The 227,936-nt window shown below is 61.2% G+C and carries 206 protein-coding genes, 10 pseudogenes and 1 riboswitch (2 of these 217 cut by a window edge); of the genes and pseudogenes, 99 read left to right on the top strand and 117 right to left on the bottom strand.

What is annotated here, in order from left to right:
• The 3 genes from PC358_RS05290 to PC358_RS05280 all read left to right on the top strand — a co-directional run.
• On the top strand, positions 1-65 hold the final stretch of the coding sequence (locus tag PC358_RS05290; protein ID WP_033697992.1) for an alpha/beta fold hydrolase. Its footprint begins 805 nt before the window's first position; only the last 65 of its 870 coding nucleotides appear in the window; its start codon lies off the left edge, out of view; its stop codon occupies positions 63-65.
• Positions 66-164: 99 nt separating this feature from the next.
• Positions 165-1,046 (top strand): pirin family protein, encoded by an 882-nt coding sequence (locus tag PC358_RS05285; protein ID WP_033697991.1) that lies wholly within the window; start codon positions 165-167, stop codon positions 1,044-1,046.
• Between the two features lie 186 nt (positions 1,047-1,232).
• Complete coding sequence (locus tag PC358_RS05280) at positions 1,233-1,493, top strand: DUF1652 domain-containing protein (RefSeq protein ID WP_033697990.1); 261 nt, start codon at positions 1,233-1,235, stop codon at positions 1,491-1,493.
• Between the two features lie 19 nt (positions 1,494-1,512).
• On the opposite strand, the gene PC358_RS05275 is transcribed toward PC358_RS05280, so the two are convergent.
• From PC358_RS05275 to PC358_RS05205, 15 genes and pseudogenes are all read right to left on the bottom strand, one after another.
• Positions 1,513-2,127, bottom strand: a complete 615-nt coding sequence (locus PC358_RS05275; RefSeq protein ID WP_033697989.1) for a Yip1 family protein — start codon at positions 2,125-2,127, stop codon at positions 1,513-1,515.
• A gap of 86 nt (positions 2,128-2,213) precedes the next feature.
• Positions 2,214-2,501 carry a hypothetical protein gene (locus PC358_RS05270; RefSeq protein ID WP_033697988.1) on the bottom strand — a complete coding sequence of 96 codons (288 nt, stop codon included), beginning with the start codon at positions 2,499-2,501 and terminating at the stop codon, positions 2,214-2,216.
• Between the two features lie 111 nt (positions 2,502-2,612).
• Entirely contained in the window at positions 2,613-3,257 is a 645-nt protein-coding gene (gene alkB, locus PC358_RS05265) for a DNA oxidative demethylase AlkB (RefSeq protein WP_033700048.1), read from the bottom strand.
• 134 nt (positions 3,258-3,391) lie between these two features.
• Positions 3,392-4,837, bottom strand: coding sequence for a curlin (locus PC358_RS05260; protein ID WP_033697987.1), 1,446 nt, complete (start codon positions 4,835-4,837; stop codon positions 3,392-3,394).
• 16 nt (positions 4,838-4,853) lie between these two features.
• Complete coding sequence (locus PC358_RS05255) at positions 4,854-5,327, bottom strand: curlin (RefSeq protein ID WP_033697986.1); 474 nt, start codon at positions 5,325-5,327, stop codon at positions 4,854-4,856.
• Between the two features lie 16 nt (positions 5,328-5,343).
• On the bottom strand, positions 5,344-7,575 hold the full coding sequence (locus PC358_RS05250) for an Ig-like domain-containing protein (protein ID WP_033697985.1): 2,232 nt from the start codon (positions 7,573-7,575) through the stop codon (positions 5,344-5,346).
• Positions 7,576-7,607: 32 nt separating this feature from the next.
• Positions 7,608-8,936 (bottom strand): hypothetical protein, encoded by a 1,329-nt coding sequence (locus PC358_RS05245; RefSeq protein ID WP_033697984.1) that lies wholly within the window; start codon positions 8,934-8,936, stop codon positions 7,608-7,610.
• Between the two features lie 234 nt (positions 8,937-9,170).
• A complete protein-coding gene (locus PC358_RS26900) occupies positions 9,171-10,307 on the bottom strand; it encodes a DUF6708 domain-containing protein (protein ID WP_077068414.1) in 1,137 nt (378 codons plus the stop codon).
• 163 nt (positions 10,308-10,470) lie between these two features.
• Positions 10,471-11,607, bottom strand: a complete 1,137-nt coding sequence (locus PC358_RS26895) for a DUF6708 domain-containing protein (protein ID WP_077068413.1) — start codon at positions 11,605-11,607, stop codon at positions 10,471-10,473.
• A 176-nt stretch (positions 11,608-11,783) separates the two neighbouring features.
• Complete coding sequence (locus PC358_RS26890) at positions 11,784-12,920, bottom strand: DUF6708 domain-containing protein (RefSeq protein WP_077068412.1); 1,137 nt, start codon at positions 12,918-12,920, stop codon at positions 11,784-11,786.
• A pseudogene (locus PC358_RS05225) lies at positions 12,920-13,663 on the bottom strand (T6SS effector BTH_I2691 family protein); the annotation flags it as partial. The gene PC358_RS26890 and the pseudogene PC358_RS05225, both read right to left, overlap by 1 nt.
• A 164-nt stretch (positions 13,664-13,827) precedes the next feature.
• Entirely contained in the window at positions 13,828-14,964 is a 1,137-nt protein-coding gene (locus PC358_RS05220; RefSeq protein WP_033697980.1) for a DUF6708 domain-containing protein, read from the bottom strand.
• Complete coding sequence (locus tag PC358_RS05215; protein ID WP_033697979.1) at positions 14,964-17,636, bottom strand: T6SS effector BTH_I2691 family protein; 2,673 nt, start codon at positions 17,634-17,636, stop codon at positions 14,964-14,966. Before PC358_RS05215 ends, PC358_RS05220 begins: the two co-directional genes overlap by 1 nt.
• 8 nt (positions 17,637-17,644) lie before the next feature.
• Positions 17,645-18,523 (bottom strand): DUF4123 domain-containing protein, encoded by an 879-nt coding sequence (locus tag PC358_RS05210; protein ID WP_033697978.1) that lies wholly within the window; start codon positions 18,521-18,523, stop codon positions 17,645-17,647.
• Entirely contained in the window at positions 18,523-20,697 is a 2,175-nt protein-coding gene (locus PC358_RS05205; RefSeq protein ID WP_033697977.1) for a type VI secretion system Vgr family protein, read from the bottom strand. The genes PC358_RS05210 and PC358_RS05205 overlap by 1 nt, the downstream gene beginning before the upstream one ends.
• 417 nt (positions 20,698-21,114) lie before the next feature.
• Between PC358_RS05205 and PC358_RS05200 the strand changes: the two genes are divergently transcribed.
• The 8 genes from PC358_RS05200 to PC358_RS05165 all read left to right on the top strand — a co-directional run bounded on the left by PC358_RS05200 (position 21,115) and on the right by PC358_RS05165 (position 30,230).
• Entirely contained in the window at positions 21,115-21,855 is a 741-nt protein-coding gene (locus PC358_RS05200; RefSeq protein ID WP_033697976.1) for a gluconate 2-dehydrogenase subunit 3 family protein, read from the top strand.
• Positions 21,856-21,858: 3 nt separating this feature from the next.
• Positions 21,859-23,643 carry a GMC family oxidoreductase gene (locus tag PC358_RS05195; RefSeq protein ID WP_033697975.1) on the top strand — a complete coding sequence of 595 codons (1,785 nt, stop codon included), beginning with the start codon at positions 21,859-21,861 and terminating at the stop codon, positions 23,641-23,643.
• Between the two features lie 21 nt (positions 23,644-23,664).
• Positions 23,665-24,948 (top strand): c-type cytochrome, encoded by a 1,284-nt coding sequence (locus PC358_RS05190; RefSeq protein ID WP_371925412.1) that lies wholly within the window; start codon positions 23,665-23,667, stop codon positions 24,946-24,948.
• Positions 24,949-25,084: 136 nt separating this feature from the next.
• The gene (locus tag PC358_RS05185) at positions 25,085-26,107 is read left to right on the top strand and encodes a LacI family DNA-binding transcriptional regulator (protein WP_033697973.1); all 1,023 of its coding nucleotides are present in this window, start codon (positions 25,085-25,087) and stop codon (positions 26,105-26,107) included.
• Between the two features lie 64 nt (positions 26,108-26,171).
• Positions 26,172-26,945, top strand: a complete 774-nt coding sequence (locus PC358_RS05180) for an AP endonuclease (protein ID WP_033697972.1) — start codon at positions 26,172-26,174, stop codon at positions 26,943-26,945.
• Positions 26,938-27,888, top strand: a complete 951-nt coding sequence (locus PC358_RS05175) for a sugar kinase (protein WP_033697971.1) — start codon at positions 26,938-26,940, stop codon at positions 27,886-27,888. The genes PC358_RS05180 and PC358_RS05175 overlap by 8 nt, the downstream gene beginning before the upstream one ends.
• A gap of 63 nt (positions 27,889-27,951) precedes the next feature.
• A complete protein-coding gene (locus PC358_RS05170; protein WP_033697970.1) occupies positions 27,952-29,259 on the top strand; it encodes an MFS transporter in 1,308 nt (435 codons plus the stop codon).
• Positions 29,256-30,230 (top strand): 2-hydroxyacid dehydrogenase, encoded by a 975-nt coding sequence (locus PC358_RS05165; RefSeq protein ID WP_033697969.1) that lies wholly within the window; start codon positions 29,256-29,258, stop codon positions 30,228-30,230. The genes PC358_RS05170 and PC358_RS05165 overlap by 4 nt, the downstream gene beginning before the upstream one ends.
• 18 nt (positions 30,231-30,248) lie before the next feature.
• On the opposite strand, the gene PC358_RS05160 is transcribed toward PC358_RS05165, so the two are convergent.
• A complete protein-coding gene (locus tag PC358_RS05160) occupies positions 30,249-31,214 on the bottom strand; it encodes an endonuclease (RefSeq protein WP_033697968.1) in 966 nt (321 codons plus the stop codon).
• A 320-nt stretch (positions 31,215-31,534) separates the two neighbouring features.
• Between PC358_RS05160 and codB the strand changes: the two genes are divergently transcribed.
• The 5 genes from codB to PC358_RS27890 all read left to right on the top strand — a co-directional run bounded on the left by codB (position 31,535) and on the right by PC358_RS27890 (position 36,738).
• On the top strand, positions 31,535-32,800 hold the full coding sequence (gene codB / locus PC358_RS05155) for a cytosine permease (protein ID WP_033697967.1): 1,266 nt from the start codon (positions 31,535-31,537) through the stop codon (positions 32,798-32,800).
• Complete coding sequence (locus tag PC358_RS05150; protein WP_033697966.1) at positions 32,797-34,014, top strand: PucR family transcriptional regulator; 1,218 nt, start codon at positions 32,797-32,799, stop codon at positions 34,012-34,014. Before codB ends, PC358_RS05150 begins: the two co-directional genes overlap by 4 nt.
• A gap of 4 nt (positions 34,015-34,018) precedes the next feature.
• Positions 34,019-35,260 (top strand): cytosine deaminase, encoded by a 1,242-nt coding sequence (gene codA, locus PC358_RS05145; protein WP_033697965.1) that lies wholly within the window; start codon positions 34,019-34,021, stop codon positions 35,258-35,260.
• 246 nt (positions 35,261-35,506) lie between these two features.
• Complete coding sequence (locus tag PC358_RS05140; protein WP_033697964.1) at positions 35,507-36,499, top strand: DNA-binding protein; 993 nt, start codon at positions 35,507-35,509, stop codon at positions 36,497-36,499.
• A 68-nt stretch (positions 36,500-36,567) separates the two neighbouring features.
• Complete coding sequence (locus PC358_RS27890) at positions 36,568-36,738, top strand: DUF6021 family protein (protein WP_167334456.1); 171 nt, start codon at positions 36,568-36,570, stop codon at positions 36,736-36,738.
• Positions 36,739-36,775: 37 nt separating this feature from the next.
• On the opposite strand, the gene PC358_RS05135 is transcribed toward PC358_RS27890, so the two are convergent.
• Positions 36,776-37,027 carry a hypothetical protein gene (locus PC358_RS05135; protein WP_033697963.1) on the bottom strand — a complete coding sequence of 84 codons (252 nt, stop codon included), beginning with the start codon at positions 37,025-37,027 and terminating at the stop codon, positions 36,776-36,778.
• 8 nt (positions 37,028-37,035) lie between these two features.
• Positions 37,036-37,536, bottom strand: a complete 501-nt coding sequence (locus tag PC358_RS05130) for a DUF4142 domain-containing protein (RefSeq protein WP_033697962.1) — start codon at positions 37,534-37,536, stop codon at positions 37,036-37,038.
• 169 nt (positions 37,537-37,705) lie between these two features.
• Between PC358_RS05130 and PC358_RS05125 the strand changes: the two genes are divergently transcribed.
• The 3 genes from PC358_RS05125 to PC358_RS05115 are packed head-to-tail and all read left to right on the top strand — an operon-like array spanning position 37,706 to position 40,351.
• Positions 37,706-37,948, top strand: a complete 243-nt coding sequence (locus PC358_RS05125) for a hypothetical protein (RefSeq protein ID WP_033697960.1) — start codon at positions 37,706-37,708, stop codon at positions 37,946-37,948.
• Positions 37,945-38,739, top strand: a complete 795-nt coding sequence (gene xth / locus PC358_RS05120; RefSeq protein ID WP_033697959.1) for an exodeoxyribonuclease III — start codon at positions 37,945-37,947, stop codon at positions 38,737-38,739. Before PC358_RS05125 ends, xth begins: the two co-directional genes overlap by 4 nt.
• 43 nt (positions 38,740-38,782) lie before the next feature.
• Positions 38,783-40,351, top strand: coding sequence for a sensor domain-containing diguanylate cyclase (locus PC358_RS05115; protein ID WP_033697958.1), 1,569 nt, complete (start codon positions 38,783-38,785; stop codon positions 40,349-40,351).
• A gap of 27 nt (positions 40,352-40,378) precedes the next feature.
• On the opposite strand, the gene PC358_RS05110 is transcribed toward PC358_RS05115, so the two are convergent.
• Both PC358_RS05110 and PC358_RS05105 read right to left on the bottom strand, forming a co-directional pair.
• Positions 40,379-40,885: a GNAT family N-acetyltransferase gene (locus PC358_RS05110; protein ID WP_033697957.1), complete on the bottom strand. Its 507-nt coding sequence runs from the start codon at positions 40,883-40,885 to the stop codon at positions 40,379-40,381.
• 34 nt (positions 40,886-40,919) lie between these two features.
• On the bottom strand, positions 40,920-41,633 hold the full coding sequence (locus PC358_RS05105; RefSeq protein ID WP_033697956.1) for an MgtC/SapB family protein: 714 nt from the start codon (positions 41,631-41,633) through the stop codon (positions 40,920-40,922).
• 415 nt (positions 41,634-42,048) lie between these two features.
• On the opposite strand from PC358_RS05105, the gene PC358_RS05100 reads away from it, so the two are divergent.
• A complete protein-coding gene (locus tag PC358_RS05100) occupies positions 42,049-42,516 on the top strand; it encodes a sterol desaturase family protein (RefSeq protein WP_033697955.1) in 468 nt (155 codons plus the stop codon).
• A 2-nt stretch (positions 42,517-42,518) separates the two neighbouring features.
• On the opposite strand, the gene PC358_RS05095 is transcribed toward PC358_RS05100, so the two are convergent.
• Positions 42,519-43,418 (bottom strand): bile acid:sodium symporter family protein, encoded by a 900-nt coding sequence (locus tag PC358_RS05095; RefSeq protein ID WP_033697954.1) that lies wholly within the window; start codon positions 43,416-43,418, stop codon positions 42,519-42,521.
• 196 nt (positions 43,419-43,614) lie between these two features.
• Here PC358_RS05095 and PC358_RS05090 point away from each other — a divergent pair, with 196 nt between their 5' ends.
• From PC358_RS05090 to ku, 10 genes and pseudogenes are all read left to right on the top strand, one after another.
• Positions 43,615-44,496 carry a Dyp-type peroxidase gene (locus tag PC358_RS05090; protein WP_033697952.1) on the top strand — a complete coding sequence of 294 codons (882 nt, stop codon included), beginning with the start codon at positions 43,615-43,617 and terminating at the stop codon, positions 44,494-44,496.
• Positions 44,497-44,585: 89 nt separating this feature from the next.
• On the top strand, positions 44,586-45,494 hold the full coding sequence (locus PC358_RS05085; protein ID WP_033697951.1) for an aldo/keto reductase: 909 nt from the start codon (positions 44,586-44,588) through the stop codon (positions 45,492-45,494).
• 4 nt (positions 45,495-45,498) lie between these two features.
• Positions 45,499-46,782, top strand: a complete 1,284-nt coding sequence (locus PC358_RS05080; protein WP_033697950.1) for an NTP/NDP exchange transporter — start codon at positions 45,499-45,501, stop codon at positions 46,780-46,782.
• A gap of 222 nt (positions 46,783-47,004) precedes the next feature.
• Positions 47,005-47,124 (top strand): annotated as a pseudogene (locus PC358_RS05075) (con-10 family general stress protein); the annotation flags it as partial.
• Positions 47,125-47,186: 62 nt separating this feature from the next.
• On the top strand, positions 47,187-47,384 hold the full coding sequence (locus tag PC358_RS05070; protein WP_033697948.1) for a hypothetical protein: 198 nt from the start codon (positions 47,187-47,189) through the stop codon (positions 47,382-47,384).
• 17 nt (positions 47,385-47,401) lie between these two features.
• Positions 47,402-48,736 carry an iron-containing redox enzyme family protein gene (locus tag PC358_RS05065; RefSeq protein ID WP_033697947.1) on the top strand — a complete coding sequence of 445 codons (1,335 nt, stop codon included), beginning with the start codon at positions 47,402-47,404 and terminating at the stop codon, positions 48,734-48,736.
• Positions 48,736-49,689, top strand: coding sequence for a methyltransferase (locus PC358_RS05060; RefSeq protein ID WP_033697946.1), 954 nt, complete (start codon positions 48,736-48,738; stop codon positions 49,687-49,689). Before PC358_RS05065 ends, PC358_RS05060 begins: the two co-directional genes overlap by 1 nt.
• Positions 49,690-49,692: 3 nt before the next feature.
• Entirely contained in the window at positions 49,693-50,814 is a 1,122-nt protein-coding gene (locus PC358_RS05055; RefSeq protein WP_033697945.1) for a carboxylate-amine ligase, read from the top strand.
• 72 nt (positions 50,815-50,886) lie between these two features.
• Complete coding sequence (locus tag PC358_RS05050; RefSeq protein ID WP_033697944.1) at positions 50,887-51,468, top strand: 5'-methylthioadenosine/S-adenosylhomocysteine nucleosidase family protein; 582 nt, start codon at positions 50,887-50,889, stop codon at positions 51,466-51,468.
• Between the two features lie 112 nt (positions 51,469-51,580).
• Positions 51,581-52,441 carry a non-homologous end joining protein Ku gene (gene ku / locus PC358_RS05045; protein ID WP_033697943.1) on the top strand — a complete coding sequence of 287 codons (861 nt, stop codon included), beginning with the start codon at positions 51,581-51,583 and terminating at the stop codon, positions 52,439-52,441.
• A 98-nt stretch (positions 52,442-52,539) separates the two neighbouring features.
• Here the strand turns inward: ku and PC358_RS05040 are convergent, their stop codons facing one another.
• The 9 genes from PC358_RS05040 to araD1 form a co-directional block, all read right to left on the bottom strand.
• Positions 52,540-53,202 (bottom strand): glycosyltransferase family 2 protein, encoded by a 663-nt coding sequence (locus PC358_RS05040; protein ID WP_033697942.1) that lies wholly within the window; start codon positions 53,200-53,202, stop codon positions 52,540-52,542.
• Positions 53,199-53,798 carry a class I SAM-dependent methyltransferase gene (locus PC358_RS05035; protein ID WP_033697940.1) on the bottom strand — a complete coding sequence of 200 codons (600 nt, stop codon included), beginning with the start codon at positions 53,796-53,798 and terminating at the stop codon, positions 53,199-53,201. The genes PC358_RS05040 and PC358_RS05035 overlap by 4 nt, the downstream gene beginning before the upstream one ends.
• 10 nt (positions 53,799-53,808) lie before the next feature.
• Positions 53,809-54,558, bottom strand: a complete 750-nt coding sequence (locus PC358_RS05030) for a PIG-L deacetylase family protein (protein WP_033697939.1) — start codon at positions 54,556-54,558, stop codon at positions 53,809-53,811.
• Positions 54,555-55,598 (bottom strand): acyl-CoA dehydrogenase family protein, encoded by a 1,044-nt coding sequence (locus tag PC358_RS05025; protein ID WP_033697938.1) that lies wholly within the window; start codon positions 55,596-55,598, stop codon positions 54,555-54,557. Before PC358_RS05025 ends, PC358_RS05030 begins: the two co-directional genes overlap by 4 nt.
• The gene (ligD, locus tag PC358_RS05020) at positions 55,598-58,093 is read right to left on the bottom strand and encodes a DNA ligase D (protein WP_033697937.1); all 2,496 of its coding nucleotides are present in this window, start codon (positions 58,091-58,093) and stop codon (positions 55,598-55,600) included. The genes PC358_RS05025 and ligD overlap by 1 nt, the downstream gene beginning before the upstream one ends.
• Before the next feature lie 131 nt (positions 58,094-58,224).
• Positions 58,225-59,805, bottom strand: coding sequence for an aldehyde dehydrogenase (NADP(+)) (locus PC358_RS05015; RefSeq protein ID WP_033697936.1), 1,581 nt, complete (start codon positions 59,803-59,805; stop codon positions 58,225-58,227).
• A 43-nt stretch (positions 59,806-59,848) separates the two neighbouring features.
• Positions 59,849-61,402, bottom strand: coding sequence for a UxaA family hydrolase (locus PC358_RS05010; RefSeq protein ID WP_033697935.1), 1,554 nt, complete (start codon positions 61,400-61,402; stop codon positions 59,849-59,851).
• A 28-nt stretch (positions 61,403-61,430) separates the two neighbouring features.
• Positions 61,431-62,750, bottom strand: a complete 1,320-nt coding sequence (locus tag PC358_RS05005; RefSeq protein ID WP_177447951.1) for an MFS transporter — start codon at positions 62,748-62,750, stop codon at positions 61,431-61,433.
• 64 nt (positions 62,751-62,814) lie between these two features.
• Positions 62,815-63,813, bottom strand: a complete 999-nt coding sequence (gene araD1, locus PC358_RS05000; protein WP_033697934.1) for an AraD1 family protein — start codon at positions 63,811-63,813, stop codon at positions 62,815-62,817.
• Between the two features lie 105 nt (positions 63,814-63,918).
• On the opposite strand from araD1, the gene PC358_RS04995 reads away from it, so the two are divergent.
• Positions 63,919-64,836, top strand: coding sequence for a LysR family transcriptional regulator (locus tag PC358_RS04995; RefSeq protein ID WP_033697933.1), 918 nt, complete (start codon positions 63,919-63,921; stop codon positions 64,834-64,836).
• Between the two features lie 20 nt (positions 64,837-64,856).
• Here the strand turns inward: PC358_RS04995 and PC358_RS04990 are convergent, their stop codons facing one another.
• Together PC358_RS04990 and PC358_RS04985 are read right to left on the bottom strand one after the other, a co-directional pair.
• On the bottom strand, positions 64,857-65,687 hold the full coding sequence (locus PC358_RS04990) for an NAD-dependent epimerase/dehydratase family protein (protein WP_033697932.1): 831 nt from the start codon (positions 65,685-65,687) through the stop codon (positions 64,857-64,859).
• A gap of 78 nt (positions 65,688-65,765) precedes the next feature.
• Positions 65,766-66,491 carry an oligogalacturonate-specific porin KdgM family protein gene (locus PC358_RS04985; protein ID WP_033697931.1) on the bottom strand — a complete coding sequence of 242 codons (726 nt, stop codon included), beginning with the start codon at positions 66,489-66,491 and terminating at the stop codon, positions 65,766-65,768.
• Between the two features lie 360 nt (positions 66,492-66,851).
• Here PC358_RS04985 and PC358_RS04980 point away from each other — a divergent pair, with 360 nt between their 5' ends.
• From PC358_RS04980 to PC358_RS04945, 8 genes are all read left to right on the top strand, one after another.
• Positions 66,852-68,006 (top strand): mandelate racemase family protein, encoded by a 1,155-nt coding sequence (locus PC358_RS04980; RefSeq protein WP_033697930.1) that lies wholly within the window; start codon positions 66,852-66,854, stop codon positions 68,004-68,006.
• A 120-nt stretch (positions 68,007-68,126) separates the two neighbouring features.
• Positions 68,127-69,686: an ABC transporter substrate-binding protein gene (locus PC358_RS04975; protein WP_227697305.1), complete on the top strand. Its 1,560-nt coding sequence runs from the start codon at positions 68,127-68,129 to the stop codon at positions 69,684-69,686.
• 66 nt (positions 69,687-69,752) lie between these two features.
• The gene (locus PC358_RS04970; RefSeq protein ID WP_033697928.1) at positions 69,753-70,790 is read left to right on the top strand and encodes an ABC transporter permease; all 1,038 of its coding nucleotides are present in this window, start codon (positions 69,753-69,755) and stop codon (positions 70,788-70,790) included.
• A 54-nt stretch (positions 70,791-70,844) separates the two neighbouring features.
• The gene (locus tag PC358_RS04965; RefSeq protein WP_033697927.1) at positions 70,845-72,455 is read left to right on the top strand and encodes an ABC transporter substrate-binding protein; all 1,611 of its coding nucleotides are present in this window, start codon (positions 70,845-70,847) and stop codon (positions 72,453-72,455) included.
• A gap of 62 nt (positions 72,456-72,517) precedes the next feature.
• Positions 72,518-73,435: an ABC transporter permease gene (locus PC358_RS04960; RefSeq protein WP_033700042.1), complete on the top strand. Its 918-nt coding sequence runs from the start codon at positions 72,518-72,520 to the stop codon at positions 73,433-73,435.
• Positions 73,436-73,446: 11 nt separating this feature from the next.
• A complete protein-coding gene (locus tag PC358_RS04955; protein ID WP_033697926.1) occupies positions 73,447-74,286 on the top strand; it encodes an ABC transporter ATP-binding protein in 840 nt (279 codons plus the stop codon).
• A gap of 10 nt (positions 74,287-74,296) precedes the next feature.
• Positions 74,297-75,073 carry an ABC transporter ATP-binding protein gene (locus PC358_RS04950; RefSeq protein WP_033697925.1) on the top strand — a complete coding sequence of 259 codons (777 nt, stop codon included), beginning with the start codon at positions 74,297-74,299 and terminating at the stop codon, positions 75,071-75,073.
• 41 nt (positions 75,074-75,114) lie between these two features.
• Positions 75,115-76,911, top strand: a complete 1,797-nt coding sequence (locus PC358_RS04945; RefSeq protein ID WP_033697924.1) for a glycosyl hydrolase family 28 protein — start codon at positions 75,115-75,117, stop codon at positions 76,909-76,911.
• Here PC358_RS04945 and PC358_RS04940 read toward each other — a convergent pair.
• Entirely contained in the window at positions 76,899-77,642 is a 744-nt protein-coding gene (locus tag PC358_RS04940; protein WP_033697923.1) for a FadR/GntR family transcriptional regulator, read from the bottom strand. The genes PC358_RS04945 and PC358_RS04940 overlap by 13 nt on opposite strands.
• 95 nt (positions 77,643-77,737) lie before the next feature.
• Here PC358_RS04940 and PC358_RS04935 point away from each other — a divergent pair, with 95 nt between their 5' ends.
• The 3 genes from PC358_RS04935 (at position 77,738) to PC358_RS26885 (ending at position 79,182) form a co-directional block, all read left to right on the top strand.
• Positions 77,738-78,439, top strand: coding sequence for a FadR/GntR family transcriptional regulator (locus tag PC358_RS04935; protein WP_033697922.1), 702 nt, complete (start codon positions 77,738-77,740; stop codon positions 78,437-78,439).
• Between the two features lie 91 nt (positions 78,440-78,530).
• Positions 78,531-78,998, top strand: a complete 468-nt coding sequence (locus tag PC358_RS04930) for a hypothetical protein (protein WP_033697921.1) — start codon at positions 78,531-78,533, stop codon at positions 78,996-78,998.
• A complete protein-coding gene (locus tag PC358_RS26885; RefSeq protein WP_077068409.1) occupies positions 78,991-79,182 on the top strand; it encodes a metallothionein in 192 nt (63 codons plus the stop codon). Before PC358_RS04930 ends, PC358_RS26885 begins: the two co-directional genes overlap by 8 nt.
• 51 nt (positions 79,183-79,233) lie before the next feature.
• On the opposite strand, the gene PC358_RS04925 is transcribed toward PC358_RS26885, so the two are convergent.
• Genes PC358_RS04925 through PC358_RS04905 form a run of 5 tightly spaced genes read right to left on the bottom strand, consistent with a single transcriptional unit; the run spans position 79,234 to position 83,539 of the window.
• A complete protein-coding gene (locus PC358_RS04925; RefSeq protein ID WP_033697920.1) occupies positions 79,234-79,659 on the bottom strand; it encodes a hypothetical protein in 426 nt (141 codons plus the stop codon).
• Between the two features lie 34 nt (positions 79,660-79,693).
• Complete coding sequence (locus PC358_RS04920; protein WP_033697919.1) at positions 79,694-80,641, bottom strand: lysylphosphatidylglycerol synthase domain-containing protein; 948 nt, start codon at positions 80,639-80,641, stop codon at positions 79,694-79,696.
• The gene (gene clsB, locus PC358_RS04915; protein WP_033697918.1) at positions 80,641-81,843 is read right to left on the bottom strand and encodes a cardiolipin synthase ClsB; all 1,203 of its coding nucleotides are present in this window, start codon (positions 81,841-81,843) and stop codon (positions 80,641-80,643) included. Before clsB ends, PC358_RS04920 begins: the two co-directional genes overlap by 1 nt.
• Positions 81,840-82,625 (bottom strand): endonuclease/exonuclease/phosphatase family protein, encoded by a 786-nt coding sequence (locus tag PC358_RS04910; protein WP_033697917.1) that lies wholly within the window; start codon positions 82,623-82,625, stop codon positions 81,840-81,842. The genes clsB and PC358_RS04910 overlap by 4 nt, the downstream gene beginning before the upstream one ends.
• Positions 82,622-83,539, bottom strand: a complete 918-nt coding sequence (locus PC358_RS04905; RefSeq protein WP_033697916.1) for a DUF72 domain-containing protein — start codon at positions 83,537-83,539, stop codon at positions 82,622-82,624. Before PC358_RS04905 ends, PC358_RS04910 begins: the two co-directional genes overlap by 4 nt.
• A 189-nt stretch (positions 83,540-83,728) precedes the next feature.
• Here PC358_RS04905 and PC358_RS04900 point away from each other — a divergent pair, with 189 nt between their 5' ends.
• The 3 genes and pseudogenes from PC358_RS04900 (at position 83,729) to PC358_RS26880 (ending at position 85,068) form a co-directional block, all read left to right on the top strand.
• Positions 83,729-84,280 (top strand): ATP-dependent Clp protease proteolytic subunit, encoded by a 552-nt coding sequence (locus PC358_RS04900; RefSeq protein WP_033697915.1) that lies wholly within the window; start codon positions 83,729-83,731, stop codon positions 84,278-84,280.
• A gap of 194 nt (positions 84,281-84,474) precedes the next feature.
• A pseudogene (locus tag PC358_RS04895) lies at positions 84,475-84,630 on the top strand (con-10 family general stress protein); the annotation flags it as partial.
• A gap of 168 nt (positions 84,631-84,798) precedes the next feature.
• A complete protein-coding gene (locus PC358_RS26880; RefSeq protein WP_077068408.1) occupies positions 84,799-85,068 on the top strand; it encodes a DUF6555 family protein in 270 nt (89 codons plus the stop codon).
• A gap of 46 nt (positions 85,069-85,114) precedes the next feature.
• Here the strand turns inward: PC358_RS26880 and PC358_RS04885 are convergent, their stop codons facing one another.
• From PC358_RS04885 to paaF, 16 genes and pseudogenes are all read right to left on the bottom strand, one after another.
• Complete coding sequence (locus tag PC358_RS04885; protein ID WP_156056759.1) at positions 85,115-85,285, bottom strand: hypothetical protein; 171 nt, start codon at positions 85,283-85,285, stop codon at positions 85,115-85,117.
• A 192-nt stretch (positions 85,286-85,477) separates the two neighbouring features.
• Positions 85,478-87,532 carry a phenylacetic acid degradation bifunctional protein PaaZ gene (paaZ, locus tag PC358_RS04880; RefSeq protein ID WP_033697911.1) on the bottom strand — a complete coding sequence of 685 codons (2,055 nt, stop codon included), beginning with the start codon at positions 87,530-87,532 and terminating at the stop codon, positions 85,478-85,480.
• A gap of 24 nt (positions 87,533-87,556) precedes the next feature.
• A complete protein-coding gene (locus PC358_RS04875) occupies positions 87,557-88,789 on the bottom strand; it encodes an OprD family porin (RefSeq protein WP_033697910.1) in 1,233 nt (410 codons plus the stop codon).
• Between the two features lie 32 nt (positions 88,790-88,821).
• Positions 88,822-90,390 (bottom strand): annotated as a pseudogene (locus PC358_RS04870) (cation acetate symporter); the annotation flags it as partial.
• Positions 90,381-90,689, bottom strand: a complete 309-nt coding sequence (locus PC358_RS04865; RefSeq protein WP_012314487.1) for a DUF485 domain-containing protein — start codon at positions 90,687-90,689, stop codon at positions 90,381-90,383. The gene PC358_RS04865 and the pseudogene PC358_RS04870, both read right to left, overlap by 10 nt.
• Positions 90,690-90,771: 82 nt before the next feature.
• Positions 90,772-91,848 (bottom strand): 1,2-phenylacetyl-CoA epoxidase subunit PaaE, encoded by a 1,077-nt coding sequence (gene paaE, locus PC358_RS04860; RefSeq protein WP_033697908.1) that lies wholly within the window; start codon positions 91,846-91,848, stop codon positions 90,772-90,774.
• 15 nt (positions 91,849-91,863) lie between these two features.
• Positions 91,864-92,397 carry a 1,2-phenylacetyl-CoA epoxidase subunit PaaD gene (paaD, locus tag PC358_RS04855; protein ID WP_033697907.1) on the bottom strand — a complete coding sequence of 178 codons (534 nt, stop codon included), beginning with the start codon at positions 92,395-92,397 and terminating at the stop codon, positions 91,864-91,866.
• Entirely contained in the window at positions 92,384-93,142 is a 759-nt protein-coding gene (gene paaC / locus PC358_RS04850; protein ID WP_033697906.1) for a 1,2-phenylacetyl-CoA epoxidase subunit PaaC, read from the bottom strand. The genes paaD and paaC overlap by 14 nt, the downstream gene beginning before the upstream one ends.
• A gap of 8 nt (positions 93,143-93,150) precedes the next feature.
• Complete coding sequence (gene paaB / locus PC358_RS04845; protein WP_004374528.1) at positions 93,151-93,432, bottom strand: 1,2-phenylacetyl-CoA epoxidase subunit PaaB; 282 nt, start codon at positions 93,430-93,432, stop codon at positions 93,151-93,153.
• A gap of 25 nt (positions 93,433-93,457) precedes the next feature.
• Positions 93,458-94,447, bottom strand: a complete 990-nt coding sequence (gene paaA / locus PC358_RS04840; protein ID WP_033697905.1) for a 1,2-phenylacetyl-CoA epoxidase subunit PaaA — start codon at positions 94,445-94,447, stop codon at positions 93,458-93,460.
• 304 nt (positions 94,448-94,751) lie between these two features.
• A complete protein-coding gene (gene paaK / locus PC358_RS04835) occupies positions 94,752-96,071 on the bottom strand; it encodes a phenylacetate--CoA ligase PaaK (RefSeq protein WP_033697904.1) in 1,320 nt (439 codons plus the stop codon).
• A 106-nt stretch (positions 96,072-96,177) separates the two neighbouring features.
• Positions 96,178-97,398: a 3-oxoadipyl-CoA thiolase gene (gene pcaF, locus PC358_RS04830; RefSeq protein WP_033697903.1), complete on the bottom strand. Its 1,221-nt coding sequence runs from the start codon at positions 97,396-97,398 to the stop codon at positions 96,178-96,180.
• A complete protein-coding gene (gene paaI / locus PC358_RS04825; RefSeq protein ID WP_033697902.1) occupies positions 97,391-97,846 on the bottom strand; it encodes a hydroxyphenylacetyl-CoA thioesterase PaaI in 456 nt (151 codons plus the stop codon). Before paaI ends, pcaF begins: the two co-directional genes overlap by 8 nt.
• The gene (gene paaH, locus PC358_RS04820) at positions 97,839-99,356 is read right to left on the bottom strand and encodes a 3-hydroxyacyl-CoA dehydrogenase PaaH (protein WP_033697901.1); all 1,518 of its coding nucleotides are present in this window, start codon (positions 99,354-99,356) and stop codon (positions 97,839-97,841) included. The genes paaI and paaH overlap by 8 nt, the downstream gene beginning before the upstream one ends.
• 1 nt (position 99,357) lies before the next feature.
• Positions 99,358-100,149 (bottom strand): 2-(1,2-epoxy-1,2-dihydrophenyl)acetyl-CoA isomerase PaaG, encoded by a 792-nt coding sequence (gene paaG / locus PC358_RS04815; protein WP_033697900.1) that lies wholly within the window; start codon positions 100,147-100,149, stop codon positions 99,358-99,360.
• Between the two features lie 37 nt (positions 100,150-100,186).
• Entirely contained in the window at positions 100,187-100,960 is a 774-nt protein-coding gene (gene paaF / locus PC358_RS04810; protein ID WP_033697899.1) for a 2,3-dehydroadipyl-CoA hydratase PaaF, read from the bottom strand.
• A gap of 346 nt (positions 100,961-101,306) precedes the next feature.
• On the opposite strand from paaF, the gene paaY reads away from it, so the two are divergent.
• Positions 101,307-101,906 carry a phenylacetic acid degradation protein PaaY gene (gene paaY / locus PC358_RS04805; RefSeq protein WP_033697897.1) on the top strand — a complete coding sequence of 200 codons (600 nt, stop codon included), beginning with the start codon at positions 101,307-101,309 and terminating at the stop codon, positions 101,904-101,906.
• A 77-nt stretch (positions 101,907-101,983) separates the two neighbouring features.
• Positions 101,984-102,907 carry a phenylacetic acid degradation operon negative regulatory protein PaaX gene (paaX, locus tag PC358_RS04800; RefSeq protein WP_077068406.1) on the top strand — a complete coding sequence of 308 codons (924 nt, stop codon included), beginning with the start codon at positions 101,984-101,986 and terminating at the stop codon, positions 102,905-102,907.
• A 1-nt stretch (position 102,908) separates the two neighbouring features.
• On the opposite strand, the gene PC358_RS04795 is transcribed toward paaX, so the two are convergent.
• From PC358_RS04795 to PC358_RS04785, 3 genes and pseudogenes are all read right to left on the bottom strand, one after another.
• The gene (locus PC358_RS04795; RefSeq protein ID WP_033697895.1) at positions 102,909-103,814 is read right to left on the bottom strand and encodes an amino acid ABC transporter substrate-binding protein; all 906 of its coding nucleotides are present in this window, start codon (positions 103,812-103,814) and stop codon (positions 102,909-102,911) included.
• Positions 103,811-105,151 (bottom strand): putrescine-ornithine antiporter, encoded by a 1,341-nt coding sequence (gene potE, locus PC358_RS04790; RefSeq protein WP_033697894.1) that lies wholly within the window; start codon positions 105,149-105,151, stop codon positions 103,811-103,813. Before potE ends, PC358_RS04795 begins: the two co-directional genes overlap by 4 nt.
• A gap of 13 nt (positions 105,152-105,164) precedes the next feature.
• A pseudogene (locus PC358_RS04785) lies at positions 105,165-105,407 on the bottom strand (mechanosensitive ion channel family protein); the annotation flags it as partial.
• Positions 105,408-105,622: 215 nt separating this feature from the next.
• Here PC358_RS04785 and PC358_RS04780 point away from each other — a divergent pair.
• Complete coding sequence (locus tag PC358_RS04780; RefSeq protein WP_033700039.1) at positions 105,623-105,967, top strand: helix-turn-helix domain-containing protein; 345 nt, start codon at positions 105,623-105,625, stop codon at positions 105,965-105,967.
• Positions 105,967-107,181: a type II toxin-antitoxin system HipA family toxin gene (locus tag PC358_RS04775; protein ID WP_033697892.1), complete on the top strand. Its 1,215-nt coding sequence runs from the start codon at positions 105,967-105,969 to the stop codon at positions 107,179-107,181. Before PC358_RS04780 ends, PC358_RS04775 begins: the two co-directional genes overlap by 1 nt.
• 97 nt (positions 107,182-107,278) lie before the next feature.
• Here the strand turns inward: PC358_RS04775 and PC358_RS04770 are convergent, their stop codons facing one another.
• From PC358_RS04770 to PC358_RS04755, 4 genes are all read right to left on the bottom strand, one after another.
• Complete coding sequence (locus PC358_RS04770) at positions 107,279-108,517, bottom strand: MgtC/SapB family protein (protein ID WP_033697891.1); 1,239 nt, start codon at positions 108,515-108,517, stop codon at positions 107,279-107,281.
• On the bottom strand, positions 108,517-109,323 hold the full coding sequence (locus PC358_RS04765) for a helix-turn-helix domain-containing protein (RefSeq protein ID WP_033697890.1): 807 nt from the start codon (positions 109,321-109,323) through the stop codon (positions 108,517-108,519). The genes PC358_RS04770 and PC358_RS04765 overlap by 1 nt, the downstream gene beginning before the upstream one ends.
• Position 109,324: 1 nt before the next feature.
• Positions 109,325-109,513: a hypothetical protein gene (locus PC358_RS04760; protein WP_033697889.1), complete on the bottom strand. Its 189-nt coding sequence runs from the start codon at positions 109,511-109,513 to the stop codon at positions 109,325-109,327.
• A gap of 80 nt (positions 109,514-109,593) precedes the next feature.
• Positions 109,594-110,667 (bottom strand): NAD(P)-dependent alcohol dehydrogenase, encoded by a 1,074-nt coding sequence (locus PC358_RS04755; protein ID WP_033697888.1) that lies wholly within the window; start codon positions 110,665-110,667, stop codon positions 109,594-109,596.
• Between the two features lie 203 nt (positions 110,668-110,870).
• Here PC358_RS04755 and PC358_RS04750 point away from each other — a divergent pair, with 203 nt between their 5' ends.
• Positions 110,871-111,797: a universal stress protein gene (locus PC358_RS04750; protein ID WP_033697887.1), complete on the top strand. Its 927-nt coding sequence runs from the start codon at positions 110,871-110,873 to the stop codon at positions 111,795-111,797.
• A 26-nt stretch (positions 111,798-111,823) separates the two neighbouring features.
• On the opposite strand, the gene PC358_RS04745 is transcribed toward PC358_RS04750, so the two are convergent.
• On the bottom strand, positions 111,824-112,372 hold the full coding sequence (locus PC358_RS04745; RefSeq protein WP_033697886.1) for a GNAT family N-acetyltransferase: 549 nt from the start codon (positions 112,370-112,372) through the stop codon (positions 111,824-111,826).
• Positions 112,373-112,556: 184 nt separating this feature from the next.
• Between PC358_RS04745 and PC358_RS04740 the strand changes: the two genes are divergently transcribed.
• From PC358_RS04740 to PC358_RS04730, 3 genes are read left to right on the top strand one after another with little or no spacing between them, the layout of a single operon-like run.
• Positions 112,557-113,483 (top strand): universal stress protein, encoded by a 927-nt coding sequence (locus tag PC358_RS04740; RefSeq protein ID WP_033697885.1) that lies wholly within the window; start codon positions 112,557-112,559, stop codon positions 113,481-113,483.
• The gene (locus PC358_RS04735) at positions 113,474-114,841 is read left to right on the top strand and encodes an MBL fold metallo-hydrolase RNA specificity domain-containing protein (RefSeq protein ID WP_033697884.1); all 1,368 of its coding nucleotides are present in this window, start codon (positions 113,474-113,476) and stop codon (positions 114,839-114,841) included. The genes PC358_RS04740 and PC358_RS04735 overlap by 10 nt, the downstream gene beginning before the upstream one ends.
• A gap of 4 nt (positions 114,842-114,845) precedes the next feature.
• The gene (locus tag PC358_RS04730; RefSeq protein ID WP_476748381.1) at positions 114,846-115,523 is read left to right on the top strand and encodes a hypothetical protein; all 678 of its coding nucleotides are present in this window, start codon (positions 114,846-114,848) and stop codon (positions 115,521-115,523) included.
• Here the strand turns inward: PC358_RS04730 and PC358_RS04725 are convergent.
• Both PC358_RS04725 and PC358_RS04720 read right to left on the bottom strand, forming a co-directional pair.
• Entirely contained in the window at positions 115,502-116,071 is a 570-nt protein-coding gene (locus PC358_RS04725) for a GNAT family N-acetyltransferase (RefSeq protein WP_033697883.1), read from the bottom strand. The genes PC358_RS04730 and PC358_RS04725 overlap by 22 nt on opposite strands.
• 108 nt (positions 116,072-116,179) lie before the next feature.
• On the bottom strand, positions 116,180-116,605 hold the full coding sequence (locus PC358_RS04720) for a potassium channel family protein (protein WP_033697881.1): 426 nt from the start codon (positions 116,603-116,605) through the stop codon (positions 116,180-116,182).
• Between the two features lie 237 nt (positions 116,606-116,842).
• Here PC358_RS04720 and PC358_RS04715 point away from each other — a divergent pair, with 237 nt between their 5' ends.
• The 7 genes from PC358_RS04715 to PC358_RS04685 are packed head-to-tail and all read left to right on the top strand — an operon-like array spanning position 116,843 to position 123,116.
• Entirely contained in the window at positions 116,843-117,520 is a 678-nt protein-coding gene (locus PC358_RS04715; protein ID WP_033697880.1) for a thermostable hemolysin, read from the top strand.
• A complete protein-coding gene (locus PC358_RS04710; protein WP_033697879.1) occupies positions 117,510-118,973 on the top strand; it encodes an AMP-binding protein in 1,464 nt (487 codons plus the stop codon). Before PC358_RS04715 ends, PC358_RS04710 begins: the two co-directional genes overlap by 11 nt.
• A gap of 8 nt (positions 118,974-118,981) precedes the next feature.
• Entirely contained in the window at positions 118,982-119,662 is a 681-nt protein-coding gene (locus tag PC358_RS04705) for an iron-containing redox enzyme family protein (RefSeq protein ID WP_033697878.1), read from the top strand.
• Entirely contained in the window at positions 119,649-120,455 is an 807-nt protein-coding gene (locus PC358_RS04700; protein ID WP_033697877.1) for an SDR family oxidoreductase, read from the top strand. The genes PC358_RS04705 and PC358_RS04700 overlap by 14 nt, the downstream gene beginning before the upstream one ends.
• Positions 120,452-121,093 (top strand): hypothetical protein, encoded by a 642-nt coding sequence (locus PC358_RS04695; protein WP_033697876.1) that lies wholly within the window; start codon positions 120,452-120,454, stop codon positions 121,091-121,093. The genes PC358_RS04700 and PC358_RS04695 overlap by 4 nt, the downstream gene beginning before the upstream one ends.
• A gap of 2 nt (positions 121,094-121,095) precedes the next feature.
• A complete protein-coding gene (locus PC358_RS04690) occupies positions 121,096-121,758 on the top strand; it encodes a response regulator (RefSeq protein WP_033697875.1) in 663 nt (220 codons plus the stop codon).
• A complete protein-coding gene (locus PC358_RS04685) occupies positions 121,755-123,116 on the top strand; it encodes a sensor histidine kinase (RefSeq protein WP_033697874.1) in 1,362 nt (453 codons plus the stop codon). Before PC358_RS04690 ends, PC358_RS04685 begins: the two co-directional genes overlap by 4 nt.
• A gap of 240 nt (positions 123,117-123,356) precedes the next feature.
• Here PC358_RS04685 and chrA read toward each other — a convergent pair whose 3' ends face one another.
• On the bottom strand, positions 123,357-124,574 hold the full coding sequence (gene chrA / locus PC358_RS04680) for a chromate efflux transporter (protein WP_050506058.1): 1,218 nt from the start codon (positions 124,572-124,574) through the stop codon (positions 123,357-123,359).
• A gap of 214 nt (positions 124,575-124,788) precedes the next feature.
• Between chrA and PC358_RS04675 the strand changes: the two genes are divergently transcribed.
• From PC358_RS04675 to PC358_RS27695, 6 genes and pseudogenes are all read left to right on the top strand, one after another.
• Positions 124,789-125,349 (top strand): hypothetical protein, encoded by a 561-nt coding sequence (locus tag PC358_RS04675; RefSeq protein WP_033697871.1) that lies wholly within the window; start codon positions 124,789-124,791, stop codon positions 125,347-125,349.
• 99 nt (positions 125,350-125,448) lie between these two features.
• Positions 125,449-125,976: a chalcone isomerase family protein gene (locus tag PC358_RS04670; protein WP_033697870.1), complete on the top strand. Its 528-nt coding sequence runs from the start codon at positions 125,449-125,451 to the stop codon at positions 125,974-125,976.
• A 36-nt stretch (positions 125,977-126,012) separates the two neighbouring features.
• Positions 126,013-126,186: pseudogene (locus PC358_RS26875) on the top strand (DUF3833 family protein); the annotation flags it as partial.
• Entirely contained in the window at positions 126,183-126,488 is a 306-nt protein-coding gene (locus PC358_RS04665; RefSeq protein ID WP_016486281.1) for a DUF6482 family protein, read from the top strand. The pseudogene PC358_RS26875 and the gene PC358_RS04665, both read left to right, overlap by 4 nt.
• A 365-nt stretch (positions 126,489-126,853) precedes the next feature.
• Complete coding sequence (locus PC358_RS04660; RefSeq protein ID WP_156056757.1) at positions 126,854-127,333, top strand: hypothetical protein; 480 nt, start codon at positions 126,854-126,856, stop codon at positions 127,331-127,333.
• Between the two features lie 567 nt (positions 127,334-127,900).
• Positions 127,901-129,013: a hypothetical protein gene (locus PC358_RS27695; protein WP_156056755.1), complete on the top strand. Its 1,113-nt coding sequence runs from the start codon at positions 127,901-127,903 to the stop codon at positions 129,011-129,013.
• Here the strand turns inward: PC358_RS27695 and PC358_RS26635 are convergent.
• The 3 genes from PC358_RS26635 to PC358_RS27690 all read right to left on the bottom strand — a co-directional run bounded on the left by PC358_RS26635 (position 129,008) and on the right by PC358_RS27690 (position 130,726).
• The gene (locus tag PC358_RS26635; protein ID WP_050506057.1) at positions 129,008-129,460 is read right to left on the bottom strand and encodes a DNA binding protein; all 453 of its coding nucleotides are present in this window, start codon (positions 129,458-129,460) and stop codon (positions 129,008-129,010) included. The two genes, PC358_RS27695 and PC358_RS26635, sit on opposite strands and share 6 nt — an antisense overlap.
• Before the next feature lie 17 nt (positions 129,461-129,477).
• The gene (locus PC358_RS04650) at positions 129,478-129,963 is read right to left on the bottom strand and encodes a hypothetical protein (protein WP_033697869.1); all 486 of its coding nucleotides are present in this window, start codon (positions 129,961-129,963) and stop codon (positions 129,478-129,480) included.
• 430 nt (positions 129,964-130,393) lie between these two features.
• Positions 130,394-130,726, bottom strand: coding sequence for a hypothetical protein (locus tag PC358_RS27690; protein WP_156056753.1), 333 nt, complete (start codon positions 130,724-130,726; stop codon positions 130,394-130,396).
• A gap of 1,408 nt (positions 130,727-132,134) precedes the next feature.
• Here PC358_RS27690 and PC358_RS04640 point away from each other — a divergent pair.
• The 8 genes and pseudogenes from PC358_RS04640 to PC358_RS26870 all read left to right on the top strand — a co-directional run.
• On the top strand, positions 132,135-134,087 hold the full coding sequence (locus PC358_RS04640) for an ABC-three component system protein (protein WP_033697867.1): 1,953 nt from the start codon (positions 132,135-132,137) through the stop codon (positions 134,085-134,087).
• 2 nt (positions 134,088-134,089) lie between these two features.
• Entirely contained in the window at positions 134,090-134,683 is a 594-nt protein-coding gene (locus PC358_RS04635) for an ABC-three component system middle component 1 (protein WP_033697866.1), read from the top strand.
• The gene (locus PC358_RS04630; RefSeq protein WP_050506056.1) at positions 134,680-137,673 is read left to right on the top strand and encodes an AAA family ATPase; all 2,994 of its coding nucleotides are present in this window, start codon (positions 134,680-134,682) and stop codon (positions 137,671-137,673) included. Before PC358_RS04635 ends, PC358_RS04630 begins: the two co-directional genes overlap by 4 nt.
• Before the next feature lie 361 nt (positions 137,674-138,034).
• The gene (locus PC358_RS04625; RefSeq protein ID WP_156056751.1) at positions 138,035-138,229 is read left to right on the top strand and encodes a hypothetical protein; all 195 of its coding nucleotides are present in this window, start codon (positions 138,035-138,037) and stop codon (positions 138,227-138,229) included.
• Positions 138,230-138,660: 431 nt separating this feature from the next.
• Entirely contained in the window at positions 138,661-139,116 is a 456-nt protein-coding gene (locus PC358_RS04620) for a hypothetical protein (protein WP_033697864.1), read from the top strand.
• 68 nt (positions 139,117-139,184) lie between these two features.
• Entirely contained in the window at positions 139,185-139,937 is a 753-nt protein-coding gene (locus tag PC358_RS04615; protein WP_033697862.1) for a hypothetical protein, read from the top strand.
• On the top strand, positions 139,937-140,593 hold the full coding sequence (locus tag PC358_RS04610) for a hypothetical protein (RefSeq protein WP_033697861.1): 657 nt from the start codon (positions 139,937-139,939) through the stop codon (positions 140,591-140,593). The genes PC358_RS04615 and PC358_RS04610 overlap by 1 nt, the downstream gene beginning before the upstream one ends.
• A gap of 37 nt (positions 140,594-140,630) precedes the next feature.
• A pseudogene (locus PC358_RS26870) lies at positions 140,631-140,953 on the top strand (IS66 family transposase); the annotation flags it as partial.
• Between the two features lie 74 nt (positions 140,954-141,027).
• Here PC358_RS26870 and PC358_RS04605 read toward each other — a convergent pair.
• Together PC358_RS04605 and PC358_RS04600 are read right to left on the bottom strand one after the other, a co-directional pair.
• A complete protein-coding gene (locus tag PC358_RS04605) occupies positions 141,028-141,933 on the bottom strand; it encodes a DMT family transporter (RefSeq protein ID WP_033697860.1) in 906 nt (301 codons plus the stop codon).
• 71 nt (positions 141,934-142,004) lie between these two features.
• Positions 142,005-142,628 carry a glutathione S-transferase family protein gene (locus tag PC358_RS04600; RefSeq protein WP_033697859.1) on the bottom strand — a complete coding sequence of 208 codons (624 nt, stop codon included), beginning with the start codon at positions 142,626-142,628 and terminating at the stop codon, positions 142,005-142,007.
• A gap of 83 nt (positions 142,629-142,711) precedes the next feature.
• Here PC358_RS04600 and PC358_RS04595 point away from each other — a divergent pair, with 83 nt between their 5' ends.
• Complete coding sequence (locus tag PC358_RS04595) at positions 142,712-143,572, top strand: AraC family transcriptional regulator (protein WP_033697858.1); 861 nt, start codon at positions 142,712-142,714, stop codon at positions 143,570-143,572.
• A gap of 384 nt (positions 143,573-143,956) precedes the next feature.
• On the opposite strand, the gene PC358_RS04590 is transcribed toward PC358_RS04595, so the two are convergent.
• Together PC358_RS04590 and PC358_RS04585 are read right to left on the bottom strand one after the other, a co-directional pair.
• Entirely contained in the window at positions 143,957-144,292 is a 336-nt protein-coding gene (locus PC358_RS04590) for a hypothetical protein (RefSeq protein WP_033697857.1), read from the bottom strand.
• Positions 144,293-144,643: 351 nt separating this feature from the next.
• Positions 144,644-145,762, bottom strand: a complete 1,119-nt coding sequence (locus PC358_RS04585; RefSeq protein WP_156056749.1) for a hypothetical protein — start codon at positions 145,760-145,762, stop codon at positions 144,644-144,646.
• Between the two features lie 728 nt (positions 145,763-146,490).
• Here PC358_RS04585 and PC358_RS27685 point away from each other — a divergent pair.
• Positions 146,491-147,252, top strand: coding sequence for a hypothetical protein (locus PC358_RS27685; protein WP_156056747.1), 762 nt, complete (start codon positions 146,491-146,493; stop codon positions 147,250-147,252).
• A 430-nt stretch (positions 147,253-147,682) separates the two neighbouring features.
• On the opposite strand, the pseudogene PC358_RS26860 reads toward PC358_RS27685, so the two are convergent.
• The 6 genes and pseudogenes from PC358_RS26860 to PC358_RS04555 form a co-directional block, all read right to left on the bottom strand.
• A pseudogene (locus PC358_RS26860) lies at positions 147,683-148,079 on the bottom strand (transposase); the annotation flags it as partial.
• A gap of 76 nt (positions 148,080-148,155) precedes the next feature.
• Positions 148,156-148,593, bottom strand: coding sequence for a GlcG/HbpS family heme-binding protein (locus PC358_RS04575; protein WP_033697854.1), 438 nt, complete (start codon positions 148,591-148,593; stop codon positions 148,156-148,158).
• Complete coding sequence (locus PC358_RS04570; RefSeq protein ID WP_033697853.1) at positions 148,586-149,974, bottom strand: metal-dependent hydrolase family protein; 1,389 nt, start codon at positions 149,972-149,974, stop codon at positions 148,586-148,588. The genes PC358_RS04575 and PC358_RS04570 overlap by 8 nt, the downstream gene beginning before the upstream one ends.
• Before the next feature lie 107 nt (positions 149,975-150,081).
• Positions 150,082-151,005 carry a LysR family transcriptional regulator gene (locus tag PC358_RS04565; protein ID WP_033697852.1) on the bottom strand — a complete coding sequence of 308 codons (924 nt, stop codon included), beginning with the start codon at positions 151,003-151,005 and terminating at the stop codon, positions 150,082-150,084.
• Positions 150,987-151,376 (bottom strand): Rieske (2Fe-2S) protein, encoded by a 390-nt coding sequence (locus PC358_RS04560; RefSeq protein WP_033697851.1) that lies wholly within the window; start codon positions 151,374-151,376, stop codon positions 150,987-150,989. Before PC358_RS04560 ends, PC358_RS04565 begins: the two co-directional genes overlap by 19 nt.
• Positions 151,377-151,440: 64 nt before the next feature.
• A complete protein-coding gene (locus tag PC358_RS04555) occupies positions 151,441-152,565 on the bottom strand; it encodes an FAD-dependent oxidoreductase (RefSeq protein ID WP_033697850.1) in 1,125 nt (374 codons plus the stop codon).
• Between the two features lie 219 nt (positions 152,566-152,784).
• Between PC358_RS04555 and PC358_RS04550 the strand changes: the two genes are divergently transcribed.
• On the top strand, positions 152,785-153,708 hold the full coding sequence (locus PC358_RS04550; RefSeq protein WP_033697849.1) for a LysR family transcriptional regulator: 924 nt from the start codon (positions 152,785-152,787) through the stop codon (positions 153,706-153,708).
• On the opposite strand, the gene PC358_RS28375 is transcribed toward PC358_RS04550, so the two are convergent.
• Complete coding sequence (locus PC358_RS28375; RefSeq protein ID WP_420847909.1) at positions 153,698-154,507, bottom strand: methyl-accepting chemotaxis protein; 810 nt, start codon at positions 154,505-154,507, stop codon at positions 153,698-153,700. The genes PC358_RS04550 and PC358_RS28375 overlap by 11 nt on opposite strands.
• A 78-nt stretch (positions 154,508-154,585) precedes the next feature.
• Positions 154,586-154,774 (bottom strand): annotated as a pseudogene (locus PC358_RS28370) (HAMP domain-containing protein); the annotation flags it as partial.
• Between the two features lie 1,295 nt (positions 154,775-156,069).
• Here PC358_RS28370 and PC358_RS04540 point away from each other — a divergent pair.
• Both PC358_RS04540 and PC358_RS04535 read left to right on the top strand, forming a co-directional pair.
• Positions 156,070-157,227 carry an alpha/beta hydrolase family protein gene (locus PC358_RS04540; RefSeq protein WP_033697848.1) on the top strand — a complete coding sequence of 386 codons (1,158 nt, stop codon included), beginning with the start codon at positions 156,070-156,072 and terminating at the stop codon, positions 157,225-157,227.
• A gap of 22 nt (positions 157,228-157,249) precedes the next feature.
• Positions 157,250-158,185 carry a VOC family protein gene (locus tag PC358_RS04535; protein WP_033697847.1) on the top strand — a complete coding sequence of 312 codons (936 nt, stop codon included), beginning with the start codon at positions 157,250-157,252 and terminating at the stop codon, positions 158,183-158,185.
• Positions 158,186-158,284: 99 nt separating this feature from the next.
• On the opposite strand, the gene PC358_RS04530 is transcribed toward PC358_RS04535, so the two are convergent.
• The 14 genes from PC358_RS04530 to PC358_RS04465 form a co-directional block, all read right to left on the bottom strand.
• On the bottom strand, positions 158,285-159,118 hold the full coding sequence (locus PC358_RS04530; RefSeq protein ID WP_033697846.1) for a cache domain-containing protein: 834 nt from the start codon (positions 159,116-159,118) through the stop codon (positions 158,285-158,287).
• 4 nt (positions 159,119-159,122) lie between these two features.
• A complete protein-coding gene (locus PC358_RS04525; RefSeq protein WP_033697845.1) occupies positions 159,123-160,127 on the bottom strand; it encodes a formylglycine-generating enzyme family protein in 1,005 nt (334 codons plus the stop codon).
• Positions 160,124-161,761: an arylsulfatase gene (locus PC358_RS04520; protein ID WP_033697844.1), complete on the bottom strand. Its 1,638-nt coding sequence runs from the start codon at positions 161,759-161,761 to the stop codon at positions 160,124-160,126. The genes PC358_RS04525 and PC358_RS04520 overlap by 4 nt, the downstream gene beginning before the upstream one ends.
• 17 nt (positions 161,762-161,778) lie before the next feature.
• Positions 161,779-162,567: a cyclase family protein gene (locus tag PC358_RS04515; protein ID WP_033697842.1), complete on the bottom strand. Its 789-nt coding sequence runs from the start codon at positions 162,565-162,567 to the stop codon at positions 161,779-161,781.
• A gap of 11 nt (positions 162,568-162,578) precedes the next feature.
• Positions 162,579-163,559: an NAD-dependent epimerase/dehydratase family protein gene (locus PC358_RS04510; RefSeq protein WP_033697841.1), complete on the bottom strand. Its 981-nt coding sequence runs from the start codon at positions 163,557-163,559 to the stop codon at positions 162,579-162,581.
• Positions 163,550-164,542 carry a fumarylacetoacetate hydrolase family protein gene (locus PC358_RS04505; protein WP_033697840.1) on the bottom strand — a complete coding sequence of 331 codons (993 nt, stop codon included), beginning with the start codon at positions 164,540-164,542 and terminating at the stop codon, positions 163,550-163,552. Before PC358_RS04505 ends, PC358_RS04510 begins: the two co-directional genes overlap by 10 nt.
• Positions 164,539-165,111, bottom strand: a complete 573-nt coding sequence (locus PC358_RS04500; RefSeq protein WP_033697839.1) for a cupin domain-containing protein — start codon at positions 165,109-165,111, stop codon at positions 164,539-164,541. Before PC358_RS04500 ends, PC358_RS04505 begins: the two co-directional genes overlap by 4 nt.
• 79 nt (positions 165,112-165,190) lie before the next feature.
• Positions 165,191-165,781, bottom strand: coding sequence for a malonic semialdehyde reductase (locus tag PC358_RS04495; protein ID WP_033697838.1), 591 nt, complete (start codon positions 165,779-165,781; stop codon positions 165,191-165,193).
• Positions 165,782-165,789: 8 nt separating this feature from the next.
• Positions 165,790-166,995 carry an MFS transporter gene (locus PC358_RS04490; protein ID WP_033697837.1) on the bottom strand — a complete coding sequence of 402 codons (1,206 nt, stop codon included), beginning with the start codon at positions 166,993-166,995 and terminating at the stop codon, positions 165,790-165,792.
• A 112-nt stretch (positions 166,996-167,107) separates the two neighbouring features.
• On the bottom strand, positions 167,108-169,573 hold the full coding sequence (locus PC358_RS04485) for an efflux RND transporter permease subunit (protein WP_033697836.1): 2,466 nt from the start codon (positions 169,571-169,573) through the stop codon (positions 167,108-167,110).
• Positions 169,574-169,577: 4 nt separating this feature from the next.
• A complete protein-coding gene (locus PC358_RS04480; RefSeq protein WP_033697834.1) occupies positions 169,578-170,666 on the bottom strand; it encodes a WD40/YVTN/BNR-like repeat-containing protein in 1,089 nt (362 codons plus the stop codon).
• A 58-nt stretch (positions 170,667-170,724) separates the two neighbouring features.
• Positions 170,725-172,089: a DUF1329 domain-containing protein gene (locus PC358_RS04475; protein ID WP_033697833.1), complete on the bottom strand. Its 1,365-nt coding sequence runs from the start codon at positions 172,087-172,089 to the stop codon at positions 170,725-170,727.
• Positions 172,090-172,101: 12 nt separating this feature from the next.
• Positions 172,102-173,781 (bottom strand): DUF1302 domain-containing protein, encoded by a 1,680-nt coding sequence (locus PC358_RS04470; RefSeq protein WP_033697832.1) that lies wholly within the window; start codon positions 173,779-173,781, stop codon positions 172,102-172,104.
• A gap of 372 nt (positions 173,782-174,153) precedes the next feature.
• Positions 174,154-174,624: a MarR family winged helix-turn-helix transcriptional regulator gene (locus PC358_RS04465; RefSeq protein ID WP_033697831.1), complete on the bottom strand. Its 471-nt coding sequence runs from the start codon at positions 174,622-174,624 to the stop codon at positions 174,154-174,156.
• A 285-nt stretch (positions 174,625-174,909) separates the two neighbouring features.
• Here PC358_RS04465 and PC358_RS26855 point away from each other — a divergent pair, with 285 nt between their 5' ends.
• The 6 genes and pseudogenes from PC358_RS26855 to PC358_RS04435 all read left to right on the top strand — a co-directional run.
• The gene (locus tag PC358_RS26855; RefSeq protein WP_047583718.1) at positions 174,910-175,863 is read left to right on the top strand and encodes a PDR/VanB family oxidoreductase; all 954 of its coding nucleotides are present in this window, start codon (positions 174,910-174,912) and stop codon (positions 175,861-175,863) included.
• 36 nt (positions 175,864-175,899) lie between these two features.
• Positions 175,900-176,976 carry an aromatic ring-hydroxylating oxygenase subunit alpha gene (locus PC358_RS04455; protein ID WP_033697829.1) on the top strand — a complete coding sequence of 359 codons (1,077 nt, stop codon included), beginning with the start codon at positions 175,900-175,902 and terminating at the stop codon, positions 176,974-176,976.
• A 143-nt stretch (positions 176,977-177,119) separates the two neighbouring features.
• Complete coding sequence (gene fdhA, locus PC358_RS04450) at positions 177,120-178,316, top strand: formaldehyde dehydrogenase, glutathione-independent (RefSeq protein WP_033700033.1); 1,197 nt, start codon at positions 177,120-177,122, stop codon at positions 178,314-178,316.
• Positions 178,317-178,508: 192 nt separating this feature from the next.
• Positions 178,509-179,843, top strand: coding sequence for an MFS transporter (locus tag PC358_RS04445; RefSeq protein WP_033697828.1), 1,335 nt, complete (start codon positions 178,509-178,511; stop codon positions 179,841-179,843).
• 31 nt (positions 179,844-179,874) lie between these two features.
• Complete coding sequence (locus PC358_RS04440; protein ID WP_050506054.1) at positions 179,875-181,149, top strand: OprD family porin; 1,275 nt, start codon at positions 179,875-179,877, stop codon at positions 181,147-181,149.
• Between the two features lie 80 nt (positions 181,150-181,229).
• Positions 181,230-181,439, top strand: a pseudogene (locus PC358_RS04435) (transposase); the annotation flags it as partial.
• Positions 181,440-181,495: 56 nt separating this feature from the next.
• On the opposite strand, the gene PC358_RS04430 reads toward PC358_RS04435, so the two are convergent.
• Positions 181,496-181,798 carry a hypothetical protein gene (locus PC358_RS04430; protein ID WP_277604287.1) on the bottom strand — a complete coding sequence of 101 codons (303 nt, stop codon included), beginning with the start codon at positions 181,796-181,798 and terminating at the stop codon, positions 181,496-181,498.
• A gap of 65 nt (positions 181,799-181,863) precedes the next feature.
• On the bottom strand, positions 181,864-182,814 hold the full coding sequence (locus tag PC358_RS04425) for a GlxA family transcriptional regulator (protein WP_033697826.1): 951 nt from the start codon (positions 182,812-182,814) through the stop codon (positions 181,864-181,866).
• A gap of 106 nt (positions 182,815-182,920) precedes the next feature.
• On the opposite strand from PC358_RS04425, the gene PC358_RS04420 reads away from it, so the two are divergent.
• The 3 genes from PC358_RS04420 to PC358_RS04410 all read left to right on the top strand — a co-directional run bounded on the left by PC358_RS04420 (position 182,921) and on the right by PC358_RS04410 (position 187,615).
• A complete protein-coding gene (locus PC358_RS04420) occupies positions 182,921-183,718 on the top strand; it encodes an SDR family NAD(P)-dependent oxidoreductase (RefSeq protein ID WP_033697825.1) in 798 nt (265 codons plus the stop codon).
• Between the two features lie 124 nt (positions 183,719-183,842).
• Positions 183,843-184,850 (top strand): zinc-binding alcohol dehydrogenase family protein, encoded by a 1,008-nt coding sequence (locus tag PC358_RS04415; protein WP_033697824.1) that lies wholly within the window; start codon positions 183,843-183,845, stop codon positions 184,848-184,850.
• 356 nt (positions 184,851-185,206) lie between these two features.
• Positions 185,207-187,615 carry a TonB-dependent siderophore receptor gene (locus tag PC358_RS04410; protein ID WP_033697823.1) on the top strand — a complete coding sequence of 803 codons (2,409 nt, stop codon included), beginning with the start codon at positions 185,207-185,209 and terminating at the stop codon, positions 187,613-187,615.
• 225 nt (positions 187,616-187,840) lie between these two features.
• Here the strand turns inward: PC358_RS04410 and PC358_RS04405 are convergent, their stop codons facing one another.
• Positions 187,841-188,953 carry an MFS transporter gene (locus PC358_RS04405; RefSeq protein ID WP_050506103.1) on the bottom strand — a complete coding sequence of 371 codons (1,113 nt, stop codon included), beginning with the start codon at positions 188,951-188,953 and terminating at the stop codon, positions 187,841-187,843.
• Between the two features lie 278 nt (positions 188,954-189,231).
• On the opposite strand from PC358_RS04405, the gene PC358_RS04400 reads away from it, so the two are divergent.
• The 3 genes from PC358_RS04400 (at position 189,232) to PC358_RS04390 (ending at position 191,805) form a co-directional block, all read left to right on the top strand.
• On the top strand, positions 189,232-190,179 hold the full coding sequence (locus PC358_RS04400) for an AraC family transcriptional regulator (protein WP_081874746.1): 948 nt from the start codon (positions 189,232-189,234) through the stop codon (positions 190,177-190,179).
• Between the two features lie 51 nt (positions 190,180-190,230).
• The gene (locus tag PC358_RS04395; protein ID WP_050506053.1) at positions 190,231-190,857 is read left to right on the top strand and encodes a histidine phosphatase family protein; all 627 of its coding nucleotides are present in this window, start codon (positions 190,231-190,233) and stop codon (positions 190,855-190,857) included.
• Positions 190,858-191,013: 156 nt separating this feature from the next.
• Positions 191,014-191,805, top strand: a complete 792-nt coding sequence (locus tag PC358_RS04390) for an NYN domain-containing protein (protein WP_033697820.1) — start codon at positions 191,014-191,016, stop codon at positions 191,803-191,805.
• A 303-nt stretch (positions 191,806-192,108) separates the two neighbouring features.
• Here PC358_RS04390 and PC358_RS04385 read toward each other — a convergent pair whose 3' ends face one another.
• The 17 genes from PC358_RS04385 to PC358_RS04305 form a co-directional block, all read right to left on the bottom strand.
• Positions 192,109-193,692, bottom strand: coding sequence for a toll/interleukin-1 receptor domain-containing protein (locus tag PC358_RS04385; protein WP_033697819.1), 1,584 nt, complete (start codon positions 193,690-193,692; stop codon positions 192,109-192,111).
• Positions 193,693-193,793: 101 nt separating this feature from the next.
• A complete protein-coding gene (locus PC358_RS04380) occupies positions 193,794-195,449 on the bottom strand; it encodes a serine protease (protein ID WP_033697817.1) in 1,656 nt (551 codons plus the stop codon).
• Positions 195,449-196,441: a lipase family protein gene (locus tag PC358_RS04375; RefSeq protein WP_033697816.1), complete on the bottom strand. Its 993-nt coding sequence runs from the start codon at positions 196,439-196,441 to the stop codon at positions 195,449-195,451. The genes PC358_RS04380 and PC358_RS04375 overlap by 1 nt, the downstream gene beginning before the upstream one ends.
• Positions 196,438-197,028, bottom strand: a complete 591-nt coding sequence (locus PC358_RS04370) for a hypothetical protein (protein ID WP_033697813.1) — start codon at positions 197,026-197,028, stop codon at positions 196,438-196,440. The genes PC358_RS04375 and PC358_RS04370 overlap by 4 nt, the downstream gene beginning before the upstream one ends.
• A gap of 194 nt (positions 197,029-197,222) precedes the next feature.
• The gene (locus PC358_RS04365) at positions 197,223-198,698 is read right to left on the bottom strand and encodes an NAD-dependent succinate-semialdehyde dehydrogenase (RefSeq protein WP_033697811.1); all 1,476 of its coding nucleotides are present in this window, start codon (positions 198,696-198,698) and stop codon (positions 197,223-197,225) included.
• 70 nt (positions 198,699-198,768) lie between these two features.
• Positions 198,769-200,181, bottom strand: coding sequence for an amino acid permease (locus tag PC358_RS04360; RefSeq protein WP_033697810.1), 1,413 nt, complete (start codon positions 200,179-200,181; stop codon positions 198,769-198,771).
• Between the two features lie 179 nt (positions 200,182-200,360).
• Positions 200,361-201,644 carry a 4-aminobutyrate--2-oxoglutarate transaminase gene (gabT, locus tag PC358_RS04355; protein WP_033697808.1) on the bottom strand — a complete coding sequence of 428 codons (1,284 nt, stop codon included), beginning with the start codon at positions 201,642-201,644 and terminating at the stop codon, positions 200,361-200,363.
• A 125-nt stretch (positions 201,645-201,769) separates the two neighbouring features.
• The gene (locus PC358_RS04350; protein WP_033697807.1) at positions 201,770-203,332 is read right to left on the bottom strand and encodes a PucR family transcriptional regulator; all 1,563 of its coding nucleotides are present in this window, start codon (positions 203,330-203,332) and stop codon (positions 201,770-201,772) included.
• 106 nt (positions 203,333-203,438) lie between these two features.
• The gene (locus PC358_RS04345) at positions 203,439-206,345 is read right to left on the bottom strand and encodes an FAD-binding and (Fe-S)-binding domain-containing protein (RefSeq protein ID WP_033697805.1); all 2,907 of its coding nucleotides are present in this window, start codon (positions 206,343-206,345) and stop codon (positions 203,439-203,441) included.
• A gap of 177 nt (positions 206,346-206,522) precedes the next feature.
• Positions 206,523-207,449, bottom strand: a complete 927-nt coding sequence (locus PC358_RS04340) for a 2-hydroxyacid dehydrogenase (RefSeq protein ID WP_033697804.1) — start codon at positions 207,447-207,449, stop codon at positions 206,523-206,525.
• A 143-nt stretch (positions 207,450-207,592) separates the two neighbouring features.
• Positions 207,593-207,970, bottom strand: a complete 378-nt coding sequence (locus PC358_RS04335; protein ID WP_033697802.1) for a VOC family protein — start codon at positions 207,968-207,970, stop codon at positions 207,593-207,595.
• A gap of 53 nt (positions 207,971-208,023) precedes the next feature.
• The gene (locus PC358_RS04330; protein ID WP_033697801.1) at positions 208,024-208,641 is read right to left on the bottom strand and encodes a dTMP kinase; all 618 of its coding nucleotides are present in this window, start codon (positions 208,639-208,641) and stop codon (positions 208,024-208,026) included.
• Between the two features lie 14 nt (positions 208,642-208,655).
• A complete protein-coding gene (locus PC358_RS04325) occupies positions 208,656-209,078 on the bottom strand; it encodes a PA0061/PA0062 family lipoprotein (RefSeq protein ID WP_033697800.1) in 423 nt (140 codons plus the stop codon).
• A gap of 26 nt (positions 209,079-209,104) precedes the next feature.
• Entirely contained in the window at positions 209,105-209,920 is an 816-nt protein-coding gene (locus PC358_RS04320) for a helix-turn-helix transcriptional regulator (protein WP_050506052.1), read from the bottom strand.
• A gap of 76 nt (positions 209,921-209,996) precedes the next feature.
• Positions 209,997-211,337, bottom strand: coding sequence for an MFS transporter (locus PC358_RS04315; protein ID WP_033697797.1), 1,341 nt, complete (start codon positions 211,335-211,337; stop codon positions 209,997-209,999).
• A gap of 85 nt (positions 211,338-211,422) precedes the next feature.
• On the bottom strand, positions 211,423-211,611 hold the full coding sequence (locus tag PC358_RS04310) for a hypothetical protein (RefSeq protein WP_033697795.1): 189 nt from the start codon (positions 211,609-211,611) through the stop codon (positions 211,423-211,425).
• Positions 211,612-211,618: 7 nt separating this feature from the next.
• Positions 211,619-213,316 carry an FAD-dependent monooxygenase gene (locus PC358_RS04305; RefSeq protein ID WP_033697793.1) on the bottom strand — a complete coding sequence of 566 codons (1,698 nt, stop codon included), beginning with the start codon at positions 213,314-213,316 and terminating at the stop codon, positions 211,619-211,621.
• Positions 213,317-213,671: 355 nt separating this feature from the next.
• Between PC358_RS04305 and PC358_RS04300 the strand changes: the two genes are divergently transcribed.
• Positions 213,672-215,048 (top strand): amino acid permease, encoded by a 1,377-nt coding sequence (locus PC358_RS04300; protein ID WP_033697791.1) that lies wholly within the window; start codon positions 213,672-213,674, stop codon positions 215,046-215,048.
• Between the two features lie 202 nt (positions 215,049-215,250).
• A complete protein-coding gene (locus PC358_RS04295; RefSeq protein WP_033697789.1) occupies positions 215,251-217,815 on the top strand; it encodes an HWE histidine kinase domain-containing protein in 2,565 nt (854 codons plus the stop codon).
• Positions 217,816-217,876: 61 nt separating this feature from the next.
• Here the strand turns inward: PC358_RS04295 and PC358_RS04290 are convergent, their stop codons facing one another.
• A complete protein-coding gene (locus PC358_RS04290) occupies positions 217,877-218,149 on the bottom strand; it encodes a PepSY domain-containing protein (protein ID WP_050506051.1) in 273 nt (90 codons plus the stop codon).
• Positions 218,150-218,250: 101 nt separating this feature from the next.
• Here PC358_RS04290 and PC358_RS04285 point away from each other — a divergent pair, with 101 nt between their 5' ends.
• The 5 genes from PC358_RS04285 (at position 218,251) to PC358_RS04265 (ending at position 224,075) form a co-directional block, all read left to right on the top strand.
• Entirely contained in the window at positions 218,251-219,186 is a 936-nt protein-coding gene (locus PC358_RS04285; protein ID WP_033697787.1) for a LysR family transcriptional regulator, read from the top strand.
• 95 nt (positions 219,187-219,281) lie between these two features.
• Positions 219,282-220,496 carry an MFS transporter gene (locus tag PC358_RS04280; protein ID WP_033697786.1) on the top strand — a complete coding sequence of 405 codons (1,215 nt, stop codon included), beginning with the start codon at positions 219,282-219,284 and terminating at the stop codon, positions 220,494-220,496.
• Between the two features lie 51 nt (positions 220,497-220,547).
• The gene (locus PC358_RS04275) at positions 220,548-221,396 is read left to right on the top strand and encodes a LysR family transcriptional regulator (protein ID WP_033697785.1); all 849 of its coding nucleotides are present in this window, start codon (positions 220,548-220,550) and stop codon (positions 221,394-221,396) included.
• Between the two features lie 115 nt (positions 221,397-221,511).
• Positions 221,512-222,507 (top strand): aldo/keto reductase, encoded by a 996-nt coding sequence (locus tag PC358_RS04270; RefSeq protein ID WP_033697784.1) that lies wholly within the window; start codon positions 221,512-221,514, stop codon positions 222,505-222,507.
• Positions 222,508-222,887: 380 nt separating this feature from the next.
• On the top strand, positions 222,888-224,075 hold the full coding sequence (locus PC358_RS04265) for an MFS transporter (protein ID WP_033697782.1): 1,188 nt from the start codon (positions 222,888-222,890) through the stop codon (positions 224,073-224,075).
• Positions 224,076-224,210: 135 nt separating this feature from the next.
• On the opposite strand, the gene tenA is transcribed toward PC358_RS04265, so the two are convergent.
• Positions 224,211-224,870, bottom strand: coding sequence for a thiaminase II (tenA, locus tag PC358_RS04260; protein WP_033697781.1), 660 nt, complete (start codon positions 224,868-224,870; stop codon positions 224,211-224,213).
• Between the two features lie 2 nt (positions 224,871-224,872).
• Positions 224,873-225,520, bottom strand: coding sequence for a TenA family protein (locus PC358_RS04255; protein ID WP_033697780.1), 648 nt, complete (start codon positions 225,518-225,520; stop codon positions 224,873-224,875).
• 79 nt (positions 225,521-225,599) lie between these two features.
• Positions 225,600-225,715: riboswitch (TPP riboswitch) on the bottom strand.
• A gap of 243 nt (positions 225,716-225,958) precedes the next feature.
• Between PC358_RS04255 and PC358_RS04250 the strand changes: the two genes are divergently transcribed.
• Positions 225,959-227,936: the 5' portion of an Ig-like domain-containing protein gene (locus tag PC358_RS04250; protein ID WP_033697779.1), read on the top strand. It continues 1,415 nt past the right edge of the window; only the first 1,978 of its 3,393 coding nucleotides appear in the window; it begins with the start codon at positions 225,959-225,961; its stop codon lies beyond the right edge, outside the window.

Below are 227,936 nucleotides of genomic sequence, written 5' to 3'. Positions count from 1 at the left end.
GGCACTGTTTCATGCAGGAGGACCCAGCGATGACAGCAGCGTCCGTGCTCAGCTTTCTAAACTGAAGTTTGTCCTATTGATGGAACGATGCATGCCATTTCAGCTGTCTACCGCCTGATTGGTATCATTGGTAAGGTGATCCCAGCCAAGAGAGGAGACTTCTCATGAAAAAGATTCTGGGTATTCACCGCAGCCCTCACCCCCACTGGGTAGGCGATGGCTTCCCGGTGCGCAGCCTGTTCACCTATGACAACCTGGCCAGCCAGATCAGCCCGTTCCTGTTGCTGGACTATGCCGGCCCGCACACCTTTACCCCGACCAGCGCCCGGCGCGGCGTCGGGCAACATCCGCACCGTGGTTTCGAGACCGTGACCATCGTCTACCAGGGCGAACTGGAGCACCGTGACTCGACGGGGGCGGGTGGCCTGATCGGCCCAGGCGACGTGCAATGGATGACAGCTGCCAATGGCATCCTCCATGAAGAGTTCCACGCCCCGGCGTTTGCCCGCAGTGGCGGTACGCTGGAGATGGTGCAGCTGTGGGTCAACCTGCCTGCGCGTGACAAGCGCGCTGCGGCGGGGTACCAGACGCTGCTGGCCACGGACATCCCTGTGGTGGCGCTGGACGGCAACGGTGGCAGCCTGCGGGTGATCGCGGGTGAGTACCAAGGGCAGCCAGGCCCTGCGCGAACCTTTACCGCCATGGATGTCTGGGACATGCGTTTGAACGCCCAGTCGAGCGTGCAACTGCCCGTCGCGACGGGGCGTAATGCAGCCCTGGTGGTGTTGCGCGGCAGCGTGCGGGTCAACGGTGAACGCGAAGCCGGGCCGGCCAGCCTGGTGCTGTTCGAGCGTAGCGGTGAGGGCATTGCCATCGAGGCGCTGGAAGACGCCAGCGTGCTGTTGCTCAGCGGTGAACCGATCGATGAGCCGATCGTTGGCTACGGGCCGTTCGTGATGAACAGCGAGGCAGAAATCGCAGAATCGTTCGATGATTTCCATGCCGGACGGTTCGGGCAGATGCCGGCCGAGACCGCTCGTCGTTAACTGCCAGCAGCCGATCGAACAGTACAGGCCCACCCGCGATCTTCCACTAAGGTGCTAGATGATTCCCCGCACGATCATTGCTCCGGCGCATGGACGGCCGCCGGAGGATGCGCAATATCAATTGGCACCTTGCCTGGCAAAGGCGTACCTAACCAATAGGCCATCCAGTACAGAGAGGGTCGTACAATGTCGTTGATAGGCGTTTCAATGCTGGAAATGCGGCAGATGATTGAGCAAGCCTGCCTGCCTGATCGCTGCGAAGTCAGTTGCGCGGATGGCGCTCACCTGACCATTCGCCTGGGCCAGGGGAAAAGCCTGGAAGAGGGGGTGACCCTGAGCGGGGTAGACCTGCAGGGCCTCAACAGTTGCCGCGACGTGGTGAACCTGCTTACGCAATTGCACGCGCTGCGTGACAAACCCACCACGCCGCTCAGGGCGATTGCCTGAGCCTGCCCGTAGAGCCCGGTCAGCCCAGGCTGGCCGGGCGCACATACTCCGGCATCAGGCCGTTGAACCAGAACAGGATCATCGACACCAGGATGGTCACCAGCACCAATAGGCCCACCCCCCACACACAGGCGGCGAACAGCATGGCCTGTTCTTTGCGCAAGCGTAAAAACGTCTGCAAACCGCCGAACAGCAGCACGCTGGCATACGCCGAGGCGGCCAACAGCGCCACCAGGGCCAGCCAGCGAATCGGCAGCAACCCGACCACTCCGGCAAAAAACCACGGCGTCGCGCAGTAGGCGGCAAAGCCGATGCATTGCTGCAGGCTGGGTTGTGCATCAAAGCCGCGTGACATCCAGCGGATCATCACCCCCATGATCATCACCCCCACCACCGTGACGGCATACAGCAGACACGCCAGCTGCGCCGCGCTGGCGAGGCTCAGGCGCACGCGTTCTTCGCCGGCAAGGCTCCAGCCAAAGGTGGTAGTGCCGGCGAATAGGCACACGGCAGGGATCAACGCCAACGCCAGCAGGCGCGGCAGGTATTGCTGCGGGTGGTCTTCTTCCGCCCGGCGGATCTCTATCCAGGCATCGGATGGGTGGGTGAAGAGCTTGAGCAACGGACTGTTCATGGCGATCTCCAGAAGGCATGGGCTCTTGTGCTATGGAGACGTGGTGTTGCCGGCAGGTTCAGCCCACTTGGCCGCCGTTGATCGGCTTATTGCAACTCCAGCAACAGGTTGAGCCCCCCGTCGCCGCACTTGCCTTGGTCGCGCACCACGCCGCGGTAACTGCGGCCGTCCCAGACGAACGCCACGCTGTGGGCACGGTCGACTTTGTCGGGCAGTGGCGGGCAGATGTGCAAACGCAGCGCAGGGCGGCCCTGCAGGTTGATGGCGGCGAGCTGGCATTGGCATTCAACGCTCTGTGCCACAGGGCCGAATAACGTATCGCGTACGTAATCGAGCTGCAGCGAGGCGTTGGGAGAGCGGCCGGGCATTTTCATCGGTGCGCAGCTCCATGGCAGGGCGTGTAGGTCATGTCGGGCTCCTCGAAAAGACTGACGCTGCTCATCTTTAGAAGCCTTACCGGCGAAGATGTTCAAGTTTTTACGCCATTACCCCGCCTTGCGCAGGGTCAGGTTGATGCGCCGTTCACCCATGCGCGGATGCACGCCGGGTTTGATTGGCAACACCCCATGAAAGCGCAAGCGGTCCTCACCGCCCCAGACCAGCACATCGCCATGGTTCAGCGGTACACGCTGGGTCTTGTCCGCGCGTTGTAACCCGCCCAACAGGAACACCGCAGGCAAGCCCAGTGAAATCGACACGATCGGCTGGTCGTAGTCCTGTTCGTTGCGGTCTTGGTGCAAGCTCAGGCGGGTACCAGGCAGGTAGTGGTTGACCAGGCAGGCGTCGGCGACAAAATCGTCAAAGCCTGCGATGGCGGCTGCGCGACCTGCCAGGCTGAGCAGAACGGGCGGTAGCGCAGGCCAGGGCATGCCGCTTTGCGGGTCGGTGGCGGTGTAGCGGTAGCCGTGCGCATCACTGACCCAACCCAGCGCACCGCAATTGGTCAGCGCTACGGCCATGTGCAGGCCGCCTGGCGTCTGCATGTGCCGGAACGGCGCGGCGCGCAGCACTGGGCGCAGGGCGTCGAGCAGGGCCTCGAGCTCGGCCAGGGCGAAACCGGGCAGCAGCACGGTGTGGCTGGCCAGGCGTTGCGGCTGGGGGCCGAACAGGTCGAGGTCGGACTGGATCATGACGGGCGCACCGAATGGGGTGCTGACCATTGTAATGCTGTTGGCGTGCATGGCCTATTCGCGCCAAGCCCGCTGCAACAAAAAGGAACCGCGGCACTCGGGAGAGTGAGCACCGCGGTCCAAGGGGGAAGGGCTTACTTTTGAGTCACAGTGGCCGTGTTCGCGCTGCCCAGCTGGCTGATGGTGGCGGTTTGCGCGATACCGCTCTGGTCGACGAATGCCTTGTTGCCCTGGCCGCCCTGGGTCACGTAGGCGGCGTTGACGCTGTCGGTCTGTTTGATGGTGACCTCGTTGCCGCTACCGTAGAGCTGATTGGTGTGGCTCTGGTTGCTGTAGCCGGACTGGTCCAAGGTGATGGAGTTGCCGGTACCTTCGCTGCTGCCGAAGGCATAGTTGTCAGTGCCACGCTGGTCGGCGATGAGGATGTTGTCGCTGCCGTTCTGCTCGAAGAACAGCTCGTTGTTGCTGTCGGCCTGCTTGGTCTGCATCGCGTTGTTGTTGCCGGTCTGGTTCAGCGTGGCCAGCTGGTTGTCACCATTCTGCGTCAGGTTGACGCCGTTGCCGTTGCCGTACTGGTTGATAACGGCGGTCTGGTTGGTACCAAACTGGCCGCCCATCTTGTCGCCTTTCCAGTTGCTGGCGGTGATTTTGTTGCCGTTGCCTTGGGTGGTCACGGTCAGGTTGAGGTTTTCACCGTTCTGGTAGGTGTAGTGCAGGTTGTTGCTACCCTTCTGCGAAATGGTAGTGGTCGAGTTGTTGCTCTCGAACTGATCCGACCAGCTGGCGTTGGCCTTGCCATTTTGCGTCAGGCTGGCCTTGTTGGCTTCGCCGAAACTTTGGTCGATGTAGCCTTCGTTGAGCTGGCCGGTCTGAGTGACGTTGGCCTGGCTGCCCACCTGGGTGTCCTGCCATACCTCTACCGAGTTGCCAGTGCCGGTCTGGTTGAGGCCGATGGTGCCGCCTTGGCCGTCGCGCTGGTCACCGTAGGCCCAGTTCTCCTTGCCGTCCTGGTAGATCTGGATGTTGCCGTCGTTGTGGGTCAGGTGCTCGGCAGCGGCATAGTTGTCGGCGCCGGCCTGCATGATCAGGCTCTGGTTGTTGCTGCCGCCGAACATCTGCTCGGCGAAGGCTTCGTTGCGCTGGCCCGATTGCAGGGTGGTGACTTGGCTGCCTAGCTGGGTGTCCTGCCACACGGTCGAGTGGTTCTCGCTGCCTTGCTGGGTCTGCAGGACCTGGTTGTTTTCGCCCAGCGACTGGCTGGCGAAGGCATCGTTGTAGCTGCCCCCGGACTGCTGGGTGATCTGGCTGCCGTTTTCGAACAGTTGCTCGGCGTACCCTGCGTTGTACGAGCCGGTAGCGCTCTGCTGGATATCACTGGTGCTGTCGGCCTGCACTGCCAGGTGGTTGTGGCCCTTGCCGGTCTGGGTCTGGGTGGCCGAGGCGAACGGTGCGAGGGTCTGGGTCACTTCGGCAATGTTTTCCTTGCCGTCCTGAGTCTGCGTCGAAGTGCTGTCGGCAGCCATGACCTGACCTGCAAGGGCCAGGACGATAGCGGCACTTAGGGGAGCGAGCTTGAACATGGTGGTGCCTCCAGGTCTATCGGTATTGGGTGATCTGAACATGCTGGCCATTGCCGGCTTGGGTCACGGAGCTGTTGAGGCCCGTGCCGGACTGCACGATGCTGGCGCTGTTGTCGTTGCCGATCTGGTCGATGGCAGCGCTGTTGCTGCTGCCGCTCTGGCGGATCGACGCGCTGTTGCCATTACCCTGCTGGCTGATGCTGGCCATCAGGTCACTGCCTTCTTGCAGGATGTACGCCTCCTGTGCGCCCCCGGCCTGGACGATGCGGCCCAGCAGGGCCTGGCCGTTCTGGTCGAGGGCGGCGCGGTTGCCGTTGCCTTGCTGCTCGATCACCGCGGCCTGGCCGGCGCCGACCGGTAACAGACGGATGATCACGGGGTCGCCGAGGTCACTGCCGGGCGCAAGGTCGGCGTTGTCCATCAGGTCTTCGGCCCCCCTGGCCTGGCCCGCCAGGGCCAGGCAGAGCAGCAGTGGATACAGGCATTTCATGGCGTTCTCCGGCCTTTCACTGCACGACTACGTTGACGGTGCGGGTGGTGCCTGGGCTGGTGGTGATGGTCGCCGTCGGCGCGGCGGTCGGGATCACCGTGGTGCTGTTGCTGACGGCCAGGCGCCAGCGGCCGGTGACCGGTACCGTGGTGGTGCCCAATGTCTGCACGCCTGTGGTGGTGGTGACCCGCACGGTAACGACGTTGCCGGTGGTCACCGATGAGGTGCCGCTGATGTCCCAGTTGTAACGGTTGTTGGAGCGTGCCGTGACCGTGGCTGCGGTGACCGCGAAGGTCTCGGCGGCGGGGCGTGGCGACACGTTGACGGTGACGGTGGCGCTGTTGGACAGCGCCCCCAGCGCGTCACGCACCTGGTAGGTGAAGGTGGTGGTGAAGGCCGTCGTGACGGTCGCCGGTGGTGTGTAGGTGACAGTGGTGCCGTCAGTGCTGACGGTCCCTCTGCCTGCCGCCGGCTGGGTCACACTGGCAACCACCAGGGGCAGATTGCCTTCTGGATCGGTAGCGCCGGCCAGCGCGTTGATGGTGAGCGCTACACCGAGCGTGGCGACGGTTTGAGCGGCTGCGGTCGGCGCCTGGTTGGGTGCGACATTGACCGTAACCGTTGCCGGTTCCGACTTCAGGCCTTTGGCATCCACGGCCCGATAGCTGAAGGTGGCCACCAGCGGTTGCGTGGCCCCGACTGGCGGGGTGTAGGTCACCGACGTGCTGCCGTTGAGTACCACGCCGCCCAGGCCGGTACCCGGTTGGGTCAGGTCGCTGATGGTCAGCGGTACGTTGCCATCCGGGTCGCTGTCGTTCAGCAGCAGGTTCAGGCTCAGCGGCACCCCGACACTGGTGCTGCCAATATCGGCCTGGGCCAGCGGTGGCTGGTTGGCGGCTTCGACAGGCGCATTGCCCACCACCACTACAGGCTCGACATCGCTGCCGCCATGGCCAGATTTGACCGTGACGGTCGCAGGCGGCTGGGCAATATCGTTGACCGTCAGGCTTTGCAGCGTGCCGGACTTGGACAGCCGTCCGTAGCCTTGGGCCACCAGGTCAGGGATCGCCACTTCGTCGCTGGAGCGGGCTTCGATGAACAGGCGTTTGTTGGCCCAGTCGTAGCGTGCGGTGCTTACCTTGACCACATCGCTGAGCTTGCTCGACAACGCCGTTGGCTGTGTGGTGCCGGTGGCGCTGCTGCCGGTAACCACCACCACCGGTGGCGGCGCGGCCTGGCTCAGTTGCTGGCTGAAGAACAGCCCGTTGTTGTCCGGCAGCAGGCTGAACTGGCAAGGCGAAGGCGGTGAGCCGATCAATGCCAAGCCATTGCGCATGCACACGCTGGCATTGTTGGGCGCTTTGGCAAAGACCTCGACACGGGTCCCGGCGCCGTTGCGCGAGTAGGTGGCACGTTCCAGGGTGACGGGCGTTTGCGCGCGTTGATCGAGCACTTTGCCGGACACCGTGAAGGCGTTGGTCTGGATGGCGCCAGGTGGGCCTTCGATGCGCACGAAGTTGGTGTTGAAGGGGCTGCCGACCACCGCTTCGGTGATGTTCGGGTCGCCGATAAAGGTTTCGGTCGAGCCGGTGTCCGGGTTGACCGCCGTATAGGGGCCGCCGACGCCGCGTAGCCAAGGCCCGAGGTTACCGTTGAGTGGCCCGCGGAAGTTGCCTGGCGCGCCGATACCGATGTCGCGGGTGATGTTGATCGCCCGCCGGCCGGCCGTGGTGACGTTGACCGTCTCTACCCCGTAAGGGTGGGTAATGGTGTAGACGCCTGTGCGCGGCACCGAGGCGCGGATTCGGATGCGGGCAAAGCTCTGCTGGTCGCCGTCCACCGGGTTCTCGGCGGCAAACGCCGCTTCCAGGCCGGCGACGTATACTTCCAGCTCGTAGCCACTGTTGCCTACCTGCGGTATCTCGGTCTCGGCCAGGAACCAGAACATCTCTGGCGGCCAGTTATCGGGGAATACCAGCGGCAGGGTATCGTCATAGATGCCAGGTTCGGGCAGCAGGGTGCACATGTAGGCAGGGGCGCCGGGGCCACCAGGTGCTCGGGTGCTGGTGGCCCGCGACTGGCACAACTCCAGCGACAGGTCGTTGGCGTCCTTGTACCACATGGGATAACCACCAGTGGCAAAGGTGTACGGGCCTGGGTCGACATCGGACAACGCGGCAAAGGCGGCGCTGGTGACGGTGAGGGAAAAACCGGCGGCGAACAGCGCACGGCGTGGCCAAGTGTTCATGCTGCCTCCTTGAAGGCTGAGCCTTTGTCTGTTCATGGCACCAGCACCACGTCTTCGCTGTCGCTGCCACCATTGGCGCTGGTGACTTGCACCTTGGCCGGGGGGATGGGCGAGAGGGTTGTGCTCAATGTCTTCACGGCGCCGTTGCCACTGAGGTTGCCGATCAACGTGCCGTTGGCGGTGTGGGCGGTCAGCACAGGCGGGCTGGTTTCATCGCTGGTGCTGGCGACCAGCGTCAGCTGGCCGGTTGACAGGCGGTATTCGGCCTGGGTGATGGTCACCAGGTCGGTCAGTGGCAGGTTGGCTGTGGTCAGGCTGCTGGTCGGGATGGCCACACTGTTGTCGGCGGTCAGCACCAGCGTTGTTGGCACCGCTGGGTTGAGAACCGACTGGGCATACCAGGCACCGGTGCCGTTGGCTTCGGTCAGGCTCAGGTTTGGGGTCTGGCTGGTCAGGGTAACGGTCGCAGGCGGCGGCGGGGCCATGACGAACACATCTTGCTGGGCGCGCAGGTCGCCATTTTCGGCACGCCGCGAGTAGGTGGTGCGTAGCGGCATCAACGGGGTAGGCAGGGCGACGTTGGAGAGCTTGCCTGAGATCGAGAACAGCTCGGTACGCAGGTCGATGCCGCCGGGGCCTTCGATGCGCACGAAGTTGGTGTTGAACGGGCTGCCGGTCACACGCTCTTCCAGGTTCGGGTCGCCGATGAAGCGTTCGCTGCCCTCGGTGTAAGGGCCGTTTACGCTGCGCAGGAACGGGCCGACATCGCCTTTGAGCGCACCGGTAAAGTCGCCTGCACCGGCGATGCCGATGTCGCGGGTCATGTTGATTGCCCGACGCCCGCCGGCCGGTACATCGAACACATCGACACCATAGGGGTGGGTGACCACGTAGGTGCCTGCCGTCGGCACATCCACCCGGATCCGCACCCGGGCGAAGCTGACTTGATCGCCTTCGACCGGTTCTTCGGCGGCGAACGCCGCCTCGATGGCCGTGCCGTAGCTCAGGTCGATGCCGCGTGCCGCGTCGACGATGGCGGCGTCAGCGGTAAACCAGAAGGCCTCGTCGGGGAAGTTGGTGGGGAAGGCGATGGGTTGGGTGTCGTCGAACACCCCGGGGGTTGGCAGCAGTGTGCACATGTACGCCGGTGCGCCGGGCGCGCCGGCGGCCCTGGAACTCACCGCTTTGGTCAGGCACAGGTCGAGGGTCCGACCGTGGCTATCCTGGTACCAACCTGCAAAGTTGCCGTTGCCAAGGTTATAGGGACCGGGGTCGACAGCGTTCAACGCAGCCTGCGCCGGGAGCTGGAGCATGCCGGCGAAAATCGCCACTGCCAGCGGGTGGGGTATCGGTCGGTGCATGAGTCAATTCCTCCTGCAAACGGGCCCATGGACTTGGGGCGTCTGGCAGGAGATCGGCAATAGGCGTGCCAAACCGTGGTTGTCGGGCTGCAGGCCTTGCGGCGCAAGGGCTGCAGACTTTTCGTCAGGTTTATCGGCAACTTGCCTATGGGCCCCGTATCCCCAGCATTGGGGGTTGGGCCGGTGGTTGCGACCCACTCCCTAGAACCGGTTGGGCTTGTGCGTAGCCCGCTTCTATGTCGGCGTTTTTGGCGCTTTGGGTGTACGCGGTTTACGTGGCTTTTTCTCTGGGCGCTTGCCAGGTTTGAGCTGCCAGCGATCGGCATTGGCAAGCAGTCGCTCTTGGATTTCGGGCGGGTAGTCACTCACGGTAGTGGGTGAAGGTACTGGTTTACCCGGCAACCCGGCCTCACGGATCACCTTCGGCCAGCGGGGTCGCCAGCACAGCAGCAGGCTGATCCAGTGCGCGGTGCCGATGATGACGAAAGCGGGCCAGACAATGAGAATTGCGAGTTTGAACAGCCAACTGCTATTGCGGAAGAAACGGCCAAGGCCTTCGAACTGGGCGCTGAATGCCTGGATGGGCGAGGGTAGCTGGGTGCTCAGGCGGGGGCGGGGGACGGCGTGAGGGCCTTCTTCCATGTAGCGGCGGATGAATTCCCATTCATCACGGAGTTCGCTGCCGCCCTGGCCTTGTTTGCCGAGCAGGGCCATTTCCATATGGGGGAGGCCGGTGCGGCTGGGGTGCCAGATCAGGCCAAGTCTCATTCCAACGCTGAGCGGGTCGTCTTCTGGATATAAAACCGTGCTTCCGGTGGTTTTCCACGGAAATGTCACAATACCGCCGCAATATTTTGGTCTATGGAGGTGGACCTGTTGTGTTATTCGGTTGAAGCGAATGAGCAGATGACGGCTTGTCAGCATTTCCAGTCGGGTTAATTTTATGCCATATTTTGAGTATAGGTATAGTATGGCACCTGCAACTAGGGTCATGATTAGGGTGAGCGAAACACTTAGAAATGAGCGTGTAGCATGATCCGTTATGTCAACCCATAAGAAACTTACTGCGGAGAATGTCGTGACGCTAATGACAGGCATAACTCCGCCGAGCACTGCAAGTGTTAAGAGACCACGTTTCTCTTCAGACCCTCCGCAGCGCATTTCCAAAAATGTCCCGTTAAAAGCGAAAGTGGGTCCTCTCGTATGAGGCCTTTCGCTTACGGATTGGAAATGCATCTCTTCTTCCAAGTCACCCTGGTATAAATCTTGACTGGTATGTTTTTCTGCAGCTGTCATCTCTGCTTCGTGCGCGTCGCGTGCAGACGCAGACTGGATTGCCATTCGCCAAAAACCCCATTCAATCATAAACATTATAAGTCCTCACTGAGTGTTGAATGCCATGACTTAAATTTAGGGGCAAGACTTCCTTAGTGCAGAAGCAGCTGGCTATGTACCCGCTCTCCAAGACATATCCGGCAAGCAGCACGAGCTTTTTAAAGTTCGCACTTTAATTGAAATCTTGCCCGCCGCTCTTTTATGTCGATATTTTTCGCGTTCTGGGCGTACGCGGTTTACGTGGCTTTTTCTCTGGGCGCTTGCCAGGTTTGAGCTGCCAGCGGTCGGCATTGGCCAGCAGTCGCTCTTGGATTTCGGGCGGGTAGTCACTCAAGGTGGTGGGTGAAGGTACTGGTTTACCGGGCAAACCGGCCTCACGGATCACCTTCGGCCAGCGGGGTCGCCAGCACAGCAGCAGGCTGATCCAGTGCGCGGTGCCGATGATGACGAAAGCGGGCCAGACAATGAGAATTGCGAGTTTGAACAGCCAACTGCTATTGCGGAAGAAACGGCAAAGGCCGTCGAACTGGGCGCTGAATGCCTGGATGGGCGAGGGCAGTTGAGTGCTCAGGCGGGGGCGGGGGACGGCGTGCGGGCCTTCTTCCATGTAGCGGCGGATGAATTCCCATTCATCACGGAGTTCGCCGCCGCCCTGGCCTTGTTTGCCGAGCAGGGCCATTTCCATATGGGGGAGGCCGGTGCGGCTGGGGTGCCAGATCAGGCCAAGTCTCATCCCCACGCTGAGCGAGTCATCCTCTGGGTAGAGTCCCGTGCTTCCCGTTGTTCTCCATGGAAATGTTGCGATGCCACCACATGAAGTTGGTCGATGAAGATGAACTTGCTGAGTTTTCCGATTGAAGCGGACAAGGAGGTGTCGGCTAGTCAGTATTTCTAACCGGGTGAAGCGAAATCCATACTTGGCATAAAAATAATATACCGCACCGCCAATCGATAACATGTAGAGGCTGAATGAAACAGAGAATACGGAAAGAAAGTCGGCTTGGGTTGCATTGATGTATATAGAGAAGAACGTTACACGAAGCCAGGCATAAGTCATAGGCCCTAGACCTCCAAGCGTCATCAACGTGATTAAACCACGCTTTTCTTCTGAGCCGCCACAGCGCATATCCATGTAGGTTTCATTGAACGCAAATATGGGGCCGCGTGAGCGAGGGGTATTGCTTACGGGCCTAAAGTGAACATCCTCCCTCAACTCACTCTCATATAGGTCTATTGCTACAGACTTATCTGTCGGCGCCATCACAGTATCGGCCGCCTTGCGTGCTGCCTCTGACTCTGTGCATGTTTTCCATAACCCCCATTCGATCAAAAACATTAATCCACCCGTCACTGAGCGCCTACTGCAGCGCTTTGAATTTTTTGCTCTTTACGGATTCTCTAGCTTTTGCCAATGCTAATGCAGCTAGGACTGCATTACTTTTTCAACGCATATCCGTCCAATAGTCCCGATTTTGTAAAATTCATTTGAGTTAGGTTCATATCAGCACACTTTTATGTCGATGATTTTGGCGCTCTGGGTGTACGCGGTTTACGTGGCTTTTTCTCTGGGCGCTTGCCAGGTTTGAGCTGCCAGCGGTCGGCATTGGCCAGCAGGCGTTCTTGGATTTCGGGCGGGTAGTCACTCAAGGTGGTGGGTGAAGGTACTGGTTTACCGGGCAACCCGGCCTCACGGATCACCTTCGGCCAGCGGGGTCGCCAGCACAGCAGCAGGCTGATCCAGTGCGCGGTGCCGATGATGACGAAAGCGGGCCAGACCATGAGCATTACGAGTTTGAACAACCAACTGCTATTGCGGAAGAACCGGCCAAGGCCTTCGAACTGGGCGCTGAATGCCTGGATGGGCGAGGGTAGCTGGGTACTCAAGCGGGGGCGGGGGACGGCGTGCGGGCCTTCTTCCATGTAGCGGCGGATGAATTCCCATTCATCACGGAGTTCACTGCCGCCCTGGCCTTGTTTGCCGAGTAGGGCGATTTCAATGTGGGGAAGGCTGGTGCGGCTGGGATGCCAGATCAGGCCAAGTCTCATTCCCACGCTGAGCGAGTCATCCTCTGGGTAGAGTCCTGTACTTCCGGTGGTTTTCCAGGGAAATGTTACGATGCCGCCGCAATAACTTGGTCTATGCAGGTGGACCTGTTGTGTTATTCGGTTGAAGCGAATGAGCAGATGGCGGCTGGTCAGTATTTCCAGTCGGGTTAGATGTATGCCATATTTCGAATACAAGTAAAATATAGTGGCCGAGATAAATAACATTATAAGTGTGGTGAGTATCGTGATTAATGAGCGGCTTTCGTGATCGGTTATGTCCATCCATATAAAGCCAATGGTCATGATTGCAGACATAACGATGATCGGCGCAATCCCTCCAAGAGTCGCGAGCGTAATAAGACCACGTTTTTCTTCAGACCCTCCGCATCGAATTTCCAGAAATATCTCGTTAAAAGCGAAAACGGGACCTCTAGTATGAGGCGTTTCGCTTACGGATTGGAAATGCATCTCTTCTTCTAAGTCACGCTGGTAAAAATCTTGATCAGCACGTTTTTCCGCAGGAGTCATCTCTGCTTCGAGCGCGTCGCGTGCAGATTCAGACTGGGTTGCCATTCGCCAAAATCCCCATTCGATCAAATACATTATGAAACCTCCCTGAGCGCTGAATGCAATGCTATTAATTCTTCCTGTTTTTCATAGGCATTTGAGCTTCTTCCAATGCGAAAGCTACTGTGCTTGCACCACTTTTCCAAGCTGTCGTCTTCAAACAAATAAATCAATATCGTTAGGGCTAGGCCTGCCCAGAAGGCACCTAAAACTAAGCGGGCAAGTACTAGGCGGGCGGTTTGCGTTCCTAGTGATTTGGCGAGTGATCCGGCGGCAGAGGCCAGCATCCTTACAAACTTAGTCCTAGCGTTACGGGATAAATGGTCAAAAAGTGGTTTGGCAATTGCGACGGCTGTTCCCAATTCAACCAGTGTGAGTGTGATAGTCGCCGCCGCTCGTACAAAATAGGTAATAGCCAAGAGCTTGGAGTTTTTTTTGCTCTGTCCGATAGGTCCATCCAGACTATTCTTGAAATGCTCAGATGCATCCGCAAAATCCCACCACGCCAATACCAGCCCTCCTATCCCAGCCAACCCAGCCCCCCAAAGCTTCAATCTCCCCAACGTCGCCGCAGCGCCTCTCCTGGTCACGCTATTCGCGCCATTCCTCACCGCCACCTGATCCACATAACTGGCGCCAACTTCAAACCAGGCCGCAGCCGTGGTCATGGACGCTGCCAAAAGCTCGGTCTTCACCCGCGCATCACTGTCGGGCAGCTCTCGCGCCTTGAATGCCATCAGCATTCCTTCCAGTAGGCAAACCAGCCCGGAGACACGCACTTAGCGAGAGGGCTGTTACATAGTGCTGGGCGGTAGCCGGCTGTAACACGTCTGCCCAGTTCGAGCGTTTGGGTGAGCGAGTCCATGGGTGTGTGCCTCAGGCCTTGGTGCGCAGGTATAGCTGCACGTTGTCGATAAGGGCGGTCCGCTGCTTGCGTGAGCTTTTATGTCGGTATTTTTCGCGCTTTGGGTGTACGCGGTTTACGTGGCTTTTTCGCTGGGCGCTTGCCAGGTTTGAGCTGCCAGCGGTCGGCATTGGCGAGCAGTCGCTCTTGGATTTCGGGCGGGTAGTCACTCAAGGTAGTGGGTGAAGGCACGGGTTTACCGGGCAAACCGGCCTCACGGATCACCTTCGGCCAGCGGGGTCGCCAGCACAGCAGCAGGCTGACCCAGTGCGCGGTGCCGATGATGACGAAAGCGGGCCAGACCATGAGCATTGCAAGTTTGAACAGCCAACTGCTATTGCGGAAGAAACGGCCAAGGCCTTCGAACTGGGCGCTGAATGCCTGGATGGGTGAGGGCAGTTGAGTGCTCAGGCGGGGGCGGGGGACGGCGTGCGGGCCTTCTTCCATGTAGCGGCGGATGAATTCCCATTCATCACGGAGTTCACTGCCGCCTTGGCCTTGTTTGCCGAGTAGGGCCATTTCCATGTGGGGAAGGCCGGTACGGCTGGGGTGCCAGATCAAGCCAAGTCTCATTCCGACGCTCAGCGAGTCGTCTTCTGGATCAAGACCTGTGCTTCCGGTGGTTTTCCAGGGAAATGTTACGATGCCGCCGCAATAACTTGGTCTATGCAGGTGGACCTGCTGTGTTATTCGGTTGAAGCGAATGAGCAGATGGCGGCTGGTCAGTATTTCGAATCGGCTAATTTTTATGCCGTATTTTGAGTAGAAGTATAATGCAGCTCCTGAAACCAACCCCAAGACAATTGTAAGTACCACTCCTAAAAAAGAGTTTGGGCCGGGCCTGGTGATATCTAGCCAAATAGAACCTACAGCAATAACTATTCCAACAATGATACCGGGTAAGATTCCGCCTAATGTGATAAGGGTGATAAGGCCTCGCTTGTCTTCGGAGCCGCCACAGCGCATTTCAAGAAATCTCTCATTGAAAGCAAAAATAGGGCCGCGTGTGTGAGGCTTGTCGCTGACCTGTTGAAAATGTATTTCTTCTTCCAAGTCACCCTCATAATAATCTTGGCTAGAGCGTCTTTCTGCAGGTGTCATTTCTGCTTCGTACGCCTTCCGTGCGTTCTCTGACTCTGTTGCCATCTGCCAGAAGCCCCATTCAACCAAGTACATTATAAGGCCTCACTGAAAGCTGCATGGAGAGCGCTCAACTCTTCTAGTTCCTCAAAGAGTTTCGAATTTTTTCCGATCCGGAAGCAGCTGCGTTTGCACCACTTTTCCAAAGCATCGTCTTCAAAAAGATAAATTACTATCGTCAGGGCGAGACCTGTCCAAAAAGCTCCCAGTACCAAACGCGCTAGTAGGAGGCGAGCAGCTTGTGCACCCAATTTTTTTGCAAGCACTCCCGACGATGAGGCCAGCATTCTTACAAGTTTAGTTTTTGCGTTGTGAGATAGATAGTCAAAAAAAGGTTTGGCGATTGCGATGGCTGTTCCTGCCTCTGCGAAGGAAAGTGTAATAGTTGCCAGGGATCTCAATGCATAAGCGGGGGCCAAAGCTTGGGATTTTGTTGTGCTTTTCCCGTTAAGATCGTCTTGACGATAGTTAAAATGTTCAGCCGCATCGGCGAAATCCCACCACGCCAATACCATCCCTCCCATGCCCGCCAGACCAGCCCCCCAAAGCTTCAATCTCCCCAACGTCGCCGCAGCGCCTCTCCCGGTCACGCTATTCGCGCCATACCTCACCACCACCTGATCCACATAACTGGCGCCAACTTCAAACCCGGCCGCAGCCGTGGTCATGGACGCTGCCAAAAGCTCGGTCTTCACCCGCGCATCACTGTCGGGCAGCTCTCGCGCCTTGAATGCCATCAGCATCCCTTCCAGTAGGCAAACCAACCCGGAGACACGCACTTTGTAGAAATCACTGTTGTTGGCCTGCATCAGCCCTTCAGCCCAGGCCTGATCCAGATAGCGTGCAACCTGAGCACCGCTGCGCTGTGCATTCAGTGGTTGCCCACTGCGAGCAGCGTCGCCCAGGCGAATGTCGACAGCCGTTTCATGCACCGAGGCAAACAATGTCAGGCGCAGGCCATGGTGCAGGGCACGGTCCATGCTGTTTGGTGACCCGGTACGCAGCACCTGCCGTCCCAGCGCGACGTACCAGGCATGCAAACCGATGCTGGCAGTGCTGTTCCTGCTCTGTAGCTCCTCATACAGCGTATTGATACGCCCGAAGGCATTCGCCGCAATGTGCGCTTGGCGGGCGAGCGCTTCACGCAACACGAACGATGTCTCTGCCGGCGGTTCGGCCTTGGCCGCTTCCTGCAACGCTGCTAGCGCTTCCCGGATGTCGTCCTGGTTATAGGTGATGCCGCGCATCGCCAGGTTGCAGCGGTCCGCCACATCGCTGCGCCACCAGTGGTCAAGGATGGCCGTGCCCAGTTCGCTGAGCTCCATGCCGATCACGCACTGGCCGGTCTGTTCGGCAAAGGCCAAGCCATTGATCAGGTCGGCGTTGTCGTAGCGGTCCAGCGTTTGTAGCAAACGCTCGCTTGTCACCCAGTGGGCATGGTCCTTGGCGCGGTCCTGTGCAGCCTGCTGGGCCTGCTGCATCGCCTGCTCGAAGCCTTCGAGCTGATCGTGCATGGCCTGGCGGTCGACCAGATGGCCGTATTTCTCGTCGAACTTCTTGCTGAATTCGCCAGCATCCTGACGGGCCTGGACCTTGGCGCGGACTTCGCGCTCGAACTGCGCGAGATGAGGTTTCATCTGTTCGTCATGCGCATCGGCCTGTTGCCTTGCGCGTTCGGAAAACGCATAGAACTCCACGGGCGTGGCTGGCTGGTTGCGGATGGTCTCAGCCATGACCTGACGCTTGACGATCTGCTCAGCCACCATCTGTGGGTACAGCTTCTCGATCTCCAGGAACGACTGCGCGACCAGCAATTTGCGCTCGTTGTCCACGCCAGGTTCCACGGTGCGCTGCAGCCATGTCGTCTTCACCTCGTCGACGGCTGCGTTGCGCCAGGCATTGAGCTCCTGAGTGATGCCGATGGCGTCTTCGATCACGATGGCGGCGCCACGGGGTTTGGTTTGATTCATAAGCGGCGCCAGGGCTTGCCGTGAGGCATGCGGCGATACGATCTGGTCGTTGTTGAATGGCTGCAGGTCTAGCAGCGCCTGCAGCTGTGCATCGTCTTGCGCCTTGAAGTCAGCCACCCAGCCCAGTTGATCGTGCTTGAGTACGTTTGGCTGAGGCGGTGCATCCGAAGGCTGGATGAAGCGGGCGATATCGATGGAGGGCAGGCTGTTGCGATATTCGTCTTCCAGCACGCGGTAGTTGTCGAGCATGCGCGGCGTGAGTGGGGAGGGGCTGAACAACGGGCGCAGTTCCTGGATGTCGTCCAGGTCGTAGAGGGTGATGGTCCAACCGAAGGCGCTCAGGATTTCGTCCAGGTTGCCTGTGCTGGGGGCAGGCTCCCAAGGGGCGTCGGCGTTGATGTACAGCAGTGAGCCATTGGGCGCTACACGGTACTGGCTGTGCCATTCGTAGGCCGGCGCGCTGTAGCGTTTGATCAGCAGGTAGAGAAAGCCTTCGCGCAGCGGGCGGATGGCATAGCTGGAGTGGGTCAGTTCACCCACATCCTGAAAGGGGCTGAGGTAGCCTGGCAACTTGGGCAAGCGGGCGCGCTGTGCCGAGTTGCCGCCGATAGCGGCATAGCGCAGGGGCAGCAGTTCGAAACGGCGTGTGCAATCGGCGACAGGGCTGTTACGTAGTGCTGGGCGGTAGCCGGCTGTAACACGTCTGCACAGTTCGAGCGTTTGGGTGAGCGAGTCCATGGGGGGCCTCAGACCTTGGTGCGCAGGTATTGCTGCACGTTGTCGATAAGGGCGGTCCGCTGCTCGCGTGTCGCAGCGATTGCGTCCTGCCAGGCCGGTGATGTGCTCAGATGTTCACCGTCGCGCGCCGTCATCAGTACATAGGTGATGAGGTCCTCCTCACGGTCCAGGCCTTGCTCACGTGCCCGATCGAGGTAGTGCTGGATCAGGCCAACCCGTGTGCCGTGGCAAGCAGCGGCCAAGGTGGGGCAGGACTGCTCGCCCTTCAGTATCTCGGCAAGTTGGTAGCTCAGTGGGTCTCCCGCCAATGCAGCCCAGCAGTTATCGTCCAGCGTGATGGGCGTGATCTGTGCAGGTGGCGCTTGGTTGCCGCCGGCTATCTTCAACCACAGTGTTTTGTGCGGGTCCGCCACGGGTGCCCACCAGTGATAGATAGGCGCCAACCACTCGCTGACCCCAGGCAACTGGCGGTGTGCAGCCAGCACGCCAAGGGCTGCAGCGGTGTGGTAGCGCATAAGGTACGCGTGGCCATCTGCACCGGTGACGATGTTGGCCTGGCTCAAGTGTCGGGCGAGCAGGCCAGGTGGCAACGCGCTGACTATCCAGCCGCATACCGCACCCACTGCGCCTTGTTCGAGCTGCCATTGAAAGTCGTATTGGGCTGAGACATCAGAACCAGGGCGCGAACCGAATAGCCAGGGCCCTACTGCTCGCAAGTTGCTGAATTGAGCTTGCTGCAACAGTGGCCAGCAGCGCCCCGAGTAATACTCGGTCAGCTCTTCACGAGTTTGAGGTGAAAGATCGGCCATTTCGACAATGGCGCTCAGGCGATACCGATCGGAGGTTCTCAGTACCTCGACCAGTGCTCTGACGAAAGGGCTCGGCATCAGTGGGTGCCCCCCATGCGGATCATGTTGTGGCCGTCCGCGATCGCTTTCAGCATGCAGCTGAGGCAAATGGGCTCGCCGGGCTCCGGTATGCCGGCGGTCGACGTTGTACGTTGGCTGCCCACTGCCTGCTGGCTGACCGGCCCTCTGAACGCGAGTGCCACGCCATCCAACGACACACCGGCCCCATCGATCCGCAGCAGCCCGCCCGGGCTTCTGATTGTGAGGCTCTCGCTGACCTGTATGTCGTACACCTTGGTGGTGTGCCGGATGGCTTCCCCGGTTTGCAATAGGTTATGACCTGCCACCACTTGTTCGAGGTGGCCACCGATCTCTACCGTGTGGTTGGCTTTGGTGAAGTCCTGGCGGTGATTGCCAACTTTTTCGATCCGGTCCTGCCCTGTGACGATGGTATGGGTTCGGCCGATTGACAGGCTGTCGTCATTACCAATTTCGTGTACGCGGTTCTGGCCAATGCTGAGTGACTCGTCTTGGGCGACATCTTCCCGGCGGTCCCGGCCAATCGAAATCGATTCGTCTTGCTCCACGCGTTCGGCGCGATCGTTGCCGACCTGCGTGGTTTCGTTGTGCTTTACAACGTTGTTCTGGTCCCGTTCTGCGTGGATGAACACTTCTTGTCGGCCCAGTTCGTCTTCGAAGCGCAGCTCGTTGTAACCACCGCCCTTGTGGGTCTGGCTCTTGATGGTCATGCGCGTCTTGTGTTCGGGCAGGTCGTAGGGCGGAAGCTGATTCCCGCAGTAGGTACGGCCGGTGATCATCGGCTGGTCCGGGTCGGCGTTGACATACTGGATGATCACGTCCTGGCCGATACGCGGGATGGCCATCGAGCCCCAGCTACCACCGGCCCAGCCTTGCGAAACCCGCACCCAGCAGGAGCTGAATTCATTGTTCTCGCTCTCCCGGTCCCAGGGGAAGCTGACCTTGACCCGGCCCCACGAATCGCAATAGATCTCCTCGCCAGGCGGGCCGACGACGGTTGCCATATGCGGGCCGTCGATGCGCGGCTTGGCCAGCGGCGCCGGGCGCCACTCGGCTCTGCCCGGCACCAGCACTGCGGCCTGCGAGTAACGAGTACCTTGCTGGGCGCCCGCGGCTTCCTCCTGCAGGCTGGTAAACTGGGTACCTTCATGGTGCACGTTGATCACACGCCAGTGCACGTTCAAGTCGTCCCGAGGGTGCTCGATCAGGGTGAAACTCAGCCCCGGTTGCAGGCGCACATCATCGCCTTCCACTTCGGCAATGCGGGCATCATGGCGCAGAGCGGTGATCCGGGTGGCCGTGAAGGGCACGCCGACAGCGTCACGCTTGTAGCGGCCGGGGTAGTCGAAGTACTCGTACGCTGTAGATTGATGTTTCAGGTCACTGGCTTCTGCGCGATGCTCCTGCCGGTAGGCCGGGTTGGTGAAGGTGTAATCCCGTTGCACCTGGCGCGCAGTACGCACCTGCTCGCTGTAGCGCAACCGGTGCAGGCAAGGCATGGCCTGGTCCCCACCCCGGTTGGAGCGGTACAGCACCTGGTTGGGGTCGATGTCGTCGTCATCGAAGCCTTCATCGTCGTCGCGCTGGATGACACCACGGCTGATCTGCCCCAGCCACAGCAAGCGGTCGGTGAAGAGCAGCATGTGTTGCTTCGGCGTGTGCTCGAAGCGGTAGACGAACCCTTCTTCGGCAGCCAGGCGGGCGATGAAAGCGAGATCGGTTTCACCGGCTTGCACGCAGAACTCGCGTACTTGATGCTCGCCGCTGCTGTTCAGCTGAAAATGAAGGATGCCTTGGCGCTTAAGCATGATTTCAAGTATTTGCGGCACGGTCTTCTGCTGGAAGATGCGCCAGTTGGAGCGCAGCCCGGCGCGCGCCAGCATGGGTTCGACCAAGGCGCGATAACGTGTGCGGCAAAAACCTGTGTCGCCTTGGCTGAAGGTGCTGACCAGGCCGTGCACGTAGCGCAGCGCGCGCTTCCCACGCCAAATGGTAAACAGCACAGGTTTGTCGAGCAGTTGGCCGAAATCGACTTCATCGTCGAAGCTGATCAGCTCCAGGTTCAGCTGGTAGGGTGTACTTATCGCTTCGTTGAGTTCGAACGAAACCACTTCGAATTCACTCTGACCAGCCAGCGGCTGGAAGGTGAAGTAAAAGTCGGACTGGCTGGGCATGCGGATTCCCTCGAAAGTCAGGCAGCGTCTGCAAAGGGCATGGGCCACCCGCGCGATCAGACGTAAGCATTTAGCTGGAGCCTGAACACTAACGAGGAATCAGTTCACTGGAGAGTATTGAGCGTCCTAAACAGTTGTAGGAAGTTTCGTTTTCTACTTTGCTAGGAAACTATTGGTTGCGGCTAGAGAAGGCGGTGGGTGCTTTAAAGTGCCGGGTGTGAAAAACCTTGGCGAGCCACGGATTCCCGCAGCTGGGCTTTAGCTGTGGCCAGAAAGTCAAGCATGAAACCGGTTTCAAAACATTTCTGAACGCGTTAGATTATTCGGCTGTCTTCTTGATGGCCTATCAAGATCCCCCCCACATTGAACATCAGACGGTTCGTATCGAGGCCGCCCCCAAGCCGATGAGGATTCGTAATGCCTGAGCATGCCCCCGATAACCCACGCAGGGACTTCCTGCGCAAGACCTTGACCCTGATACCCGTCGTGACCGTGGCCAGCACGGGGCTGGGCGTGGGTGCCAGCCAGTTGCTTGCGGCCCCGCAGCACGCACCCAAAGTGCCTGCCACGCCGCCGGCGGGGCACTACCAGCCGACCTTTTTTACCGCCGAGGAGTGGGCGTTTCTGCAAGCCGCTGTTGCCCGTATCATCCCCGCCGATGAGCTTGGCCCTGGCGCGCTTGAGGCCGGCGCCGCCGAATTCATCGACCGCCAGATGAATACCCCGTATGCAACCGGCGCGCAGTGGTACATGCAGGGGCCGTTCAATGCCGACGCCGCCCCAGAGTTGGGTTATCAGTTGCAACTCAGCCCGCAACAGATCTATCGCCTGGGCATCGCCGCCGTGGATGACTGGTGCAAAGCCAACTCCGGACACGTTTTTGCTGCGCAAGATAGCGCTACCCGGGACCGTATTCTCGCCAAGGTGGAAGCCGGTGAGCTGGTTTTCGACGCGCTTCCGGCCAAACTGTTTTTCAGCTTGCTGGTGCAGAACACCCGCGAAGGGTTCTTCTGCGACCCGGTTCACGGCGGCAACAAAGGCATGGTGGGCTGGACCCAGATCGGTTTCCCCGGTGCTCGGGCCGACTTCATGGACTGGGTCGAGCGCAATGAGCCGTATCCGTTCCCGGCTGTGTCCATCCGCGGCGAGAGGGCCTGAACCATGGCGAATGTGTTGAAGAAAGTTGATGCTGTGATCGTCGGTTTCGGCTGGGCCGGCGCGATCATGGCCAAGGAGCTTACCGAAGCAGGGCTGCAGGTCGTTGCCCTGGAACGTGGCCCGATGCAGGATACCTACCCCGAGGGCAGCTACCCGCAGGTGATCGATGAACTCACCTACAGCGTGCGCAAGAAGCTGTTCGTCGATGTGTCGAAAGAGACCGTCACCATCCGCCACAGCGTCAACGATGTCGCGTTGCCCAACCGCCAGCTGGGCGCGTTCTTGCCAGGCAAGGGCGTAGGCGGCGCGGGCCTGCACTGGTCTGGTGTGCATTTTCGGGTAGACCCGATCGAGCTGCGCATGCGCAGCCACTACGAAGAACGCTACGGCAAGGCGTTCATCCCCGAAGACATGACCATTCAGGACTTCGGCGTCACGTATCAGGAGCTTGAGCCGTACTTCGACTTTGCCGAGAAGGTCTTCGGCACCTCGGGCCAGGCCTGGACCGTCAACGGTACGGTGGTCGGCGCGGGGAAGGGCGGCAACCCCTATGCCGCTGATCGCTCCAGCCCGTTCCCGCTGCCCGCACAGAAGAACGTGGTGTCGGCAAAACTGTTTGAAAAGGCCGCGACCAGCCTGGGCTACAAACCGTACAACCTGCCTTCGGCCAATACCTCCGGGCCCTACACCAACCCCTACGGGGCGCAGATGGGGCCGTGCAATTTCTGCGGTTTCTGCAGTGGCTACGTCTGCTACATGTACTCCAAGGCCTCGCCCAACGTGAACATCCTGCCGGCGCTGCGCCAGGTACCGAATTTCGAGCTGCGCGCCAACGCCCATGTGTTGCGGGTGAACCTGGACGACAGCAAGCGCAACGCCACCGGCGTGACCTACATCGACGCGCAAGGGCGGGAAGTGGAGCAGCCGGCGGACCTGGTCATCCTCGCGGCCTTCCAGTTCAACAACGTGCGCCTGATGCTGCTATCGGGCATCGGCAAACCGTACGACCCGGTCAAGAACGAAGGCGTGGTCGGGCGCAACTTCGCCTACCAGAACATGGGCACGGTCAAGGCGTTCTTCGACAAGGACACCTACACCAACAACTTCATCGGCGCCGGTGGCAACGGCATTGCGATCGATGACTTCAACGCAGATAACTTCGACCACGGGCCATATGGTTTCGTCGGCGGCTCGCCCATGTGGGTGAACCAGGCCGGCAGCCGCCCGATCGCCGGCATCGCCAACCCGCCCGGCACGCCCGCCTGGGGCAGCGCCTGGAAAAAGGCCACCGCCGACTACTACACCCACCAGGTGTCAATGGACGCACATGGCGCGCACCAGTCGTACCGGGGCAACTACCTGGACCTGGACCCAACCTACCGCGATGCCTTCGGCCAACCGTTGCTGCGCATGACCTTCGACTGGCAGGAAAACGACATCAAGATGAACCAGTTCATGGTCGACAAACTCAGCAAGGTCGCCCAGGCGATGAACCCCAAGTCCATTGCCGTGCTGGGCAAAAAGGTCAAGGAACACTTCAACACCGCCAGCTACCAGACCACTCACCTCAACGGCGGCGCGATCATGGGCACCGACCCCAAGACCAGCGCACTGAACCGTTACCTGCAGAGCTGGGACGTGCCCAACGTCTTCGTCCCGGGGGCGTCTGCGTTCCCGCAGGGGTTGGGTTACAACCCGACCGGGCTGGTGGCGGCCCTGACGTATTGGTCTGCCCGCGCGATCCGCGAGCAGTACCTGAAAAACCCTGGCCCACTGGTTCAGGCTTGAGGAGCGATGAGCATGAAGACAATGTTGATCGCAACGGCCCTGTGCGCTGCAAGCCTGACGGCTCAGGCCGACAGTACGCTGATCAAGCAGGGCGAATATCTGGCGCGCGCAGGTGACTGCGTGGCCTGCCACACGGCCAAAGGCGGCAAGCCGTTCGCAGGCGGGCTGCCCATGGAAACACCCATCGGCACAGTGTACTCGACCAATATCACGCCTGACGCCAGCGGTATCGGCCATTACAGTTTTGAAGACTTCGACCAGGCCGTGCGCCATGGCGTCGGCAAGGACGGCAGCACCTTGTACCCCGCCATGCCGTACCCCTCGTATGCGCGCGTCAACGATGAAGACATGCGTGCGCTGTATGCCTACTTCATGCAAGGCGTCGAGCCGGTTGCCCAGCCCAATAAGGCGACGGATATTCCATGGCCGTTGAGCATGCGTTGGCCGTTGGCGATCTGGCGCGGGTTGTTCGCCCCAGAAGTGAAAGCCTGGCAGGCCTCGGCGGCTGCCGACCCGGTGGTCAATCGCGGCGCCTACCTGGTCGAGGGGCTTGGCCACTGCGGTGCCTGCCATACCCCGCGCGCCTTGACTATGCAGGAAAAGGCGCTGAGCCCGCAGGATGGCGAGCAGTTTCTGGCAGGTAGCGCCCCGCTTGAGGGCTGGATCGCCAAGAGCCTTCGCGGCGACCACAAGGATGGCCTGGGCAGCTGGAGCGAAGCGCAACTGGTGCAGTTCCTCAAGACTGGCCGAAGCGAGCGCAGCGCCGTGTTCGGCGGCATGAGCGATGTGGTCGAGCACAGCATGCAGTACATGAGCGACGCAGACCTCACCGCCATTGCCCGTTACCTCAAGACGTTGCCCGCGAGCAATCCTGACGACAAGCCGCATGTGTATGACAAGCAGGTCGCACAAGCGCTTTGGAACGGCGATGACAGCAAGCCCGGCGCGTCGGTGTACATCGATAACTGCGCGGCCTGCCACCGTACCGATGGCCACGGCTATACCCGGGTATTCCCGGCATTGGCCGGCAACCCGGTGGTGCAGACGGCCGATGCGACCTCGCTGATCCATGTGGTACTGGCCGGCGGCACGGTGCCTGCCACACACACGGCCCCGTCGAACTTGACCATGCCGGCGTTCGGTTGGCGGTTGAGTGACCAGGAAGTGGCGGATGTGGTCAGTTTCATACGCACCAGCTGGGGGAACCAAGGTGGGGCGGTGAAGGCGGGCGAGGTCGCCAAGTTGCGGACCGATGACATGAAGCATACGTCGGGGGATGACCTTGGGCAGGTGACAACCCATTAACCCTCAGGGGGCGCTCTGCGCCCCTTACGCTTTGGTCAAGGTAAATCCCGACGAACGGTAGATGACTAAATGCGCCGGTTTTGATGTATTGAAACCGGTTTCATACCGTCACCGACAATAATCACAAGGGACACCGATGACCGACATGCTTGCCAATACCCGTGAGCGGGTGACCATCAGCGAAGTAGCCCGTGTCGCCGGCGTATCCAAAGCCACCGTCTCGCGCTACATCGGGGGTGATCGCCAGTTACTGGCCGAGGCCACCGCCAAGCGCCTGGCAGAGGTCATCGAGCGCCTCGGCTATCGCCCCAACCAGATGGCCAGGGGCCTGAAGCGCGGGCAGACCCGGCTGATCGGCATGTTGGTGGCGGACATCCTCAACCCTTATTCGGTGGCGGTGATGCATGGCGTCGAAACCGCCTGCCGCCAGCACGGCTACAGCCTGGTGGTGTGCAACACCAACCGCGACGACGAGCAGGAGCGCCATCACCTGGTGGCCCTGCAGTCTTACAACGTCGAGGGGTTGATCGTGAACACCCTCGGCCATCATCCCGGCGAACTGCTCAACCTGCAGCGCGAAATCCCCATGGTCCTCGTCGACCGCCAATTGCCGGAGCTCAAGGTCGACCTGGTCGGCCTGGACAATGCCGATGCCGTCGAACAAGCCCTGGACCACCTGCAGGCGCAGGGCTACCGCGACATTCTGGCAGTCACCGAACCCCTCGACGGCACCAGCTCGCGTGTTGAGCGGGTGCAGGCGTTCGGTGCGTCCATCAGCCGGCGTTCAGGGATGCGCCACCAGGTGCTGGAAGTCACCCCAGGCCTGGGAGCCGGCCTGGCTTCGTTTCTTGCGGCCAGCGGCCATGGCCCGCAGGCCATCTTCACCTGCAACGGCGTGGCCACGCTGGCCGTTACCCGCGCCCTGCACGACTCGGGTTGCAGCTTGTTCGAGGACGTCGGCCTGATCGCCCTCGACGAACTGGACTGGTACCCCTTGGTCGGTAGCGGCATCACCGCATTGGCCCAGCCCACCGAGCGAATCGGCGTGGCCGCCTTCAACTGCCTGCTCGACCGTCTGCGCGGCGAAAGCGCGGCACCCCGACGTATCGACTTCAAAGCCGACCTGATCATCCGAGGCTCAACACACTCACGCGAATGAACCACAGGCACGTGGCGGTTAGGCCGTGTCGAAAAATGAAACCGGTTTCATAAGGACAATAACAATGCGCTCGAACCCCGTTTCCATCAGTCTTTCCAGCTACGGCGCCACCTTGGTACGCCAGCGCGGTCAGGCGCACTTTCTGGGCTTGCTCGCCGCCGCAGGCGTTGCCCGTGTCGAATTTCGCGAAGAGCTGTTCGACAGTGCGCCGGACACCGCCGCGCTGGCCAACGCCATCGCCGCGTCAAAGCTCGAATGCCTTTACTCGACACCCCTTGAACTGTGGACCGAGCAAGGCCTGCCCGATGCCCGGCTGACACAGAAACTGGCGTTGGCGCGCGCACTAGGCGCGGTCGCGTTGAAGGTGTCCCTGGGGCACTACAACGACCGCTGCGATGTGGGGGCGTTGGCAACGCTGATACCTCACGACGGCCCTGTGTTGTTGGTCGAAAACGACCAGACCGAGCAGGGCGGGCGCATCGAGCCGATGCGCCGGTTCTTCCAGCGCGCCGACGACCTTGGCCTGGCGCTGGGCATGACCTTCGACATCGGTAACTGGCAATGGCAAGCGCAATCGGCGCAGCAAGCGGCCCGCACGCTTGGGCGCTGGGTGCGTTATGTGCACTGCAAGGCGGTCGAACGCAAGCCTGACGGCCGGCTGGCCGCAGTGCCCCCGCAAGTTGAAGACCTGCAGGCCTGGGAGGCCTTGCTGGGCGAGTTCACGCCCGGTGTGGTGCGTGCGGTGGAATACCCCTTGGTCAGCGACGATTTGCTGACATTGACCCGTGCTCAGGTCGCCGCCCTGTCCAAACTGGGCGAGGAGGTGAGCCATGCATGAGCATGACGTGCTGTGCTTTGGCGAGACCATGGCCATGTTCGTGGCCGAGCAGACCGGCGACCTGGCGCAGGTCGGGCAGTTCGGCAAGCGTATCGCTGGGGCCGACAGCAACGTGGCCATCGGCCTGTCGCGCCTCGGCTTCAAGGTCCGCTGGTTGAGCCGCGTCGGCAACGACTCGCTGGGCCGCTTCGTTCTCGACAGCCTGCGCCGCGAAGGGCTGGACTGCACTGATGTCGAAGTCGACTGCAAACACCCCACCGGCTTTCAGCTCAAGGCCCGCTGCGAGGATGGCAGCGACCCCGCCGTGGAGTACTTCCGCGGCCACTCCGCTGCCAGCCTGCTATCGCCGAACCAGGTCCGCCCGCATTGGCTGCAGGCCCGGCATCTGCACGCCACCGGCATCCCCTTGGCGCTTTCGACCGGGTGCAGGGCGTTGTCCCACGCGCTGGTGGACGCCATGCGCGCGGCCGGGCGCAGCATTTCGTTCGACCCCAACCTGCGCCCCTCGCTGTGGCCAGACCGCACGTGCATGGTCCGCGAGATCAACGCCCTGGCTGTCAAGGCCGACTGGGTGCTGCCCGGCCTGGAGGAGGGGCGCCTGCTGACTGGCCAGCACACCCCGGCGGACATCGCCGCGTTCTACCTCGACAAAGGGGTGGAGCTGGTGGTGATCAAACTGGGTGATGAGGGCGCCTATTTTCGCACCGGCAGATGCGAGGGCCAGGTGGCTGCGGTGCCGGTGGCCAAGGTGGTGGACACCGTCGGCGCCGGTGACGCCTTTGCCGTCGGTGTACTCAGTGCCTTGCTCGAAGGCCGCGAACTGCCGCAGGCGGTGGCACGCGGCAACTGGTGTGGCAGCCGCGCCGTGCAGTCGCGCGGCGATATGGAAGGCTTGCCGCTGCGCCGCGAACTGGAGGAGCACGACCTGCGCAGGCGCGCTTGACGGCCTGATCCCGAACCCTTGGTACCTGTTGCAACAAAAACAAAAAGCTCAGGAGCACACATCATGCAAACGACAAGTCTCGCGCGCCGCCGCTGGTGGTACATCATCCCGATCGTGTTCGTCACCTACAGCCTGGCGTACCTCGACCGCGCAAACTATGGGTTCGCCGCCGCTTCCGGCATGGCCGACGACCTGAAGATCACCCCGGTGCTGTCGTCGCTGCTGGGGGCGCTGTTCTTCCTCGGTTACTTCTTCTTCCAGGTACCCGGCGCCATCTACGCCGAAAAACGCAGCGTGAAGAAGCTGATCTTCGTCAGCCTGATCCTCTGGGGCGGCCTGGCTACCCTGACGGGCATGATCAGCAATGTGTACATGCTGATCGGCATCCGCTTCCTGCTCGGGGTGGTGGAAGCCGCGGTAATGCCGGCGATGCTGGTGTACCTCTGCCACTGGTTCACCCGCGCCGAACGCTCGCGGGCCAACACCTTCCTGATGCTCGGCAACCCGGTGACCATCCTGTGGATGTCGGTGGTGTCGGGCTACCTCATCAAACACTACGACTGGCGCTGGATGTTCATCATCGAAGGCCTGCCGGCGGTGATCTGGGCGTTCTTCTGGTGGCGCCTGGTGGATGACCGGCCAGCCCAGGTCAACTGGTTGAGCGCGCAGGAAAAGGCCAGCCTGGAGCAAGCCCTGGCAGCGGAACAGCAGGGCATAAAGCCTGTGAAAAACTACCGCGAGGCGTTCCGTTCGCCGCAGGTGATCATCCTGTCGATGCAGTACTTCTGCTGGAGCATCGGGGTTTATGGCTTCGTGCTCTGGCTGCCCTCGATTCTGAAGCAGGCGGCGAACGTCGACATCGTGCAGGCGGGCTGGCTGTCGTCGGTGCCGTATCTGGCAGCGGTGCTGGCCATGGTCGGGGTGTCCTGGGCTTCGGACCGCTTGCAGAAGCGCAAGCGTTTCGTCTGGCCACCCTTGCTGATCGCGGCGCTGGCCTTCTATGGCTCGTATGCCTTGGGCAGCGAGCATTTCTGGTGGTCCTACGCACTGCTGGTGATCGCCGGGGCCTGCATGTACGCGCCCTATGGCCCGTTCTTCGCGATTGTCCCGGAAATCCTCCCCAGCAACGTTGCCGGTGGCGCCATGGCGCTGATCAACAGCATGGGCGCGCTGGGTTCCTTCGGCGGCTCTTGGCTGGTGGGTTACCTCAATGGCGCCACCGGCGGGCCGGGCGCCTCTTATCTGTTTATGTGCGGCGCGTTGCTGACCGCCGTCGCGCTCACGGCAGCGCTGAAAACAACCCAAACGCCTGGCCGTGCCAAACGGGGCGGCTCCCACCTGGCAATGAGCCAACAGGAAACCCTGGTATGAAAAAGCGAATCGTGCTGTACAAACGCCTGTCCGACGACCTCATGGCGCGCCTGCAACAACAGGTTGAAGTGACCTGGGTGGATACCACGCGGCCGGACGGCCTGGCCCGCCTGCGTGATGCCTTACCCGGCGCTCAGGGGCTGCTGGGCGCGAGCCTGCGCCTGGACAGCAACCTGCTCGACCTGGCCCCGCAATTGAAGGTGATCGCCAGTGTGTCGGTGGGGGTCGACAACTACGACATTGCCGACCTGACCCGGCGCGGCATCATGCTGACCAACACCCCAGACGTACTCACCGAAACCACCGCCGATACTGGCTTTGCCCTGATCCTGGCCAGTGCGCGTCGGGTGGTGGAGCTGGCGGGCTGGGTGCGTGACGGCCAGTGGCAGGCCAGCCTCGGGCCGGCGCATTTTGGCAGCGACGTGCATGGCAAGACCTTAGGCATCGTCGGCATGGGGCGCATTGGCCAAGCGCTGGCGCGGCGCGGTGCGGCCGGCTTCGGGATGCGCGTGCTCTACCACAGCCCACGCCCCAAGCCAGAGGTGGAGGCGCTTTACGACGCGCGCCATTGCAGCCTGGACGATCTGTTGCAACAGGCGGATTTCGTGTGCCTGACCGTACCGCTGAGTACCAGCACCGAGGGCCTGATCGGCACCCGCGAGTTGGCACTGATGAAGCCGCAGGCGTTTCTGGTGAACATTGCACGGGGGCGGGTGGTGGACGAAGCCGCGCTGATCGCGGCCTTGCGTGAAAAACGCATCCGTGGCGCGGGCCTGGACGTGTTCGTTCAGGAACCCTTGCCGAACGATTCGCCCCTGTTGCAACTGGACAACGTGGTGGCGACCCCGCATATCGGCTCGGCGACGCACGATACCCGCGAGGCCATGGCGCGCTGCGCCGTAGACAACCTGCTCAGCGCGCTGGCCGGTGAACGCCCGGCGAACCTGGTGAACGAAACGCCCAGGCGCTGACCCGACGGGGCGCGGCCGTTACCGGCAGTTGCCAGCCTTGCGGTAGCCCGCAGCCTGCGCCTCGCCTTCGGAGCCGAACATCACCTGGTTCTTCGAGGCCACCTGGGCGTAACCCGGGCAACCATTGGCCAGGTGATAGACATGGCTGTTGCGGTTGCCGAGCACTGCGCCGGTTGCTGCGCTGCTGGCCAGGCTGGGCTTGGCCGCGTCCTTGGCGGGCTTGGCCGGCAGGGCTTGCACAACGCCGCTGCCAACGGGCTTGTAGTCGGCTGTCCATTTGCGCTCGCCGGTCACGAACGGGTTGGCATGCCCCATGATGGCGGCGATGCGCCGGTTGCGCTCCTGCTCCCAGGCCGAGACGGGGTGCTGCTTGTCCCAGGCCATCAGCAGTTGTTGCTGCTGGCGCGACATGCTCAGCTTGTAGCGGTCGAACATGTAGAACGTAGTGCGGGCAACCAGGCCTTTGACTTCGTCACGGGGTTCGGCAGCACGCTGTACGAAATCGACCTTGGTCGGGCATTGGCCATATTGGCCGGCGTTGCCGGCAACCATGCCGTAGTTGAAGTTGCTGCGGTCACCGTTGACCTCGCCCACGGCCGGGTACAGGTTGAACAGGTCGGCTTCCATGGCGCGGAAGACCGGGTCGTCATCGACACAATGCTCGCGACCGCCGTTCTTCCAGCACTGGCGCTGATTACCGAAGGTATAGGCGGGCACGATGTGTTCCCACTCGGTACGCTCGGCGCGGTTTTGCTGCTTGCGGGTCTCGTATCCGCAGGAGGCGGCGTCGATGCGCCCACCCGACTTGCCCACCCAGGTCCATTTGCAACCGCAATACAGGTCACCCATGGCGCTGCTTGCCTGGTCCAGGTAGATCTTCTGTTTGGCGACGACCTTGGCTTCGGTGAAGGTCGAAGGCGGGTTGGCGAAGGCGGGGAGGTTGACGGCGAGCAACAGGGATACGGCGTAGAGCAGTTTTTTCATGGGGGAAAGCAGATTTCAGAGACGGGCACGCATTGTAATCAAAAAAAACCTAAGTAACTGATTTTACTAGGCTGTATGAAGCCGCCTGGGCAACGCCGCCGGGCTGGGTAAAAACTACCCAGTATTGTTCACCTTTGGTGCGTAGCTGCATCAAATCAAGGCATCAAGCACACACCCTGTTCGGATGAGCCCTGCTTTAATAGGCACAGTGCACATCTTATGCTGTGCCGTTCGCCACCCATTTCGAGGGTTGCCACCTGCTGTGAAAGCGGCCCGCATATTGCTCTACCTGCTCCAACTACCACCCGGAGCCCCGTGCAATGAGCTCACCTACCGATTTCCCGCTTTGCGAAGCCCCGCGCGCTTCCCGCAAGGGCCTGTTGCCCATTGCCATGGTGTTGTTCAGCTTCACATTCTTTACCGGTACGATGTTCGCCGGTGGCAAGCTGGGCATGGCCTTCAACTTTGCCGACATGCTGTGGGTGGCCACGGTCGGCAACACGTTATTGGCTTTGTATGCCGCCACCCTGGCGTTCATCGCGTCACGCAGCGGCCTCAACACCGTGCTGATGGGCCGCTTCTGCTTTGGTGAGGCGGGCAGCCGGCTTTCGGATTTTCTGCTGGGTTTCGCTGAGCTCGGCTGGTACGCCTGGGGCACGGCCACGGTGGCAATCGTGCTGGTCAAGCTGTTGGGGCTGGCAGGGGGCTTTGCCGTGCCCTTGATGGTGCTGTTCGGCTTGGGCTTCAGTATCACGGCCATCATCGGTTTCAAAGGGCTGGACGTGCTATCACGGGTTTCGGTGCCATTGATGTTCGCGCTGCTGCTGGTGTCGATGTACATCGCCACGCGCGATGCCGGTGGGTTTGCCGGCCTGGCCGCGGTGGTGCCGCACGAAACCATGACTTTTTCGGCGGCCGTGACCATGGTGTTCGGCACCTTCGCCAGTGGCGCCACCCAAGCCACCAACTGGACGCGCCTGGCGCGCAGCGGGCGGGTGGCGGTGGTGGCCAGCATCGTCGCGTTTCTGCTGGGCAATGGCCTGATGGTGGTCGCCGGGGCCTGGTGCGCGATGGTGTATCAGCAGGCCGACATCGTCGAGGTGATGCTGCTGCAAGGCCTGTCATTCGCGGCCGTGGTGATGTTGTGCCTGAACCTGTGGACGATTCAGGGCCCGACCCTCTACAACGTGTCGGCAGCGGCCTGCCACCTGCTGCGCAGCGAGCGCCGGCGCACCGCGACACTGGTCGCGGCCGGGGTGGGGATCATGCTGGCCATCGGCGGCATGTACGAAATGCTGATCCCGTTCCTGGTGCTGCTGGGCTCGGTGATTCCGCCGGTGGGCGGTGTAATCATGGCCGACTTCTGGTACCGCCACCGCGGCCAGTATCCGGCGCTGGGCGCAACGGCCCTGCCGCGTTACAACCGGGTGGGGCTTTTTGCTTATGCCGTAGGTGCGGTATTGGCGTATGCCTCGCCCTGGGTCGCGCCGCTGGTGGGCATTGCTGCTTCGGCGCTGTGTTACATCGTCATGCTTGAACTGAGCGGGCGGCGCCGGGTGGTAGGCGAGGCGGGTGTCGAGCCGTGAGTCTGGCACTGGATGAAATTCTGCACCTGCCCGGCCTGCAGGAGATGACCGTGCGCGCTGGCGCGCGCAACCTGCAGCGGCGGGTGCGCTGGCCTTATGTAGCCGAGAACGAAGGCATCGCCGAGTGGGTGATGGGCGGCGAGCTGGTGTTCGTTACGGGCATCAACCACCCGCGTGGCGAGGCCAACCTGCTGAGCCTGGTGGAGGACGGCGAGGCCGTGGGCATCGCGGGCCTGGTTATCCTTACCGGTGGTACGTACATCCAGGGTATCCCGGCCAACGTGCTCACGCGTGCCGAGCAACTGGGCTTGCCGTTGATCGAGCAGCCTTATGCGCTGAAGATGGTGGTGGTCACCCACCTGATCGGGACGGCGCTGGTACAAATGACCCAGGTGCGGCGTTCGCGCAACGATATCCTGGGCCAGCTGTTGACCGGTGACTATCCAAGCCTGGCGATCGCCCGGCAACGCGCGGCCCACCTGGCACTGGCGCTGGACGAGCCGCGGCGTCTGCTGGCGCTGCGCTTGTCGGGCGTCGATGGCTTGTTCGAGCGCCATGGGCTGGCCCAGGGGGAGCGGGTGTGGCAAGGCGTTCGCCAGGCCCTGGAAGACCAGTTGGAAGCGTGGAGCCGTGGTAGGCCGGGCACCGTGACCGCGCACTTGCCGGGTGACCTTTTCGTGCTGTTGCTGCCGGACGCTGCCGGCCTGCCAGCCACGCTGGCCGCGCTGCACCGGCAATTGGTCGCTGTGGCCGGGGAGTTGGGCCTGTACATGGGCCTGTCGAGCCGTGCCGAGGAGTGTGCCCACTACCGCCATGCACTCAACGAGGCGCGTCAGGCCTTGGAGGTGGCGCAAAACCTGCGCCCGGCCAACGGCTTTTGCGACTTCAGCGAACTGGGTGTACTGCGCCTGCTGCAAGGTATCGTCGATCGCTCGTTGATCGACGATTTCGTCGCCCAGACACTTGGGCCGTTGATCGCGCCGGGCCGCAAGCATCCCAATACCCTGGTGCATACCCTCGACGCCCTGCTCAAGGAGAATGGCAATGGGCTGAAGGCCGCCCAGCGCTTGGGGCTGCACCGTAATACCATCAACCAACGCATTCAACGCATCGAACAACTGAGTGGCCAGTCCCTGGACGATCCGCTTTTTCGTATGAACGCTTCGGTGGCCATGCTGGTTTGGCGCATGACCGAAGCCCAAGGCAAGGAGTAACGCCATGAACATCATCAATGCACGCCTGCGGGGCAAGGCTGGCTTGTTTCGCATCGAACTGAACGGCGACCGCATCGCCAGCATCCAGCCCCAGAGCGGTACGGTGGCACCAGGGGCCAGCGATGACCTGGATGCCGGGCAGAACCTGGTGGTAGCCCCCTTCGTCGAGCCGCACATCCACCTCGACGCCACCCTCACTGCCGGCCAGCCGAAGTGGAACATGAGTGGCACCTTGTTCGAAGGCATCGAGCGCTGGGCCGAACGCAAGGAAATCACCACCCACGAAGACATCAAGACCCGCGCCACCAAGACCATCGGCATGTTGGTCGACCACGGCATTCAGCACGTACGCACCCATGTCGACGTCACCGACCCCAAGCTCACCGCGCTCAAGGCCATGGTCGAGGTGCGTGAAGAGGTGCGCCACCTGGTCGACCTGCAAATCGTCGCCTTCCCCCAGGAAGGCATCGAGTCGTACGCCAACGGCCGGGCGCTGATGACCGAAGCAGTTGCCATCGGCGCCGATGTGGTCGGTGGTATTCCGCATTTCGAGAACACCCGCGACCAGGGCGTGTCGTCGGTCAAATTCCTGATGGACCTGGCCGAGCGCACCGGCTGCCTGGTGGATGTGCACTGCGACGAAACCGACGACCCGCAGTCGCGCTTCCTCGAAGTGCTGGCCGAGGAGGCCCGCGTGCGGGGCATGGGCGCCCGGGTCACGGCCAGCCACACCGTGGCGATGGGCTCTTACGACAACGCCTACTGCTACAAGCTGTTCCGTTTGCTCAAGATGTCGGGCATCAACTTTGTGTCGTGCCCGACCGAGAGCATTCACCTGCAAGGGCGTTTCGACAGCTACCCCAAGCGCCGCGGGGTAACGCGCGTGGCGGAAATCGACCGCGCGGGCATGAACGTGTGTTTTGGCCAGGACTCCATCGTCGACCCGTGGTACCCGCTGGGCAACGGCAACATCCTGCGCATCCTCGAGGCCGGGCTGCACATCTGCCACATGCTCGGCTATGAAGACTTGCAACGCTGCCTGGACCTGATCACCGACAACAGTGCACGTACGCTCAACCTGGGGGATCGCTATGGCATCGAGGTCGGGCGGCCAGCGAACCTGCTGTTGCTGTCGGCGCCGGATGATTACGAGATGGTCCGCAGCCAAGGGTACGCGCTGGTGTCGGTGCGCAATGGCAAGGTGCTGATGCGACGTACGCCTTCGCAGGTCGAACGCTTGGCCTGACCCCGCTACAGGCTTCAATCGAACGCCCCGCAGGCTTTGGCCTGGCGGGGCGTTTTGCATTCTGCGTGACGCTACTCGACGACTGCCGTACGCGTTTCCCACTCGAAATTGTCATTTCCAGCGCCTCACATGCGATAAGCCGTGATTATTCCATGTGATTTAGTACTTGAAATACCCTCGCCGCGCAGTCAAAATTGGCATGTAATTACATGTTACGTACCATGGTACAAAATCGTAGGAGCAAGCATGGCCCGGGGCGGTATCAACAAGGTGGTGGTGCAGCAGGCGCGTCAGGCTCTGATCGCCCGTGGCGAGAACCCCAGCATCGATGCAGTACGCATTGAACTGGGGAATACGGGCTCGAAAAGCACCATTCACCGCTACCTGAAAGAGCTCAACGAGCAGCAGGCCGTGGCTAAGGCAGGGCCCGCAGGGTTGAGCGAGACGCTTGGGCGCTTTGTCGGGCAGTTGGCCAGCCAACTGCAGGAAGAAGCGGACGCGCGCATCGAAGAGGCCGAAGCTGTTTTCACCCAGCAGCGCGAGCAGCTTGAAGGGCAGTTGCAGCTGGCCCAGCAGGCCCTGGCTGCGGGCCACCAGCAACAGCAGATACAGGCCGCTGCACTGGCCGCCGAGTCGGAAAAACTGCTTTCGACCCAGAGCACTTTGCAGGCAGAACAACTGCGCAGCGCCAGCCTCAACCAGGCATTGGGCGAGTTGCAGGTGCGCCTGGGCGACAAGGAAGAGCAGGTGCGCTCACTGGAAGACAAGCATCGCCACGCCCGCGATGCGCTGGAGCATTACCGCAGCGCTAGCCGTGAGCAGCGCGAGCAGGAGCAACGCCGCCACGAGGCGCAGCTGCAGCAACTGCAAGTAGAAATACGCCAACTGCAGCAGGGCATGATCGTCAAGCAGGATGAACTGACCAGACTGCACCGCGATAACGAGCGCTTGTTGGGCGAACACCGGCAGGCCAGCAACGACCGCAAGGCGCGTGACGAACTGCTGGAGCAGCGTGACGCGCAGATCCAGGGCTTGCGCACGATCCTGGCCCAGGCCCAAGGCGCCAGTGAGGAGATGCGCCGGCAACTGGACGTGCAAACGCAGTTGCTTGACGCCAAGCGCGAGCAGCACGCCGAACAGGTGCGCCAGGTGCAGCATCTGGAGGCTGAGCTACTGGAGCGCGATGAGGCGCTGAAGGCCTGCCACACGCAATTGAGTGAACACACCCAAGCCAAATAAGCCCTTAGATAAATCAAACTTCCTCGGGCGGGTGCTTTCTTCCGTAGACCTTCACAGGAGACAGTGCCATGCATACGCCAGGACCAAAGCAAACCCCGGAGAAGGGGCCTCACTCGTCCGATCACGCGGATAAAAAGGAAGACTTGGGTTTTGACCCCGACTCGCCAGACCTGGAAGACCCCCAGGTAGACCCGCAAGGCCCGGCCATCGCGCCCCGGGACGTCGAGAAAGACCAGTGAGCTACGGGGCCGCCGAGCGGCCCCGCATTCACCGTGGTTAGCCTTGCGATTGCTTAGCGGCTTCCACGCCCGAAGAGGACAGCTTGATCGGGTAGTGCAGGCTGACCTGGTGGTTGCCATCGACAGCGACGCTGCCGTCGTGAATCAATCCGTCGTCCTGAAGCGTCTTGAGCATGCCGGCTACCACTTTTTCACCCCGGTAGTTGTCCAGCACTTCCTTGCCCAGCCCCTCAGGGTGGGCGTGCAGCAGACGGGTCAACACTTCAGCGCGCAATGCATCATTAGTCATGTCTGGCCTCACTTGCCGTGTTTGGCCTGAAGCGCCTTGGCATGCTCCAGGTGCTGTTCGAGTTTAGGCAGTGTGTCGCTGGCGAATGCCTTCAGCTCAGCCTTGTCGGACGATGCGGCTTCTTTCTTGAACAGTTCGACGGCCTTTTCATGGGCGTCGACCTGGTTGTTGATGTAGGACTTGTCGAAGGATTCTTCACGCCATTCCAGGATCATCTTCTTGACCTTGTCGGTCAGTGCCGCCTCATCGGGCACCGAAATGTCCAGCTTGCGGGCAATGTCGCCGAGTTTCTGGTTGGCCTGGGTATGGTCGGTGACCATCTGCTGGGCGAACGCTTTGATGTCGGCATTCTGGCTTTTCTCCTTGGCCAGGTTGCCCGTTACCACTTCGGCGATGCCCGCTTCGGTCGCCGCGTCGACGAAATCATCGGAACTCGCTGCCATTGCATGCACCGACGCCAGGCCCAGCGCCATGGATAGCCCCACGCGCTTGATGAACAGACTGCTCATGCTTCACTCCTTAACCGTTGGCACGACTTCAGTGTCGCGTACGGTTGAGCATGCGCAGGCGCTAAAGGTTTAAAGTTTTTCCCGACTGGCGCTCACCTCGCCAGCAAGGTTGAACGTTGAGCGAGGGCAGGGCTCACACATTCAAAGCAGGCAGCGAGGAGCCACGCACATGAGCATTGACCGCAGCATCCCCGAGCTTGAGGCCTGGTACGCCCAGTATGACGATGTCAGTTACCGGCGCGAGTCGCCGGACGCCTACCATCATGAGCTGGTGCGCACGGCCGAAGCCCTGCGCGACGATGGCGCCATCGACTGGGATGACTGGTTGCAACTCAAGGCGATGGCCGACCAGGCGCACATCAACGCGCTCGCAGATGCGGTGCGGGCGCATGTGGAAGACCCGGACGCATGAAAGCGCTGAAGATCGCCACCTTCAATATCAACGGTATTCGCAGTCGGCTACCGGCTTTGATTGCCTGGCTGGAGCGAGAAAAGCCTGACATCGCCTGCCTGCAGGAGCTGAAAGCGCCCGATCAGCAGTTCCCCCGCGACGCGCTCGAAGCCGTGGGTTACGGCTGTTTGTATCAGGGGCAACCTTCGTGGAACGGCGTTGCCATTCTCGCCCGTGACAGCGAGCCGCTGGAAGTGCGCCGCGGCCTCCCAGGCATGGAGGTGGATGAGCAGAGCCGCTACCTGGAGGCCGCCGTGCAAGGGCTGGTCATCGGCTGCCTGTACCTGCCCAACGGCAACCCGCAACCCGGGCCAAAGTTCGACTACAAGCTGCGCTGGTTCGAATGCCTGATCGAACATGCAGCCCGCTTGCGCGCGAGTGAGCACCCGGTGTTGCTGGCGGGAGACTTCAACGTCGTGCCCACCGATTTCGACATCTATAACCCGCGCTCCTGGCTCAAGGACGCGCTGCTGCAGCCTGAGTCCCGAGACTGCTACCAGCGCTTGCTAAGCCAGGGCTGGACCGATGCGCTACGCCATTTGCACCCGGACGAGCGGGTCTATACCTTCTGGGACTACTTTCGTAACCACTGGCAGCGTAATGCCGGGTTGCGTATCGACCATCTGCTGCTCAACCCGGAACTTGCGCCTTACCTCAAGGCCGCCGGGGTAGATGCCTGGGTGCGCAACGAACCCAAGGCCAGCGACCATGCCCCGGTGTGGATCGAACTGGCGTCACGCAAGCGGCGCTGAACTATAGTGATAAGCGGCGAACGCGGGATCGCAAGGGAATAGAATGTGCGCAGCCAGGCAACAGGATGATGAAGGGCACCTCGCGGTAACCAGCGAGGGCCGTGCCGTGGGGCTGTTCCGCCTGGTCCTGGCGTTCATGGTAGTGGTGATGTTGGCTTTCGTGGTGGTGGAGGGCTGGCGCATCTGGCGCGACTACCGCCATGCCTTCAGCAACGCCGAGAACATGGTGACCAACCTCGCCCGCGCCACGGCCCAACATGCCGAAGACGCCATACGCCAGGTGGATGTAGTGACCGCATCCTTGGCCGAACGCCTGGAAGGTGACGGCTTCGAGCATATGGACCGCCCGCGGCTGCATGCCTTGCTGGCCCAGCAAAAGGCGCTTATGCCGCAGTTGCATGGGCTGTTCGTGTATGGCTTCGATGGCAACTGGCTGGTCACCGACCAGGCGGCCATACCGCCCAATGCCAACAATGCCGACCGCGACTATTTCGTTTATCACCGCACCCATGCCGACCACCAGGTACGCATCGGCTCGGTGGTGCGCAGCCGCTCCACGGGCGACCTGATCATCCCCATCTCCCGGCGCCTGGAGTATGGCGATGGGCGTTTTGCCGGGGTATTGCTGGGCACCATCAAGGTGGACTGGTTCGTGCGCTACTACGGCGATTTCAAGATCGACGAGCGTGGCGCGCTGGTACTGGCCAAGCGCGACGGCACCATTCTGGTTCGGCGGCCGTTCGTGTCCAGGATGGTGGGGCGGACACTGGCCAACAGCGATATCTTTCGCAACCACTTGCCCTATGCCAGCGAAGGGGTGGCCGAGGCGGTGGCGGTAGTGGATGGCACGCCACGGCTGTATGCCTACCGGGCCCTGTCGAGTTACCCGCTGGTGGTCGAAGCCGGGCTTTCCCGGGAGTCCATCGTGGCACCGTGGCGGCACGATGCGATCAAGTCGGTGGCTGCCTTGCTGCTGCTGTTGGTGGGGTTGGCGGCGTTTGGCGGGGTTGTCTTGCGCCAGCTGCGCGAGCGCATTGTCATCGAGCGTGCGCTGCACCAGGCGCACCAGACTTTGCGCTCACTGGCGCTGACCGACAGCCTGACCGGGCTTGGCAATCGTCGGCGGCTGGATGCGGTGCTCGCACCGGAGCTACGGCGGGCACGCCGGCAGGGGCACTCGGTGGCGCTGGTGATGCTCGACCTGGACTACTTCAAGGCTTACAACGACCGTTATGGGCACCTTGCCGGGGATCAGTGCCTGCAGCGTTTCGCCGAGCTGTTGCAACAGGCATTGAGGCGCCCGGCGGACTTGGCGGTGCGCTACGGCGGCGAGGAGTTCACGCTGCTGATGCCCGACACTGATGGGCCGGGCGCCGAATTGGTCGTTCAGGCGCTGCAGCAGCTGCTGCGCCGGCATGTGATCGAGCATGGCGGCAGCCCATTGGGGCGCGTGTCGTTCAGCGCTGGGATTGCGATCGGCGACCTGGCCCGCGACACGATCACCGCCGAACGCCTGATGGCGGCGGCGGACGGGGCGTTGTATCAGGCCAAGCGGCAGGGCCGGGACCGTTACTGCCTGGCGGATAGCGTGGCGGCAGGTGTAGACCCCTGAACTGACATGACAGCAAGGGTGCGCAGCTCAGTCGATACGCAGGCGCATCGCGCAGCGGCCCTTGAGCCCGTGGGCAGCTTCGCTGGCCAGAATCTGCCGCAGCCGCGCGCGCAGCAGGCCTTCGTCAAGGGTTTCGAAGCCATAGCGTCTGTAGAACGGCGCATTCCAGGGCACGTCGGCAAAGGTGGTCAAGGTCAGTTCCCGGGCGCCTGATGCGCGGGCCACCGTGACCAACTGATCGAGCAGCTTGCGCCCGATACCTTGCCCTTGCGCCTCACGGCGCACGGAGATCTCATGAATGTGCAATGCCTGTTGCTCATACCCTGCGCACGCAAAACCCAGAATCTGTCCGGTGTCAGCCTCGGCCAGCCAGCTTGCACCGCCGTCGACGCAGGCCTGATGGGTGGTGATGTCCAGCACATCACCTGCAGCCAGCCAGGCCAGCGCCGGCAGGCTGGCGAAAGCCTGAGCGGCTGATCGCTCGACCTCGGCAAGCCTGGGGATGTCACGGGTAAGGGTAGGGCGTATAAGCACAAGTCGGTCCTGCAAGCCGTCGGGTGGGTGGGCGTCAGTCTGCCGCCGCCACCTGCGGCTGCAGCTGCCAGCGCACCGAGCTTACACCCTTTTCCAGGCTTACCCGGCTGACCAGCCGCTCCAGTTGCGCCGGCGCCTGCGGGTTGCCAAGCAGCTCGGCGCGTACTTCAAGACGCGCCGGGTTGGGCAGGTCCTCACTGTGCAGCGACTGCAGGCGCAGCTCAGGGTCGCCCAGGCTGTGCAGCATCAGGCTGCGCACCTGGATTTCGTCCTCGGCGCGGCACACCACGCGCACCTCGAAGCGTTGTTCCACTTCAGTGGCCGGCACGATGTCCTGGCGGTCCAGGCGCTGGGCGATATCACGCAGCAGGATGTTGGCGCACAACACCGCCAGGCTGCCCAGGGTGGCCTCCAGCAGCAGGCCAAGGCTGCACAGTACGCCAACGGCGGCCGTGCACCAGAGGGTGGCGGCGGTGTTCAGGCCGCGCACGTTGAAGCCGTCGCGCATGATCACGCCGCCGCCCAGAAAGCCGATGCCCGACACCACATAGGCAGCAACGCGCGAGGCATCGTTGGCGGCCATGCCCGGCACTGCCTGGGTCATCAGCACGAACAGACAGGCACCGGTACTGACCAGTGCATTGGTGCGCAGGCCGGTCAGGCGTTGACGCAGTTGACGCTCGGCGCCGATGAGTGCGCCCAGCAGCAGGGCGACGCTGACGCGCAGCAGAAAGACTTTCCAATCCATAGCAAACCTCTTCCACGGGCACAGGCCCGCATGAACGCCATCACGTGTTGGCGTGGTTGAATAACCAGAAAATGCGCAGGGCCACAAAGGGTAGGGGAAAGAGGAAGGCTTCAGCCAGGAAGGCTGGAGAAAACCACCATCACACCATGACGGCGAGACAGTGGCAGGACACTGCCGGACTAGCTCGCCAAGTGGGCCTGTCGCAAGCGACTGGGGCTACTGTCCAATGCAGGACTCCTGTTCAGGGATGCGAAATTGCGTCGCGGACCTTACGCCGCGAGGTAGACGAGGTCAAGGGCAAAAACATGACAACGGCTTCATCCAGAAAGTGCCTACAGCCCGTCACGGCTTCATGGAAAAAAAAGCCGGCAGTCGTTACCCTTGCGCCTTCCCTTGATACTGCCCGGGCCCTTACATGCTGTTCAATCTCGCCGTGCTGTTCGGCACACTGGTGGCCATGGAGGGCGTTGGCACGCTGGCTCACAAGTACATCATGCATGGCTGGGGCTGGTGGCTGCATCGCTCGCACCACGAGCCGCACCTGGGCATGCTCGAGACCAACGACCTCTACCTGGTGGCGCTGGGGCTGATCGCCGCCGGGCTGGTGGCGCTGGGCAAAGGCGGGTATGCACCGCTGCAATGGGTGGGCGGGGGAGTGGCAGGGTACGGCGTGCTGTATGTGCTGGCCCACGATGGCGTGTTCCATCGCCACTGGCCGCAGAAACCGCGGCCGGTCAATCGCTACCTCAAGCGGCTGCATCGCGCCCATCGTCTGCACCATGCGATCAAGGGCCGCAAGGGCACTGTGTCGTTCGGCTTCTTCTACGCCCCCCCGCTCAAGGTGCTGAAGCGCCAATTGCACAGCCGTCGCGTCCGGCCCTGACCTCAGTTGACCGGCTCGCCTTTGGCCTCTGCCGTGGTTGCGCCGTGCCCACGGCTTACCCACCAGCCAAAGCCGGCTGCGGTAAAGAACATGATCAGGCTGTAAAGCGCCGCCGGCACCGCCATGGTCGGGTTGTTCAGCAGCGAAGGGCTCAACGCCAAGGCGATCGCCAGAGTGCCGTTGTGGATGCCGATTTCCATGCCGATGGCGATGGCTTGGCGCTTGGGAATGTTCAGCAGCCGCGGCACCCAGTAGCCCACCGACAGGCTCAGCAGGTTGAACAGCAGGGCGGCCAAGCCGACTACCGGGGCGTACGCCAGCACGGTCTGCCAATCCTTGGCCAAGGCCAGCACGATGGTGAAGGCCAGAAACAGCGCCGCCACCAGCTTCATGGGCTTTTCCATGCGTGCAGCGAAGCCCGGTGCAAAACGACGGATCAACATGCCCAACGCCACCGGCAGCAGCACAATCGCGAACACCTGCATGACCTTGGCGAACTGCAAGGGGATCGCCTGGTCCGACGCCATGAACCAGCCCAGTGACAGGTTCACCAGCAGCGGCATGGTAAGGATCGCGATCAACGAGTTGACCGCCGTCAGGGTGATGTTCAACGCCACATCACCGTGGGCCAGATGGCTGAACAGGTTGGCCGTGGTGCCGCCCGGCGAGGCGGCCAGCAGCATCAGCCCCACCGCCAGGGCAGACTCCAGGCCAAAGCCGTTGGCGATCAGGAAGCACACCAGTGGCAACAACAGAATCTGGCAGGCCAGGCCAATTACCACCGGCTTGGGGTATTTCACCACCCTGGCAAAATCGGCCAGGGTCAGTGACAGCCCAAGGCCGAGCATGATGATGCCCAATGCCAAGGGCAGGAAGGCGGTAAGCAGGGGCGAGGCAGTCATGGAGGGCTCTCGGGTCAAGGCGTCGTACGAAGGATTCCGAGAAGTGTAGGCCGCGCTGTATTGATAGCTAATTGCAAAGCGCCATCTCTTGGTAACCTTTTGTTACCGAACTGGTCGCCTGCAGCGTCTGCATGCCGCGTTGCGAAGGACGTGCCGGCGCAGTAGCATGCGCGCTTTTACCAAGGATTAGCCTGTCATGCCGTTTCAGCAAGGTCTGCTTGCCACGCCGGTGCCGGCCCATGCCCGCCACCTGTTCTTCACGCTGCACTCCCCCGAAGCGTTGCCCGCTGCACTCGACGCCTTGCTGCCGCAGGTAGATGGCGAACAGCTGATCCTTGGCGTCGGCGCACCCCTGGCCAAGGCCCTGGGCCGCGAAGTCCCGGGCTTGCGGGCCTTCCCGCAGCTGGATGCTGCGGTCGAGAACCCAAGCACCCAGCACGCCCTGTGGCTTTGGCTGCGGGGTAACGAGCGGGGTGACTTGTTGCTGCGCGCCCAGGCCCTGGAGCAAGCGCTGGCACCGGCACTGCACTTGGCTGACTGCATCGACGGCTTCCTGCACCGGGGCGGGCACGACCTGACCGGCTATGAAGACGGCACCGAAAACCCGGTGGACGAAGAGGCTGTGCAAGCGGCCATCGTCGACGCTGGCCAGCCCGGCCTCAGGGGTTCCAGCTTTGCCGCGTTCCAGCTGTGGAAGCATGACCTGACGTACTTCAAGTCGCTGCCCCAGGCAGACCAGGACAACATCATCGGCCGCCGCCTGGCCGACAACGAAGAACTCGACGACGCCCCGGCATCCGCACACGTCAAGCGTACCGCCCAGGAAAGCTTCGAACCTGAAGCGTTCATGGTCCGTCGTTCGGTCGCCTGGGCCGACGCGCGAGGCGCAGGCCTTGCCTTCGTTGCCCTGGGCCACAGTTTCGATGCCTTCGAAGTGCAACTGCGGCGCATGAGCGGCCTGGAAGACGGCATCATCGATGGCCTCTACCGTTTCAGCCGGCCACTGACCGGCGGCTACTACTGGTGCCCACCTCTGGGTGATACCGGCCTGGACCTGCGCCTGCTGTTGCAGGCCTGATCGCTAAACATCCAGATACAGAATCACTCGCCGGCGCAGGGTAGAGCGGCTAGCCTTGAAAGTTTCCGATTCATGACGGGAGCTTTTCCATGTACGCACGTCGTGATGTCCTGCGCGCCAGCGCAGCTTTGGGGCTGCTGGCCGCAAGCCCCTGGTTGCACGCTGCCGCACCCAGCGGGCTAATGACCCGCAAGATCCCGTCCACCGGTGAAGCCCTGCCGGTGATTGGTGCCGGTACCTCTGGCAGTTTCGAGGTCGAAGCCGGCACTGCCGAATACCAACAGCTGGCCACGGTGCTCAAGGCCTTCTTCCAGGGTGGCGGCAGGGTCATCGACACCTCGCCCAACTATGGCGGCGCCGACAGTATCCTTGGCCAATTACTGGAAGAAGGCGGTTGGCGCCGGCAGTGCTTCCTTGCCACCAAGATCGCCGCTGACAGCCTCGCCGATGCGCAAGCGCAGTGGGCCGGCAGCCTTCGCAGCCTGCGCACCGACAAGGTCGAACTGCTGCAGATCCACAACCTGCGCGATTGGCAGACCCAGCTGCCCTATGCCCGTGAACTCAAGCAGCAGGGCAAGACCCGCTACGTCGGCATCACCCACTACCTGAACAGCGGCCAGGATGAAGTCGCCAGGATCGTGCGCAGCGAGCCCTTGGATTTCATCCAGATCAACTATTCGGTCAGTGCGCCACATGCCGCGCGCGAACTGCTGCCGCTGTGCCAGGACAAGGGCGTTGCAGTGCTGATCAACCGGGCGTTCGACGATGGCCGCCTGTTCGCCAAGGTCAAGGGCCAGCCCTTGCCTGGCTGGGCTGCAGAGGCAGGCATCGGCAGTTGGGCGCAGCTGTTTCTCAAGTTCGCCATCAGCCACCCGGCAGTAACTACGGTCATACCCGCCACCAGCCGCCCGGATCGCCAGCTCGATCAGCTCAAGGCCGGGCACACGCCGCTGCTCAGCCAGGCGCAGCAACAGGCGCTGATAGAGCAGTTTGCCTGACGCCATGCAAGGCTGGCGGCGGCGCCTGGGCAACGGCTTGAACCTTCAACCGGGTGAAGGGCCCGCAGTGCTTGCCGGGCTGTCGTTGTTCTACCTGCTGTTCACCGGTTACTTCATGCTGCGCCCGGTGCGCGAGACCATGGGCGTGGCCGGTGGCGTGGACAACCTGCAGTGGCTGTTTACCGGCACCTTCGTTGCCACCCTGGCGTGCCTGCCGCTGTTTGGCTGGCTGGCGTCGAAAGTGCGGCGGCGGCATATCCTGCCGTGGACCTATGGCTTTTTCACCAGCAACCTGCTGCTCTTCGCTGTGCTCTTTGCCCGTGATCCAGACGGTCTGTGGACGGCACGGGCGTTCTACATCTGGCTGTCGGTGTTCAACCTGCTGACCATCTCGCTGGCCTGGAGCGTGCTTGCCGACCTGTTTTCCACCGAGCAAGGCAAACGCCTGTTCGGTCTGCTGGCGGCCGGTGCCAGCCTGGGCGGGCTCAGTGGGCCGATCCTGGGCACCGTGCTGGTGGGGCCGCTGGGGCATGCCGGCCTGCTGGTACTGGCGGGCCTGTTCTTGCTCGGCAGCACTGGCGCAACGCTGTACTTGCAGCACTGGCGGGCCCGTCATCCACTGCCGGCGCACCTGCAGCGCTCGTCGTCGAAACCCTTGGGTGGCAACCCGTTCGCCGGCGCCACGGCGGTACTGCGCTCTTCCTATCTGCTAGGTATCGCGCTGTTCGTGATACTGCTGGCCAGCGTCAGCACGTTCCTGTACTTCGAACAGGCGCGCATCGTCAGCGAGACCTTCACCGACCGCACACGGCAAACCCAGGTGTTCGGCCTGATCGACACCGTGGTCCAGGCCTTGGCGATCCTCACCCAGGTGTTCCTGACCGGACGCCTGGCCCGAAGGATGGGCGTGGGGGTGCTGCTGGTGGCGGTGCCGTTGGTAATGGCTGCAGGTTTTGTCTGGCTGGCACTGGCGCCGGTGTTCGCCGCCTTCGTCGTGGTGATGGTGGTGCGCCGGGCCGGTGAGTATGCGCTGGTGCGGCCTGGGCGCGAGATGCTGTTCACGGTCCTGTCGGCAGAGGACAAGTACAAGGCCAAGAACTTCATCGACACGGTGGTCTACCGCGGCGGTGACGCCCTGAGCGGTTGGGTCAAGCGGGCACTGGACGTGATGGCCGAGCATCCGCAACTGGCGATGCTGATGGGGGCCGCGATAGCCCTGGGGTGGGCGGCGACCGGCGGCTGGCTGGGGCGGCGGCAGGCGCGGCTCGATACAACGGATACCGAGTGAGCCAGACGTCCCTTGGTGCACCAAATATGCAGCTGCCGCTTATTTAATGCCACCGGTCCGAACCTGTCGCAATAAAACGAATCCCTCCATATCGCCGAACTCCGAACCTATGTACGGCACAGTGCCGTGCTTCCTGAAGTCATATGAGGTTTCACGACCATGGCTAACAAAGAGAACAGCCGCACCGGCACCCAGGGCAAGGAAGGCAGCCAAGGCGGCAGCAAGAACCCGGGCAACTTCGCCAACGACCGCGAGAAGGCCTCTGAAGCGGGGCGTAAAGGTGGCCAGTCTTCGGGGGGCAACATGCCCCACGACACCAGCCGTAAAGGCGGCCGTTCGTAATTGAGGAATTCGCAGTGCCGGGGCGACCTGGCACTGCAATTGAACACAACGGAGGACTTCCCATGCGATTGACTCATTGGGTCGCCCTGGTGGGCGCCATGACCCTGATGGGTGGTTGTTTCGACCGAGACAACAATCACCCCGGCAAAGACGCCGACCCCAGTAAGCCATCGTTGCAAATGCAAAAACCGGATGATCTGCCAGCGCCGCAGCCTGCGCCTGACCCCGAGCCTATGCCGGGGCAAAAACCGGCCCAATAAGTTCAGAGGAGCTCGGCATGACGGTCATTACCCGCAAGGCCGCTGCTGATGCAGGGGCTCGCGCAGCACACCTGAGCCTGCAACACCGCTACCAGAACCTCCTGGAAGGCCCGGACGCCACAAGCGCCGCTTGGTTGAGTGAACAAATCGCGCGCGTAGAACACTGGCCGGACGATTTGCCTGACACCCCCGCACAGCTCCCTGCCTGGAGCGATCATCATGCCGGCGAAGTCGCCAAGGCCTATGCCGACTACCTGCAGCAACGCCGCCAAGGTGCGCCACGCCACTTCTTCAGCAACCGCGCCCATGCCCTGTGGTTTCTGCAGCAGGTTGCACCCACCAAGGCGGTGGACGGTGCCTGGCTGCACGGCACGTTGCAGCACTGGCGCGACCCCCGTTACCACGGGCTGATCCGCACCTACCTGGAAGAGCTGGGTAATGGCGACCCGCGTTGCAACCATGTGCTGATCTACCAGCGGCTGCTGAGCCGCCTGGGCTGCCTGGAACTGCCGCAACTGGATGACCAGCGCTACTTGCAAGGTGCCGTGCAACTGGCCCTTGGGCAGCACGGTGACGCATTCCTGCCGGAGGTGCTGGGGTACAACCTGGGTTACGAGCAACCGCCGCTGCATTTGCTGATTACCACCTATGAACTGGCGGAGCTGGGCATCGACGGCCATTACTTTCAGCTGCATGTCACCATCGACAACGCCGCCAGCGGCCATGCCCAGCTGTCCATCCAGGCGTTACGGCAACTGTGCCCGGCACAGGACGCACAGCACTTCTACCAACGGGTGCGGCGCGGCTACCGGTTGAACGACCTGGGCACTCCAGCGAGCGCATTGGTCGCCGAGTTCGACCTGCAGGCCCAGCTGTTCGCAGCGCTGGAGCGCAAGCGCCAATATGGCCAGTTCATGCATTCCGACCATTGCCGTTTGCAAAAGCGCACCATCAATCAATGGCTGGCCGAGCCCGGCGCCATGCCAGCCTTCGTCGATGCGCTGCAGGCCCAAGGGTGGATCCGGCGCGGGGAGAACCCGGTAAACAGCCGCTGGTGGCAACTGATCGACGGACCTGCTGCGGCCATGTTCGGCGTATTCACGGCCTACGAGAAGCAGTTGTGGCACGACTGGATCGCTGACGACTGGCAGGCGCCTGTCCGGCGCGTCATGCCGGGTAGCTGGGACATCAACGTGTCGGCCGATGACAGGCCCATGGTCAGCCAGCGCCCAGAGACTGTGGAAGACCTGGTGCAGCGCATGGCCGGCAACCGTCACGCGTCGCCGGAGGGGTTGTTGGCCACTCAGGCCTTCATCAACGCCACGGGCCTGGTTCAAGAAGGATGTCAGTGATGATGTTAGACCCAGAGCAAGCCCAGGCAGACCTGGCACTGCTGCAGCTAGGCAAGCGCTTGCGTGCGGACGGTTACCGCTTCACCTGTGTAACCCCCGCCACCCATGCACGCAACAACGCCCGTGATAGCGCCCGGCAGGCCAGCAACTTGCGCGACGTGTTCGGCTGGAGCCGGCCGTTTGCGCCTTCGTTGCTTTCGGCCGACGAATTGCAAGCGTTGCAGCATGCGCAGGTGCTGGAGCAGCGCGGTGAACTGCTGGCCAGCAAGGTGCGTTGGTCGAGCCTGGACGACCTGCTGCTGGTGCATTCGGCGTACCCCACACACGCCAGTGACGCGGTGTTCTTCGGCCCCGACAGCTACCGCTTTGCCCAGGTTATTCATGACCATCTGCAACGCTGCCCGGATCGCGTGGAACACGCGGTCGATATTGGCTGCGGCAGTGGCGTGGGGGCATTGCTCATCGCCCGCGCCGCCCCCCATGCACAGGTCAGCGCGCTGGACATCAACCCGCTGGCGTTGCGCTATACCGCCATCAACGCGGCCTTGGCGGGCATCAGCAATGTGTCCGTGGAGCCGAGTGATTTGCTTTACGGCGTTACCGGCACCTTCGACCTGATCGTGGCCAATCCGCCCTACATGCTCGACCTCAACGCGCGCACCTACCGCCACGGTGGCGGGGCGCTGGGCGCCGAGCTGTCACTGCGCATCGTCGAACAGGCCCGGGAACGCCTGAGCATGAGGGGCACCTTGTTGCTCTACACCGGGGTGGCGATTGTCGAAGGCCGGGACGCGCTGCTCGAGGCTGTTCGCTTGCGCCTGGCGGGCCCGCAATTCTCCTGGGTATACCAGGAGATCGACCCCGACGTGTTTGGCGAACAGCTTGACGAACCCGGCTATGAACACGTCGAGCGCATTGCCGCCGTTGCGCTTACCGTCACCCGTAACGGTTGAAGCATGGCCCTGCCTTGTACGTTTGGCATCGAGGAGGAATACCTGCTGGTGGACCTGGCTACCGGCAAGGTGCCGGCGATGCCTGCCTCGAGCCTGGTCAGGCAGTGTCGTGAAGTACTGGGGCAGCATTTTGCCCAGGAGATGTTCCGCAGCCAGATAGAAGTCGCCTCTCCCGTGTTCGCCAACCTGTTCGAGGCGCGCGAGTTCTTCTTGCATGCCCGGCAGCGATTGAGCGAGGTGCTGGCGGCACAAGGCATGGGCCTGTATGGCGCGGGCAGCCACCCGAATGCAGCCTGGCTGCGGCACAAGCCTGCGCCGTGCGTGCACTACCGCCAGTTGTTCGACGACTACCAGCACGTGGCGCGGCGCAGCCTGCTCAATGGCTTGCATGTTCACGTGGGGGTGCCGGCGGACTGCGACCGCATGCAATTGATCAATCGGCTGGTGCACTGGTTGCCGCTGCTGCTGGTTCTCAGTACATCCTCGCCCTTGTGGCTGGGCCAGGGTACCGGCTACATGAGCTATCGGCGGGTCATTTGTGGCGAGTGGCCGCACATGGGGTTGCCCGAGCCGCTGGCCGACTGGTCTGCCTATGAACGCTACCGGGCCTTGCTTCAGCGCACCGGCTCGTTAGCTGCTGACGGTGACTTCTGGTGGGCCATCCGACCGTCGCGACGTTTCCCCACCGTCGAGCTGCGTATCTGTGATGGCTGCCCCTGCCTTGAGGACGCTTTGAGCATCGCCGGGGTGTTTCGCCACTTGGTGGAGCACAGCGTGCAGCCAAGGCAAGCGCGCGCACCCCTCAACCGGGAGTTGCGCTGGGTCGCGCAGGAGAATTACTGGCGCGCCCTGCGCTACGGCCGCCAAGGCCAGTTCATTGGTACCCAGCAGCAACAGCCGGTCACGGCCGAAGGCTGGCTGGCGCAGTTGCAGGGGCAGTTCCCCGTCGACACCGTGGACGCCGAACGCGCCTTCGAGCATGCCCGGCGTATCCTGCGTGAGGGCACCAGTGCCGACCGACAGCTAGAATGCCTGGGGCAGGCGTGCGCCGCCGGGAAGAACGCTACCGAAGCGCTACAGGCCGTGGTCGAGCAGGTGATCAGGCAAGGGCATACGCAACGGTAGCCGGGGCTTGCAATTCGCCAGGGTTGTCCGAAAATGGCCGCGCCCTTTGCAGCCACCCGGACCCCCTGCGCCATGATGCTGATCAAGCAATTCCCCGACATTTCCCTGGATGACACGCTGTTCGTCTTCGCCCTCGAGGCCGAGGCTGGCACTGTGTTTGCCGAGGTGAACACTGTGTTCACTGGCATCGGCAAGGTCAATGCTGCCATCGCGCTGACCAAGGCCATCGCCCAGCGCAAGCCCAAGCTGATCGTCAACCTGGGTTCGGCCGGCAGCCAGGGCCATGGCAAGGGTGAAGTGGTGTGCTGCACCCGTTTCGTCCAGCGCGACATGGATGTCACGCCGCTGGGCTTCGCCCGCTACGAGACGCCACTGTCGGACATCCCCGTTCTGCTCGAACACGGCGAGCCAATCCCAGGGCTTGCCCTTGAAACCTGCGGCACAGGTGACAATTTCGAGACCAGCCACGGCAAGGCACCTTACGATGTGGTCGACATGGAGGCTTACGTACTGGCACTGATCGCCCGCAGCGAAGGCATTCCATTCGTCTGCCTCAAGTACATTTCCGACGATGCCGGCAGCGAAGCCGCAGACGATTGGTCGGTGCAAGTGCACCTGGCCGCCGAGGCCTTCAAGCGCGTGCTGTTCAGCTAAGCACCGAGTCGCTGCCCGCCGCAGGGCAGCCTGACTAAACCTTCCCAGCGCGCCGCAGTCACTTCAAGTAGAGGCTCCGATAGACGCAGGGCTGGAGGGAGGTGACTTAACCATGGCAAGGGCAATCTGGAAGGGCGCGATCAGTTTCGGGCTGGTGCACATCCCCGTCTCGCTGAATACTGCGGTGCGCACCGAGCGGGTCGATTTCGACTGGCTGGACAAACGCAGCATGGAGCCGGTCGGTTACAAGCGGATCAACAAGGTCACCGGCAAAGAGATCGACAAGGACAACATCGTCAAAGGTGTGGAGTACGAGAAAGGCCGTTATGTGGTGATCAGCGAGGAAGAGATCCGCACGGCCCGGCCTGAAGCGACTCAGACCATCGATATCTTCTCGTTCGTCGATGCCGGCGAAATTCCCCTGCAGCATTTCGATACCCCGTATTACCTGAGCCCCGACCGCCGCGGCGGCAAGGTCTATGCGTTGCTGCGCGAAACGCTGGCCAGCACCGGCAAGGTGGCGTTGGCCACGGTGGTGTTGCATACCCGTCAGCACTTGACGCTGCTGCGCCCGCTGGATGATGCCCTGGTGATGATCACCCTGCGCTGGCCCGAGGAAGTGCGCGGGTTGGAGACGCTGGAGCTGGACAAGAGCGTGACCGATACCAAAGTGGACAAACGTGAACTGGACATGGCCAAGCGGCTGGTCGAGGACATGAGCGGCTCATGGCAGCCGGATGAGTATCAGGATGCGTTTCGCCAGACCATCATGGACCTGGTGGAAGAGAAAGCCAGCAAGGGCAAGATCAGCGTGGTGGAGAAGGGCGAGGGCGGTCCTGCAGAGAAAGGTGCCGATATTATCGACCTTACCGAACTGCTCAAACGCAGCTTGGGCGGCAAGGGGGCGGCGGCGGGGAAGAAAAAGCCCGAGCCCGAGAAGAAACCTGCCAAGCGTACGCGCAAGGCTTCTTGAATCATGGCTGAGATTTTGGGGGCAGTCCAAAAGAACGCGATCGGTGTAGGAGCGGCCTTGCGTCGCGAAAGGGCTGCAAAGCAGCCCCAGGACCCCAATCACGACACCGTCACCTCAAGGCTCGCCAAATAATCCCCAAACCCCTCCCGCGCCCGGCTGTCCCGCCGGCTGCTGGTGGCCACACTATGCCGTGCCGTCCACGAAATCTGCGCCCCTTGCGCTTCCAGGTCGCGCACCAACTGTACATCCTCATGCGCTGGCAACGGCTGGAAGCCCCCAATCTGCAGATAAGCCTGCGCGCTGACCCCAAGGTTGGCACCGTGAATATGCCGATGCCCTTCACGCGCCTCGTAGCGGCTCAGGTACAGCCGACGCAAGGCAGCCTTCTGCCAAGGCTGCCAGCATTCCACATGCACCGTTCCACAGACCACATCTGCCCCAAACGCCAGTTGCGACAGCAGCCAGTGCGGCGGCACCTGGCTGTCGGCATCGGTACAGGCCAGCCAGCTGGCGCCTTGTTCGATCACCTTGGCGGCCCCAGCCCTGCGTGCCATGCCAACGTTGCCGGCGTGAACGTCCAGCGTCTGCACGCCATGACGCCTGGCCACCGCCGCGCTACCGTCACTGCAGCGGTCCAACACCACCAGGATGCTGACCTGGTAGCCCGCTTGCTCGGCCTGCGCGGCAGCGACCTTGACCGCCTTGAGGCACCGCCCCAGGCGTCGCGCCTCGTTGTGCGCGGGGATCACTACGGCGATCATGGGCAGGTCTCGTCAAGGTCCACCACGCTGGGCTGGCATGACCAGTATTCGAGTAGAAAGTCCGCTTCCTCGTGGCGATACACCGGATACAGCGGTAGATGCTTGCCCAGCATCCGGTGCACCTCGCGGCCATCCTGCGGGCAGCCCGCGATCGGGTGTTTCCAGTGACAGGCCAGCAAGCCGCCGTCGTAGCTCAGGCTGGCGACCGACTGCTCGATAACCTGCAGCCAGTCTGTCGGGTCGAGGTAGTAACCCAGTTCACTCAACACAATGAGATCGAAGCGCCCCCCGGGCCAGTCACCTGGTAACTTGCCTAGTTCAACCGAGGCGTGGCTCACGTTCGCGAGGCGTTCACGGGCCAGGCCCACCGCGGTCGGGTCCAGGTCCTGGCACAGCAGGTCGGCACAACGCTCGGCCAGCAAGGCGCTGAGTTCGCCGTTGGCACAGGCCGGTTCAAATACACGCTGGTAGCATTGGCGAGGCAGGCTGGCCATGACCAGCTCACGTTTGCGCTTTTCGTACCAGCGGGTGCGGAAGGCCCAGGGGTCTTCACTGCTGGCGTAGAGGTCGGCGAAGTATTGCGCGTCGAGGCTCATGTCGATTCCCTTACAAGAACACCAGTTCGAATGGCTGTAGCAGGCAGTCCTGCAAAGCGGCAGGCAACACGGGCGGTTGGCCGTCATCCGGCTCCAGCTGGCTGGCGTGCGCAGCCAGGGCCTTGCGCTTGCGGGCCAGGCGGGCTTCATCGAGCTGCACGCGATGAGCCCGCGGCCAGGGCAGGCGAGGGTCGTCCGGTTGCGCCCAGTGCCAGGCCCATACCGGCACCTCCACCAGTTGCACCTTGCGCGCCAGTGCCGATTGCGCGGCGGCCCTGCCAACCGCTTCGTGATCACAATGGCCATCGTTGCGCCAGGTGGCCATGAGCAGGTCGTCGGGCTTGAGCAGCTGGCTCAGGTGGTTGACCAGATAGGCCTCGTCGCGCGGCAGCGCACCATCCTTCAGGTGCAGCCTGCGCCAGTCCAGGCGGTTAAGGTCCAGGTCGAGCTGTTGCAGGGCGTGGCGGCTCTCCAGCGGCCGTTGCCTGCGCAAGCGGTGCTCGGTCCAGTGCCTGGAGCCTGGGTGGCTGCCCTCGCCATCGGTGGCCGAAATCAGCACCAAGTCTTCTTCGCGCCCGTGAAAGCCCGCCAGCAAGCCGCCCGCCATGAGAATTTCATCATCCGGGTGGGGGGCGATCAGTACCAGGCGACGCCCCGGCGGGCACAGTTGCCCGGGGTCGATCCAGGTGGCCCTGGCCAGGTGCGCGGCATGCTGCCAGTCAGCCCAGGGGGTGCCGTTGCTGGACGCGATCAAATTCATAACTGCCAAGCTCCTGCTGGCACGTTCGCCAGCTGCTGTCCGAGGGCCGCCAGGTCACGCTCGGCGTGGCTCTGGCGCATAAAGACCGGCAAATCGGCGCTCAACCGGGCAAAGTGGCTGCTGCGGCAGAACGGCGAGGCACCCAGTGCCCGCCCCACGTGATGGATCACCTGCTCAACGGCCTGTTCGACCTGCGCGCGGGTGCGCCGCACCTCGAAGCTGGCATCCGCGCTTGGCTCGCGGTCGATCCAGGCTGCACACTCGCGCAGCGCCGCCCTGGCGCCAAGCAAGGCCGCGTCGACCGCGCCCAGGTGGGCGTCGGCATGCGGGTCCGGGCGTGGGTTGCGACAGTGTTCGCGCAGGTAATCGGCCAGTGCCTCGGCGGCGCCGTACCAGCAGGCCGCAATGCCAGCCCCGCCGTGCCAGAAGCCCGGGCGCGACAGATACTGCCCCGGCTTGCCGATGGCGATGCCGGGTGTATGGCTGAACTCGACCTCGACGCTTGCCGTGGTGGCCATGCCCACAGCTTGCCAGTGCTCGATGTTCAAGCCTTGGCTGGGGTGCGACAGCTCTATCGCTACCAGCTGCGGTTGTTCGTCATCACCCCAGGCAGTGATGAGCGCGCGGTCGATCTGCAAGGCACCTGAACACCAAGCCTTGCGGCCAGCCAGGCGCACCTGCTCGCCCTGGCGTTCGACGATACGTGCGCGGGCATTCGGCGGTTCGGCAGCCCACACGCCCCAGATACCCTCCTGGGCGTGGTGCGCGGCGCCGCATTCGGCAAGGATCGCCAAGGCATCGGTATGGCCCTCGTAGAGTTTGGCCAGGGCCATGTCACAGCCAGCGATGCGTGCCAGGCTCTGCCACCGCCGCAAGGTGTTGCCTTGGCCCGGCAAGGGCAGCAGGTCAAGGTGGTCAGCCTGCAACGCCTGGATCAGCGCTGGCAGCTGGGTATCGAGGTTGAGCGCCTGCGGCCGTTCGGTAAAGGCGCGCAACAGGCGGTCAAGGTTGTTCAGATCAAAGTCCTGAATGATGCTCATCAGCCCAGACCTAGCTGTTTGCGCATGCGCGCGGTGATCAATTGACGGGTCTTGCCCATGTCGGCCCATGGGTCGTCCACTTCGGCCAGGCGTTCGTGCAGGTTGCCGATGTGCCATTGGTTGGCGCCCTTGAGTTGCGCCAACTCTTCGCGCCAGATGGGCACGGACACCGGCAGGCCTTCTCGCGCCCGCAACGAGTAGGCGCAGGCGGTGGTAGCGCCTTGGCCATTGCGCAGATAGTCAATGAAGATACGCCCGACCCTGTTCTTCGGCCCCGACACGGCGCTGAGCCGATCGGGGAACAGATTGGCCAGGTAATCGACGATGGCATGGCTGAAATCCTTCACCTCGTCCCAGCCCGCTTTGCGGGTCAGTGGCACGACGAGGTGGATACCCTTGCCGCCGCTGGTCTTGAGGAACACCTTCAGGCCAAGCTCGTCGAGCAGGGTCAGAGTCAGTTGCGTGGCCTCCAGCATCGCCTTCCACGGCAGCGCAGGGTCCGGGTCCAGGTCGAGGATGAAGCGGTCCGGCTTGTCGAAATCCTTGTCGGTGGCGTTCCAGGTATGCAGTTCGAGCATGTTCATTTGCACCGCGCCCAGCAGGGTGTCGGCGCGGTTGATGACCATGGCGGCCTGGCCGGCCGCTTTCTTGTCGTAGCTGACCACATTGGGGATGTGCAACTGGTCGGCGTTTTTCTGAAAGAACAGCTCACCCGCCAGGCCATCGGGGGCACGTACCAGCGCCACGGGGCGGTTTTTCAGTTGCGGCAGAATCCACTCGCTGACCTGCGCGTAGTACTCGGCCACCTGGCGCTTGGTGGTTGCGCGGGTGGCGTCGATGATGCGCTCAGGGTGGGTCAGGCGCAGTTCGCCCAGCGCCTCGGGTTTGCGCTGAGCCTTGGGCTTGGCGACGGACTTGCCAGGCATGGCGTGCTCCAGATCGATGGCGGTGGCAGGTTTGTCATCCCGCAGCCCATGGAACACCGCGTGGCGCACCACACCGTCGCGGGTCATCTGGGCGTAGGCCACTTCGGCCAGCAGGGTCGGCTTGAGCCAATGCACACCCCGCGCTTCTGCACCGGTCGGTGGTTGGCTCAAGGGTGGTTTGGCCGTTTGCAAAGGCTTGAGCCGCGCATGAATGCTGCCCAGGGTGGCCGCGCTGAAGCCGGTGCCCACCTTGCCGGCATAGCGCAACGCGCCGCCCTCGTCGTGCACGGCCAGTAGCAACGCGCCAAAGGCGCTGCGGCTGCCCTTGGGGTCGGTGTAGCCGACTATCACGAATTCCTGGCGTTGCTGGCACTTGAGTTTGATCCAGTCGGCGCTGCGCCGGCCGATGTAAGGGCTGTCGGCGCGTTTGCCAATCAGGCCTTCGAGCTTCATGCGGCAGGCGCTGTCGAGCAGTGAGTCGACCGGCTGATCGAAGCCTTCGGAAAACCGCAGCCATTGCGAATCGTCCTGGTCCAGCAACTGCTGCAGGGTGTTGCGCCGCTCTTGCAGCGGTAATTGGCGCAGGTCCTGGCCGCCCAGAAAGGGCAGGTCGAACAGGTAATAGAGGATGTGCTGATCGTCTTCGCTATCGAAGGCGTTCTGCAGGGCCTGGAAGTCCGCCACGCCATGGGCGTCGTTGACCACCATTTCGCCGTCCAGCCAGGCCGAATCGAGGCCAAGGTTGCGCAGCGCGGCTTGCTGATGCGGCAGCTTGGCAGTCCAGTCATGGCCGTTGCGGGTGTACAGGCGTATGTCATCACCGTCGATGCGCGCGAGAATCCGGTAGCCGTCGAACTTCACCTCGTACAACCAATCGCCGGCCGGTGGCGAGTCGACCAGCGTGGCCAGTTGCGGTTGCAACGTATCGGGTAGCGCGGCCTGCTGGGCGCTGGCCTTGCGTTTGCGTGGCGTACGGGGCGCCGCCTTGCCGGCCGTTTTTCGCACCCTGGGGACCAGGGTCCGCTCGCTGAGCACGCTGTCGGGCTGAGCCTCGACGATCTTGTACTCGGCCTCGCTGCGGGCTTCGCCATCGTGCGACTTGACCAGCATCCACTGTTCTTTCTTGCCCCCAAGGTGGGTGCGAAACAGGTTCCATACGCCATTGAGTTTCTCGCCCTGCAAGCGAAAACGCAGCTTGCCCTTGGTATAGGCCTGCTGCGCGTCACCCTCGGGCTCCCAGATGCCCCGGTCCCAGACAATCACGTCGCCTGCGCCGTAGTGGCCTTCCGGGATATTGCCCTCGAAGTCGGCGTAGTCCAGCGGGTGATCTTCGACGTGTACGGCCAGCCGGCGCACCTTCGGGTCCAGCGAAGGGCCCTTGGGGATCGCCCAGCTTTTCAGGGTGCCGTCGAGCTCCAGACGAAAATCGTAGTGCAGGTGGCTGGCGTCGTGCTTCTGGATGCAGAACTGCAGGGCATGGGGCTGCTTGCCTTGGCCACGGTTACCGCTGGGCTCGGGCGTGGCGTTGAAGTCGCGTTTGCGCTGGTACTCCTGCAGGGGCTTGGCCATGGCGGGGTCCTGAAGAATCGCGGGGGCTCTTCAGGTGGGAGAGGGCGGTGCGAAGGGAGTTCAAAATTTCCGTATAGGCAGCCGCCCCCTCAGGGCCCCCGGTGTTCGTCGGGGCGGCTGCACGGCGGCCCTCAGCAGGCTGAACGGCTAGCCTCGCCATCGACCAAGCGCCAGATCCCCAGCGGGTTGGCGTTCTGTAACGCCGGCGGCAGCAGCTCATCCGGGTAATTCTGAAAACACACCGGCCGCAGGAAGCGGTCGATGGCCAGCGAGCCCACCGACGTGCCGCGCGCATCCGAGGTGGCAGGGTACGGGCCACCATGCACCATCGCATCGCACACCTCGACGCCTGTCGGGTAGCCATTGAGCAACACGCGGCCGACCTTTTCCTGCAGCAGCTCGCTCAGCCAGCCGAAGCCCGGCAGCTCCGTTGCTTCGCCCATCAGCGTGGCGGTCAGTTGCCCGCGCAGGGCCTGCACGGCCGCTTTGAGTTGCGCCTGGTCTTCGACTTCGATGATCAGGGTCGCAGGCCCGAACACTTCTTCCTGCAACAGCGGGTCGCCGTTCAGCAGCATGCCGACATCCGCTTGGAACAGCTGCGGCTGCGCTTGGCGCTCGCCTTGCTCGGCGCCTGCCAGGTGGCTGATGCCGGGGTGAGCGTGCAGGTGCTGCAAACCCTGGCGATAGCTGGCCAGGGTGCCGGCGTTGAGCATGGTTTGCGCCGGCTGGTCGGCCATGTGCGCTTGCAGGTGCGCGACAAATTGGCTGAATGCGGCTGAGCGCAGCCCCAGGATCAGGCCGGGGTTGGTGCAGAACTGGCCGCAGCCAAGGGTCACCGATGCCGCCAGTTCGCGGGCCAGTGTGGCCCCTCGCTGTGCCAGCGCTTCAGGCAGCAGGATTACCGGGTTGATGCTGGACATCTCGGCGAACACCGGAATCGGCTGCGCCCGTTCGGCGGCCATGCGCACCAGCGCGTTACCGCCCTTGAGCGAGCCGGTGAAACCGACGGCCTGGATGGCCGGGTGCTTGACCAGCCACTCGCCGACACCGCCGCCGTAGATCATGTTGAACACGCCCGCAGGCATCGCGCTGCGTACCGCCGCCCGCAAGATGGCATCGGCAACCGCTTCGGCGCTGGCCATGTGGCCGCTGTGCGCCTTGAACACCACCGGGCAGCCTGCGGCCAGCGCCGAGGCGGTATCGCCACCAGCAGTGGAGAATGCCAGGGGGAAGTTGCTGGCCCCGAACACGGCCACCGGGCCGACCCCGATACGGTACTGGCGCAGATCCGGGCGCGGCAGTGGCTGGCGCTGCGGCAGGGCCCGATCGATACGTGCACCATGGAAATCGCCCCGGCGCAGCACCTTGGCGAACAGGCGCATCTGGCCACTGGTGCGGGCCCGCTCGCCCTGGATACGGCCAGCGGGCAGGGCGGTTTCGCGGCAGACCGTGGCGATGAAATCGTCACCCAGCGCATCGAGTTCGTCGGCAATGGCATCCAGAAACACTGCGCGTCGTTCGGCAGGCAGGTTGCGATACGCCGGGAAGGCGGCGGCTGCAGCGGTTGCAGCCGCATCCACCTCCGCTTCGGTGGCTTGGCAGAAAACGCCCGGTAATGCTTCCCCTGTGCTGGCGTCGAGGCTGACAAGCCGGGTGCTGCCTTGCGCCGAGCGCTGGCCGCCGATGTAGTTGTGACCAAGAATCTGGGTCATGAAAGCTCCAATAAACGTTAAAACGGGTACGTGAAGCGAACCGTCAGGTGATGGCGCCGATCTGCCAAGGCACGAACTCGTTCTGCCCGTAGCCGTGTTGTTCACTCTTGCTGCGTTCACCCGAGGCGATGCGCAGCATCATCTGGTAGATGTGCTGGCCGCGTTCTTCGATGGTCATGCTGCCGTCGGCGATGCCGCCGCAATTGACGTCCATGTCATCTTCCTGGGTTTCCCACAGGCGCGTGTTGGTCGCCAGCTTGATCGACGGGGAGGGCGCGCAGCCGTAGGCCGAACCGCGGCCGGTGGTGAAGGCGATCAGGTTGGCCCCGCCAGCGACCTGGCCGGTGGCGGAGATCGGGTCGTAGCCGGGCGTGTCCATGAACACCAGGCCATGGGCGCGCACCGGTTCTGCGTATTCGTAGACATCCACCAGGTCACTGGAGCCAGCCTTGGCCACCGCCCCCAGTGACTTCTCCAGGATGGTGGTCAGGCCGCCGGCCTTGTTACCGGCAGAGGGGTTGTTGTTCAGTTCGGCGCCCATGCGTTGGCAATAGGCTTCCCACCACTGGATGCGCGCGATCAGTTTTTCACCGACCTGCTGGCTTACCGCGCGACGTGTCAACAAATGCTCGGCGCCGTAGATTTCCGGGGTCTCCGACAGTATCGCGGTGCCGCCTGCGGCCACCAGCCGGTCCACGGCATTGCCCAGGGCGGGGTTGGCGGTAATCCCCGAATAGCCGTCCGAGCCCCCGCATTGCAGGCCGACCGTGAGGTGGCGCACGCTGACCGGCTGGCGCTCGACCTGGTTGGCTTCGGCGAGCAACGCCTTGACCTGGGCAATACCGCTGGCGATGGTCTTGCTGGTACCGCCGCTGCCCTGGATGGTGAAGGTGCGCAGGGTGTGGCTGCTTTCCAGCCCCTGCGCGGCGAGCAGGTCGGGGATCTGGTTGGTTTCGCAGCCCAGGCCGATCAGCAGCACCGAGGCAAAGTTGGCGTGCACGGCATAGCCACCCAAGGTACGGCGCAGCATGGCCAAGGCTTCGCCGGAGGGATCGACGGCGCAGCCAACCCCGTGGGTCAGCGCCACCACACCATCGACCTGCGGATACGGCGCCAGCGCCTCGGGGTGGATGTCCCGGCGAAAGTGGTCGGCGATCGCCCGGGCCACGGTGGCCGAGCAGTTCACCGAGGTAAGGATACCCACATAGTTGCGCGTGGCGACCCGGCCATCGGCCCGCACGATGCCCATGAAGGTGTCATCGTTGGGCGCCTGTACACCCCGGGCATCGACGCCAAAGGCGTAGTCGCGGGCAAAGTCGCCCATGGCGAGGTTGTGCACGTGCACATGCTGGCCCGCTGCGATGGCCTGGCTGGCGAAGCCGATGATCTGGCCATAGCGGCGCAAAGGCTGGCCGACAGCCAGGTCGCGCGCAGCGACCTTGTGCCCGGCGGGGATGGCCTGGCAAACGGTGATGCCTTCGTCCAGCAGCAGCCCTTCGGGCAGTGCCTGGCGGGCAATCAGCACGTCATCGAGCGGGTTGAGTCGGATCACGGCGTTGGCAGTGTGTTCGCTGCCTGTTGTTGTAATGAGTTGCATGACAATCACCTCAAATAGGGTGCGGGGCTCAGGCCAGCCCGCGCTCGCGATAGTCGATCAGGCCAGAGAACAGCATCAGGCCGAAGGCCATGACCACGAAGAAGATCAGGGCCAGGAAGTAGGAACCGGTGAACTGCACGATCAAGCCGATCAGGATCGGCACCAGCACGCCGACCATGTTGCCGCAGAAGTTCATGCTGCCACCCAGCACGCCAGCTTTGGACTTGCCCCCGAGAATGGCCGGCAGGCACCAGTACATCCCGCACCAGCGGATGAAAAACAGCGCCACGCACAGCAGCGCGATGACCCGCGCGGCATCCGGGGTATACGCCACCAGCAGGATGCACAGCGCGGCAACGGCGGCCGAGCCTGCGAACATGCTGCGCATCACCGTGTTCGGTTGGCCGCCGTTGGCTTTCCACTTGTCCGAGATCCAGCCGCCGATCAGCTCACCGATAAAACCACACATGAAGATCAGGAAGGTGGCGCCACCCATGGCCTTGATATCGAGGTTGTGGGCTTGGTGCAGGTAGCTCGGCATCCAGGTCAACAAGCCGTAGAACACGCTGTTGTAGCAGGCGTAGCCGGCGAACATGCACAGCACTGAGCGGCTCTTGAGCAGTTCCTTGAGCACCGCTTTGCGGTTGCCGTTGGCTTGGGTCGCGGCATCGTTGGCCTGGGTGATGTAGGCAAGCTCGGCAGCGTTCACCTGCGGGTGTTCGCTGGGGTGGTTGCGGATGTACCACCAGGCCCAGATACCTGCCGCCACGGTGCCGACGCCGGCGATGATGAAGGCGATGCGCCAGGAGTCGAACCAGGTGATCAGCCCCGCGATGATGATGGCGCCAAACGCGGTGCCCAGCGGCGCGCCGCCGTCGACCAGGGTCGCCCCTCGGCCACGTTCGTTGGGGGTCAGCCAGGCCCCGTTGAGCTTGGCACCCGCCGGCATGATCGGCGATTCGGCCACACCGAGGCCGATGCGGGTGACCAGCAGAGTGATCCAGTTATGGGCAAAGCCGCCCAGTGCCTGGAACGCGCCCCAGCCGATGGTGGCGACACCGATGATATTGCGCACCTGGAAGCGGTCGAGCAGCACACCGGCCGGGATCTGCATCAGCGCGTAAGACCAGAAGAACGCGCTGAGGATCAACCCTTCAAGCGCGGGCGTAAGTTCGAACTCGGCAGAAATCAACGGCAGGGCCACCGACAGCGAAGCCCGGTCGATGTAGTTGATCGCTGCCAGCAACAGCAGGATCAGGAAGATCCGCCAGCGCACAGTAGTCGGTCTGGCGGTGTCTGAGCTGGCCGTGGCGGCGGCCGAGGCCGCGGTGTAAGGGGTGTTCTTCATGCTCATCTCACTTTTGTGATTGTTATGAAATGCCGCGGCGGCGCGGCCCTGCGCCGCCATCGGTTCAGAGCGTCTTCACCTCGCCAGGTGAGATGGCCGAAGGTGTCACGGCAATGCCATTGCACAGCGGGGCGCCGAAATCGGGCAGGCTGATCTCGAACACATCGCCCTCGAAGGGCTTGATCTGGTCGGCGAACGACAAGGTCGCCGTGCCGAAGAAATGAATGTGCACATCGCCCGGGCGCAGGAACTGGGCGTACTTGAAGTGGTGATACTCCAGGTTGTCCAGAGAGTGGCACATGTTGTCCTCACCGCTGAGGAAGGCCTTTTCCCAGATCACCTGGCCGTCGCGACGAATCCGGCTGATGCCGTCCAGGTGGCGGGGCAGTTCACCCACCCGCAGTTCGGGGCCGAACGAGCAGCTACGCAGCTTGGAGTGAGCCAGGTAAAGGTAGTTGCGCCGTTCCATCACATGGTCGGAGAACTCGTTGCCGATGGCAAAGCCCAGGCGGTAGGGCTGGCCGTCATCGCCGATCACATACAGGCCGGCCAGTTCAGGCTCTTCGCCGGCATCCTCGGCAAATGCCGGGCTCTGCAACGCCTGGCCGGGCCGAACGACGATGGAGCCGTCGCCCTTGTAGAACCACTCCGGCTGCACGCCCGCGGTGCCTGGCGCAGGGCGCCCGCCCTCGATCCCCCACTGGAAGATCCGCGCAGTGTCGGTCAGCGTGGCGGCATCGTCGGTTTTCTGCTGGTGCATCTTGTCGCGGGTCGAGGCACTGCCCAGGTGGGTCAGCCCGGTGCCGCTGATCAGGCAATGGGCCGGGTCTTCGTGGTCCAGCGGGGGCAATACCCGGCATTCGCTCAAGGCCTGGCTGTAGCGTTGTTCGGTGCTGTACAGGCCACGCTCGTGTACTTCGGCGGCCAGGCTGTGCTGCTTGCCGATCGCGGCCAAGGCCAGTTCGCGCATGGAGTGGGTATCACGCACGACCTGGATCAGGTCGCCTTCAACTACGCCTACGTAACGTTGGCCTGGGGTGGTTTCAAATTGGATCAGGCGCATGCTGGCTCCTGTGTTGTTCTTGTGGGGATGCCGACACTTTAATTTTCCCCGGCGTTGCTGCCTAATGAGAGCTGCTGACCCCGTGATAACTTTAAGTGATCCCCTATGCTGCCATCCTTGAGTTCCATGGCCTCTCGCCTTCGCTTGCGCCAGTTGCGGCTATTGATCAGCCTCGACGAGCTGGGCTCCATCCATAAAGCGGCCGAGGCAATGTCCATCACCCAGCCCGGTGCAACCAAGGCCCTCAACGAGATTGAATCAACGCTTGGCGCGGTGCTGTTCGAGCGCACCAGCAAGGGCCTCGAAGCCAATGACCTGGGGCGGTGCGTGCTGCGCTATGCGCGACTGATCAGTAATGACCTGGCTCACCTGCGGGAAGAAATGCTGGGGATTCTGCAAGGCCATGGGGGGCGCTTGTCGGTTGGCACCATCATGGGCGCGGTACCGATACTGGTGGAAGGCTTGGCGCGCCTGCGCGACAGTCAGCCAGACCTGTCGGTCTCGGTGGTCGAGGACACCAGCGACCGCCTGCTCAACTTGCTCGACCAAGGCCGCCTGGACGTGGTGATCTGCCGGACCAGCGTCAGCCCGCGCCCAGCCGCGTACGACAGCCGGCCCAAGCACCAGGAACAGTTGGTGCTGGTGGCCAACCCTGGGCACGCCCTGGCCGGCAGTGAGTCGTTGAGCCTGGGCCAGTTGGCCGGCTCACGCTGGCTGGTGTTCCCGGTCAACATGCCCATGCGCCTGACCCTGGAGCGCGAATTTCGCGAAGCGGGCCTGAGCTTTCCGCAGTACCCGATTGAAACCTCTTCTACCTTCACCACCTTGTCGATGCTGCTGCAAGACCCTGGGTTGCTGGCCGTGATGCCGTGGGATGTCGCCAAGGTCGCGGTGGACCACGGCATGCTGGTGCGCCTGCCGTTGCAGTTGAAGTCACGCAGTGAGCCGTACGAAGTGGTTACGCGCAAGGACGTGGAGCTGAGCACACCAACGCAGATGCTGGTGAGCATCCTGATGGCCTGAGCCCGCTGGCGTTGGCGCCTTCAGTCACCGAAAGGGCCGGCGGCGGTGAACGCGCCACCTTGCAGGTGCGCACTGGCATCGTCAGCAGCAGGCTTGGGCTGTTGCGCAAGCTTCTCGCGAAAGCGCTCCGAACTGTCCTGCGGGTTGAAGCCCAGGTGCGCGGCGAAGCGGTTGTCCCACCACAGCTCACGGTTTGCCGAAACCCCATACACCACGGTGTGGCCAACGTTGTCGGCGAGCAACGCACGTTCTACCAGGTGCGCAAGGTCCGCATAACTCAGCCACGTCGAGAGCATGCGCAGGTTGCGTGGCTCGGGGAATGACGAGCCGATGCGCAGGCTCACGGTTTCGATGCCGTAGCGGTGAAAGTAGAAGGTGGCCAGGTCTTCGCCATACGACTTGGACAAGCCGTAGTAGCAGTCCGGGCGGCGCACAGACTGCGCATCCACCGTCTCGTCCTGCGGGTAGAAGCCAGTCACATGGTTGGAGCTGGCGAACACAACCCGCTTGATGCCGTGCTTGCGTGCGGCCTCATAGACATGAAAGGTGCCGCGAATATTGGCGTCGAGAATGTCTTCGAACGCACGCTCCGTGGAAATGCCCCCCAGGTGAACGATGGCGTCCACGCCTTGGGCAAGCGCCAGTACCCCGTCCTTGTCCGCCAGGTTGCAACTGATCACCTCTTCATGGTCGCCAGCCGCTGGCGCCATCGCACTGATATCGGAAGCGCGCACGACGGTGGCGTGGGCCTGCAAGGCTTCGCGCAGGATCTGCCCGAGCCCGCCGGCAGCGCCGGTCAGCAGCAAGCGGTTGAAGGGTTTGCCCGAAGTGGGCGAGGCGAGTGTGGTCATGGTCAGCACCTTGGCTTTAAAGGTCGTTGGGGGTAGCGATAACGCCGGGCTACCTGGCAGGCACCCGGCAGCGCGGCATTACATGAAGTTGTACTGGACGCCCAGACGCCAGCGGGCCTGGCGGTCATCGGTATAGGCGTTGACTTTGATGTCACCCACCTCCATGAACGGCGCCCACTGCTTGTTGAGCTTGTACTTGATGATCAGGTTCTGCTCGTAGTCGCTCTTCTTGTTGTCGTAGCGGATGTAGTCGGTATCGAAGTGGATGTACTGGTACTCGAAGGCCCACGGGCCTTTCGGGGTGTAGCCCAGCCAACCTTCGAGGCGCGTGGTGTTCTGGTTGTCCTTGGCTCGGTCCGCCTTGGAATGATCGATCTGGTCGCGGTCGAGGTTGCGCGCGTCATGCCGCACACGGGTGGCGACGTACCAGGTGTCGCTGATCTTGTAGCTGTACTTCAAGCCGAACTTGTAGGCGGTGGCGTCCTTGGAGCTGTCCATCTGGAACGCCGGGGTAAGGGTCGACTTGGGGCTCAGCTTGTAGTTGTAGTCCACGGTGAACTCATGGCCGTTGTTGACCATGTTGTCGTAGGCCACGTCCTCACGGTCGCCGGCGGTCTTGTACTTGATCTCGGCGGCGAACCCCAGGCCGGTTTCCATCCGGTAATTCAGCTTGATGCGGTCGGAATGGATGCTGTCGTCTTCGGTGTAGCCGTGGCGGTAGTTGAGGCTGGCCGAGTCTGCGCAGGCATAGAAAGACAGGCCGAGTGTGCTGACAGCAATGAGATTGCGGAGTGTGGTGTTCATTCGATCTTCTTTTCTTGTTTTTGTTGAGGTCGTTTTGAAGCGGGTGGTCACCATCGGATGCGGTGGGGGGCAGGGTGCCGCGATCAGATGCGGCAAAGTTATCGTACAACATTTGGGTTGTCTACGATTTCTTGGTTGGTTGTCGGATGACTTCTTTTTAAGCGCCTGAGATACGCTTTCTAGAGGGTTTGATACGAACATTAAAATGCGATACACGTCCCAAAAGACACAAATAGGTGCTCGTGCAGGCCGGATTTGAAAGTTTTAAAGGGGTGCTTTTCAAAAGTTGTATGATGACGTAGGATTGCCTCCAGAGCGTGACTCACCCGCCACAAATCCAATAAGAAGGCTCAGACGTCCATGATCATCACTGCTGTAAACGTCCAGGTTTTTTCCTACCCCACGCGCCGCGCTGTCGACAGTGCCGGCCATGCCCACCCCGGTGACGTGACCCAGGCCAAGATGGCGTTGCTGCGCATCACCACCGAATGCGGCAACGAAGGCTATGCACTGGGTGCCCCTGAACTGATCCGCCCGTACGTGCTCGATGGTTTCGTGCGCAAAGTGCTGGTAGGCGCCAATGCCTTTGATCGCGAGAAGATCTGGCACGACCTTGCGCACTGGCAACGCGGCAGCGCCAGCCAGTTGACCGATCGCGCCCTGGCACTGGTCGAGCAGGCCTTGTGGGATTGGGCCGGGCGCAAGCTGAACGTGCCGGTGCACAAGCTGATTGGCGGCTACCGCGACAAGGTGCCTGCGTATGGCTCGACCATGTGTGGCGACGAGCTCGAAGGCGGCTTGTCCACCCCTGAGGAATACGGGCGTTTTGCCGAAACCCTGGTCAAGCGTGGCTACAAGGCCATCAAGCTGCACACCTGGATGCCGCCGGTATCCTTCGCGCCCAGCGTGAGCATGGACATCAAGGCCTGCGCCGCCGTGCGCGAAGCGGTCGGCCCCGACATCGCACTGATGATCGACGGCTACCACTGGTACAGCCGTACCGACGCCCTGACCATCGGCCGCGCCCTGGAAAAGCTCAACTTCGCCTGGTTCGAAGAACCAATGATGGAAGACTCTGCCGAATCCTATGCCTGGCTCGCCGGCCAGCTGGACATCCCGGTGCTGGGCCCGGAAAGCCTGGGTGGCAAGCACCTGAGCCGGGCCAGTTGGGTCAAGCATGACGTGTGCGACATCCTGCGCGCCGGGGTTGCCGGGGTCGGCGGTATTGCACCGTGCCTGAAAGTGGCGCACATGGCCGAAGCGTTCGGCATGGATTGCGAAATCCACGGCAACGGCGCAGCCAACCTGGCCGTGGTCGGGGCCATCAAGAACTGCACCTGGTACGAGCGCGGCCTGTTGCACCCGTTCCTCGACTATGACGAGGTGCCGGCCTACCTCAAACGCCTGGTCGACCCGATGGACAAGGACGGTTTCGTCCACCTGTCGGACCTGCCTGGCCTGGGTGAAGAAATCGACTTCGACTACGTCGAGACCCATACATTGCAGCGCTTCTGACCCGTGTATGGCGGCGCGCGACAGTGCGCGCCGCCCGAGAGTCCAATAACTATAAAAAGGCAATCTCACATGAGCGTACTTCCCACATTCTGGGCAGGGGTCCTTGCCGCATCGCTGGCAATGACCTCGGCACCCACTGCTTTGGCCAAGACACCCGCCGACCAGTTGATCGTCGGCATGAGCATGATCAACCTGTTGTCCCTGGACCCAGCCGGTGCCACCGGGCTGGACGTCTCCGAGGTCAACGCCAACCTGTACGACATGCTGCTGGTGCAGGATGCGCAGCAACCGGACCAACTGGTGCCGGCGCTGGCGCAAAGCTGGCAGGTCAGCGATGACCGCAAGACCCTCACGTTCAAGCTGCGCGAGGGCGTCACGTTCCAGTCCGGCAATGCCTTCAGTGCCGAGGACGTCGTCTGGTCGCTGCAACGCATCCTCAAGCTCAACCTGGCCTTGGCCTCGACCTGGAAGGCTTACGGTTTCACGGCAGGCAATGTCGCCCAGTACATGCGTGCCAGTGATGCGCACACCTTCGTCCTTGAGCTGCCGCGGCCGACCGACCCGCTGCTGGTGCTCAACACCCTGGCGACATCGCCTAGTGCCTTCATTCTCGACCGCAAGGTGGTCCAACAGCACCAGAAGGGCGATGACCTCGGCGCCGCCTGGCTGACCACGCATGCTGCCGGCAGCGGGCCGTTCATCCTCAATGACTGGCGCGCCAACGATGTGATCCTGATGAGCCGTTTCGACGGTTACTGGGGCGGCCCGGCCAAGCTCAAGCGCATCGTCATGCGCAACATGACCGAATCGCAGTCGCTGCGGCTGATGGTGGAGCGCGGTGACCTGGACCTGGCCAAAGGCATGTCCGCCCCAGACATCGAAGCGCTGGAGAAGTCCGACAAGGTGCGCACCGAGACCGTGCAGCGCGGCACCCTCTACTACGTGGCGCTGAGCGTGAAGCAAAAGCCCTACGACGACGCCCGCGTGCGCAAGGCGGTACGCTCGCTGATTGACTACCAGGGCATCAACCAGACCGTCATGCCGCATTACGGCCAGCTCAATCAACGGCCACTGCCGCTGGGCCTGCCGGCACGCCTGGACGACCCAGGCTACCGCCTGAACGTGGCCGAGGCGAAACAACTGCTGGCCGAAGCCGGTTACCCCAACGGCTTCAAGACCACCATCCGCGTGCTCACCGAGCCGCCCTTCATCAACATTGCCTCCAGCCTGCAGGCCACCCTGGCCCAGGCGGGTATACAGGCCACCATCGTCACCGGTACCGGCAACCAGATCTACGGCGCCATGCGCGAACGCAGCTTCGACATCCTGGTCGGCCGTGGTGGTGGCGGTGCCGAGCGCCACCCGCATTCGAGCTTGCGCACCCTGGTGTACAACCCGGACAACCGTGACGAAGCCAAGCTGAGCAACTTCCAGGGCTGGCGCACCTCGTTCTACAGCCCCGAGCTGAATAGCCTGATCGAGCAGGCCGAAGTCGAACCCGACAAGGCCCGGCAGCTGGCCCAGTACCAGCAGATCCAGAACACGCTCGACACCCAGGTCGGCGCGATCCTGCCGGTTTCACAGATGACCGACACCGTGGTGCTGTACCACGACGTGCAGAACTATCAGGCCCACAGCGCGGCCACCACCCGTTACAAAGACGTCTACAAGTCGCGATGAGCGGGACGGGGGCGTGCGCGCCCCTGACGCCTCGGTGTTTGCTGAACGCTTTTTCAGGAGCCTGTTATGTTGCTTTCGACTGCCTCTGTGCTGGGCACCCGCGTGTCTGCCACTGCCCGACGGGCCAGCACGGTGCTGGTGACCTTGCTTGGCCTGTTGGCGCTGACGTTCTTCATTGGTCGGGTGATGCCGCTGGACCCGGTGCTGGCCGTGGTCGGTCCGGATGCCGACAGCTCCACCTATGAGCAGGTCTACCAGGCCATGGGCCTGGACAAACCGATCTGGACCCAGTTCGGGCTGTACCTCAACGATTTGCTGCACGGCGATTTCGGCAATGCGCTGCTCACCGGCCACCCGGTGCTGGACGACATCAAGCGGGTGTTCCCGGCGACCATCGAACTGGCCACGCTGGCGATCCTGTTCGGCATCCTCATCGGCCTGCCACTGGGCGTGGTCGCCGCCAGCAACCAGGGCCGGCTGGGCGACCATGTGGCGCGGGTCATCACCTTGTTCGGCTACTCCACGCCGATTTTCTGGGTGGGCATGATGGGCCTGCTGGTGTTCTACGCCTGGCTTGGCTGGGCCGGCGGGGCAGGGCGCATCGACCTTGCGTATGACGGCATGGTCCCCGACGTGACCGGCCTGCTGCTGATCGACACTGCCTTGGCGCGTGACTGGGAAGCCTTCAGCAGTGCGCTGCGCCACATCATCTTGCCGGGGCTTATCCTCGGGCTGAACTCGGTGGCCTATATCAGCCGCATGACGCGCAGCTTCATGCTTGAGCAGCTCTCCCAGGAATACATCATCACAGCGCGGGTCAAGGGCCTGTCGCGGCGCCAGGTGGTCTGGGGCCATGCGTTTCGCAACATCCTCGTGCAGTTGCTGACCGTCGTCGCGCTGGCCTACGGCTCGCTGCTCGAAGGCGCGGTACTGATCGAGACCGTGTTCGCCTGGCCCGGTTTCGGCCAATACCTCACCAGCAGCCTGATGCTCGGTGACATGAACGCGGTGATGGGCTGCGTGCTGGTGATCGGCCTGATCTTCGTCGCCCTCAACCTGATCAGCGATGCCCTGTACAAGGTGTTCGACCCAAGGACCCGCTGAGCCCCAGCGGGCCGCGTGAACACATTGCATAACTATAAAAAGAAGGACGCCCACATGAAGACTGTACTCCCCCCGCTGCACATGAGCCTGCTGGGTGCGATCCTGGCGCTGGGGCCAATGGCTGCCGTGCAGGCCAAGACCCCCGCCGACCAGTTGATCGTCGGCATGAGCATGGTCAACCTGTTTTCCATCGACCCGGCCAACGCGCCGGGCCTGGATGCCTCCGGAGTCAATGCCAACCTGTACGACACGCTGGTCAAGCGCGACCAGGGCAACCCGGAAAAACACCTGCCACAGCTGGCCGAACGCTGGGCCATCAGCGAAGACGGCAAGCAGATCACCTTCCACCTGCGCACTGACGTTACGTTCCATTCCGGCAACCCGCTTACCGCCGAGGACGTGGCCTGGTCGCTGTACCGCGTGATGAAGCTCAACTACGGCCTGGCCACTACCTGGAAGGCCTACGGCTACACCGTCGACAACATTCAGGCACTGATTCGCGCCAGCGATGCACACACCTTGGTCATCGACCTGCCACAGCCGACCGACCCGCTGCTGCTGATCGACTCGCTGGCAACTTCGCCCAGTGCGGTCATCGTCGACCGCCTGCAGGCCTTGAAACATGAAAAGAATGGCGACCTCGGCGCCGCCTGGCTGGTCACCAACGAGGCCGGCAGCGGCCCGTTCACCTTGGCCAAGTGGAGCGCCAACGATGCGCTGGTGATGAACCGTTTCGACGGCTACTGGGCAGGCCCGGCAAAGATGAAGCGGGTGCTGGTGCGGCACATGACCGAATCACAGTCGCTGCGCCTGATGCTTGAACGCGGCGACCTGGACCTGGCCTATGGCATGGCCGCGCCCGACATCAAGGCCGTCGAGCGCACCGGCACGCTGCAGGTTCAGCCCTTGCAACGGGGCACCCTGTACTACGTGGCGATGAGCATGAAGCAGCCTGAGTTTGCCAACCCGAAAGTGCGCGAGGCCGTGCGCTACCTGATCGACTACAAAGGCATCGACGAGCAGGTCATGCCGCACTATGGCCTGCTCAACCAGCAGCCGATGCAACTGGGCCTGGACGCACGCCTGCCAGACCCTGGCTACCGGCTGGACGTGGCCAAGGCCAAGGCGTTGCTGAGCGAAGCTGGCTACCCGCAAGGCTTCAGCACCACCCTGCGGACGTTGTCCGAACCGCCTTTCATCGACATTGCCGCACGCATGCAATCGACCCTGGCCGAGGGCGGCATCAAGGCCAGCATCGTCACCGGTACCGGCAACCAGGTGTACGGCGCAATGCGCGCACGCAACTTCGAGATGATCGTCGCCCGCGGCGCCGAGCGCTACCCGCACCCTTACTTCAGCCTGCGTACCTTCGCTTACAACCCCGACAACAGTGACGCGGCCGGCCTGCCCAACTTCCAGGGCTGGCGTGCATCGTTCTTCGATCAACCGCTCAATGCGCTGATCGAGCAAGCCGGGGTCGAGCGAGACCCTGGCAAGCGCCTGAACCTGTACCACCAGGCGCAGAAGCGTTACGACGAACAGGTCGGCCCGATCATGATGATTTCGCAGATGACCGACACCGCAGTCAGCGCGGTGGACGTCAAGGGCTTCACCGGCGATGACGCCGAGGCGACCCGTTACCTGGGCGTCTACAAGCAACGCTGAACACTGCCGAGGGCGCCTGCGGGTGCCCCAGGTGGCCATGAGTTCACATCGAGAGCATGCCGATGATTGCCAACCTGTCTTCTACCGTTTCAAGCGACAAGGCGCAGGCCGACCGCGCACCCGCGTCGAGCGTCGACGCGCTGTACAAGAGCAGCCTGCGGGTGCTGCGCCACCTGCTGCGCAACCCGATGACCCTGGCGGGCCTGCTGGTGGCCTTGCTGCTGGTCGTGGTGGCCGCCTTCGCACCCTGGATCGCCACCCATGACCCGGTGGTGCAAAACCTCGCCAATGCCTTGCAGGCACCCGGTGCAGCGCACTGGTTCGGCACCGACGAATACGGCCGCGATATCTTCAGCCGGCTGGTGTATGGCTCACGCATCACCCTGTACATCATTACCCTGGTAACCGTCATCGTCGGCCCGATCGGGTTGTTCATCGGCACCGTGTCGGGTTATTTCGGCGGCGTCGTCGACACCGTTTTCATGCGCATCACCGATATCTTCATCTCCTTCCCCAGCCTGGTCCTGGCGCTGGCGTTCATCGCGGCCCTGGGCCCCGGCCTGGAACATGCCGTGGTCGCCATCGCGCTGACCTCGTGGCCACCGATCGCACGCCTGGCGCGCGCCGAAACGCTGTCGTTGCGCAAGGCCGACTTTGTCGTCGCGGTCGAGCTGCAGGGCGCCTCGCCGACCCGGATCATCCTGCGCCACATCGTGCCGATGTGCCTGTCGTCGGTGATCATCCGCCTGACCATGAACATGGCCGGCATCATTCTGACCGCCGCTGCGCTGGGCTTTCTTGGCCTGGGTGCGCAGGCGCCGCTGCCGGAGTGGGGCGCGATGATCTCCACCGGCCGGCGCTACATGCTCGAATGCTGGTGGCTGGTAGCCGTGCCGGGGGCCGCGATCATGCTGGTGAGCCTGGCGTTCAACCTGTTGGGCGATGGCCTGCGGGACATTCTCGACCCGCGTAGCGAGTAACTGGAGGCTTTATGTCGACGCTCAAACTCACTGTCGATTCGCTCAACGTGCGCTTCGTCAATGGCAAGAAAGAAACCCATGCGGTGCGCGACGTGTCGTTCACCCTGGGCCGGGAAAAACTGGCCATCGTCGGCGAGTCCGGCTCGGGCAAGTCCACGGTCGGGCGTAGCCTGCTCAAGCTGCACCCCGGTAGCACGCAGATCACCGCCAAGGCCCTGCAGTTCGGTGATGTCGACCTGCTCAGCGCCAGCGAGAAGGCCATGCAGAAGATTCGCGGCCAGCGCATCTCGATGATCATGCAAGACCCCAAGTACTCGCTCAACCCGGTGGTAAAGGTCGGCGAGCAGATCGCCGAGGCGTACCTCGCGCACCACAAGGCCAGCCGCAGCGAAGCGCGCGAGCGGGTCTTGCTGATGCTTGAAAAAGTCCATATCCGTGACCCTGGGCGGGTCTACAACCTGTACCCGCATGAAGTCAGCGGCGGCATGGGCCAGCGCATCATGATTGCCATGATGGTGATCACCAACCCGGAAGTGATCATCGCCGACGAGCCGACCTCGGCACTCGATGTGTCGGTACGCCAGCAAGTGCTCAACGTGCTCGAAGAGCTGGTCGTCGAGCAGCAGATGGGCCTGATCTTCGTCAGCCACGACCTCAACCTGGTCCGCAACTACTGCGACCGGGTGCTGGTGATGTACGCCGGGCGGGTGGTGGAGTCGCTGGCCGCCTGCGACCTGCAGTACGCCGAACACCCGTACACCCGTGGCCTGCTGGCAGCCTTGCCGAGCATGGACAACCGCCGGCCGCGCTTGCCGGTCTTGCAACGCGACCCGCTGTGGCTCACCTGCTGAGGTAACTGACATGACCATGATCCAAGCACAATCGCTGAACCTGAGCTTCGGTGTGGGCGCTGCCTGCAACCAGGTGCTGCACGACGTCGACCTGACGGTAGAAGACGGCGAGTCGTTCGGCCTGGTCGGCGAGTCGGGCTCGGGCAAGACCACGGTGTTGCGCTGCCTGGCCGGCCAGTACCGGCATTGGAGCGGGGCGCTGAGCATTGCCGGGGCGCCCCTGCAACACAAGCTCAGCAAGGAACATTTTCGCAAGGTGCAGATGGTCTTCCAGGACCCTTACGGCTCGCTGCACCCGCGGCACACCATCGACACCGCGTTGCGCGAGCCGCTGACCATCCACGGCATGGGCGAACGCGACGACCGCATCAACGACATTTTGCTCAAGGTCGGGCTTAACGACAGCTTCCGCTACCGCTACCCGCACCAGTTGTCGGGCGGGCAACGCCAGCGCGTGGCCATCGCCCGGGCGCTGATCCTCGAACCGCGCGTGCTGCTGCTGGATGAACCGACGTCGGCGCTGGATGTGTCGGTGCAGGCCGAGATTCTCAACCTGCTGGCGGACCTGCGTCAGCGCGAGAAGCTGACCTACCTGATGGTCACCCACGACCTGGGTGTGGTCAGCCACCTGTGCGACAAGGTGGCGGTGATGCAGCAGGGGCGGATTGTCGAGCGCCTGGACAGCCAGGCCTTGAGCCAGGACCTGGCCTGCCACGACTACACCCGCATGCTGGTGCAAGCCAGCCGCGATTTCAGTGCCGAGTCGCCGCGCGTGGCATCCGCCTGATCAGCCACCTCACCGCAATGGCAACTACAAGGAAGATAAAAATGCCGTACGCAAGACCACTTCTGACCACGTTGGCCATCAGCTGCAGCCTGCCGCTGTGGGCGATGGAGCCCCCCACCAAGCTGCAGGTGCCGACGCTGGCCTATGACGACCAGCAGATCATCCTGGTCTGGGAAAAACCGGCCGACCACGCCGACATCACCGACTACCACGTCTACGCCAACGGCAAGCTGCTCGGGGGCAGCAACGCCAACAACGGCCAGGTATCGCCCGCCAAACCCTACATCGACCGCTTCTACCAGCAGGACACGCGCAATTTCCATCACCGCATCGCCATCCACAGTTACAACGCGCAGGGCCTGGCGCCCGACACCGAATACCGCTTCACCGTGCGTTCGGTGGGCCGCGACGGCAAAGAGTCGGCTGATAGCCCCGTCATCACCCAACGCACCACCGCCGTGCCGGCGTTGTTCGATGTCAAACAGTACGGCGCCAAGGGAGACGGCCGCGCCCTCGACACAGTCGCGATCCAGCGTGCCATCGATGCCTGCACAGCAGGCTGCAAAGTGCTGCTGCCCGCCGGCACCTACAAGAGCGGCTCGCTGTACCTCAAAAGCAACATGACCCTGGAAATCGCCGAGGGCGCGACGCTGCTGGGCTCCGAGCGCGCCGAGGACTATCCACGCCAAGGCTACATCCAGTACCCGTACTCCACCACCGTGCGCCCGGCCTCGCTGATCAACGCCTTGCCGCGTGACCCACGCAAGCACCAGGCATTCGAGAACATCCGCATTGTCGGCAAGGGCGTGATCGACGGCAACGGCTGGAAGCGCCATGCCGACGTGCTCGACGAGCGTGGCCAGGCGCTGCCGTTCTACCTGCCCAGCGACAATACCCGTTACCTGCAGGACGGCCTGCTGGCCAAAGCCCAGGTCGAACGTGCAGTAGCCGAGGGCATGAACGTCAAGGACGCCTATGGCCAGATGCGCTCTTCGCTGGTCACTTTGCGCAATGTCACCAACGTCTTCTACGGTGGCTTCACCGTGCTTAACCCGGCCTACCACGGCATCATGAACCTGGAGACCGAAAACGTGGTGCTGGCCAACACCACGCACAAGACCTACGACGCCAACAACGGCGATGGCATCGAGTTCGCCAACAGCCGTGGCGCCATGGTGTTCAACAACTTCTTCGATACCGGTGATGACTGCGTCAACTTCGCTGCCGGCACGGGCGCCGATGCGGTCAGGCAAAAGCCCCAGGAAGATGCCTGGATCTTCAACAACTACTTCCGCAAGGGCCACGGCATGGTCGTCGCCGGCAGCCACACCGGGGCGTGGATCCAGAACATCCTGGCCGAGGACAACGTCTCCGACGGCACCGATACCGGCTTGCGCATGAAGAGCACCAACTTCATGGGGGGTGGGGCGCGTAACGTGGTATTCCGCGATTCGGCGATGCGCAACACGGTCAAGCAGGCGTTTATCTTTACCCTTGATTACAACGACCCCAATGCCAAGCTGGACTACCAGAAGTCGACGATAGCGGGGCAGTTCCGCGATGTGCGGGTCAGCGATGTCACCGTCGAGAACGCCCAACTGGCGGCAATCGAGGTCAAGGGCGACAGCCTGCATGGGGCTTATCACCAAGGCCTGGCCTTCGAGCGCGTGCGCTTCAGCGGGCCCGCCAAGGTGAAGATCGACGGCCTGCAAGGCTCACGGTTCGAGGCGGTTCACTTCAGCGAAGCCGGCACCGGCAACCCCTGGCAGGTCGGTAGCAGCGAAGGGCTGGTGTTCAAGGATGTACGGCCAGCCCCTGAGCCCGCTCACTCGCTGTAGACCGCCTGAAGCTTCTGCGCCTCACGCAGGCGCATGCGGCTGTTGCTCAAGTGCAGGAACATCGCCGCACGGGCGGCATCGACCTGCTTGCTGACGATGGCGTCGAAGATCTGCTGATGTTCGGCGTTGATGCCTGCCAGGTAGGTGCTGCGATTGCTTTGCCCGGTGTAGGCCGAGTTCATCCGGGTGCGGGGGATCAGCTTGGTACCCAGGTGCTTCATGATGTCGATCAGGTAGGGGTTGCCAGCGGCCTTGGCGATTTTCAGGTGGAACTGGAAGTCGGCATTGGTGGTGCTACCGGACTTTTCCGGACCTTGCAGCAGCGCCTTCAGCGCCTGCTCCAGTTCGTCGATGGCCTGGGGCGTGGCCCGTTCGGCTGCCATGCCGGCGGCTTGCACTTCCAGGCTCAGGCGAAACTCCAGCAGGTCGAGCACGTCGGACAACAGCATGATGGTCGCCGGCCCGACGTTGAAGCCTTCCGGTGCTGGCATATCGAGGACGAAGGTACCGACGCCGTGCTGGGTCTCGACCAGGCCGGCCGCCTGCATCCGCGACAAGGCGTCACGCACCACCGACCGGCTGACGCTTTCGGCGGCCATGATCTGGGTTTCGGTGGGGAGTTTGTCGCCGCGCTTGAGAGTGCCCTCGCGCATGCGTTGGGCAAAGCGCTCGACCAGCGATTCGGCGAGGCGGCGCGGTTTGATTTGGGCGGTGGCGTTGAAGTCCGACATCGTCGTGCTCTTGGCTGATCAGCGGGCATTATAGTGCGTTTTGCGGCAAAACTGCGGTTACAATCCTCCATCGTCTGGTTTGAATGGATCCTCCCATGGAGCGTGTTAACCCTGATCGACGCGTCAGCCTGGCCCAGCAACTGGTGCTGGAGTTGTCGCGCAGCATATTGGCCGGCGAACTGCCGGCCGGTACCAAGCTGCCGACCGAGCAAGCCTTCACCGAAGCGCGCAAGGTCAGCCGTACCGTGGTTCGCGAGGCGATGTCGCGGCTGCAGGCCGAGGGCCTGGTAGAAACCCGGCGTGGCATCGGTACGTTCGTGATGGACACCATCCGGCCGGGCGACCTTCAAGCTCATCCACATGAAAAGGGCAGCGCCCTGGATGCGGTGGCACTGCTCGAACTGCGCCTGAGCCTCGAAGTGGAGTGCGCTGCCCTGGCTGCGCAACGCGCTACACCCGGCCAGTTGCTGGCCATTCGCGCGGCGCTGGACGATGCCAATGCCGTGGGGCCGCTGCACAAGGACAGCACCCGTATCGTCTTCGAGTTTCACCTGCAGATTGCCCTGTGCACCGGCAACAGCTTTTTCATCGATGCCATGCAGCACCTGGCCGATACCCTGATGAGCGGCGCACAACGCACGCTCAGCGACGAGCAACGCGCCCAGCACGTGCGTGAGCGCGAGCAGCTGTACGTTGCGCTCGAGCATCACGACGCCGATGCCGCTCGGGCCGCCATGCGGCTGCATCTGACCAATGCCCTGCATCGCGCGCGCAGCGCCGTTCAGGCGCCGGGGTAAAGAATGCCGTTCAGACGCCGGCGTGAAAAACTCTGAATCTTCCCGGGGGTAGCGCAGTCGACCGGTTGTAGCCAACTGACGGAGAACGCACATGTCTCGCCCCGATGAACCCAAGCCTTACACGCCAGCGGAAATCGACGACACCGAAGACCGCATGGGCAGTGTCCACGAGCTGGACTTCGATGACCATAACGACGAACGCGAAGGGCGGGTGGGTGACGAGCGACCTGCCCGTGAAGTCGACCAGGAATTTGCGCCCAAACGTGTCGCCGAAGCCGGCATGACGGGCGGCGAGGCGCTGAGCGACAGCCTCCATGAAGACAATGTCACCTATGACGACATGAGCCCGGACACCTTGCTGGACGAGACCGGTGCCCGTGACCCGTATGAAGCCGGTGACGGCGAGGGCCCGGCTGACCAGTCCTTGCGGCGGGTCGGTGCGGGCGAAATTGGCGGCGGGTTCGGCCTGGACGAGGCTGAGCTGGCGCGTTCGGCGCCGCTGGACGGTGAACCCTGGACCGATGACGTAGTAGACGAGGAGGACAAACCCCATGAATGAGCAACGCTGTGCCTGTGCCCACTGTTCTTGCACGGTGGATGTCAATGCCTTGCAACAAGAGGGCAAGGCGTATTGCTGTGAAGCCTGTGCGTCGGGGCATCGCAATGGCGAGCCGTGCCGCATGAGCGGTTGTGATTGCGCTGAGGCGTCGCGGCCAGTCGAGGACGACGACAGCGCGGTGTGAATTGGACCGCCTTTTGGGGTTGCGAGCAGCCCCAAAAGGCGCCATTACGGGTCAATGCGTTTGCCAGATCCCGTCGCTGCGCTCGCAATCTGCCCGCGCCTGGCCAAGGCTGGGTGTGTCGTAATAGTAGGTAATCACCCGCGCATCCTTGGACAACGCCGGCCGTGTCGAAGGTTGCCCACCCCCGGCTTTGGGGTTGGCCAAGGCTTCCTGGGTCAAGGGCGCGATGCAACTGCCTACGCTGCCATCCGCGCACCGCGCGACTTTCTGCTTCTGCGTACTGAGCATGTCCTTGCTCTCGTTGCTGCACGACCAGTTGATCGCTTCGGCAGGCAGGTTGCTGTAGCTGTAGCAGGTGTGCTGCTCAACCGGCTTGACGGCTTCGCTGGAGGAACGGGTGAGCACATTGCAGGCCTCTGCCAGCACATGGGTGCTGGCAAAGCTTGTGAGCATCATCATCAACAGAGCGACTCGCATACGCTACCTCCCGGGCCAAGGCCCTTGAACCGCGCTAGGCTGGGTTATCGCGCTGGCGCATGGCCTTGGCGCGCTTTTCCAGAATCAGATACGTAACGACTGCCAGCACCAGGGGGATCAGGTAGTACAGCGTTCGATACCCCAATAGCGCGGCTACCAGCGTGCCTTGAGGGATCTGGCCGTGCAGCAAGGCCAGGAACACCGTTTCAAGCACGCCAAGGCCTGCCGGGATGTGCGCGACCACACCTGCCAAGCAACTGATGAGCAGGATCCCGAGAATCGACGGGTAAAAGGCCTTTTCAGGGAGCAGCCAGAAGATCAGCAGCGCCATCAACGCCCAGTTGCTGGCGCCAAGGGCTACCTGGCACAGCGCCAGGCGCAAGGCCGGCAGGGTGACTTCATGTTCGCGCCACTGCCAGGTACGTTTTTTTGCAAAGCCGCAGGCCAGCAGGTAGGCAAGGGCGATGGCCAGCAAGCCGAACCCGATCAGTTGCAAGCCTGTAGCGCCCACCGCCCAGCTTTCGGGCAGTTTCACCAAGCGCAGGGCGAATACCGTACCGGCCAGCAGCATGTAGCCCATCCAGTTGGTCAACAGGCCTAAGGTCAGGATGCGGGTGATCGTCGCGGTGTCCAGGCCAAGCCGGCCATACAGCCGATAACGCAAGGCGACGCCGCCCACCCATGTGGTGAAGTTGAGGTTGAAGGCGTAGCACACGAACGCCACCGGCAACACCTGCCTGGCGGGCAGCGTATGCCCTGTGTAGGCACGTGCGAGCAGGTCGTAACTGGCAAACGTCAGGTAGCTGCACAAGGCGATGACCAAGCCGATGGCCAGGGTCCCGGGTTTGTAGGCCAGCAGTGACTGACGCACCTCGTTCCAGTCAAGGTTGCGCGCCAGCATGTACAGCAAGGCGGGTATCAGCAACAGGAACAGCAAGGTGAACAGGCGCTTGGCCCAGGTTTGCCACCGTGTGCGCGCCATCAGGTCTGCCCCTCGTGAAAATCGCCGTGTGCTTCGACTTCCGGTTGCACCGAGCGCAAGCGCTGACGGTGCGCCGGGAACCAGCCGGCTATCCGCGGGAAGTGGCGTATGGCGTGGAAGCACAGGAAGATCAGCGGTGCCCGCCACCAGTAGCCGCGGATCATCCGTTCCAGGGTGACCGATTTGCATTGTTCGCTGGCCAGCGCCTGCAGATGCTGGTGCAACTGCTGGTTGAACCCACGATCGCGGATGAACAGGTTGGCCTCCAGGTTGAATGACAGGCTCAACGGGTCCAGGTTGCTTGAACCTACAGTGGCCCACTGGTCGTCGACCAAGGCGACCTTGCCGTGCAACGGTCGGCTGCAGTACTCGTGAATACGCACCCCGTCGCGCAATAGGTAGTTGTACAGCAGCCGCGACAAGGCCCGCACCCAGCGCATGTCGGGCTGACCCTGCAGAATCAAGGTCACGGCCACCCCGCGCCGCGCTGCATTACGCAGTTCGCGCAGCAACCGGTAGCCCGGAAAGAAATAGGCATTGGCCACCACGATACGCTGCCGGGCAGCACGAAAGGCTTGCAGGTACTGCGCTTCGATGGCGGTGCTGCGCTGGCCATTGTCGCGCTCGACCAGCACGGCCGTGATCGCCCCGGTAGGCTCGGTGACCGGGCGCACCTCGCTGGGGGGCTGCAGCACCGGCGACATCAGGCGCCGACTGGTGGCGTGCACCTGGGCCACCACGGGGCCGGTGACCTCGACTGCGTAGTCCTGCTTGGCCATGGGCCCGTAGTCGCCCAGGTGGTCGGCACTGTAGTTGATGCCGCCGATGAACGCGCGCTGCCCATCGATCACCACGATCTTGCGGTGCAGGCGGCGAAACAGGTTGGTGCGCATGCCCGCGAGCCTGGGCTGGGGGTCGAAGGCATGAAAGTTGACGCCGGCGTCGGTCATCGCCGAGATGAAGGCGTCGGGCAGGTCGGCAGTGCCGTAGCCATCGACCGCCACCTCGACGCGCACACCACGGCCAGCGGCCGCTATCAGCACCTGCTGCAACTGCTGGCCGACCTTGTCATCGAAAATGATGAACGTCTCCAGCAGAATTTCTTCCCGCGCCTGGGCCATCGCCTCGAATACGCGGGGGTAGTACTGTTCGCCGTTGATCAGCAACTGCACGCTGTTGCCCTCTAGCCAAGGTCGGTTCATAGGCTTATCTCCGCAGCAAGGGGGACATGGTCAGAAAGGTGCGACCACGGGTACTTCGCCAACACCTGCGCCTTGCCCGGCATGGCATTGCGCAGGTAGATACGGTCGAGCCGCAGCAGCGGCAACCGCGCCGGAAAGCTGCGCGCCGGGGTCCCGAAATGCTCGCCAAAGGCTTCGACCAGGTGTTCGGACAACACCGCATCGGCCTTCAGGCGCCAGTCATTGAAGTCGCCGGCAATGATCACCGGCGCCTTGGGCGGCAAGCTGTCGAGCAGCTCCAGCAACAAGCGCACCTGGCGCTGGCGGTGGGCCTCGCGCAGGCCCAGGTGCACGCACACCGCGTGTACCTGCTGATGGCCTGGCACGTCCAGGCAACAGTGCAGCAGGCCCCGCTGTTCATTGCCCTGAATGGAGACATCGAGGTTGGTGAACTGGCGGATCGGGAATTTCGACAGCAGGGCGTTGCCGTGGTCGCCATGGGGGTACACAGCGTTGCGCCCATAGGCGAACTGCGGCCACATGCTGTCGGCCAAAAACTCGTACTGCGGGATTTCCGGCCACGCCGCATGGCGTATGGCATGTTGCTGATGGCTGCCGTGCACCTCCTGAAGAAACACCAGGTCGGCACCGGTGGCGCGTACGGCCTCACGCAGCTCCGGCAGGATGAAACGCCGGTTGAATACAGTGAAGCCCTTGTGCACGTTGATGGTCAGCACGTTCAGCCGATGCACCGTGGTGACGTTGTCGATGATGCAGCGGGGGGCTGGCAGGGTTCGGTTCAAAGCTCGACCTCCGGTGCGACGCCAGGCTCGGTGACCAGGTCGTAATCGAGTTTCAGCTTTTCCAGCAGGCGTCGCGCGTCGTAGGGCGCATGCACCTTCTGGTCGTTGTCGAAGTAGCAATAAATGTCGCGGGAGGCACGCTGGGGTGGCGCGCCGGGCACAATCAACTGCGCGTCTTCCACCTGGCCGCCCTGGCTCCAACGCACGATGCGTTGCTTCCAGCGGCGCAAGGCGTGCGCGGTGTAGCCGCTGCTGTACAGTTCCACGTCGCCGTGCAGGCGCATGTAGACAAAGTCGGCGGTGATATCTTCGACATACGGCCATTTGCCTGCACTGTCGGCCACTACCAGCGCAATACGGTGTTTGCGCAGTAGCTTGACGAAGGCTTCACACAGAAAGCTCTCGTTGCGGATTTCCACGGCGTGGCGCAGACGTGCGTTGCCATCGATGTCGGTACTGCCATTGCCCTTGAGGCGCTCGGCACACCCTTTGGCACATTCGCGCGCGGCGTCCCGGGTGCGCGGGAGCAGTTCGAAAAACCGGGCGAAGCGTGCTTCGTCGAACGTCATGTTGGGCGGAAACTGCCACAGGATGGGGCCCAGTTTGTCACCCAGCAACAACGGCCCGGAGGCAAAGAAATTGGCCACCGGCTCTTCGATATCCTTGAGCCTGCGTACATGGGTGATATAGCGCGGCCCCTTGACCGAGAACACGAAACCGTCCGGCGTCTCCTCACGCCAGCCCAGATACCGTTCGGGGGTTTGCAGGCTGTAGAACGAGCCATTGATCTCGATGCTGTTGACTGCCCGCGAGGCAAACGCCAGTTCGCTGTCCTGGCGCAACCCCTTGGGGTAGAAATCCCTGCGCCAAGGGCCGTAGCGCCACCCTGAAATTCCGATGCGGATCTCGCTCACGCTGCCTTCCTCATTGCCAGCTCTTTGAGAGGTCACTCTGAAATTGCGACTGGCACGGGCCTGTGAGGTTCAGCACGGTTGACCAACGGGAGCGCGAGCAGAGTTGAACTTTGCCGCCGATGGCGTCTCCACCGCATACCAATGAGGGCCTGCCCATTCAATGGATGACCCGCCACCCTGGAGGCAAGCATGGCCAGACATATCATCCATTTCACCGGCCCGATCAACTCATCCACCTGCGGCAACCTGATCAGCACCTGCTCGCGGGCCATGCAACAAGGCGCCGAATTGCTGCAACTGAACATCGCCACCATGGGCGGTGAGTGCAGTTATGGGTTCACCTTGTACAACTTCCTGCGCGCGTTGCCGATTCCGCTGCACACCCACAACCTGGGCACGGTGGAGTCGATGGGCAATATCCTGTTTCTGGCAGGCGAGCACCGCACCGCCTGTGCGTTCAGCAAGTTCCTGTTTCACCCCTTTCACTGGACGCTGCATGGCTCGGTCGACCATGCCAGGATGGCTGAATACGCCATGAGCCTGGACTACGACCTGCGCCTTTACGCGCAGATCGTCGCCGAACGGACCCAGGGCAGTGCCGAAGTGCTGGATGTGCCCCGTTACCTGATGGCGTATCCGCGGATACTGGGGCCCGAGGAGGCGCTGGAGAACGGGTTGATTCACGCCATTGACGAGATGCCGATCGAATCGCAAAGCACCCAGTGGAGTGTGCATGCCTGAGGCTGCGGCGCAAACATTTGGCCTGCGGCCGTTTCATGCCACCCGTCAGCCCCGTGCAAAACGATTGAGCATTGGCGCTGATCACTGGCTCGGAACTAAGGCATTGCGCAGACAACCCTTCCATCGCAAGGAGAAACGACATGGCGCTTGAACAAGAGCGGACCAGCCAGCGCGGCGGCACCAAGGAGAACAACCCGGGCAATTTCGCCAATGACCGGGAAAAGGCGTCCCGCGCGGGGCACAAGGGCGGGAAAGTGTCCGGCGGCAACTTCGCCAACGACCGTGAACGGGCGTCGCAAGCCGGACGCAAGGGTGGGCAGAACAGCCATGGTGGCGGGCGACACTCGTGACCCAGGGCCTAGCCGATTGAACGTGTTGTGAGCGGGTTCGGCGCCACGTTAAACCCGCCTCAACGCCATCCGGGGCCACTGGTACCGAAGGTCGGCAAAAATTTTGAATTTTCTCGCACTGCCCCGATCAATCAGTGAGTCATCCATGGAGAAGAGGAGGCCCCTGCGATGCCTGGTCCACAGCTTTACATCATCGATTATCAACTGCATGGTCAGCCGCGCAGTTTTATCATTCGTCTTGAACGGTTGGACAACGCCGAAGCCTGGCATTGGGCAAGTTGTGATGCGGGCATCGGCATCATTCCCAAGTTCGGGCGGGAGAAAATCAAGAAAGTGAGCAGGCCGATGGCAGAACGCTACGGGATTACGGCGGTGAGCTGGCGTATTTCCGGGAGTAAACCCAATCAGCCAGTGGGTGACCCTGCAGTAGTGGGCTGATCGGTGGTGCGGCGATGGGCTGCACTGCAGCCCATCGATTCGGCAATCAGGCGCCCGATTCAGGGTCGCTGGCAGGCACCCCGGGGCGGTTTTCGTCATCATCGGTCAGGTTCGGATCGGCATCCGGGTCGTCCACCTGGTCCTGGCGCCTGTCAGGTTCCAGCTCTGGCCAGTCATCTTCGACGCTGCCACCCCCCATGTGCAGTCTGTCTTTCATCTCGCAACCCTCCGCTTGGTTGAAGCCTGCTTCGATAAAAAAGGGCCCGCGATCAGGCGGGCCCAATACAGGAGTGAGAGGCGAAGCCATTGACCACCCCTCATGAACTCAGAGCGACCAGCGCCGAGGGAGGTCAGTCCGATAGCTGCGCGCCCTGACCAACGGTAAAGCGCGGCTACCCTAGGCCCGCGTTCAATCAGGCTTCTTCAGCACCAAGGTGAGAATGTCGTAACTCGCCACCAGCTCGCCCAATTGGTTGGTCACCTCGACGTCCCACGCCACCACACCTTGCGGCTGTCCCAGCGGGCTGGTCTTGCCTTGGTCGATCTTGCGTTTGCAGGTCAGGCGCGCCTGAATCGTGTCGCCGATCCCCACCGGGTTGATGAAACGCAAGGTGTCCAGGCCATAGTTGGCCAGCACCGGCCCAGCGCCGGGGGAAACGAACAGGCCCGCCGCCGCCGACAGCACGAAGTAACCATGGGCGATACGCTTGCCAAACTGCGACTCCTTGGCGGCGATCTCATCGAAGTGCATGTAGAAGTGGTCACCCGACAAGCAGCCGAAGTTGACCAGGTCCGCTTCGGTCACGGTACGCCGGTGGGTGAGCAGCGACTCACCGATACGCAGGTCCTGGAAGTAGCGGCGGAACGGATGCACTTCGCTTTCGATTACCTCGGCACCGCGCACATACTCGCCCGTCACGGCGCTGAGCATGCTCGGCGAGCCTTGCACTGCGGCGCGCTGCAGGTAGTGCTTGACCGCACGCAGGCCACCGAGCTCTTCGCCACCACCGGCGCGCCCAGGGCCGCCGTGCTTGAGCTGGGGCAGCGGCGAGCCATGGCCGGTGGACTCCAGCGCGGCTTCGCGGTCCAGCACCAGCAGGCGACCATGCCAGGCGGCGGCGAGTGGGATGGCCTTGGCGGCAACGGCTCGGTCGGCGGTGACCAGGGTCGCCACCAGGCTGCCCTTGCCGCGGGCAGCCAAGGCCAAGGCTTCGTCAAGGTCGTCGTAGGCCATCAGCGTGCTGACCGGGCCGAACGCTTCGATATCGTGGGCACCGCCTTCGGCATGCGGGTCGCGCGCCTGAAGCAGGGTCGGCGCAAAGAACGCCCCTTCGGCAACGCCCTCGCCACGCGGCGCGAACCCGTCGCTGGCGCCAAACAACTGGTCGCAGCTCTGCAGCAGGCTGCGGACCCGCTCGCCAACGTCACGTTGCTGATCATGGGATGCCAAGGCACCCATGCGCACGCCCTCCAGCGAAGGGTCGCCGACCACCACCTTGCTCAAGCGCTCGCGCAGGCGGGTGGCGACGGCATCGATGTGCTTGGCCGGTACGATGGCGCGGCGGATGGCGGTGCATTTCTGCCCGGCCTTGGTGGTCATTTCACGCACCACCTCCTTGATGTACAGGTCGAACTCTTCGCTGTCCGGGGTAACGTCCGGGCCGAGGATCGCGCAGTTCAGCGAGTCCGCCTCGGCGGTGAAGGGCACCGAGTTGCGGATCAGGTTCGGCGTGACACGCAATTTGGCTGCGGTATCGGCGGAACCGGTGAAGGTCACCACGTCCTGGCCCTGAAGGCGGTCGAGCAGGTCGCCGGTGCTGCCGATCACCAGTTGCAGGCTGCCAGCCGGCAGTAGGCCCGACGCGTGCATCAGGCGCACCACGGCTTCGGTCAGGTAACTGGTGGATGTGGCGGGTTTGACAATGCACGGCATACCGGCCAGGAAGGTGGGCGCGAACTTCTCCAGCATGCCCCAGATGGGGAAGTTGAACGCATTGATATGCACGGCGACGCCAGCACGCGGCACCAGGATATGGCTGCCGGCGAAATGGCCTTGCTTGCCCAATGGTATCGCCGGGCCTTCGTGCACCAGGTTGCCCGAGGGCAGTTCGCGGCTGCCGATGCCGGCGTAGGCGAACAGCGTGGCATTGCCGCCTTCGATGTCGATCCAGCTGTCGGCGCGGGTGGCGCCACTGTGGTGTGACAGGGCGTAGAGCTGCTCTTTGTGCTCGGCCAGGTACAGCGCCAGGGCCTTGAGGCGGGCTGCGCGCTGCTGGAAGTCCATGGCCATCAGTGCGGCCAGGCCACGGGCGCGGGCAAAGTCCACGGCTTCGGCGAAGTCTGGGCGTTCTTCATGGCTGTAGGCCAGGACATGGCCGTTCAAGGCACTGCGCAGGGCCTGGGCGCCGTGCTGGCCGATCCAGCGGCCAGCGATGAAGCTCTGCAGGGTTGGGGCGTCAGACATGCTGTTCTCCTTTTGAGGGCGCTGTTACCACAGCGCCAGGGTGTAGCCGATGATCAGGCGGTTCTCGTCCACAGCATTGGTCAGGCCATTGCCGGAGCGGAAGGTGACGTTGCGCCAGCGCAGGCTGACGTCCTTGAACGGGCCGCTCTGGATGACGTAGGTGAGGTCGGTGTCGCGCTCGCGCTCACGGCCGTTGCTGACGGTTGCGGTCTCGGCGTGGCGGCCGTCGGTGTAGCGGGTCATGAAACTCAGGCCAGGGATGCCCATGGCGACGAAATCGTAGTCATAGCGCACCTGCCACGAATCGAGCCCGGCGCGGGTGAAGGTGTTGTAGGTCACCAGGTTGACGGTGAACGGGTCGCCGCCGTTGACGAAGGGGAAGGCGCTGTCGCCGGACATCTGCTGCCAGGTGGCAGTGAACTTGTGCGCCCTGACGCCGAGGGTGAACATGGCGTTGAAGTTGCGGTTGTCGATGTTGCCGGCGCGTTCGGCGCCATCATTGCGGCTGTCGAAGTACCGCAGGTCGCTGCGCAGGCTCAGGCCTTCGCCCAGCGGGCGGGTGTCGACCAGGCCGACGAATTGCTGGCGGTAGATGTCTTCGAGCTTGGCGTAGTAGTAGCTGACGCTGGTCTGCGGGGTAATGGCGTAGCTGCCACCGCCGAAGTCCAGGTGGTCGCTGCTGGCGGCGCCGTAGCCGATGTCGTCGCGGCCAGACGAGTCGCGCAGGTTGGCCTTGGTCAGGCGCCCGGCGTTGACGGTCAGGCCATTGAGTTCCTGGCTGGTCAGCAGCCCGCCCTGGAAGGTCGAAGCCAGCAGGCGGGTGTCGTTGTACACCACCACCGGCAGGATCGGCTGCAAGGTGCCCAGGCGCAGGGTGCTCTTGGACACGCGCACTTTACCGGTCAGGCCCAACTCACTGTAATCATCGACAGGCTCGTGGCTGTTCGGGCCAAACGGCAGCAGGCCGGTGTTGCGGCGGTCACGGCTGCTGTCGAGCTTGACGCCCAACTGGCCCATGGCATCCACGCCGACGCCTACCGGGCCTTCGGTGAAGCCCGATTCCAGGCGGGCAGTAAAGCCTTGGCCCCATTCCTCGGCCTTGGCCTGCGGCGCATTGCTCTGGCGGAAGTCGCGGTTGATGTAGTGGTTGCGCAGTTCCAGGCGCGCATGGCTGTCGCCGACGAAGTCCGCCATGGCCGGCAAGGGCAGGGCGAGCGTGGCAAGCCAGGTGAGGCAAGAGAAGCGAGTGCGGTTCATTGTTGTTGTACCCGACATGGTTGTTCTCGAAATCAGTGCTTGCTGGCGCCGGCGGCGCCAATACCGGTCATGGAGCGAATGAACTGCGCCAGGTAGCGGCCACGTTCTTCGGTGGCCCGCGCCGAACTGTCGGTGACCGAGAACACCCAGGCGCCGAGGAACGCCAGGCTCATCGAGAACAGCGCCGGGTTGCTGTAGGGGAACAGTGCCTGTTCGTTGTGCAGCACGTTGACCCACACCGCCGGGCCCAGTACCACCAGCACGACGGCCGAGAACAGCCCGGCCATGCTGCCGCACACCGCGCCGCGGGTAGTCAGGCCCTTCCAGAACATCGAAAGCAGCAACACAGGGAAGTTGACCGACGCAGCCACGGCCAGCACCAGGCCGGAGAGGAAGGCGATGTTCTGCGACTCGAACACCAGCCCGAGCACCACTGCCAGCAGGCCGATCACCAGGGTGGCGATACGTGAAACCCGCATCTCTTGCTGCTCGGTGGCCTGGCCTTTGCGCATCACACAGGCATACAGGTCGTGGGACACCGCCGACGCACCGGATAGCGCCAGGCCAGCCACGACCGCCAGAATGGTGGCGAAGGCCACGGCAGAAATGAAACCGAGGAACAGGTTGCCACCCACCGCCTGGGCCAGGTGCACCGCGACCATGTTGCCGCCGCCGATGATCGCGCCCGCTGCATCGCGGTAAGACGGCTCGGTGCCGACCATGACGATGGCGCCGAAGCCGATGACGATCAGCAGCAGGTAGAAGTAGCCAATGAAACCGGTGGCGTAGAACACGCTCTTACGCGCTTCCTTGGCATCGCTGACGGTGAAGAACCGCATCAGGATATGAGGCAGGCCCGCCGTGCCGAACATCATGCCCAGGCCCAGCGAAATCGCGTCCACCGGGTTCGACAGCAAGCCGCCCGGCGCCATGATTGCCTGGCCCTTGGCGTGCACGGCAACGGCACTGGCAAACATCGCCTCGGTGCTGAAGCCAAAGTGCTTGAGCACCATGAAGGCCATGAACGTGGTACCGCTGAGCAACATCACCGCCTTGATGATCTGCACCCAGGTGGTGGCGAGCATGCCGCCGAAGGTCACGTAGGCGACCATCAGCACCCCGACCAGCATCACCGCATACAGGTAGCTGATACCGAACAGCAGCTCGATCAGCTTGCCGGCACCGACCATCTGCGCCACCAGGTACATCAGCGCCACGACCAGGGTGCCGAACGCCGACGTCAGGCGCACGGGGGTTTGAGCCAGGCGGTAGGACACCACATCGGCAAAGGTGTACTTGCCCAGGTTGCGCAAGCGTTCGGCGATCAGGAACAGGATGATCGGCCAGCCGGCGAGCACGCCCAGGGCGTACAGCAGGCCGTCGTAGCCGTTCATGAACATCATTGCCGAAATGCCCAGGAACGACGCGGCGCTGATCATGTCGCCGGCGATCGCCAGGCCGTTCTGCATGCCGGTCAGGCCGCCGCCGGCGGTGTAGAAGTCACTGGCCGAACGGGTCCGCAATGCGGCCCAGCGGGTGACCAGCAAGGTGAAGCAGACGAACACCATGAACATCGAGATGGCGGTCCAGTTCATTGCGCGCACTCCTGCTTGACCTTGTCGTTGAGCGGGTCGAGCACGTTGTTGGCGCGGTGCACGTAGATGCCGGTGAGGGCGAACGACAACAGCACCATGAGCACGCCCACCAGCATGCCGACGGTGGTCACGCCACCGCTGAGCGACTGGCCGAGGGTGCTGGGCGAGAACGCCACCAGCAGAACGAAGCCGTAGTAGATCACCAGCATGGCCAGGGTCAGGCTGCCGTTGAGGCGGCGCTTGCGCCGGACCAGGTGCTGGAAGTCGGGGTGGTTGGCGATGCTTGCGATGCGTTCGGGAGTCATGGGTCAGCGATCTCTTGGTGTTGTAGTTGTTTTTTGTGAGGTCACACGGGTGTTGCATGCGGTGTCGTAAAGCGGCGCGGGTTTACAACTGGTCGAAGTCGAGCACCACCTTGTCGCTCACCGGGTAGGTCTGGCACGACAGCACATAGCCCGCCGCCACTTCGTAGTCTTCCAGCGCATGGTTGCTGTCCATCTCTACCTCGCCCTCGATCACCCGGCACTTGCAGGTGGAGCACACGCCCGCCTTGCACGAGTAGGGCAGCTCGGCGCCAATGGCATTACCGGCGTCCAGCACGTTCTGGCTGTTGCGCGGCAGGTCGAACGACAGGGCGCGGCCATCGCTGATCACGGTGATATGGCTGAGCGCCGAATCCACCTGGCGCGCCGCCTCACGGGCCTCGCGGCGTGCTTCGCTGCCAGCGGCGGCAAACAGTTCGAAATGGATGCGCTCCTTGCCCATGCCGTTGGCCAGCAGGCTGTCGCGCACGGTTTCGGTCATCGCCTGGGGGCCGCAGATGAACGCCGCGTCCAGCGTGGTGACGTCCAGCCAGCGGGCGAACAGTTGGCCGCACTTGTCGGCATCGATCCGGCCGTTGTACAGGTCGACATCCTGCTGCTCGCGGCTGAACACGAAAATCAGGTTCAGGCGGTCCAGGTAACGGTTTTTCAGGTCTTCGAGCTTGTCGCGGAACAACGCACCGGAGCTGGAGCGGTTGCCGTACAGCAGGGTGAAGCGGCTGTGCGGCTCACTGGCCAGGGTGGTGGCGATGATCGACAGGATCGGCGTGATGCCGCTGCCTGCGGCCACGCCCAGGTAGTGGCCATGACGGGCAGGGTCCAGCGGTACGTGGAAACTGCCGGACGGCGGCATCACTTCCAGTTGCTGGCCAGCCTTGAGCACGTCATTGGCAAAGGCGGAGAAACGCCCGCCCGGCACGCGCTTGACGGCTACCCGCAGCTCGCCATCCTGAACCGCGCTGCAGATGGAATACGAGCGGCGTACTTCCTCGTTGTCCAACTGGGTACGCATGACCAGGTACTGGCCCTGGGTAAAGCTGAATTGCGCCTGCAAGTGCTCAGGCACGTCGAAGGCGATGGATACCGCGTCGCGGGTCTCGTTACGCACTTGCTTGATGGTCAGGCTGTGAAACTGGCTCATGGTGTTCTCCACGGCTCAAATGCATTTGAAATAGTCGAACGGCTCCAGGCACTCGCGGCAGCGGTACAGCGCCTTGCAGGCCGTGGAGCCGAACTGGCTGAGTAGTTCGGTGTGGGGGCTGGCGCACTGCGGGCAGCACACCTGGGGCGCTTCACCGAGCAAACTGCGCTTGCTGGTGCTGCCCTCGGGCGGTGCGATGCCGTAGGCGCGCAAGCGTTGGCGGCCCAGCTCGCTGATCCAGTCGGTGCTCCAGGCCGGGGTCAGCCGCCGCTCCAGCGCAGGGGCAGCGAAACCGGCCTGTTGCAGCGCGTCACGGATGTCGGCCTCGATCACCTCGGTCGCCGGGCAACCGGAGTAGGTCGGCGTGACTACCAGGTGCAGGTGGCCGGCGCGCCAGTCGAGGTCGCGGACGATGCCCAGGTCGACCACGCTGACTACCGGCACTTCCGGGTCCATGACCTGCTCCAGTACTTCCCAGGCCCGGGCCAGGTCATCGCCGCGGGCCGCACGGGCGCCGAGGTCGCTGGCAATCAGCTCACCAGGTTGCATCGGGGTAGGCCCGTGGCAGGAACTGCATTTCGGCCAGCAACAGCCCCAGGTGCTCGGTGTGCAGGCCTTTGCGGCTGTCCAGGTAGAAATGGCTGGCCGCCTTGGGCAGCGGCAGTTGCACCGAATCGAAAATCGCTGTCACCTGCTTGAGCCAGGCCGCACCGACGCTGCGCGGGTCGGCAGCAATGCCGGCCTCGGCCAGGCGAACTTCGTTTTCGCTGCCTGCCGTCAGTTCGACGGTGAAGCGCCACAGCGCGGGGATCGCATCGAGCATGCGCCGACGGCTTTCGTCAGTGCCGCCGCCCAGGCGCTGCACCCATTCGCCGGAGCGCCGCAGGTGGTAGGTGACCTCCTTGAGTGCCTTGGCGGCAATGCCGGCGATACGTTCGTCGCTGGACGCGGCCAGGCCCTGCAGCACCGCGTAATGCCAGGCGTCATAGAAGAACTGCTTGGTCATGGTCACGGCAAAGTCGCCATTGGGTTGCTCGACCAGCAGCAGGTTGCGGTAGGCGCGTTCGTCACGACGCATGGCAAGGGCGTCGGCATCACGGCCGTCATCGAGCAACTCGGCGGCGTACTCCAGCCAGTTACGGGCCTGGCCGACCAGGTCGAGGCCTACGTTCATCAAGGCCAGCTCTTCTTCGATGGCCGGCGCATGGCCGCACCATTCACAAAGGCGCTGGCCCTGCACCAGGGCGGTGTCGCCCAGTAGCAGCAAATACGGGATAAGCGTTTCTGTATGCATGGCCAACCTCACATGTGTCCGACTTCGTCGGGCAGTTCGTAAAAGCTGGCGTGGCGGTAGACCTTGTCGTCCGAAGGGGCGAACAACGGGTCTTTCTCGTCAGGCGAGGAGGCGGTGATCAGCGCCGAAGGCACCACCCACAGGCTCACGCCTTCGCTGCGGCGGGTGTACAGCTCACGGGCATTCTCGATGGCCATGGCGGCGTCGGCGGCATGCACGCTGCCGACATGCTTGTGGTTCAAGCCGTGCTTGCTGCGCACGAACACTTCGTAGAGGGTCCAGACAGACATTTTCGATCTCCGCATCAATCGCCGCTCAGGCGGCGTTCTTGTTCTGTTGCTTGCGCGCATAGGCCACGGCGGCCTCGCGCACCCAGGCACCGTCCTCGATGGCTTTGCGCCGGGTGGCGACACGCTCCAGGTTGCACGGGCCGTTACCCTTGATGACTTCGTAGAACTCGTCCCACTGGATTTCGCCGAAGTCGTAGTGGCCGCGTGCCTCGTTCCACTTCAGGTGCGGGTCGGGCGCGGTGCAGCCGAGCAGTTCGAGCTGTGGCACGGTCTGGTCGATGAAACGCTGGCGCAGTTCGTCGTTGGTCTGGCGCTTGATCTTCCAGGCCATCGACTGGGCGCTGTTGGGGGAGTGCTCGTCGCTTGGGCCGAACATCATCAGCGACGGCCACCACAGGCGGTTGATGGCGTCCTGGACCATGTCCTTCTGCGCCTGGGTGCCGTGGCGCATCATGGTCAGCAGCAGCTCGTAGCCCTGGCGCTGGTGGAAGCTCTCTTCCTTGCAGATACGGATCATGGCGCGGGAGTAGGGGCCGTAGGAGGTGCGCTGCAGCACCACCTGGTTGACGATCGCGGCGCCATCGACCAGCCAGCCTACCGCGCCCATGTCGGCCCAGCTCAGGGTCGGGTAGTTGAAGATGCTCGAGTACTTGGCCTTGCCGCTGTGCAGCTTGGCGATTTCTTCGTCGCGGTCGGCGCCGAGGGTTTCCATGGCGCTGTACAGGTACAGGCCGTGACCAGCTTCGTCCTGGATCTTGGCCATCAGTTGCAGCTTGCGCTTAAGGCTTGGGGCGCGGGTGACCCAGTTGCCTTCGGGCAACATGCCGACGATTTCCGAATGGGCGTGCTGGGAGATCTGCCGGATCAGGGTCTGGCGATAGGCCTCGGGCATCCAGTTCTTGGCTTCGATCTTGATCTCGGCGTCGATCTTTTCCTGGAAGTTGCGCTCTTCAGGCGACATCTCGTCTAGCGACTTGACGCGTTTTACACCGGTTTCGACTAGCTGTGCGTACATGTTCTGACTCCTGCCTCAGGGCTGGGTGGGGCATGAGTCATTTATAAGCGATACAAAACACAACATCAAACATATTATTAGGTATCAGATAATATTTTTGTATCGGATTGCCGGGAAGAAGCGCCCACAGCGGCTGCTATGTGCTGGTCGGGAGATAGGGTGATGGCGGCTAGGTGCCTGTCTTGGGTTTGGAGGTGGGGCGGAGATCGAGCGCCGCCCGCGCGGCGCTCGATCTGATAGGCACTGAAAATGCCAAGCCAAGCACCTGGTGGCCCCGGGGAAAAAAGGATTCAGCGCTGAACGATCAGCCAGCCAAGCGCTTGTCGTAAACGTGGCATGCCTTGCCTTCGGAGCGCTTGAGCGTGCCGCAAGGCTGCAGCCGCACTTGGGTGCTGATGCCGATGTAGGTCTTGATCTGTTTGCTCAACTCAGCCACCACCCATTTGCGCTGCGCCTCGTCGAGTACCTGGCATTCGCCACGCAGCTCCACGTGCACCTCGACACTGTCCAGGTTGCCATTGCGATACAGGTGTATCTCATACAGCTCTGAAAGCTGTTTTATTTTAAGCACCTGCTCTTCGATCTGCGTGGGGAACACGTTGACCCCGCGGATGATCAGCATGTCGTCACTGCGCCCAGTGATCTTGCCGATCCGCCGCATCGGCCGCGCCGTACCCGGCAACAGGCGTGTCAGGTCGCGGGTGCGGTAGCGGATCATTGGCAGCGCTTCCTTGCTCAACGAGGTGAACACCAGTTCGCCAAGCTGCCCGTCCGGCAACACCTCACCGCTGACCGGGTCGATGATCTCGGGGTAGAAGTGGTCTTCCCAGATGGTCGGCCCGTCCTTGGTTTCCAGGCATTCCATGGCCACCCCTGGCCCCATGATCTCCGACAGGCCATAGATATCCAGGGCATTGATGCCCAGGCGCTGCTCGATCGAGCGGCGCAACTCGTCGGTCCACGGCTCGGCGCCGAAGATCCCGAGGCGCAGCTTGAGGTCGTGCGGGTCGATACCCTGGCGTTCGATCTCGTCAGCCAGGTTGAGCATGTACGAGGGCGTGACCATGATGATGTCAGGCTGGAAGTCACGGATCAGTTGCACCTGCTTCTCGGTCTGGCCGCCCGACATGGGGATCACCGTGCAACCGAGCCGTTCGGCACCGTAGTGCGCGCCCAGGCCGCCGGTGAACAGGCCATAGCCATAGGACACGTGCACCTTGTCGCCCTTGCGCCCGCCGGCCGCGCGGATCGAACGGGCGACCACGTTGGCCCAGGTGTTGATGTCGTTCTGGGTATAACCGACCACGGTAGGCTTGCCCGTGGTGCCGCTGGAGGCGTGCAGGCGCACCACCTCTTCCTGGGGCACGGCGAACATGCCATAGGGGTAGTTGTCGCGCAGGTCGTTCTTACCGGTAAAGGGGAACCTGGCGAGGTCTTCAAGCGCGGTAAGGTCGTCTGGGTGGGCGCCGCACTCGTCGAAACGCTGGCGGTACAGCGGTACATTGTCGTAGGCGTGCTTCAGGCTCCAGCGCAGGCGGTCCAGCTGGTGCTGGCGCAGCTCGTCGACACTGGCGGTCTCGATCGGGTCAAGCAGGGCGCGTTCGGCATCGTGGTACATGTTCATGGCTTCACTCGAATTGTTCTTGTACGTAGGCGCTAAGGCCTTGAGTGTCATGCGGGCAGCATACTGCCCGTGTCGTGTTCAGTCTCAGGCCATTGGTCTGATGTGCTCAGAGGCGCTCGATGACCAGGGCAATGCCTTGGCCAACGCCGATGCACATGGTGCACAAGGCGTAGCGGCCGCCGCGTTCTTCCAGCTCGTGCAGGGCGGTGGTCACCAGCCGTGCGCCGCTCATGCCCAGCGGATGCCCCAGGGCGATAGCGCCGCCATTGGGGTTGACGCGCTTGTCGTCGTCAGCCAGGCCCAGCTCGCGCAGCACCGCCAGGCCTTGGGCCGCAAATGCCTCGTTCAACTCGATGACATCCATGTCGGCCAGGCTCAGGCCGGCCTGCGCAAGTACCTTGCGGGTCGCCGGGACCGGGCCGATGCCCATGATGCGCGGCTCGACCCCAGCGGCGGCCATGCCGAGGACCCGGCCGCGCGGCTTCAGGCCATGGCGGCGGGCCGCATCAGTGCTGGCCAGCAGCAGGGCGCAAGCGCCGTCGTTGACGCCCGAAGCGTTGCCTGCTGTCACGCTGCCGCCTTCACGGAACGGCGTGCCGAGCCTGGCCAACTGGTCCAGGGTGGTGTCGGCGCGCGGGTGCTCATCATGCTCGACACGCTTGGCCGGGCCTTTGCGCTGGGCGATCTCGACCGGCACGATCTCCCGTGCCAGCCGGCCCCGGGCCTGGGCGGCGGCCGCCTTGTGCTGGCTGCGCAAGGCGAAAGCGTCTTGGTCTTCGCGCGAAATACCGAACTGCGCGGCGACATTCTCGGCGGTCTCGGGCATCGAGTCGATGCCGTACTGCGCCTGCATCAGTTTATTGACGAAACGCCAGCCGATGGTGGTGTCGAACAGCTCGGCGCTACGGCCGAAGGCCTGCTCTGACTTGCCCATGACGAAGGGTGCCCGCGACATCGACTCGACGCCACCGGCCAGCATCAGCCCGGCCTCGCCGCAGCGTAGGGCGCGGGCGGCGCTGCCGACGGCATCCAGCCCGGAACCGCACAGGCGATTAAGGGTGGTGCCCGGCACGGCATCGGGCAGGCCGGCCAGCAGGCTAGCCATGCGTGCCACGTTACGGTTGTCTTCGCCCGCCTGGTTGGCGCAGCCGAGGATCACGTCATCAATGGCGGCCCAGTCGAGTTCGGGGTGGCGGGCCATCAGCGCCCTGATCGGCACGGCCGCGAGGTCGTCGGCGCGCACGCTGCTTAACGCGCCGCCATAACGGCCGATCGGCGTGCGCACGGCGTCGATGATCAACGCCTGGTCGAAGGTCTGGTCAGTCATCCTGGGTCTCCTGCGGCAACACCGTGCCGCGCACTTTGTAGGATTTTCCGTGGAACAGGGCAATCAGTTCGCCGCGCTGGTTTTCCAGGCGCACGTCATACAGGCCGGTGCGGCCCTTGCGGGTGAGTTCGCTGGCGGTAGCGGTGAGCACGTCATGCTCGAACGCCGGCGCCACGTAGTCGATGCTGCAGCCCAAGGCCACGGTGGCTTCGTCGTAGCTGTTGCAGGCGAAGGCAAACGCCGAGTCCGCCAAGCTGAACAAGAAACCACCATGGCAGCTGCCGTGGCCCTGAATCATGTCGGCGCGCACCGGCATGCTCAGGCGGGCCTGGCCGGGGCCGACGTCGAGCAGCCGAGCGCCCAGGGCCTGGGTGGCGCGGTCGCGGGAAAACATTGCATCGGCGCAGGCGCGTGCCAGTTGCTCGGGGGTTCGTTGGGCTTCAGTCATGCAGTCGGCCTCCTTGGGCATGCACGCGGCGCAGCAGCAGCGAAGGGCGGTAGCGGGTCTCGCCGTAGCAGCGCTGCAGGTTGTCCAGCACGCGCAGGGTGTAGCCGATGCCGATCTGCTCGGCCCAGGCCAACGGCCCGCGCGGGTAATTGACCCCGGCGCGCATGGCCAGGTCGATGTCGGCTGCCGAGCCTACGCCTTGCAGCACGGCATCGGCAGCTTCGTTGGCGAGCGTGGTGACGGTGCGCAACACCACCAGGGCCGGCAGGTCGGCGACCAGACAAACCTTCAGGCCCGCCTGGCGCAGCAACGCCACGGCGTGTTCGCGCGCCTCGCGGGTGGTGTCGGGGCAAGTGCTGATGGCAATCCGTTCGGCCTTGCTGTAATCCAGCGCGAGGTCCACCAGCACCAGGTTTCGCAGCCCATCTTCACGCGCGCGCTGGCTGGCCAGGCGGCCGTCAGACAACGCCAGGGTGGCATCACCTACCCGCAGCAGGCCGCTGCCCGGGCGCTCGGTGACCTGGATGCCGCTGGCCTGGATGCGCTGCAGCAAGGGCTGCATCACGCCCAGGCTGCCTTCGACCACGCAGCACTCGACACGCGCCGCGCTTTGCACCTCGGCGGGCTGCGGCCGCAGCGCACCTTCGCTGTAATCGTAGAAACCCTGGCCGCTCTTGCGCCCAAGACGGCCGGCATCCACCAGCTCTTTCTGTACCAGCGAGGGCTGGAAGCGGAAGTCACCATAAAAGGCGCCGAACACCGAGCAGGTCACGGCGTAATTGACATCGTGGCCGATCAGGTCGGTCAGCTCGAAAGCGCCCATGCGGAAACCACCGGCGTCACGCATCAGCGCATCGAGGCTCGCGCAATCAGCGGCGCCTTCCTGGTACAGGCGCAGGCTCTCGGCATAAAACGGCCGCGCCACCCGGTTGACAATGAAGCCCGGCGTCGAACGCGCATGCACCGGCTGCTTGCCCCAGGCCGTGGCCGTGTCGTACAGCGTGGCAGCCAAGGCGGGGGCGGTGGCCAGGCCTGAAACGACCTCGACCAACGCCATCAACGGCGCAGGGTTGAAAAAGTGCATGCCGATCACCCGTTCGGGCCGCCGCAGGCCGGCGGCCAGGCTGGTGATCGACAGCGATGAGGTGTTGCTGGCCAATATGCAGCTGTCGCTGCACAGGGCTTCGAGCTGCTGCAAGAGTGCCTGTTTGACCTGCAGGTTTTCGACGATCGCTTCGATTACCAGTTGCGCATCGGCCAGTGCTTCGAGCGCTTCCACGGGCCGCAGGCGCGCGCTGATCGCCTGGCGTGCGGTAGCGTCGAGCTTGCCTTTTTCGACCAGGCGGCCGAGCTGGCGGTCGATGCCTTGCACGGCCAGGGCCGCAGCGCCTGGGCGATTGTCATACAGGCAAACCGGATGCCCCGCCTGGGCGGCCACCTGGGCGATGCCGGCCCCCATCGCACCGGCGCCGATCACCGCGACCTGGGCGTTACCGTTAAGTGCACTCATGTCAGCACCCCTTGAAGGCCGGTGCGCGCTTGGCCATGAACGCCGCGACGCCTTCGCGGTAGTCCTCGCTGCGCCCGGCCAGGCGCTGCAGGTCACGCTCAAGTTCGAGCTGCTGGTCAAAGTGATTGTCGTAACTGGCGTTAAGCGCACGCTTGATCAGGGCCAGCCCGTAAGTCGGCTGGGTCGCCAGCTGGCGGGCGAGGGCCAGCGCCTCGTCACGCAGTGCGGCGTCGTCGACCACCCGGTGGATCAGGCCCCATTGCTCGGCTTTTTCCGCACTCAGGCGTTCACCGAGCATGGCTAGCGCCTTGGCCCGAGCCATGCCGACCAAGCGCGGCAGTTGCCAGGTACCACCCGAGTCCGGCACCAGGCCGATCTTGCAGAACGCCTGGATAAAGCTTGCCGAGCGGGCCGCAAGCACCAGGTCACAGGCCAGCGGAATGTTCGCGCCCGCACCGGCCGCCACGCCGTTGACCGCGCAGATGACCGGCATCGGCAGGTCGCGCAGGGCGCGCACCAGCGGGTTGTAGAACGCCTCGATGGACTCGCCCAGGTCGGGCACTTGCGCGCCAGGCGCGACGTTGCGGTCAGACAAGTCTTGCCCGGCGCAAAAGCCACGCCCTTCGCCAGTCAGCAGCAACACGCGTACCTGCGGGGCTTGGCGTACCTGCTTGAGCGCCTCGCGCACTTCCTTGTGCATCTGCGTGTTGAAGCTGTTCAGCTGGTCAGGCCGGTTCAGCGAGAGGAGGGCGACACCGTCCTCGATGGAAAACAGGATGTGCTCGAAAGCCATGACAGGCTCGCTCCGTCAGTCGGTGGGGAAGAGGGGGTTACTGGCCCAAGAAGTGCGCCGGGCGTTTTTCCTGGAAGGCGCGGATGCCTTCGTCGCGGTCGACGGTACCGGCCAGCAAGGTGAACGCGTGGCGTTCAAAGCGCAGGCCGGTGGCCAGGTCGGTGTCCCCGGCCTTGAGCAGGGCTTCTTTGGCCAGGCGCACGGCCAGCGGTGCCTTGCGGGCGATGCTGGCCGCCACTTGCAGGGCGCGCTCGACGGCAAGCTCGGGCTGCGTCAGCTCGCTGACCAGGCCGGCCTGCTGGGCCTGCCGGGCGGTGATCGGATCGCCGGTCAGAACCATCTGCATGGCCAGCGGCTTGCCGACCGCGCGCAACAGCCGTTGTGTGCCGCCCGCACCGGGGATGATGCCCAGGTTGATTTCGGGCTGGCCGAAGCGTGCGTCTTCGCCGGCGATGACGATATCGGCGCACATCACCAGCTCGCAGCCACCGCCCAGGGCGAAGCCGTTGACCGCTGCAATCAGCGGTTTGGCAAAACTGGCGATGCGCTGCCAATGGGCGACACGCGGGTCATTGAGGATGCCGACCAGGTCGCGCTCGGCCATTTCACGGATGTCGGCGCCGGCAGCGAAGGCCTTGCGGCTGCCGGTGAGCACTACGGCGAGGGTTGCCGGGTCGCGCTCGGCACTTTCCAGCTCGGCCGCAAGCTCGGCGAGCAGTTCGGTACACAGCGCATTGAGGGCTTCGGGCCGCTGCAGGGTGATCAGGCGGACGCCGTCCTCAGGCGCCTGCACAACGAGATAGCGAGGCATGTCGGTTTCCTCAGGCTGCACGCACGGCACGTGGGCCGGCATTTATTGGAATTGTCTGCAGGGGCAAGGGAAAACGCTGAGGCCTGCCCGGGTGAGGTCCAGTATATGCCTTATCTGATACATAACGGCAATAGCAAAGATTGCATTACGTGTCCCTTAGTGCGAGAAATTCCTTCCAGTCAGGCCCGGATTAGGCTTTTAAAGCCCAGTAAATACAGCGTTAAAGTCAAATTTTATGGGCTGGGAGGTGCACCTCGAAAAGCGATACAGAGAATCAGCAATTGACGGTTACATTTATCGTGATACATGATCACCCCACTAACTGAATCATTTTGAGAGGTGTGACATGCCTTGCTATCGGCTGGACGGCCTGACCCCCGTGATCCACCCAACGGCGTACGTACACCCGACGGCCGTGCTGATCGGCGATGTGATCATCGGCCCGCAGTGTTACGTCGGCCCCCTGGCGTCATTGCGCGGCGACTTTGGCCGCATCGTGCTGGAGGAGGGTGCCAACCTGCAGGACACCTGCGTGATGCACGGCTTCCCGGGCGGCGATACGGTGATAGAGCGCCATGGCCATGTGGGCCACGGCGCGGTTTTGCACGGCTGCCGGATAGGCGCCGATGCCTTGGTGGGCATGAATGCGGTGATCATGGACGGCGCACACATCGCGCCACGCTGCATCGTCGGCGCCACGGCCTTCGTCAAGGCTGGCTTCGAATGCCCCGAGCAGAGCCTGGTAATCGGCGCGCCGGCACAGGCCAAGCGTACCCTCAGCGATCAAGAGGTCGCCTGGAAGCAACGCGGCACAGCCGAATACCAGCGTCTGGCCCAGCGCTGCAGTGCCGCCCTGGTCGAATGCCCGCCCCTGAGCGAAGTCGAGGCGCAGCGCCCACGCATGGGTGATTGCGGCTTTCGCCCCAAAGGCGAGGCGCAGGCATGAGCCTGGTGGTGACTGGCAATGGCCAGGCGGCACGGCGGGCAGGTATAGTCGGGGCTCCATCGGCTTACAGTTCCCTCATGAGCAGCCTTGCCCCCCTCAATACCTTGATCACCCGCTTCCAGGAGCAGACGCCGATCCGCGCGAGCTCGCTGATCATCACCCTGTATGGCGACGCCATCGAGCCGCATGGTGGCACGGTCTGGCTGGGCAGCCTGATCAACCTGCTGGAGCCGATCGGCATCAACGAACGGCTGATCCGCACCTCGATCTTCCGCCTGACCAAGGAAGGCTGGCTGACCGCCGAGAAAGTCGGCCGGCGCAGCTATTACAGCCTCACCGGCACAGGCCGGCGCCGTTTCGAAAAAGCCTTCAAGCGTGTTTACAGCGCGAGCCTGCCAGCCTGGGACGGCGCCTGGACGCTGGTGTTGCTGTCGCAGCTGGAGGCCAGCAAGCGCAAGGCCGTGCGCGAGGAACTGGAGTGGCAGGGCTACGGCGCCATCGCCCCGAACGTACTGGGCTGCCCGCGCGCTGATCGTGCCGACCTGGCGACCACCTTGCGCGAGCTGGACGCCACTGACGACAGCATCGTCTTCGAAACCCACACCCAGGAAGTACTGGCCTCCAAGGCCATGCGCGCCCAGGTGCGGGAAAGCTGGCGGATCGAGGAACTGGGTGAGCACTACAGCGAGTTCATCCGCTTGTTCCGACCGCTGTGGCAGGCGCTCAAGGAGGAGAATGAACTCGATGCCCAGGACTGCTTCCTGGCGCGCACCTTGTTGATTCATGAGTACCGCCGGCTGCTGCTGCGTGACCCGCAGTTGCCGGATGAGCTGCTGCCTGGGGACTGGGAAGGCAGGGCTGCTCGCCAGTTGTGCCGTAACCTCTATCGGCTGGTGTGGGGCAAGGCGGAAGCGTGGCTGGGGACCGCACTAGAGACGGCAGATGGGCCGTTGCCGGATGTTAACGAGAGCTTCTACAAGCGGTTTGGTGGGCTGGGCTGAGTCAGGGCAACGCATAAACCTTGAACAACCGCCTGGCCGTGTCGCTCACACCGTCGAGGTATTTGACGTAGGCCTGCTCGATTTCGCCCGACCGGTACATCTCGCTCAGCACCGTATCGACCAGCAACCGAAAGTCATCATCGCCGCGCGTGATCATCAGCGAAACCGGCGCATATTCGTAGATTCGGTCGAGCAGCAATAGGCTGCCGTCCGGATAGCCCGACGCGATGTGGGTCTTGAGCAGGATACGGTCGGCAAAGAACGCATCGGCACCGCCCTCGGCCACGCGCCGTACGCCTTCCTCATTGCTCTTGACGCTAACCAAGGTCGCGATCACCCCAAGCAGCCGCATCTGCTCGCCAACCCACTGCTGCGTGGCACTACCCGCCAATACGGCATAGGTCTGCTTGGCCAGGCCCCGATTGACCGTGGCGCGCCAGGTCGGCCCGTCATGCGCCACCTCACCGTTGAGCGCCTTGAGCAACGGCTCAGGTGACTGCTTACGGACCACGGCCGAGAGCCCCGCGGTATACACCGGCAGCGAAAAGCTCACTGCTTTGCGCCGCTCGAGCGTCTGCGGGGTCGGCGTGCAGAGGATATCGACTTTGCCCGAGCTGACCGCAGCAACCGCTTGGGTAATTTCCACGGGCTGAAACCGCACCTGCAACGCGGGTTGCTGCAGTTCGGATTTGACCCGTTCACTGATCTTCAGACAAAGATCAATGGCGTAACCCTCGACGGTATCGCCGTTCAGGGCACTGAACGGTGCTGACCCAGGCAGGTAGCCCAGCGTCAGGGTATGACTGCTGCGCACCCGCTCCAGGGTATCGGCCCAGGAAACAACCGAAACACCAGAGAGCGCACCCGCCAGCAGCAGGCGCAAAAGCTTCGCTGACAACGGCTTCATTGCTCGCGCCCTCCGCTCAGGCCGGCAGCTGGCGGGTAGACGAAGCGTTTGGCGAGAAACCCGTACAGCAGGTAGCCAAAGGCGAGCACCAGCAACCCGCCAAACAAAGCCTCCATGCCGCAGGCATACAGCGCGTAAAGCGAGTAGGACACGGCAATCAGCAGCACAACCAGGTTGCGCGAGTACACCGTTGGCGAGACGTTGGCCTTGTACATGATCACCAGTAGCCCGGTCAGCGCTGTCACGTAGGGGATCAGGTTGGTCACTGCAGCAAGGTTCACCAGCTTGCTGAATTGCGCACTGGCATTGGGTGAAATGGTCGACACGGCCATTGCAGTCTGCAACAGGCCGCAGACGATCATGCCAATAACCGGCGCCCCAAACCTGTTGAGCTTGCTAAACAGCTTGAGAAAGAGGTTCTGGTCGGCGGTCATCTTGGCAGTCTGGGCCAGGGTGAACTGCCAGCCCAGCAGTGAGCCGACACAGGCCATGACCGCCAAGGCCATGACGATATTGCCCACCAGCGGGCTGAACATCTTCGCGTAGACCAGCGCGAAAGGCGCTGACGCGTTGGCCAGCTCAGCGTTGGGGATGATGCCCTGGATGACCGTGGTCGAAAGCACGTAGACCACCGCCGCCCCCAGGGTACCGAAGAGGCACGCCAGCGGCACGTCGCGCTTCGGGTTCTCGACCGCATCGGACGCCTGGGCTGCCGACTCCATGCCGAGAAAGGCCCACAGGGTCAGCGGTATGGCCTTGCCGATGGCCTCGGAAAGCGGCAACGCATTAGGGTTCCAGGCGGCCTGGAGCAGGTCGGGCTTGAACCAGAACCAGCCGATGATACTCAGCCCCGCAACGGGGATGATGACACCCCAGACCGTGATTGCACCGATCTTGCCGGTGATGTTCGGGCCGCCAAAGTTGGCGACGATGGTCAGCCAGATCAGCCCCACGGTGCCGATGAACAGCGGCACGGCACCGGTGCCCAACCAAGGCACGAACGCGGTCATGTAGCCCACCGCAGAAATTGCCACCGCCACGTTGGCGATCGCCAGCGACAGAAAGTACAGGTAGGAGCAGAGAAAGAAGCCTGATTTTGCGTGGGCTTCTTCGGTGTAGGCCGACAGGCCGCCAGAGCGCGGGCAGAAGATCCCGCATTGAGCAAAACAGTAGGCAATGGCCATCGAACCAATCGCGGTGAAGGCCCATGACAACAGCGACACCGCGCCCAGTTGCGCCATGTTGGTCGGCAGCATGATGATGCCCGACCCCATCATGTTGACCGTCACCAGCGTAGTAAGGCCCATCAGGCTCATCTTCTTGCTTGGGTCCGTCATCGCAAACTCCCTTTCAAGGCTTGCTGGCTGGCTGCGGATGTTCTGGCTTGGCAGGGTCGGCGTACCACTGCTCCCTTGGCACCCACTTGGCCTGCAGCGGGTCGCCGAGGTAGTGGGGCGACATGATCTGCACGCCGAACTCGTTGAAAACGTCCTGGATATTGGCGTGCAGCAGGCTGAGGAGGAGGGCGCGTGGCCTGGGCTGCGATGGAACGGCCTGGGCCACTAGGCGGTACTCCGGATAAAAATCCGAGCTCCCCTGCGACCCGAGGTTGGGCTGCTTCCAGCATAGTCGGGTTTCTGGCCTGCCCGGCATCACCGACAGGTGACCATCAGCAATCTATAACGTTAATCGTGGTGTCCCTTATTAGAGTTAAAACTTAATATTGTGAGCTTTATGCTCATCGTAACAAACCGTAATGCGTGCTATGGTTTACCTTATGAGACTTAATGTTAGTACTGGTAGACTTTATGGATGACTTTTTCCCCGTCGCCTGCGTCGATACTCTCAGTAAAATAGGGCTTCTGGTGAAGGCAAGGCGCCTGTCGCTCGGTTTGCGTCAAACAGACCTCACAGCAGCAATCGGCGTCTCCGCGCATACCCTTCGCAAGATCGAAGGCGGCTCCGCACGCGTGGACCTGCGTTCTTTCATGCTGGTGTTATGGCGCCTGGGCATCAGCGACACGGTCTTCGCCTCGCTGGAGGGCATTGAAAGAACCTCCCAGATCACCCGCTTCAGTGATGACGACGATGCCCACCAGAGCCTCGCATCCCGCCGCGTGCGGCTGGCAAAACCCAAGCCCGAGGAATTCTGATGTCCCGTGCCTACATCTATATGGAGCACCCCGAGACGGGTGAGGTCATCACCCTTGGCCGGCTGACCCTCAAAGGCAAGCTCGGTGAGTTCCTCTATGCGCCTGACCATGTGGCGCAGGGCGGCTGGGTACCCGACCCCATCAATTACCCCCTGCGTGCCGAGCCCTACACGGGGATCGCCAAGAACCGCGGCATACCCGGCTTCATCAATGACGCCATGCCTGATGGCTGGGGCGAGCGGCTGCTGCATAGGGCGTACGGCCAGGAACTGGGCACCCTCGATTTCTTGCTCAAGTCACCGAACAACGACCGCGTCGGCAACCTGATGGCCGGCGGCGCAACCACGCCCGCACCTGGCCTGGGCGACGGCGCGGTACCCACCTTGAAAGGCCTGGCGAAATTCGTCGCCGCGTGCGAGGCGGTGTACGACGGCCAGCTCGACGCCGAGTCGGTAGCAACCCTCAACGTCCGCCAACAGCGTTCCGCCCTGGGCGGCGCGCGCCCCAAACGCACGCTGCAGGACAATGGCATGTTGATACTGGCCAAGCCCCGTGATCGCTACGACCACTACGACCTGCCCTCCATCGAATATGCCTGCATGACCTTTGCAGCAGGGCAGGGTTTGAACGTGGCAAAAACCGCGCTGCATGCCGAAAACCCTTCAACCTTGCTGATCGAACGCTTCGACCGCACGCCAATTGCGCAGGGCGCCCGGCGCATTCCCATGCTCAGCGCATTGACCCTGCTGGATTCAGAATGGAACGGCGCACACCATCGGGATTGGCGCTACGCTGCCGTAGCCGATGAAATGCGCCGGCGGGGCGTGCCCGATGCTGATCTGCAGGAGCTGTTCAAACGCATGTGCTACAACGCTCTGGTGGGGAACTCTGACGACCATCCACGCAACCATGCAGTGATCTGGGTGGCAGGCGGGTGGCGTCTGTCGCCGATGTACGACGTACTGCCCATGCTCGAAGAAGGGCCGGCACAAACCTTGGCCATGGCTGTTGGCCGTGAGGGCAGCCAGATCAGCCGCGCAAACCTGCTCAGCCACCACGCTCACTTTGCCCTGACGCGGGAGCAGGCCGAGCAAGTACTGGAGGAAGTGGCGGGCTGGGAGCCGGCATTGAAGGCGCATTACCAGCATTTGCTTGCGGGGGAAGACCTGAGGATGGCGTGTGAGGCGGCGAGTTCGGTGCGGATGCTCAGCTGAGCGAGTACGGACTGTTTAATCATTAAAAAACCCAGCAGCAGGTACCTGGCTTAGCATTTTCGGCGCGCGCCAAACGGTAGCTGTTCGGACTGATGTATCAGATCAACAACGCAAGCCATAGCGTGCCAAGTATGACGAGCTGAGCCGGAATGAGGTGGCGAGCGAACGAAGATCCGCCGCCGCTCCATGCCAGTACGCATTTGGTCACGGTATTCCCTGTGAGCGCCATCATTGCCGGTAACATCAGGTCGGCACTTTTCAGCTGGCCTGCAGCAACGAGCGAAGCGACCGAAGCAGTTGCGGCATGCGCATCGCCCAAGCCACTGATAAAGGCAGCAATGCTGACCCCCTTGTGACCAAGGTGCTCGAGCAGAAACGCCGAAAACAATGCAATGCAGGTAATCGCTAGCGTGATGAGCAGTGCTGTGAACAGGCTGAAAGCACCGCTGCCAGGCTTGGTCGTGGGGCTGACTGGCACAGGGCGCCAAGGCGCCAGCAACAGCACGCCGTAAATGAGCGTGACCAGTATACCGAGACCTATAGATGGCCAGAAAGGGCGCAGCAAGCGCACGTCGACAACGCCAAGCACCAAACCAAACTGGACAAGGGTGGCGAGGTTGGACAGCACCGCCGCAGCGGCGAACGCGCACATGAACGTGTCCTGCTTTCGTGCTTGATGGCCAAGCACGGCAATGGTCGCCGAGCCAGAGGCAAACCCGGATGCGATCGCACTCAGGGCCAAGCCATAGCGTGGCCCCAGCAGGCGCATGGCGATATGCCCTAGCGCACCGACTGCCATCAGTAACACGACCAGCGTGCAGATCACCCGCGGGTTCAGTACCCCGTAGGGGCCAATGAACCGGTCCGGCGTCAACGGCAGCACAACCAGCGCTACTGTGAGGAGCAACAAGCCATCGCGCAGTTCGGCCTCGCTTAGTTGCTGCAGCACGAAACGATGAAGCTCACGCCTCAGGGCCAGCAGTATGGTGAGTACGATACCGATGGCGGTTGCCAGCTCGGGGTGTTCGACTGTCAGGCCTCCCAACACCAACACCAGCAGCAAGGCGATTGCGCTGGTAATGTCCGAATCTTCGTCGGGTTTTGTGCGGTGGTAAATGGCCAACAGCAGCGCTATGCCCACCAATGCAACGCCGACCAGAACTGGGCCAGCCATTACATGGCAGACATAGCCCATCAGGGCGGTGATTGCGAAGGTTCTCAAACCCGCTGCGGCGGGAGCCTCACTGTTGACCTTCTTGCGCTCCCGCTCAAGGCCAACCAGCATGCCGATGCCCAATGCCACGGCCCCGTGAGCCAAGTTCACCAGGTCGAGCATCAGGTCTGCACCGGGGCGATGGCAAAGCTGCCTTGGGAACCCAGTTCGAGCGCGATCAGCGCTGGCATGTCGAGGATCTCCACCAGCCGGCCGTGCAGGTTGACGATACCCAAACCGCGTAAGTGAGCGACCGAGCGGCATATGGTTTCCAGGCGCAGCCCGAGGTAGGAGGCGATGTCTTCGCGAGACATGCGCAACACGAAACCTTGGGATGAATAGCCGCGGCTGACGAAGCGGCGGGAAAGGCTCAGCAGGAAGCTGGCAAGCCGCTGCTCGGCAGAGAGGTTGCAGAGCATCAGCACGCGCTCATGCTCGCGGATAATCTCCCGGCTCATTAGGCGGTTCAAGCTCTGTTGCAGCGTGGGGAAATCACGCGCCAGGGCTTGCAGGCGATGATAGGGCACCGGGCACACTTCGCTGTCTTCCAGGGCGATGGCATCACAGACATGAAGCTCGGTGGCTATGGCATCTAGCCCCATTACGTCCCCTGGCATCCAGAAGTTGATGATCACACCCTGACCTTCGGCGTTGTTCAAGTTCGTCTTGAAGCTGCCTGAGTGCACCGCATACAGGCTACTCAAGGGCACATTTGCGTTGAACAGCGCAGCCCCCTTCCTGACCCGGATACGAGGGCCGATCAGTGTGCCGAAATAACTGTTGCATTGCATGGGCAAACCCGTGGGCAAACACAAGCCGCTGACCCGGCACTCACTGCACGGGCATGTCAGTGGTTTGAAATGAACGGGCCGGGGTTTGCACGTTGGCGCAGGCTGCCCGAGCAGCTGAAAGTCGGTCAGGCCCGACATTTCATGCCTCCTTCGCAGGTCTGAAAGCGACGGTGGCGATCTTGTACAGTGAATGAGGCGCGTTGAGGCGGGCGGTCAGCACGCCCACGAACCGTTCGGCTTCTATGGGTGTTCTGAAACTCACCCGCCACTCGTCCATGTGTACCCACCAGCGATTGTCGTTGGCGCTTTTCTCGACGTAGACGTTCATCGGAACCTCAGTGCATGCATGAGCAAGGGACTGCCTATCGATAGGGGGCAATGGCGTCCTTGCCGACGGCGTGGCGAGGTTCAGGGCGTGATCGCCACCTTCATTACGCCGTCGCGCTGGTTGGCGAACAATTCGTAGGCAGCTTCGATATCATCGAGCCGGAAACGGTGGGTGACCAAGGGGGAAACGTCGACGCGGCCACTGGCAACCACCGCCATCAACCGGCGCATCCGCTCTTTGCCGCCGGGGCACAGTGTGCTCACGATGCGGTAATCGCCAAGGCCGGCAGCGTATGCATCCACGGGGATGCGCAGGTCGGCGCTGTACACGCCCAGGCTGGACAACGTGCCGCCGGGGCGCAGCACCCGCAGTGCCCATTCGAAGGTGGCCTGGGTGCCCAGCGCTTCGATGGCTACATCTACGCCACGGCCATCGGTCAGCGCCATGATCTGCGCCACCACGTTGCCTTGCTTGAAGTCGACCACGTGTGAAGCCCCCATTTCGCGTGCCACGCTGATGCGCGCCGCCACGGTGTCCACGCCAATGATGGTGGTGGCGCCCAGCATTTTGGCGCCGGCGACCGCGCACAGGCCGATCGGGCCCAGGGCGAACACGGCGACGGTATCGCCGATTGTCACGCCCCCGCGTTCTGCACCGGAAAAGCCAGTGGACATGATATCGGGGCACATCAGCACGTGTTCATCGTTGAGGCTGTCAGGAATGGGGGAGAGGTTGGCCATCGCGTCCGGCACCCGCACGTATTCAGCTTGGCAACCGTCAATGACATTGCCGAACTTCCAGCCACCGATGGCCTTGAAACCATGCGCCGTTCTGGCGCCGTCCTGGGCGCCACAGCCACACAGGCAGGCATTGCTGTAGCCGCTTGGGGTGATGGCGCCAGCGATGACGCGTTGCCCTTCGTGGAATCCGCGAACCTCTGAGCCCAGTTTTTCGATGACACCCACTGGCTCGTGGCCGACGGTCAGCCCTTTGGCCACTGGATACTCTCCACGCAGGATATGCACATCGGTGCCACAGATCGTCGTGGTGCTGATGCGCATCAGCGCATCTAGCGGGCCGATCTCAGGGATGGGCTTGTCTTCCAGCACGATGCGGTCCTTTTCGACATAAATGGCCGCTTTCATGAGTGCCATGGCATGCCTCCGGGGCATCGCTGATTGTTGTTGGTAACTACAGCAGCGTGCGCCTAAAAAGCGTGTAAGTCTTGATCCGTGTCAATTTTGCGTCAAACGGCGGCAGCCGTTGATCAGTGCCCTCTGACTTTTGATAAACATCAAACCGCACAGGCGCCGCTGTCAGATCATCAAGGTACTCATCGAGCCCGCAGAGGTGTGCCATGACCAACCCGCAACGACTTCTTCTGATCGCATCGCCCTTGATGCGCCGCACGCCGGTTTATGACCGTGCGGCGGCCCTGGCCAAAGCCAAGGGCATGCCATTGCACATCGTCGCCTTTGACTACCTTGAGGGCCTGGCCACTGCCGGCCTGGTCAACGACCAGGCGTTGGCGGTCATGCGTGAGGGCTATGTTCAGCAACACCGTGCATGGCTGGAAACCCAGGCACTGTCGATGCGCCGCAACGGCGTGACAGTAACCACGGAGGTTTTGTGGGTGCAAAATCCGCTGGACGAGATCCAGGTGCATCTGCGTGAGCAGCCGTTCGCCCTGCTGATCAAGGGGCTGGAGCATGAACCGTGGTGGCTGCGAGCCATGTTCACCTCGCTCGACGTGCAGTTGCTGCGCGACACCCGAATTCCCCTACACCTTGTACACAACGCCAGCAATGCCCTGCCGCGGCGGATACTTGCAGCGGTTGACCTTTCTCGCCCGGAGGATCAGTTCGAAGGCTTCAACGACCATATCATCAGCGAAGCTCTCAAGATGGCCTTGCAATGCAACGCCCAGATCGAACTGCTGTATGCCTACGATATGAGTTCCATGTACCTGGACACCGAAGGCAGTCGGGAACATTCATTCCTGTTCGATTCGAACCTGTCACGGACACTTCACGAGGCTCAGGCCGATGCCTTCCAGGCATTGGCCGAACGCAACGGGATCCCCGCCGAGCACCGCCACATGCGGGTGGGGGACCCGACCAAGGTGCTGGCGCTGTTCATGGACAACAACGATATCGATGTGCTGGTGATGGGGCGCTACCACCATCATGGTATCGGCTGGTTTATCGGCAGTACGGCCGAGCGCATCCTGCATCGGCTCCGCAGCAGTGTTCTGGTGATCTCGCCCGAGCATTCGCAAGGTTGAAGTGCAAGGCCCGCAAGGGCCTTGTTTCAGGCGCGCAGGTCAAGCTCATGGAGGATTTCGCTGACATCGCCGCCCAGGTAGCGCGAACTGAAGCCCAGCGCCTTGGTCAGCCGGTGCATGGCGTAGTTGCTCGACAGGTCCCTGGACACCATGCACTGGTAGCCATTGCGCCGAGCCGCTTCGATCAGGTGCTGCAGCAACAGCTTGCCCAGCCCTTTGCGTTGCCATTGTTCACTGACAGCGACGGCACATTCGCAATTGTGGCTACCCGGGGTCGCGGCATAGCGGCTTACGCCAAGCTGATGCAGCTGGCCATTCGCATGGGCCAGCGCTACGTAGGCCATGCGCTGGTGACCGTCAACCGGCATCAACTGCGCGTCAAGGCCGGGCAAGCCACCGCTGAGTCCGGCGAGAAAACGAAAACGCCGGGCCTCATGGCTGATCGTGCTCACAAAGCGTCTGTCCCGTTCGTGATCATCATCGCGCAGCGGGCGAATCAGCACGGCTGTGCCGTCATCAAGGGTGTCTACCCAGTGTTCGCTTGTGTCTTCGGTTTCCAGCAACTGATTGTTCATAGGGCCTCCAGAGGGCCTGATCAACGTGGGCTGTACTGGTTGTACCGTGAGGCGTCGGTACGGTTCTGACATTGATCAAGTTGGTGCGCGGGTGATGACTTTCTGATCTGCATCAAGCGCTGAAGGGTAGGGCGCTCGAAGATTGATGCTACTTGCCATCGCCGCGTGCGGCCGGAGGTTTCCCATGGGTCAGTATCGACAACTGCTGGTGCTGCTTACAGACATAGACCCGCACTCGGCGGCTCTGCGCCGGGCACTTGCCCTGGCGCAGGTCAGCGGCGCAGCGGTGCATATCGTTGGGCTGTTCGAGCCGTACGAGGCGCATTCTTTACACCAGGAGCGGCTGAACGAAGCCGAGCTGCAGCGCCAATACGGGCTCTATCGCAAGCAGCTTGTGGAACTGGTCGAACATCACCGGTCCAGTAATACCTATCTGACGGTGGATATCGTCAAGGCAGAAGACCTGCGCGACCAGGCAGCCGACTACATCCGCGAGCTCAAGCCCGATATGGTCATCAAGGACACCGAAACAACACCGGCACTGGCCCGGTTTTTCGGCACGCCGCTGGACTGCGCGCTGATGCGATCGTACCAAGGCTTGATGCATTTCGTGCCCCGGGCAGCCGCGTCCTTGCCCAAACGCATACTGATAGCCGTGGACACCGCCTTGCACGATGAACCCGAGGCCCAGATGCTATTCAACCGCGCCCTCATCCGGGCCGCCGATGCGCTGGCGCTGCAATGCGATGCGCAGTTGCACCTGCTCTCGGCATATGACCTGGTTGGTGTGTTTGCCCCGGACATGCTGGTTGCGCAGACCTGGGTCGAGGAGATGCGTGATGCCTTGCAGGTGTCCTTCGATGCATTGGCCGATGCCGAAGGTGTGCCTCTCGATTGCCGGCATTTCAAGGAAGGCGGGGCAGTGCACGTGATCCGGGAGCAGGTAGCGGCCCTAGATATCGACGTACTGGTCCTGGGGGTAGTGCAGCCCAAGGGTTTGAGCAAGCTGCTGGGCGACACCACCGAACGTATGGTGAGCGATCCACCGTGCAGCGTGCTGACCGTTCATCCCTGCGTGATCGACACCTGGGAGCCACCGCCATGCAACTGACCTTTTTCGGCGGTACGGGCACGGTGACGGGCAGCAAGTTCCTGCTGACGCGTGATTCGACACGGGTGCTGATCGACTGCGGGCTTTTCCAGGGCTACAAGCAACTGCGCTTGCGTAACTGGGAGCCACTGCCAGCGGCACTGCGTGCGGTCGATGCGGTGGTACTCACCCATGCCCACTTGGACCACAGCGGATACCTGCCGGTGTTGGCGCGCGAAGGCTTCAGCGGGCCTGTATATGCCACCCCTGCGACCTGTGCCCTGGCTGAAATCCTGTTGCTCGACAGCGCCCGGCTGCAGGAGGAGCAGGCCGAACATGCCAATCGTCATGGTTATTCCAAGCATTCGCCGGCCCGCCCCCTGTACACCGAGCAGGATGCCAAGCGCGCACTGCAGCTGTTCAGGCCCGTCGCGTTGCACCATCGCACCCAGATCGCGCCCGGTATCGAACTGTTGCTGCGCACGGCCGGGCACATTCTGGGCGCGGCGACCGTGCAACTGACGGTGGATGGCCAGACGCTGGTGTCATCAGGCGATCTGGGGCGGCCCCACGACCCCGTGATGCGTGCGCCCGAGCTGATCGGTGCGGCCGATGCGCTGCTGGTGGAATCGACCTATGGTGACCGTTCGCACCCTGCTCAGGCTCCGGAGCGTTACCTGGCCGATGTGATCAACCAGACCCTGCTGCGCCATGGCATCACGCTGGTACCGTCATTTGCCATTGGCCGTGCGCAACTGTTGATGTACTACCTGTACACGCTCAAGCGCGACGGGCTGATACCCGACATACCCGTGTATCTCAACAGCCCGATGGCGATGGATGCCACGGCCCTGTACCAACAGTTCAGGCGTGAACACCGCCTGACGGCGCTGGAGTGCGCGCAGATGTGCAAAGGCACACAGATCATCCGTACGGTCGATGAATCCAGGCACCTGGATCAGCTGCGCGAACCTGCGGTGATCATTGCCGCAAGCGGCATGGCCACGGGGGGGCGGGTGTTGCACCACCTCAAGGCGCTGGCGCCCAATCCTCATAACAGCATCCTGTTCTCCGGCTTTCAGGCAGGCGGTACTCGGGGTGCTGATATTGTTGCCGGAGCGCGCAGCGTGCGCCTGCATGGCGAAGATGTGCCGATCCGGGCGCAGGTCTTTGCCATGGACAACCTGTCGGCGCATGCCGATGCGGACGAAATCATGGAGTGGTTACGCGGGTTCAACCGGCCACCGCGGCAAACCTACGTCATTCATGGCGAACCGCATGCTGCGGACACCTTGCGTCGACGGATAAGCCTTGAGCTCGGCTGGCAGGTGTGCGTGCCCGAGCACCTGGAAACGGTTGCCATAGACCCTGTGCGCTAGCACGGTGCTGGAGGTTCTCATGAATATGCAAGCAAGGGCAAAGCTCAGGGCCTGGGTAACACGTCCCAAGGGCAGCCTTGGATGGATCGCGGCAATTGCCACGCTGGTGGTTGCCGCCTCGGTGTATCAGGTGCTGGGCCCGGCCTGGCGGCTGCCCATGCGTGCCCCGGTCATTGTGCTGGCAGTGCTGGCGCTGAGCGCGGCGGTCGGGTTGGCCGTGCAGCGCTGTTTCAAGGGCGCTGTGGGCGAGACCATTTTTTCCGAGCAGGGCACAGGTTGGCAAGCGAGGCTTGCCTTGATCCGGGGTGTGGCCAGAGAGTCGAACATTATGCTGGGCATGCTGCTACTGTTCGCCGTGCTGGGCATAAGCACACTTGTGCTCGCCAGCCGTTCCGTACAAGGCATTGTGAGCGGGTGCGAGACCCACTTGCAGGCACAGATTGATCTGCCAGAGGATCGAGCGTTCGCCGCACTGGTGGCCAAATCGGTCTGCCAGTGCCTGGCGCAAACGTTTCTGGATCGCAACGGCGTCATCCGGCTGGCCCTGTTCAATACGCCGTTGCTTGAAGTCAGGGCGTTCGAGGGGGTGACCGCGGCCGATGAGCGGCAGTGTCTGGAGCAACTGGACCTGCTGCCGGAGGCCACCGCTGCGGCATCGCCTCAGGCCAGCGAAAGCCGGTGAATCAACTGGCTTGGGTCATCCGGGTCTCTGGCGCTGGTAAACCCTGCTGCCTGAGCCAGGTCGCGCATCGCCACATTGGCCGCAGCGTCCATGGAATACATGTGCCGCAGGCCCTGGGCGCGTGCGTGGTCGATCAGGTGCTGGAGCAGCAATGTACCCAAACCGTGACGCTGCCAGCTATCGAGGACGGTGACGGCGCACTCGCATTCTTCACTACCCGATCGGGTCGCGTAACGGGAAATACCAACCTCCTGCAGTTCACCGTCGACATGGGCGAGGGCCACATAGGCCATATGCTGGTCGTGGTCGACGACCATCAGTTGATCCAGCATGGCTTCGCCAGGCTCCGTGAGTTGGCACAGGAAGCGGAAGTGGCGCGACTGTGGCGACAGGCGTTCGATAAAGTTCTTCTCGCGCTGGCGGTCTTTGGGCTGCAAAGGCCTGATCAGCACATGGGTGCCGTTGTCGAGCGCTTCGATCCAGTGTTCGCCGGTGGTGGCAGGAAATGACGCTGCGGCGTGGGGGCGGGGTGTTTCGGCGGATGCCATGGCAAGCCTCCTTATATTTGGGGGTGTACAAAGGAGGTACAGTTTCAACGCGGCGCCTTTTGCGTACTTGATAGTTGTCAATTGCCGCGCTGATTTCCCCACGCCTCGCTACTTGGTCTTCCAGTACTTCTGCATTTCCAGAAACAGAAAGGAGGCCGTCCAGGTGATCATCACCAGGCCCGTCAGCGCCTGCAGGCCTGTGAGGTATTTGAGGTCGCCACTTGGCGCGATATCGCCAAAGCCGATGGTGGTGTAGGTGGTGAATGAGAAGTACACGCAGTCCATGAATGTGCCATCGAAGTTGCCGCTCAGCGTACCCCAGCCTTTGGCATTGGCCATCAGGTAATAGGCCAGGGCAAAGCACCAGACTTCCAGTGCGTGGGCCGCCAACGCGCCGAACACCCCGATGACGATGCGAAACCGGCTCCAGAGCTTGAGCCGCGGTAGCCAGTCGTTCAGGCGTAGCAGGCATTCGTAATGAATCACCACCACCAGCATCACGACCAGCGCGTTGATCAGTGTGACGGTTAACATTGGTGGCTCCCCTGTGGCCCTGACAGAAGTCTGGCCGATAAAGGCCATCGTGTCGGTTCTACGCTTGAACATCACGGGGAGATTGATAAAGGTCAGTGAGTGGCCGCTCTTATCGCGCTGGCTTCTGTCTCCAATGATCAGCACGCGCCCTGCGACCAAGGTCGAATCCTTGACTTCAGATTCCCTTCAGATTGACCACTGATACTCACCCCATCAAGCCCAAACGGGGGGAGTTTCATGACCCAGTCTCAGTGGAGCAGCCTGCTCCCATTGCCTATCGGCAGCCACGTCGACAATCACGCCCACTTGTCGCTTCATCTGCACAAGGACCCTGGCCGCGATGAGCTGGAGCACTTCATTCATCAGTGTTTTGCCAGCGTGCACCACGCTGATGTGTACCATTACCTCCCAGAACTGCTGGCGCTGCATGACAGCCATGGTCGGCTGATTGCTGCCGCAGGCTTGCACCCGGCCAGCAGCGGGCCGCTGTTTCTCGAGCACTACCTGGATGAGCCGCTGGAAGCTGCAGTTTCACGCGTAGCGGGCTGCCCCCTTGAGCGTGAGTGCATGGTCGAAGTCGGCAACCTGGCCTCGCTCAGTGCCGGTAGCGCGCGAATCATGATCATAGCGGTGACCTGGTTGCTGGCCACACGGGGCCTGAAGTGGGTGGCATTCACCGGCGCGACGACACTGATCAACAGTTTCCAGCGCCTGGGATTGGTGCCATCGGTACTGGCGTCGGCCGACCCGGCTCGGCTGAATGGGCAGGTGGACCAATGGGGTACCTACTACGCTCAGCATCCGCAAGTCTTTGCCGGCAGCATCGGTCATGGCTTCGATGCCTTGAGCAAGGCTGGAGTGTTCCAGCGCCTGGGATTGCCAACGGCCTTTCAGGAGGCTGGCCATGCCGCATGAACTGGAGCGCTTTCATCAACTGCTGGTCACGTTTGCCCGCGATCACGCTGACGCCATTGCCGTGCAAGGGGCGACCGAGCGCTTCACCTACAGGCAGTTGCTGCCAGAGGTGGGGTTACGCACCCACAGCTTGCGTACGTGTTCGCCAGGCCCTCTGGTACTGGCGCTGGATAACAGCCCGCAGTTGCTGTTCTGGGATTTGGCGGCGCTGTTTGCCGAGCGTCCCTGTGTAATCGTCCCGTCGTTCTTCAGTGTTGCCCAGTTCAGCCATTGCATTGAGCAGAGTGGTGCCAGCCATGTGCTGTGCGACCCGCAATGGCACGGTACGCTCGCCGAGCTGGGGTTCGCTCAGCAGGACGTGTTCTGGGTTCGCGAGGCAGAGCCCGCTGCAGCGCTGCCTGCCGGCACCGCCAAGATCACCTACACCTCCGGCAGTACGGGCAAGCCCAAAGGCGTGTGCCTGTCTGTCGAAGCCCTGTTGCGTGTCGCCCGGGAACTGGAGGTGGCCAGCCGGCCCAGTGAACCTCAGCGTTACCTGGCGGTGCTGCCGCTTGGTGTGCTGCTGGAAAACCTTGGTGCCTACGCCGCATTGATGGCCGGGGCGAGTCTGCTGCTGTACCCCCAGGCGCAACTGGGCATGGGCGGTGCAAGCCAGGTCGATTTCAAGCGCTTGCTGGGGGCTGTCGCCCTGAGCGGCGCGCAGAGCCTGATTGTGGTGCCACAGCTGTTGATGGGGCTGATCACTGCCATCGAGCGCGGGCTGATGCAGGTGGGGGCGCTACGGTTCGTTGCGGTCGGCGGTGCCCGGGTGGCGCCCAGTTTGCTGGCCCGCGCCGAAGCGATCGGCCTGCCGGTGTTCGAGGGCTATGGCCTGTCCGAGTGCGCTTCGGTGGTGGCCTTGAACCGGCCGGGCGCAGCCCGCCGAGGCAGTGTCGGCAAACCGCTGCCCCATGTGCAGGTGCGTATCGCCGAGGACGGGGAGGTGCTGGTGGCGGGCTCGGTGTTGCTCGGCTATCTGGCGGAACCACCTGTTTGCGATAGCTGGTGGGCCACTGGCGACCTCGGCCATTTCGACGAGGAGGGCTACCTGTACCTCGATGGCCGCAAGAAACACCAGTTCATCACCAGCTTCGGGCGCAACGTCAACCCGGAGTGGGTGGAGGCCGAACTGACCCAGAGCGGCGTGATCGCCCAGGCGTTCGTGCATGGCGAGGCCCTGCCAAAGAACCTCGCATTGCTCTGGCCGCTGGACCCCGCTACCCCCGACACCCTCATCGACCAGGCTGTGCAGCATTGCAATGCCTTGCTGCCGGACTACGCCAGGGTCCATGCCTGGCGTCGCCTGCCGTGCCCCTTGTCCAGTACCGAAGACACCCTGACCGCCAATGGCCGCCCGCGCCGCGAGGCCATCCTGCGGCGTTACCACTCCCTGTTATCCGATATCCCGTTGTGAGGTCTGCCATGTCCTTTTTCGATACCCTGCAAATGCAAACCAGCCAGGAGCGTCAGGCCCTGTTCGCCGTACCGATCATACGCGATGCGTTGGCGGGGCACGTCAGCCTCGACAGCTATGTGGCCTTCCTGACCCAGGCATACCACCATGTACGCCATACCGTGCCGCTGATGATGGCGTGCGGGGCGCGCCTGCCTTCGCGCCTGGAATGGCTGCGCGGCGCCGTCTGCGAATACATCGAGGAGGAGTACGGCCACGAGCAGTGGATCCTCAATGACATCAATGCCTGCGGTGGCGACTGGGAAGCGGTACGTGACGGTCGCCCGGCACTGCCGATCGAGCTGATGGTCGCCTACCTTTACGACATGATCGCCCGCGGCAACCCGGTCGGGCTGTTTGGCATGGTAAATGTGCTCGAAGGCACCAGCATTGCCCTAGCCACCCAGGCCGCCGGCACGATCCAGAGCACGCTGGCGTTGCCCGACAGGGCCTTCAGCTACCTCAGCTCCCATGGCGCGCTGGACCAGGATCACATGGTCACCTACCGGCAATTAATGGACCGCCTTGATGATGCTGACGACCAGCGGGCTGTGATCCAAGCGGCCAAAGTGGTTTACCGGCTGTATACCGATATGTTCCAGGGGCTGCCGCGTGCGGGCCTGCAAGAGGTGCGTCATGCGCTTGCCTGAGTGTGTAGTGATACTCACCGGCGCCAGCGGAGGCATCGGCCTGGAACTGGCCGAGCAGTTGTGCGCAGCCGGTGCCCGGGTACTGGCGGTGAGCCGGCAGATGGGCAAACTCGCCGGGTTGATGAACCGTTATCACGACAGGCTGCTCTGGCAGTCGGCCGATCTGCGCAGCCATGAGGGGCGCGAGCAGGTGCTTGCCCGTGCCCGGGAGATGGGCGGGGTCAACGTCCTGATCAATGCCGCGGGCGTGAACCGTTTTGCCCTGTTCGATCAGATCGACGAGCAGGCGCTGGACGAGTTGCTGGACATCAACCTCAAAGCCGCCCTGCAACTGACGCGTGTGTGCCTGCCGCTGCTGCGCGCACAACCCAGGGCACTGGTGGTCAACGTCGGTTCCACCTACGGCTCGATCGGCTACCCCGGCTATGCCACCTACTGCGCCAGCAAGTTTGCCCTGCGCGGCTTCTCGGAGGCGCTGCGCCGCGAGCTGGCCGATACCTCGGTGAATGTCATGTACGCCGCCCCCCGGGCAACACGCACCGCGATGAACAGCACCGCTGCCACGGCGCTCAACAAGGCCCTGAAAGTCGGCATGGACGACCCGGCAGATGTGGCCCGCGCTGTGCTCAAGGCCGTGCAGTCAGAGCGCAGGGAGCTTTACCTGGGCTGGCCGGAAAAGCTCTTCGTGCACATAAACGGCATGTTGCCCGGCGTGGTCGACCGTGCATTGCGCAAGCAACTGCCGGTGATCCGTCGTTACCTCGCTAGCCATTCCAAGGAGTCGATCAAATGAAACGTCTGTTCATCGCTGGCCTGCTGGCGTTCGCACCGCTCACCTGGGCGCTGGACCAGGCCGGCAGCCAACAATTGGCTAACTTGCAGCAGCGCTGGGCGCAGATCCAGTACCAAACGCCTAAAGACAAACGCGCCGATGCGTTCGAGAAACTCGCAGCCGACGCTTCTACGCTGGTCCATCAGCACCCGGGCTCGGCCGAACCCTTGATCTGGGAGGGCATCATCAACAGCAGTTGGGCGGGTGCCATCGGCGGCCTGGGGGCGCTGGGCAAGGTCAAGTCGGCCAAGGCCAGCCTCGAGGAGGCGATGAAACTCGACCCCAATGCCCTGCAGGGCTCGGCTTATACCAGCCTGGGCACTTTGTACGACCAGGTGCCGGGCTGGCCCATCGGGTTTGGTGACAGCGACAAGGCAGACACTTTGTTGCGCAAGGCGCTGCAAGTGAACCCCAACGGTATCGACAGCAATTACTTCTGGGCCGATCATCTGTCCCGGCAAAAACGCTACGCTGAAGCCACCGCCGCCCTGGAAAAAGCACGCCAGGCGCCGCCACGGCCAGGCCGCGAGCTGGCCGACCAGGGCCGGCGTGGCGATATCGATGCTTTACTCAAGGCCATCAAGGACAAACAGGACTGAACATGCGGCTGCTGCTGGTTGAGGATGATACCGCCCTGGGCGAGGGGATCTGCGACGGGTTGCGCCAGGAGGGCTACACCCTCGACTGGTTGCGCGATGGCCTGAGCGGGCTGCATGCCCTGCAACACGAAGTGTTCGACCTGGTGATCCTCGACCTCGGGCTGCCGCGGTTGGGCGGTATCGATCTGCTGCGACGGGTGAGGGCAGGGGGCAACAGCCTGCCGGTGCTGATTCTCACTGCCCGCGATGCGACCGAGGACCGTATCTCTGGCCTGGATGCCGGTGCCGACGACTACCTGGTCAAGCCTTTCGACCTCAACGAGCTCAAGGCTCGCCTGCGCGCCTTGCTCAGGCGCAGCGCCGGCCGGGCCAAGGTGCTCATCGAGCACGCAGGCGTAAGCCTGGACCCTGCCACTCAGCAGGTGCACTACAACGGTGTGCCCGTGATACTGACGCCCAAGGAGTATCGCCTGCTGCACGAGTTGCTGGCGCAACCGGGCAAGGTGTTCACGCGCGAGCGGCTGACCCAGTTGCTGTATGGCTGGGACGAGGAGCCTGAGAGCAACACGCTGGAAGTGAACATCTATCACCTGCGCAAGAAACTGTTCAACGGCCTGATCCGCACGGTGCGCGGTATCGGATATTTGGTCGAGGGCAAGGTATGAGCTCGCTGCGCCAGCGCACGCTGTGGCGGGTGATGGTGCTGATGCTGCTCGGCACCGGCTTGTTGGCGTTGTACAACTATCACGACAGCCGACGCGAGATCAACGAAGTCTACGATGCTCACATGGCTCAGAATGCCCGGCTGTTGCAGGGAGTGATGAACCTGCCGGTGCAGGATGGCAACCGCGAAAAGCTGTATCAGGCATTCAACGAGGCGCTGGGCAAGGCCGGGCGCCACCGTGTGGGCCACCCCTATGAGAGCAAGCTGGCGTTCCAGGTGTGGGGGGAGGGAGCACGGTTGCTGGTGCACACCCCCAGTGCACCGACCCTCGACGCACCGCCTACGGCGGCGGGCTTCTACGATTTTGCCAGCGGTGGCGAACAATGGCGCGGCTTTGTATTACCGGTACCCGAAAAACAGTGGGTGATCTGGGTGGGTGAGCGCGACGACGTGCGTTACGACCTGATCGACCGCATCGTACGCCATACCCTGTTTCCGTTCCTGCTCGGCAGCCTGGGCTTGGCGCTGTTGGTCTGGGCGGCCATCGGCTGGGGGTTGCGCCCGTTGCAGAACATGGCCGATGTGATTCGTGCGCGCCATGCCGACTCCCTCGAACCCCTGCAACTGGTGCCGTTGCCGACCGAGCTTGAGCCCATGCAGGCGGCTATCAATCGCCTGCTTGCGCAGATCGATGACCTGCTGCGGCGCGAGCATCGGTTCATTGCCGACGCCGCCCATGAGATGCGCACGCCACTGGCGATCCTGCGCCTGCATGCGCAAAACGCACAGGCCGCCAGTACCGATGCCGAGCGGCAGAAAGCCCTGGGCTTTTTAATTGGCGGTGTCGACCGGCTGACCCGGGTGGTCAACCAGTTGCTGACCCTTGCCCGCGTCGAGCCGCGCCTCGGTCAGCGCGCCACCCGTGTCGACTTGGGCGAAGTGGTCACCGATGTGCTGGCGGATCTCACACCCTGGATACTGGATCGCGGCCTGGAGCCCTCGCTGGATCTCAGCGAAGGTGACCATGCCCTGATGATCGACTCCGGAGCGCTGGGCATCGCCTTGCAGAACCTGGTTTCCAATGCGGTAGAGCATTCACCGCCTGGCGGGCGTATCACGGTATCACTCAGGCGCCTGGCCAATCGCTTCGAACTGGTTGTCGAAGATGAAGGGCCAGGTCTAGACGAGGCGAATCTTGTACGGGTATTCGAGCGCTTCTATAGCCGCAATAGCCCCAATGGCGCAGGGCTGGGGTTATCCATCGTGGCCACTATCGTCGAGCGGCTGGGGGGGCAGGTGCGCCTGGAAAACAGGGCCATTGGTGGGCTGGCTGCCATCGTGTCGCTTCCCTTGCAGTGAGCTGCCCGATACTGTCTCTAAGGCCCTTAGGTTCTGTACGAAAGTATGGTCATTCATCGTTGTGGGAGCGGCGGTGCGGCGATCCGACTTGCCCCGCGATCTGCCGCAACGCGGCAGCAAAGCCTGAGTTCGCGGCTTCTTTGACACCATTTGATATCGGGTACAGGAGCGCTTCGCACTCCATCGCGGGACAAGTCGGATCGCCGCACCGCCGCTCCCACAAAACTTTTCGTACAGAGCCTAAAAGGTGCTGCTCAGCAGCCAACCGAATACGCCGCAGCCAAGGACAACCAACCATGCAGGCCACTTCCAGAACATCAGGGCCATCAAGGCGATCAGCGCCCATGCCAAGTCTGCTGGCTTGGCTATGGCGCTCGTCCACACCGGTTGGTACAAGGCTGCCAGCAGAAGTCCGACCACGCCGGCGTTTACACCGGCAAGCGCTGACTGGCTGCGGGCGCTGCGCCGCAGTGTTTCCCAGAAGGGAACTGCACCAACCACCAATAGGAAGGAGGGGGTAAAAATGGCGAGAATGCCAACGGTCGCGCCCACCCAGCCGGACGGCTGCAAGCTCATGGATGCACCCAGGAAGGCTGCAAACGTGAACAGTGGGCCAGGTATGGCCTGCGCCAGGCCATAACCTGCGAGAAAGGTGTCATTCGCGACCCAGCCATTGGCCACTGTGGCCGACTCCAGCAACGGTAGAACGACATGCCCACCGCCGAATACCAGCGAGCCTGCGCTATAAAAGGCGTTGATCATTGCCAGTGCTTGCGAGGGCCAGATGCGGGTCAATAGCGGCAAGCCGACCAACAAGGCGAAGAACATTACCAGCGCAGCCAGCCCGGCCTTTCGGCTGAGTGAAAACGGCAGCTCTTCCCCTGCCGGGGAGCCCGGAGGCTTGAGCAGGATCAAGCCTGTGATGGCCGAGCCTGTGATCACGGCTATCTGCCCGACTGCGTTGGGCCACAGCAGCGCGGTGCAGGCAGCGAACAGGGCGATGGTTACCCGCGCGAAATCGGTGCAGAGGCTACGTGCCATGCCCCATACGGCCTGGGCCACCACGGCGACTGCGACGATTTTCAGGCCGTGCAACAGGCCACTTGGGGCGCCACCTCCCCATGCCCCCAGGCCCTGAGCACACAGCGTCAGCAGGAGGGCCGATGGCAATGTGAACCCAGCCCACGCAGCGACAGCGCCCGGGAACCCCGCCCGTGAAAGGCCCAGCGCGATGCCCACCTGGCTGCTGGCGGGGCCGGGAAGCAGTTGGCACAGGGCGACCAGCTCGGCATAACTGCGTTCACTGAGCCATTGGCGGCGCGCTACAAATGCTTCACGAAAGTAACCCAGGTGCGCAATGGGGCCACCGAAAGACGTCAGCCCCAGGCGCAAGAACACCAGAAACACCGACCAGGCAGAGTCGCTGGGCTTCACGCCGCAGTGAGTGCGTTCTGACAAGACAGGCTCCTTGGGTAAGTGACGCTGCAGCTTTTGGTGGGGAACAGCCAGCCTTGAGGGTTGCTTTGGCGCGTAGCCCCAGCGCCGCCCGCGCGGCGCTCGGTTTCACAGGCACTGAAAAACCTGCGACAAGCCCCCAGAACCCGTACTCATTTGTGCAAAGTTTGCTGTTCGCCGCCTACGCTGTCCAGAGTCTTGGTCAGCAGGAGGCACCATGAGCAATTTCCCTATCGTTGCTACCGTCCTGTCTATGGTCTTGGGCCTTTCGGTCACGCGCCTGCTTCTGGGGGCGCTGACCGTCTTCCGTATCCGTCGCACCGCTGCTCCAGACTGGGTGGCTCTGGTCTGGGCGGTCATGCTCTTCACCACCCAGATGGATTTCTGGTGGGCGGTCAATTCGCTGCCGCAAGTCAGGGCGACCTTCTCGTTCCAGGAGTTTTTGCTGTTGGTGCTGCTGGCACTTGCGCTGTTCGTTTCCTCGGCGCTGATGTTGCCTAGCCGCAGCGAGGACGAGCGCGAAGGGCTTCGTGTGTACTTCGAGCAGGATGGCCGCTACGCGCTGCTGTTCCTGTCGGGCTATTACCTGCTTGGGTTCATCGTCAACATTCTGTTGTTCGGCGTTTCGCCCATGGCGCTTTGGGGCGCCTTTGACGTGGTCATGATCATGATCCCACTGTGTGTGTTTGCAGCCAGCTCGCGCAAGGCCTATGCGCTGCTGACCGTGGCATTCGTACCTCTTAATATTGCGGACCTGATCATATCGCTAGTGGCGTGACCGAGGTCTTGCGCTGTGCATTAAAATCTATGCATTTGGAGTACGATATCTGTACAAGATGCTATTGTTGTACAGTATTTACGCGTACTTGAGGTCAGTATGGCGCACCGTGCTCGTTGGGCTTGCCTTTGTCTGCTACTGGCTGCCTTTTCGGCGGTTGCGGGCTGGCGAGCGGAGCTGCCTGGGGCGCAACGGCTGGGGAGTGGTGAGTTCACCTGGTTTGGCCTGCGTCTTTACACAGCCCAATTATGGACAGCAGGGCCAGTTCATGACTGGAGCCAGCCATTCGCCCTTGAGCTCCTCTACCACCGTTCGTTGTCCAGGAACACCTTGGTACAGGCCAGCCTCGAGGAAATGCGTCGCCTCAACGGTGGCAGCATAACGCCGCAACAACGCACGGCGTGGACCCATGGGATTGAAGAGGCATTCGTGGATGTGCGCCCCGGCATGCGCATTACTGGCTTGTACCTGCCGGGGCAGGGCTGCCGCTTTTACGTCGACGGTAAATTCAGCCGCGATATCGCCGACCCGGTCTTTGCCAGGGCGTTCTTTGCCATCTGGCTCGACCCCGGAGCCCGGGATACACAACTGCGCCAGCGCCTGCTTGGGCTGGCTGGCAACGACTGAGGAACATGCACAAAGTGCTGTTGCTGGTTTCCTAGGCGTTACCAGCTGGACCTGCCAGTTGATGGGCGGCACTGGCAGGTAGACCTGGACGACTGGATGTACCTCATGGATGACGACAGCCTGATCAACCGTTCGAGCATGAGCAAGCTGGGCGTTGAGATCGCCCAGATCACCCTGTTCTTCCGCCGCCTGCCAGAGGGCACACCATGAACCTGATCGCGCTTACCCAGCTGGTCTCGACCGGCGAAGCAAAGGAACTTGAACTGCTGTCGCTGGAGGGTGGCTTCTACCTCCTGCGCGCCTTGACCGACGCCGGCCCCGTGACATTGAGCGATGCCCATGGGCAGCCCGTTCGCGTGCGCTCCACTACCGAGCTGCGGCAGCTGTTGGCCGACCTGCCACCCGTGCCCTGCATGCTGGTACAGCAGGTGGTGCATGATGAGATGTGCGGGCAACGTGACGGCCCCATTGCGCCGCTGCGCGTACCGGTAACGCTCACCAGCCAGTGGTAGCCTGAACGATGCGCCTGGGCCCGCCCGCGATGTTGTTCTGATGGCGGAAGTGGAGGGTAAGGCCCGCTAGGTGCCGCCTTTGCGTGATTTGCTCTCGGAGAGCGAAGGGGTGGCTATAGCTGTGTTTGAGGGGCAGCGTCGGGATCATTTGCCGCAGTGAGATATAACTAAACTAAATGAATATTTAGCATAGTTATTCATTGTAGGCATATAAAAGGGGCAGGGTAGTCCATGCCGAGGTCGCGTCGCTGGGCCTACGCATTGCTCCAACCCACATCCTTTATCTAGCGCATTTTTCCTTGGATGCACCGGGAAGATGCGCAAGCAGTTTTCCCCTTCAGCGCGTCGTCAGAAGGAGAAGTGCCATGTCCTACGCTATCCTCAGTCTTATCAAGCAGCAGGCCAAAGCTCTTTCCAAATCGGAAGGAATTTCGCTGTCCTCAGCTCAAGAGCTATTCAGTCAGAGAGCGAAATTCTACAATTTTCATGACCTTATCATTGTAGCCACGCGTAATCCTGACGATCCTCGGCTTGGTCGTGCCGCCTTTGGCGTCAACGACCTCAAGGACGCCATTCGGGAAGATGATCTGCCGTCTCAGCTTGACGATTTGTTGGAGGACGCTACCTCAGAAGCCCGGACCGACATGAATGCGTCCGACTTTCGAGTGACCTCCTTGAAAACCACCAGCGCTAATTACGATTCAGGCTCTAGGAAAGCTGGTCCTGGAGGGTTCTCTCGTATACGGAGGCCAACAGGATCTCGACAGGATGTCTCACGGCTCCGCGTTCCACATGAAGGCCAGGTTCAACATCATTCGTCGTTTCGACAGTTGGTCTTTCGATGAAGAGACTCCGTTTGAGGTCGTTGACAGCATCACCGACAGCGACCTTGATCGGGAGCAGTACGAGTAGCATCTGGCCGAGAAAGCCGCTTAGGCTAAACGGGGCATGACATAGCCGTTAACAGGTACGGCGGGTGTTGCTACTAGCAACACCTGGTGCCGGCCGACCAGGTCGGATTTTTTCGCGTCCGCGAAAATTGCACCGCGATCTGGCTTCCAATCTGGCCAACACACGCCCCGGCAGCTCCATACGAAGGTGCGCATAATGCATATTATGTTAAATGGTGTGTCTGGAGGTGCGCTTTACCGGTGTCTATCCCCATTCACCTATCGCCGACCCTTGGTTCAAATATCGCCGAACCCGTTTCCGCTCAGAGGCTTAGCCCGGAAATCTCAAACCTGACCCACACGACGCATCGTTACCAGGCACCTTGCAGGTTCATCTATTACCGGGCCGTGATACAGGTATCAGGTCAGATCTCACAGTCCTGAGCGTGGACTACACTCAGTTCACCCGAAACAGCTTGGCATCGTCGTCGCACCTCCTCATTTTAGCGTTCGGAGGTTGCGATGGCTCGCCCGTTAGTCATATTCCCGATCTTCCCGCCATTCCGGCATTTCTATCCGGCACAAAACTGCCTTAACAATTTCGTGCGTGATCGACTCCTTAAGATTGATCGCCGGGCACAACCTTTCCACTGTGTAGAGATTTGCACGCGGTATCTGGAATGGCGCGCTTCTGAGTTGACCAATTCTGGTGCCTATAACTGTGCAGCTCGTACCTTGGAGTCAATGTTGATGTGGAGCTTCGAGCGCGAAATTTCGTTATTTGAATGGGATAGCGCTTCAGCTTCTATGTTTCTGGAATGGTGGACAGACCCGCCAGTCGAGTGGACGAGTATTGAAGTTAATCCGCGCTACGTGGCTCAGCCCGGCGTGCCGTTCTACGGCTGGCCAATCAATGAGCGCTGGCGCTTGTTCAAGCGCAAGAGCACCCCTGATGGCGGTACCGTGCCACCGGTGTATCGCACGCGGTCTGTCTTGATTCAGGAAGCCAGAGGACTGTTCGACTTCTACAATAGAAAAGCGTCATCGCCCATTCCCAATCCCTTTCCTCCTGGATTGGAAACAAAAAAGCGCAGCTTGGCGCTTCATAGAGGGCAGCCAGTGCTGGATCGCCGGCAGCTTGATTGGGTTTTTGAGTTTTTAGACCAAAGCACGTTGCCAGCGATTCGTGCCAGCGAGGTAGGCGTTTTTCTAGCATTTGCCCGCTACACATCCTTTGCGCTCTCAAAAGTAGTGGGTTCTGGGGGCAACCCAGGGTCACTATCTCAATTTGAACGCAATCAAGATGGCTCATGGGTGTATACAGTGACGGGGCTGTGGGATGGAGGTGACTGGTGCGTTTTACCTCCCGCATTTGGGAGCTTGCTCGAGAATCATCTGAAGCTGTTGAAGGTTGACCCCGACGCAGCGCTGCCGCCTATCCCACTGTTTCCGCAAATCACGTCCGATTATGCTTATAGCTTCGATACCCTGACAGAGCACTTGCTGACATATCGAGCAGAGCTTACCCGCGCAGCCGAATGTCACGTTGAAGGAGAGATACGAGACGGCGCTTCAAAATTCCGCCAGCTCACGACAACCATGATTAGGCGCTCAGCGCGGGCCAACGGGTCATAAGCGCCAGGTCTCCACCTCGTCGGCGCCATAGTCGGATTTCCATTTTTTCAGCAGCTTATGGTTGGCGCTGGCGGTTTCAATTAATTCGCCAGTATGGGGGTTTTGGTAGCGTTTCGGCACTCGGGGAGACCGACGACCACCCTGCCCTTGCTTCCCAGTCGCCGTCGACAACCTTGGTGCCGATGCCTTGCGATTATCCTCAGGATCAAGCGAACCGTTCGCGAGCTGATCGCAAGCCCGCGAAAGCTCTTTGGGCATCGGGTAGTCTGGCTTGATCAGCCTGACGATATCGACGGATTGAAACTGGTATTGACTGGCCAGGCTGTCTAACTCATCCAGGAAGCTGAGCATTTTGGAGATTTCGGCATCGCCTGCCATGGAGGCAGCTGCCTCTTGCTCAAGCCTGATGCGATGATCGAGTGCGTAGACCTTGGACAGCTTTTCCATTGTGCTCATGCCGTGCCTCACAACGGGACTTGGATCTTTAGGCTTGGGTGCTTGGAGTCATCGCCGGCGACGTTCTTGTCGGAGGACGTCGGAGAATTCATGTCCATCAGCTTACGAAAGTAGACGAGATCATTTCCGCTTTCCTTGCTCCGCGAATGGCCGCGCGTGCACATTTCCCGGGTGATGAGCATGTCGGCGACCTCCTGGGGCGCGTAGTCATAACGCTCCATGAGGTGTACAAGCCGACTGAAGAATTCAAAGTCGAGTGCGTAGTCTTCGGTGGCTTTCATGACTTCGATTTTGAGGTTAAGAACAACGGCTTCAGCGCATTCCAATTGGTATGGGAGTAACGCGTCACTACTTTGAGCAACAAGTATCTCGACGGATTCATAACCCAAGCACGCGGCAGTCACTTCCTTCAAGGCCGAGTTGGGAACATCCACCTTCTGCGCACCCAAAATCGTAGCAGCATGATCCGCTGAAATTTCGACAAGGTTTGCCATAGCTTCCTCCGGTTAGGGGATTTGACTACTGTGGTGTCAGTCAACCTTCGCTGACGTATTGCCTCCGCCGGCCTCGCCTGCTCCAACTGGAGGCTTCGTGATTGTTTGTTTTGCGAAAACACCAGTCCCAGGTGCGACATAGGCTCTTCTCCATACTCTGCATATGTATATTTCTCCAACTCTGTGAACACCAGACGCCGACGGTTCAGTTGGGGGCGGCAAGGAGAACGGGGCGAGTGCCCACGCGAAAGTACGGGCGAGATTGTCCTGGAAGACTTCTGGTCGCAGTCCCAACTTGGCAATGGCTGGCGCGCATCCATTCCATGGGTAAGCGCCAGCGCGTCTCTGTCTGCCGTTGGGCCCTGTTAAGTGGAAAAGCGGAATGAGGCTCCGTATGCGGTCGCCGGCAAGCGGCTAGATCCGTCCGTTCTCAATCTGGAATAGATCCATGTGATTTTTCCATAAGCCTCCTGGTCATCCTGCTTGTCCGCTTGATGGCGGTCACTAGTCGCCTGAGAATGCTGGTAGATTGGAAACCTCTTGCGTTGTCCATGAATATTTTGTGCACAAAGCCAGGAAATGGGCCCGTTGGAGAAGCCGCCGCCCTAGCTTGAGCGTAGCTTTGAAAGCCATATCGCTTGGCGGACATGCTCAACGCAATGCAGTGCTTGACGCCGGTGTTCTTTTTGATTTCACGAGCCAGTAGTTTTATAGAAGGCAACTGATGGTGGCCATAGCTTGCGCCCTTTGGTTTTGTCTTCATCGCTGCTGTCTCCTATCTCTGATCGTTAAAGCCCCAACTCAGTGGCCAAATAGTCGCTTGTGAGCACCTCATCCGCGAGACCGGCCCTGACAAGCAGGCCGGTCAGTCTATTGGTGAAATCAAACCACCCGATAGACTTACTCGACGATTCTTCATCAAGCCCGGCTAGGCGCCGCGACTTTATTTCTTGGTGAAGTAGATCTCCGAGAACTCGAATGGCAACGCACTTGCGCCCGCCCCTTAAGAATATAGGCCCGCCTGTCACGCCGTACCCTGTGTGGAATAACGTCTCCATCCGAAATCATGTCCTTGAACTCAGACTCAACCCTTTGTGCTGAGAAGTTTTGTCCGATTGTGACCCAGATGTACCTGATCTTACTGGGTGTGAGGCCTCGCCGGTATGCCGCTCGAAAAACTGCCAGACTCACACCTTCCGTTGTTACAAACAGAGTTCTTTTACGCGGTTGTCTCAACAGTAAAACCCCTTCTAGATCATGCAGGTAAGCATCCAGCCTGATCGGATTAAACCACCTGTCGGAGTCCGTTATTATCTTCGTCATGATCTGCACTCCCAGCTTGGATGCACTTGCACTTGGCAGCTACTAACTCCTGATCAATATTTACAACAGGTGTCGTCGCCACCTACCATCAGCATCGGTAAAAAAGCGGCCTGTTCTATCCCTGCATTGGTTCATGACCGCTCTCTTTGTCACTTAGCTGATGAGTTTCGAAAAGCGCTGACATGGATTGAATGCAGGGTCACTTCAAACAGCGCGATTGAGATTGTTGCTGTATGAAGGAATAGATAGTTCGGTTAGCCACCATTTCCACTACAGGCTCACGAAAACCATCCTAAGAGCGCTGGCTGAGCATCTCATGCTTAGCTCTGTTCAAATACCATGTACTAGATTTATCGCCCTGGCTTCTTCGATCGTAGACCTATGTTCGGTTTGCGACTCGCAGAGGCGACAAGCGGTAGTATATTATTTATTCGTATATTGATTTTGATGTCGCTCGGGTTCCGCGCTGAATAATTTTCGGATTAATTAATTCCAGAGGCAGATATTTTGTAAATACCGTTTTAGAGCGCTTCATTTTTTCCAGCTATTTATTCATTGCCTTTGTCGTAATTATTTGCACCTCATTTGGAAATACCTGGCTAGCAAGCTGTTCCGCCATTGAGCAGACGAACGGTCATCCAGTGACATGCCAGGCGTCGCTACAAATTGCGGCCAGAGGATACGGATGCACACTCCGAAGAGCACATCTGTACTCTTTACGTCGCCTCCAGCTGGATAGCGGAATTTTTCACATGACGCGGTAGTTTCTTCGTCTCCTGCTGCTCGCTACTATATGGCCAACTGCCAGTGGTGCCCTGCGCATCGGTTTTGGATTGAAGGGATTCAGAATGATTAGAAGGTTCCGGCTTGAGCAAAAAGGCCGCTACGAGAAGCTGGTAATTGCTCAACGTTTGTCGGACATGGTGGACAAATACCTGGATGGGCGCACTGCACCGTTGCTGATCGGCGCTGAACAGGGCGGAATCGGCGAATGGGATGACGTGGTCATCTACCATGCGGATGAGCATTACGAGCACTTCCAGATCAAGCGGCAGACGACCCCCTTCAGCGATAAGCACATCGATAAAGCCTCCTACATCAAGTCCTATAAACCCAAGCCCGGCAGCAAGGCGGCAGCGAGTGCCACGCCAGTTGTCCCTCCCGACAGCGCCATCGATTCTGAGCTTGATAAGGCCATGAAGAGCTTGTCTGCCTGGAGTCTCACTCCACAGGCCAAGCAGCCGCCAGCGCGTGCCTTCTCACTCATCCTGCTCGGCCTGGAAGTCGTCATCAAGGGCAAACCGAGTGACTTCATCACCGCCAACCACCTGCATGAGTTTTGTCGACTGTGCAAGCAGGACGGCCTTGATCTGACAGCCCTCTCCAGCCGCGCCGATACCCCGACGCAGAATGTCTACAAATGGTTGACGACCTGGTGCGGGTTTACCGATTGGGATCATGTTCGACAAACGATGCGGACACTCACGATCCATGCCGTTGGGAGTGAAGAGAACCTTGAAGACCGTGCGTGCGAGTCGTTAGGAAGGCACTTCAATGATCCGCGGGCAACCCTTGAGAAGCTCGTGGGGTACATTTCTACAAGTACCACGGATGTTAACGCCATCAGCTGTCATGCGATGGCCAACCACCTCAAAGATGCACGCCGGTCAGATGCTGAGACCTGGACACAGTACCTCATGAAGCCGCTGGCTGGGCCGAGTTGGATGGTTGCCGGCACCCACAACTTGAATGGTACGACGAGCTTTCCAGCGGCCCATGCTGCCACGGACGTTGTCGGTCACCACTGGACAGCGGGTGGTAACAACAGAAGACTGCGGTTGCACGCGACCTATGGCCCGCCTACGCCAAATACCGTTGCCCTCCCCTCGGCCATCCTTCGCTTGGCCCTGCACTTGAAAAGCGGAAGTCATTGCCTGCTTCTGGGTGAGCCGCTTTGGCGTCAAGGCGCTGGGAATGAGTTGGGTAGAACGCTTGGGATCAGCGAAAGTGACCTTGATGACCTTCCCTGGATAGACAATTCAGAGGCGCTGTCCTGCGCGTCAGGTCGCGAGCTTTCGACGATCCTGGAGACGCGAGATGAATCTTCAGCACTTCACAAGGCAATGAATGATCTTGTGTGGGAGCAGCTACAAACCCGCATCACAACCAGGTTGAACTCGGTATCAGACATGCCATTACTGGCAGCATTAGAACCGAAATGGCGCTCCTGGGCCGCGGAGTTAACGGCTGACGCCGCTGCGCGTGAGTCACTGTTTGAGCAACTGATGTACCCAACAACAGAAGGTTTGGACGGGAAGCACGCGCTGCGCGTCGGGCCTCGCACTGCAGACCTGCTGGAAACCGCCATCCTGATGCTGCTTCTGGTGTGCGTCGCAATCGGTGACGACGATGGCAATTGGCGTGAAATCCCTGACGTTGGGGATGTTCTCAGCATTGCGTTGCAGAACTGGTCAGGCGCTTCAGGCGATCACGGCGGCGCCAGGCCTGTTGCCGACGACCTGATGGCCATTTTGGGGCCTTCACCGGCGTCGGTAGTCATTCTCGCGGGCGTCGAAGGGTCTCCCACGAGCCTGCTCGAGTCCGGTATGGCTGATGATTTTGAAACCAGTAACAGCATGGCAGCTGAGCGCCAGCCCAGGTTGCTGGTGACACGATTTGGGGTGCTCAAGCACCTGCGTGCCGGGACACTCGCCCAGCTACAAGTGCAATTCAAACGTCATTGGGATGCTTGGCGCAACGCGCGCGAAGCAGCAATCGCAGCTTATGGAGAAGGACACTAATCATGCTGACACTGCAGCAAGTGGCTAGCGCAATCATTCAGCGCGTAGAGGGTCGGTATGACGTGTGTCCACGCAACGTAACGGAGCTCATGCTGCCTGAGGTCGACTACGAATCGGATGTTATTCGGCTCAAGCGCTCTCACATCGAAAAGGCAGGCTGGCGGACGATTCTGCTCATCGAGCTTCCACTGACGGCCCTGCAGGCTGCCAACCAGTGGGCCGCCGATGTCCGGGATGTGCTGCCCGAACCTGAGACTGCTGACCTCTATATGTTTCTGATGATCAGCGGTATCGCCAAGGATGACGCTGCGCGGATTGAGACTGATGACAGATTTTGCCGCAAGGTTGTTGTGCGCGAATCTGAAGCAGCCGGTGATTTTCTTAACCGGACATTCTTGGCAGCCTTGGATCCTGCTGGCGATGTCGAGACGCTGAGTGATCCGCTGGTGTCGGCGCTGAGCGCGCTGACCAAGGCGCATCCTTGGTCTGCGCCACACATTGCTGCCTGGAAAGCGGAGCTCCTGACAAACCAAAACGGTGCGGATGTGGTGCGTGTTCTTACCGATTCGCTGAGTGAAGACGAGGTTCAGTCGTGAGCAAGTTGAATTCCATCACCCTGTCGAACCTGCGCAAATTCGGGTCTGATGTCACCATCGAGCTGAGTCCCGGAGCGACTATCTTGCTCGCACCCAATGGTACTGGCAAAACAACGGTATTCGAGGCAATCGAGTTTGGCCTAACCGGGAAAATCGCCCGGCTCCGTGACGACCTTGCCCACATCATTCGAGATGATCAGACGGCAGCGACAGTCAGTCTGAACTTTTCTGAGCTAACTGCGACATCACGCGTGACTGCGGCGGGCAAGGTTAGCCGGGACGGAGACTTGAGCAGCGTCTTCCCTAATGTGTCCGCAAATGACATCCCATTCTTGCTGCGTCTAACCCACCTCTTGGATCAGAGGGAGAACGGGTGGATCGTCAATGCGGAAGAGAAGGAAGCCGGATCCCAGCTGGCGAAGCTGCCGATCGGTCGCGATGGGTCTAAAGCTCGCGCTAACCTCGCTGCCGTACGACGGTCGCTGACGGAGCAGAAAACCCGTGCGGAAGAAGTGTTGATCGGGCATGAGTCTGATTTGAACGAGTGGACTCGTCTACTTCAGGAGCGTGACATCGCTGCTGCCGGTGCAGTAGGTGCATTACGACCACGCGATCAAATTGCTGACGTTCTCTCTGACGCTGCAAACCAGACGCAAAGCCTTACCCAGATTCCACCTGGCTTGTTGACCGGGCCTGTAAGTCAGGAGGGGCTGACGCTTGCACACTCCGCCCTGTCCGAGATTTTGCAAGGCAAGGTCGAGCGGGCTCGGCAGCATATTTCAAGCCTTGGCTTGGTTAACGACCTTGTTGAAAGCTTTGTTGCGGCGCAGGAAAAGCTCGAAAAGCTCAATGAAGACCGCGCGGCAGCAAGTCAGACGCTCGATAAACACGCGAACACGAGGGCTGACGGCAATGCCGCATTGCAGGAGCATCAGGCCAGTATCCACTCCACACAGCAAGAACTTACCAGCATTGGGCAGCAACTTGAGCGCCTGGTTGGAGAAACTACAGCCAAACAGGAGATCGATCACCGTAATGACGCATTGACGTCGGCGATTGCTGCCCTGGGTGAGGCTGAAAAAAATGCTCATGCACTTCGCGAACAACATGAGCACAACCTGCGTGTCCGTAACCAGCATGCTCAGATTGACATCCAGCTTCAGGGAATCAGCCAGACCGAGCAGCGCCTGGACGCGGGTCGACTCATGCTTGCCGACTGGCAGGCCACTGAGCAGCGGATCAGCGAGGTTGTCGAGCAAATCACGGCGCTTGAAGTGCTCATCGATAAACAGAGCATCGATCGGGATGCCGAACGTTCTTCGTACGAGACGTGTAAAGCTGCGGAGGCCACAGCCCGATCTCATTATGAGATGCTCAGTTCTTCCGCCGACGCAATCCGTCAGGCCGTAGCATCCATAGCGCAACATCTTCCCGCTGACCAAGATCAATGCCCGCTTTGCCTGGAGCCGCATGGTGCCGCCAAGCTTCAGTCCCGTGTGGTTCAAGCCCTTGAAGCGATCAATCCGAGTTTGACTGCAGCTGAGCAACACTTGCGAGCTACGGTGGAAGCGTTGACGGCCAGTGAGGTCGCAGTTGAGAAAGCGCAGCAAGCACTAGACCTCCGTCGTGAAGAACTGGGGACTTTGGAGTCCAGCCGCCAGGATCTAGGACGGCAAGTTACGCAGTTTCGTACCGATCCCATTTTGGCGAGTGATTCGCTCCCGTTGGCAAGGGAGGCGCTCAGGCAGCAACTCGATAGCATTGTTCCGGCCAAAAAGCGTTTGGGTGATCAGCGAGCGGCATTGGACGCTCTCCCTGCTCCTGAAGCCTTTGAACAAACCGAGCGAGTTTTCAACTCGGCACAGCACATGCTTGACTTGGCACGTGCTCAACAGAGCGAAGCTGCTACACGACTGGATCAAGCAGTTGCCGCACTGGCCGCGCTCACCTCTGGGGAACCTCTGGCTCGTACGCTTGAGCAACTCACTGCAGAAAAAACGCAACTGGAACAGCAAATCAGCGATCTGAGCGGTAAGGTCGGGACTGTGCAATCCGCCCTGGACACCCAACAGCATCAGTTGCTTGAGTCATCAAGCGTTGTCCAGGGGATTGAGGAAGAAATCAGAAGGGTTCAAACGCTCCTTCTGCAACTCCGAGCGAGCTGGCAAGAGCTGGAACTGACCGGCGACCCACTCGCGGAAGCTGCGCAGGCACGTGAAGCGACGCTGCGCGCCACGTTGACCCTCCTCGAGGGCTATGTTTCAGCACTTGAAGGCATTGGGGTAGAGATCTCTGCTTGGGCCAAGCTGAACGAATCACAACTGGCCCAGCGGTTGATTGATGCTCAGCGTCTTGACCGATCAGAAGAGTCCTTCGAAGCGTTCCTCAATGACAGCATCAGCGCGGCACGCTCCAGCTTCATGCGGTTGTCCTTGATCTCGGACGCGATGGACTTGCTGGATGGCTCACTCAAGAAAGAAATTGAGAACGTTCAGAAGCACGTCGGCAAGGTGGTACCCCGCTGGCAGGCGCTGCTCAAGCGCGTAGTGCGGGAGTCCAGGTTCCACGAAGCAAGCCTGAAGTTCTTCAACTTGTATAACAAAGATCGTGCTGGCGTTTCTGTACCGCTAGGCAAAAAAGCAGTACCGGTACCGGACATCGCGAGTGAGGCGCAGTTGACGGATCTTCAGCTCACCTTCCTGCTCTCAATGGCGATGAGCCATCAATGGTCTCCTTGGAAAGCACTGCTGTTGGATGACCCCACTCAGCACCACGACCTGGTGCATGCCTCTGCAGTTTTCGATTTGCTACGTGACTACATCGTTGATCATGGTTTCCAGGTCGTGATCGCAACTCATGATGCTCTGCAGGCGCGCTACTTCCTGCGCAAGCTGCAAAACGATGGGATTGAGGCCAAGATCTGGACGCTTGTGCCGACCGAAAATGGCGTCACTGCACAAGCAGGGAGTTGGAAGCAGCGCATTCAATAGCTCCCCAGGCGTCAATCTTGTTCAAGCTGAGTGCGAGCCAAGCCGTGTTGGAGGTCTGGTTTGGCGCTCCAGCAGATACTTACGCCGGCCAGCAGGCCATGGCTGAGGGATTCTTCACTGGTTATAGGTGTTTTAGCTCGAGCAACCGGCCTTCGCGAAGCGACTTGCTGGTTTGGTTTATTGATGCTGGGACTGCTTGCCTGGTCTCTGACGTGCGGCACAATGTCCCTAGCTTCGTAATTGCTTAGCTTGCTAAACTATCTATCTGTCTAGTTCTGCGGCGTTAGACGGCGCGGTGAAGCGATTCCCAAGCAAGAAGCAGCATGCCCACCCTTCCATCGATCTCATTACGCAGCCCCTCATGCCCGAGATTCTGAAAAAGACAGCTGGCCTCATCTACAGCATTCGCTATGTCGTACCCGCCGTAGCTCTTACGATTTATGTGATTGCTGGCCTGGCGTACTTCATCGCCTTCAAGTACTGGCCCAGCCTACCAGCGAACACGCAGTCAGCGATCCTGGAAAACCTGTCTTTGGCGGTGAACGTCACGCTTTAACCCGTTCCATTGATGGTGAGCGGAGGCGTACCGTGGCAATCAGAAGCTGCTGAATACCGATTCGCGCGAACCTTCAATGCCCTAACCCCTTAAGAATTCCCAGTGCTTTGACGCACCCAACGGTTATCACAGCATTTGGTGCCAGCAGCTTCCGTATCCACCTCTACTGACCTACTGAAATATGACGCACATGCAGCTTCGCAGCCATGGTTGTCATTCGGCCAGGCGTCCTCGTCTATTCATGTTTTTCGAGCCCCTACGGCCTGATCACTTTCCTCCATTGGACAGCATCAGCAGGCTTCGTTAACGATCTTGCTTGACTGCTCGCAGGTGAGTGAATTGGTGGCTATGTGCTACATTCCGCTTCGCTGCTACCTTGGCGCGCACTTCGTGAGCCGAGGAAATCGCACCTACTACGACGGATCGTACCGATGTCATTCCTCATACCTATCGTACTTGCGCTGCTCACCAAACCATTCCTTCGAAGCCGCCTTTGCCAGGGGCATTACGGCTTTTTAGCGACCTATTTTGGATGGGGCGTTCTAGGAACAATTGGTCTTTCAATCGGTGTGTTTTGGCTGCTTGGGCCTATTTTCTTCGAGCAAGACCACGGCAGAGGGGATAGAGCCCTGTCAGTGACGTTCCGCGTCTGGAGCCTCATCACCACCCTTTACATGGTGGGGATTGCCGTAGGATTGAATCACATTCGGAAAGTGAGTAGCTCCTCCCTGCTCAACCTCTACGTTATCTTGCTGATCGCTTGCACGGCATTACTGTTTTTGTCCAGCCTGGCCGCTGCGGCGGTTTACTGGATCATCTACGCAGCGACAGTGTTTGTCGTACACAAGATCGGTACCGGGCAAGGTGCGCCAGCACCAGAGAAATAGACGACGCCATCTACCCGGTCTCGATGAAATCCGATTACCCCTTCCTTCCTGCTTAAGACGAAAACGACATGCTGCACTCGTTCTGGCGAAACAAAAGCCACCTCTACAAGCGTTATCTTGGACACCGAGAAGAAGGTGAGAAGCGCGTTTGCGAGGAAGATGAGATCACAGGGCTGATCGCCGGCCCCTTGGATTTTCTGCCTCCAGATGCGAGTGGCGCATTCTGGCGGGCACTGCTCGAAAGTGATGTCGGTGAAGACCTGCCCCTTCCCCCGGGTGCAGTCAGCTTTCTGCGAATGAATTTCTGGCCGAAACGATCGGTCGAGCCTGATTTGCTGGTTGAGATGGGATGGCCGACTGGGGAGCGCCGAATCGTTGTCGTGGAGTTTAAATGGCGTGCGCCCCTAGGTACCGATCAGCTTCATCGGCAGTGGAGCGAGTATCTGACTGACGCTGAGCGCGAAGTCGCTTACCACCTGTTTATTGGGCCCGAGCTGAGTGTTGGCCTAAACGCCCTGGCGCAGAAAGACATTTGGAATGGTCGGCTGATCCTGCGTTCGTGGCTGAACGTGCTTCAGATCCTCAATAAGCTGGACTGCACGACCTACCCTGGATTGAGCAAGTGGCGAACCCAAGTTACCAGCTTCCTTGGCCAGTTGGACATCAAGCGCTTCCAGGGATTTCAGCAACTATCGCCAGTCCTGCTACCTGTACGGACACACGTGTTCTGGAATCCATTGAACGGGTTCGACATGAAGCCGCCAGCTTTACCTGTTGCGACCAACACCAAGCCTAATCATTACCTATGGAGTTCTCTGTAATGTCGTCATCCCCGGTCAGCATTGGAGCGTCAATTACCGATGCGGTGAAATTCATGTCGAGGCTTGCAGGTGAATGTGAAGCCCTGGCTGATCTGGTCAAGCAGGAAATCAGTAGAGCTGTGTTGACGCCTGAGCTCGCCAAGCACTTTAAGCCGAGCGGTGACTGGATCACTTCCCGAACGACGGATGAAGAAGGCTGGGTATACACGGGCATTGGCATTTCGCTTCCAATTGCGTCCAAACCTAAGCGGACGACGGGCAGCCACATTGTCGTTCAGATCAGCCTCGCGGGTGAAGGTATTGAGGCACTCGATAATCGAGAGCCCTTGGTGCACATCGGCCAATGGGGGTGGCCGATTGATTTCGTCGAAATTCAGATGGGCTTTCCTTGCGATCTGGTCAGCGGATACGACCTGAATCTTGAAAACGGCCAACTGTTTAGGTGGGTGCACGCGGAGTACGACAATGAATGGTGCTACAGCGTGCGCTTGACGGACATTAACTGCCCTGAAGACGTGAAAATCAACATCATCAATCCACTCAAGTCGCTGCTTTTGGGAGCTGAAGCTTCGCAAGCCCTAGCCGAGACTTGCGCTGTGCGGTATGTCGGGATTGGGGAAAACTCTGGTCAGTATCGAGTGTTGCCTCGTCAGTGAGGAGCGTGTTGCCCATAGTTTCCACGATTGAGGAAAACACAGCGTGAAACGCTGGGTAGCGCTGACGCGCGACCTGCACGATGGGCTGAACCCATCGACAGAAACCAGGTCGAGAATCAGATACAACCATGGGCACTGGGGCGTTCAAACTGGTTGTTTACCGGATCGCTGCGCAGTGGCAAACGAGCGGTTGCAGTCATGAGCCTGATCCAATCGGCGCGCATGAATTGGCACCATCCATATGCCTATCTCGAAGGTGTTCTGACGCGGCTGCCGACGAATCGGGCCAGCGAGATCGGCATCAATGGATACCGCCGGGTGAGCTCGCCGGACGCTTACCGATGGCCAACGGGTGAGTGATCCTCAGCAGCGAGAGCGTAAGAAATGCCATAGGAGGTATGTGGGCCTCCAAAGCATCCAGTATCGTCCACGATTCAGTTTGCTAGCGGTAGAGGTTGGGCTTTCTCTGGTGGTTTGATCGAGCCAATGTAGACTGCGAAGATCGTCAACAGTGCACCGCATACCTGAAGAGCAGTGCTGGTCTTGCCCAAGAGCGTCACATCGATGAGATATGTGATCACCGGTTCCAGCAGCAAAATCAGCCCGGCGAGCCCCAAGCTGATGCTACCAATCGAACGGTTGACCAGCATCCACCCAACGAATTGCACCAATACGCCATAGATAATCAGCATCACCCACGTTTGGCCGTCGACGATCCGTAGATTCTCACCGCTGAGCATCGCGTAGGCCAGCAGTACCAAGGCTGCCCAGATACTCAGGTTGAGCATCTGAGCAATTTTGTCACCGCCGCCGTCAGGCAACTGCGCGTTGATCTTCAGGAAATAGACGCAGATGGCGTAGGCGAGGCCCGAAAACACCCCAAACACAACCCCTTTGATGCCCACGGCGTTGGTCATCTCAGGCACCAGAAGCAAGTACAGCCCAACGAACGCGAGGGTTATGGAAATCAGGAAATAAACCGAAGGTCGTTCCTTCAGCAGATACATACCCAATAGGGTCATGAAGAACACCTGGCAGTTGGTGAGAATAGAGCCAATGCCCGGCCCCACGATGTAGATACTCTGATGCCAAAGCACCAGATCGATCGCCAGAAACACCCCCGCCAGCCCGGTATAAAGTTGCGCCCGGTAATTTTTAAGCAGTACCGGAATCCGCCGCGCCTTGAGCAACAGGAAAAACAGCACCGAAGCGAACAACATCCGGTAGAACCCTGCCCCGCCAGCACCGATATTGGCGAATGCCACTGCGAGCGCTGAGAGGCTGAGCATCAACCCACCGACCGTCAACTCGACAATGGGACGCTTGTTATGGATCCACATGCACAACTCCACTTCTGTTGCCGTGATTTCTAGTTTTCTGACGTGTTCAACGTATGGGTGCCGGTAGATTTTTAGACTTCTACAGCTGCTTTTTTCATCCACTGCTGAACCGGGCCATAAGCCAGTATCTGATCCACGTAGCTTTGTAGAGCCGGCGGCACGCTGATGCCATAACGGCGCAAGCGAAACACCACAGGGGTGAACATCGCGTCTACGATGCCGAACTTGCCGCAGAGGAATGTGCTGGACTGGCTCGCCGCCCGCAGGCCGCCCCAGATGGAGAAGATCCTGGCGATCTCTGCTTGGGTTTCCTCGGTCAACGGGCCTGCATCGTCGCCAGTGCCCAGGCCGAACGACATCTGGGTGCGCAGGTGGGTGAAGCCGGCGTGCATTTCTGCGGCTGCCGCACGCGCCAGCGCCCTGAGCCGGGCATCCTGGGGCCAAAGGTTGGCAGCGGGGTGTGTTTCGGCGATGTACTCGCTGATGGCAAGGCTGTCGTTGATCACCACGTTGTCCAGCAACAGTGCCGGGACTTTGCCCGAAGGCGAGTACTCGCCGATCTGCCGGTGTGTATCAGGCTGTTCCAGCTTGACCTGAACCGTGTCGAATGCAGCGTTTGCGGTCACCATTACCAGCCACGCACGCAACGACCACGATGAATTGTTGAAATCCCCGATAACCAGTTTGTCCGTCATGTCCTTTCCTAGCGCTTTTTGTGAAATAGGTGCTAACTTTATGGCCGCTTTTTTCAGCCGTATTGCACAAAACTGGACAGGTCATGGAAAAGACAGAAGGCCTAGAAAACCCTTCTCACGGTAAGGACTTCGTGCATTTCTCGCGCATTCCCGAAGGCAACTGCGAACTTTTGTCAGCGCGCTATACCACTCAGTCTTTCGGTCGGCATTCGCACGACCGCTATGCCATAGGGGTGATAAGCGGCGGAGTTGAAAAGCTTTTCTACCGAGGCGGCTATACCTTGGGTGGGGTGGGCAGCGTTGTCACGATACCGCCAGGCGAAATACATGACGGCCTGCCCGGCCACGACAATGGCTGGATGTACCGGATGCTCTACCTCGATCCGGCCTGGGTGAACCAAGCGGTGTTCGGGGGCCGTGTAGCCAGCGATCACATCCATCTTTTTCAGAAAGCGCTCAGCTCGAATCCGGCCTTTGCCCAAAGCTTCCTGCAGTTGCACCAACTGATTGAGCAAACACCAACTGGCCTTCAGCGCGAATCCATCCTGCTAGAGCTGGTGTGCCAGGTGTTCGAGCATAGCGGTGCGCCCGCGTTATCAGTCCTGCCATCAGAGCAGCAGGCGGTAAAACGGATAAAGCGCAAGCTGGAAGACGATTTCGACCAGGACATTCCTCTGGAGGCCTTGGCCCAGTTAGTCAATCTTGAGCCGCTGTACCTCATTCGCGTCTTCAAAAAGCACGTAGGTGTTGCGCCTCACAGCTATCAGATTCAAAGGCGCATAGCGCATGTGCAAAAGCTGCTGCGCACCGGAGCTACGCTGACCGAGGCAGCCTGTGCAAGTGGCTTCTTCGATCAGAGCCACATGGCGCGGGCCTTCAAGAAGGTGATCGGAATGACGCCTGGGATCTTTCGCAATAGCGGAAGTTTTCAAACGGCTACCTGACTCCTGCGCTGCTGAAAGACCTGGTCTGGCCAACGCTGCTCTAGGTTGCAGGCATTCCTGAACGACCTGGACTTTGAACGGTTTCGGATAGGAGCTTCATTGGCGCATGGAAATCCTAGCGATGCTCCACAGGATGTGGAATTCATCCAGCAACGGTACTCCGTCGCTTTCTGGGCCTTTGTTGCGTACCATCGATAAAGGTCATTGAGCCGCATCAAATCCATCAACCTTCATCTCCTGACAATAAAGGATCTTGGCTTCGGAGGGAGGTTGTCCAGGACTGGTGTCGATTGGCTGTGTCCAGCCAATGCCTCAAGCTTCGAAAGTTTTCATGGTGGCCATACGCCTCATTGTGCATGGTACGCTCCATTGATGATGACGATCTCAGGGCAAAGCCTCGTAGTGACCGCAGTCTGAGCAGTAGACGAATTTCTTGTCATTGCTGGCCAAACGTCCGGCCAAATACTTAACGCCCTGACCTACAGCGAGGGTGGCAGCGGAAATCCCTGCCGCAATAAGCAGGCTCCTTGTGTCTTTCGTTGCTGCCTTTGCTACGCGCATCATGATGCCTGGCGCACTGGGTGCGGCTCTAGCGGCAGCAGCTGCCAAGATTGCGGCTGCGGGCATCCCAACTGGCCCAAGGCCTTTCGAGGTGGTATGCAATTCGCGCTTGGTGACAACGCGTGCGGAAGGCTTGTTGCATTTCTTGCAGCGCAGCATGAGTTAATCCTTTGGCTCTGATAAGCCTTATGATGTAGCAGATCAGGCGGTGGTCAGGGGGCGGCCTGCGCCAGCAATCGTAACCTTTTGGGGCGCGACAAAAGGCACGTCGCCTGACTCTACCAGAGTGAAAGCATGGCTATTTTCCTAGCGGAGTACATTTGTACTCCTGTGCGAGTACGGAGCCCTCGTGGCCCCGATAGTTTCGTGCGCCGCTCGCCGCTGGTATGAACCTCCCTCGGATCCTTGCGGGATGGTCATGTCACGGACGTCGAAGAACAAGCCTGCAAACAAGAAACCAAAGATGCGCCTTCGATTCGCGGATGTGAGGAGTTCTAGAAGGCCCAAGCATTACCAGTCGAGTTGGCTGACGTCGAACTCAAAGACACGGTTACCCTCTTGGTAGAACTCGGCCTCGATGTAGACCTTGTCGACTTTCTTGGCATTTGCCACAAACTGCTTGTGGTTGGAGATGAACAGGATGTTGGTACTGTGATCACTGGGTTCCGACGCGCCGACACGTTGTGGTTTCCCGTTACCATAGCGCACGCGTACATTGCAGCTGTCGTAGCCACAGATGAACTGCCCCTGGTCGAGCGACAGATAGGCGGATTCTCCCCAGCGCGGATGTTTGCGCAGGCTGAGCTTACCTCGCTGCGCGCCGTTGTAAGGGAATCCAAAGTTCACGGAATTCAGTGACTGAACCACGGCGTACTTGATCACCTTTCCGCTCATGGAATCCTCGTTTGTCACATAGTTCCAGAGCAAGCCAGCACTGCGCTTTTGCTCGCGAGCTTGAGATTCAGCTACTTTCGCTTTGGCCGTTGCCTCCTGATCGGCCATGACCTTGTCAAGGCGTTGTGCTTCTGCAGCGTACTTCGGGTTATCTGGCTCGAGCTTGCTCAATTCTCGATAAGCGCTGGCCAGCTCTTGGTACTGATTCGGTTTCAGTGTTTTTATGGAGGTGATCAGAGCTGCCTTATTTTGCTGATCCAGCAGCGATCGTTCACCTTCAATCGCAATATTGGACGCCGCATCGATTTCACCATCACCCAGGCCTTGATACTGGCGAGCTAGAAGCGCTGCCTCCTGGTAGCTTTTGCTGGCAATCTTGGTGTTCAAATCCGCGAGTATCTGAATGCGATGCGCGGCAAGATAGGCCTTCTGCTCTTGGTTGGCTTGCTCGGCTTTCTTCTTATCATCTGCGGCTACCTTCGCCTCCCTGGTAGCGTTTTCCTGCTTGACCTGCGTCTCCAGGACGGTACTTGACAGCATAATCAGCCCGACAAGGCCCACAAAGCGAATGGCTGGCGTGATGACTCGTCCGGTCTTCTGTTCGAACCAGTCGTTTACGGGCGGAAAGAAGAGAAGCGCCGCCACCACCAATATGAGGCCTGATAGCATGCTCGACACGGCCATGCCCATCGCTGTGAGCAGGATTACGACGAACAGGCAGTACATCACCAACACGGAAACAAACCTACGCATCCTTGCCTCGCTTAATGCTTGTAAGAGTGGCCACCGGCCATCTTTTTTCGCATAGGCACGGCAAGAACGCAACGCATCCGACTTTTAAGAGGTGCGAAGCAGCGATACCTGTCGTACGAGTGGTGCGGGTCGTGAAGTGTTCCGCAGATCGAAACCCAAGCTCACGGGTCATGGATATCGAAAAGACGGGAAGGCTCAGTGGGAAAAGGGGCACTGCAGAAGCATGAGTGCCATGAGGACAATTGCTCACCATCTGAGACAAGGTGCCTGCTAGGAATGACCGATTAGGCGATCAGCAGCGTGATACCCAAAGGAAGCGCCCCTTGAGGCGCTTCGTACTTGAGTGAGGTGTCATTACGGCCAAGATCACTCAGTGTTGTCTGGCGTGCGGAAAATCTGCAGCCAATGACGATTAGGCCGGCTTGTCGCTGGTGCCTGCTCATTATCACGAATGGTGCAGTAGCGACCATAAGTGGCTGTAACCACATGCCTGACGGTGTCCATGGTCACTTCCTGGAACGACCCGCCGTCACGCCCCACCCGGTTCCCCGGTGCAATGTAAATCGCCATACCGCCTCCTAGATGCTGTTCCATGCAAGTGGCCTATCGCCACTGCTGCAGACTATTGCATAGGAAATGGACTCTCGCCAGGCAGTTAGAGCTGATCTAGGTCAGCTCGGCTGGGTGCCTTTCTCATGGGGCGCGCAGTCATGCTATCGCATAACGTCTGGCTGGAGATTGCCACTGCGGGCGCCCGAGGCATGACCTTCCGCCGTGCGGCAATCAACGAACTACTGCATAATTCTAATGGCTATTTGATTGCATCATCAGATGTGGGTATTCGCCATTCTTCTGGTGTCTTCTGTGCCGTTTTCGCCGCGATGAATGGCGGGTGCACTGCTGGTGGAGCATGTCCAAGGGTGGTAAATCAGTTGAATAGGCGTATCGAGGCGTTACCTCGCATCACAAGCGATCTCAATGGGTTATTACCCCGATTGCTCGGAAAGGTATTCCATGTAACAACGGTTGGACATTACGAAATGATCGTGCAGGAGGGGCTGCTGGTACCGAATACCACTGGCCGCCCTTCCCCGTTCTCGGATTCCGCTACTGGCTATTTTCGCCAAAACGGATGTGTTTCGTTCTTTGATTACCGTGCTCACCGCACACCCCGATGGAGGCGTAACTACACGGCATGCGCTCCGACCCGTCCGCATGCATTGGAAGAGTCGCTGGTCGTCCTCTTTCTGAAAGAGTCAGCATACCCGGCGCTCATAGGATGGGATGACTGTCGAGGTAAGCTGGACAATCGGCAGATCGTACCGTTCATTGAGTGCGGGATTCAGGGAGGCGTACCGATCTCCGACACATATGGCCACCTCCGGGTCGATAAACCCTTCGACGAAAACGCGAAGCTAATGGCAGAGATTTATGCCCGGATTCGCTTTGCATCGCATCTGAAACCTGACTAGCTGGGTCAATGCATCTCTCGCGCAGTGGTTGGTCTTCGTACTACTGAGCTGGGCCCGGGACGCGCAGTGCCTCTAACTCGACGTTGGCCTGGTCGAGCAGATGCGTTACTTGCTTGTCGCGAATCTCCAGGGTGGTGATGGTTGCTCGCAACTCATCTGACGCAGCGGACAGTGAAGCTATCTGTTGCTGAAGCAATTCCCGGGCACCCTCGGCGCGCGCGGTTGCAGCGTTGGCCGAGCAACACACCGGCCAACACTGTCAACTTCGGTTCTGACCGTCAGCTCTGGGTTGTTAGCGGCCAGTCGCGAAAGGCTGCTAACGACCCGGGCTGTGTGAAAACGCAAGTAAGTAAGTCGAGTAGCGAAAGAAGCTGGGGCAGCTTTTAAATTCGCAGGTGTAAGTGGAGATCTACACCGGTCCGGCACCAGGAGAGAAAAAATTGAGGTTCCGGCACAGGACTACGGATTGTTGGCACACGCTGCGAATGGCTTTACCGTTGTCCCGGCGAAAGTCGGCAATCGTTTCGAAGTCGGGAGTCAACCGGCCCGTTAGCCACATCAGCTCGATATTGCGCTCTGTCTCGCGCGCAAGCCGGCGGCTGGACTGAATCCGGTTGAGGTGGCCATAGATGTAGATTTCAGCAGGAGTGCTGGATGGTAGGCCGGACGACTCGTTGCAGCAGGATCGACGCCGAGTGCTCCTAGGTAAAGTTCATCGATGAAAACGTCGACCACCCGAACTGGGTTTTCTTCGGTGATGTAATCATCAGGCACTCCGGCAGCAGCGTGACTTGCGTCCCGGCCTGACCTTCAATGAACCGTTTCATGATCGTCCCGCCACGATCTCGACGAACAGGATGTTAGACAATCAAGCCGCTGGGGCAAAAGTGGCTTTTTTCCCTATCAACACGCCCCACTGTCGGGTATCAGGTTTGCCCCCAGCACGCCGGCAATCGCACAGCGTTCGTCGTTGTCGGAGCTGTCACCACTAATACCGATAGCGCCGATGACCTCCCCTGCCCCGTTACGCACCAGCACCCCGCCGGGCACCGGAACCATGTTGCCGCCGGCCAAGTCACTCAATGCATTGAAGAATGCAGGTAGCGCGGCAGCACGACGGGCAAGTTCGCGGCCGCCAAAGCCCATGCCAAGCACTGAGGCGGCCTTGCCCGACGCGATTTGCGGACGCAGCAGGCTGGCGCGCTCGTCGCGTTTGAGCGCCAGCAGGTGACCACCGGCATCCAGTACCGCAGCACAAAGTGGCTGCAAGGCTAACCGCCGGCCCTCTGTCAGCGCCGTGTCGACCATCCGCGACGCCAGTTCCAGGGTGAGCTTATTCATGCCGGCCTACCTCCTGCTCTGGTGCAGATCCAGGTGTGCTGCGCTTACCCATTTCCATAGCCCGTTGCCGGGTGTGAAGTTCGGCCCATTTCACCGTGTTGAAGTCACTGACCTTGTAGGGATCGTAGCCCGGTACGTGGGCCTCCACGCGATGCCCGCCTAGGTACACGTCACGTATGCGCTCGCGGTCCTGAAGAATCGAGACGTTCTGCAGTGGTGAGCCATCGACACAGATGAAGTCGGCGCGACGACCCACCTCGATGGCGCCCACCTGCTGCGACACGGGCATCATCCGCGCGGCAACCGAGGTTGCCGCGCGCAATGCCTGGGCAGGGCTGAAACCCAACCAGTCGACAAAAATCTCGATTTCACGGGCGTGCCATTCACCGTAGGGGGTGATCGCAAAACCGCTGTCACTGCCGGTCATGAACGGTACGCCGGCTTCCCGAGCGCGGCGCAAGTTCCGACAACCCACCTCGATCACACGGCGCTGCATCGCAGCGTAACCACAGCGGGTCGAAGGCTCGTAATCCTCGGCAAATTCGACGTTGTTGGCGAGCATGGTGAAGGTCGGAGCGAGGTGACTACCCGATTCGAGTATCGCCTCGATGCAGGCATCGTCCAGGAAAAAACCGTGGAAGATCACGTCCACCCCCGCCTTCGCCGCATACAGCACCGCTTCGCGGCCATAGGCATGCACGGCGACTTTTTTTCCGAGGCGATGGATTTCCTCGACCATCGCGCGGGTTTCGTCCTGGGTGAACGCGGCGATATGTTCCCCGTTGGGACGCATGTGCGGGCCGTCCATAGCGATCTTGATCAGGTCCACGCCGTCCTTGGCCTGGCGACGGATTTCCGCAATCTGCTCGTCGCGGGTAGCGCACAGGCGGCCAGAGAAATACTCAGGCGTACCGACCCAACTGGGGAACCAGTCGTTCAGGCTCTGCCGGTTGGCGATCACATTGCTGCTGGCGGCAATGCGCGGGCCGGTGAACATACCGGCATTGATAGCGTTGCGTACGGCAATGCTGCAATGCCCGGCGTCACCCGGCACCACCACCGAGGTGTAGCCGGCGGCCAGTACATGCTGCGTAAAAAACAGACCGCGCAGGGCACGAAATTCCGGCGAGACGTGCAGGTCTATGTCTTCCTCGCTTTTTGCGTTGCCGAACACCAGATGGGTGTGGACATCCACCAGCCCGGGCATGACGAAGTGTCCGCCAGTGTCAATCACGCGTTCGCCAGGCAATGGCTGCGGAGCGCTCTGGCGAGGGCCGACATGGGTGAGCACACCCTTTTCGATGATCAGCACCTGGTCGTGGCGAGCCTGGTCCTCAAGCCCAGTAAAGAGCGTTTGGCAGTGAACGTGGAGTCTGGGCATGGCGGTCTGTCCTGTTGTTGTCGTGCCAATACGGTATTGGGCAGCCGATGCCTGAGGAAGTGAAGTTTCCTGCTGGCCGGCCATGACAGAAATTGATACCGCCGTGGTCAGCCCGCCACCTCCGTCAACAACTGGCGCAGCCAGACCAGCGCCGGGTCACCGTCCTGGTAGGCGTGCCATTGCATCACCTGCAGAGTGGCGGGAATGGCTAGTGGTGGTGGCAGCAGGCGCAGAGGAAAGCGCTGCGCGTAGAGGTGCGCCAAGCGACTGTGCAGGGTCGATAGGCAGGGGCCGCCAACGATAAACTCCGGTATCAACCCGAACTGGTCCACAGCCACAGCCACTCGCCGCGCCAGCCCCTGGCTTGCGATAAATTCCGCTTCCATGCTGCCCTGGGCGCCTGGGCCGGTCTCGCGAACAACATGTGGCGCTGCCAGGTAATGCTCCAGCGTGAGGCCGTCCATCAGGGCGCAGTTATCCCTGCAAGCAATGACGCTGAAGCTGTCTTCGAACAACGGTTGCTGCGGATGACGCGCCGAGCCATGGGCAAGCGGCAGGATCACCAGGTCGCAGTGCCGGTGCTCCAGGGCCTCATCCACCAGGCTGCCCGGCTCGGCTCCCCTTGGCGGCACCAGCGTGAGAAGTTGCAAGTCGGCCTGGGGCGCAAGGCTGGCCAACCGTCGCCTCAGCGCCGGCATGAGCACCGCAATAACATAATCCGACGCGATGATGCGGAACTTGCGGCGCGCCGCTCCCGGGTCGAAGCTTGCATTGGCGAAGGCAATGCCCCGCGCGCTTTCCAGTACCTGGTCGATACATGGGTGCAGTGACTGCATCAGCGCCGTGGGCAGCATGGCGCCGCCCACGAGGACAAATAGCGGATCGTTAAAATGCTCCCGCAGCCGACCCAGGGCCGCGCTGACCGCTGACTGGGTCAGGTGCAGGCGCACCGCGGCGCGAGTGACGTGCTGTTCGACGAACAAGGCGTCCAGCACCACCAGCAGGTTCAGGTCTAATCCATGGAAGCGCACGCAATAGCCTCATCGTTTGCCCGAGGGGCACCCTCCTCCAGCCATACGTTTCCCGAAACGTCGACCATTACCATCAGGGCTTGCAGTGACTGGCCCAGGCAGGGACCGAGCACGCAGAAGCCGTTGTCGGGTTGAAACAGCGCGCCATGAGCAAAGCAGACAATGTGTCGGCCATCGCCAGACATAAAGCGATCCTTGCGGTACTGCATGGCCACGTCCAGGTGCGGACACAGGTTTCGATAGACGCGCACCTGGCCACGCCAGCGCAACGCAAGCACGGTGTCACGCCCCTGGCCCCAGGGGTCGAACCCACGGGCAAGGCCTTCCTGCAACTGCTCGTCGCGGCAGAGCAATGTCAAATCCTGGGACACGCAGACCTCGATAACTCAGGGGGTGAACGCGTAACCAGCGGAATAGCCGCCACGGCTAGCAGTTTCAGATCGGTTCGGCGGTCAGCTTGAGCATCGCCTTGGTCAGTCCGATGCGATCGAACGTCGCGTCACGGGCCATTTCCCTCTCCCCGGCCATGATCGAGTTCTCGCTGATGTACTTGCAGCGCTCAAAACGGCGCGTCATGAAACGCTGAAGCCGCTCTTGTACCGAACCATTGCCGCGCAGTTCCAGGCTCAGAACCAACGCGTCCTCGATTGCCATCCCGGCGCCCTGCCCCAGATGCGGCGTGGTTGCATGAGCCGCGTCGCCAATCAGCAGAACACGACCTTTGAACCAAGGCTCGTCGACGAACACCACTTCCATGGGTTTGTAGACCACCTGGCTGCTGTCGGTAATCTGCTCGCGCAACTCGCCCACCAGGCCTGCGATCTTACTGATGCGGTCACGCATCAGTTCGGCCAACTGTGCCGGCTCATAGCGCGGGTTACCCGGCTCGTGGGAGGTGGAGAACATGTACATCAGGTCGTCGGACAGCGGTACCAGGCCGGCGTTACCCTCAGCGCCGACATAGCTCGCCAGATGATCAATGGAAGGATGTCGAGCAAAATTGTAGCGCCACACGGCCTGCCCGGTGAAACGCGGCTTGTAGGTGTCGCCAAAGAGCATGCCGCGAAGCTTCGAGTAAACGCCGTCGGCCCCCACAACCAAGTCGTAGCGACCAGCGCTGCCATCGGTGAAGCTCACATCTACGCCGGCCGCGTCTTGCTGGAAGGATTCTACCGACAAGCCAAGGCGTACCTGGGTGCCAAGGTCGATCGCAGTGGTGCTCAGCACCTGGTGCAGAGACAGGCGCGAGATACCGACGTTGGCGGGATAATCCGGGCCGGCCAAGCGCTGGCCCGGGATGCGTACCAGGGCATTGCCCTGCAGATCGTAGATGCCAACGTCCTCGAAGGCGTAGGCCGCTTCGAGGTAGTCGTCGAGCACGCCGAGACGGGCCATCTCTCGCACCACGTTGCTCTGCTGAATGATGCCGACGCCATAGACGGTCCACTCGGACTTGATTTCCACCAGGTCCACCGCAACGCCCTGACGGCGTAATGCGATGGCTGCGCAGAGGCCACCAATCCCGCCGCCGACCACGAGTACCTTGCTGATATCGCTCATGAATGAATCCTTGTTCTTGTTGTGGGAGCGCAAGGGCGATCGCGAGCGTGATGACCCGAGCATAAACAGTGTTTTGAGCGGGACCACGCCAGCGCTGCTGGGTAGCACAACAGCAGAGAGGTCCTTGAGGGCACAGGCTAGGAAGGCAGGAACAATTTGACTAATCGTTAGTCGGGATGCAGGGTATCGCGAAAATAAATACAACAAGGGATGCCCGTAATGCGCTTCAAACACCTGGATTTGAACCTCCTGGTGGCGCTGGATGTACTGCTCGAAGAGCAGAACATCACCCGTGCCGCCGCCCGCCTGCACATGACCCAATCGGCCACCAGCGGTGTACTCGGACGCCTGCGTACCTACTTCGAAGATGACCTGCTGGTGCAGGTGGGCCGCAAGATGATGCCCACCCCGCTGGCAAAGGAACTGGCATTGCCGGTTCGCGACGTACTGCTGAAAATCCAGACCTCCATCACCGCCAAACCGGTGCACGACATCTCCGGGAGTAAACGTCACTTCCGCATCATGGCCTCGGACTATCTGATCAGCGTGCTGTTCGCCGAGGCGATCCGCGAGATCAACCACGAAGCCCCGAACATCACCTTCGAACTCATCAGCCCCGGCCAGACCGCCATGGAAATGCTCATGCGTGGCGAAGTGGACCTGATGATCGCGCCAGAGCACTTCATCGTGAAGGAGCACCCCTCACAGCTCTTGTTCGACGAACAGCACGTCTGCGTGGTGTGCGCCGAGAACCATAGCATCGGCGAGCGTCTGACACTGGAACGCTACCTTGAGCTAGGGCATGTCGGCGTCGCCTTCGGGCGCAGCCGCACGCCCGGCATAGAGGAGTGGTTCATGAGCCAGTACGGCTGCAAACGCCGCGTGGAAGTCATCACCCACGACTTCAACACCTTGGCGCAACTGGTCATCGGCACCCAACGCATCGCCACCATGCACAGCCGCCTGGCGCGGCTCTATGCACGCAACCTGCCGCTGCGCATCCTGCCGCCGCCGGTGGAGCTGCCGGCCATGCAGGAATACATGAGTTGGCATCGCAGCCTGGATCGTGACCCCATGCTGCGCTGGCTGCGCGAAAAGCTGACGGAGATGGTCAACCGCCCAGAGTCTGCCGTTACCGCTTGAGCTCCTCGGCATCCGGCGTCCCGCTACGGAACGCCCCCACCGCATGGGTCAGATTGGCACTCAACCGCTGCAGGCTGCCCGAGGCCTCTTCCAGGCGGCAGCAGTCTTCAGCGTTCTGCTCCACCACCTGGCTGACCTGACCCACCGCCGCGTCCACCTGCTGGGCCATGTTGTGCTGAGTGGCGGCCGTGTGGGCGATGCTCCGGCTGGTGTGTTCGAGGCGCTCCATCGACGCGCTGACCGCGGCCAACACATCGCTGGCATGGCCGCTGAGCGCCACGCCCTCCCCGGTCAGTTTGTGGCTGCCGCGCAAGCTTGCGGCGGTGTCACAGGTCAGTTGCGTCAGGCGCTGGATCATCGCGTCGATTTCACCGGTGGAATTGCGCGTGCGGCTGGCCAGCGCCCGCACTTCGTCCGCCACTACGGAGAAACCACGGCCATGTTCGCCGGCACGGGCCGCCTCGATGGCCGCGTTGAGGGCCAGCAGGTTGGTCTGCTCGGCCACGGCGTTGATTACGTCCAGCACGGCGGTGATGCCCTCGCTTTGGCTTTGCAGCACCTGCATGGACGCGGCGCTGGCGGACATTTCACGCGACAGGCGCTGTAGGCTGTCACGGGTCTGGCGCACCAGACTGTCGCCTTGGCGAACCAGCAGGCCGGCTTCGGCCAGCGCCACCTGGCTGCCGTCCAGCTGGGCATTGGCCTCGGCGGCCGCAGCGCTCATGCGCTGCACTGTGTCCACCACCTGGTCGGTCTGCCGACGCTGCGCGCGTACCCCCTGCCCAGTACGTTCCACCATGCTGGCCAGGGAGCCGGCCGCGCCATCGAGTTGCGTCACCTGCGCACCAATGCGCCCCACCAGCGACCGCAATGCCTCTAGCATCATACCGATGGCATCACTCAGACGGCCCAGTTCGTCGGAACGCCTTGAAGGCGCCAGCCGTTCCCCCAGGTCTCCGGCCGCCACTCGCTGGGCCTGGCCAAGCATCCGGCGTAGCGGCACGACGATGGCGCGGCGAATCCCCAGGCAGGCGCTGACGCTAAACAGCAGTGCCAGCAGCACCATGGCCGCCAGTTGTAGGTCAAGGCGCTGACGCGAAGCGGCATTGGCGTTGTCTCGCTGTGCCCGCTCTGCCTCCAACAGGCTCGTCACCTTGTCAGCCGACGCCGCCATGTTCGACTGGGCGAGGACAGCCGACTCGCCGCTGACCGCGAAGCGGCGAAAGGCCAGGCGGTATTCCTCCAGTGCCTGGCCTGCTTCATCTAGGGTCTGGCGCTGTTCGCCGTCCAGGCGCGACGCCAGGTTGACCAATGCGGTGCCCATTTCGTTGCTGCGATTCTCCCAATCGTCGCGGTAGCGCTTCTGGGCATCCAGGGTGAAGTACAGCTCACTGTCCCGTAGGTTGGCCAGGCGCTCGCGCAGACTTGCCGCCTCTTCCAGCAATTGCATCTGCTGCGCGACGGGTGCTGCACCGCCTTCAAGGCCCTGGTTGATGTCGTCTAACTGATCGAGAAACAACCCACTGAAACGCTGCCCGGTACCTTGCGCCTGCGCCTGCATGCGCAAACGCGCCTCGACCGCTTCGCGCCGTGCGCCGGCATAGACTCGAAAGGCTTCCAGGTACTCTGCAACATTGGTTTCCAATGCATGGCGCAAGCTGGCGCCCGGTTGTGCCCCGGGCAGTTCCGCAAGCAGGCGCCGCAAGCTGTCCTCGACCTGCTCGGCCGCCGCTGGTGAGGCGCGCAGGCCAAAGTCCTTCTCCTCCAGCCGCGCCTGGGCCAGGCGGCCCTGCAAGCGATCGAGACTGCGCAACTGTTGCGCGTCGGACTGCGTTGCCCGCACCGCATGCATCGCAGTGAGCGCCATGGCCAAGGAGCAGCTCAACACCAGGCCGAAACCCAGCGACAGCTTGCCGCCGACGCTCAGAGGGCCCAGCCAGCGGGGCAACGCACCGGTCGAAACGTCATGGGTTTGCGTGGTGAAAGGCATGGGGAACCTCCTGGTGGGTGGGGCGCAGCGCGCAGCCGCGTACCCTAACCAGCCCCGGGTTCGCCAACCAATCGATACTGACAATGCGTGCCATCAGCGTTCGCCATGCCTGCCGTCTTGGCGGCACGCCAGGTATCTCGCAATCCGATAGCTGGCATCCGAACAAGCGATTTGTCCAATCCTTTGGCCCATGCGAGCTTGCGCAAGCTGCCCCAAGGGGTGGCCGACGCCCGCGTCACTGCCTGATGCGGGAGCGTTCACACCGGGTTGCCCGACTTGAGCCCTGCCGATCTGCGAACAGCGCCTCGGGCGATAGCCCTGGCTGTGCAGGGTCGATGGCGGCCAGGACCAGAAGAAGGAAAAACAACAATATGTTCCGCTATTTTCCCACCAACTACGTTTGGAACCTCTCGGTAAACCTTGCTATCGAGATGGGTGCGCGCATCGGTGAAATCGTCGAAATGTGCGAACCGCTTCAGGAAGCCGCCAAGCAACCTGACGCCGCCGGAACCCGTGCCTTTCGAGAAGCCTGGTCGAAGACGGCCGACAAACTCTGTGACCTGGCCCGCGAGGACGAAGAGAAAGGCCGCCTGCTTTCAGCCGGCGAAAAGTACAACCGTGCCGCAACCTATTACCTCACAGGTGAACGCCTGCAAGCTCACGGCGCCCCAGGTCGCATGGAGCTTTACCAGCGCTTCCTCGACACCTTCGCCCGCGGCATCGCGCTCTCCGGCGAGAACTGCGAGCGGGTCGAGATCCCCTATGAGGGCAAAGTCATTTCCGGGCTATTCATCCGTGCCGAAGGCGTACAGGGGCCGACGCCTCTACTGCTGCAACTCAACGGCCTGGATTCCACGAAAGAAATGAAATACCGGGTTGGCCTGCCGGCCTGGCTCGCCAAGCGGGGCGTGTCATCGCTGGTGATCGACCAGCCGGGCACCGGCGAAGCGCTGCGCCTGCACGACCTGAAAGCCCGTTATGACGCCGAGCATTGGGGCAGCCGCGTGTTCGACTGGCTGGAAACCCGCGAGGATGTGGACGCCAAGCGCATCGGCTGCGAAGGCGTGTCGCTGGGCGGCTACTACTGCCCGCGTGTGGTGGCTTTCGAGCCGCGGTTTGCCTGTGGCGTGGTGTGGGGCGCCAACCACGACTGGCGCGACGTGCAAAAGCGCCGCCTGGAACGCGAAGGCAGCTTCCCGGTGCCGCATTACTGGGAGCACGTGCGCTGGGTCTGGGGCGGCAAGAACATCGATGAATTCATGACCATCGCCGAAAACGTCCACCTGGACGGCGTGGTGGAGCGGATCAAGGTGCCGTTCCTGGTCACCCATGGCGAGCAGGATTCACAGATCCCGCTCAAATGGGCCCACCGCACCTACGAACAACTGGTCAATAGCCCCAAGCGCGAACTGAAGATTTTCACCCCGCGCGAAGGCGGTGTGCAGCACTCCAGCTTCGATAACTCCATTAACGCCGGCCAGTACATCGCCGACTGGGTCGCCGAAAACCTCGGTGGTCGTACCGCCTGATAGACGAGAAGAGAAACCGACCATGAAGATCATCGGACCTGATTACCTTGTGTTCGGCGTCGACAACGTCGACGCCTGCGTGCAATACCTCACCGACTACGGTTTGAAGCCGGGAAAGCTGGACGAAGCCGGCGGCTACCTCGAGGCCCTGGACGGCACCGGCATTGAAATTCGCCACCGCGACGACCCACGCCTGCCCAAGGCCATGGAGACCGCGAACACCCTGCGCGAAACCGTTTACGGCGTAGCCGACGAAGCCACCCTGCAGGCCATCGAGGCCGAACTCTCCAAAGACCGCACCGTAGTGCGGGGGGAAGACGGCGTGTTGCGCGTGGTGGACGACATGGGCTTCGCCCTGGGTTTTCGCATCACCCTGCGCCGCCCCTTGGCAATGCCTGGCGAGATAAGCAACGCCCCCGGCGCGGAGCTGGGCCGCGCCATCAACTCGCTGGGCGCCAGCGACGACATGCCGGCTTTGCCACGCAGCCTGTCGCATGTGGTCTATTTCGTGCCTGACCACGCTAAGGCAGAAGCGTTCTACACCCGCCTGGGCTTTGTATGCACCGACCGCTTCGTCGACACCGGTCCCTTCCTGCGCCCGGCTGGCACCCAGGACCACCACACCCTGTTCCTGATCCAGACGCCGCCGTTCATGAAAGGTATCGAACACTTCACCTTCCACATGGGCGGCCCAACCGAGGTGATGATTGCCGGTACCCGCTTCGTCGAGAAAGGCTATGAGTCGTTCTGGGGGCCAGGGCGTCACCAGCTGGGGTCCAACTGGTTCTGGTACTTCAACAGCCCCATGGGCTGCCACGTGGAATACGACGCCGACATGGACCTGCATGACGAGCGCTGGACCGCGCGGATTGCAGCCCCCGGTGCCGACAACTCGCAGTACTTCCTCTTTCACTACCAGGAAAAATGGGCCCCTGGCGGCCCGCCACCCAAGCATTGAGGGTGGGTGGCTCCACGGACGCTAACACGCCGTTAGCGGGTCGCCCCGATACCCTGGGACGACCCGCTCTTCGTCTCCCGACACCCGGTTGGCGAGGGGTCATTCAGACTGCTTGTAATACCCTACCGCCACCAGTAGATTGCCAGTCTTGCGCAGTAGCGCATATTTGTCTTCCACCTTGCCGGTGACAGGGTTTTTCCACCGGTAATCGTATCCGCCCTCCTTACGATTCTTCATAAGCGCCAGGATTGGCTCACCCACCGGCTTGCCGTCCGGGTCTCGCACTTGGGTGAATTTTACGCCCAGCAGGCGCAAGTTGTAGCCGTGAGCGACATAGCGCTCGGTATCGAGGTTGATGACAAAGACATAAAGGTCGTCGTCACGAAAGCTTGGCGACAGCGCATTGATGGCAGCGAGACTTGGCTCCCGAGTTTGCTCCAGTGCCGCGACGGTACGATCCAGCAACTGTTCAGCCTGCTGCGGTGTAGCCCGGGGCAAATAGAGACCAACGGCGATGACCCGGTCACCCACGCGCTGGAAAAACACCTTCTTGCGCTCCGCCAGGCCATCGCGTGCGTTCATCCAGCGGTACTCGGCGACCCGCACCTCCCCTTCTGCGCCATTCAAGGCCTGGTGAAAGCCCTCGCGAAGCTCCGGCTCTAGGGCAGCGCTGACATCCCGCCCAATCAGCACAGCCGAGGTACCACCGCTAGCAAGCATGGTGCCGTGGGTGTCGACCACAAATACATAGTGCTCGCCATCGATGAACTCCCCCTGGCGGCTGAAAGCGGCGAAGGCGGCATCGCCTTGCGACCGATAGTAGTCGACCGCCTGCTGCAGCAGGCGCCGGGCATCATGCTCTTCATCAGCCATTACAGTAGTGGAAACGATCAGGAGCGCGCACGCGCCCCACAGCATAGGAATCAAGCGCATGGATTCACTCCGAGTGGGTCAAGGTTGTTGGCGGGATACGGCGAATGGTGCGAAAGCCCACATGAGAGGTCGCCAGGTCCGCATCCTGGCGCTCACGTGCCGCTGTGCGATAGCGGGCGCAATAGGACGCGGCGCAAAGGTAGGAGCCACCCTTGATGACCTGGGGACGCGACGGTGCTAGCGCGCTACGCAATTGGCTCGGATCGCCATTGGCGTGGCTAATCAGCGGCCCCCACTGGGCATCTGCCGTCCATTCCCAGACGTTGCCGATCATGTCGAACAGCCCAGAGGCGTTGGCGGCAAAGCAACCCACCGGGGCAACGCCAGCGAAACCGTCCTCAGCTGCGTCCTGTACCGGGAACACACCCTGCCAGTAATTTGCTGAGGGCCGGCCGTGGCTGTCGCGTGGTTCCTCGCCGAGACGTTGCGAGGGGTCAACGCCGCGCGCTGCATATTCCCACTCGGCCTCGCTGGGAAGGTCGTTGCCGCGCCACTGCGCGTAGGCCTGGGCATCGGTCAAGGTGACCAAGGTCACAGGGTACTGGTCCGGGTTGGCCAACGGCCCGTCCGGGCCCGATGGGTGGCGCCAGTCAGCACCCTTTACGTAACGCCACCAAGGCAACGCCGACCCGTCGCTGGCCGTGCCCAGCGGTACGTGGAACAACGCGGCGCCACCGGAGCGCTCAGCCTCGGTGATGTAATGGGTAGCCTCGACAAAGGCGCCGAACTGCGCGCGGGTAACTTCGGTGCGATCGATCCAGAAGTCGCCGACGTGCACTGCGGCGAACGGTCGCTCATCCGAGTACCCCCCATCAGTGCCGGGGGTGAAGCGCCCGCCGCTGATGCGGACCATCCCGGCCAGCGGGTCGTTGCCCCAACCCGCCGGCAAGCCACCGTAGGCCTCGCAGCCGGCGACATTGCCCAAGGGCAGGCTGGTGGGCGGCCGCGCAGCGACCGCCGCCAGGGCCAGCACACTCAAGCAACCGAAGACGATGAGCTGGCGCCTCATGGGGCCTTGGCCAGAGGCGGTGCGACCACACCGACCCGGCGGGCGTAGTCCTGCCAGGCCTGCTGCAAGCGTTGCGTCGTTTCCGGCTGGCTGGCGGCGAGGTCGTGCTGCTCGCCGCGATCGTGCGACAGGTCGAACAACTGCCAACGCAACGGTGGCTGGGGCTGGCCCGGCATGCTCCAGGGCACCAGGCCAAGGAGTTTCAGGTTACCTTCGCGGTAATAGCGACTGCCAAACAGCTCACCGGCCATTACCGGCTCAGCCCGGCCTTTGCCTTCGAGCATCGGCAACATGGAGCGGCCGGTGATGGGATGCTTGGGCTGGCCTTGGTACTGGTCACCCGGGTCCGGCAGACCCGCCAGGGCGAGGAAGGTCGGCGCTAGGTCATCCACCCGTGCCACGCCACGCTCCAGCCCCTGGCGACGCAGGCTGGCCGGCAATTGTACGATGGCCGGCACGCTGATACCGCCTTCGGCGGTGCTGCCCTTGAACAGCCGCAGTGGCGCCGCGCTCACCTCTGCCCAGCGCAGCCCGTAGTCGATCTGCGACCCGCGTCGGCCAAGATTCTCCAGGCGGTTGTCGGTATTCGGCCCAGCGGGGTAGTACTGCTCGTGGCGTTCGCCAGCGGGGCCGTTGTCGGACATGAAAACGATCAAGGTGTTGTCCATCTGGCCGCTGGTCTGCAGGTAATCCAGCAGGCGACCGACGTTGTGGTCGAGGTTGTCCACCATCGCGGCGTAGATCTCCATCTTGCGCGCCTCGATGCGCTTGCGCTGGGGGTCTAGTTGGTCCCAGCCAGGCAACTGCGGGGTGACCGGGAGCGGCGCGGCGCTCTGGAAGTCGGCAGGCAGCAGGCCTTTCTCTTTCATCCGCTCGATTCGCGCTTGGCGAACCGCGTCGTAGCCGCCGTCGTAGCGACCGCGGTATTTATCCAGGTAAGCCTGCGGTGCCTGCAACGGCCAGTGTGGCGAGGTGTAAGCCGCATACGCGAAGAAGGGTTTGCCACTGCCCTGCCCCGTCTTCAGGTAAGCCAGCAACTTGTCGGTATAGAAGTCCGTGGAATAGAAGTCATCCGGCAGCTCCACTGGCTTGCCATTCTCGCGGTAAGAGAGTTGTTCGATCTTCGCGGTCGAGCCAGGGGCGGGCTTGAAGTGCACCCCACCCCCTTCGAGCAGGGTGAAAGACTGCTCGAAGCCACGACGGTCCGGGCCCTGCTCCGGGGCCAGGCCCAAGTGCCACTTGCCGACCATGGCGGTACGGTAACCACCATCGCGCAACAGGCCGGCGATGGAGTGCGCCTGTTGGTTGAGGTAGCCCTCATAGCCTGGCTTGCCTCGCTGGAACGGTTGCATCCCTTCGGCCATGGTTCCCAGCCCGGCCAGGTGATTGTCGGTGCCGGACATCAGCATGGACCGGGTCGGCGAACAGGTCGGCGCGGCGTACATGTTGGTCAGTTGCAGACCACTGGCAGCCAGGTGATCAAGGCTCGGTGTGGCGATCTCACCACCGAAGGCGCCGAGGTCGGAGTAGCCCAGGTCATCGGCCACGATCAGCAGTATATTGGGGCGCTCGGCCGCACCGGCGAGCACTGGCGCAAGGCACGCCAAGGCCGCCAACAGTATGCGCAATCGCATGGGGGTTGCTCCTGTTCTTATTCTTCGAAGATGGCCACGGCGCGGACGAAGCCGGCCGAGGCGTGCTTGATCTTGTAAGGGAAGCAGGACACCAAAAAGCCGCTGGCCGGCAGGCTGTCAAGGTTGGCCAACTTCTCCATCTGGCCGTAGCCGATATCGCGCCCGGCCTTGTGGCCTTCCCAGATGATTGACGCATCGCCACTCTCGGCGAAACGTTCGCGGGTGTACTTGAATGGCGCGTCCCAGCTCCAGGCGTCGGTACCCACGACTCGCACGCCGCGCTCCAGCAGGTAGAGGGTGGCTTCACGGCCCATGCCGACGCCTGCTTCCAGATACCCCGGCTCGCCGAACAGGCTGCCGGCACGAGTGTTCACCAGCACGATGTCCAGCGGCTGCAGCTCGTGACCGATACGCGAAAGCTCAGCGTCCACCTCCGCGCCAGTCACCACATGGCCATCGGGCAGGTGGCGAAAGTCCAGCTTTACTCCCGCTTGCAGGCACCACTCCAGCGGCAGTTCATCGATACCGAACGCCGGCTTGCCGCCGTCGGTGGTGGATGCGTAATGCCAGGGCGCATCCATGTGAGTGCCGCTGTGGGTGGTGATCGACAGGCGCTCCGCCGCCCACGACTCGTGCCCCGGCATCTGGTCCAGGGACAGGCCAGGGAACATCGCGGCCATTTCTGGCCAACCCTGCTGGTGGTCCATGTAGTCGATCTTGGGCAGCAGCGGCGGCGGGTCGGTGTAGGGGTTGTTGTCCAGCGTTACCGAGAGGTCGACGAGGCGGCGTTTACGGGCAAGGGTCATGGCAGCAGGTCTCAAAGGGTTTGCAGTGACGCGCGCGCATGGCGCGGGCGTTGGCTCAGGTTAAGGGCGTTACGCACCAGGGCTTGGGCAGAACCATCGTGATGAAATCCCAGGGCCCGCGATTGCGAGGTACGCAAAGGCGGATAGCGGCCGAACAACGCCTCCAGGTCCGCGTGCGGCTGGTAACTCACCAAGGCGCGACGGTCGTCGCCGAAGGCCTCGGCCAGGGCTTCGACCACTTGGTCCATGGCCAGGTGCAGCACAGGCAACTGCCACACCCGCTGAGGGCCGGGGTTTTGCAGTTCGGCGGCATGCAGCAGGTTGTCGACGCAGCAACGCGCCGACATCCACCAGGCGGTGGCCTGCGGCGATACCGGGCAGCAATATTTTTCTCCAGCGGCAAGGGCGTGCATCAGGTCGCTCATGAAGGCCGAACGCAAGCCATTCGGCTCGCGGGGCCGTGCGACGATGCCGGGTAGCCGCAATGCGCGGCCATCTACCTCGCCACGGCGGGCGAGGTCATTGAGCTGGGTTTCCACCATGACCTTGTGCGCGCCATAAGACAGCGCCGGACGCGGTATCCACTGCTCGTCCATGCGTGCCGGTAGTTGCGCGCCGTACACGGCCACGCTGCTTGCGTAGACCAGCACCGGTGGCCGCGCAGCGCTGCGCAACTGATCAAGCAGTTCCAGGGTCGCCAGCAGGTTCACCTGCCGGCCCAATGCATAGTGCTCCTCCGCTGCGCCGCCGGGGACGCTCACCAGATGGAACACGACATCCACGCCATCGGCCAGGGCGCGGCGTAACAGGGTCGGTTCTGCGATGCTGCCGGCGAGCAAGCGCAGGCGCGGGTCGGAAGGAAAACCCTCCAGTTGCTGATCCAGTAACACCAGCGCTTCCAGCGGCTGGCCGCGCAGCTGGCCCTTGTCCAGCAGTCGTTGCACCAGCAAGCGTCCAAGGAAACCGGCAGCTCCGGTAATCATCACGCGCATGGCGGGGCTGCCTGGACTACCTGCTGGTCGATGGCACCGAACAACGGCGAACCATCCGTGTTGCACGCCTCCATGCGAATGCGGTGACCGAATTGGAGGAAGCCGGTGCGCGGCGCACCCTGTTCGATCATTTCAATGGCGCGGCGCTCGGAAATACACGCCGATCCCACGCTGCGGTCGGCATTGGAAACGGTGCCGGAGCCAATCACGCTACCGGCGCCAAGGCGACGGGTCAGCGCGGCATGGGCGATCAACTGGTGGAAGCCGAAGTGCATGGCGCCGCCATGCGGGTGGCCAAACCACTGGCCATTCCACTCCACGTTCAGTGGCAGGTGCACGCGACCGTCGCGCCAGGCATCTCCCAACTCGTCTGGGGTAACGGCCACCGGGGCGAAGCTGGAGGAGGATTTGGCCTGGACGAAGCCGAAGCCGGTCTTCATTTCCCGTGGCGCCAACGCCCGCAGGCTGACGTCGTTGACCTGCAGTACCAGGCGAATATGCGCCAGTGCCTGCTCGGCCGTGCAGCCCATGGGCACCTCGTCCACCAGCACAGCGAACTCGCCTTCGAAGTCGATGCCGTGGGCCTCGCTGGGCAGTGCAATGTCCTGCCGCGGGCCAAGGAAGTCGTCGCCAGCGCCCTGGTACATCAGCGGCGTGGACTCTACGCCTTCGATGGGCGCAAGGTTGAACGCTCGCTGCATCAACTCGCCGTGGCTGAGGAAGCAAGAACCGTCCAGCCATTGCCAGGCACGCGGCAGCGGCGCCATCACGCGGTTGGGGTCGAAGTCGAAGGCGCCGGCGAGTTCACCGTTGTTAAGGGCATCGTAGCGGCCGCGCAAGTCGGCCTCCACGTTCGGCCAGTGATCCACGGCCGCTTGCAACGTGGGGGCGATATCGGCGGCGTCCACCGCACGCCTCAAGTCACAGGAAACCAGTAGCAGGCGGCCGTCGCGGCTGCCGTCGTCGAGTGTGGCAAGCTTCATTGCAGCATCTCCTTGAGTTCGGGGGCGTAGCGGCCGTCAAGCAGGATGAAGACCATCCGCGCCATGTTCTCGGTGCGGTTGCTCCAGGCATGGTTGGTGCCGCGCTGGACCACGATATCGCCGCGCTTGAGGTGGACTTCCTCGCCGTCGAGCACCAGCCACACCTCACCCTCGGTGACGAGGCCGTAGTCGAGGGTTTCGGTGCGGTGCATGAGCTTGTGCCTGGAGTCCGCCTTGCCAGTGCCTGCATGGGCTTGGCCGATCTCGGCGAAGGCCGCAGCGGCATCCTCGGCGCTGACCTGGTTCTGCACGCTGTCCGGCGGAATATCCACCACGCGGATCACGCTGCCCTGGGCGCCGGGGGAAAGCTGCAGGGGCTTGTCGGTTGGGTCGGCGCCATTGTCCAATCGCGCCGGGCTGACGCTGCTGTTCCAGACCTCATAGAACAGGGTGCCGGGCACCGCCTTGAGCGGGAAGTTGTTGGGCGTAGGGCCTGCCAGGGTGACCACGGCGCGGCCCTCGTTGTCGTGGCCGGTGACCACGCGCTGGAATGGGGGAAGTGCTCGCATGAAAACTCCTTTCAATCAATTGCCGTCACGAGGGGCCATCGTCGACGATCGTGTTCTGTGCGCTGATAAAACCGGCTGCTTAGAGAATGCGGCAGCCTTGCTCGAAGGACAGGCGCGGCCCGGACGGGCGCAGACCCGAATCGTCGCCGTAGCCCAGGCTGCAGAGAAAGTTGCTGCGCCAGCGCCCATCGGGGAAGAACGCGGCATCTACCTCGGCGTTGTCGAAGCCCGACATGGGTCCGCAATCCAGCCCCAGGGCGCGGGCCGCGAGGATCAGGTAGGCGCCTTGCAGGCTGCTGTTGCGCAGCGCGGCGACGAAGGCCGCCTGCGGGTTGTCGCGGTAGACGGCACCGGCGTCGTAGATCGGAAACAGCTCGGGCAGCAGCTCGAAGAAGCGACTGTCCCAAGCAACGATGGCGGTCACCGGGGCCTGCAGCATTTTTTCGCCGTTGTGGCCCTTGAGGGCTGGCAGCAACTTGCGCTTGGCCTGCGGGCTACGCACGAAGACAAAGCGCGCCGGGCAGCAGTTATTGCTGGTCGGGCCTTGGCGCACGGCCTGGTACAGCTGCTGAAGCAGTGCATCCGGTACCTCGCGGTCGAGCCAGTGGTTGTGCGAGCGCGCGCGCAGGAACAGTCGGTCGAGAGCGGCGTTTTCCAGGGATTGGGGCATGGCTACCTCTAGATGTGATCAGGCGTGGTGGTAGCGCCAGTGCCGCGCGAACGGAAACACTTCGCCAGCACCACGCAGGCGAGCGCCAGCAGCACCTGGGCGACAGCCACAACGGTCAGGGCGCCAGGCAATTGGGCGACCACGCCGCCATTGAGGGCCAGCACCACCAGAGGGCTGATGAACTCGCCGGCGAATAGGGCCGCGGTGAAGCCTCCGGTGGCGCGGCCGCGCTGCGTGAAATCGACCTGCCTCATCACCCCGGTGATCAGGGTCGGCAGCATCAATCCGATGCCCAGGCCATTGATCAGCACCGCAACCACCACCAGCGCTGGGTTGTCGGTGGTGGCCATCAGCAACCCACCGACCCCGGCTGTGGCGAAAGCCAGCAACAGCAGGTGTTGCCGGCGCTGGCCGTTGAGCAGGCGGAAGCTCAGTGCACCGGCCAGCACGCCGAGCTGGTTGGCGCCCATGGTCATGCCGATCTGCTGGGGCGAATCGACGTGCAGCAGGGTGAGCAGGAAGCCGGCTTGCACCGGTACGATGAATAAGCTGATACCCGCCAGTACGGTGAGCAGGTACAACGGCAAAAGCCTGCGCCACGGGAAGTCTTCCGCCTTGCCAGACAACGCGGCGGCTTCAGCGACCTTCGGCTCCCAGAGCAGCATTGCCATCAGCGGCAGGAGCAGCAGGCCTGCGCCGTAGAGCACGAAAGGCAGACGCCAGTCGTTTTGCCCAAGTGCGCCGCCCAAGGCGATGAACACTGCTGCCGAAAGCGAAGTGGCGACCATCTGCAGGGCGAACAGGCGCTCGCGGCGCCCGCCCTGGTAGTAGTCACCCATCAGCGTCGTGCAGCAGGTCATGATGCCGGCTTCCGCCAGGCCCAGGCCGGCGCGGCTGATGACGATTCCCAGCAGCGACTCTAGCCACAGCGGCAGCAGCCCGCAGAGGCTGTAAAGCACCATCGAGGCCAGCAACAGCGGCTTGCGCCCCAGGCGGTCGGCGATGACACCGGCAAACGGCGCCAGCAGCGCGATCACCAATGCAGGAATAGTCAGGCTGATGGGCACCAGCACTTCGGCGCCGGGTGTATCGGCAAAATGCGCCTGCATGCGCGGCAGTACCGGTGCCAGCAGCACCGCGCCCAGCACCGGCAAACAGCTGCCGAACAGCAGCAACAACGATTGCGGCAAACCCGCCTGGCGCTCAGTACTCATTGCAGTGCGCCTCCATGGCCGTCCGTAGGCCGCGTGGCAGTGCGAGCCAGAGGGTTTGCAAAGTCTCGATCAGTGGCGTCATACCCATGTGCTCTTGTTGTTGGGGCGAAGGTCAGCGGGTGGCGGTATCCAGCAACAACGGGCGACCAGTGGCGGCGGCCTTGGCGGGCTGCATATCGGCAACGGGCTCGGCGGCGACAACTGCATCGCTGCGGCGGGTCGCTGGTAGCAGGAAATAGGCAAGCGCTGGCAACAGCAGTAGTGCGCCGACCATGTTCCAGACGAACATGAAGGCCAATAGCACGCCCATGTCGGCCTGGAACTTGATGGGCGAGAAGATCCAGGTGCCGACGCCGATGGCCAGGGTCACGCCGGTGAGCATCACCACTTTGCCGGTGGAGACCAGCGCGCGGTAATAGGCTTCGGAAAGGCTGGCGCCCTGGCGCAGGTGGCCAAGCATGATGCTCATCACATACAGCGCGTAGTCGACGCCAATGCCCACGCCCAAGGCGATCACCGGCAAGGTGGCGACCTTGACGCCGATGCCCAACCAGACCATCAACGCCTCGCAGAGGATGGAGGTAAGCATCAGCGGAATCACCGCACAGAGGGTGGCGCGCCAGGAGCGGAAGGTGATCAGACACAGCAAGATCACCGCGCCGTAGACCCAGAACAGCATCTCGCGATTGGCTTCCTTGACCACGATGTTGGTAGCGGCCTCGATCCCGGCGTTACCGGCAGCCAACTGGAATTTGACTTCGTCGGTGTCGTTGGCAGCGGCGAAGGCTTCGACGTGCTCCACCAGCCGGGTCAGCGTTTGCGCCTTGTGGTCGGAGAGGTAGACATAGAGCGTGAGCAAGTTGCACGACTCGTTGTACAGGCCGCGCGGCGCGCTGGCGGTGATCATGTTGAGCATCGCCTGGTTGTTCTGCAGTTCGTACCACTTGGGGCTGCCTTCGGAGAGACCTACCAGCATCCGACGGTTGAGCAGCGCCAGCGAGTTGGTCGAGTCCACGCCCGGCAGGCTGCGCAGTTGCCAGTCCAGCTCATCGACCTTGCGCAGGATGTCGTAGCGTGCGCAGGCGCTGTTTGGTGTACGCACCATGATCGCGAAAAGATCGCTGCTGGCCCCGTAACTGCGGGTCATGAATGCATCGTCCAGGTTGTAGCGCGAGTCGGCGCGCAACTCCGGCGCCCCGGCGTCAAGATCGCCGATGGCCAGGTTCAGGCTGACCAGGAAGCCGAGCGCTGCCATCACCAGGCTGACAACCACGCAGACGGCGGCCCAGGGCTTGCGGGTGAACAGGTCAAGGAAGCGCCAGAATGCATGACGCACCTGGCCCCCCTCCTCGGCCCGCTCGCTTCTAAGGCTCAACGCAGCAGCGTGAGGACTGACGCCGACATAGGAGAGCAGCACCGGAAGCAGGATCAGGTTGGTGAAGATCAGCACGGCCACACCGATGCTGGCGATGATCGCCAGGTCCTGGATCACCTGGATCTGGATAAGCATCAAAACGGCAAAGCCCACGGCGTCGCACAGCAACGCAGTGAGGCCTGCGAGGAACAGTCGGCGGAAGGTGAAACGCGCAGCCACCACGCGGTGCATGCCGCGACCGATGTCCTGCATGATGCCGTTCATTTTCTGCGCGCCGTGGCTCATGCCGATGGCGAATACCAGGAACGGCACCAGCACCGAATAGGGGTCCAGTTCGTAGCCCAGAAGGGGCAGCAGGCCAAGCTGCCAGACCACCGCCACCAGCGAGCAGAACACCACCAGCACGGTGCTGCGCACACAACGCGTGTAGCCGTAGAGCACCACCGTGGTGATCAGAATGGCAACAGCGAAGAACAGCAGGATCTGCTCCAGGCCTTCGATCAGGTCACCCACTTTCTTGGCGAAACCGGTGATGTGGATATCGACGCTGTCACTCTGGTACTTAGCCCGCAGGGTCTCCAACTGATCGGACAACACCCGGTAGTCCAACGGCTTGCCATCGGGCGTGCGCGCCATCAGCGGCACGTAGATGATGCTGGAGCGCTGGTCGAAGGCTACCAATTGACCAATCTCGTTGGACAACTGCACGTTGCGCCGTAGTTCGCCCAGCGATGACGGGCTGCCATCGTACTCATCAGGAATCACCGGGCCGCCGTCCAGGCCCTCTTCGGTCACCGAAACCCAACGGGTGGCAGGCGTCCACAGCGACTTCATGTAGGCGCGGTCAACACCCGGCAACAGGTAGATCTGGTCGCTCAGCGCCTGCAGGGTACGCAGGTAATCGGCGTCGTAGATATCACCGTGGCGGTTGGTGACGGCGATACGCACCGCATTGCCGATTCCGGACAACTCCTTCTGGTTGTCCAGGTAGTTGGCGATGTAGGGGTGCCCGGTGGGGATCATCTTCTCGAAGCTGGCATTGAGCTCCAGACGGCCCGACTGCCAGCCGAGCAGCACGGTGGTCAGCAGGCACAGCAACAGCACCCAATGGCGGTGATTGAACAGTGCGCGTTCGATCAGCGATCCAGAGCGAGGATCGAAGCTATCGGACGCGGATGACAGGGTTTGGCGAGCGGAATTCATTGACTCACTCCGAAGCGGAAACGGTGGGCTGTGGCAGGCGCGAAAGCCCGGAGAACCCCGCGGCAACGAGGCTGCCATCGGCGGCCTGGACGATGCCTGAGACCGGTTTGCGCAATGATTCGGAAACCGGGGTGAATCCCGAGGGAGCGCTTGCAAACAATCCGCCCGCTTGATTGGCCAGCAGCACGCGACCATCGTTTAGAACACTGGCATCACTGAAGGACACCGGCGCCAGTGTCGGCAACGCTTCGGCGCGCTCGGCACCGGGCGCCAGGACAAACGCGTGGCCTTTGAGCCCGCCAATGAGCAGTGCACCGTCGCCGCGACTTGCCAAGGTGAACAGCGTGCCGGCGTAGGGGCTGCTTATCTGTTCGAAGTGTTCACCGTCCAGCGCTCGCGCTAAGTAGCCCTGCTCGCCGGCCAGCACCAAGTCATTACCTTGGTACGCCACGGCATACAGGTGCAGGCCCATTGGGTTATCGATCTGGCCCATCGCTGAATGCCAGCTAGCGCCGCCGTCGTCGCTGCGCATGGCCAGGCCGTAGGCACCGACCACCAGCACATGCTTCGTGTCACTGGCTGCCAGCGCCAGGAGCGGTTTGTCGGGCCCTTCAGCGAGCAGGCGTTCGGCGGTTTGTACGCGTACTTGTGCCGCTTCGTCATCCGCCTGGGTCGACAGCGCGCTTTGCGCTGCCTGCAATTCCAGCTGCGCTGCACGCAGGCCATCGAGCTGAAGTCGCCAGCTTTCGCCACCGTCGCCAGTCCCCAGTACCACACCGCCATGGCCCACGGCCCAGCCGACATTGGCATCGGCAAACTGCACTGCGGTGAGCCCCACCGACACCGGCACGCCGGCTTGACGCCAATGCTCGCCGTTATCATCGGATAGCAGGATCAGACCGCGTTCACCTACCGCCACCAGGCGCTGGCCCGCCAAGGCCAGGGCAGTGAAAACCCCGCGCTGAGGGTTGGCAACCTTGGCCGCCGGGCTCTGTAGTACGTCGCCGACCACCAGCCCTTGAGCCAGGCAATAAGGCGCAAAAGGCACAAGGAGGGCCAACAACAGGCCACTCAACTGACGCAGTGTGTTCATATCTACCTCGATTCTGTCGCAGGAGGGGAAGGCGCTGTGCACCCTCCCCAGAACATCGTCAGCGCACGCCCCGCCCGGCCATTGCGGCAGGTGAGAATTCAGCAGGTTTGTAACGTTCGACCGAGGCGTACTGCTGAGCTTTGCCGGTGTAAACGTTCTGGATGAACCAGGCACCGGACACCAGGTCGTAGAAGCCCGAAGACAACTGGGCCACCGCCGGCAGGTCTGGCATCACCGCAGGCAGCGACCACAGGGTCTTGGCCAACTGACCATTGGCGTCCCAGCGGTCACCGAGCATGGCTTGCCATGTGTCCTCGTCGAGGTAGTACCGCCCTTTGGGCAACTGGTGACGCTTGCCGGGTGCAAGTTCGGCGTCTACCACCCACACACGATGGAGCTCCCAGCGCACTTGGTCGGGGTTCAGGTGATGTTTGTCGAACAGGTCTTCAGGCTTGCCGGCAGCTTGGACCTTGTTGGTGTTGTAGGGGATGTACATCTCTTGCTTGCCCACCAACTTCCAGTTGAAGCGGTCCAGCCGACCTTGGAACACACTCAGCTCATCGAACGACATCACGCCTGCGGTCGCCGGCGTAGGGGTGTCGCAGCAGGCGTTGGGCAGCTTGCGCACTCGTCGTTGGCCGGTCAGGTAGACGTGGGCCTGAGACTTGTCGCCATTAAGGTTGGTACGACCCATGATCTGCTCGCCTGCCCGCAATGGCGGGCCAACGTTGAGCAGGCGGAACAGCCAATAGTCACCGTCGAAGCTGGCGGCGTTACCATCCTTGTAGTAATAGGGCATCTCCTGCACCGCTTTGCCGTCAGTGGTGAGCACTTGGGCGCCATCGGCAGTCATCAGGTAATGCCGGAAATCCATCGCCAGTGACGTGCCGCGCCAGTTGAGGATGTGGTTCCACATCGCCTCTGTGCCGTCTTTCGGGATCGGGAACGGAATACCGCCGTAGGCACCTTCGGGCACAAGGCCTGCACTGCTTTGCACCAGCTTGGCGTGCTTGGCATTGTTCAGGGTGTTGTCGTACACCCATTGCGGAGCTGCAGCGCTGCGCCGGGTTGGATAAACGTCGATGCGATAGGTTTCCGGGTAACGCTTGAACATGGCTTTGGTGCCATCGCTGAGCTTGGCCGCGTACTGGTCCATGTTCTTGCTAGTGATGCTGAACAGCGGTTTGTCAGCGGCAAACGGATCGCCGCGTTTGCCACCCTCTTTGAACGAGGGGTCCACCTTTGTGTAGCCGCCGTCCCAGGCCGGAATGCTGCCGTCGGCGTTACCGGCGCGCTCAGCGCCCAGCGGCGTCAGTTGCTTGCCCAGATCATCCGGGCCAGCGGCTTGCACGGGTTGCAAACTGAGCGCGGCAGCGCCGAGCAGGGCCACACAAAAGTGCTTGAGTGAGAAAGGAATGTTCATGCACGCGTCCCCTCAGAATGTTGTTTTGACCGAGAAGGCCAGGTAGTCCCGGTCTTTCAGTGATTGTTTGAACGTAAACTGGCTGGCGGCGTTGAGGTTGGTGTCCTCTGGGCCGTAGTAGTGGGTGTAGGTCAGGCCGAAAGTGACGCGGTCCAGGTAGGTGGCACTCAGGCCGATGTTGAAATCGCCACCGCGGTCCGGGCCGAAGCTGCTGATCACCGCCGATTTACCCATGGGGAAGTAGCTGATGCCTACTGGCACACTGAGGTCGATGCCAGGGAAAATCTGCCGATATGTCGGGCTGTACACCAGCTTGATGCCAACGCCGTCGTCGGTAGCGCTCGGGTCAAGCGCAGCACGGTTCTTGGTGACACTGAGCAAGCGGTTCCAGGCGATTTCGCCGACCAGGCTTGCCTCGTTGGCGATGAACGAGGGGCCCAGCGACGCCAGCATGTTCAGGTTCAGGTGCGCCGTGCGCCCCACGGCATAAAGCGGATGGTTGTCATTGTCGGCAACCATGCCCGGTGTAACGGTCTGGCCATTGGAAACCAGCGGCATATTCCAGCGCATGGAGGCTTCACCGGCGAAGCTGTACTCATCCAGCGTGGTGGCAAAGCTTGCGCCCAGTGCACGGATCTCTTCGGGATAGACCCAGTAGTATTCGCCGATCTGGCCAGTGGCGAAGTTCGGTCCGGTAGCGCTTGGCTTCAAGTACAGCTTGGGGGATTTGTCGTGGTACTGGATGGCGTAGAGGCCGTACTCAACGGTGTCGGCGGTGTAGCGCAACTGCAGGCCGCCCTGCCCCGAGCTCTTGGCTTCTTTGTCGTTGCCGTGGAAAAAGGCTGCCGGGCTGCCGGGGTTGCCGCCCAAAAATGGCGGAAACGGTGCGCCGACAATCAGTCGCTCGTTACCTTCGCCAATGGTGTCGCTAACCGAAAAATAGCTGCCAGCCCCCGGCAAACGGGTTTCTTCCCATTCGAACTGGTAGTAAGCGCCGACTGACAACGCATCCGTCAGTTGATAGGTGGTAGACAGCTGGCTGACCGGCCGGGTGATTTCCTTGAACTGGGTGTTGGGTACCGACACCGCCTTGACCACGTCTACCGGTGCCATGCCGCCAGCGATACCGTTGGCGCCGAAGAACAGGCTTTCACCCCAGATCAGCCCGTGGCGGCCCAGGCGTACCGAGAGCGCGCGGTTGGCCAGGTCACCGTTCCAGTAGACAAAGGCATCCAGTAGTTCGCCGTCGCCGCCGTGCAAGTGGCGGGTATCGTCGGTGAATTCGTCGTAAGCAACCGAACGCTGGTTGGCCCGCGTCGGGTCATTGTTGTCGTTGTCTTTCTGGTATTCGGTATCGAACCAGCCCGCGCCACTGATCCGCGCGCCGTATTCGCGGTAGCCAATGTCAAGTTCAGAGAGTACATCCAGGCGGTTGGAGATCAGGCCCTTGTTGAAGTTGCGGTCGCCATCGTCCTGGTTCAACGCCACCGAGGTGCTGCTGAGCTTGCTGCTTTGGTCCTTCAGGCGCCAGGCAGAACTGTACTTGAGCGTGTTGTCCCACCGCAGACTGAGGTCAGGGTTGTCGGTCTGCACTTCAAACGCCTGGGCACATGGAAGACCGCAGACCATGGCAGTGGCGAGCGTCAGAGTGAAAGGCGCACGCCGCGCTGCGGCGATGGAGCGAATAGCCATCGAACGAACCCTCTTTTATTGTTTTTGTTGGCAATTTTCTTTGGCACCACGGCCGGACGAGGCGAACGGGATCGTTGCGATCGACCTGCCGAGGTGAAGTCAGCTGGCGGGATAGACCAGAAGACGGGAACAGGTTGACCTCAGTGCAGGGCTCTGACTAATCGCTTGTTGGGATGTGACCTATCGGCAATCGCGATACTTGGCGTCAAGTATTGAATCGTTCGGTAGCGATGGTCCGAGGGGGAAGCATGCCCGCGCAAAGGTGCGAAGGCTGCCTGGAAGGTTGATAGCGGAAGGGGTGCGCCGCTGGCTGGTAGCGTTACTTCAGGAGCAGCTTGGTCGCCGAGCGGATCAAGAGCATTGTCAGCACGCTCAGGGTTTCTCTGGGTCGTAGTCGTTGACGTGGGAGACCTGGGTGTTCAAGCGTCCAAGCAAGTTGATCAAGGTATCGACTTCGGCTGACGAGAGGCCACTCAGCAAGCGACGCTCTCGCTCAAGCGCAACCATCAACACCCGGTTGTACAACTGCACACCGCTCTCGGTAAGCGAAACGGTGTAGCGCCTTCCGTCAGCAGGATCCACTTCCGTACGAACTCGCCCTGCCACCTCCAGCGCCTGTAGAGAGCGGCTAACAGCGCTTTTGTCGAGACCGATCACCTGGCAGATACGATTCGCCGTAATCCCGCTTTCCACTGCCAGCATGGACAGCATCCTCCACTCCACAACGCCAATCCCGAAGTGTTTGCGATAGCACTGCGAAGCACCTGAGGAGAGTTTGTTCGACAAAAAATTCAGCAGCGCGGGCACATAGCGAGCGAGGTCTAGCTTGGGGGCAGTGGACATCGAGAGCACACCTTCAATCGGCCTTGGAAAAAATTAGTTGACACCGCAACCAATTGATCCGAGGATTTACTCAACCGATAGCTGGGGCCAGCCCAGCATGATATGCCGTCACAGCACCTCACAAAAATAATTATCAGGTAGTGCCATGAACACTCGCCACCTAGTCACTTCCCGCGTGCCTGGCTGCAAGCCAGAGCTGCCGCCATTCGCGCCAGGCTGACCTCCTCCCGGTCGATCCTTTACCTGTGAATTTTCATTAGCCACTTGAATGTGGAGGGATGAGTCATGTTTGAAGTCAACGTCAGCCGCAAGGCAATCGAAGCAGAAGGGGTTTGCAGCTTTGAATTGAGCCCCTTGGATGGCGGATCACTTCCACCATTTGAAGCCGGTGCCCACATCGACGTTCATATACCAGGCGGGTTCATTCGCCAGTACTCGCTGTGCAATGACCCACGAGAGCGTAATCGCTATCTCATCAGTGTTCTGAAGGAGCCTAGCTCCCGCGGCGGCTCGGAGGCAATGCACTCAGCTGTAGAGCAAGGCCAAACGCTGGCGATCAGTGCGCCACGCAATCTGTTCCAGCTCGACCACAGCGCAAAGCGCCACCTGCTGTTTGCCGGAGGCATTGGTATTACCCCAATCCTGGCCATGGCTTATGAACTTTCGCATCGCAGCCTGGAGTTCGAGCTTCATTACTGCTTCCGCTCCAGCGACCGTGCAGCATTCGTCAACGCACTTGCTCATGCGCCGTTCGCGGACCGCATCACTTTCCATGATGACAGCGGCGTGCAGCAGCAAAAACTGAATGCCGCCGCCATTCTCGATACGGTCGATCAAGGTTGCCACCTGTATGTGTGCGGCCCCACCGGCTTCATGAACCACATTCTGGAAACCGGCGAGGCTGCCGGCTGGCCTCAAGCGCGCATGCATCGAGAGTTCTTTGCGGGCCAGATCAGTGACCAGGGTTCAAACACGCCCTTCGAGGTAGTGCTCGCCAGGAGCGGTAGAACCTTTGAAATTCCAGTCGACCGCAGCGTATTCGAGGTGTTGGACGACGCGGGAATTGAAGTTCAAACATCCTGCGAACAAGGCGTGTGTGGCACATGCGTGACACGCGTGCTGGAGGGTATCCCGGATCACAGAGATCAATTCATGACTGCCGATGAACACGCCAGGAATGATTGCTTCACACCGTGCTGCTCCCGGGCAAAGTCACATCGACTCGTACTTGACCTCTGATCTCAAACCAAAACATTCACTGCAACGGAGACACCCATGACTGCCTCTCCCCTTCAGTCACTCGCCCAGGATATTGCACCCGCCAAGCCTTCCACATTCCCGCTCAATCAATGGTATGTGGCTGGGTTGGGCTGGGAGCTCAAGGATCGTCCCGTTGGCCGAACCTTGCTGAACAAATCAGTCGTGTTGTTCCGCACTGCGGATGGCAAGGTGGCGGCACTCGAAGACCGATGCTGTCACAGGGCACTGCCGCTGTCCGATGGAACACTTGAAGCCAGCGGCCTTCGTTGCGGCTATCACGGTCTCTTGTTCAATGAAGCCGGTAAATGCATTGAGATCCCCGGCCAGGAAAAAATACCTAGCAAAGCAAAAGTGGCAGCCTTTCACGTGGTTGAAAAAGATCAGATCGTTTGGATCTGGTTTGGTAGCCCCGAACACCCAGCACCTATCGATGAACCTCCTGCCTACGATGTTCACACCAATGGGCATTATCTTTTTGATGGTGACGTGTATCACTACGACGCGCCCTATCAGCTCATACACGACAACTTGATGGATCTGAGCCATTTGGGCTATGTCCACCTACGCACCATTGGCGGCAACGCCAGCGTTCACATGAATGCGCAAATGACGGTAGAAAGTGACGACCATTCGGTTCGCGTCGTTCGACACATGCCTGACTCCGTCCCACCTCCGACCTATGTCGCCGCCTATCCATTCAAAGGCAGTGTCGATCGGTGGCAGGAAATTGAGTTTCATATCAGCCACCTGCGTATTTGGACCGGCGCTGTAGATGCCGGAACCGAGCCCCTGGACAATCCGCAGCGGGGCGGCTTCCACATGCGCGGCTTCCACGGCGTGACCCCGGAAACCGAAACCACTAGCCATTACTTCTGGACCATCGCCACCAATCCGGAAAGCAATCACGAAGAAGTCAAAGCGAAAGTAGTTGAGCAAACGATAATGACATTTGATGAGGATAAAGTTGTTATCGAATCCCAATACAAGAACATTTGTAGATTCGGTGAACGGCCGATGATTGATATTCATGTTGACGTCGGTGCCAACAGGGCCCGCCGGATCATAGAAAGGCTTTGTCACTCCACCCGTTGAGTGCCCAGTGCATTTATATCGTGCGGGTATCTATGCACTCTTTTTACATGCAACACGTGCAACACCGTCCACGCGGCTATAGGTGACGCACTGTGATGAGTGAAACTTGTTCAACGACAATTACAATAGAGCGAGGCATGGCTATGTCTGAAAATCGTGGTGTTGTGTATCTCGGTGCCGGCAAGGTAGAGGTACAAAAAATTGACTACCCCAAGATGCAGGATCCGCGCGGCAAGAAGATCGAGCACGGCGTGATCCTCAAGGTGGTGTCTACGAATATCTGCGGCTCCGACCAGCACATGGTTCGCGGCCGCACCACTGCCCAGGTCGGCCTGGTATTGGGCCACGAGATCACCGGCGAAGTCATCGAGAAAGGCCGCGATGTAGAGCATCTGCAAATCGGTGATCTGGTATCGGTTCCGTTCAACGTCGCCTGCGGTCGCTGCCGCTCCTGTAAAGAGATGCACACAGGTGTGTGCCTCACCGTAAATCCGGCCCGCGCCGGGGGTGCCTACGGCTATGTCGACATGGGTGACTGGACCGGTGGCCAGGCCGATTACGTACTGGTGCCGTACGCCGACTTCAACCTGCTGAAACTGCCGAACCGCGACAAGGCCATGGAGAAGATCCGTGACCTGACTTGCCTGTCCGACATCCTGCCCACCGGCTACCATGGTGCCGTCACCGCGGGTGTCGGCCCTGGCAGCACCGTTTATGTGGCCGGTGCCGGCCCTGTCGGTTTGGCAGCCGCTGCTTCGGCACGCCTACTCGGCGCGGCATGCGTCATCGTCGGTGACCTCAACCCGGCCCGCCTGGCCCACGCCAAGGCCCAGGGCTTCGAGGTCGTCGACCTGTCCAGAGACACCCCGCTTCACGAGCAGATCATCGATATCCTCGGTGAGCCGGAAGTGGACTGTGCCGTGGATGCCGTTGGCTTCGAGGCACGCGGCCACGGCCATGAAGGCGCCAAGCACGAAGCCCCGGCCACCGTGCTCAACTCGCTGATGCAAGTGACCCGTGTCGCCGGCAAGATCGGCATCCCTGGCCTGTACGTGACCGAAGACCCCGGGGCATCGGACGCCGCTGCCAAGATCGGAGCTCTGAGCATCCGCTTCGGCCTGGGCTGGGCCAAGTCTCACAGCTTCCACACTGGCCAGACTCCGGTGATGAAGTACAACCGCGCGCTCATGCAGGCGATCATGTGGGATCGCATCAACATTGCCGAGGTGGTCGGCGTACAGGTGATCAGCCTTGATCAAGCACCTGAAGGTTATGGAGAGTTCGATGCGGGGGTGCCGAAGAAGTTCGTGATCGACCCGCACAAAACCTTTAACCACTAGTACGTAATTCATTGAGGGCCTGGGCATCTGCACTACCTGATGTCTGGGTTCACATCACGCTTTGCATGCGCCACTGATCACAACAATAAAAAGGTAACGCCATGTCTTCCCAACTTTCCCCTCATGCAGGGCAGTGCATCCTGTCCGCTGGCTCACTCTCTGGGCCTTCCAATATGCGTGAGGCCGGCAATCATGAGTAACTACCCCGCGAATCAGCTTGATGAGAAAAGAATGTCCGCCTTCCAATGGTGGGTTATCGCACTCTGTTTTGTAATCAACATGCTGGACGGATTCGACGTGTTAGTAATGGCCTTTACGGCTTCTTCCGTAGCCGCTGACTGGGGCCTCAGTGGCCTGCGACTTGGCTATCTGCTTAGCGCGGGTTTAGTCGGCATGGCAATCGGATCGCTTTTCATCGCGCCTTGGGCTGATCGCTTCGGCCGTCGCCCGTTAATCCTTGTATGCATAGCCGTGGCCGGGGCAGGCATGCTCGCTTCCTCGCAGGCTACCGGTCCTGGAATGCTCGCCGCCTTCCGTTTCGTTACCGGCTTGGGTATCGGTGGTATTTTGGCCAGTAGCTATGTAATCGCAGGCGAGTATGCCAATAAACGTTGGCGGGGGCTTGCAATCAGCCTCCAATCAACGGCCTACGCGCTGGGTGCAACAATTGGCGGAGTAATCGCCGCGAAGATGATTCCTGCGTTGGGTTGGAGGTCCGTTTTCCTTTATGGTGGCTTCGTTACGCTAGCAATACTGCCTGTGTTGTTTTTGTGGCTGCCAGAATCGCTTGCATTTCTGATGTCGAGAAAATCTGATGTAGCAATCAAACGTATCAACCAGTTGCGGCTCAGAGTTAAACTCGCACCGCTCGACGAAATGCCTGAGTCGACCCACGCCACACGCACCTCTCTACGTGCATCGTTTGCTCAGCTGTTCTCCCCCGCCCTATTGCGGTCTACTTTGCTGATTTGGGTATCCTTCTTCCTGGTCATGTTCGGTTTTTATTTTGTGATGAGCTGGACTCCGAGGTTGCTGGTGACCGCGGGACTGTCCAACGAACAAGGGATCACGGGAGGAGTGTTGCTCAACGTCGGTGGTATTTTCGGCACAGCACTAGTAGGACTATTGGCAGCACGCTTCCGGTTATCCAAGGTGCTGATGATCTATCTCCTGACCAACGCACTGCTGCTTGCCGTTTTTGTGAAATTTACAGATGCGCTGCATTTAGCATTTGTACTTGCTGTTTTGATTGGTATTTTTGTGAATGGTTGTGTGGCAGGGCTCTACGCGCTGACACCGTCTATCTATGACGCTAGCCAGCGCGTGACGGGTTTGGGTTGGGGTATCGGCATTGGTCGAGCAGGCGCCATTGCCTCACCGCTTGTGGCCGGACAACTTATCGATGCCCATTGGAACCCCTCTGACTTGTACCTGCTATTTGCAATGGCCTTTGTTCTCGCATCGATCGCTGTCGCACTTCTAGGACGTAGTTCACTTAAGCCTCTCCACACTGCAACAAGCCTCTGAGATATCAAAGAACAATAAGAAGGTAAATCCGATGCGACGTAACGCTGAATGCCTGATGCAGTGTGCGCTGGGCGTGCCATTTCTTTGCATGAGCACATTTGTTTCAGCAGCTTTTTTTGAAGACAGTACTATTGCCTTAACGAACAGGAACTATTATCTCGATCGTGACTACAAAGGAGACTCGCCGATTTCGGCCGTTCGCGAATGGGCCCAAGGCTTCATTCTCAGGGCAAACTCAGGATATACAGAGGGTCCTGTAGGTTTTGGTTTGGACCTCACCGGGATGCTGGGGGTGAAGCTTGATTCGTCACCTCAGCGATCAGGCACCCAGCTCTTGCCTATAGATCCACAGACACGAAGGGCAAAGGACGAATATTCTGAGCTTGGCGCTACGGTGAAAGCTCGCTTCTCTAAAACGAGTCTTTCAGTGGGTACTCAACTTCCTTCGCTTCCCGTGATTACTGCAAGCCCCGCGCGATTGCTGCCACAAACCTTCAGGGGGGCGTCGGTGACCAGTTCAGAAATTGAGAACTTGACCTTGCAGGCTGGACGAATGGATAGGGTCAATCTAAGGGATTCTACGAACAATCAGCCGATAGCAATGGCCTCACCGAATGGCCGCTTCAAGTCTGGCGTTTTTTCAGATCGCTTCGAGTACCTGGGTGGCGAGTACCGTTTCGCCGATAACTTTACGGCACGCTATTACCATGCAGATCTCGAAAACATCTACGCACAAGACTTCATTGGGGGTATTCATTCCATTGCACTTGGATCCGGTAGGCTCAAGACCGAGCTGCGAGTATTCGACAGCCGTGAGAGCGGGCGCGCAGAGGCAGGTAAAGTAGACAATCTTAACGCTGGCTTGACGCTTAGTTACCTAACGGGTGGACATACGCTTGGAGTAGGCTACATGTATCAAACGGGAGATACTGCCTTCGCCTATCTGGCCGGGGGCGAGCCTGTCGTTCTCAGTGATGGTACGATGAGCGCGGATTTCGTGAACCCCAAAGAACGAACAATGCTTCTGCGATACGACTACAATTTTGTAGCCATGGGTGTCCCTGGACTAGCGGGTATGATCCGCTACCTCAGAGGTACGAACATCGATCTGCCCAGCCTTGGGGGGAGCAATCTGACGGAGTCCTCAAAAGACCTGGAGCTTTCATATGTTGTACAGTCCGGCCCTGCAAAAGACCTCGCCCTTCGCATTCGCCATGCCTTTTACAGGAATGACTTGAGTTCCGGCGCGAGCTTCAGAAGTGATAACGAAACCAGAATAAACATCGATTACACTGTAAAATTTTAGTAGTGCGATAACGTCTATGAATCGCCCCTGGTTTCCTAGACACCTCCAAGCCTCATAATGAGGCCCAAATAGGAGGTGCCATGAGTCGTCAGCGTTACCCCGAAGAATTCAAGATCGAAGCGGTCAAGCAAGTGACCGAAAAAGGCAAATCTGTCGCCGATGTCGCCCAGCGCCTGGGCATGTCCGTGCACAGCCTTTACGCCTGGATCAAGGTCTATAGCAAGCGTCAGCAAGACGACGATCGGCAGGCCGAACTGCGCAAGCTACGCGCTGAACTCAAGAGCGTGACGTAAGAGCGAGACATCCAATCGCCCCCTAATGAGCCGCCGCAGCTCATTGCGCCGCATCACGCCTTTGCCTCAGGGCTAACAAGCAGTGGCAGCAGCTCCGAAACTAACGCTTTCGCATCCTGTTCGTACCCTTCGCGCCAACGGCCAGACCAATCGCAAGGACGCCCATCATCCTCCCACTCGGCCAATGCCAGCGCATTTACAATTTCCATCTCAAACCAAAGGGTCTGCCACCTTTCTGCATCTGACACCAAGATTGAGTTTTGCCAGGCGAATTCGGTCTGCGCTACGAAGCTCGACCAACACAGCAGATCCTGAGGTGCTTCCCGCGCCAGTACCATCAATTCCGAAACTGTCATCACAAACTTCCTCCACTGACTAAAGTCGCGATTGGCGCACACACATAACCGTTTAGCACCGCTTCTTAAGCAGGTACCACCCGCCGTGCATCCCTTCGCACCGCTTGTGGCGGTACGCCGAATCCGCGGATGAATACCTCGCGCATATGCCGACGATCCCTAAAACCAGTTTCTTTAGCCACCACATCCAGGCTGTGTCGGCTCTGCTCAATCATCAATCGGGCAGCCTCAAGACGAAGACGCTCTATGGCCTTGGCCGGTGATTGCCCGGTCTCGGCGGTGAACACGCGGGTGAACTGCCGGGGGCTCAGGTGCACAACTTCAGCGAGTTCCTCAACACTCAACGGACGACTCAAATTTTTGCGAGCGTAATCCAGAGCGCTTTGAATCCGATCCGACTTCGGTGCAAGCGTCAGCAGTTCGGAGTGTTGGGATTGCCCACCCGAGCGGCGCTGATGCATCACGAGCTTGCGCGCCACGGACCTGGCCATTTCGGCTCCCAGGTCTTTTTCCACCATACCCAGCGCCATATCCAGGGCAGCGGTCATGCCGGCGGACGTCCAGATCTGCCCGTCCACAATGAATATCCGATCTTCTTCGACTTCAATCTTCGGATGCAGCTCGCGCAGCTTTTTCGCATAGGCCCAATGCGTCGTTGCACGCCGATAATCCAGCACGCCTGCCTGAGCCAACACAAAACAGCCCGTACAAAGGCCCGCAGTGCGCCGTGCGCCGTCGACAAAGCCCCGCACACTGGCCAGCACGTCTGCACCAGGAGGCGTCAATGGCGTCAAAGTCCCCGTAATCATCCAGGTATCGGCCAAACCAGGAGCCCCAAGAGGAAGCGTATCCATGTACATCCCCAGAGAAGAGCGCACTGTGCCACCCTCCATGGAGAAATTCTGGATTCTGTAAACCGTTTCGCCCGCGACGATGTTGGCGAATTCGAATACCGCCTGCGTTGCCAGCGACATGACCTGGAAACCTTCGGTAATTAGGTAGCCGACCCGGTGCATGGTAGAGCTCCACTGTTCAATGTCCTAAAACCGTATTATATGCGTCGTTTAAGACAACAGCGCTATTCTGCATCATGGCTCCACACCCAAACACCGGAGCATCACCATGACGCAGCAATTCAAGGGCACCGCCCTCATCACCGGCGCCTCCACCGGAATCGGATCGATCTACGCAGAACGCTTGGCCCGCCGGGGTTACGATTTGGTGCTGGTCGCCCGTAACCGGGAGCGCCTCAACACCTTGGCCAGCCGGCTCACCAGCGAAACCCGGCAGAACGTAGAGGTGTTTCCGGCAGACCTCGCCAAGGCAGATGACCTCGCCAAGGTAGAACGCAAACTGCGTGAAGACGCCAGCATCAGCCTGCTTGTGAACAACGCAGGCATCGGCACCCACACCAGCCTGCTGGAAAGTGATGTCGAGCGCATGGCCGAAATGATCACCCTCAACGTGACCGCCCTCACCCGCCTTACCTACGCCGCCATCCCAGGATTTACCGCTCGCAAGCACGGCGCCGTCATCAATATCTCGTCCATCGTGAGCCTGGCGCCAGAACTGCTCAATGGCGTGTATGGCGGCAGCAAGGCCTATGTGACCGCGTTCACTCAGTCCCTGCACAAGGAGCTTGCGGATAAAGGCATCAAAATCCAGGCGGTGCTACCAGGGGCCACAGCCACCGACTTCTGGCAGATCGGTGGCTTGCCTGTCGAGAACCTCGATCCGGGCATCGTGATGTCGGCCCAAGACCTGGTGGACGGGGCCCTGCAGGATTTCGACGACGGTGTGTTGATCTCCATCCCCTCGATGCATGACTTGCAAGCTTTCGAACGCTACGAAGCCAGCCGACAGGCCATGTTCAGTCAGCTTTCCAGCAATCTGCTTGCTCCGCGTTACAACGCCAAATGATCAGCAGGACAAACGCTACCCACCATTTTCACCGCAGGCGACAAAGTCTTACTCCATTCAGGCTATTTCTTGAGTGAATCGAAACGTCTAGCCTTAACCCACATTCAATCAGAGAGTCAAACCAATGAAGGCCGTCGTCTACACCCAACCCGGTTTGCCGATCCAAAACCCTCAATCGCTGTACGACACGGAGCTGCCCACCCCGACACCCGGTGCCCGGGACCTCCTTGTCGAGGTCAAGGCTATCGCCGTCAACCCGGTTGATACGAAGATCCGTGCAAGCCGTGGCGGTGAGCAACCACAGGTGCTGAGCTGGGATGCCGTCGGCGTCGTCCGTGAGGTAGGTGCTGAAGTGACGTTGTTCCAACCGGGCGATGAGGTTTTCTACGCCGGTGCTATCGACCGCCCGGGCACCTACAGTGAGCTTCACGTAGTGGATGAACGCATCGTCGGGCACAAGCCTCGCAGCTTGGATAATGCGAGTGCCGCTGCCCTCCCCCTGACCTCGATTACCGCGTGGGAGCTGCTGTTTGACCGCTTGGGCGTTGTCGAAAATGCAGGTAAAGGCCAAAGCCTTCTGGTTATCGGCGCGGCTGGCGGGGTGGGTTCGATTTTGGTTCAGCTGGCCAGCAAGCTCACGCAGCTGACCGTCATCGGCACCGCCTCAAGGCCTGAGACCCAGGCGTGGGTCAAGGAACTGGGTGCCCATCATGTCATCGACCACTCCAAGCCGATCGCGCCTCAGTTGCAAGCGCTCGGGCTCGATACGGTCGATTATGTGATCAGCCTGACGCACACCGACACCTACCTTGCGCAGCTGGTGGAAGTGCTTCGTCCACAAGGCAAACTGGCGCTGATCGACGACCCCGCACAGCTGGATGTAATGCCACTCAAACGCAAGTCGCTGTCACTGCACTGGGAGCTGATGTTCACACGTTCGTTGTACAAAACCGAGGACATGATCAAGCAGCACCAATTGCTCGAGCGTGTTTCAAAGCTGATCGATGACGGTGTACTCAAAACCACCGTGGGTGAGCACTTCGGCACGATCAACGCCGATAATCTCAAGCGCGCGCACGCCGTAATCGAAAGTGGCAAGGCACGCGGCAAGATTGTCCTGAAAGGCTTTTGATGGCTACACCGGCCTGCCCTCACGGCCATCACATTGTCCTGGACTGAGCCCCTCGTCCTTGGAGCACAAGGCCGATCAGGTTCAGGCGAAGTCTGCAGCCTCCGCCGCACGATTGGTCGAAAAGCTTGAGTAAAAGCGTCTGTGATTTGCCCGCAGACAAGCTGGCCATCACAACATGTAAGAGACACAGTCTACATAGCGACATCACGACCACTCGGCCGTCACAGAACCGTAAAACACCAATTGACAACCACGAGAGAACCGAAGGATTATGCGCGCCGCCTTTATGCGAAGCATTACCATTAGCAATACGTTTCGTAATGGGAGCCTGCGTTCTATCGAACAGGAGTCAATGGATGTCCACTCGTTTTGCTTCAGCCACCAGCCTTCGCCAAGCCGCACTCGCGGTCAGCCTGTCTGGCACGCTGCTAACCACCGCCACTGTCTGGGCCGAACCTTTTGCTTACAGTATCCCGGCGGGCTCCCTCGCTAGCACCATAGATAAATTCGCGAAGGCCAGCGGAGTAGTTGTCAATTTCAGCAATGAAGCAGTTGCGGGGCTTAACAGTGAAGGGCTGCGAGGTAACTACGAGGTAGACCAGGGCTTGGCTCTACTGCTGCAAGGTACAGGCCTGCAGTTACTGCAAGCTGGAGAAAAGCGTTACGCGCTGGTTCGTCCCCGCCAGGACGGTTCGATGGAGCTTGCAGCCACCACCGTTTCCAGCGTGGGACTCGGCGCCACCACCGAAGGCACTGGCAGCTACACCACGGGCTCGGCCAACACCGCGACAGGCCTGCGCCTCTCGGCACGAGAGACACCGCAATCTATCAGCGTAGTGACCCGTCAGCAGATCGAAGATCAGAACCTGAACGAGGTTGCCCAGGTGCTTGAACAGACGCCTGGCGTGGTCGTGGACAGCATGGGGCCGGCTGGCAGCGACGCCAACCACGTTTACGTGCGGGGGTTCGAGGTCGGCAGCATTCAGGTCGACGGCATCAACCGACCGAATACCTATGGCTTCCGGGACGACCTTTCCGACATGGTGAGTTATGACCGGGTCGAAGTAGTGCGCGGCGCCACGGGGCTAATGTCCGGCACCGGCGATCCCGGCGCGACCGTGAACCTGATTCGCAAGAAGCCGACGCTCGAAACACAACGTAAGTTGACCCTTAAAGCGGGCTCTTGGGACAACTACCGTCAGGAGTTTGATGTGTCCGGCGCGTTGACGGAAAGTGGCAATGTGCGAGGTCGCTTCGTCGCATCGAACACCAACAGCCAGAGCCACATTGATCGCCAATCCCTGGAAAAGCAGGCAGCATATGGCGTATTGGAATGGGACGTCACCGACAGCACGATGCTGACAGTGGGCGCTGAATATCAAGAGATGGACAGCGACGGGGCAGGTAACCATGGTTTCCCGATGTTCAATTCAGATGGTAGTCACTTCAGCCCTTCCCGCTCATTCAACTCTGCTGCTGACTGGAGCTATCACAAGCGTCGAACTAGAACCGTATTCACCACCTTGGATCACGACCTCGCCAACGGCTGGCATCTGAAACTCAATGCCGAGCACAACCGCCGCAGCTACGATGACGCCTTTGCCACTGCAGCCAGTGGCACCGTCAACCCTGATGGCAGCGGCATCAATACTTGGACTGGCCGTTGGGCCGGCGAGCCTCGTCAAACCTCGTTCGATCTCTCGGCGTCGGGCCCATTTGAGCTTTTCTCCCGCGAGCACCAAGCTTACCTAGGCGCCAGTCACTACAAGGCCTACTATCGTAACGACGGTTATCCTCTGTGGTCGTTCCAGGACATTGACAATATCCATACCTGGGACGGGTCGCTGGCGATACCTGACGCCATCCACACCAAGTCCTCCGAAGATGCTCTAGATGAAACCCAGGATGGACTGGTGACTTCGGTGCGTTGGAGCTTGGCGGATGACCTGTCACTGATCACCGGGGCCCGGGTCATCGACTGGAGACGAGACGAGGTTTCCACCTCCCTGTCATCCGGCGACACCAGCCGCACCTCGCGGAGCGAAACTGGGGTCGTCACCCCTTACATCGGGCTGGTTTATGACCTCAACGAGAACTGGTCGGCCTATGCCAGCTATACCTCCATCTTCAAGCCGCAGAGCAACAAAGATGTCGGAGGTACCTACCTGGATCCGCTGGAGGGCGAGAACTACGAGCTCGGTCTCAAGAGCGAATTCTGGGACAAGCGCCTGACTACGGCGTTTAGCGTATTCGAGGTCCATCAGGACAACCTGGCGGTAGCCGACGGTAGCAACCTGGCCCCGGATGGCAACCAGGCATACCGTGCCGAGTCTGGTACCAAAACGCGGGGCTTCGAGATGGAAATGGCAGGCGAGATTCTGCCGGATTGGCAGGTCTCGGCGAGCTACACCTACGCCGTCAGTAAAGACTCGGACGGCGACCGCCTGAACACTGAAGTGCCGCGAGACACCCTGAAACTCTTCACCAGCTATCGTCTTCAGTCCGTACCGCAGTTGAAGGTGGGCGGTGGAGTGCGTTGGCAAGGTACCGAATACTACAAAGGCGCAGGTCCAAACGACGAAACGTTCACCCAAGACCCCTACAGCGTGGTCGATCTGATGGCGCAATACGCGTTCACGCCGCAAACCAGCGTCTCGCTGAACTTAAACAACGTGTTCGACAAGACTTATTACACCGCGATTGGCTCACGTGGCTGGTATGGCTCCCCGCGCAGCGCCACGGCTACTTTGGTTTATGCGTTTTAACTGAGTGCGTGGATCCTGATGGCTTCTACGCTTGGGGAGCCGCTATCAGCCACACAGTGGGCCTCTCGACGATGCGGCCATCACATCATGAGAACGTTTCTTTCACTCAATTTTCACGTGGTTTGAGAGAACCTGAAGCTATCCCTACGTGTGATAGACCTTGCCCGCCTAGCAGCGGGCTTTCTTTTGCCCGCAAAATCTCACCGGCATTTAGCCAGTACTGGCTTACTTGCGACGGGTCATAGCGCTCAGCACAGCTGCAACAAGCAAAAATACTCCGCTGGCTACGAACGTAGCTTGATAGCCCATCCCGTCGTACAGCACGCCGCCTACCGTTGCCCCTGCAGTAATAGCCAACTGAATCACCGCGACCATCAGGCCACCCCCGGCTTCTGCATCGTGCGGCAGTGCCCTGGCCAACCAAGTAAACCATCCCACGGGAGCACAGGTAGCGATCAGCCCCCAGAAACCCAGCAGAACGGCGACTGGAACGACCCAGCTACCCACCGCAATCACGGCGAATGCAATGGCGGTCATGATCAAGGGTATCCCCATCAGCACCCGATTAAGATGACGTGCAACGAGGGGGCCCACCAACACAGTGCCTACCAATCCTGCGGCGCCAATGATCAGCAGGAGCAGCGAGAGCGTAGCCACATCCACCTGCGTGACCGTTTCCAGGAAGGGCCGCAGATAAGTGAACAGTGTGAACTGCCCCATGAAGAGGAAGGCAACGGCGGCCATGCCGAGCGCGACCCTGCTGTCTCCCAGCAAGCGCAGCGAGCCGGTGGCCGATAACTTGGTCCGCTCACTCGGCATTGCCGGCAGCGTGAAGGCTTGCCAGATCAACGCCAACGCGGCCAACGGCACCACACACAAAAATGCCCCTCTCCAGCCAATGATGCCGCCCAAATAACTCCCGATCGGAGCCGCGACTGCCGTGGCCAATGCGGTACCGCCCTGCATCACGGCAATGGCCTTGGGAACGAGCGCTTCGGGTGCGATGCGCATCATCACCGCTGTGGACATCGACCAGTAACCACCGATGGCAATCCCGAGCACTGCTCGCCCCACCATCAACGTCAGGTAGTTCGGGGCGTATGCCACCATCCCTCCGGAAATCAGCATCAGCGCGGTTGTGGCCAGTAGCACAGGCTTGCGATCGATGCCCTGGGTCAGGGTGGCCAGCAACAGGCTAGTGATCACGGCAAAGAAGCCCGAGATTGAAATGGCCTGCCCGGCCTGGCCTTCAGTCAGCGACAAATCGGATGCAATGGGGGTGAGCAAGCTCACTGGCAGAAACTCAGACGCTACCAGGGCGAAGGCACAGAGTGACATCGCCAGCACAGCACTCCAGACCTGGCGGCTTGAATGCTGAAGGGGTAGTGAATCCCGTTCGAGCGAAACCGGCTCACGCTTGTACAAATTGTTCGCTCCATGGGGCATGTCCGCGGCTCCCGCAGTGAATGAACTGCCATCTTCCTCGCGTAAACCGGCCTACCAGTAGAGCAAATGGCTAGTTTTCTTGCCTAAATCTCCAACCCGTGCTGACCGGGCATGGACATCTCAGGCAGCAAACGCGTAGTGTTTTCCCACGAGATCATCGGATGCTTCCCATGAACGCCAGCACACAACCGCCCTCTCCCTCTAACCCAATGGCCACGCTGTGCAGGATCATCAGCGCCCATGCGCCTACCGCTGGCGATTTCGCGACGCGCATTGCAGCGCTCGGCGTCTACCGACGTCATGCACCGGCCCCGCCGATCACGTGCATCGTTGAGCCGAGCATCGTGCTGGTCGCCCAGGGCGCCAAAGAAATGGTCATTGGCAGCGACGTGTTCCCCTACGACACGAGCCGCTTCCTCGTCACCTCACTGAATATCCCCGCCAACTCGGCGGTGACGATGGCCAGCGAGGCAGCCCCCTGTCTGGGCCTGGTGTTCAGGCTCGACCTGCGCACGCTGGCGGAACTGATCGCGCAAGACGGTCGTCTTCCCTTGAGCGGTCAGGCCTTTCATACCAGCGCGGGAGTGGGTGAACTCAGCCCGAAGCTGCTGCAGAGCTTCACCCGCCTGATCGAGTTGCTGGAAGAGCCCGATGCGATCCCTACGCTCTGGCCGCTCATTCAGCGAGAAATCCACTACCGGCTATTACTCAGCGATCAGGCCCCTCTCCTGCGCTACATCGCCTCCGTGGGCAGCAAGGGGCACCGAATAGCCAAGGCCATCGACTGGATGAAGCTGAACTACGCCGCCCCGCTGCGGGTGGACGAGCTGGCCTCCCAGGTGCAAATGGGGCTCTCGACCTTCCATCATCACTTCCGCCAGCTCACCGCGATGAGCCCGCTGCAGTACCAGAAATGGTTGAGGTTGAACGAGGCGAAACGGTTGATGCTCAACGAGCATCTGGATGCCGCCACCGCTGCCTTCAAAGTCGGCTACGAAAGCCCCTCGCAGTTCAGCCGCGAGTATGGACGGCAGTTCGGCACGCCGCCAAAGCGCGACATCACAGGGTTGCGCCTAGGTGCGGAACGATCAGGCGCCACCACGCCCAGCCTGCCCTGAACCTTGAGCACTCATCTACAAGGAGGAGAACATTTGTACTCCACAGGTAAAATGAAGATCGTCCGCCTCATACGTCATGGAGAAAGCGCGGCGAATGCCGGCGCGGCCACCCTGGATCATGCGACCATCCCACTGACTGATAAGGGCCGCGATCAAGCAGCGCGCGTAGCCAGGTCAATCAGCAAGGCGCCTGGATTGATCGTTGCGTCACCCTTTTCACGCGCTCAAGCAACCGCGGACGCGACGAGCTCAATGTTCCCCAACGTTACCTGCGAGACTTGGCCCATCGAAGAATTCACCTACCTCGCGCCTGCGAATTGCGTGAACACTACGGTTGCTCAACGAAAAGCTTGGGTCGACCTGTATTGGGCTAAAGCTGATCCGTCCCACGTCGACGGAGAAGGCGCAGAGTCGTTCCTCGCATTTATTGAGCGCGCGCGGTCGTTCTTGGATCGCCTAGCCCTGCACCCTGCAGAAGACATTCTGGTGTTTTCCCATGGTCAGTTCCTCAATGCCGTGGCTTGGCTGATCGAGTGTGAACCACGCATGATCGATGGCCAGGCAATGACTGACTGGCGCGAATTTGAGATCGCGAACCACATTCAAAATGGCTGGGGACTGGAGCTGGTACTCAATGCCGAAAAACCATCCTGTACGGCCCGGCGCGCCTTTGTATGACCGAGTCGCGAAAAGCGATTAGGCTGCGGCGTTATGTGGCGTTATCTCAGCAGGAAGCCCTACATGCTCGACCACACTACCTGGCCAGCGGCAGTTGGCGCCCGAATGCAGCCAGAATGACTGAGAACAGCTTCTTTTCATGCCCCAAGGATGACCATGGCCACACACAGTTCTACCACCACGCAAAAACACCTCGCAGTACTGATTGACGCCGACAATGCGCCAGCCGCGATCGTCGAGGGGCTTTTCGAAGAGATCGCCAAGTACGGTGTCGCCAGCGTCAAGCGTATATACGGTGACTGGACTGGCCCGCAACTGGGGGGCTGGAAAAAAGTGCTGCTCGACCATTCGATCCAACCCATTCAGCAATTTGCCTACACCAAGGGCAAGAACGCCACCGACAGCTCGCTCATCATCGACGCCATGGATTTGCTCTACACCCGGCGCTTCAATGGCTTTTGCCTGGTGTCCAGCGACAGCGACTTCACACGCCTCGCGTCACGGCTGCGGGAGGAAGGCTTGACGGTTTACGGGTTTGGTGAGGAAAAAACGCCCAAGCCCTTTGTGGCCGCTTGCGACAAGTTCATCTACATCGAATTGCTGCGTGACGAAGCCGCTCAGTCGCCCAATGCCGAGGCGTCTGTCGAGTCGTCAGTGACGCCCGATGCAAAACCGGTGGCGGCAGAAAAGCCCAAGAAGCCCAAGGCGCCCATCGGTTTCATTACCAAGATTCTGGACGATATTGCTGATGAGGATGGCTGGGCACATTTAAGTGTGCTGGGTACGAACATCTCGAAGCTTCGCCCGGAGTTTGACCCGCGTACCCATGGTTTCAAGAAGCTGAGCGACCTGATCAAGGCATACCCGCAAACGTTCGAACTGCAGGCTCGTGGTGCATCTGCTGGGGGTACCGCGATGTACGCCCGGCACAAGCCACCCAGCAAGTGATGCCATTGTAATCAGGAGGTCCTGTTTCGAAGCCGGCGAGCTGGGCGCCTTCCGCACCTTGGCGAACGACGCCCGTTGTAGGAGCGGCCTTGCGTCGCAAAAGGGCTGCAAAGCAGCCCCGGCACTATCAGCGGTGACGCACCAATCTGGGGCCGCTGCGCGCCCCTTTCCGACCGGTCCGGCGCCCCGGCAAGGCCGCTCCTACAAGGGACCGCAGAGGGTCACAGGGCGATGCCTTGTTCGCCGAAGAAGGGCTTGAAGGGGCGCTCGATGACAAAGGTAAGGCTCCGCAGCACCCACCTTTCACCAACGCAAGATCGCGTCACTACCATCGCCAATCGGTTGCTCGGCTTTACCGTTAATAGTCACCCAGACTGTCAGCACGGTTTCTCCAGGCTTCATTGTGGGATGCAGTCGTGCTCGCAGGGTAAAGTCCTCAAGGCGACGCTCGCCATGCCCATCAATCGCGCCGAACGCGACCTCGTTACTGAAGGGGACGGGATCAGTCCATGAGAACTTTCCGTCCACACGCCGTCCCAGCGTAAAGTGAATACGGTCCACGATGACTGATGCGTCGGTGCGGTTTTCGACCACCAACTCTTTGAAGTCCAGAATCACGATATTGTTCTCGAACCGCATGTTTCCGCTGGCTCGGATTTTCATGGGCATCAACTCGGTGCCCGCTACGGTCAGCTTGTCGGAACCATTCGAAAATGAAAACTCGCGTGGCATTTGACCCGCTATCCGAACCGGTTTCTTGCTCGGCGCAGGCGTTTCGGCGCTCATCGAGTAACTGATCCAGCCCATGATGCCTATTGCCATTATCAACGATACGAACAACAGGAATGCAGGCAGCCGGCCTGTTCTCACCACCGCCGCAATGCTGCGAACAAAGCCCCAAGTGATATAGAGCAGATGGAAGATCAAGCCAAGATTGAACACGCCCATCACAACCATCAAATGAGGAGGAAAGTTGTTGATCTCCTCTGCTGTCTTCAATTCCGCTGCACCGCCCTCCTCCAGCGCGTTCATCATTTGCGTGAAGAAGCCATCCGGCAAAAAGCTGACCCATACTGTGAAGTAAAGGACCCCGCACGTGATGATGGCTGCACAGAATCTCAACGCGTATGTAAATCGCCCACGAGGGTGGGCCCTGGCAGGCCCAAAGCGGGTAATCAACGATGCAAGCCCGTATACCAGGCCAACAAAGATGACAACCACTCCGAGGATTTTACCCAAAGGCGCCAGTGCATCGAAGTCCTCCCTCAGCACCATGGACAGCATCAGCAGGCCAACTGCCGAGAAGCTGACCCCAAGCAAAGCCGATGTCATGCCTGATGCCGTACCTCGTAATGCAATGCCCCCTGCACTCACTGGGTACAGGAGGCTGTAGAAAAGATCGGCAACCATCGCCCCGATCGACGCCCCTCCTGCCCCTGTAGCGGCCAGGACATTGCTGCCGATGGCACGTTCGAGCGCCTTGATTCGCCCCAGCTCAGGCCCTGTGCAGTCGACCGCATGCAGTTTTGTGAGCCAGGCAATGGCTGCGGGTAGCTGGGTCAGGGCTGATTTCCCCGCGCCGCTGCCAACCACTACGGGAATAATGGGCTTGCCAAGACTACGGGCAATATTGAGTTCTTCATGCAGGTGGTCCGGGCCGCTTTTGCGCAACGACGGTTCGCTCCAGCTATCACCCACTGCGCAAATAACCACACTGCTTTGTATGACCGCTGCCCTCATCTCCGCTTGCCAGTCCGTGCCGCCGAGAAAGCCATCCTGATCGAGCACAACTGACGCTTGCCCGAAATAACCGCGCAGGTGCTGCTCGAGGGTGCTGACTCCGGCCGTATAGTCTTTGCGACGATAGCTGATGAAGATCGATGCCATCTAAGCCTCCCTACCCAATGCCTGGGTAGCGTCCACCGGGTGACTGATGTAAACGCATGGCACGGCATGAGCTGAATAACCCACACGCTAGTCGTAGCGGTTTATCCAAGCGAATCAGTTGCCATGCCTTTCCAATGCTGTCGGATCGCCTGCAGCGTGATGCCTTCATTCGCTTCATAGAAGCCTGAGCCTGACAAACGCGGGCATGTCTGCGAGCCCGCGTGATGCAGCGCTATGACTTCCCAGTCTCTGTTGAACACCGGGCTGCCGGAACTACCCGGGTCGGTCGGCGTGCGGTAGTGCATCAGCCGCTCGTTGCCGCAGACGTCGAGCAGCACGCTGTCTTGAAGCGAGAACTGCAGTTCGCCGGCTCGCGGGTGGCCGACGACGAAAGCTTTGGTTCGCGGTGAGGGCCAAGGGACAGTCGGTGCCACCGGCAGGCCAGCAGCACCGTTTGGCGTGCGGCTCAGGCGGCAGACGGTAACATCCAGCTTACCCGGCGCCTCCTTCACGTTACCCAGTTGCCCTGGCTCCGAATTGAACAGGATCGCTTGCACCAGACAGGGGGGCATGCTGCCGTCTGCCTCCGTCTCGAAGGTGACGCGTGCATCGCTGCCGCGTATCGCTTTGGTCAAGGTATCGCTGATCACATGGGCATTGGTGATGAACAGCAAGCCGTCATCGCCGAAAGCTGAACCCTGCACCAGGAAACCGGTGCCCATACGCACCCCTTTGTCGTTCGTCACGCAACCGATGTTAGGTGCGAGCGCGAGCATCTTGCGGATGTCGGCAACCGTGAACGACTTTTCACCGCAAAAGTTCTTTTCGAGCTCTTCGGGATTTTGTTGAAGCCATTGCAACTGACGGGCGTCCACGGACCAACGGCGCTGAGTGCGCAGCATGTGCCGTTCAAAGATCCTGGCCAAGCGCCCCGCACACGTGGATTCGTCCAGTGGGGCTCCACTCCAGATTTCGCGCACCTGGCGAAAATAGCTCTCGATCTCGAACGGGCCGCATTTCGGGTGCGCCAAGAACCGGTACAACCACAATTCGGCCCAGTCGCACCAGCTCTCGTCCGGCAGGAAGCGGCTCAAGGCAAGGCACGCTTCGGACGCAGTTGCCAGCGCCCATGGGTCGGCAGGCTTGGTTCGTATAGCGACGGTTGCCTGCTTCAAAACATCGTGGGCCAACTCGATGAGTACTTGGATCGGCTGTGCTATCCGATCGTGCAGGCGTACCCGCAGCGCCAGTACATTCACGTCGAGGAAGAAGCTTGGTTGCGCTAGCTGCTTCTTCTGGTAGTAAGCGATTGACTCGGCGAGTACGTTCACATTGTCCGTCAACACAAACCGTTGCTTGCGGATACGCCCGCGCAACGCGTTGTAGTCCTTCTCCTCTGCCTGGTATTCCAGGTCTGTCGGGTGCCTGATCGCCATTTGGTCGGCTTCATCGAGCAGATCGTCGGCCCCTTCCAGTGCGCCAAGCTCCACCTTCGCCTGGGCGAGCAGGCGCTGGATCATGGCGTCGCAACCGAAGGTATCGTGCCAGGCGACGCCTAGCTCGTGCACATGTTCGAAATGGCGGTGCCTGCGCAGCAGGTCCATGGCCTCGCGGACGCTTTTGCGCGAAGCCTGCTTGCCATCGAGCACCTCGTCCGCGAGCAAATGCACAGCGTGCGTCAGCAACTGCAACGGCGGGTTGGGAAACTCGCCGCGTTTCAGGGCAATGGCGAGTTCACCCGCTGACATGGGCGACATCAGCGTGATATCCCGAGGGTATGCATCAGCAATGAGCGGAACTGCCTGCCGGCGAAATAGTGGGTGACTGTATGGCGCCAGTTTCCCCAGTTGCTCTCTCTAACATCCTCCACCCTACGCCCCTGCGTGGGGCGAAAATCGTCCATTCTCGGGTCAGCACCACAGATGGGGTCGAGGGGGTCGTAGACGTTGATCCATCGACCGAGCCCAGGTGGGAAATCGACGTGTTGCAGCCCATCGGCCCGCAGTTGCTCCTGCACTTCGGTGATGCCCAGCGGCGATCCAAGGGTGAACAGCACCTCCACCGGAGGGCATTGCTTGCAGTTGCGCAGAACGTCGTAGGCGATCATCGTGCCCATGCTATGAGTTACCAGCACCAGCTTGTTGGCCTGCTCCGCCGCTTTTCTCAAGTCGTCGATCAGGCGCTGGCGCAGCTCGTCACGCACCTTGAAGATCGCGCCATCGGCTGGCCGCGCATAGTCCTTGTTGAACAGGAAGTAATACGCTTCCATCGCCGCTTTTTTGATGATGGCCTCCTTCACGGGCCCCGGCAGCCACGAAGCGATCTCCAATTGTGTAGGTTGCTGTGCAGCTGGATGGGCCACAAGGCACGGCGGCTCGGGTGGGAAAGGCACCTCGCGCATCTTGCGCTCCACCTCAGCAAGGAACCTTGCTTCTTTTTCATTGGCAGGCGTCGGGATGGCAAGCTCGCCTGCTATCTGGTGCAGGCTCCCCAGGTCAACGACAGAACCGTCCCTGGACTCATAAAACGCATCGAGATCTGTTTCGTAATCGGTGCCGTAGAATACATCCGCATAGTAGTTGAACAGGCCTGGCACGCCCTGGGTGTCGAGGTCGATCCCTGGGTTTTGGCCATGAAAAGGTGCAGGCGTGTCCGCTCGCTCCAGCCCCCAACGCCAGATTTCCTCAAGCTTTTCAGGCGAAGGCTTCTTTGCCAGCCCATGCACAAAGACGACCGCATATTTCCTCATGCTCCTTCCTCCCCACCTGTGCACTGGAAGAGCGCCTGGGCGGCGCCGCAGAACGACCGTGGGGCCGGCCCGCCTTCTTTGATGGCATTCGCCATGGCGCGAGCATGATTCATGTCTGCAGGATGAAAACGGACGAGTTTGCCTTTGCTGTGGCCTGCTACGAGTTCGTCGCGGGCGATCGCGCCGCCGCCGATGGCGATCATCACGTCACTGGCATCGACCATGGCCTGTGAGGTGGAGGACAGATATTCATTGGGCTGCATGCCACCCCAGGTAGGGTCGTCCACCACGAACACACGCTCGCAATCCTTGGAAAACAGCACCCCCTCGGCGCGCGCCCGCGAAGAGACGATACCTACGGTGCGAAACCCTTTACGCAGTGCCAGTGGATAGACCATGCCAATGCCTTGCGCAGTGGCACCCGAGCACACGATGGTATCCCGAGGGTCGAAGGTCGCGAGCTCTGCCAGCAACACCTCCTGGGCTCGAGCTTCATCCTCATAGCCCGCGTCGGAAAAACCCAGAAAGGTCACCACTCGCTTCTCGCCGAGGGAACGAATGCCGTCGACCGCTGCTTGTGCGTCCATGGAGTGGATCTCCTGGCGAAAACCCCGTGCGCTGGGGCAAGGCCTGCCGGTTTCAATTTGATCGTGATGAAAACCGGCATGGGTCAATTACTTGACGAAAGCACTAAACCGAAAGTTCTGCAACTTACCAAGCTGGTTAAGGCCTTCGCAATGAAGGCCCAACGCAGAACACACTAACGCGCCACGTTTGCGGATTAATCCAGGCCACCCTGGCACACATACTTGATGTGCATGTATTCCGCCAGGCCGTGGACGGAGCCTTCGCGGCCATAACCCGAATCCTTCACCCCGCCGAATGGCGCAGCTTCGGCAGCCAGCGCACCTTCGTTCACTCCGACAATGCCGCACTCCAGCGCATCGGTAACGCGGTGCACACGGCGCATGTCGTTGGTATAGAAGTAGGCTGCCAGCCCGAATGGCGAGTCGTTGGCCATCTTGATGACTTCCTCCTCGGTGTCGAATTGAGTGATCGGCGCGACGGGCCCGAAGGTTTCCTCATGGAAGCACTTGGCAGCGCGGTCTACGTCGGCCAGAACGGTTGGCGCGTAGTATGTGGACTCGGCGCGCTGTTCGGTGAACAGGCGCTTGCCGCCGGTCAGCACTCGGGCGCCCCGGGCAACGGCATCGTTAACATGCTCTTCGATTTTGGCGATGGCTTTGGCGTTGATCATTGGGCCGATCTGCGACGCCGGATCGCTCGCCGGGCCGACGACCAAGGCTGCTACGCGGGCTGCCAGTTTTTCCAGGAACCTGCCGTAGATCTTCGACTGAACGTAGACACGGTTGGGGCACACGCAGGTTTGGCCGCCGTTACGGAACTTGGCAACCATCAAGCCTTCTACCGCAGCATCGACATCGGCATCTTCGAACACGATGAACGGAGCGTTACCACCCAGCTCCAACGCCAGTTTTTTCAGGGTACGGGAGGATTCGTGGGCAAGGTGCTTACCCACGGGGGTCGAGCCGGTGAAGGTGATTTTACGAACGCGCGCATCGTCCAGCCACACATCGGCAACGGTCTTTGACGAGAGGGTGTTGACGATATTCAGAACACCTGCCGGCACGCCCGCCTCTTGCGCAAGCTTGACCAAGGCCAACGCAGTGAGTGGGGTTTCTGCTGCGGGCTTGCACACAACGGTACAACCGGCAGCCAGTGCAGGCGCGATTTTCCGGGCAATCATCGCGGCGGGGAAGTTCCAGGGCGTGATGGCAGCAACGATACCCACAGGCTCCCAGTAGGCTGTCATTTTACGGCCACGCACCGCCTGAGGAATGATGTCGCCGTTTGCGCGGGTCGCTTCTTCTGCAAACCACTCGACATAACTGGCGGCGTAAGCGATTTCTCCAATGGCTTCCGCAAGGGGTTTGCCTTGCTCAGAGGAAATGATTTTGCCCAGATCCTCGGCGTTCGCCATGATCAGGTCATTCCAGCGTTTCAAAATGACAGCGCGTTGTTTGGCGGGCGTGGCGCGCCAAGCTTCAAAAGCGGCGGCTGCCGCGTCAATGGCAGCTTCCGCATCTTTTTCATCGCTATTTGCAACCCAGGCAACAGGCTCCCCAGTCGCCGGGTTATTGACCGGCAGGGTGGCGCCCGATACTGCATCCTGCCACTCACCCGCAATGTAATTCTTGGTAACCATCAACGCGTCGCGCTGCAGTTTAAAGCTCATAAAACCCCCAATTTGAGTAGCAGTCTTGGCAACTAAGCCGACAGGCCGCGACACCGCGCGTGCCCTGTAACTATCGCTTTAAGCGATTGCATCGAATCTGATGCACGATTCCGATTAGCACCAACGCGAGCCCTGCACTGCCCGTAGACACCACCAGCACCTGGTAGTCAGGCATGAACGACATCACCCCCAGGCAAACCACGATGAACACGATCACCGCCCAGGTCAGCCAAGGGAACAGCCACATCTTCAACGGGATGTCACTGCCTTTGAGTTCCAGTTTGCGTCGCATCTTCAGTTGAGAGCAGGCGATGACCAGGTAAACCAGCAGTGCAATAGTGCCGGTCATGTTCATCAGCGTATCCAGTACATCCTTGGGCCGCAGCGCCTCACTAAAGTTGATCAGTGCCAGAATCACAGCCACCAGGCACGAGCCAATAATCGCGTAGACCGGGATGCCCGTTCCGGCCTTGGTGAACTTGAAGAACGCAGGTGCGTCACCGCGGGTGGCCAAGGAGAAGAGCATGCGCGAGGCGGTGTAGTGCGCAGAAATCAGGCAACTGCTCACCGAGGTCAGCACCACGAAGTTCATCAGCACTTCTGCGCCAGGCACCCCAAGCAGCTCCAGTGTCCGGCGGTACGAGCCATAGCCCGACACGCCCAGCATGGGGTCATTCCACGGCACCAGGCACACAATCAGGAAAATCGACCCCACGTAAAACAGCCCTACGCGCCAGACAACCGACTTCGTCGTCTTGATGATCTGCTGCGAGGGGTTTGCAGACTCTGACGCTGCAATCGTCGCAATCTCGGCCCCCAGGAATGCAAACATCACCCCGAGCATTGCGCCGACGACGGGGTCTATGCCGTTTGGCATAAAGCCATGCGCGGTCAGATTACTGATGCCGCTCACCTCCCCCAGCGTCCAGAGGTTGGTCACGGCCAGGCCGCACACAATCAGGAAGCAGAAGATCGCCACCACTTTGATCAAGGCGAACCAGAACTCGAATTCACCGTAGTTCTTCACATTGAAGAAGTTGATACTGAGCAAAACCAGGGTCGTTGCCAGCACAAAGACATTGATGCTGATCGATGGAAACCAGCCGTTGAGTATTTTTCCGGCAACGTATGCTTCCCACGCCATCAGGCTGACCCAGTAACCCCAGTACAGCCACCCAATGGTAAAACCGGCCCAGCGACCAATGGCGCGGTCGGCGTAGGTCGAGAATGACCCAGTGTCTGGCGATGACGTTGCCATTTCCCCCAGCATTCGCATGATCAGCATCATCAGAATGCCGCCAACCAGAAAGGCCAGAACGGCGGCTGGCCCCGCGCTGTGAATGATACTCCCCGACCCTACGAACAAGGAGCCACCAATGACCCCTGCGATCGACATCATTGTCAGATGCCGAGACTTCAAGCCCGCCTTGAGTTGGCTGTCATGGGTGTTCGGTTTATCGATACTTATACTTGTATTCATCATCGAGGCACCTCTATTAATTGACGGGAAACATTGACGCGCGAGAAGCCGCCAACCCCCTTCCCGGCACGCTGTTTGATTAACTTGCGGTGTGATAGCCCCCTGCAGGGAGGGGGCAAGTTCAAGTCGGTGAACGTGAACAGAATGATCCGTTCAATCCCTGCACCGGCAAGCAGTCGGACTCAGGCTTGTGCGGCAACCAGTGCACGCTCGAACATGCCAAGTGCCTTGGCAACGTCCTGCTCAGTGATCACCAACGGGCAGATAAAGCGAACCACGTTGCGGTACACACCACATTTGATGAGCAGCAGGCCCTCTTCACGGGCAGCGTCAATCACGCGCTGCGCCATCGCCGCATCCGGCTCTTTGCTGTCGCGATTGGAAACGAACTCGACCGCTGCCATGGCACCAATGGCGCGTACGTGGCCGATGCTGTTGAAACGGCCCTCAAGTTGCTTGAAGCCTTCCAGCAGTTGCGCACCAATAGCGCGGCTACGCTCGGTCAGGTTCTCGGACTCGAAGATCTTGATCACTTCCAGGGCAGCGGCGCAGCCCAGTGGGTTGCCACCGTAGGTGCCGCCCAGGCCGCCTGGCTGCGGGGCATCCATGATTCGGGCACGGCCGACAACGCCCGAGATCGGCAAGCCGCCGGCCAGGCTCTTGGCAACGGTTACCAGGTCAGGCTGGATGCCGGCGTGCTCGAAGCCGAACATTTTGCCGGTACGGCCAAAGCCGGTCTGGATTTCATCGCAGATCAGCACGATGCCCAGTTCTTCGGTTTTCTTGCGCAGTGCACGCATGAACTCGACGGGCGCTGCGATAAAGCCACCGTCACCCTGTACTGGCTCGATGATGATTGCCGCAACACGATCAGCAGCGATCTGCGTGTCGAACACCTCCTGCAGGGCCACCAGCGCTTTCTCGGTGGTGATGCCTCGGTATTCGTTCGGGTACGGGGTGTGGTAGATGTCCGGCGCGTAAGGGCCGAAGTTCTGGCGGTACGGCTGGCTCATGCCGGTCAGGGTCATGCCCATCAAGGTACGGCCGTGGAAACCGCCGCGGAATGCGATCACACCTGGGCGGTTGGTGTAGCCCCGCGCGATCTTGATGGCGTTCTCGACCGCTTCGGCACCGGTGGTCAGGAACACCGACTTGTAGTGCTCTGGGCCGCCAACCAGGTTATTCAGCTTGGCAGCCAGATCGGTATATTGGTCGTAAGCCGCAACCTGGAAGCAGATATGCGAGAAGGTGTCCAACTGCTTGCGTACCGCTTCGACCACACGCGGGTGATTGTGCCCCACGTTCAACACGCCTATGCCACCCACGAAATCCAGGTATTTCTTACCTTGATCATCCCATAGGTAGGCACCCGCAGCGCGGCTCACGGTAATGGGGTGAGCAACTGCAACACCGTTGGAAACATGCTGGGCACGCGCCGATACAGACAATTTTTGTTGAGAGGACATAGCATTCACCTTTATGTGTCAGTGTTTTAATGCTAACCACTGCCCTTCCCTCCAACTACAACCAGGAAGTAGGAAGCGCGCGCAAACTAATCCTGCTTAAAGCAGGAAAAGCCAATTCAACGCTTTTACTTATCATCCGTTGCCAACACGTACATCTGAGCCGCTACCTGCAATTTGAACTTGTCGTCTGGATTGTCGAGCGATATATTCAGCATCGACTCGATCCGCTCGACCCGGTACCGCAGCGTACTGATATGAATATCCAGTGCCTTGGCCGTATTGAGTAGTTGAAAGCCTTCTCTGGCCAAGGTCAGTACGGTGTCTATCAGGGCATTGCCGCGCTTGGGGTTGCCGAGCGGCTCGATCAGCTTTTCCATCAGCAAGCGACGGGCGTCCGAGTCCCCCATCAAGGCGCGAGGGAATAGCACCTCGTCGAAGTCATGCAGCTTTCCGGGCTTGAGCAGAGGCAGCAGCGCCAGCACGTCCTCTGCCCCTTGAGCCATGCCCGTCACCCCCTTGTGCACGCGGCTGACGGCCATCGCACTACCTTCTGTGCGTACCGACCTCCAGATGGCGTCTGGGGCGTTTTCTGCCGGGAGCAAGAAGCTGACCTGGTTCAGCGAGACGGACATGAGCGGCGCGATGCCCATGCCCTGCATCGACTGGGCAATACGCTCGGCAATTCGCGAGCGTCGGTTGAAGCCTTCCACCGACAACGGGATAGGTTCATTCAACAACACCAGACAAACCCGGTAGTCCCTGTTTTCGCCCCATCCCGACACTTGCGCCCGCTCTATGGCACTTGGCGTGGCAGAGAACTTGCCCTCCAGCAACCCAGCGACGAATGCATAACCTAAGCGAGTCTCCTGGTCGGACAACTGGCGCTGGTAGGCAAGGTGCAACGCCGCAATCACCGAGGCGTGTTCGAGCGCTCGAGACTCCAGCTCCTCAAACGCCCCTTCTTCGCCGTGCAGCCAGACAATGCCCACCACTTCTCCACGAAGCCTGATGGCACCGCCCAGCCTGGGGCGCTGCACGCCCTGCGTCACGACTTTTGCCGTGGTGGTATCGAAACAGCCCGTGAGCGAATCCAGTTCGGTGATTTTCTTGATCAGTGCGCGCTCGGCCAGCGCGTCGACCGCGGGGTCGGAGGCCCCCAGAACAGTACCATCCGCAGAGACCACGGTTGCATGCTTGTCCAGGGCGGATTTCAGCGCCTTGGCCAAGCCTTCCAGGTTGTTGCCTTCCAAGGCAGCCTCGGTCAACGTGCGATGGATATGGTCTGAGCGGCGAATGGTCTCGGCCTGGATGTTGATGATCCGGGCCAGTACATCGTGCATGATCTCGCTGAACTGGATCTCCCACGGCAACTCGAGCAGTGGCAAGTCGCAGCGGTTCGCTTCGTCAATGGCGGCCTGGGTGAAATGCTCGCGAAAATGCGGAACAGCCAGTACCACCCCCGCCAAACCGATTTCACTCAGCCGGCGCACCATCACACGGCACTCTTCGTCGTCTACTGGCCAGTTGTAGCCGGTGGTCAACAGAAGCTCGCCAGGCTTCAACCAATTGGTGATCTCGGGGTGATCGACGATGTGAACCCAGGTGATTTCGCGATCCATGGCTGTTTCACCGGCCACCACAGTGGCCTCGCGAAGCACAGTGCTACCTATCGCTGCGTCGAGCTTCATGACCTATCAATCCCACTTAGTTATAACCACTCGACAGCACTCGATGGCTGCCAGGTTTGCAACGACCTTAGCAGCCAGATACTGGAGAATGCTGCGCTGCGTGCAACTAACCCAGAATTTTCGCAAGGTACTCGGCCAGGTGCATGGCTTCTCTGCCGCTCACGTTGCGGATCTGCCCGCGGCAACTGAAGCCATCGGCAACGACCGCCGCCTGCTGCGGGATCTTGTCGATGTGAGGTTTGAACTCATTCTCACCGATGATCTTCGCAATCGGAGCCGTCTTGCTATGGTAAGCGTATGCACCCGCCACGCCGCAGCACCCCGCAGCAATCACCTGGCCCTGGCCGCCCAGCTTTTCAAGAACGCCCTGCTCCCCAGCCATCCCGCCGCAGGACTTCTGGTGGCAATGCCCATGTATGCGCACGTCTTCGTTGATCGAAGGCAACTGCAGACCACGCTGCTCGATGAACTCACTCAAGGTCATGATCGACTTCTCGAGCTTTTTGGCGCGCGGGTCCGTCGGGTACAGGCCCGGCATTTCGTCGCGGAACACCGACAAGCAACTGGGCTCAAGGACGATGACTGGAAGCCCCTCTTCGAGCACCGGCGCCAACTGGGCAAGGATCTGCTCAAGGTTCGACTTGGCCTGATCGATCATGCCCACGTCGTAATAAGGCCGGCCGCAGCACACATGGCGCTTCATCAGTTTTACGCTAAACCCAAGCGCCTCAAGTACGGTTACACCCGCTTCGAGCACGTTGGGCGTGAAGCCATTATTGAAGCTGTCCACCCACAACAGCACCTCTGTACCGGCACGCACACGCTCATTTTTCAGGATACGCCTGGCCGTAGCGCTGCTACGGAAACTCTGCGAGGCGACCTTTGGGAACTTGGCTTCACGCGCCAGCCCGAAATAAGCACCCGCCGTACGCACCAGCGGGTTACCCATGGCGTAGTTGAGTACGGGTGACAGCTTGGTGGCATGCGGCAGCCATGCGCCGATGCGCCCGATCATGGCGTCCATCACCGGGCGCGGCTTGTGGCTGTAATAGCGGCTAAGGAACTCGGTCTTGTAGCGGGCGATGTTCACATTGGTCGGGCAGTCCGTCTTGCAGCCCTTGCAGCTCAGGCACAGATCCAGGGAGTCCTTGACCTCCTCGTTCTGCCAGGCACCTTCGATCACCTCGCCCTTCAACAGCTCGAAAAACAAACGTGCACGGCCGCGGGTGGAGTACGTCTCTTCGCGGGTCGCCCTGAAGCTTGGGCACATGGTGCCGCCTTCGAGCGAGCGGCATTTACCCATCCCGATGCAGCGCTCGGCCTCGCGCGCCAGGCCCTTGTCACCGAGGCGTGCATCGTAGGTGAACTGGCTGGGGATTTCGCGGCGCTCATAGTCCGGGCCCAACCGCAGGTTGGCATCGACCGGCATGGCATGGATCAGCTTGCCTGGGTTCATCTTGTTCAGCGGGTCCCAGATCGCCTTGAATTCGGCAAAGGCATTCATGATCTCGGTGGAGTACATGATCCGCAGGTATTCCCCCTTGGCCTGGCCATCACCATGCTCGCCCGACAACGAACCGCCGTAGCGCACGACCAGGTGAGCCGCCTCCTCCAGGAATGCTCGCCAGTTATCCAGGCCGTCCTGGGATTTCAGGTCGAAGGTAATGCGCGAGTGGATACAGCCATCACCAAAGTGCCCGTAGAGGTTGGTCTTGTAGCCGTAGCTGCTGACCAAGCGCTTGAACTCGCGAAGGTACTGGCCAAGGTGCTCGGGCTCGACCGCTGCATCCTCCCACCCTACGACAGGATCAGGCGCGTTCGGGTCCAGCCCCAGCGAGGTCGCCGAGGCGCCCGTCTCTCGGATCGTCCAGATTCGATTCATCAAACCTGCATCGGTCACCAGCCGCACACTTGGGCTGCCCGGCAACTCAGGCGCGATGTCCACGGCCTTCTGGGCGAAGGCAATCGCTTGCTCAGTCGACAGAGCACCAAACTCGATCATCAACCAGGCGTTGCCAGCCGGAAGCTCAGCGATATCGGCAAGCTTCATGCCGCGTTCTTTGAGCCCATCGATGATGCCATCATCCAACCCTTCCATTGCGATTGGGTTGAGCGGCAGCAACTGCGGTACGGAGTCGGCTGCGTAATAGATCTCGTCATAGCCCAGCACCACCAGCACGCGGTGAGTCGGGTTCTTCACCAGAATCGTCTCAGCCTGCAGGACGGTGACGCAGGTGCCTTCGACGCCCACCAGCGCGCGTGCAATGTTGAAGCCGTTTTCAGGCAGCAACTGATCGAGGTTGTAGCCCGACACGCGACGTTTGAGCTTGGGGAACCCCTGGCGAATGTGTGCCTCGTTGCGATCGACCAGCGCTTTCAATGCCTGCACGATCTCGGCACGCCGCCCACCGGCCTTGATGTGTTCCTGGTAGGCGGCCTCGTCGGTAGGCCCTACCCAGAAACGCTCACCGTCATAGGTCAGAATTTCCAGGCGCTCGACGTTTTCGACTGTCTTGCCGGCCATCACCGAGTGAGCGCCACAGGAGTTGTTGCCGATCATGCCGCCCAGCGTGCAGCGGCTATGGGTTGCAGGGTCCGGGCCGAAGGTCAGCCCCACCTTGGCCGCCTCGCTTTTGAGCTGATCGCAGATCACACCCGGCTGCACCCTGGCCAGGCGCCTTGCAGGGTCGATCTCATGAACAGCGTGAAGGTATTTGGAGGCATCGATCACAACCGCCGCGTTCACCGCCTGGCCGCACATGGAGGTACCCGCGCCACGCGGCAATATCGGCATGCCGGCCTCTTTGCAGAGGCGTACCGTGGTCACGATATCGTCGACGGTTTTGGGAATGACAATGCCTATCGGCAGCTGACGATAGTTTGAGGCCTCGGAGGCGTAGATGGCGCGGGTGGCGGCGTCGAATCGAACCTCCGCCGAGGTTTGCGCCTCAAGCTTGGCGCGCAGGGTCATCAGGAGGTTGAGGTCGAAAGGGATAGGGTTGTTTTTTGTCATTGGGAGAAGCCTGGTCTCGATCATCAGCACGGAAACGCAACGGCCCTACGGGGACTCCCCAGGGTAGAGCGGTGGGCGTTAACTACTGTAAGCCGAGCGCGGATGAGGCTCTACCAACTCGGAATAGGAAGAAACAGGCTTTTCATGCTTCTTCAGGCAGGATCAAATCGCAACGCCTCAGTACCCCTTGCCGCGATGCACCGTGTTCAGCAAGGGCAGGCCGCTGCGCGCGCGGTGAAGGTTTCGCACGATGACATCAACAGCGCCCTTGACCTGAACATTGCTGGCGATATGCGGGGTCAGCAACACCCGCGGGTGCCGCCAGAACGGGTGGTCGGGCAAGGGAGGCTCCTGATCAAGCACGTCCAGCACCGCGCCTGCGACCTTGCCGGTATCAAGCGCCGCCAACAGATCCTGCTCGATAACATGAGCACCCCGCCCCACGTTCACCACACCTGCCCCTGTGGGCAGCGCATCGAGCGTGGTCGCGTTCAATATGCCCGTCGTTTCGGGTGTCAGAGGCAACAGATTGATCAGGATGTCGCATTGGCCTAGAAATGCATGCAATTGCTCATTACCCACGTAGCAACGCGCACCCGCGACCGCTTTGGGCGAGCGGCTCCATGCATGCAGCTGGAAGCCCAGTGGCTGCAACCGCTGCAGGGCTACCTGCCCGAGGTTCCCCAGCCCCATCACACCCACACGCCGCTCGCATGCAGGGATGATCGGCAAAGGCGCCCAGCGGCGCTCGCGCTGACTGTTCTGGTAAGTGAGGATGTCACGGTGCAAGGCCAGCACGGCAAAGGTCACGTACTCGGCCATGATGTCGGCCATGGCGCCATCCACCAGCCTGACCAGCGAAACGTGCTCGGGTAGCTCAGACAGGTCGAACTGATCGACGCCGGCGCCTGCCGAGTACAGCACGCTGAGGTTTGGGAACTGCGCCATCAGCCTCGGCATCGCTTTCCAGGCAATCAGATACTCGATGTCGCGCGCATCGCCCACCTCGGGCCATTCGCGAAACTCAAGTTCGGGGGCACTTTCATGAAAAGCCTGACGCCATTGAGCAGCACTGCCGGGCTCGGCCATGTAGAGAATAGCCATGTCTGGCTCCTGTTATTCAGTACACACATGATGCCCACCCCAACGACATGATGCCTTCTCATGGGTGCACTAAAAGAACAGCCGTTCCTCCTGCCTCGAGTAGGTAGTTTCACCACCGGCACTGAAAGCCCTGAACCGCCAAGTCACAGCTGTTCGGAAATTTCGATCAGATTGAGATCAGGGTCGCGCACATAGACCGAGAGGATAGGCCCGGTCGCCCCGGTCCGCTGAACAGGCCCTTCGACAATGGGCCAGTTCTGAGCCTCGAGGTGTGCGACCACTTGCTCGAGCCCGACACTGGCGATCAAGCACACGTCCAAGGCCCCCGGCACCGGCAGGTGGGCCTTTGGCTCGAACTCATGCCCGCGAACATGGACGTTGATCTTTTGATTGCCGAAACAGAACGCAAGGCGGCCTGCCCCAAAGGTCTGCAAACGCATCCCCAGAACACGGACGTAGAAATCTTTGCAAGCATCGACATCAGTGGTGGTCAGCACCAGATGATCCAAGTGATCAATCATTGCGGTAGAGGCTCCCTTGCCTGCGTTGTCGGGTTTTCTTTATGTGCGGTCCCCTATTGGCCTCGCAACACCTTATAAATCTCGGCAACCACCTGCATCGTCGCCTCCTCGACCGTGCCCTCATTGCGGCACAACACCCACCCCTGCTCCGCAACCGCTCGCTCGAACGCCTGGGTAGTGGCAACCTGCTCATGCAGGTTGAACATCACGGTACTGCCCAGCCCGCGCGACCGCGCCGCTGCCCTGGCCCATGAGATTTCAGGGTCGGTGACCACCCCGACATGCAGGTCTGGCACGCGCACATTGCGCTCGATATTCAGGCGCAGAATGTCAGCAAACGGGACTATCCGGCGAAACGCGGCATCCGACGGGTACCAGCGGTCGATCAGGATGATGCTGCCCTGGGGCTGTCTGGGCAGCACATGCTGTGAAATCCAGCTACGGCTATCGGCCAGGCGCTCGCAAACCCCCATTTCCAGCTCCCGGCTGGGGTTTCTGACCAGTTGGTTGACCAGCGCCATTGTTGCACCCCTGTTGGGGTCGTTATTGCGCTCGCAAAGCCGGACCACCTTGTTGTTGCCTGCCCTCAGTACTTTTGTAATGGCCTCAAGCAGTGTGGTCTTGCCAGTGCCCTTGGGCCCATCCAGAGAAACGAACAGCGGACGATTCATTGTTTGAACATCACTCACATAAGGCAATAATACGCGCTGACCTCGGCAACGATCGCCCCCTTGGCATCGTATAGCCGCGCCTCGGGCGTCAAGGCCATGGAACGCGCCTCCAGCACATAGCGCTGGCCGGCTTTGAAATGCGGGTAGTTGAGCGTCAGGTAGCACTCGCGCACGGTGGAGCCCCCCATCATGCTCATGCCCGAACCCCCGCTTGCTTCGTAGTCGAACCTGACGATCAGCTCATGGCCGCCGGGGCTGACCTGAAAAAACCGGCCGTCGCGCAGGCGTTGCTGGTCCAGGCGTTCAGCCATCAACAACCTGTCGTTGGGAAACGGCACCGAGAAGTCGACCCAGGCCATCTGCGGATCGGCAGCCGGCATTGGCGCCTGACAACCCGCAATCGCCGTGATCGCGAGCAACACCATCAACCTGCGCATGATAGATGCCCCAAGGGTGCAGGCATTCAGGATAGCGCCCACTGGGCCTGCGTGGTCAAGCCAAACAGCTCACGCAAACCGTTGACACCCAGTTTGCGGTATAGCCGTTTCACATACGTCGCGGCGCTGACGGGGCGAACCCCCAGATGCTCGGCAATGTCTTCCACTGCAAGGCCGCTCAGCATCAGGCGCAACAGCGTTTGTTCACGCAAGGTCAGCGCCACATGCTGCTGCTTGATTACCCGCTCGGCCAAAAGCAAGGGCAGCTCATTGGCTTGCAGGTGCGCATGGTAATGCAGGCGCACGGCCTGGATCAGCAACGGCGCCAGGGCCTCCAGGTAGTTCATTTCCTGCGCCGAGAAGCGCCCGTGCTCGCGGCCGCGGTAGAAGTTCACCGACAACCAGCGGTTGCTTTCACAGTGGGTCAGCAAGGCTACCCGCTCGGCAATCTGTGGCTGCTCATAGCAGATGCGCCGGTACTCGGGGTGCGTGATGTCGTCAGCTGACTGGCGTTGCACGATGGTGTTGGTGACGCAGTGGCTTTGGCTCATCACCTGCTGGTTGCCATCCAGGCCGAAGAAGCGTTGCACATATTTGTGGGAGATCGCCGGCAGCGAGACTTCGCGCGCCCGGTCCGCAAACGAGAACACCTCGGCGTTGCGCCGCTGCGGATAAGCGAAGATCGTGCATTGGGCCAACGGCACGCCCGAGCCGATCACCTGCAGCAAATCCGCTGCGAGGAACTTGCTGCGGTTCTGGCCCACCCTGGCGAACAGATTGGCGGTGTGAGCGATATTGAAGCGGTGTTCACTACTGCCGGGGCGCAAGGGCCAGTACTGCATAGCGGTTTCTCTCGACGTGTCGGGCGCAGGTTTTGTGGTTATTGCCTACTACGGCTACCCGACACTCTATCACCCTTCAGCGCCCGGGCTCTGGCGGCGCTATGGGCAGGCGCAGGGCCAGCAGTGCGCCGAGGACCAGCAGCAGGGCAGCATAGGCGAAACCTGCGCTGAAACTGGACGTCAGGTCCTTCAGCCAGCCGACCACCAGCGGGTTGACTGCCGAGCCGATATTGCCCATGGCGTTGATCACCGCGATACCCACCGCACGGGCACTGAAACTCAGCACCTGGTCGGGCGTTGTCCAGAAAATCGACATAGCGCTGTAAGAGCCGCTGGCCGCCATGCACACCCCCAGCAATTGCACCGCCGGATAGCTCGACAGCGCAGTGAGCACCCAGCCAGCCGCAGCCATCAGCATGGGCAGCACCAAGTGCCACCGGCGCTCGCGGGTGCGGTCCGAATGCAGGCCCCAGACGATCATCAGGACAATGGTGCAGATCTGCGGGATGGCCGCCAGAAAGCCGATCGCCTGGTTACTGCTGGCGCTGTTGAAGCTTTTGACGATCAACGGCGTCCATACCGCAATCATTGCCAAGGTGTTGACCAGGCAAAAGTAGACCAGGCAGAACAGCAGGATGCGCGGCGAGGCCAGTTCGCGCCACACGCTGCGGGCAGGCTGTGTCGCAGTTGCCGTGCAGGCAGCGCGGTCCGCTTGCAGTGCGCGCTGCAGCAGCGCCTGTTCTTCGCCATCCAACCACTTCGCCTGTTGCGGGCGGTCATCCAGATAACCGAACACCACGCAGCCCATCAGCACCGAGGGCAAGCCTTCGAGCAGGAACAGCCATTGCCAGCCCTTCAGCCCCCAGATGCCATCCAGGCCCAGAATCAGCCCCGACAGCGCAGCGCTGAACCCGGCGGTAAATGGCATGGCGATCATGAACAGCGCGTTGGCGCGGGCCCGGTAAGCCGAAGGAAACCAGAAGGTCAGGTACAGCAACACGCCAGGCAAGAACCCCGCTTCGGTCACACCCACCAGAATCCGCAACAGGTAAAGCGAGGTGGCATCGGTCGCAAACAGCGTGCAGGTAGACGCCAGCCCCCAGGCAATCATCAGGCTGCCGATCCAGCGACGGGCCCCGAGACGCGCCAGGGCCATGTTGCTGGGTATGCCACAGGCGATGTATGCGACATAGAAGAAGGTACTGGCCAGGCCAAACTGAGTGCCCGTGAGGCCCAGGTCGCCCATCATGGTCAGGCCGGCGAAACCGATATTGATGCGGTCCAGAAACGACAGTACGAAGCAGGCAAACAAAAAGCCGATCAGCCTTTTCGAGATCTTTTTACACACGTGCTGATAGCGGTCGTCAACACCGGCCACCGTCGGGGTGGTCGCGCTGGCGATAGGACTGCGTGTCATGGGGAACTTCCTGATTATTGTTATAGGAAGGCTCGCCGGCTCGAACAGATAAACCGGCGGCAAATGCACGAAAGCCAGGGGCTGATTACAGGTCCAGCAACGCCGTGCGCGTCAGCGCCAGAAACTGCTCTGCGTCGCCAAGCGCCTGGGCGCTGAGCAGCGCCAGTTTCACCAGAAACAGCTCGCGTTTGCCCTCTTCGATGTGGTCAAGGGCATCCGCTAGCTGGTCGTAGAGGGTCTCAATGTCGCTGATGGTCAATTGCTTGTGTTCCATAGGGTTCTCACTCATTGCCCAAAGCGGTTTCGACGGCATCACGCAAAGCCTGCCCATTGAGGTGATGCCAGCGCGCGCAAACGTGCTGGTCCGGGCGCATCAGGTAAGCACCGCCCGCCGACGCACCATATTTGTTGCGCAGGTGGCCGCCAGGGTCGTCGATCACCCCGTCTGCGCCCCGGACCTCACCTTGCCGATTACCCACGACAGCCAGCAACTGCAATGGCACGCCTTGGTCACGCAGGCTTTGCGCCTGCGCTTGAATATCGCTCGGCACTTCAATGGCATCAGTGAAATACAGCAGGCAGAACGACGCCCCTAGCCTGTCGAACAGGAACTGGTCATCGCCGAGCCGCACGTTCAGCAGCGGCGCGCCCTGGTGCGGCCCGCAGTTGAAGCGTGAATTGTCGTCATGCTTGCAGTTGAGTGCAGAGTCCACATAGTCATGTGGCCGCGAAGTGCGCCAGTGGTACAGCGGGCGGACGAACGCCTGGGTCAGTGACAACGACAGTACGGCATCGCGCAACAGGCGATAACCCGCACTGGGCGGCGTCATGAAACGGGTGCTCTTCCCCGCTTCGGCAATGATCTCGCGCGCGGCCCCTACCCGCTCCGCGCTATACGAGGCCAGCAGCCCCGGGCCGGCAATACCCTTGAGGGTCAGCGCCAGCTTCCAGCCCAGGCCGTGACAGTCCTGGAAACCGGTGTTGGCACCGCGCACGCCAAAAATGGGCAGCAAATGCGCGGCATCGCCGGTGAATATCACCCGAGTATGCAGGTAATCGGACAGTGTCAGTGCGCGCGCCGAGTACACCGAGCACCAGTCCAGCTCCCACTGCGGGTTCGCTACCCCGACGATGCCCAACTGGGCATTGATACGCTCGCGCAGGGAGTCAGCCGACAAGGCCTGTTCGGGCGTTTCACCCCGTGCCAGTTGATAGTCGATGCGCCAGATATTGCCTGGCTCGCGGTGCATGAGCACGGTATTGCCCGGGTTCCAGTGCGGGTCGAAGTACGCCAGGCGCTCAGTGGGCAGGTCTAGGTCGATCTTGATGTCGGCGATTACAAAACGGCCTTCGTATGAAGCACCTTCCAGTTGCAGCCCAAGCAGCGTGCGAATGGCCGAACGCGCCCCATCTGCGGCAACCACCCAGCTGGCTTGCAGGGTGTACTCACCCGCGGGGGTATCCACCTCCAGTGTCGCGCGGTCTTCTGCCTGGGCCAGCGCCTTGACCCGGTTGCCCCAGCGCAGCTCGATCATCGGGTTGGCGTGGCAGGCATCGACCAGAAACTGCTCCAGGCAAGGCTGTTGCAAGTTGGTCATGGGCGCAAAACGGTCATCGGGGTCGTGCGGGGCCTCCATGCGAAATACCCGCTGATTGCGGTAGTAGGAATTGCCAAAGCGCCAGGGCAGGCCCGCTGAGGTGACACGCTCGGAGATGCCGACCTGCTGCAGGATCTCCAGTGATCGACGGGTGAACACGATCGCCCGGCTGCCTTCGCTGACCTGCCGTTCGGCTTCCAACACGATCGAGGGGATGCCGTAGCGGGCCAGGTCCAGGGCCGTGGTCAGGCCAATCGGCCCAGCACCGACGATCACCACAGGGTGATGCTGCACCTGGGCATTCACGCTGGCGGTGTGGGCAGGGAAAACCTGGTAATCGAAATAGATAGAGCGACGAGGCTCTGCGAGTGGTGTGTGCATCACACTGCATCTCCGGATTGTTATGCTTTTTTTGGCCTGAGCCATTTCGGATATGCAGCGGACTGTAAGCGGTGTGAGAAACAGACATGTCCCCTTGAAGGGACAACTTTGCACAGCAGAAAGCACGCCCTCAGGAAAAAAACGCAGGATGTTGTGCGCAGAATTCGCTTGAGATAGACGGCCGCATTGCCCAAGGTGGCCAGCCTGACAGCTATTGCCTGAATAAAAGGCTGCAGGGCGTGGACGCAGGCGCACGACGACGCCTGTGTGTGGGGGGTAACTATTTTTGCGGTCGCAAGCCTTGCGCTGCACGAACGTTGCCAATTCCTCCCCGATAATAAGAGAGGACAAGGAAATGCAATCCAACAGTCTGAAGCAAAGCCTGAAACAACGGCACATCACCATGATTGCGCTAGGCGGGGTGATAGGCGCGGGGCTGTTCATGGGGTCGGGCAAGTTGATTGCCTCGGCGGGGCCGGCCGCGATCCTGTCATATTTCATCGGCGGCATCGTGGTCACCTTGGTGATGTTCATGCTCGGCGAGATGGCCTGTCGCAACCCGGACGCCGGCTCGTTCTCGACCTATGCCAATACCTACCTCGGCGAATGGGCGGGTTTTGCCGTCGGCTGGCTGTACTGGCTCAAATCGATGCTGACCATCACCCTGGAGGCGGTGCTGCTAGGCGCCATCCTCAACGACTTTCTGCCGTGGCTACCGATCTGGGCGGGCGCCTTCATCATGCTGGTGACGTTGATGGCCAGCAACGCCTACTCGGTCAAATCGTTCGCTGAAGTGGAGTACTGGCTGGCCGCGATGAAGGTCGCCACCATTCTCATCTTCATGGTGCTGGGTGTTTCGATACTGCTCGGCCTGCACAGCAACATCCCCTCCCCTGGCTGGGTCAACCTGACGGCGCACGATGGCTTCATGCCCAATGGCCTGTCGCCGGTGATGGCGGGCGTGGTGGTGGTGATCTTCTCGCTGGGCGGCAGTGAAATTGCAGCCGTTGCGGCCGGCGAATCGGAAAACCCGCGGCAGAACGTCATCAGGGCAATCAAGAGCGTGATTTTGCGGGTGATGCTGTTCTATGTCGGTTCGGTGTCGATTCTGATTCTGTGCCTGCCCTGGACAGACACTGAAAACCTGGCTTCGCCGTATGTGTCATTGTTCAGCCTGGCCGGGTTCAGTGGCGCGGCGGTGGCCATGAAGATCGTGTTGTTCATCTCGTTCATGTCGGTGATGAACTCGTTCATGTTTTCCAACTCGCGCATGCTGTTCTCGTTGAGCCAGCGTGGCCACGCGCCGAAGCTGTTCTCCCGCACCACCTCCAAAGGGGTGCCGCTCAACGCCCTGCTGCTGAGCCTGAGCATCTGCCTGTTGATCCTGACGGTGCACTTTGTCAGCGGCGGCGACCTGTTCATGACCCTGGCCAAAAGCAGCGGCACGTTCGTGATGATCGTGTGGATCTTCATCATCATCGCCCACTTTGCCATGCGCTGGAAAACCCGGCATGAAGCGGTCGACCCCACGGCGTTCCGGGCGTGGTTCTTCCCTTACGCCAATATCGTTGCGCTGTTCGCGCTGCTGGCCGTGATTGTCACCCAGGCCTTCGACCCAGGGTCGCGCTTTCAGTTCTGGTTTACCACGGTGACCTCACTGGTGGTGGTGGCGGCCTACTTCGTGAAACGTAATCGGATGGCGGCGAAGTCGGTTGGTTACGCAGGGAGCTGACCAGTGCAGGAGCGGGTTTACCCGCTCCTGCCCCATGGCGGCACGCTAAACCCCTGTGCTTGCCACCTGTTGCCCTTGATGACGAAGCGTGCCCTGCAAGCTAGACTCCCATGCTGAATTTGACTGTAAACACTTCGTTTGCCTGAAAATGTTCGGCGGTCATGCAGGCAGCCGGCCTCTGGTAAACCGGCAGGGGCAGCCCATGACTTTGCAACCTCCCGTCAACTTGACCAACTGCGATCGCGAACCTATCCAGATCCCCGGCAGCATCCAGCCGCACGGTTGCCTGTTGGCCTGCAACGCGTCGGCAAGCGTTGTGCTGCGGCACTCCGCCAATACCGCCGGCATGCTGGGCGTGGCGGGTGAAATCAACGGGCAACGGCTCGAAACCATCATCGGCAGCGAGGCTGCCCATACGCTGCGCAACGCGCTGGCACGCGTCAGAGAGGCGTCCCGACCGGCGCTGAGCTTTGCCGTGAGTCTGCCGTCCGGGCAGGTGTTCGATGTGGCCGCGCATATTTTCAAAGGCACTGCCATCCTGGAGTTCGAGCCCTCCGGTGCGGGCATTGCCGAACCAATCGAACTGGTGCGCACCGTCATCGCCCAGTTGCGCGAGATCGACCGCTCCGACAAGCTGTTCCCCGATACTGCCCGGCGTGTTCGCGCACTACTGGGTTATGACCGGGTGATGATCTACCAACTTGGCGTCGACGGCGCCGGCAAGGTCATTGCCGAGGCCAAGCGCAGCGGCCTCGAAAGCTTTCTGGGGCAGTACTTCCCCGCCTCGGACATTCCTCAGCAGGCACGCGCCCTGTACCTGCGCAACCCGGTGCGAATCATTGCCGATGCCCAGTTCAGAACCGTGCCGATCGAGCCGGTACTGGACCTTTCCGGCGAGCCACTGGACCTGTCCTACGCGCACCTGCGCAGCGTTTCGCCCATTCACTGCGAGTACCTGAGCAACATGGGCGTGGGCGCGTCCATGTCCATTTCGATCATCGTCGACGGCGCGCTCTGGGGGCTGATTGCCTGCCACCATTACGCACCCCGCACGCTGACCATGGGTCAGCGGGTCGCGGCGGAGATGTTCGGCGAGTTCTTCTCGCTGCATGTCCAGACTCTGCGGGCCAAGCAAACCGTGGAAGCCGCTGCTTACGCCCGCCAGGTGTTGGACAACCTGCTGCGCGATGCCCACCGCACCGCGGATATCGAAGAACTGCTGCGTGCCCGCATGACAGACTTCCAGGCACTCATCCCTTGCGACGGCATCGCCATGTCGCTGCAAGGGCGCTGGTCGGCCGACGCGCTGACACCGCCCAAGGCGGCGGTACCGAACCTGCTGCGCTTTGCCGAGGGGGTCGCCGAGGGGCGTACATGGGCGTCGAACTGCCTGTCGATGGCGCACCCTGCCGCCCAGGATTATGCCGTCGACGTTTCGGGCGTACTGGTGATTCCGATGTCGCAGCAACCGAGGGACTACCTCATGCTGTTTCGCAAGGAGGTGATCGAAACCCTGGATTGGGCCGGTGACCCCAACAAGACCTACGAAAGCGGCCCGCTCGGTGAGCGCCTGACCCCACGCAAAAGCTTTGCTGTGTGGAAGCAGACCGTACATCAGCACTCGCAGCCCTGGTCCGAACAGGACCGCCAGTTCGGCGAGGCCATCCGCGCCGCGATCGTCGAGGTTGCCCTGCACAACAGTGAGCTGATGGCCGATGAGCGCTCCAAGGCCGAAGTGCGCCAGCGGATGCTCAACGAAGAGCTCAACCACCGGGTGAAGAACATTCTTTCACTGATCGGTGCACTGGTGGCCCACCCCACCACTGAAAACCAGACCCTCAACAGCTACGTGGCCACGCTGAAGGGCCGCATCCAGGCGTTGTCGCTGGCGCACGATCAGGTGGTGCGGGGGGATGGCGGCGGCCGTTTCGCAACGCTGCTGGAAGCGGAACTATCGCCGTACCGCACTGCAGCCGATGCCATCACCCTGAACGGCCCGAACCTGCTGCTCGATGCCCGCGCCTACTCGGTAATGGCGCTGGTGCTTCACGAGCTGGCGACCAACGCCGCGAAGTATGGCGCGTTGTCTCGGGCAGGCGGCAAGCTGGCGGTCAGCTGGACGATTGATTCGGGTGGGGCTTGCGACATCGCCTGGTGCGAAAGCGGTGGGCCGACGGTGCGCCCGCCGAGCCGAAGCGGTTTTGGCTCGGTACTGATTGAACGCAGCATCCCCTTCGACCTGGGCGGCAGCAGCACGCTCGAGTTCAGACCAGAAGGCCTGCATGGGTATTTCAAAATTCCTGGCAAACACCTGACTCAGCTTGAAACAGCCGACACCCCAGCGCCGCAGGTCGCGCCGGCTGCGCCACCGGTAAGCTGCACGGCCCTGGTCAATGCATGCGTGCTGATTCTTGAAGACCAACTGGTGATTGCCGTGGGCCTTGAACAGATTCTGGCCGATGCGCTGGTCGAGGATGTGATCACCGCAAGCTCGGAAGCCGAGGCAATGAAACTGCTGGCCAGCCACAGGCCTGATGTCGCCGTGCTGGACATCAACCTGGGGACGGGAACCTCCATTGCCGTTGCCGAAGCGCTCTCGCGCCAGCACATCCCATTCCTGTTTGCCACGGGTTACGGCGACAGTGTCAGCATTCCCGCGCACTTGAAGCACGTTCCCGTGGTGCGCAAGCCCTATGACGCCTTTTCGATATTGTCGAACCTGGAAAGCCTGATCGACATTCGGAAAGCTACGGACCAAGCACAATAGCCAGCCGGGCTGGCATTAAAAACCCGCGCACAGGCGCGGGTCGTATTCGTTCAGCACCCGGTCACTTGTCCAACTCATCCTTGGTAATGGCGCCAGTGTGCGGATCAACGTGGAATTCGTACTGCTTGCCATCTGCCTTGATACCCTCGCCCTCCCAATGGCCATCATCGGCCTCGATCTTGGTGATCTGGGTGTAGCCGGCGCTCTTCAGCGCGGCTTCGGCCTGGTCTTTGTTCACCTTCCAGTCGGCGCCTGGCTGATCCGCCCAGGCAGCACTAACCCCCAGTGCACCCACCAGGGCCAAACCCGTGAACAGTCGTGTCATCGCTTTCATCGTCAACATCCTTTTTGCCAGAGTTAAACACTGCGACCCAAGCACTGTCGCTTCGGTTCAATTAAAGTGGCAAGACGGCTATTCATGACATAAGGGTTGATGTGCACTCATCAGAGCGCCTGAAAGGCATCGATGTATTTGTCTGCGTTGCAGACCTCGGCAGTTTTGCGGCGGCAGCGCAGCGCCTGAACCTGACAAGTTCGGCGGTCAGTAAAGGTATCGCGCGGCTGGAAGCGCGCCTGGGGCTGCGCCTGTTCGAACGCACCACCCGCCGGCTTGCCCTGACTGACGCGGGGCAGACCTTCTACAAGACCTGCTCACGGGTGCTGGCCGACCTCGAAGAATCGGAGCTGTCGCTGCACGAGGACTACTTCGAGCCGCGAGGCAGAGTGCGTATCGACCTGCCTGCGGCCTACGGGCGGCTGCACGTATTGCCGGTCATCCTCGACTACGTCAAACGCCATCATCAGCTGCAGCCACACGTGTCCTTTACCGACAGCTTCGTCAACCCGACCGAACAGGGCATCGATATCGTGGTACGTATCGGCGGCCCGGACGTTTGGCCGGACGAGCTGGGCCACCAGTTCATCGGCGCTCAGCGGGTCATCTTTTGCGCGTCACCGGCCTACTTGCAAGCGCGTGGCACGCCCGTCGATGAGCGTGACCTGCACGCCCATGACTGTGTGGTTTACGGGCAAGCCGACGGTTTGGGCAGCCCTTGGCACATGACCGGTACCCAGCCTGGCGAAATGGAACGGCGCTTCATGCCGGCGCGGCTTGCCATTGGCGATGGCGAAGGTGTGGTACAAGCCGTGCTGCAAGGCTTGGGCATCACCCAGGTGCCTACCTGGCTGGTCAACCAGCAACTGGCCTGTGGCGAGTTGGTTGAGGTGTTGCCGCACCTGGCAACAGAGGGCTTGCCGATGAACGTGGTATGGCTCAGGAAGCGCGAGGCCCTGCCACGCGTCAGGGCGTTACTGGACGTATTGCTGCAATCACTGCGCATGGACGGCCACGTTCTGCAGCCCGGTGATTAGTGAATAATATTCGCCAAGCCAGTGAATTTTTGCCAGCGATAAGCTTTTTTTGAATCAATACAATGGCAGCACCTTTGATTTCAGGAACTGCCTGCATGACTGCTGTTGAACGTCCTCCCCTGGGCTTGGCGACCAATCGACGCGCCACCTTGGGGACGTTGATCCTCGCCACCTCGGCCTTTCTGATCGTAACCACCGAGTTTTTGATGGTTGGCCTGCTGCCGGGGCTGGCAAGAGACCTTGATGTGTCGATTTCCAGTGCCGGGCAGCTGATCACGCTGTTCGCCTTCACCGTCATGCTCGCCGGCCCGCCGCTGACAGCAGCACTTGCCCACCTGGACAGGCGCAAGCTGTTCGCAGCCATCCTGGCCTTGTTCGCTGCGGCCAATGCGCTTGCTGCCATTGCGCCGAACATCTGGGTGCTAGCAGTAGCGCGATTCTTGCCCGCCCTGGCACTGCCGGTTTTCTGGGGGACGGCCAGCGAGACGGCGGCCAGGATGGTCAGCGCAGATCGCCAGGGGCAGGCCGTCGCGCAGGTGTACCTGGGCATTTCAGCGGCCCTGCTGCTCGGTATCCCGCTGGGTACCTTGGCGGCCAATGCCATCGGCTGGCGCGGCGCCTTCTGGGTATTGGCCGCCGCCTCAGCGCTGATGGCCTTTGCCGTGCTGGCCTGGATGCCAGCGGTTGCCCGCCAGCCTAAAGTCGACTTCAGCCAGCAGGCGCGAATTTTCCGTGAACCGATCTTCCTGGCCAACGTGGCCCTCTCGGTCCTGGTGTTCACCGCCATGTTCATTGCCTACACCTACCTCGCGGACATGCTTGAGCGCACCGCAGGTGTGGCAACAGCAGATGTCGGCTGGTGGCTGATGGGCTTCGGTGCCATCGGTTTGCTGGGCAACTGGCTGGGTGGCCGCGCGGTCAGGCAATCGCCGATCAAGGCCACTGCGCTGTTCCTGGCTTTGCTAGGGGTGGGCATGGCGGCATTCAGCCCGCTGGCTTCTGCACCGGTTACGCTCTGGGCGGCGCTGGCACTGTGGGGCATCGCCAACACGGCGCTGTACCCCATCTGCCAGGTGCGGGTGATGAACGCGGTGTCGCATTCCCAGGCGTTGGCCGGCACTACCAACGTATCTGCCGCCAATGCCGGGATCGGCCTGGGCGCGCTGCTGGGCGGGTTGGTCATCCCGGCGTTCGGTGTATCGTCGCTCGGTTATGTGGCGGCGGGCGTAGCCCTGCTGGCCATGCTGTGCGTGCCCGGCGTGGCGCGCCTGCAGGCACGGGCTGAGCATATGGCGGTACAACCCGGCTGACGGGCACTGCCTGAATCCGCGTATCATCAGGCCTCACAGCCGAGGCCTGTCATGTTCGATTGGGAAGACCTGCGTCACTTTTCTGCTTTCATCAGCGCCGGCTCGCTCTCGGCCGCCGCCAAGCGCCTGGGCGTTGACCACGCCACCGTGGCCCGGCGCATCAGCTCGCTCGAAGCGTCCTTGCAGCTCAAACTGGTGGACCGTCGGCCGCGGGCCTACGCCCTCACCGAACAAGGCTTGCGGGTCGGCGAGTTCGCCGAGCAGATGCTGGCCTCTTCGTTTGCACTGGAGCACTTTGCCAGTGCCGACCAGCACACCGTTGAAGGCGAAGTGGTGATTGCTGCCCCCCCTGCGCTGCTGGGCAGCATGGTGGCGCGCAGGCTGGGGGCACTGTATCAACGCTACCCCCATTTGCAGTTAAAACTGGTCGGCAGCAAGTCACGCGCCTCGTTGGCGCGTCGCGAAGCAGACGTGGCCATCGCCTTGGCCAGGCCCACCGAACCCACCTTGGTGGCCAGCTTGCTCGGCCATCTGGAATACACGCTGTACGCCTCGGCGGCCTACCTGCGCCAACGCGAACCGCAGGTGTATATCGGCTACGACGACTCCCAGGCCAAATCCCCACAGCAACTGTGGCTGCTCAAGCACGCCACAGGCCGCCCTTTCGCCCTGCAAAGCAACGACTTGCGCATCCAGGCCCAGGCAGCAGCCGGGGGCGTGGGCATTGCCTGCCTGCCCGCCTTCATGGCTGAGGAATACGGGCTCAAGCCAGTCAACGAAAACAGTTCGATGAGCATCGAAATCTGGCTGGCCGTTCACGAGGACGTGCGCAACACACCCCGCATCAAAGCCGTGACCGACTTTTTGATCGAACAGGTGAAGCCCCTGCTTCGCTTGTGAATTTTTGCAAACATCGCCTGCACATTCCGGGAATTTGCGCAGTGCCGCATCGCCGTTAACCTTGTGCCATCGCTCGGCAACTGCGCCGGGCAATGCCGCCAGAGAGGGCACGCAGATGCAGTACGTCAAACTCGGAAACACCGGCCTGGATGTCTCCCGGCTGTGCCTGGGGTGCATGACATTCGGTGACCCCGATGCCGGTACCCATCCCTGGACCCTGGATGTAGACCAGAGCCGCCCGATCATCCGCCACGCGGTGGAACAGGGCATCAACTTCTTCGACACGGCCAACAGCTATTCGGCCGGCACCTCGGAGGTCATCCTGGGCCAACTGCTCAAGGCGTTTACGCGCCGTGAAGACACGGTGATCGCGACCAAGGTCTTCTACCCCGCGAACATGTGGGAAGGCGCCAGCAAGCCCAATGAGCAGGGCCTTTCGCGCAAAGCCATCTTCAGCAGTATCGACGCGAGCCTGAGCCGCCTGGGGGTGGATTACGTCGACCTGTATCAGGTGCATCGCTGGGACTATCACACCCCCATCGAAGAAACCATGGAAGCGCTGCACGATGTGGTCAAGGCCGGCAAGGCCCGCTACATCGGTGCCTCGTCGATGTATGCCTGGCAGTTCGCCAAAGCCCAGCACGTTGCCGCGGCCAATGGCTGGAGCCGGTTCGTCTCGATGCAGAACTACCTCAACCTGGTGTATCGGGAAGAAGAGCGGGAAATGATCCCCTTGTGCCAGGACCAAGGCGTTGGGCTGATGCCCTGGAGCCCGCTGGCACGCGGGCGGCTGACCCGGCCCAAGGGGCAGGAAACGGCGCGCACGCTGAGCGATATTTCCGGCAAGTCGTTCTATGAGCGGACCGAAGCCGAGGATGGCCGGGTGATTGATGTGGTCGAGCAGATTGCCGCTGAACGTGGCGTACCCATGGCGCAGGTGGCGTTGGCCTGGGTGCTGGGGCACCGCGGCGTGTCTGCACCGATTATTGGTGCATCGAAGCCTGCGCACCTTGACGATGCCATTGCGGCATTGGGGCTTGAGTTGAGTGATGAAGAGGTCATGCGGCTGGAAGCGCCTTATGTGCCGCATGCGGTTACGGGGTTCAAGTAGGCCTTGGTGTAGGGCTTGGGAGGTTCAGCGCCTATGAGATCGAGCGCCGCCCGCGCGGCGCTTCGCGGCGCAAGGCCGCTCCCACATCTGTTTCGGGCCAGTTATTCCTGAAGCATTGCCGCGCGGCCCTTTGGCGCCCGCCCCTATATAGCGTCGTACAAACAAGGCGGTCGCGCGCAAATATCACAGGCCTCACTGGCCCGAAACAGATGTGGGAGCGGCCTTGCGCCGCGAAGCGCCGCGCGGGCGGCGCTCGATCTCATAGGCGCCAAAGAACTTGCGACAAGCACATCGCAAGCCCCCTGCAGCCTCGACGTGCCTCTCCCGGATTGACTATGATTCCGCCTTGAACGTTTCAGCATGTTTCAATAAGGATTCAAATGTCTGTCCAAGAACCACCACCGCTAGCCCTCCCGAAACGCACTGTCGCCAAGATGGAAGCCGCCATGGCGCTGGGCAGCTTTGCCATCGGCACCGGCGAATTCGCCATCATGGGGTTGATGCCGGACATCGCCAGCAACCTGCAACTGAGCGAGCCTGAGGTGGGCCATGCCATCAGTGCCTATGCGCTGGGCGTGATGGTCGGTGCCCCGACGCTGGCGATCCTCGGCGCCAAGCTGCTGCGCAAGCACATGCTGCTGCTGTTGATGGCGCTGTATGCCTTGGGCAACCTGGCCACGGCATTTGCCCCCTCCTTCGGCGGCCTGGTGGCCTTTCGCTTCATCAGCGGCCTGCCCCATGGCGCGTACTTCGGCATTGCGGCGGTGGTGGCATCGAGCATGGTGGCGAACAACCAGCGGGCGGGCGCCGTGGCGCGGGTGATGATGGGCCTGACGTTGGCCATGCTGCTGGGCAACCCGGTTGCGACCTTCCTGGGGCAGTACTTTGGCTGGCGCTCTGCGTTTGTGTTGGTCGGGCTGATTGCCTTGTGCACCATCGCGCTGGTCTGGCGCTTCGTGCCGCAACCGCACGATGAGGTGCGCAGCGACCCGCGCAAGGAACTGCAGGCGTTCGCCCTGCCCCAGGTGTGGATGGCACTGGCCATTGCCTCGATCGGCTTTGCCGGCATGTTCTGTGTGTTCAGCTACCTGGCACCGACCATGCTGCACGTGACCCAGGTGTCGCCGCAGTGGATCCCCTTTGGCCTGGCCGCCTTTGGCGCGGGTGGCATCATTGGCAACATCGCCGGTGGCAAACTGTTCGATCGCCTGCAGTTCCGCGCCGTGGGCCTGGTGTTGGTCTGGTCGATTGCTGTGCTGCTGTTTTTCACCTTCGCGGCACAATCGCTTTGGACGCTGCTGCTGGGCGTCGGCCTGGTCGGCACCATGATTGCCCTGGCCGCGCCGTTGCAGATTCGCCTGATGGATATTGCCCATGAAGCGCCAAGCCTGGCGGCGGCTTCGAACCATGCGGCGTTCAACCTGGCCAACGCGCTTGGGCCGTGGTTGGGTGGCATGGCCATCACCGCGGGGCTGGGCTGGACCAGTACGGGTTACATCGGTGCGGCTACGGCATTGGTCGGTTTGGGGATTTACCTGGTGGCCCGTCGCATGAAGGGGGGGCATTGATCCAATCGAGGTAATGGGGGGCGTGTGGGAGCGGGCTTGCCCCGCGAACACCGGCGAAGCCGGTGCCACGCACCGTGTGCCCCATTCGCGGGGCAAGCCCGCTCCCACAGGCTACGCAGCTTACGGGGCAGTCTGCTAGGCTGCGCCATCGAGCCCCATCTGCCAGAAGTCGGCTTCAAGGCTCGAGGCCTGGCCGAAGATGCCTGCCAGCTCGACGAACCGTTGCTCGGTCATGCTGCGCGCCGCCAGTTCATCCAGGTGCTTGCGCGCATTGGCCGCCACGGCCTGATAGCCCTCCCCGGCATACTCACCAATCCACTCACGGTAAGGGTGCTGGCTCAGGTCGCCAATACGCTGAGCCAACGTGCGCCCGATTTCGGCATAGCCGATCACACAGGGGGCCAACGCCACGTGCAGTTCAAGCAGATCGCCCGCAGCGCCGCAATCGAGCACATAGCGGGTATAGGCCACCGTGGCCTGATGCTCCGGCGCAGCCTGGATATCGGCTTCGGTCAGCCCCCAGCGGGCGCACAGGCGCAGGTGCAGTTCGGTTTCGTCGAGAATCGCCGCCAGGCCTGCCTGGGCGGCACGAATGTCAGCCGGCAGGCGGCTTTTGTAGGCGGCCAGCGCCCAGGCGCGGGCGAACTGGATCAGGAACAGGTAGTCCTGCACCAGGTAAGTCCGAAACGCAGCTTCGCTCAGCGTGCCTTCGCCCATCTGCCGCACGAAATCGTGATCGACATAGCGATTCCACTGGCCGGCGCGGGCGGCTTTGAGGCGATCGAAAATATCCATGCTCACGCCTCCCCCTCATACACGGCATCGAAGAAAGCCAGTTCCAGGGCCACGGTACGCAGGTAGAAGTCGGTGCTCAGCTCAGCCTCCTGCGGCCCCACGCGGTCCAGCTCGGCTTGCAGAAAGGCAACGAAGGCCTGGAACGCCGGGTTGTCGTGCAGGGTGATCCATTCGGCATGCACGAAGTGCTCGGGCAAGGGCTTGGGGGCTTTGATTGCCCAATCCAGGTACAAGCCTTCGGCAACGTTCAGCACAGCCAGCGCGGCGGCATACGAACGGGTGGCCGCAGCTTCGCGCATGATGGCCTTGAAACCTGCGGTTGGGGCAGTGTCGTCGGCTTCTACGCGCTGTGCCGGGCTTACGTCCAGCGCCTCGAAGGCACGCAGGAAATAGGTGTTTTCATCACTCGAGATCATCCCGGCGAACTGGCCGAAGCGCAGGCGTGCCTCGAAGGTGTCGGCGGTCGCGATGGCTGCGCCGAGCAGGGTCAGGAAGCTGTCGAGAAAACGATGATCCTGCACCAGGTAGCGGACCATGATCGGGTCCGGCAGGCTGCCGTCACACAATTGGGTAACGAAACGGTGCCCGACGGCCGCCGACCAGGTCGGCTCGCTTTGGCGACGCAGGGTTTGCGTGAAGCGTTCGGTCATGATGCTGTCCTCTGCAGGGGGTGACAGCGAGACCGTTGCAGCTGGCATGGACTGGCCTCGCAGTGAGGCCGGCAAAAAGGCAGGTCGCAAGTCCCATCCCTTCGCCGGCATGATCCGGATCAGGTTCGAAGGGTCACCGCGCTAAAGCATTCAGCGGTTTCTCAGCCCGTTGCCGGGGCTCCCCTTGGTGGCGCACAGGTATACAGCAGGTACGAAGGTGCTGTCACTACCCAAACAGTGGGCATGGGTACCCCGCTTGTGGGGACTTATACCCATTTTTTGACACCCCATTATTAAGCGCGACTCAGGCGCCGCAAGGATTTGTTTAACAAAGCATTACCGAAACATCTGTTGGCACAGCCGTTGCTCAGGCCCCTAAACCAGGCAAAACGCCATTGATGGCTCCAAGCCATTTAGCCGCGAGCGAGGCACAGGGCAATGAAAACACCTGCCGTGATCCACCCAACCAGGCACGCCTTCAGGCTGTCTTCCGTCACCGTGCTGATGCTCGGCCTTGGGCTGATCCCGGCCATCGCCTCCTCCCTTGATGACGTCAGCCAGCCCCCGCCGACCGACCCGTCGGCTTACTCCAATCAGCCGGCCGACCCGAACCCGGCGTTACTCAATTTGTATACCCTGCCGGAAGCCAACGAAGGCTCACTGGAACTTACCGACGGTGCCTACGGCGACCGCACCACCGTGCGCAAGGACAACGTGCTGCCGCCCGCCCTGCAAACCTCCGAAAAATACCCCACCAACGGTAAACCGAGCCCGCTGTTCGGTGCGCAGCCGTTCACCCAGCAACTGCTGCTGTTCGAAGAGTTCGGCCCCGAGAAGCTCGACCCAAGCATCCCAGTACCGAGCCTGACGTTCCCGGTGCCCACCCTCGGCGCTGCACCTGCGCAAGACCCCAACATCGTCGCCCGCAGCGGCCCTAGTGGCACGGCGCTGGAGGCGTTTCTAAAGCAACCTGGCCTGTACCCTTTCCCGACCCAATACGCCAACGTGCTCGACCGCAACCCCTGGAAGGCGCAGATCGAAATGTTCCTCAACCGCCAACCGGTCGGCTCGCCGGCTGAGGGCCGGCCACCAGGAAAAGGCTGGTCCCATCAGCGCTGGAACGAGTTCTACCCCCAGGCTGCATTCAAGACCGCCCAGGCCGGTGCACGCATCAACCTCGGGCTGCGCGACCGCAAGCAATTGCACAACTATGCGGCCGGCGAGTTCGCGCCGGGCGGGCTGTACTACCAGACCTCGGACATCCCTACCACGCTGGGCACCACCAAGGGCATCGACACCCGTTTTCACCCAAGCATGCCCCTGCAGAACCACAAATCGCTGTGGTCGTTCGATGGCACCTTCCCGCCCAAGCTGCTGATGGTGCGGTATGGCCAGCCGATCCTGATGCGCCACTACAACGCCCTGCCGATCGACCCTTCGGCCAACGGTGGCTTTGGCCTGCACACCCTCTCGACCCACGAGCATAACGGCCACTCACCGGCCGAGAGCGATGGCTTTGCCAATGCCTACTTTTTCCCCGGCCAGTACTACGACTACCGTTGGCCGGTCCAGTTGGCTGGCTACGACACGATCAATACCCGTGCCCAGGACCCGCGTGCAGCGTTCCCTTGCTCACCTGGCGAAACCTTGTTTGTGAATGATGCGTCGCCTGGCCTGAAGACCTGCGAAAACGGCAGCATCAAGATTCGTGGCGACTGGCGCGAAACCATGAGTAGCCACTGGTTCCACGACCACATGATGGATTTCACGGCGCAGAACGTCTACAAAGGCAACGCCGCGATGATGAACTATTACAGCGCCCTGGACCGCGGCAACGAGGCCCTACAGGACGGCGTCAACCTGCGCTTGCCCAGTGGTTCGGGCATGCCCTGGGGCAACCGCGACTATGACGTCAACCTGGTGATCGCCGACAAGGCCTGGGATGCCAACGGCCAGTTGTGGTTCAACCCGTTCAACACCGACGGCTTCCTCGGCGACCAGATCCTGGTCAACTGGCAGTACCAGCCAAAGCTTAAAGTGCGGGCGCGCAGCTACCGTTTCCGCCTGCTCAACGGCTCGGTTTCGCGCTACTTCAAGTTCGCTGTGGTGCGTGAAATCGCCGGCACCAGCGGCGAATTCAAGGGGCCGACCGGTTCCAACCTGTCGTATGCCCGCGTGCCGTTCCACATGATCGCCAACGACGGCAACATCATGGAACACGCCGTGCCGTTCGACGGCACCCTGGACCTCAATGGCGACGGCGACCTCAAGGACAACAACGGCATCCTGCCGGTGCAAGGCATTGCCGAGCGTTACGACATCATCATCAACTTCGCCAAGAACGGCATCAAGGCCGGCGACAAGCTGTACTTCATCAACCTGATGGAGCACCAGTCCGGCAAGGGCCCGAACATGG

Origin of the sequence: Pseudomonas capeferrum (assembly GCF_000731675.1) — a bacterium.
In the GTDB taxonomy this organism is placed as follows: Bacteria; Pseudomonadota; Gammaproteobacteria; order Pseudomonadales; family Pseudomonadaceae; genus Aquipseudomonas; species Aquipseudomonas capeferrum.
The sequence above is the reverse complement of the archived record's forward strand: the minus strand, read 5'-3'. Positions and strand labels throughout refer to the sequence as shown.

Excerpts from the sequence above, each read along its gene's own strand:
- PC358_RS05285 (WP_033697991.1), top strand. The coding sequence starts at position 165 with ATGAAAAAGATTCTGGGTATTCACCGCAGCCCTCACCCCCACTGGGTA.
- PC358_RS05280 (WP_033697990.1), top strand. The coding sequence starts at position 1,233 with ATGTCGTTGATAGGCGTTTCAATGCTGGAAATGCGGCAGATGATTGAG.
- PC358_RS05275 (WP_033697989.1), bottom strand. The coding sequence starts at position 2,127 with ATGAACAGTCCGTTGCTCAAGCTCTTCACCCACCCATCCGATGCCTGG.
- PC358_RS05270 (WP_033697988.1), bottom strand. The coding sequence starts at position 2,501 with ATGAAAATGCCCGGCCGCTCTCCCAACGCCTCGCTGCAGCTCGATTAC.
- alkB (WP_033700048.1), bottom strand. The coding sequence starts at position 3,257 with ATGATCCAGTCCGACCTCGACCTGTTCGGCCCCCAGCCGCAACGCCTG.
- PC358_RS05260 (WP_033697987.1), bottom strand. The coding sequence starts at position 4,837 with ATGTTCAAGCTCGCTCCCCTAAGTGCCGCTATCGTCCTGGCCCTTGCA.
- PC358_RS05255 (WP_033697986.1), bottom strand. The coding sequence starts at position 5,327 with ATGAAATGCCTGTATCCACTGCTGCTCTGCCTGGCCCTGGCGGGCCAG.
- PC358_RS05250 (WP_033697985.1), bottom strand. The coding sequence starts at position 7,575 with ATGAACACTTGGCCACGCCGTGCGCTGTTCGCCGCCGGTTTTTCCCTC.
- PC358_RS05245 (WP_033697984.1), bottom strand. The coding sequence starts at position 8,936 with ATGCACCGACCGATACCCCACCCGCTGGCAGTGGCGATTTTCGCCGGC.
- PC358_RS26900 (WP_077068414.1), bottom strand. The coding sequence starts at position 10,307 with ATGTTTATGATTGAATGGGGTTTTTGGCGAATGGCAATCCAGTCTGCG.
- PC358_RS26895 (WP_077068413.1), bottom strand. The coding sequence starts at position 11,607 with ATGTTTTTGATCGAATGGGGGTTATGGAAAACATGCACAGAGTCAGAG.
- PC358_RS26890 (WP_077068412.1), bottom strand. The coding sequence starts at position 12,920 with ATGTATTTGATCGAATGGGGATTTTGGCGAATGGCAACCCAGTCTGAA.
- PC358_RS05220 (WP_033697980.1), bottom strand. The coding sequence starts at position 14,964 with ATGTACTTGGTTGAATGGGGCTTCTGGCAGATGGCAACAGAGTCAGAG.
- PC358_RS05215 (WP_033697979.1), bottom strand. The coding sequence starts at position 17,636 with ATGGACTCGCTCACCCAAACGCTCGAACTGTGCAGACGTGTTACAGCC.
- PC358_RS05210 (WP_033697978.1), bottom strand. The coding sequence starts at position 18,523 with ATGCCGAGCCCTTTCGTCAGAGCACTGGTCGAGGTACTGAGAACCTCC.
- PC358_RS05205 (WP_033697977.1), bottom strand. The coding sequence starts at position 20,697 with ATGCCCAGCCAGTCCGACTTTTACTTCACCTTCCAGCCGCTGGCTGGT.
- PC358_RS05200 (WP_033697976.1), top strand. The coding sequence starts at position 21,115 with ATGCCTGAGCATGCCCCCGATAACCCACGCAGGGACTTCCTGCGCAAG.
- PC358_RS05195 (WP_033697975.1), top strand. The coding sequence starts at position 21,859 with ATGGCGAATGTGTTGAAGAAAGTTGATGCTGTGATCGTCGGTTTCGGC.
- PC358_RS05190 (WP_371925412.1), top strand. The coding sequence starts at position 23,665 with ATGTTGATCGCAACGGCCCTGTGCGCTGCAAGCCTGACGGCTCAGGCC.
- PC358_RS05185 (WP_033697973.1), top strand. The coding sequence starts at position 25,085 with ATGACCGACATGCTTGCCAATACCCGTGAGCGGGTGACCATCAGCGAA.
- PC358_RS05180 (WP_033697972.1), top strand. The coding sequence starts at position 26,172 with ATGCGCTCGAACCCCGTTTCCATCAGTCTTTCCAGCTACGGCGCCACC.
- PC358_RS05175 (WP_033697971.1), top strand. The coding sequence starts at position 26,938 with ATGCATGAGCATGACGTGCTGTGCTTTGGCGAGACCATGGCCATGTTC.
- PC358_RS05170 (WP_033697970.1), top strand. The coding sequence starts at position 27,952 with ATGCAAACGACAAGTCTCGCGCGCCGCCGCTGGTGGTACATCATCCCG.
- PC358_RS05165 (WP_033697969.1), top strand. The coding sequence starts at position 29,256 with ATGAAAAAGCGAATCGTGCTGTACAAACGCCTGTCCGACGACCTCATG.
- PC358_RS05160 (WP_033697968.1), bottom strand. The coding sequence starts at position 31,214 with ATGAAAAAACTGCTCTACGCCGTATCCCTGTTGCTCGCCGTCAACCTC.
- codB (WP_033697967.1), top strand. The coding sequence starts at position 31,535 with ATGAGCTCACCTACCGATTTCCCGCTTTGCGAAGCCCCGCGCGCTTCC.
- codA (WP_033697965.1), top strand. The coding sequence starts at position 34,019 with ATGAACATCATCAATGCACGCCTGCGGGGCAAGGCTGGCTTGTTTCGC.
- PC358_RS05140 (WP_033697964.1), top strand. The coding sequence starts at position 35,507 with ATGGCCCGGGGCGGTATCAACAAGGTGGTGGTGCAGCAGGCGCGTCAG.
- PC358_RS27890 (WP_167334456.1), top strand. The coding sequence starts at position 36,568 with ATGCATACGCCAGGACCAAAGCAAACCCCGGAGAAGGGGCCTCACTCG.
- PC358_RS05135 (WP_033697963.1), bottom strand. The coding sequence starts at position 37,027 with ATGACTAATGATGCATTGCGCGCTGAAGTGTTGACCCGTCTGCTGCAC.
- PC358_RS05130 (WP_033697962.1), bottom strand. The coding sequence starts at position 37,536 with ATGAGCAGTCTGTTCATCAAGCGCGTGGGGCTATCCATGGCGCTGGGC.
- PC358_RS05125 (WP_033697960.1), top strand. The coding sequence starts at position 37,706 with ATGAGCATTGACCGCAGCATCCCCGAGCTTGAGGCCTGGTACGCCCAG.
- xth (WP_033697959.1), top strand. The coding sequence starts at position 37,945 with ATGAAAGCGCTGAAGATCGCCACCTTCAATATCAACGGTATTCGCAGT.
- PC358_RS05115 (WP_033697958.1), top strand. The coding sequence starts at position 38,783 with ATGTGCGCAGCCAGGCAACAGGATGATGAAGGGCACCTCGCGGTAACC.
- PC358_RS05105 (WP_033697956.1), bottom strand. The coding sequence starts at position 41,633 with ATGGATTGGAAAGTCTTTCTGCTGCGCGTCAGCGTCGCCCTGCTGCTG.
- PC358_RS05100 (WP_033697955.1), top strand. The coding sequence starts at position 42,049 with ATGCTGTTCAATCTCGCCGTGCTGTTCGGCACACTGGTGGCCATGGAG.
- PC358_RS05095 (WP_033697954.1), bottom strand. The coding sequence starts at position 43,418 with ATGACTGCCTCGCCCCTGCTTACCGCCTTCCTGCCCTTGGCATTGGGC.
- PC358_RS05090 (WP_033697952.1), top strand. The coding sequence starts at position 43,615 with ATGCCGTTTCAGCAAGGTCTGCTTGCCACGCCGGTGCCGGCCCATGCC.
- PC358_RS05085 (WP_033697951.1), top strand. The coding sequence starts at position 44,586 with ATGTACGCACGTCGTGATGTCCTGCGCGCCAGCGCAGCTTTGGGGCTG.
- PC358_RS05080 (WP_033697950.1), top strand. The coding sequence starts at position 45,499 with ATGCAAGGCTGGCGGCGGCGCCTGGGCAACGGCTTGAACCTTCAACCG.
- PC358_RS05070 (WP_033697948.1), top strand. The coding sequence starts at position 47,187 with ATGCGATTGACTCATTGGGTCGCCCTGGTGGGCGCCATGACCCTGATG.
- PC358_RS05065 (WP_033697947.1), top strand. The coding sequence starts at position 47,402 with ATGACGGTCATTACCCGCAAGGCCGCTGCTGATGCAGGGGCTCGCGCA.
- PC358_RS05060 (WP_033697946.1), top strand. The coding sequence starts at position 48,736 with ATGATGTTAGACCCAGAGCAAGCCCAGGCAGACCTGGCACTGCTGCAG.
- PC358_RS05055 (WP_033697945.1), top strand. The coding sequence starts at position 49,693 with ATGGCCCTGCCTTGTACGTTTGGCATCGAGGAGGAATACCTGCTGGTG.
- PC358_RS05050 (WP_033697944.1), top strand. The coding sequence starts at position 50,887 with ATGATGCTGATCAAGCAATTCCCCGACATTTCCCTGGATGACACGCTG.
- ku (WP_033697943.1), top strand. The coding sequence starts at position 51,581 with ATGGCAAGGGCAATCTGGAAGGGCGCGATCAGTTTCGGGCTGGTGCAC.
- PC358_RS05040 (WP_033697942.1), bottom strand. The coding sequence starts at position 53,202 with ATGATCGCCGTAGTGATCCCCGCGCACAACGAGGCGCGACGCCTGGGG.
- PC358_RS05035 (WP_033697940.1), bottom strand. The coding sequence starts at position 53,798 with ATGAGCCTCGACGCGCAATACTTCGCCGACCTCTACGCCAGCAGTGAA.
- PC358_RS05030 (WP_033697939.1), bottom strand. The coding sequence starts at position 54,558 with ATGAATTTGATCGCGTCCAGCAACGGCACCCCCTGGGCTGACTGGCAG.
- PC358_RS05025 (WP_033697938.1), bottom strand. The coding sequence starts at position 55,598 with ATGAGCATCATTCAGGACTTTGATCTGAACAACCTTGACCGCCTGTTG.
- ligD (WP_033697937.1), bottom strand. The coding sequence starts at position 58,093 with ATGGCCAAGCCCCTGCAGGAGTACCAGCGCAAACGCGACTTCAACGCC.
- PC358_RS05015 (WP_033697936.1), bottom strand. The coding sequence starts at position 59,805 with ATGACCCAGATTCTTGGTCACAACTACATCGGCGGCCAGCGCTCGGCG.
- PC358_RS05010 (WP_033697935.1), bottom strand. The coding sequence starts at position 61,402 with ATGCAACTCATTACAACAACAGGCAGCGAACACACTGCCAACGCCGTG.
- PC358_RS05005 (WP_177447951.1), bottom strand. The coding sequence starts at position 62,750 with ATGAAGAACACCCCTTACACCGCGGCCTCGGCCGCCGCCACGGCCAGC.
- araD1 (WP_033697934.1), bottom strand. The coding sequence starts at position 63,813 with ATGCGCCTGATCCAATTTGAAACCACCCCAGGCCAACGTTACGTAGGC.
- PC358_RS04995 (WP_033697933.1), top strand. The coding sequence starts at position 63,919 with ATGCTGCCATCCTTGAGTTCCATGGCCTCTCGCCTTCGCTTGCGCCAG.
- PC358_RS04990 (WP_033697932.1), bottom strand. The coding sequence starts at position 65,687 with ATGACCACACTCGCCTCGCCCACTTCGGGCAAACCCTTCAACCGCTTG.
- PC358_RS04985 (WP_033697931.1), bottom strand. The coding sequence starts at position 66,491 with ATGAACACCACACTCCGCAATCTCATTGCTGTCAGCACACTCGGCCTG.
- PC358_RS04980 (WP_033697930.1), top strand. The coding sequence starts at position 66,852 with ATGATCATCACTGCTGTAAACGTCCAGGTTTTTTCCTACCCCACGCGC.
- PC358_RS04975 (WP_227697305.1), top strand. The coding sequence starts at position 68,127 with ATGACCTCGGCACCCACTGCTTTGGCCAAGACACCCGCCGACCAGTTG.
- PC358_RS04970 (WP_033697928.1), top strand. The coding sequence starts at position 69,753 with ATGTTGCTTTCGACTGCCTCTGTGCTGGGCACCCGCGTGTCTGCCACT.
- PC358_RS04965 (WP_033697927.1), top strand. The coding sequence starts at position 70,845 with ATGAAGACTGTACTCCCCCCGCTGCACATGAGCCTGCTGGGTGCGATC.
- PC358_RS04960 (WP_033700042.1), top strand. The coding sequence starts at position 72,518 with ATGATTGCCAACCTGTCTTCTACCGTTTCAAGCGACAAGGCGCAGGCC.
- PC358_RS04955 (WP_033697926.1), top strand. The coding sequence starts at position 73,447 with ATGTCGACGCTCAAACTCACTGTCGATTCGCTCAACGTGCGCTTCGTC.
- PC358_RS04950 (WP_033697925.1), top strand. The coding sequence starts at position 74,297 with ATGACCATGATCCAAGCACAATCGCTGAACCTGAGCTTCGGTGTGGGC.
- PC358_RS04945 (WP_033697924.1), top strand. The coding sequence starts at position 75,115 with ATGCCGTACGCAAGACCACTTCTGACCACGTTGGCCATCAGCTGCAGC.
- PC358_RS04940 (WP_033697923.1), bottom strand. The coding sequence starts at position 77,642 with ATGTCGGACTTCAACGCCACCGCCCAAATCAAACCGCGCCGCCTCGCC.
- PC358_RS04935 (WP_033697922.1), top strand. The coding sequence starts at position 77,738 with ATGGAGCGTGTTAACCCTGATCGACGCGTCAGCCTGGCCCAGCAACTG.
- PC358_RS04930 (WP_033697921.1), top strand. The coding sequence starts at position 78,531 with ATGTCTCGCCCCGATGAACCCAAGCCTTACACGCCAGCGGAAATCGAC.
- PC358_RS26885 (WP_077068409.1), top strand. The coding sequence starts at position 78,991 with ATGAATGAGCAACGCTGTGCCTGTGCCCACTGTTCTTGCACGGTGGAT.
- PC358_RS04925 (WP_033697920.1), bottom strand. The coding sequence starts at position 79,659 with ATGCGAGTCGCTCTGTTGATGATGATGCTCACAAGCTTTGCCAGCACC.
- PC358_RS04920 (WP_033697919.1), bottom strand. The coding sequence starts at position 80,641 with ATGGCGCGCACACGGTGGCAAACCTGGGCCAAGCGCCTGTTCACCTTG.
- clsB (WP_033697918.1), bottom strand. The coding sequence starts at position 81,843 with ATGAACCGACCTTGGCTAGAGGGCAACAGCGTGCAGTTGCTGATCAAC.
- PC358_RS04900 (WP_033697915.1), top strand. The coding sequence starts at position 83,729 with ATGGCCAGACATATCATCCATTTCACCGGCCCGATCAACTCATCCACC.
- PC358_RS26880 (WP_077068408.1), top strand. The coding sequence starts at position 84,799 with ATGCCTGGTCCACAGCTTTACATCATCGATTATCAACTGCATGGTCAG.
- PC358_RS04885 (WP_156056759.1), bottom strand. The coding sequence starts at position 85,285 with ATGAAAGACAGACTGCACATGGGGGGTGGCAGCGTCGAAGATGACTGG.
- paaZ (WP_033697911.1), bottom strand. The coding sequence starts at position 87,532 with ATGTCTGACGCCCCAACCCTGCAGAGCTTCATCGCTGGCCGCTGGATC.
- PC358_RS04875 (WP_033697910.1), bottom strand. The coding sequence starts at position 88,789 with ATGAACCGCACTCGCTTCTCTTGCCTCACCTGGCTTGCCACGCTCGCC.
- PC358_RS04865 (WP_012314487.1), bottom strand. The coding sequence starts at position 90,689 with ATGACTCCCGAACGCATCGCAAGCATCGCCAACCACCCCGACTTCCAG.
- paaE (WP_033697908.1), bottom strand. The coding sequence starts at position 91,848 with ATGAGCCAGTTTCACAGCCTGACCATCAAGCAAGTGCGTAACGAGACC.
- paaD (WP_033697907.1), bottom strand. The coding sequence starts at position 92,397 with ATGCAACCTGGTGAGCTGATTGCCAGCGACCTCGGCGCCCGTGCGGCC.
- paaC (WP_033697906.1), bottom strand. The coding sequence starts at position 93,142 with ATGCATACAGAAACGCTTATCCCGTATTTGCTGCTACTGGGCGACACC.
- paaB (WP_004374528.1), bottom strand. The coding sequence starts at position 93,432 with ATGTCTGTCTGGACCCTCTACGAAGTGTTCGTGCGCAGCAAGCACGGC.
- paaA (WP_033697905.1), bottom strand. The coding sequence starts at position 94,447 with ATGTACGCACAGCTAGTCGAAACCGGTGTAAAACGCGTCAAGTCGCTA.
- paaK (WP_033697904.1), bottom strand. The coding sequence starts at position 96,071 with ATGAACATGTACCACGATGCCGAACGCGCCCTGCTTGACCCGATCGAG.
- pcaF (WP_033697903.1), bottom strand. The coding sequence starts at position 97,398 with ATGACTGACCAGACCTTCGACCAGGCGTTGATCATCGACGCCGTGCGC.
- paaI (WP_033697902.1), bottom strand. The coding sequence starts at position 97,846 with ATGACTGAAGCCCAACGAACCCCCGAGCAACTGGCACGCGCCTGCGCC.
- paaH (WP_033697901.1), bottom strand. The coding sequence starts at position 99,356 with ATGAGTGCACTTAACGGTAACGCCCAGGTCGCGGTGATCGGCGCCGGT.
- paaG (WP_033697900.1), bottom strand. The coding sequence starts at position 100,149 with ATGGCTTTCGAGCACATCCTGTTTTCCATCGAGGACGGTGTCGCCCTC.
- paaF (WP_033697899.1), bottom strand. The coding sequence starts at position 100,960 with ATGCCTCGCTATCTCGTTGTGCAGGCGCCTGAGGACGGCGTCCGCCTG.
- paaY (WP_033697897.1), top strand. The coding sequence starts at position 101,307 with ATGCCTTGCTATCGGCTGGACGGCCTGACCCCCGTGATCCACCCAACG.
- paaX (WP_077068406.1), top strand. The coding sequence starts at position 101,984 with ATGAGCAGCCTTGCCCCCCTCAATACCTTGATCACCCGCTTCCAGGAG.
- PC358_RS04795 (WP_033697895.1), bottom strand. The coding sequence starts at position 103,814 with ATGAAGCCGTTGTCAGCGAAGCTTTTGCGCCTGCTGCTGGCGGGTGCG.
- potE (WP_033697894.1), bottom strand. The coding sequence starts at position 105,151 with ATGACGGACCCAAGCAAGAAGATGAGCCTGATGGGCCTTACTACGCTG.
- PC358_RS04780 (WP_033700039.1), top strand. The coding sequence starts at position 105,623 with ATGGATGACTTTTTCCCCGTCGCCTGCGTCGATACTCTCAGTAAAATA.
- PC358_RS04775 (WP_033697892.1), top strand. The coding sequence starts at position 105,967 with ATGTCCCGTGCCTACATCTATATGGAGCACCCCGAGACGGGTGAGGTC.
- PC358_RS04770 (WP_033697891.1), bottom strand. The coding sequence starts at position 108,517 with ATGCTCGACCTGGTGAACTTGGCTCACGGGGCCGTGGCATTGGGCATC.
- PC358_RS04765 (WP_033697890.1), bottom strand. The coding sequence starts at position 109,323 with ATGTCGGGCCTGACCGACTTTCAGCTGCTCGGGCAGCCTGCGCCAACG.
- PC358_RS04760 (WP_033697889.1), bottom strand. The coding sequence starts at position 109,513 with ATGAACGTCTACGTCGAGAAAAGCGCCAACGACAATCGCTGGTGGGTA.
- PC358_RS04755 (WP_033697888.1), bottom strand. The coding sequence starts at position 110,667 with ATGGCACTCATGAAAGCGGCCATTTATGTCGAAAAGGACCGCATCGTG.
- PC358_RS04750 (WP_033697887.1), top strand. The coding sequence starts at position 110,871 with ATGACCAACCCGCAACGACTTCTTCTGATCGCATCGCCCTTGATGCGC.
- PC358_RS04745 (WP_033697886.1), bottom strand. The coding sequence starts at position 112,372 with ATGAACAATCAGTTGCTGGAAACCGAAGACACAAGCGAACACTGGGTA.
- PC358_RS04740 (WP_033697885.1), top strand. The coding sequence starts at position 112,557 with ATGGGTCAGTATCGACAACTGCTGGTGCTGCTTACAGACATAGACCCG.
- PC358_RS04735 (WP_033697884.1), top strand. The coding sequence starts at position 113,474 with ATGCAACTGACCTTTTTCGGCGGTACGGGCACGGTGACGGGCAGCAAG.
- PC358_RS04725 (WP_033697883.1), bottom strand. The coding sequence starts at position 116,071 with ATGGCATCCGCCGAAACACCCCGCCCCCACGCCGCAGCGTCATTTCCT.
- PC358_RS04720 (WP_033697881.1), bottom strand. The coding sequence starts at position 116,605 with ATGTTAACCGTCACACTGATCAACGCGCTGGTCGTGATGCTGGTGGTG.
- PC358_RS04715 (WP_033697880.1), top strand. The coding sequence starts at position 116,843 with ATGACCCAGTCTCAGTGGAGCAGCCTGCTCCCATTGCCTATCGGCAGC.
- PC358_RS04710 (WP_033697879.1), top strand. The coding sequence starts at position 117,510 with ATGCCGCATGAACTGGAGCGCTTTCATCAACTGCTGGTCACGTTTGCC.
- PC358_RS04705 (WP_033697878.1), top strand. The coding sequence starts at position 118,982 with ATGTCCTTTTTCGATACCCTGCAAATGCAAACCAGCCAGGAGCGTCAG.
- PC358_RS04700 (WP_033697877.1), top strand. The coding sequence starts at position 119,649 with ATGCGCTTGCCTGAGTGTGTAGTGATACTCACCGGCGCCAGCGGAGGC.
- PC358_RS04695 (WP_033697876.1), top strand. The coding sequence starts at position 120,452 with ATGAAACGTCTGTTCATCGCTGGCCTGCTGGCGTTCGCACCGCTCACC.
- PC358_RS04690 (WP_033697875.1), top strand. The coding sequence starts at position 121,096 with ATGCGGCTGCTGCTGGTTGAGGATGATACCGCCCTGGGCGAGGGGATC.
- PC358_RS04685 (WP_033697874.1), top strand. The coding sequence starts at position 121,755 with ATGAGCTCGCTGCGCCAGCGCACGCTGTGGCGGGTGATGGTGCTGATG.
- PC358_RS04675 (WP_033697871.1), top strand. The coding sequence starts at position 124,789 with ATGAGCAATTTCCCTATCGTTGCTACCGTCCTGTCTATGGTCTTGGGC.
- PC358_RS04670 (WP_033697870.1), top strand. The coding sequence starts at position 125,449 with ATGGCGCACCGTGCTCGTTGGGCTTGCCTTTGTCTGCTACTGGCTGCC.
- PC358_RS04665 (WP_016486281.1), top strand. The coding sequence starts at position 126,183 with ATGAACCTGATCGCGCTTACCCAGCTGGTCTCGACCGGCGAAGCAAAG.
- PC358_RS04660 (WP_156056757.1), top strand. The coding sequence starts at position 126,854 with ATGTCCTACGCTATCCTCAGTCTTATCAAGCAGCAGGCCAAAGCTCTT.
- PC358_RS27695 (WP_156056755.1), top strand. The coding sequence starts at position 127,901 with ATGGCTCGCCCGTTAGTCATATTCCCGATCTTCCCGCCATTCCGGCAT.
- PC358_RS26635 (WP_050506057.1), bottom strand. The coding sequence starts at position 129,460 with ATGGAAAAGCTGTCCAAGGTCTACGCACTCGATCATCGCATCAGGCTT.
- PC358_RS04650 (WP_033697869.1), bottom strand. The coding sequence starts at position 129,963 with ATGGCAAACCTTGTCGAAATTTCAGCGGATCATGCTGCTACGATTTTG.
- PC358_RS27690 (WP_156056753.1), bottom strand. The coding sequence starts at position 130,726 with ATGAAGACAAAACCAAAGGGCGCAAGCTATGGCCACCATCAGTTGCCT.
- PC358_RS04640 (WP_033697867.1), top strand. The coding sequence starts at position 132,135 with ATGATTAGAAGGTTCCGGCTTGAGCAAAAAGGCCGCTACGAGAAGCTG.
- PC358_RS04635 (WP_033697866.1), top strand. The coding sequence starts at position 134,090 with ATGCTGACACTGCAGCAAGTGGCTAGCGCAATCATTCAGCGCGTAGAG.
- PC358_RS04625 (WP_156056751.1), top strand. The coding sequence starts at position 138,035 with ATGCCCGAGATTCTGAAAAAGACAGCTGGCCTCATCTACAGCATTCGC.
- PC358_RS04620 (WP_033697864.1), top strand. The coding sequence starts at position 138,661 with ATGTCATTCCTCATACCTATCGTACTTGCGCTGCTCACCAAACCATTC.
- PC358_RS04615 (WP_033697862.1), top strand. The coding sequence starts at position 139,185 with ATGCTGCACTCGTTCTGGCGAAACAAAAGCCACCTCTACAAGCGTTAT.
- PC358_RS04610 (WP_033697861.1), top strand. The coding sequence starts at position 139,937 with ATGTCGTCATCCCCGGTCAGCATTGGAGCGTCAATTACCGATGCGGTG.
- PC358_RS04605 (WP_033697860.1), bottom strand. The coding sequence starts at position 141,933 with ATGTGGATCCATAACAAGCGTCCCATTGTCGAGTTGACGGTCGGTGGG.
- PC358_RS04600 (WP_033697859.1), bottom strand. The coding sequence starts at position 142,628 with ATGACGGACAAACTGGTTATCGGGGATTTCAACAATTCATCGTGGTCG.
- PC358_RS04595 (WP_033697858.1), top strand. The coding sequence starts at position 142,712 with ATGGAAAAGACAGAAGGCCTAGAAAACCCTTCTCACGGTAAGGACTTC.
- PC358_RS04590 (WP_033697857.1), bottom strand. The coding sequence starts at position 144,292 with ATGCTGCGCTGCAAGAAATGCAACAAGCCTTCCGCACGCGTTGTCACC.
- PC358_RS27685 (WP_156056747.1), top strand. The coding sequence starts at position 146,491 with ATGCTATCGCATAACGTCTGGCTGGAGATTGCCACTGCGGGCGCCCGA.
- PC358_RS04575 (WP_033697854.1), bottom strand. The coding sequence starts at position 148,593 with ATGAATAAGCTCACCCTGGAACTGGCGTCGCGGATGGTCGACACGGCG.
- PC358_RS04570 (WP_033697853.1), bottom strand. The coding sequence starts at position 149,974 with ATGCCCAGACTCCACGTTCACTGCCAAACGCTCTTTACTGGGCTTGAG.
- PC358_RS04555 (WP_033697850.1), bottom strand. The coding sequence starts at position 152,565 with ATGAGCGATATCAGCAAGGTACTCGTGGTCGGCGGCGGGATTGGTGGC.
- PC358_RS04550 (WP_033697849.1), top strand. The coding sequence starts at position 152,785 with ATGCGCTTCAAACACCTGGATTTGAACCTCCTGGTGGCGCTGGATGTA.
- PC358_RS28375 (WP_420847909.1), bottom strand. The coding sequence starts at position 154,507 with ATGGTGGAACGTACTGGGCAGGGGGTACGCGCGCAGCGTCGGCAGACC.
- PC358_RS04540 (WP_033697848.1), top strand. The coding sequence starts at position 156,070 with ATGTTCCGCTATTTTCCCACCAACTACGTTTGGAACCTCTCGGTAAAC.
- PC358_RS04535 (WP_033697847.1), top strand. The coding sequence starts at position 157,250 with ATGAAGATCATCGGACCTGATTACCTTGTGTTCGGCGTCGACAACGTC.
- PC358_RS04530 (WP_033697846.1), bottom strand. The coding sequence starts at position 159,118 with ATGCGCTTGATTCCTATGCTGTGGGGCGCGTGCGCGCTCCTGATCGTT.
- PC358_RS04525 (WP_033697845.1), bottom strand. The coding sequence starts at position 160,127 with ATGAGGCGCCAGCTCATCGTCTTCGGTTGCTTGAGTGTGCTGGCCCTG.
- PC358_RS04520 (WP_033697844.1), bottom strand. The coding sequence starts at position 161,761 with ATGCGATTGCGCATACTGTTGGCGGCCTTGGCGTGCCTTGCGCCAGTG.
- PC358_RS04515 (WP_033697842.1), bottom strand. The coding sequence starts at position 162,567 with ATGACCCTTGCCCGTAAACGCCGCCTCGTCGACCTCTCGGTAACGCTG.
- PC358_RS04510 (WP_033697841.1), bottom strand. The coding sequence starts at position 163,559 with ATGCGCGTGATGATTACCGGAGCTGCCGGTTTCCTTGGACGCTTGCTG.
- PC358_RS04505 (WP_033697840.1), bottom strand. The coding sequence starts at position 164,542 with ATGAAGCTTGCCACACTCGACGACGGCAGCCGCGACGGCCGCCTGCTA.
- PC358_RS04500 (WP_033697839.1), bottom strand. The coding sequence starts at position 165,111 with ATGCGAGCACTTCCCCCATTCCAGCGCGTGGTCACCGGCCACGACAAC.
- PC358_RS04495 (WP_033697838.1), bottom strand. The coding sequence starts at position 165,781 with ATGCCCCAATCCCTGGAAAACGCCGCTCTCGACCGACTGTTCCTGCGC.
- PC358_RS04490 (WP_033697837.1), bottom strand. The coding sequence starts at position 166,995 with ATGAGTACTGAGCGCCAGGCGGGTTTGCCGCAATCGTTGTTGCTGCTG.
- PC358_RS04485 (WP_033697836.1), bottom strand. The coding sequence starts at position 169,573 with ATGAATTCCGCTCGCCAAACCCTGTCATCCGCGTCCGATAGCTTCGAT.
- PC358_RS04480 (WP_033697834.1), bottom strand. The coding sequence starts at position 170,666 with ATGAACACACTGCGTCAGTTGAGTGGCCTGTTGTTGGCCCTCCTTGTG.
- PC358_RS04475 (WP_033697833.1), bottom strand. The coding sequence starts at position 172,089 with ATGAACATTCCTTTCTCACTCAAGCACTTTTGTGTGGCCCTGCTCGGC.
- PC358_RS04470 (WP_033697832.1), bottom strand. The coding sequence starts at position 173,781 with ATGGCTATTCGCTCCATCGCCGCAGCGCGGCGTGCGCCTTTCACTCTG.
- PC358_RS04465 (WP_033697831.1), bottom strand. The coding sequence starts at position 174,624 with ATGTCCACTGCCCCCAAGCTAGACCTCGCTCGCTATGTGCCCGCGCTG.
- PC358_RS26855 (WP_047583718.1), top strand. The coding sequence starts at position 174,910 with ATGTTTGAAGTCAACGTCAGCCGCAAGGCAATCGAAGCAGAAGGGGTT.
- PC358_RS04455 (WP_033697829.1), top strand. The coding sequence starts at position 175,900 with ATGACTGCCTCTCCCCTTCAGTCACTCGCCCAGGATATTGCACCCGCC.
- fdhA (WP_033700033.1), top strand. The coding sequence starts at position 177,120 with ATGTCTGAAAATCGTGGTGTTGTGTATCTCGGTGCCGGCAAGGTAGAG.
- PC358_RS04445 (WP_033697828.1), top strand. The coding sequence starts at position 178,509 with ATGAGTAACTACCCCGCGAATCAGCTTGATGAGAAAAGAATGTCCGCC.
- PC358_RS04440 (WP_050506054.1), top strand. The coding sequence starts at position 179,875 with ATGCGACGTAACGCTGAATGCCTGATGCAGTGTGCGCTGGGCGTGCCA.
- PC358_RS04430 (WP_277604287.1), bottom strand. The coding sequence starts at position 181,798 with ATGACAGTTTCGGAATTGATGGTACTGGCGCGGGAAGCACCTCAGGAT.
- PC358_RS04425 (WP_033697826.1), bottom strand. The coding sequence starts at position 182,814 with ATGCACCGGGTCGGCTACCTAATTACCGAAGGTTTCCAGGTCATGTCG.
- PC358_RS04420 (WP_033697825.1), top strand. The coding sequence starts at position 182,921 with ATGACGCAGCAATTCAAGGGCACCGCCCTCATCACCGGCGCCTCCACC.
- PC358_RS04415 (WP_033697824.1), top strand. The coding sequence starts at position 183,843 with ATGAAGGCCGTCGTCTACACCCAACCCGGTTTGCCGATCCAAAACCCT.
- PC358_RS04410 (WP_033697823.1), top strand. The coding sequence starts at position 185,207 with ATGTCCACTCGTTTTGCTTCAGCCACCAGCCTTCGCCAAGCCGCACTC.
- PC358_RS04405 (WP_050506103.1), bottom strand. The coding sequence starts at position 188,953 with ATGTCACTCTGTGCCTTCGCCCTGGTAGCGTCTGAGTTTCTGCCAGTG.
- PC358_RS04400 (WP_081874746.1), top strand. The coding sequence starts at position 189,232 with ATGAACGCCAGCACACAACCGCCCTCTCCCTCTAACCCAATGGCCACG.
- PC358_RS04395 (WP_050506053.1), top strand. The coding sequence starts at position 190,231 with ATGAAGATCGTCCGCCTCATACGTCATGGAGAAAGCGCGGCGAATGCC.
- PC358_RS04390 (WP_033697820.1), top strand. The coding sequence starts at position 191,014 with ATGGCCACACACAGTTCTACCACCACGCAAAAACACCTCGCAGTACTG.
- PC358_RS04385 (WP_033697819.1), bottom strand. The coding sequence starts at position 193,692 with ATGGCATCGATCTTCATCAGCTATCGTCGCAAAGACTATACGGCCGGA.
- PC358_RS04380 (WP_033697817.1), bottom strand. The coding sequence starts at position 195,449 with ATGTCGCCCATGTCAGCGGGTGAACTCGCCATTGCCCTGAAACGCGGC.
- PC358_RS04375 (WP_033697816.1), bottom strand. The coding sequence starts at position 196,441 with ATGAGGAAATATGCGGTCGTCTTTGTGCATGGGCTGGCAAAGAAGCCT.
- PC358_RS04370 (WP_033697813.1), bottom strand. The coding sequence starts at position 197,028 with ATGGACGCACAAGCAGCGGTCGACGGCATTCGTTCCCTCGGCGAGAAG.
- PC358_RS04365 (WP_033697811.1), bottom strand. The coding sequence starts at position 198,698 with ATGAGCTTTAAACTGCAGCGCGACGCGTTGATGGTTACCAAGAATTAC.
- PC358_RS04360 (WP_033697810.1), bottom strand. The coding sequence starts at position 200,181 with ATGATGAATACAAGTATAAGTATCGATAAACCGAACACCCATGACAGC.
- gabT (WP_033697808.1), bottom strand. The coding sequence starts at position 201,644 with ATGTCCTCTCAACAAAAATTGTCTGTATCGGCGCGTGCCCAGCATGTT.
- PC358_RS04350 (WP_033697807.1), bottom strand. The coding sequence starts at position 203,332 with ATGAAGCTCGACGCAGCGATAGGTAGCACTGTGCTTCGCGAGGCCACT.
- PC358_RS04345 (WP_033697805.1), bottom strand. The coding sequence starts at position 206,345 with ATGACAAAAAACAACCCTATCCCTTTCGACCTCAACCTCCTGATGACC.
- PC358_RS04340 (WP_033697804.1), bottom strand. The coding sequence starts at position 207,449 with ATGGCTATTCTCTACATGGCCGAGCCCGGCAGTGCTGCTCAATGGCGT.
- PC358_RS04335 (WP_033697802.1), bottom strand. The coding sequence starts at position 207,970 with ATGATTGATCACTTGGATCATCTGGTGCTGACCACCACTGATGTCGAT.
- PC358_RS04330 (WP_033697801.1), bottom strand. The coding sequence starts at position 208,641 with ATGAATCGTCCGCTGTTCGTTTCTCTGGATGGGCCCAAGGGCACTGGC.
- PC358_RS04325 (WP_033697800.1), bottom strand. The coding sequence starts at position 209,078 with ATGCGCAGGTTGATGGTGTTGCTCGCGATCACGGCGATTGCGGGTTGT.
- PC358_RS04320 (WP_050506052.1), bottom strand. The coding sequence starts at position 209,920 with ATGCAGTACTGGCCCTTGCGCCCCGGCAGTAGTGAACACCGCTTCAAT.
- PC358_RS04315 (WP_033697797.1), bottom strand. The coding sequence starts at position 211,337 with ATGACACGCAGTCCTATCGCCAGCGCGACCACCCCGACGGTGGCCGGT.
- PC358_RS04310 (WP_033697795.1), bottom strand. The coding sequence starts at position 211,611 with ATGGAACACAAGCAATTGACCATCAGCGACATTGAGACCCTCTACGAC.
- PC358_RS04305 (WP_033697793.1), bottom strand. The coding sequence starts at position 213,316 with ATGCACACACCACTCGCAGAGCCTCGTCGCTCTATCTATTTCGATTAC.
- PC358_RS04300 (WP_033697791.1), top strand. The coding sequence starts at position 213,672 with ATGCAATCCAACAGTCTGAAGCAAAGCCTGAAACAACGGCACATCACC.
- PC358_RS04295 (WP_033697789.1), top strand. The coding sequence starts at position 215,251 with ATGACTTTGCAACCTCCCGTCAACTTGACCAACTGCGATCGCGAACCT.
- PC358_RS04290 (WP_050506051.1), bottom strand. The coding sequence starts at position 218,149 with ATGAAAGCGATGACACGACTGTTCACGGGTTTGGCCCTGGTGGGTGCA.
- PC358_RS04280 (WP_033697786.1), top strand. The coding sequence starts at position 219,282 with ATGACTGCTGTTGAACGTCCTCCCCTGGGCTTGGCGACCAATCGACGC.
- PC358_RS04275 (WP_033697785.1), top strand. The coding sequence starts at position 220,548 with ATGTTCGATTGGGAAGACCTGCGTCACTTTTCTGCTTTCATCAGCGCC.
- PC358_RS04270 (WP_033697784.1), top strand. The coding sequence starts at position 221,512 with ATGCAGTACGTCAAACTCGGAAACACCGGCCTGGATGTCTCCCGGCTG.
- PC358_RS04265 (WP_033697782.1), top strand. The coding sequence starts at position 222,888 with ATGTCTGTCCAAGAACCACCACCGCTAGCCCTCCCGAAACGCACTGTC.
- tenA (WP_033697781.1), bottom strand. The coding sequence starts at position 224,870 with ATGGATATTTTCGATCGCCTCAAAGCCGCCCGCGCCGGCCAGTGGAAT.
- PC358_RS04255 (WP_033697780.1), bottom strand. The coding sequence starts at position 225,520 with ATGACCGAACGCTTCACGCAAACCCTGCGTCGCCAAAGCGAGCCGACC.